The sequence below is a fragment of the Thermonema lapsum genome (assembly GCF_011761635.1).
GTDB lineage: Bacteria > Bacteroidota > Bacteroidia > Cytophagales > Thermonemataceae > Thermonema > Thermonema lapsum.
Window position 1 is genome coordinate 753320 of sequence record NZ_JAASRN010000002.1, and the last position, 204745, is coordinate 958064.

The window sequence follows — 204745 nt, forward strand, 5'->3', positions numbered from 1 at the left end:
TACCCAGCGGATACCACAAGCTGTCTTGGGTGATGAGTGCTACTGACATGGGAATTAAACCCCCCAAAGCTGTACCTATGTAGGGGATGAAATTGAGCAAGCCTGCCAGTACCCCAAACAATAGGGCATTGTCCATGCCAAAAGCAAGTAAAATAGCGGTATCCAAGAAAGACACTACCAAAAATACCAATAACATACCTAAAATATAACGAAAAATCACATGCTGCAACTTGCCAAGTACACGCTTCAGGTTTCCTCTACGGGCAGGGGCTGTAACAAAAAACAAAAAGCGACGCACCCGCTCTTTATAGTAAAGCATAAAGAAAGTATAAATGGGAATCAATGAGAGGGATGTCAGCAAGCCCCCAAAAAATTGCCCGCCACTGCTGGCTATCCAATTTAAGGTAGACAGTTTTTTTTCCGGATTATTCACCAGCACTTGCAAATAACGCTCCTGCTCGGCTTGGCTGATGCCCCAATGTGCCTCTACATAAAGGCGCAGATGTGCCACCCATGAGATAAAACGGGTGCTTATCTCCTGCCAGTTGGTAGAGAGGTCGCGCAGCTGTAGGGCTATGACAAACAGCAGCGAAAGCATCACGCCCCCCACTAGCAGCAATGCTAAAAAGATAGCAAGCATAGCGGGCATACGGGTTTTTCGCCGTAACCACGCTACCAGCGGATTCAACAATAACGCTAACAAAAAGGAAGTAGCCAAATCTATGAAAAACGAAGAAGCAATATGCAATAGATAACCGCTTGCCAAGAAGACTATTAAGCCCGAGGCTGCTTTCTGTAAGTAGTTGCTTTGTTGCATGGGGCATTTTTTAAGTTTAAATGAGACCATCACAAGGCTGCGCCTTTGTTTACAAGTTATTCTTTTTAAACAAACAAGAAGCCTCCGCATCCGATTCTTTTCAAAAAAAGACATCAAAAATTGCACTGACCGCTTTGTGGAAAGCGGCTTTCATACCACCTCGTTTACTGTAATTAAAAGAGCCTTACAAAAAGGCTCAAACCACTCATGATTTCAGCTGGCTTTAAAAGTAAAATTGCCAAAATAAGTGAGCTCAATAAAACCCAAAACAAAACGTATGAAAGGTCGAAGCAAGCATCATGGCTAAAACAATGGGCAAAAAATACACTCCCACAAAAAAGCACTTTACACAGCGCCCTCAAGGTAAAAAGCCCTTGAAAAAGACGAGTCTTTTCTGCCTTATTCCGACAGTGCCTTCAGCAATTCCTGGGCTACCGAAGTGTAGTGTTGCCCCTTGGCAAGGTGTTCGAGTATTTGACGGGCAGCCTGCGGGCGATGCTCGCGCAACAACACCAGTGCCAAATACCATTGTGCGGTTTCGGAATAATAAGTATTTTCAGATTGGAAGTTAATCAATATGCTTTTGGCTTTTTCGGGCTTGCCCGTTTCTATGTAGCTGATGGCTTCATACAGTTGCAGGGGTTCTATGGAAGCCCCTGCTTCCCGTGCTTCTTTAAATTCTTCTACTGCCTTGTCATAGGCTTTTTGTTCATAAGCCTGCAGCGCTTCTTCGAGCTGGGGCGAGAGTACTACTTCCTGCACAGCCACCCCCTTCGTGGGCAATGGTTTGTAATGAGCCTCAAACAGACGGTTCGGGGTGTAGTAATACTGAAATCCCAAAGCAAAAACAAAAAGTGCCATCACCAAGCCCAAACCCAAGCGCATGCGTCTTTTCAAGCGACTGCGGCGCTGCTCCTGCCTATGCAACAGTTTGAGACGCTGCTTCATATCGTTCCTGCCTATCTGACGGACACCTTCCATGATTCCCCACAACAACACTGCCTCACGACGCAACGTAGGCTCCTTGTACATCATCATTTCCAGCTTTACCCGTTCTTCACTGTCTGCTTCCCCACGGTACACCTTCTCCACCAAAGTTTCAAATTCCGCATTCATCATAGCAGCATTTACATTTAATCGTTTTCAATCTATGGAATAGTTTTTCAGGCGTTTTTCCACTGTTTTTCTGAGTTTTTGCAAACAGCGTGCCTTTTTGTTTTTCATCACATTGTCGTTTTTGTATCCCAGCTTTTGGGCTATATCTGCCAGCGAAAGCCTATCGAAATAAAACCATTTTAAAATACTCCTGCAAGGTTCTTTCATTGTTTGAGCCGCTTCGAGCGCTATTTGCTTTATCTGCGCCTGCTCTTCGTCTTCAAGAAACGAAGGCAAAAAGTGTTCTTCGGTCAAATAGGCAATTTGTTGCTCGTTGCGCTGTTGAATTCTCGTTTTTTGAAACCTTCTGTATATTAAATTCTTGGCAATCGCAAACAAATAGGTCTTCAATGAGCTCTTGATATCCGGCATGTTGCCACGGCATAGCTTTTCATAGAAAATCACAAATGCCTCTTGAAATGTGTCCAGCGCTTGTTCCCTATCTAACGCAAACTGTTTATAACTCCAATGAATAAATTCTCCATGTACATCCAAGTAGTAGCGTTCCACCACTTTGATATTGCCTGTTTTGACTGCCTCCAATAGTTCCTGGTCACTAATCGCCATTTGACTTTCAGGTATTTAGTAAAAAGAAGTGCGAACTTGTTAGCACATAAAGTTAAAAAAAGCTGTATTCTTGTTTTCCCTTTGGAAAGAAGACTACGAGCAAGGCTGTGTTGCGTAGTAAACAACAAAAGGAAGTACCCTTTAAAAGGGCAACTTCCTTGCGACGGCACATAAGTGCCAGACAAATGCTCTCTTTTACAAACGAATGCCAAAAGAAATGGGCTGTAATCCTATGTTTTGTGAGTCGTCGAAAAGAGTATTTAAGTCATACTTGGCAAACAACAACACGCTGCCATATCCTATTTGTACTTCTACCCCATAGCGCAAACTGCTCAAATAAAAGTCGCCTTTGTTTTTTACTTTGGGACCACCTGTGGTCTGTATTTTAGTCCATGCATTTACTCGGTAGCCCACATAACCACCAATACCAAACTTGAAACTACGGTTACCATCGGCATGCACACCACGATACAGCAGGCGCACCGGCACATTCACGTAAGAGACTACCAGTTTATTTTTTTTGAGGCTCTTCCCAAAATCTGCTTCATAGTCTCTCCATTCTACACCCGTATCCGTCGTATGCAGGTAATACGAGGGCTTATATTTGAAGTTGTACCAGTCCCACAACAAGCCAAAGTCCACAGCCCAATAGTTGCCATTTTTACCGGTTAACAAGCGGCGGCGAGCACTAATGCCCAATCCTACATAGGTAGAGTTCAAGGGGCGTACCGCATACGCCGCGTTTTGGTCGTTCGGAAAGCTACCGTCTTGCAAATAGTTGTTAATACCCAAATCTAAGTACAATACAGAAGACCGAAATTTCGACTTAAATGTATCATTCTTCCCACTAAGCGAAATGCGCTTTGTTTCTTTTTTTCCACTTGTATTTTCATCTCTTGCCATGCGCTCCACGCTAATAGAATATTTGTTTCCCAAAGCGACACTCAGCTCCTCCATATCTTTTCCAAACTCTTCCATGTCTTTTTCAAACTCCTCCATATCTTTTTCAAGCTCTTCAATATCTGCTTTATTCATAGGCACGCGTACATCCACAATGCGTTTGCCCTTCTTGTCATTTCTCACCACAATATGCACATACTCCTTTTTGTCTTGCTGGTGCTCTTCATCCACCCGCACCAATAGGCTCTTATCTCCGGCATTCACCAACTCATAATTATATTTAATCGTTGAATCACCGGGCACCTCCGTAGCAGCCACTTCTTTTACCACCTGTTCAATCAGCGCGTTGAAGTCAACAAACTTCAATTGCTGTAAAGCCTGTTTGTCTTTGGTAACTACCATCACAGTAGTATGGTCTTCCAACTCCACGCGTATGGTATCTTGGGCATGAGCCGAAAAATAAAGACACAAAGTAGCCATGCCCAGCAATAGTTGCTTGCCGATTCGTTTCATTTTTCCTTCGCTTTTAAAGGTGAATTTTTATTTCAGTTCAATCTATTCGCCTATTTCTTTTTTCAGATACAATACCTGATTGAGTACTTTTTGCACTTTCTTGTCGCGTATGATGCGTATTCCCATAGGCTTGCGCTCCTCTGCTCCGGTAGCAGGTATAGCCTGCTGCTCTCGCTCAGGTGAGAGTATGACCTGTACCCGCACACGGGTAGGAGGAACCGAATAGCGGTCAGCTGTGCTTGTTGTCTTTACTGTGGATTGCTTTGCTTGCTCTTCGTCGAGTACATGGTCATCCATCGGCAGTGGCTCAGACATCTGCCCGGTTACTGGCTGTTTTGTTTGCTCGCGAGCAGATGTCAAGTTGGGCAACTTCGGCTTCACATCAGGCTTTGTCTTATCCTTTGCTACTGTGTTTTTATTGCTTATGTCTTCCATTTCGCTACTTTTGTCTTCACACTCTCTGGTCTCTTGAACAGGCTGCGGTCGTACGCCACTTGCTTCGGTCGTCTGTTCTTTGCTTGTTTCCACAGACATGCTACCGGCAAACAAAGTGAGCTGTGGCTCTTCCATGTGAAGAAGATAGTAACCGCCTATGCTTAGGCTGCCCACTAGCAGCACCCACAGCCACCATTTTCTGTTCACCGGTCGCCCCCTCTTGGCAGTGCCTTTCCTGCCGCGTATGCGCTCCCATGCATCCACAGGTGGCGGCACTTCGTAGTGTTTCAACTTATCACGAAACACTTGATCTATAAGCTCTTTATCTGGCTGCATTGTGTTTCTTCTATTATCCATGATTGTAGCATCTTTCTGGCTTTCGCCAATTGACTTTTACTCGTTCCCTCACTTATGTTCAACATGCTTGCTATTTCAGCATGTGTAAATCCCTCGATGGCATAGAGGTTAAAAACTGTTCGGCACCCTTTGGGTAAGCGCTCCAGCAATTTCATCAAGTACTCTGCTTCCAGCTGTGATAATGCTTCTTCGGGTAGCTGTAATTCATCGGCTAATGCGTCTGTTCCTTCCGTTTCAATTGTAAGCAGAAGGCTTTTACGTCGCAGATATTGCAAGCATTGGTTCACAAAGATGCGCCGCATCCACCCTTCGAAGTTTCCCTCCCCTTTATATTGCTCTATGTGCTGAAATACACGCTGAAAGCCCTCTAAAAAAGCATCTTCGGCTTCCGGCATGGGCAAGTAACGGCGGCACACTGCCATCATCTTTGCCGCATGGCGCTCATATAGTGCCGACATCGCCTTTTCGTTTCCTTTGCGCACCGCCGCCAGCAAAGATGCCTCGTCTGTTGTTACGTCTCTTTTTCGTAGTCGTATCATTCTGCTTTGCTCAAAGCTTTCATTTATATAGATGCAATTTACTAAAACAGGGTTGCCCAGAAGCGTTATTTTTTTGCAAAAACATATTCTGTTTAACTTTTTCAATGATGTGATAAAACAAAACTCTTTAGTTTAATTTTTTTGTGTAACTTTTAAATGAAAAAAGTTAAACAAAAACTTGGTCATTTCTTGCCAACTTCCTATCTTTGAAGAAGATAAAACCAAACCAGCAAAACGATGAACTCAACCAGCGATTTCGGGCATATCTTACAAGAGGCGGCTGCCTCGCTGCGCCCCTTTGCCTTTCGTATGGTCAAAGATAAAGAAGCTGTCGATGACCTGATTCAAGAAACTTTGTATAAAGCCCTCAATAATAAAGACAAGTTTTCTGCAGGCACCAACCTAAAAGCTTGGCTTTACACCATCATGAAAAACACTTTTATTTCCCAATATCAGAAAAACAGCCGCCGACAGACATTTGTAGATACCACCGAAAACCAGCATTTCATCAACTCCGGCGAACGCATCGCCTACAATGACGCACTGAGCAATCTGAGCACACAGGAAATCATAGATGCCATTGAAAGCCTCGCCGAACACTATCGCGTCCCTTTTCTTATGTATTATCGCGGCTTCAAATACCAAGAAATTGCTGAACGTCTGGACATACCCATTGGCACCGTGAAAAACCGTATTCACATTGCTCGTAAGCAGTTAAAAGAAAAATTGTCGAAAGCCTAAAGACCCGCCAGCAAACAAATATGCTTTACAACATTGTTATATAGGGGAAGCCCAAAAAGCTTCCCTAAATTTTTGCCCTACAATAACTTTCATAAAAATTTTACAAATATTCTGCATGCATAATATTTTTTTCTTACATTTGTCGATAAGAATGATTCCTTCTTTTGTCAACATGAAAACTGTTATAAACTATGGAAACCGTAGCAAACAAAAACCTGATTAAAGGTGGTGAGTTCCTGATTAAGGACATTACCCCCGAAGAAATTTTCACTCCCGAAGATTTCACCGAAGAACAGCGCATGCTGATTCAGGCATGTAAAGACTTTTTGGAAAAAGAAGTATATCCTAAGGTAGAAGCGCTGGACGAAGCCAAAGATACCTCTCTGATGGTGAGTTTGCTCGACAAAGCCGCTGAGTTGGGGCTGTTGGGCGCCGGCGTGCCCGAAGAATACGGTGGCATGGGCATGGACTTCAACTCTACCATGCTTATTGCTGAATATCTGGGAGCCGGGCACTCTTTTGCTGTAGCTTTCTCGGCACATACGGGTATTGGCACACTGCCTATCCAGTATTACGGCAACGAAGAGCAAAAGAAAAAGTATTTGCCCAAACTGGCTTCTGGCGAATGGAAAGCAGCCTACTGCCTCACCGAGCCCGACTCCGGCTCTGATGCCAACTCGGGTAAAACCAAAGCCACCCTCAGCGAAGATGGCAAATACTACATTATCAACGGGCAAAAAATGTGGATAACCAACGGTGGCTTTGCCGACCTGTATATTGTGTTTGCCAAAATTGATAATGATAAAAATCTGAGTGCCTTCATCGTAGAGAAAGATTTTGGCGGCATTACCATGAACCCACCAGAAAAGAAAATGGGTATCAAAGGTTCAGACACCCGCCAAATCTTCTTCAACGACTGCAAAGTGCCGGTAGAGAACTTGTTATCGGAGCGTGAAAATGGCTTTAAAATAGCGGTTAACATCTTGAACATCGGACGTATCAAGCTGGCTGCTTCCGCTGTGGGTGCTTCCAAAGCTGCCCTAAGCCATGCCATCCGCTATGCCAATGAACGCAAGCAGTTCGGTCGCCTCATTAGCTCGTTTGGTGCCATCAAGCATAAAATTGCCGAATCGGCTGTGAAAATCTTTGCTTCTGAGGCAGCCACCTACCGTGCCGGTCAAAACATTGAAGATGCCATCAAGATGTATAAGGAAGCCGGCATGAGTGATTCGGAAGCCAAACTGGAAAGCTTGAAGCAATTTGCCATCGAGTGTGCCATGATGAAAGTGCACGCTTCGGAAGTATTGGATTACGTAGTGGATGAAGCCGTGCAAATCTATGGCGGTATGGGTTACTCTGCCGAATCGCCAGTAGAGCGTGCTTACCGCGACTCCCGAATCAATCGTATTTTTGAAGGCACCAACGAAATCAACCGCCTGTTGACCGTCGATATGATTCTGCGCCGCGCTATGCAGGGTGAACTCGATGTGATGGGTCCTGCCATGGCTGTTGCCAAAGAATTGATGGCTATTCCTGATTTCGGTGCCGAAGCAGATACCAGCCTCTTTGCTGCCGAGCTGAAAGCAGTCAAAAACTTCAAAAAAGCCATCTTGATGGTAGCCGGTGCTGCCGCTCAAAAACTGGGTAAAGGCTTGGGCGAAGAGCAAGAAATCATCATGAATGTAGCCGACATGCTCATAGAAACTTATGTGACAGAGTCGGTGCTGTTGCGTGTGCTCAAGATGGCTCAGAAACAAGGCGAAGAAGCCACCGCCCTGTATCAAGACTTGGCTCGTGTGTATCTTTACGATGCCGCAGATGTGATTCAAAAAGCTGCGCGAGAAGCCATCACTGCCTTTGCCGAAGGAGACGAACTGCGCGTCATGTTGCTTGGTTTGAAGCGCTTTACTAAATTAGAGCCCTTCAATGTGAAGGCAGCCCGCCGTCGCATTGCTGACTATCTCATCGAAAAGAACGAGTATGCATTTTAGTGTTTAGGGTTGAACATATAGCAAAGCCGCCCATGAGTTTCTCATCGGGTGGCTTTTTTTTTATTGCATTTTAAATGCCTTTTAAACAACATTTTATAGTGGTCGTGCGTTTTGTAAAAAAACAAAGTGCATGATGATGCTTTCTTGCCGTATCTACCGTTTTCTGCTTGTCTGTCTGTTGTGTAGCCCTTTAGTTTCATGGGCACAGTCGGTGGAGGTTATCAAAATAGACCGTCTGGAAAAAGAAATACAAGAGCATAAAGGCATTCTTATTGTCAACTTTTGGGCTACTTGGTGCGCCCCTTGCGTAAAAGAACTGCCCGACCTTTACCGTATTCATCAAGACTTTGAGGCAAAAGGTGTAAAATTGCTGCTGGTAAGTCTTGATTTTGCCGACGAGCAACCCAAAGCGCTTGCACTACTCAAAAAGAAAGGCATAGCTTTAGCCACCTTCCTGCTTGACGAAACTGACTATAACACATGGATTGACCGCATAGAACCTCGCTGGCAGGGTGCCATTCCCATGACAATGATTTATAAAGACGGAAAAAAGACAGCTTTCATTCCCGGACCCGTCAGCTACGAAGCACTTGCCAGCCACATTCAGAATCAACTAAACCCATAAAAATATGAGAAAGTACTTGCTCACACTCCTGCTCCTGTCGTTCGGTGTCTTGACATGGGCACAAGGTTACAAGCCCGGCGACAAAGCCATCGATTTTAAACTAAAAAATATCGATGGGCAGTATGTATCGCTTGCCGATTTCAAAGAAGCTAAAGGGTTCATTGTGGTGTTTACGTGCAACCACTGCCCTTTCTCCAAGATGTATGAAGACCGCATCATTGCCTTAGACAAGAAGTACAAGCCATTGGGGTATCCGGTGGTAGCCATCAACCCCAACGACCCCAAAAAACAACCGGAAGACAGCTTCGATAAGATGATTGAACGAGCCAAAGAAAAAGGCTTTACCTTCCCTTATCTATTCGACGAAACTCAGGAGATAGCACGCACCTACGGGGCAACCAACACACCGCATGTGTTCGTCTTAAAAAAGGAGGGCAAAGACCTTATTGTAAGCTATATTGGTGCCATTGACGACAGTCCACGCGAGGCAAGCAAAGCAAGCAAAAAGTATGTAGAGCAAGCGGTAGATGCGCTGCTCAGTGGCAAAGAAGTACAGGTGAAACAAGCCAAAGCAATCGGTTGCACCATCAAGTGGAAAGAAATGTAAGTACTTGTGATACATAAACTTAATGCCTGTCAATCAGACAGGCATTTTTTATTTCTATCGGGAAATAGGCATTTTGTTTTTTCTCTTTTGCTTCTGCTGCAAATTTTTTTTACTCCAAATAGGTTACCTTTTTCAATTAAGGGAATAAAGAGGCGAATTTAGATTCATTGTTAAACCTCAAAATTCTAAGTACTATGAAAAAGTTATTTTTGATGCTGTTGGCTGCTGGTTCTTTCGCACTGGTTTCTTGCGGCGAAGGTCAAAAAGAAAACGCTGAAAATCAAGAGCAACCTGCTGCTGAAGATGTACAGCCTGCTGAAGAGAAACCAGCTGAAGAGCAACCTGCTGCAGAAGAAACTCAATCTCAAGAAGCTCCTGCTGAAGGTCAGTCTCAGCAAACTCCTACTGAGTAATTATACGGAGTAATCTTAACAAAAGCGAGCACGTTCCAACGAACGGCTCGCTTTTTATTTTTTGCGGGGTTACTTTTTTCGTTTTTTTAAAAAGCGCATTCATAAAAGCAAAGTATTGCCTAAGCAAAAAAGTATTATTGGCTGCTGCTTCTTTCGTATGAGTTTCTGCAGCGAAGGTCAAAAAGAAAACGCTGAAAAAAGCATGGAGGAAGCCACCGAGCAGGTATAAGAAACTGCCGAAAAGGCTAAAGATGCAACTAAAGAGGAGGGCGAAAAATCTATTGAAGAAGCGGAAAAGCTACCGAAGAAGTGAGGTACTTTTTTCAAGTGCTTCTTTTTTTCTTAAAACGTATCAGGATGAGGTTTTCACAATTCCCACCTTTTGACTTGCATTCAGTAGTTGTTTTCGTCTTTTGCTTTTAAAATACGACGAATGCCCGATAGGTCTTTGAGAAAAGACTCTTCCTTAATCTTTTGCTGTAATTTCATAAAGGCACCGATAAGGGCTTCGGGGCGAGGCGGACAGCCCGGTACGTAAAAATCTACCGGTATGATTTTGTCCACTCCTTTCACCACATGGTAGCCATGCTGCCAGTAAGGACCTCCACAGTTGGCGCAAGAGCCCATGGAAATGACATAACGAGGCTCGGGCATCTGCTCATAAAGGCGCCGAATGCGGTCTGCCATTTTGAAGGTGACGGTACCGGCTACTATCATCACATCGGACTGGCGAGGCGAATTTCGGGGTATAATTCCAAAACGGTCCATGTCATAGGCAGAAGCATAAGCCGCCATCATTTCAATGGCGCAGCAAGCCAAGCCAAAGCCCATAGGAAAAAGCGACGACAGGCGTGCCCAGTTGAGCAAGTCTTCGGCTTTCAATAAAAGTACACTCCCCTGATGGTTTCTTTCCATGTTATACCTTCTCTTTGGGTTTGGCGACATAGCGGCGGTTTACAGCTTCATATAAAGCATCAGGTACTGGCGACTTGAGCGTTGGCAGTAGTGGCTTCGGTCTTAACCAATCGAGAAAGCCTCGACGCCAAGCATACAGCAAGCCGCCAATCAACAGCCCTATAAAAACAAATGCTTCTATAAAAGCCAGCCATGCCCACCTGCCTTGTGTAGCTTCGATGAGTGCTTCTTGTCCAAAAACAATAGCCCATGGAAAGAGGAGCACAGTTTCAATCTCGAATAAGATAAAAACAAGAGCAAGTGTGTAAAATCGAAAATTGAATTGCCCCCAGGCATGTCCTATGGGTTGTTCGCCGCATTCGTAAGTGGACAATTTCTCCGGGTTCGGCTTGCGGGGTGCCAGCATATAGGCAACAAACATGCCCCCCAACAAAAATAGAGCACTCCCTATCATAAACAACAAAATCACGGAAAAAGATGAGAGTGCTCCGTTAGGCATGAGGTCTGACATTTTCAGTTTTTACATAGAAAACACATTCTTGCGCAGAATGGTTTGCTCCCTGTCGGGACCAATAGAAACCAGCGCTACGGGAAGGTGCAAATACTCTTCAATGAAATTCACATAATGGCGCAGGTTGCGCGGCAAGTCTTCATAGGCAGTGCTTGAGGCTATGTTTTCCGACCAACCGGGCAGGGTCTCATACACGGGCTCCACAGGCTCTTGCAACAGGCAGTAGGGCATTTGTTGGGTAATAGTGCCATCGGAGAGCTTATAGTGTGTACATACTTTGATTTCGTCAAAGCCACTCAACACATCGACTTTCATCATAAAGAGTTGGGTCACGCCGTTGAGCATGCAGGCATAGCGCAAGGCGGGCAGGTCAAGCCATCCACAACGACGTGAACGCCCGGTAGTGGAACCAAATTCGTGTCCAGCTTGACGAATGGCCTCGCCCAAGTGGTCATTCAGCTCGGTGGGAAACGGACCACTGCCCACACGGGTACAGTAAGCTTTAAAGATTCCCAACACCTCGTTTACGGCTTTGGGTGCCACGCCCAAGCCTATGCAAGCCCCAGCAGTGGTAGTGTGCGAGCTTGTTACATAAGGGTAAGAGCCAAACTCAATGTCAAGCAAAGTGCCTTGTGCCCCCTCTGCCAATACGCGTTTGCCTTGGGCAAGGGCATCGCTCAACATATACTCCGTATCGGTAAGTTGCAGTTCTTTGAGTTGTTCCACAGCCTCAAAGAAAGCAGGTTCGCTTTCGTTCAGGTCGTACTCGTAGTCGTAGAACTCCAACAAACCCTTGTGTTTATCTACCAACTTTTGGTAACGCTGTTTAAAATCGGAACTCAAGATATCGCCCACACGCAAGCCATTGCGCCCGGTTTTGTCCATATACGCTGGTCCGATGCCACGCAAAGTAGAGCCTATTTTTTCTTTGCCTTTGGCAGCCTCGGAGGCGGCATCCAACAAGCGATGAGTGGGCAAAATCAAATGGGCTTTTTTGGAAATAAACAGATTCTTTCGATAGGGCACACCATAGGGCTTAAGTGCCTCTATTTCTTTCATGAAAACGACGGGGTCAATCACTACCCCATTGCCTATGATATTCTGAATGCCTTCATGAAAGATGCCAGAAGGGATTTGGTGCAACACATGTTTGATGCCCTCAAATTCCAAGGTATGCCCGGCATTGGGTCCTCCCTGAAAACGGGCTACTATCTGATATTTTGGCGCCAAGAAATCCACTATCTTTCCCTTCCCCTCATCGCCCCATTGCAGTCCTAATAGTACATCTAAGTTCATAGCTATGGTTTTATATGGGTGTTAATAGGCTTTGGCAAATAAAACTCTACGTTTCGATGGCTTGCCGGTTAGGATACATTTCCCTGCTTCTTCCTCGGCTTGCAAGGGGATACAACGGATGGTAGCCTTGGTCTCTTCTTTTATACGCAATTCGGTTTCGGTGGTGCCATCCCAATGGGCAAGAACAAATCCTCCTTTGGTTTCCAATATCTCTTTAAACTCCTCGTATGAATCAGCTTTATGAGTGTTGGCTTCGCGGAATGCCAATGCACGGTTGAATAGGGATTTTTGTATATCATCGAGCAGGTTTAAGATGTGCCCAGTGAGTGTATCGACCGATGCAGTATGTTTTTCACCTGTATCGCGACGTGCCACTTCTACTTGGTTGCTTTCTATGTCACGCATACCTATTGCCAAGCGCACGGGCACGCCCTTTAGCTCCCATTCGGCAAATTTGAAGCCCGGGCGATGGGTGTCGCGCGCGTCAAAATGTACTTTGATGCCCACACGCTTGAGCTCGTCTATGATTTTTTGCACATAGACTTTGATTGCTTCGAGCTCCTCCTCTCCACGATAAATAGGTACAATGACTACCTGTATGGGAGCCAAACGCGGCGGCAACACCAATCCTTTGTCATCGGAATGTGTCATAATCAAAGCGCCCATCAGGCGGGTACTTACCCCCCAAGAGGTACCCCACACATAATCCAGTTCTCCATCTTTATTGGCAAATTTCACATCAAAAGCTTTGGCAAAGTTCTGCCCCAAGAAGTGGGAAGTTCCAGCTTGCAGTGCCTTGCCGTCTTGCATGAGCGCCTCGATACAGTAGGTATCTACCGCACCGGCAAAGCGTTCATTTTCGCTTTTCACACCTTTGATTACAGGCATAGCCATGTACTCTTCGGCAAAGCGGGCATATACATCAAGCATCTTGCGAGTTTCTTCTATTGCCTCCTCTTTGGTAGCATGGGCGGTGTGTCCCTCTTGCCACAAAAACTCGGCAGTACGTAAGAACAGACGCGTACGCATCTCCCAGCGTACTACATTTGCCCACTGGTTGATAAGCAGCGGCAGGTCACGGTAAGATTGAATCCAGTTGCGGTAGGCGCTCCAAATGATGGTTTCGGAAGTAGGACGCACAATCAGCTCTTCTTCAAGGTGAGCCTCAGGGTCCACGATTACCCCTTTGCCGTCGGGGCTGTTTTTCAATCGGTAGTGGGTCACCACCGCACACTCTTTGGCAAAGCCTTCGACGTGTGCTGCCTCTTTGCTCAAATACGATTTAGGTATAAAAAGAGGGAAATAGGCATTTACGTGCCCTGTTTCCTTGAACATATCGTCTAAGGTGCGCTGCATCTTCTCCCAGATGGCAAAACCGTAGGGCTTGATAATCATACACCCTTTGACCGGTGCATGCTCAGCCAAATCGGCTTGTTTGACCAATTCTTGATACCAGGCAGCGTAATCTTCTGAACGCTTGGGAAGTCCTTTACTCATAGTATTTCATTTATGGATGTATGCCTTGGCAGAAGCAAGCCTTAGGGCTTGCATGGCTTGATTTTTGCAACAAAGATAAAAAGAATGCTATGGAATGAAATGCTTTTTGTTTAAATTCAGTTGTATAAGAAAAGAGATAGGCTTATGAAACGTCCTTTGCTTTTAATGATAGCATTGCTTGCTCTGTTGTGGCTTAGCGGGTGTAGCTCCGAGCTATACCAGCCGGTGAGCCACGAAGTGGACGATATCTATTACCTGCCCACTGCGGATGCAGAGCCTGCCATTTCTGCTTCTCGTAATCAAAACTTATCCAAAGTATATATTGAGGAAACAAAGCCAAGCAGTGGCATTATTAACCCGGACTACCAGCCCAACAGCGACGCGGCAAGCAGACCGGGATATTATCAACCTTCCGAAAGCCGCTTGGCACCCGAAAACAACCCCTACCGTGATGAATTCAGTGCTTACCGCCAAGGCTACCAAGATGGATTTCAAGATGCATATTGGCAAATGAATACTTGGGGGGCGCCTTTTATGGGAAACCCTTGGTATTCGCCTTACGGCGGATGGAACAGTTTTTATTATGGTCCGGCTTGGGGTTGGGGCGGCAGCTGGGGCATGCCGCTTGTATGGGGCAACAGCTGGCGATATAGCCCATGGAGCTACTGGGGCTGGTACAGAAACTGCTGGAATTGCTGGTATGGAAATCGGATTTATGTGATTACTCCCAACTACGAGCGTTCACGTACTTACTATGCCCCCCGCCAGCATTTAACGCCACGTGGTACTACTTTTCAACAACAAACGCCAAGAAGCACAATCAACACGCCGCCGGTACAGCAAAACCAAAGCAGGCAAGGGCGTACACGCTATACTACTACCCCCCAAGAAAAGCCGACTTATACACCACGTTACAGAAACAACAATATCCAACAAGACCAAATGAACCCTAGGTACAGAAGCAATCCCACCCCGAGTGTGCCTTCGTATAACCCCAGCTATTCACCTTCAAGAAGCGGTGGTGGGCGCAGCCGTCCACGCTAAGCTATTCAATCAATCATTGAGATAGTTTTCTGTCGTAATATGAAAAAGCAAATCTTTTTGTTTTCATTCTTTGCGTGTCTTTCTTTTTTTGGTAGCCGGGCACAAGTTTATTACAACGATGCTTTTCGCTACACCTACCGCCCCATGCCTACCGGCAGTGCCCGCACCCTTGCCTTAGGCGGAGCACAAGGCGCCATGGGGAGCGATGCAGCCTCCTTAGCAGTGAATCCTGCAGGCATAGGTTTGTTTCGCCGAGCGGAGGTAGCCGTGGGCTTGGACTATGGCAATAGTCTCATACAAAGCAGTTATTTAGATACAGACGAAACAGCCAATAGAGACAAGATAGGGCTATCACATGCCAGCGCCATTTTCGCAGCACCACAGAGCAGTGCAGGGCAGACAATTCAATTCGGTATTTCTTATGTGCGCACTCATGACTTCCGACAGGACAGCTACTACCAAGCAAGCAACCCTTACAGTAGCTTAGCGGACGTTTGGACGGAAGAGGCTGCCGGCATCCACGCCAAAGTATTTGAGTCGGAAGCTGCCAATAATAAAATCTATGACCTGGCTTCCTTAGCATACGCTACTTTCGTTATTAACCCCTACGCCGATGACAGTACTCAGTATTACACTGAATTTCGTGACGTAAATAACCAACTGGTAGCCCCTATTTTACAGGAGGAGCGCATAAAAGAAAGCGGTAGCCGTTCTGTATTCAACATTACAGCCGGCGGACAAATTCAAGAAAAAATATACTGGGGTGCCACTGTGGGCATAGAGGTCATCAATTATGAACGAGAAAACACCTATAAGGAACGTCTGAGTCGTACGGCAGCAGACGGCGAGCTACAAGCCTTTACCCTGCGGCAACGATACACGGCTACGGGTGGCGGGCTCTACTTGGGCATGGGCATTATTGTGCGCCCAATAGAACCACTGCGTATTGGAGCAGCCATACAAACCCCCACGGGCTTTTCGCTCTACGAGACCAGTACGGCGTCTATTGAAAGCGAGTCGGTTGGGTTCAGCAAAGTGTCGGCGTCTATAATCCCCTATGAATATGATTTCCGCTACAGAAGTCCATGGAGAGCAAGTGGAAGTCTTTTTTGGCAAATCAAAAAATATGGCTTCATCACGGCAGATGTGGAGTGGATACCCTACCGCCAAATGGCAGTAAGTGGCAGCGACAACAATTTTGACGAAAGCGGAGAGCGGCGGGCTATTCGAGAAAATTTCCGCAACAGCATTCAGGCAAGGGTAGGCGCTGAAGCACGTATAGGCAGCTGGTATGTACGTACGGGTGTGTGCTACACCCCATCACCTCTGCGAAAAGAAGCGGCTTACTATGATGCCATGGCTTTTACCGGTGGTATAGGTTATCGTTTGCAAGGATTTCAGTTGAGTATATCAGGCGTTTTTGCACGCTATGCGAGCCTTTACCAACCTTATGTATCGCAGCAATATTTTTCACCAACTGTGGAGCGTACTCAGCAGTACATGCAATGGCAGGTTTCTACCCATTGGTATTTTTAAGCTAAAAAATAAGCCCAAGCCTCAAGTGCTTTTTCTTTTCCGACAAAATAAAAAAGCTTAGAAGGTTGCAGGCTTCTAAGCTTTCAAGTAGATATGATGGGTATGGATTATTCTTGTGGTGCCACGGGTTGCTCTACGGGTGCCGCTTCAATGTCCTCAAGAGCAGGCGACTCGGGCGCAGTGTTGCCAGTCATTTTGCTGAGCCCGAGGATGAGCACCAGCATAGCAGCAGCAAGCCCCCAAGTAATACGCTCGAGCATATCGGTGGTAGTGCGCACGCTGGTGGATGCTTGTGCTACACCACTACCTCCAAACTGACGAGACAAGCCCCCTTTGGGTTCTTGTACCAAAATAACTAACACCAGCAAAATGGCTATCAATATGATAAGCCCCATCACTACATACAACATAATCTTATAGTTTTAATTACAATCCTTTTATGATTTGAATTTGCTTTTCAAAATACGTCTTTTTTTCGGGATGTTGCAAAATCAGGCGTTCATAAATTTTAATAGCCTCGTCGTCTTTTCCTTCATCACGCAATCGTATGGCATCCAATTCTGTGTAAAAGGTTTTGGGTGCCTCTTGTAAGGTATCGACTAAGGATTTGAGTTTAAATTCGGGAGGCGATGTGGTTTCTTCTTCTTTGTTTTCTTCTTTGTTTTCTTCTATTATGTTTTTGTTTTTCTCAGATGTTGGGGTTTCTTCGGCTACGGCAAATGAATCGCCCAAGTCTTCCATCAGAATGTCTATTTGACTTTGATAGTAAGCCACTCTCTCGGGATACTTCTTTTTTAGTGCTTCATATACCTTAACAGCTTCACGTATTTTTCCTTCTGAATACAGAGCGAGGGCATATGACTCACTCAGTTCATCTTGCTGTGGAAAGGCAGAAGATTCTTGTGTAAAGTCTGTCGATGTTTCTACGGTCGCCGACTTGCTGCTTTCTTCTGCCGGAGGAGTGTCTATATTGAAGCTGTCTTCTTCAGTTTCCAAAGAAGAAAAATAATCTTTGGGTGGTTGGGTGTAAGAGGTAGTAATTTTCTCCAGCTCATGGTCCAGTTCTTCTTCAGAGGCATTAGCCAGTTTCTCATCAAAAGCACTCACTTCCTTTTGAATATCGTCCAGCACACTGCGCGCCTTCAATAATTCATCTTTCAGAGAATCGGAAGCTCCCGACAAACGGAAATCATTCTCCTGAAATAAAGGCATCCCCAAGGCATTTGCCAGCTGTTTCCGGCTATACATATGTAAAGCAGCCCGCCGTATTTTTTGAGGTGCTAAGTGCGAATGCTGTTTGCATTGATAACGGGCAGCCAACAAGTGCAACAAGCCAGCATAAGGCACTTTTTCTATCAGAGTCTCTACTTCTTCATACTGCTCTTCGGTAAGTGCTTGCCCTGCAAGGAGCGCTAAAAAAGTTTCTGCATTTAACATAAGAATCCCGTATATAGGTCATACGTTTAAGGCAAGTTAACACAAAAAAACAAGTAAATCAAGGCATGCTCTTTGAGTTGTAAGGCATCTGATACCTGCCGCAAGTTAGCTATCCAAATCATCTGTTTCTTCTAACCCCGCATATACACGAATCAGATGCCATTCGAGCTAAGGACATCGGTCAAGCTGAGAATATAAGTAACTCATCAGCAACTCAAGAGCATGCCAGCAAAAGGCGTTGCAGCCGGTTGCAGAACTGCTCGACTTGCTGCGCTTCGCCTGCTTTCAATTGAAAGGGGAAGCTGCCGCCAAAATGCTTCATCTGTTTCTTTTCAACTCATAAAGTGCGCAGTCCACACAACATCAGCCATGCATTAAAGAACGCCCTTGCCTCAGCTTAAGGATACAAAGTTGCTCACAAGTGTTTATTTAAGAAATCAACAGTCGCATGGATTACTTCTTTTGTATGAGGGGGCAATTCTTGGACTTCATACGGATGCTTTCCACCGAAAGTATGCCCAGCCCCTTCCACCAGATACAAGGTAGCTTTCGGAAGCCAAGAAGTGAGCCGCCGGGCAGCTTCTACCGGCACCGACTCGTCGGCAGTGCCATGAATCACCAGTACCGGCACTTTTAGCGATTTAGCTTTGTCTTCCAAGTTGTAATCGCTGTCTTTTTTTGCCCACCAGTCGTCATATACTGCCCTGTAAATAGGCAGATTCTGCCCGGTACGCGCATTGAGAATGTAAACAGCTCCCTGTTCAAGGATTTGCTGCCGGCGTTCTTCCGTCCACAAAAAGCCGGTGTTGTCTATTGATGCCAGAGTAATCAAAGCTTTGACGGCATCGCGTAAAGCAGCCCCTGCTAAAATAGCTACCGCCCCCCCTCTGCTATGCCCTATCAACGCCAAGCGCTCGGGGTCAATGATGCCTTCTTGCTTCGCCCAGGTCGAAGTTTTCAAAAAGGCAACTACTCGGTTCACGTCTTCCACATCATGGGCAAAAGTCTCGTGCCCGAATGCCTCAAGGTCAAGCAATTCAGTGGGGTGTTCGGGGGTAGTACCATTATAAGAGAGATTCATGCGCACGACTGCTCTGCCAGAAGCCGCCCAAGCGTCTGCCATGAGATGCCAGTGCCCCCAGTCTTTGAAGCCCTTGAATCCATGAATAAAAATAAGGACAGGCAGAGACTTTTTTCCCGCCGGATAGTGTAAATCAAGCGTTATTGGCTTGTAACCATCTGCTTCGATGGTATGTGCCAAGCGTCGAATATTCTGCATATGTCTTCCTGCATCTGTTTCTGCAAGGAAGATAGTGATTTAAGCGAAGCCCGGCAAAGTTGGGTTTATTCCTGTGTGCGGAAATACTCAAGTATTTTTCGGGCTTCTTCTTTTGTAAGTCCTTGGTTTACCATAAGAGTACCATTGAACTTCAGCACCAACTCTTTGGCTATGGGGTCTTCTTTCACCATATTCTCGGGATTGAGCATCATGTTCATAATCCATTCTGGCGAGCGTCTTGTAGTGATACCTTTCAGGTCGGGTCCGATGTACTCCTCGCCTATTTTGTGGCAAGCCGAACACTTAGCCCCAAACAGCCGTTTGCCCTCCTCCACCATGGCGGGGTCTATGCCTGCCAGTTCAACATGCTGAACAGGTCCTACTCCTTTGAGACTCATGGGGGCTGCTGGCTCCCCTTGCTCTTCATCTGCCAGCATACTCTGAGGTGGCTGTGTGTTTTGGGCACTGTCAGATTTTTGTCCGCCACAAGCAAACAGCAGTGCGCCAAAGGTCATTGCTGCAGCAAGCTTGATGAGAAGCATTTTCATGGGTTTGTAGTTTTGTTTATAGACAATATTGTCCTTCTTAACTTTGATGACCAATGACTTTTATCATAATCAGCATGACATTTATCATTTTACACCAAAGAAGAGGGCAAATGCTTTCAGTACATTTAGCTTCTTTATCTTTGTGTTTCTCAAAAAAATAATTGCAGGGACGATGACTTTCGAAGAGCTCAAGCTAACGCGCCAATTTCTAAATGCCATTGAAGAAGCCGGCTATCAACACCCCACCCCCATTCAAGAAAAAGCCATTCCACCGGCACTTGCCGGGCACGACATCATAGGCATAGCCCAAACGGGAACCGGTAAGACCGCTGCTTATGCCTTGCCTATGCTCATGAAACTGAAATATGCGCAGGGGATACACCCTCGTGCCTTAGTGCTAGTGCCTACCCATGAGCTTACCCAGCAGGTAAGCGATGCCATCATGCAACTAGCACGCTATACAGACCTTCGCTGCCTACCTATTTTCGGGGGTAAGGGTATCAAGAAGCAAATAGAACAGCTGTCTGAAGGTGTAGATATTGTTGTAGCCACACCGGGACGACTGATGGATGTGTATCTTGCCGGCGGCTTGCAGCTCAAGCACGTCAAGACCTTCATCATAGATGAGGCAGACCGCATGCTGGACTTGGGTTTTATGCCCCAAATACGGCGCATTCTGGAGGTACTGCCCCGCAAAAGGCAAAATCTGCTGTTTTCGGCTACCTTTTCAGAAAAGGTGGAACGCCTGTGCGAGGAGTTTATAGAGTATCCTGTGAAGGTAGAAATTACACCTCAAGCCACCCCCGCCGACACGGTAGAGCAATACCTATATGAGGTGCCCAACATAAAAACCAAAATCAATCTGCTCATGCATCTTTTAGAGCAGGAGTCCTTCAAAAAGGTATTGGTATTTGCACGCCGCCGACGCATCGCCACTGCGGTGTATAAATACCTGCAACGTAAGCTGGGAAAAGACAGCGTGCGGGTCATTCATGCCAACAAAGACCAGAATACACGCGCCAATGCATTGGAAGCCTTCCGGAAGGGGGAAATAAGATTATTGATTGCCACCGATGTAGCTGCACGCGGCATTGATGTATCGGAGGTTACCCATGTCATCAATTTTGAGGTGCCGGTGCTCTATGAAGAATATGTGCACCGCATCGGGCGCACCGGGCGGGCATTTCAGCACGGTACTGCCATTACCTTTGCGAACCCCGCCGAAGAGTATCACATCAAGCAAATAGAGAAGCTTATTAAAATGAAGATACCACGCTTGCCGCTGCCCGATGCTGTGGAGGTTGTCGAAACGCCCTTTGAGGAGCATCAAGAGATGGCAAGAGAAATAGACAAGCAGCGTAGAAAAGAAGATAGTTCTTTTCAAGGGGCATTCCATGAGAAAAAACGCAAGACACCTCGCACGCCAAGCAAAACCAAAAACCAGAAACTAAAGAAAAAGAGCAGCAATAAAAGAAGAGGCTAAGGGGCTTGCGCTGTTTCTACTTCCACCAAATAAGCCAAAGACTTTTGCACATAAGCGACTTCACCTTGCGGAGTGCGTACTTTCCACCAAAGTGGCTGCTCACCAAGTACTGTCAGGCAGCTTCCCCCCGGCAAGGTAGCCACAAGGCGGGCAGCTGCTGAGGGTGCCTGATAGGTGAGTACCGGGACAGACCTCGTTATAACCAATCGCAAAGGCGGAAGAGAATAAAAAAACCAAGCAGCGGTGCCAATAAGCCCCCAGCACAAAAATAAATAACGGCTTTTTTTACGTTTCAGCAACAAGCCAAACGCCCACAAGAAAAGCACACAATAAATCACAGCAAACAGCATAAAAAAACGAGCCAGCACCGGCTGCCACTTTTTCAGTAGGAGCTCATACCCTTGTAAATCGTAATGACTGACTAAAGATTGTAGCCTTTGGTGGCTGAAGCTGTCAAAATGGGTGTAGTAGTGTTGGCAAAGCATGGCTGCTGCCCGAGCATAGTCGCCTTGTTGCTCTGCCAACATCACTTTTTTTAGCCATCCGTCTTCTTCTGTAACTTTTTGAGCTACAATTACTTGGACAGATAAGACCCAAAACAAGAAAAATAAAATTAAAATTTTTTTTGCCATACGCTTGCACGGTATTAAAAAACCTCCTACCTTTGCGTCGTTATTCAACGATAAAAAACACGATCTCGTAGCTCAGCAGGTAGAGCACCTCCCTTTTAAGGAGGGGGTCCTGGGTTCGAGTCCCAGCGGGATCACCCATCCGCCCAAAAGGCGGATTTTTTTATTGCTTGTTCCTTCACAGTACTCAACACAGTTACAAAAAAGGCGAGCTTTACTTTAAGCCTCGCCTTTTTTGCTGCATACCGGGACATTCTACGCCATTTCCATTTGCTCATCGGTGATTTCTATATTGTGATATACTTTTTGCACGTCGTCGTCGTCTTCGAGTGCCTCAATCACCTTCATTGTTTTCTGGAAAGTCTCATTGTCCAACTTTACATAAGTTTTTGGAATGCGTTGTAAGCCTGCCTCCTTGGCTTCAATGTTCATTTCTTCAAGCTTCTTCTGTATGCTTCCGAACTCTTCCATGGGGCAATACACCGTCACGAAGCCGTTTTCATGGTCAAATTCCACTTCGTCGGCACCGGCATCTGCCATTTCCAAAGTGAATGCTTCTTCGTCGAGTTTGTAGTCTTCCAATGAAATGGTAAAGACTCCTTTTCTGTCAAATATAAAGTCCAACGAGCCGTTGGTGGTGAGGTTGCCCCCTCCTTTGCTAAGGACCGCCCGCACATTGGCTACAGTACGGTTGGTATTGTCGGTAGTACACTCTATATAAAGCGCTACCCCGTTTACATAGCCTTCGTAGGTTACTTCAGTATAATCTTCACCTCCTGCACCGGTTGCTTTGGCTATTGCCTTTTCAATCTTATCCTTAGGCATGTTTGCCCCTTTGGCGTTCTGGATGGCAATACGCAAGCGAGGGTTCGATGCGGGGTCACCACCACCCAAGCGAGCGGCAATCATAATTTCACGAATCAGTTTAGTGAATAACTTGCCACGTTTAGCGTCTTGTGCGCCTTTTCTGTGTTTGATATTAGCCCATTTACTATGCCCTGCCATGATTATCTATGGTTTGGTTTACAACTTACTCTATTACTTCCAAGAGAGTACGAAAAGCATGGCAATGCTCGCCATAGCGTGCCTGATGCTCTGCCTGTAAGCGTGGCGCATGTTTTTCTTGATAGGTCTGGAAGTCTTCCATGCTTTTCAAGAAATATTGTATGGCATAGGTAAAACCATCATTTTCGGGTTCATGCATCAGGCGCAGCATCTTGTGCTCTACAAACAGACCAGTAGCAAGCACCTCGGGGATGTGCACCCGACGCATCCAATCGAGCCAGTCGTCGTGCACTTCTTTATCTACGCTGACGGTTACGTTATAGAGTATCATCTTTTTCTTTTGTGTAATTTTGTTCAAGATGGCATTTGAAAGCGGCTAATCTAAAAAACTTATGCACAAATTTATGCAATTTACAGCTTTCTTCCTATGCATGGCAGCATGCTATGCACAAAACGAGGGGAAAGGTAGCTCTACTGCCCCTTTTGAGCAAAAGGCAGACGTATGGTATAACACTCCACCCACAGCTACCGACCGGCTGGGCAGAGGACAGTACTTTTACCACAAGGGCTTTTTCAAAAAGGCTATTACGGAATTCAACGAAGCTCTTTTGCTGGATGCCACACTGGCAGATGCCTATTTGTGGCGGGGCAAAGCCAAAGAAGCGCTCAAAGACTATTCAGGTGCCATCAACGATTACAACATGGCGCTATATTACCACCCACAACTATATGAAGCCCATGCCCTGCGCGCAGGCATCCGGCTGTTGCATGGTGATACGACCGGCGCATGTCAAGAGTGGGCATCGATTCCAGAAGCGCAACGCCCCCGGCACTCACCCTGTGCCAAGGTATGCCAGATGCCTTGACTTTTAAACAATAAAACAGAAGCCCATGCAGTTTTCTCAACTTCCTTCCTTACCCGTATTGCAGGAAAAACTCGTGCAGCAGGTTGCCCGAAGGCAGGTACCCCATGCACTCATGTTCATTGGCAAAACAGGAGGCGGGCAATGGTCAACGGCTTTGGCTTTTAGCACCTTTCTATTGTGTCAAAGCGCTCAAAAAGTAGAAGCACAAGACAGCTGCGGGCGCTGTAGCAATTGCCGCAAGATGTCTTTATTTAGTCATCCGGATGTGCACTTTGTTTTCCCGGTAGGCAATCAAGGAAGTAGCAAAAACACCTCTGCTGCTTTTCTTGAAGACTGGCGGCGCTTGAATGCAGAAACGCCTTTTTTTGACTTAGACCGCTGGCTTGAGGTCGCCGGCATCGACAACAAACAAGCCAACATCAGTGTAGAGGAGAGCCGACAGCTCACCCAAAAACTTAGCCTGAGCGCTTTTGAAGGTGGCTATAAAGTGGTGTTGATGTGGTTGCCCGAGTACATGAACGCCGCCGCCGCCAATGCTTTGCTTAAACTCATAGAAGAACCGCCAGCGCATACTTTTTTCTTGTTGGTGAGTGAAAATCCGGACGCCGTGCTACTTACGATTCGCTCACGGGTGCAAAGCATACAAGTGCCTCCCTATACAGCAGAAAGCATAGAAGAATGGCTTATACGAGCGAAAGGTATCCCTTCCAAGCAAGCCAACGAGTGGGCAGTGCTTTCAGAAGGCAATATGTTGGCATTGGAAGCTCTGATGCAGAGTGGCAATGAAGACAGCCATTTGTTGTTTCGTGACTGGCTGCGTCATTGCTGGAAAGCAGATTGGCACGCCATCGCTCCGGTTGTAGAAAGTCTGTCAAATGAAAGTAAGGTAACGCAAAGAAAGGTGCTGGAATACGGCATAACTGCTTTGCGGGAGTGTATCATGTGGCAGCATACAGGAGGAAGACTAAATAAGTTTCGTGCTGCTCACTTGGAGTTTGTACAAGGACTTGCCTCGGTTTTATCGCAAGAAGCAATAGAAGGGCTTTTGAAAGAGCTCACGCAAAGCCTCTATTATCTTGAGCGTAATGTGAACAACAAACTGGTATTTGCCAACTTATCTATTCAGCTGATATCGGCTTTACAAAAAGCAAGAAAGCAAGCAACAAGGAAGAAGTAAGCCCAATATGGGACTATTCTTCCTCGTCGTGGCTTTGGGATTCGGGCTGTTCGCCTGCTCGTTTTTTCTTCCACTCCTTATAGCGTTGCGTAATTTTCTTTGCCATCTTCTCGTAGTTTTCCCAGTTGTCTTCCACGTGGTAAATAGATGGCAGGTTGGCAGCCAATGTTTTTTCGTAGTCTTTCTTGTATTTACCGCTCAAATAATAGTATTGTGTGAACTCGTTTCCTTCTTCATTGAAAAGGTCAGAGCCCAGATAACCATCCCATACGGCACTGAGGATGGAGCAACTGATTTGACGCTTGCGGAAGCGAAGAATTTGCAAGGCGGCTTCTTCTTCAAAGAAATCACTGTAAAGGTCGTTTTCACAAATCCATCCCAAATACATCCCTATATGCACATAGGCTTGCTCTATGGGCAGCACGCTGGGGAAGTTGCCCAGAAAGTGATGCTTGGCTCTATCGTAGATAAAGTTTTTAGGTTTTTCTGCTTTCGGTAAAACTGCCATGTTCCTTCTATTTTGAAGATAAACGAAATGTAATCATTTTTTTATGTTTTGCACTACAAAGTGGCATATATGTAGCGCAGCATCTTACCAATTTTACGAATAATTCCAATTTTATACAAACCAACTGCAATTTTTTTTTACAAACTTCGTAAAAAATCAATGCACTTTGTACGCTTTTTCATTCCAATGCAGCATCTCATCTAAAGTAGAGGTTGCCACATAGTGATAGTTTTTTCGGGCTTTCGCATAAATATCAAGGGCAGCACGCTTTCCCTCTTCACTTTGCAACAAAGCTCTGTAGATAGGTACCAAGAATTTGCGACGCCCTACCTTCATCAGAAAATCCTCTATAGCCGGAAATGCCTCCGTATAGCCATGCAATGCCGCCTGTGTGTACCATTCGGCTTGTATTTCGGCATTGCCCGAGTGGGTAAAATCAAAGGCATCGTCCAAGGCTTTCATTTGCTTTACAGATAAATTGGCGGGTAAATGACGCACAAAATGCAACCACTCGTGGCTGCTCCACGAAGCCACGGGCAAAGAGTCGGCGGGCGTTCCGTTTAGCCAATCCTGTAGTGCTTGTTCTACTTTACGGAATCGTGTGGCATTGACCTTGGGGCAGTTGTCCGGCAAACCGGTGCCATAAATCCACTCCTGCATGCGAATGGCTTTGGCAGCTCCGGGGTTTTTGTCCAGCACCTCTTTTTGAAAGTATTCTACAAAATGCTCGGTATCCATGGACCGGAAAGCAAATTGCCGGAAATAGTCTTTTACGAAAATATCGAATTTATCGCGCCCGATGGTTTCTTCTACCAAGCGCAAAAAGAAATATCCCTTTTCGTAGGCTATATCGGTTACGGCATCGTCGGGGTCGCGGCGCTGCAGGTCCAACTTCAGGCGTGTGTCTTTATTGTTTTCGCCCATACGCGCAATGGTCTGCTGCAGGTCTTGATAACCCAGCTCGGCAAGCATTTCGGCATAATCACGTCCATACATGGATTCCATGATACGACGTTCGAAGTAAACAGTAAAGCCTTCATTTATCCAAAGGTCATTCCATGTGCGGTTGGTAACCAAGTTGCCAGACCACGAGTGCGCCAGCTCATGCGCTACCAAGCTGGTCAATGACTTGTCGCCGGCAATAATTGTGGGGGTAGCAAAGGTAAGGCGCGGGTTTTCCATACCACCGAAGGGGAAGCTTGGGGGCAACACCAACAAGTCATAGCGCTCCCACACATAGTCGCCATAAAGCCGTTCTGCTGCCCGTATCATTTCTTCTAAGTCCTCAAATTCATGCAAAGCCGCTTCAATAGTTTCAGGCTCTGCATACACGCCCGCCCGTTTGCTGATAGGTTTAAACACCAAGTCGCCGGCTGCAATCGCCAGCAAATAGGAAGGGATGGGCTGACGCATGCGGAAACGATAGATGCCATCAGCGCTTTTTTCTTGTGGATTTTCGGCACTCATGAGCGCCATCATTCCCTGAGGTACTTTCACTTCGGCATCATAGGTAAAACGCACGCCGGGGCTGTCTTGACAGGGCACCCAACTGCGTGCCAAGATACACTGCGACTGGCTGAACAAAAAAGGATGTCGCCCACCGGCAGTTTGATGCGCTTCCAACCACTGAAGTGCTGGAGCACCTGCAGAGGTATGATACACGATGCGCACTTTTTGGGTTTCTTTTTTCAAGGGAATAAACAAAGCTTGCCCAAGCACCGGGTCTTCTTTTCCCAAAGAAAAAGATACTGGGGTGGTATCGTCGTCCAGGAAGACGGCTTCTATTGCCAATCCTTTGGTGTCCAAAACAAGGGCTTGGGCGTCTGGGGTGCGCTCTATGTCCCAAGTAGCTGTTCCACTCAGCTGCTTGGCATCAAAATCTACTTGCAGGCGCAAAGACAGATGTTTGACAACTGCCTTTTCTGGCTCTGAAAAAGAGTGGATGTCTTTTCCCATAACAATATCTTCTTGTGGTTGCTCAATATCTTTACAAGCCTGAAAAAGAGCTATTAAAATCAACAGGTATGCGCTATACCTCATGGATAGGCGTGCGGTTTTTGATGAATCCCAAAGATAAAGATTTTTTTAAATAGCCCTCTGGCGTCAAGCAGGGCAAAAGGGTGCAAAAGTTAAAAGTCCGGTAAATAAAGTTATTCCTGTTCGGCAGCTATTTGCTTAGCTTTGCCTTGCACCCGGGGATTGTCTGTGGGGGTGATGACTGAGTCACGGGGCAAGGGAAGGAATTCTTCGTCTGCTTCGAGGCTTGTATCATCGTTGGCTTGCAGCGGCAGCCGGATTTCATAGGTCGCTCCTTCGGGCAAAGTGAGCGACTCGCCTACCAGCCAAGGATTCAGTGCACGCAAGGTCTCTATGGAAATGCCTTGCATTTTGGCAAACTCCCTTAGAGAGGGAATACTTGTACGCAGCTGAATTGAGCGGTAGGGTTTGGGTTTCCAGGGGCGTACAGGCAAGTCGAAGCCATACTTCAAAGGGTGTTCATACACTTCTTTGAAAGCTGCCGCTTTCATCACATAGCGGTTGGTTTCGGGGTTGAGTAGCATGTGGTAATACGAAGGCGCTTGTTGGGTAACTACGGCATGAAGCATGGCACCAATGCCGGCATTATAAGAAGCCGCTACATAGGTCCAATTTCCAATTTCTTGATAAGCAAGGCGCAGATACCGAGCTGCTGCATGGGCAGCCTTCAACGAATGGTAACGCTCATCTACTTCATGGTCTACACGTAAGCCCATCATACGGGCTGTTTCGGGCAAAAGCTGCCAAAAACCGGCAGCCCCCGCCGGCGACACCACATTGCGCATGCCACTTTCAATGACCACCAAGTATTTGAAATCGGTAGGCAGACCGTAAGAACGCAGAATCTGCTCAAAGATGGGCAGCCAGTACTTGGCTTTTGCTAAAAGCTCGATGGTATAGCTCCGCCATTTGGTGAGAACATAGATTTCATAAGCAAAGCGCTCCCGCACCTGCGGGTCTTGTAGTGGCACCTCTTCATCCAAGAAATAGATTTGTTGGGGTACTTCCCTGTTGGCTAAATACAACTGATAGGCATAGTCTTGCTCGTAGTCAGACCGCACGGGGTCTTGTAGCCGCTCATAAATAGAATAAAAGACCAGCAGCAGAATGACTCCGAGTAAGACCAGCAACTGAAGGTTTCTCATGCTTAGAAGTTGGGTTGCAAAAGATACTTAGCGTAAAAGTCGTTAATCACTTTTACAGCGTCTTGGGCAGTATCTACCACTTTGAACAGTTCCAAATCTTCCGGATTGATATTACGCTCTTTTTCGAGCATGGTGTTACGCAACCAGTCGATGAGTCCTTGCCAGTAGCTACTACCCACCAATACAATAGGGAAGCGTCCTATCTTCTTGGTTTGGATGAGGGTCAAAGCTTCGAACAGCTCATCTAAGGTGCCAAAACCACCGGGCAGCACAATAAACCCTTGCGCGTATTTTACAAACATTACCTTGCGCACAAAGAAGTAGTCGAAAGTAATGAGCTTGTCGGGGTCGATATAAATGTTTCCTTGCTGCTCAAACGGCAGTATAATATTCAAGCCTACGGACTTGCCTCCCGCCTCGAAAGCCCCTTTGTTACCAGCTTCCATAATGCCTGGACCCCCACCGGTAATGACACCATATCCACAACGCACCAGCTCGGCGGCTATTTCTTCTGCCATTTTGTAATAGGGGTTGTCGGGCTTGGTACGTGCCGAGCCAAAGATAGAGACGCAGGGTCCTATTTTGGCTAACTTTTCAAAGCCCTGTACAAATTCCGACATGATTTTGAATATAGCCCAAGAGTCTGCACTTTTTATTTCGCTCCAATTACGGTTTTCAAAAGCTCTGCGGATTTTGATTTCCTCCTCAATGTCCAACTTTTGATTGTTAGGTGATAGGTTTTTCAAGTTTTCTGCCATAAACTCCACGATTTAGTTCAACATCTTTCTCCCTGCTCGAGGGTAAAACAAATTTATGAGCGGCAAAACTTTAAGCAAGTTAAAACAAAGCGTTTAGGATAAAAAGTTCCAGAATAGGAAACAAGCGGCTTATCAGACGGTAGCGCCCCAATTGCTGCGGTCTAAACTGCGGTATTGAATGGCTTCGGCAAGATGTTCCACTTTGATGTCGTCGCTGCCGGCAAGGTCGGCAACGGTACGTGCTACTTTCAAAATACGGTCATAAGCGCGCGCCGAAAGTCCCAAGCGCTCCATGGCAGCTTTGAGCAGGGTCTCTCCGGCTCTGTCTATACGGCAAAACTCTTTTACCAAAGGCGAAGGCATCATAGCATTGGTGTGGATGCCCGGCATGTTTTCGAAACGAGCGGTTTGCCTTTCGCGTGCCCGTGCCACTCGCTCCCTTATTTCGGCGCTGCACTCCTGTTTTTTACGTGAGCTCATCTCAGTAAAAGACACGGGCACCACTTCGATGTGCAGGTCGATGCGGTCGAGTAACGGTCCGCTGATTTTGCTGAGATAGCGTTGCACCGACTGCGGCGCACAAACACACTCTTTCTCCGGGTGGTTGTAATAACCACAGGGGCAAGGATTCATGCTTGCCACCAGCATAAAATTGGCAGGAAACTCCAAGGTCATTTTGGCACGCGAAATGGTTACTCGGCGTTCTTCGAGGGGTTGGCGCAGGACTTCTAACACAGAGCGCTTGAACTCGGGCAGTTCGTCTAAAAACAAAACGCCGTTGTGGGCAAGAGATATTTCACCGGGCTGAGGCACTGCCCCGCCTCCTACCAAAGCCACATCGCTGACGGTATGATGTGGTGAGCGAAAGGGACGTGTCGTAATGAGGGATGCATCTTTGCCCAGGCGCCCCGCTACCGAGTGTATTTTTGTGGTTTCGAGCGCTTCTTTTAATGTAAGCGGTGGCAAAATGGAAGGCAAGCATTTGGCAAGCATGGTTTTGCCTGCCCCCGGCGGTCCTATCATAATGATATTATGCCCTCCGGCAGCAGCTACTTCCATAGCTCGCTTTACATTTTCCTGCCCCTGCACGTCGGCAAAGTCGAGCGGATAATGATTGGCAGAAGCATTAAAAAGCGCCCGCGTGTCTTTGGTAATGGGTTCTATGTGCTTCTTGCCCTGCAAAAAATCTACTGCTTCTTGGAGCGTTTCCACGCCAATCACATCCAAGTTGTTGACAATAGCCGCTTCCGAAGCATTTTCTTTGGGCAAAATAAAGCCTTTAAACCCTTGCTTTCTTGCCATGATGGCAATAGGTAAGACTCCTTTCACGGGGCGCAGCACGCCATCCAATGCCAGTTCGCCCATCATCAGGTAGCGCTCCAGCTCAGGGGCTTCTATTTGTCCCGAAGCTGCCAAAATACCTATGGCTATGGGCAGGTCATAATTGGCGCCTTCTTTGCGCAAGTCAGCAGGTGCCAAATTGATGACGGTTTTTTGTCTTGGAAACTGATAGCCCATGTATTTGATAGCTGACTCGACCCGCTGTGCGCTTTCTTTCACAGCACTGTCGGGCAAGCCCACCATAAAGAGGTGGGTGCCTTGCGTAACATTTACTTCAATAGTAATGGTAAGTGCTTGCACCCCATACACTGCCGCAGCATAGGTCTTGGCTAACATAGGTACCAATAGGTTGTAGTAAGAACAAAGCCTGTTTTTTCAAAATACGAGAATTCTACTTGCGATGCAAGAGGGCAACGCTTTCTACATGATGTGTATGGGGAAACATGTCCACAGGCTGTACACGCTCCACCTCGTAATAAGGCGCCAACAGGGCGATGTCACGAGCTTGAGTTGCCGGGTTGCAGCTCACATACACGATGCGACGCGGTGCCACGCGTGCAATCAACGCCACTACGTCGGGATGCATGCCAGCACGTGGCGGGTCAGTAATCATCACATCCGGCGCACCGTGCTTTTTTATGAAATCGTCGGTCAACACATCCTTCATGTCTCCGGCTTCGAAATATACATTGTCGATGCCGTTGTCACGCGCATTTTGCCAAGCATCTTCTATGGCTTCTTTCACATATTCTATAGCCACTACCTTCTTGGCTTTTTGCGCAACGAAGTTGGCAATAGAGCCGGTGCCTGTGTAAAGGTCATAAACGAGTTCGTCGCCGCTAAGTGCTGCCCACGCCCGCACTATGCTGTAGAGGCGATGGGCTTGCGCTGAGTTGGTCTGAAAAAAAGACTTGGGTCCGATGCGGAAGCGCAGGTGCTCCATCTGCTCCGTGATGTAAGCCTTGCCATCATATAGTTCAGCCTCTAAGTCGTAGTAGTTGTCATTCTGCTTTGGGTTGTGCATCAAATAAATAGATACAACCTGCGGGAAGCGCTCTTTCACGAAAGCCGCTACTTGACTTGCGGCTGCCCTGCCTTCTTCTCCACCAGCATATACGACAATGACCATCACTTCGCCGGTGTTTGCCGTGCGAATGATGAGGCTGCGCAACACCCCCTCGTGCAATACGGTGTCGTAAAAAGGAATGCCGGCATCCAATGCAAAAGCTTTGACTGCCAAGCGGATGGCATTAGAAGGTTCGGGTTGAAGGTAACAGTGTTCAATGTCCACCACTCTGTCGTAGCGCTTGGGCACATGAAAGCCTAAGGCATGACGCTCCAGCGCATCTTCTGAAGCCACCTCTTGGGCAGTTAGCCAGCGCCGGGTACTGAAAGCAAAATCCAACTTATTTCGGTAATAGGTGGTTTGTGAGGCAGTTACTATGGGCTCCCAATGCTTCACTGGCACTTTGGCTATGCGTTCGAAAGCGTCTTTTACTTGTTGCGTTTTCAATGCTACCTGTGCCTCATAGCGCATATGTTGCCATTTGCAACCTCCACAGGTACCAAAGTGTTTACAAAAAGGCTCCTGCCGCAAAGACGACAGCGGTTCTATATTCACCGCTTGCCCTACCCAATACGCCGACTTCTTTTTGACAATACGCACGTCGGCTCTGTCGCCGGGTGCCACCATCCCCTCTACAAAAACCACCCGCTCACCATGGTGTGCTATGCACTTCCCCTCAGCTACGGCTTTCTCAATCAACACCCCTTGCAGGATGGGTTGAACTTTCTTTTTATGCCCCATATAGTTTTTGCGTGTAATTTAGTAATTTCGTTTCCAATTTTTTGATAAATTGACCCCAAACAGGCACGAACCATGAGCTTAGAAAGCAAAATACAACAAGACCTCAAAGAGGCAATGAAAGCCAAAGACGCCATTGCCTTGAAAGCCATTCGCGAGCTAAAGTCTTTCATCACACTGGAAAAAACCAAAGAAGGCGGCAAAGAAAAGCTGAGCGAAGCCGAAGAAATCGCCATCATCAACAAAGCGCTCAAACAGCACCAAGAGACTTACGAGATGTTTAAGCAAAACGGGCGCGAAGAGCAGGCACAAGAGGAAGCCGCCATCATAGAAGTATTGAAACGCTACCTGCCTGCCCAACTATCAGCAGAAGCGATTGAAGTCAAAATAAAAGACATCATTGCACGCACCGGTGCTCAAAGCATCAAAGAGATGGGCAAGGTTATGAGCGTGGCAACCCAAGAACTGGCAGGGCAAGACAACCGCCTGATAGCCGAAACTGTAAAGCGTTTGCTTTCTGCTTGATGAAGAACCCAACGCTATGAACCTACTGGATTTATTCATAGTACTGCCTATTCTCTGGGGCGCACACAAAGGATACCAAAAGGGCTTTTTGCTTTCGCTCATCAACTTTTTGGCATTCTTTGTAGCCCTGCTGTTGTCGTTCAAGTTTTTTCATATTACCCTTCAGGTGCTTGCCAATTTCGTAAATGTATCGGACAGCACCATGCCCTATCTTGCTTTTTTCATCACCTTTGGGTTGATGCTTTATGGCATCCTGCAGATGGGCAAGCGTCTGAAAAGCACCATAAACGATACACTGCTCGGAAGTTTCGACAACTTACTGGGGGCTGTGTTGGGAGGGCTAAAATATGCGCTTTTCGTGAGTGCCTTCCTGTGGCTTTTCGGCACCCTTAAAACCTTTCAAGACAATACTTTGGAAGAAAGCCTTTTCTATTCCGTAGTTTCACCTCTTGCGCCTTATGTTGTAGAACACAGCTCCGAATGGATTAGTAAAGGAAAGGGCATCATCGAAGAGTCGAAGGAGATTATCCAAGAGTCGAAAGAAAATAAGGAAAACGTTCAGCGTGATACTTATTATTGACAATTACGACTCCTTTACATACAACTTGGTAGATTATTTCGCTCGCTTGGGGGTAAATTGCCATGTGGTGCGCAATGATGTGCCGCCTTATGAGTATCTCTCACGCCCCTTCCAAGGAGTAGTGTTGTCGCCGGGTCCGGGCGTACCCAGCCGGGCGGGCTATCTCATGGAAGTCATTGCACAGCTCTACCAGCACTACCCCTTGTTAGGTATATGCTTAGGGCACCAAGCCTTGGCTGAATTTTTTGGAGGAACTCTTACCCATGCTCATTGCCCCATGCACGGCAAAACGAGCCTTATTTCACACCAAGCATCGGATTTGTTTGAAAATCTGCCACAGCCACTTTCCGTAGTGCGCTATCACTCATGGGTGGTGCAAACACTGCCGCCAATACTTTTGCCTACTGCCTATACTGCCGACCAATACCGGGAACTGATGGCTTTCCGCCATCAAAGCCTGCCTGTTTTCGGTGTGCAATTCCACCCCGAGGCAGCCCTCACACAAGAGGGTCTGAAACTATTGAATAATTGGTTAAAACATACAGGCATCACAAAAGCTTACTAACTGAACAGGAAATTTATTGCCAATTCGTGTTTATATTATGAGATAGTTACTATTTTTAAGGCGGATAGCACAGAACTTTGAAACCAATCATAGCCATGGAATTACAAGTGAAGAAACAAGGAAAGTACACATACATAGACGAGGGACAAGGTGAAGTGATGTTGTTGCTGCACGGGCTTTTCGGTGCGCTCAGCAACTGGAAAGACGTCGTGAACGCTTTCTCTGACCGCTACCGTGTAGTCATTCCTATGATGCCTATTTATGAGCTTTCACCCCACAAAGCAGGCATCGACTCACTAACAAAGTTCATTGCCGATTTTATCGAAGATTTCGACTTGCATGACTTAACTCTGCTGGGCAATTCTTTGGGCGGTCATATCGCACTCAACTACACTTTGCATTATCCTGAGCGAGTCAAGCGCCTAGTGCTCACCGGCAGCTCCGGACTTTTTGAAAACACCATGGGTGGCTCTTATCCCAAACGGGGCTCTTACGATTACATCAAAGAGCGGGTAGAGTACACTTTCTATGACCCTGCCACCGCCACCCCCGAGCTGGTGGAAGAGGTGTTCAACGTAACCCGCAGCATTCCCAAGTGTATGAATATTGTAGCCATTGCCAAGTCGGCACAACGTCATAATATGGCAAAAGACTTGCCCAATATTAAGGTGCCCACCCTTTTGATTTGGGGTTTGAATGACACTATCACGCCTCCCCATGTGGCGCATGATTTTGCACGGCTTTTACCCAATGCCGAGTTAAAGTTTATAGATAAGTGTTGTCATGCACCCATGATGGAGCGCCCCGAAAAGTTTAATTCTATTTTAGAACAGTTTTTGCAAAAGACTAAAGAAACAGCACTTAGATTACATGATAGTTGAAAGCCTTTTACATATTGCCACACCACATGCAAAGCTACAGGACAGCCCGCAGGCAGCTCTCCGGCTGATGGATGAGCTGAAAATGGAGCAATTACCTGTAGTAGATAGCAACGGGCAGTATGTGGGCATGCTCACCCGAAAAATCATTGAGCAGGCAGCTGACAGCAGCAGCATAGAAAGCTTGCCCTTGCTGCCGCCGCAAGATACTTCGGTCTATAGCTCCCAGCATTTCTATAATGTGTTGCGGCAAGCCAACAATTACGACCTGCAGTGGATAGCCGTAATAGATGAAGAAGAAAAACTCATAGGGCTTGTACGCGTACAAGACGCCATCAAGCAGTTTGTGAGCTCCTATGCCATGCAAGAAAAGGGTGCCATTATCTTGTTGTCAATGCCGGCACGCGACTACTCACTTTCTCACATCAGCCGATTGGTGGAAGAAAACAATGCCAAAATCATCAGCGTAAATGTGGGAGTAGATGAAAAAGACCCTCAGCAATTGCTGCTAACCATAAAAATAGACAAGCCCGATGTCAGCCGCATAGTAGCCACCCTCGAACGTTTTAATTACCATGTAGTGGCTACATTTCACTCTACTGAACTGGAGCAAATTGACCGTTCCCGTCTTGAGCTGCTTCTGCGTTATTTAGATATTTAGTGCTAACTTTTGCGCAGCAAGTGATAACAAATCATACAGGCTGTAAGTTATAGCTACTAAATCTTTCATTTTCAAAAGGAAATAGTTAATTTTGATTCAGCTGAACTGAGCTCATTTACACATGCATGCGGCGATATAGATACTACATATGGTTTCTGCTTCTGTTGTTTTTGATGCACCCTGTTACCACAGAGGGGCAATCTTTGATATTGACAGGAAATGAGGTCTTGATGCAGGACGAGCTGAGTTTTCCACAAGACAGCACCCGTGTTCAGATAAACCCCAAAACCAAGCTCAACAAAAAAAACAAACAGGCAGGACAGCAGTTTTCCCCTTCCACTTTGGATGTGCCTGCCAATGTGGGCAACGAGAAAAAATCACCTTCTCAACAGACAAAGCCCGAAAAGCCGGTATCGGTTTATCCGCCCACCATTTCGGTACGCACTTTTCTCTTACTTAGCTACCTGATTGGCTGGTTTGTGCTCACTCTATGGCACCTACTTGCTTAGTCTGCACTTGATACCTCAGCGACGGTTCACTACTACTGTTTCTTTGTAGCGTTTTTGTTGTCCTGAAAGGTCAAATACCTCAAACACGACGATATAATAGCCATTTCTAACCCCCTGACGCTCATCGTTCTCGCCGTACCACAAGAAACTGCCTTCGGTGCTCAGCAGCTGATTCGACACCAAACGGCGTACCAAGCGTCCTTGGGCATCATAAATCGTTACGTTTGCCACGTAGCCATTTTGAGCAAAAGCGTAACGTATCTCCACAAAGTCTTGAATCCCGTCTTCATCGGGCGTAACCATCGGGCTACTTAGGCGAATACCACCGCTAATGCTTCCTCCTTCGAGATGTTGAGAGTTGGGCTGTGCCGGGGTGGCATAACCTACCGTGGAAGCCGCCGAGAACCAGTTGGAACGCTCGTTGGTAGGTGCATCGAAGCGAATACGTTCCAACGACACTCCATTTTTATCATTCAGTAGAGCAAAGTGGTAATCTTCCGAATAGTCGAAGCGCTCCCAAACTCTTCCCGCCGGATTCAGAAGCAGCACGGTGCCCTTGTCGTCGTTGTAGCCGGGCATAGAACTCACTTCGGCAAATCGTTTGCCTTTCGAGGCGGGATAGTTTTGTTGTATGTTTTCCACGTTATCTGTCACAGCAATGTATTCGCCCGGTGCCAATATCAAAGGCTCTGAGGCAATAACTCTGGCGTTGTTTATAGCATCGTTGTAAAAGCGGGCAATTTTCCAGTTTTGAAGGTTAATGTATTTTTCCGAACGGTTGTACAGCTCCACAAAATCGCTTCCACCGACACGCGGGTTGAACAATACTTCATTGAGTATAACATCCCCGGAGTCGGCAGCTTCTACCAAGCCGAAAGTAAAAGGTTTGCTATCAATCAAATTACCGGCGCAGTCTGTTGCACCCCTAAAACGTATGGTATAAGCCTGCCTTGCTTGCAGTGTTTCGTTCAGTACCACCTTCACGCGCTTGTAGAAAGGAGGTTGGGGCAAGACAGAGGCAACTGCCACCGGTGGTTCTATAGTTATAGAAGCGTTGAGCAAGGCGGTAGCATCCATGGGCTCCGAAAAAAGCAGCTCTACGGTGTCGGCATACAAAGCATATGCTTGCACTATGGCAGGGGGCGTGTTGTCGGGGCGGCTATCGCTAACAGAGTTCACAGCGCCGGGGGTGCCACCTGCAGCCGCTTCCGATGCTCGCCAGTTGTTGCCCTCACCACAAGGGTTGTGTATGTCTATCATTTCCAAAGACCAGCCACCTTCTTTTTTAGTAACATCTCCATACCATTTATCGCTGTATTTCACAGCAAAAATCACCTCGCCCGAAGCATTGAGCAAAAGAAGCAACTCGCCAGTATTATTCAAGGAAGGGAAAGAAGTAACGGCAATGGCGCGCCCGTAAGCAGACAATTCCGAAACAGCCGATGAAGAGCACAAAATGACATACTCGCCCGGGTAAACATTCACCGGAGGCAAGTTTGCCGAAGAAGTGGCGTCTTTGAGCACACATCCGCTTAATGTCAAAAGTTCCGAAGTGCGGTTATGGATTTCCAAATACTCATATTCGGGCAAAGCCACCGCGGGTGTAGGGTCTGCCATGATTTCGGTTATCAGCAGCTCAAATCGCCCCGGCGCTCTACCTACCCCCACAGTGTAGGTTACTGGAGACAAAGCGTTGCCACTACAGTCTGTCAGGTTTTGAAGGGTCAGTGTGTAAAGCTGTCCGGCAGTCAAAGGTGTATCCAAATTTAAAAGAACCCCCGTTTCACTGTTTAGCTGCACAGCACTGACTCCAACGCCGCCATTTAAGCTATAGTTTGCCGTATTTGCCAAGGCAGCCACCTCCATAGGTTCCGAAAAAGAGAGCAACAGCGCGCTGCTGCCCGATGGTTGAATGTTGCGGACAGTCGGTGGCGTGGTGTCGGGCGAAGGGTCATAGACGGAGTTTTGGAAACCGGGGGTGCCGCCCAAGCTATTGACCGAGGCGCGCCAGTTGTGTGGTCCTGCACCACAGGGCAAATAAGGATTGATGCGCTCTAACGACCAACCGCCATCGTCTTTCCGGGGGTCGGCATACCAAGCGTCTGTATAGGATACGGCATCTATCACCACACCGCCGGCATCTTGCAGGGTTACCGTTTCACCGGTATTGGTAAGCGCATCGAAGGAGGTCATGCCAATGACATTCGACACGCCAAAAGAAGCGGCACTGGCAGCAGGCGTCAATAAAACATACTGCCCTCTCTTTAATATGTAGGCAGAAGTAGTTATCACTTTTCCATTGAGTGAGTAGTTTTGCAAATTTATGTTCTTATTGCTGCGGTTATACAGCTCTACATATTCGGCATTGGGCAAGCCGACTACGGGCGTGGGGTCTGCCATGATTTCGTTGATTACGATGTCGCCGGGGGCTGCCGTACTCAAGGCTATGTATTCAAAGGAGCGCACCACAGGCGTGGTAATGGTGTTGTTCAACAGGTCTTGTACGCCCGATATAGTGATTTGATACTGCTGCCCGTCTTGAAAGCTGTTAGTAAAAGAAAGGGTTAGCTTGTTGGGCATGGCGTTGTTAAGGGTAGCGGTCGCTGGTGTGCCTATGCCGTTGTTTATGCTGTAATTGTTTACATTTTCTGCCGAAGTTTGCTCCATAGCTTCATCGAAAATCACTTCTAAGGTATTGTCATTCGGCGTATTTATCTGTGTTACTTGCGGCGGCTGATTGTCCACATATACATGAAAATCGTCGAAATAATACAAAGTGGCGCGACTCGCAGTGCTATAATTACAATACACGCCAAAGTAAGCTGTTGAGCTGTAGGTATTGTCCAGCACCTCCCCTTCTTTCTGGTAGGCAAAGCCACCCGTTGGGTCTGCCCAAATGGTCCACTTACCAGAATTGTTGCGTGTTACTTTAATACGTACCTTGACGTTGCTACTGAAGGCAGTACTGCCGCTCAGTATTTCAGTGGTGTTTGTTCCACTTTGGCGGTACAGTTTAATGTAATCGTCTCCAGTTTGCCCTATCTGAATGAAGTAACCATTCAGGGCGCCCTCTAAATTGGCTTGGTTGCTTGCCAAATAAATACGCACGAAGTTCGTCGCTGAGGGGGCGAACTTTAAGTCTATTAGAAAGGACCAAACCGTATTGTCCATGACAGAAGAGGGGGTACTTAGGTGCAAAATATCGCTACTTGCGGTGCCTGCGCTACGCAGCTGCCCGTTATCTACTACAAAAAGAGTAACATCACCGGTCCATGTAGGGTTGTTTGTGAAGTCCCCATCTGAGAAGTCGTCTTGAAACTGTGCCTTGATATGAGAAAAGCACAAGAATGTAAGAACAACAGAAAGCAAGGTTTTTCCCAGAAAGTTCATAGCGCTGCAATTATCAACATTTAAATTTACACACTTTTCAATAGATTGTAAAATCTCGATGCTGGGAACAGCTATTTCTTGAAGCAGTGGAAAAATTTACTGATTCCCCTATTATTTGGCATCCGACTGGATGGCTATTTTATTTTTTTACGACGACATGCCCAATGTGCTGTTGGAAGCAGCAATGCCGCGAGGTCCTGCTATAGGCAGCCGGGTAGTTGTGGGATTTGTGAAAGTACCGCAGCACCGGCTTGCTTTTTGAAGCCATCGACCAATCTCTTTGAGCATTTGCATATGCTCTTGTAGATGCCTTCTGAGCAGCGCGAAGCCATCGGGCAAGCTGCTTTCGACATTGTGCAAACAGGCTTCAAAACACAGCACGAGAGGCGGCACGGTATGCAAAGGTTTTCAATACTGCTTATCTGGCAAATCGACAGTGCAATAAAAAAGCGGGACTGCCTTTCAGAGGGCAGTCCCGCGACTATTGATTAAGCATGATTCTCTTTAAACATCTAATTTTTTCAAGCTTTCAGGCGTCAACGGCTTGTTCAGATATTTTTTCACCGACTTGTAGCGCTTAGAGCGGCTTACGTCTTGGGGGTTAATAGACGAGGTGAGCATCACTATTTTGCAATGCTCTTTTGTTTTTTCGGAGAGCCCCTCAAACTCATCCAAAAACTGAAAACCATCCATCAAGGGCATATCTATGTCAAGGAAAATAAGCTCAGGCAGAACGGCATCGCCAGCAATGTCGGCAACTTTCTCCATGTTGCGCAAAAATTCAATGGCGCTTTTGCCACCGGTGTGCGTAAAGATGCGCTCACAGATACCTGCCGACTCTATTATCTTTTGATTGATGAGATTGTCTATCTCATTATCATCAATAAGCATGATGGTTTTATATTTCTTTTCTACAACTTCTGCCATAGTTTATTGCTTTCTAAGAATTGAACGTTCAAGGGACAATTTAAAAAATATGAAACACTAAAAAAACTACACGTTATTTTTATATTCATTTTTCACTGCTACACATCAAATTTAATACCTTGCGCCAATGGCAGAGCTGTGCCGTAGTTGATGGTATTGGTTTGGCGGCGCATGTAGAACTTCCATGCATCGGAGCCAGACTCACGCCCGCCACCAGTTTCTTTTTCACCGCCGAAGGCTCCTCCTATTTCAGCCCCCGACGTTCCGATATTCACATTGGCAATACCGCAATCGGAACCGGCTGCCGACAGGAACAATTCTGCTTCGCGAAGGTTTTGGGTGAAGATAGCAGACGAAAGCCCCTGCTTCACACTGTTTTGTATTTCGATGGCTTCTTCTACCTCGCCTTTGTATCGGATGAGGTAAAGAATGGGTGCAAAGGTTTCTTCCTGCACAGTGGCAAAGTGGTTTTCTGCCTCCACAATGGCAGGTTTCACGTAGTGCCCGTTGCCGTAGGCTTCGCCTTTGAGCACCTCGCCGCCGTAAATAAGCTTTCCCCCCTCTTTTTGTACGCTTTCAAGCGCTTTCACGAAAGTATCTACAGCTTGCTTGTCGATAAGGGGACCTACCAAAACGGAGGGGTCTAAGGGGTTGCCTATAGGCAAACGTTCGTAAATTTCTATCAATCGTTCTTTCACTTCCTCATATACCGAATCGTGTACAATCAAGCGGCGGGTAGTAGTACAACGTTGCCCACAGGTGCCCACAGCGCCAAAGACAGTAGCACGCACCGCCATCTCTATATTGGCATTGGGGGTAATGATGATAGCATTGTTACCGCCCAGCTCCAACAAGGATTTGCCCAAGCGTGCAGCTACAACCTGTGCCACTTGTTTGCCCATACGAGTAGAGCCTGTCGCTGAAATCAATGGAATACGCGGGTCTTCTGCCATCCATTTGCCTACTTCGGCATCGCCAATTACAAGGTTGAAAATACCTTCTGGCAGATTGTTTTCTTTCAATACTTCCGATACAATGTGCTGGCAAGCAATAGCTGTCAGAGGCGTTTTTTCTGAAGGCTTCCAGATACACACATCGCCGCAAACGGCAGCTATCATGGCGTTCCACGACCACACGGCTACGGGGAAGTTGAATGCTGAGATGATGCCCACCAATCCCAAGGGATGATATTGCTCGTACATGCGGTGGTCGGGGCGCTCAGAGTGCATGGTAAAGCCATAGAGCTGCCGCGACAAACCAGTGGCAAAGTCGCAAATATCAATCATCTCTTGCACTTCGCCCAAGCCTTCCTGGTATATCTTGCCCATCTCAAAGGTAACGAGCTTGCCAAGAGCATCTTTGTAGAAGCGCAAGCGCTCGCCTATTTGGCGCACGATTTCACCGCGCTTAGGTGCCGGCACTTTACGCCACACTTTGAATGCCTCTTGCGCTTTGCGAATCACCTCTTCGTAGTCTTCTCGCGTGGCTGTTTGTACGGTAGCTATGTATTCTCCGTTGATTGGCGTATATACCTTAATTTCTTTTTTGCCCTCTTGGATTTTTCCCCACTGCTGCCCGGTGCTGTAAGCGGGGTTTAAAGGGCGAATCCCCAACTGCTTCAATATCGATTCCATCTCTTGGGTCAGAGGTGCTGTTATATTCATGGTCTTGTGTTTTTTTAAGTAGTCTTTGAACGATATGAATGATAGCAAAAGTACAAAAAACTTACAATTTCAACCTTTTAAAGTTCAAGTAGATTGGTGTAAAAAATGCCAATCTGCTTCATTGAAGCATTCGCTACAAAAATGTTATTTTTGAGTGGAGTATCAAATCAACTTATATAGAACCGTTATGCTAAACCGCCTTCCTCCCATCACCATGGCGCTGCTGATAAGCAACGTGCTTATGTTTTTTGTGTATCAATACACCCCTTTGGGTAATAGCAGACTGTTGGAGTTGTATGCTTTTCAATCGCCTCTGTTCCGTCCCCATCAGTTGTTTACTTACATGTTTCTGCATGCCAATTTCTGGCATTTATTTAGCAACATGTTCGGTTTATATGTGTTTGGGGCTTTGCTTGAACATGTTTTGGGCGACAAACGCTATTTGATTCTTTATCTGGTTTGTGGCATAGGGGCAGGCGTGGCACAAAACGCTGTGCGCTATTGGGAATACCGCAAGCTGCAAAATGATAAAATTGCCTTTTTAAGCGAACCAACGCCTAATCAGTTTCGTGCCTACATAAAAGAGCATGTAGGCGACGAAGAAGACCTCAACCCCGCTTTTGTTGAGTTCATGGAAGAATATGAGCGTAACGCTCAAAATAGCAACTACATAGCCACCGCTAAACAATACGTAAGCCGCATTGCCCAGCAGCAGGTAGATATACCAACGGTCGGAGCATCGGGGGCTATTTTTGGCATCATCATGGCTTTTGCATTGCTTTTTCCCAACTTGCGCATGATGCTGCTGATTCCGCCCATCCCTATCAAAGCCAAATACTTGGCACTACTGTATGCAGGCTTTGAGCTTTACTCACTCATTCAGCAAAACCCAAACGACAATGTAGCGCATTTTGCTCACCTCAGTGGGATGATTTTTGCTTATATACTTGTTAAATACTGGCGTGTGCCACAGTACCATTGAGCAACTTTTCGACTTACTTTTTGTTTAGATAAAAAAGCTACGCTTATGTTTCGCAGTGCAGGCAACTCTTTAAACACCTCCGACGCATTGATAAGACTTATTCTTATCAATGTTGGGGTATTTCTTTTATTGAAAACGGCTTATGTGTTTTTGTGGGCTGCGCAAAGCACCCATATTTATCGTTGGTTGGTTCTGCATCTTACGATGCCTGCCGAAGGCAAGCTGCTTTTGCAGCGCCCCTACACCCTTATCACTTACTTCTTCACACACGAGAGCTTCTGGCATATCCTCTTCAATATGCTCTTCTTATACTGGTTTGGGCGTATTCTGCAAGAGTTTTTGGGGAATCAGCGCTTGGTGGCACTGTACATACTTGGTGGCTTAGCCGGTGGGCTTCTGTATTTCTTTCTTTATAATGTGTTGCCTCCGCTTCAATTTATTCGCCCTGTGACCATGCTTTTGGGCGCCTCGGCAAGTGTATATGCTATTGTGGTGGGGGCTGCCACCCTGCGCCCATCTTATACGGTGCATCTGCTGCTGTTTGGACCAGTACAAATACGATGGATTGCGATTTTCTTCGTTTTGTTGTCGTTTATAGAAATAGGCAGCGCCAATACAGGCGGCAACTTCGCACATCTGGGAGGCAGCTTTATGGGGTATCTCTATATAAAGATGCTGCAGAGAGGTACCGACTTGGGGGGATGGATAAATTTTATTCTGGATAAAATTGGCGGTTTATTTCACCCCAAACCACGTCTGAAAGTACATCACCCCCCCTTGGAAAAAGTGCGTACCCATAATGCTATCCGTAGAAGCACCAACAAAAGCCAAGAAGCGAGCAGCAGCCTGCAAGACGAAATAGACCGTATTTTAGACAAAATAAGTGAACAAGGCTATGAAAGCCTTACTCCGGAAGAAAAGCAAAAACTGTGGGATGCCAGTCGCAACCTGTAATATTCAGGCTTTCACAACCCACAGAGGCAGCTTTGCCATATAAATCAAGTCTTCTATTTTGCTGTGGTAAAACAAAGACTTCCAGAAAGAACGGCGATAATAAGACAAAGCCAACAACGCATGCTCATAGGGCTGCATGTAGTTGAGCATGGCAGATACGACGTCATCATGGCATAGGTGCTCAAAAATCACCCGTTCATCTCCTAACCGTTCTTTTACAAAGCTCTGGAAGCCACGGAAAAGCAGTTGTTTTTCAAAATCATCTTTTTCATCCACATGCAACACATGCATCTGCGCTTGATGTATTTGCGCCAGTTGGGCTAAATCACACACAATATTCACATCTTTCGGGCGGTAGGCAGTAGCATAGAATATGTGTTCGGGGCGTTGAATAGAAACGCCCTCGGGGATAGCCAAAAAAGAACACTCTGCCAGTTCCATCAATTCGGCGGCGGTACTGCCCAAAAGGCGATTTTCAAGGCTGCGGTTGCCTTGGGTGCCTGTTACTATGCATTGTGCTTGCGTGGCTTCGGCTGCCTCTAAGATACTTTCGGTTATTTTACCGGGTATTACCAAAGCGCGTGTCTTTATGGAAGCTGCTATATTCACCCGCCGACACAACTCCTCTATAGCCTTATGACCTTTTTCTTCTTCTATACGAAAGCGTTCTGCCAAGCGCAGGGCAAAATCGTAAGGTGGCTCAAATACGTGCACGATTGCCACCTCTTGTAGTGAATGCCCAAAAAGCTTCAGCGCAAAGCGAAGGGCGCATTCTGAGTGAGCAGAGAAGTCGGTAGCAAATAAAATGCGTTCTATGTTCATAGTTTTAGGGGGTTATGAATACGTACGGGGATACCTGCTTCGTACAGATATTTTTTCAATGCCGGAATACTTATTTCTCCAAAATGGAAAACACTCGCTGCCAAAGCTGCATCTGCTTTTGCCTGTTGGAATACCTCCAGAAAATGCTCCTGATTACCTGCTCCACCGGAAGCAATTACAGGAATTTTCACGGCTTCGGCAATGAGCTTGGTCACTCGCAAATCGAAGCCCTCTTTGGTGCCATCGGCATCCATGGAAGTCAGCAGTATTTCTCCTGCCCCCAAAGCTTCTACTTGTTTTGCCCATTCGAGTGTAAGCAGCTCTGTTGCCTTACGCCCTCCGTGTGTATGCACCATATCTTTGCCCCCCACTTGACGCGTATCGATAGCCACTACTACACACTGCGAACCAAATTCCTTGGCTAAATCACTGATAAGGCGAGGGTTTTTGACTGCTGCTGAATTGATAGATACTTTATCGGCACCGGCATGCAATAGCGCCGACACGTCTTCCACACTAGCAATGCCCCCACCCACAGTAAAAGGAATATTGATTTGTGCAGCCACACGACGCACCAACTCTACCAGAGTCTTTCGTTTTTCTACAGTAGCAGTAATATCGAGAAAAACCAGCTCATCGGCGCCCTGTTCTGCGTAGGCTTTTGCCAACTGCACGGGGTCTCCGGCATCGCGCAAACTTACAAAGTTTACACCTTTTACCGTGCGTCCGTCTTTAATATCCAAGCAGGGAATGATTCGTTTAGTAAGCATCGTTCTTGATGAGTTTAGCGAGGTCCGACAACTGAATATAACCTTCATAAATGGCTTTGCCAACAATGACACCATACAAGCCAGTGGCTTGTAACTGTTGCAGGTCGCTTAGTGAAGCTACTCCTCCGCTTGCGATGAAACATATATCAGGGCAAGCCTCCTGCAAATGGCGGTAGAAGTCAACATTCACCCCCTGCAAACTACCATCGCGGCTAATATCGGTACATATGGCATAACGGGCTCCGTTTTGTGCATAGAAGTTGAGAAATTCCACAGCAGGGCGGTTGCTCACCTCCTGCCATGCATTTACGGCTATATTTCCATCCTTGATGTCAGCCCCTATGATAAGCTTCTCCGGACCAAAATAACGTAAGTACTCTACGACTGTGGCGGGTTCTTTGACAGCAAGCGAACCGACAGTTACCTGTGCTGCCCCAGCATTGAGTACCTGCTCTATGTCTTCTTTTTTGCGGATGCCGCCACCAAAATCTATTTTCAAAGAGGTATGGGTGGCAATGCGTTTAAGCACTTCCATGTTGGCAGGCTTTCCTTGTTTGGCTCCGTCTAAATCTACCAGATGTAAATGTTTGATACCTGCTGCCTCAAACTGCTTAGCGGCTTCCAGTGGGTCTTCGTAATACTCGGTTTTTTGGTTGTAGTCACCAAAACGAAGGCGTACGCACTTACCTCCAATAAGGTCAATGGCAGGAATAATCTTCATAGCTGATAGTATTGTGATTGAATTGAGTAAATAACCTCTGCAAGCTATGGCTTGCCGTTTAAAAATGCAAAAACGGCAAGGGTTTGTAAATTTTTATGCAATTGCTGGTTACTTTTTTAAGATTTAATGTATGAACCTGTAACAAGCATTCAAAAGCGTGCAAGAAGTAGTTTAACTTTCTGTGGAAAAGAGCCTTCCTTTTTTGAGGAAGGCTCTTTTGTTTTTCTATATGCGCAAATTGTGGCACAAAACAAAGCAAGGAAGGCTGCCCTTGACAACCTTCCTTGCATAAAAAGAGTAGCCCTTATTATAGGAATTAAGCTCCTTTTTTAGAGTTCTTAATATCTTGTACTTCTTTACGGATTTCGTGAGCCAACTCTTTCAATTGCTGCATGGCTTTGCGCAAGCGAGTACCCGCTGCTTGATTGTCTTTTTCATAGAATTTTTTGGCATCTTCTTCGGCAGCCAAAACGATGTTTTTGAGTTCTTCAAACTTCTTCATACGCTTGTTTTTTTAAGTTTTACAATCGAAAATCGTTCAAATCTACACATAAATTTCATTTTTCATAACGAAAGCTGAAATTTATTACGTTTTTCGATAAAGTTGGTTTATGTTTTTTCTGCCTTTTTCCTGTTAAGTATTATAAAGTGCGGGCACTACGGGCAAGTCGTTTTCGTGAGCCCCCTTGTAAGCACCTGCTTTCAGCTTCTTGCCTACTTCCTCAAATGCGCGCAAGGTCTCCTCTACGTCTTCGAGTGTATGGGTGGCTGTGGGTATCAAGCGGAACATAATAACCCCTTTGGGCACCACCGGATAAGCTACTATAGAGCAAAAGATGCCGTAGTTTTCGCGCAAATCAAGCGCCATGCGGGTAGCTTCGTCTTTTCCACCCTGCAAGAAAACAGGCGTTACCGGCGACTGCGTGTTGCCGATATTGAAGCCGCGGTCTTTCAAGCCTGATTGCAAAGCACGTACAATGGTCCACAGCTTTTCACGCAGCTCGGGTTTAGTTTGCAGCAATTCCAAGCGCTTCAGGGCGCCTTCTACTAAAGGCATAGGCAGCGCTTTAGCAAAAATTTGCGAGCGCATGTTGTACTTTAAATACTCAATCACAGGGGTATCGGCAGCTACAAAAGCACCAATAGCAGCCATCGATTTGGCAAAGGTGGCAAAGTAGAGGTCTATACCGTCTTGGCAACCTTGCTCTTCGCCGGTACCGGCACCGGTCGCCCCCATCGCACCAAATCCATGGGCGTCGTCTACCATCAGGCGGAAAGGATATTTTTCTTTCAGCGCTACTATCTCCTTCAATTTACCTTGGGTACCTTCCATGCCAAATACCCCCTCGGTAATGACCAAGATGCCACCGCCGGTTTTTTCTACTATCTTCATGGCGCGCTGCAGTTGCTTTTCCAGCGCTTCTACGTTGTTATGGGGGAAAACAAAGCGTTTTCCCATATGCAAGCGTACACCATCGATGATGCAGGCATGCGACAAGGAGTCATAGACTACCACGTCGCGGCGGTCTAAGATGGCATCAATAGCAGACATGATGCCTTGATATCCGTAATTTAGCAAGAAGGCATCCTCCTTGCCGACAAATTTTGCCAAGCGCCGCTCCAATTCCTCATGTAGGGTGGTGTTGCCAGTCATCATGCGCGAACCCATGGGGTAAGCCAAACCCCACTTGGCAGCCGCTTCGGCATCGGCTTTTCGCACTTCGGGGTGGTTTGCCAAGCCCAAGTAGTTGTTCAGGCTCCAAGTTAGTACGGTTTTACCGTTGAATTGCATGCGGGGCGCTATTTCACCTTCTAACTTGGGAAAGGTGAAGTAACCATGTGCTCGGTCGGAGTGCTGCCCCAGAGGACCTTTATCAGTTTCGATTTTTTTGAATAAATCCACCGCTAAACTACGTTTTGATGGTGAAACATAAAAAAGAAGGTAAGCAAAAACGCTACAGTACTTATTTTTATTGATTTTTACCTTGTAGCCGTTGGTTTTCGGCTCTTTCGAGCCAAAGTCCTATAATCAATGAAACGGTGAGTAGAACAGCAAAAAAGATGATTCCAGTCATAACTTCTTCCTGATTTTTAAATGTATAGCGCTCAAATTTATAGCAATTTCACGAAATAAAAAAAAACATGCTTTTGCTTGGGGGACAGCTCTATGATTCTCACGCTCAATTAACTACAACGAAAAGCAAGCACCAAAACATCATCGGTTTGAGTTTGGTTTCCCTTCCAGGCATCGAAGCGTTCTGCCAAAATACGCTCTTGCTCTTCAAAGGGGAGAGTGTATATTTCTCTGAGTATTTCTTTGAATTGTTTTATTTTAAACTTCTTACGATTGCTTGCGTCGAACTGGTCTATATAGCCGTCTGTATGCAGGTAAAAGACTTGTCCTGAATGCAGCGAAATCACTTGATTTTCAAATACTTTTTCGTTGTATAAGCCTCCTGCCCCTATGGAGTACTTCGAAGGTTGCAGCTCTTCATAACCTTCATCGCTCAGTATGTGCATGCGTTGTTTTGCCAAGCTCACAACAAGGATGTTTTCTGCCGGGTTTATTCTAAGCAGAGCTATATCCATACCGTCTTTTACTTCGGGGTCATGCTTTTGAAGGGTCGTAGTGATGCGATAGTCCAGTTTTGTTAAGATTTCGGCGGGGTCGGTCACATTGTCTTCATACAGAATTTGGTTGAGAAAATTGATGCCCATGACGGTCATGAAGCCGCCGGGCACTCCGTGACCGGTACAGTCGCTTACTGCCAAGTAAATGAAACCATCTTTTTGAGCACACCAGTAGAAGTCGCCGCTTACGATGTCTTTCGGACGCCAAAAGATGGCAGATTCAGGGAAGAGGCTTTTGAATTGAGCCATAGAGGGAAATAGTGCCGCCTGTATGCGCTGAGCATAGCGTATGCTTTCGAGTATTTTGTTATTTGTGGCAGCCAGTTGTTCGTTTTGTAGTTCTATCTCTTCTTTCTGCTCTTTGAGCAAAGCGTTTAGCTTGGTCAGCTCTTGATTTACTTTACGGCGCTGTTCTGCCTGCCGCCAGATAAAAAATGCCATAACTAAGGCTAAAATAGCAACAGCTGCGAATAGCAACACGGCATAACGCTGGCGTTGCATGCGTAGCTCTTTGATAGATAGTTCTTGCTGTGCACGCTCCTTCTCCATTTCTGCTTTTTCCAGCTCATAACGCGCCATGATTTGATTAGCCGCTTCTTGCTGCTCTGCCAGCTGCAATTCATCCTTCAAAGCCACCGCTTTTTTATAGAAATCAAGTGCCAACACCGTTTGTCCCATTTTTTCATACGTGCGGCTCATGGCTTCGTAACATTCCTGTTCTATAAATTTACGCCCCGTTTCTTTTGCCAAAGCCAAGCTTTGTTTTTGCAACTCCAGTGCTTTGGCATAATCGCCGCGATCAAAATACACATAACTCATATTGACCAATGCACCGGCTTCTATACCGTGCAGTTGGTTTTTTTCTACCACTTCGAAGGCTTTTTGAAAATATTTTAAAGCCTCTTGGTATTTCTTGAGCAGGTAGTATTCATAGCCTATGTTAGAGAGTGTGTAGTACATCCCTCGATGATATTCCATCTTCACACAGAGGTCGTAGGCTTTTTTATAGTGCTCTATGGCATTTTCATGCTGTCCATTGTCGGAGTAAGCCACTGCCAAAGAATTTTCCATAGAAGCGAGGTTGGAAATATCTTCGAGGCGACTGCATACCTCCACTCCTCGCTCAAGATACTGTATGCCTTTGGTAAGGTTCTTCATGGTAATGTAAGTTTCCCCCAGCTGCGAGAGCGTCTCACAGGCATAGGCATCTTGCTTATTTTTTTCAAAGATGCGCAAAGCTTTGAGGTACGAGTCAGCTGCCTTCACATAGTCGTAGCGCAGAAAGTACACACGCCCCAAATTCAGGTACAGTATGCCTATGGGGGTATCATCGGCAGGGGGCGCCTTTTTCCACAAGGCTTCAGCTTCTCTAAATGCCCTCAATGCCTCGCTGTAGGCTTCTTTGTTCAGGTGATATTCGCCTTCGTAAAGGTAAGTTTCTGCCAAATTGAAAGTAGAACCTTGTTCAAAAAGCTGAGCTCGCCACTGCTCTATCAAAGCCAGCGTGGTAGTGCCACCCGCCCCCTCTTGAAGGGCTTTTTTTACTTTTTCCCTGTAATCTATTGGATTTACCTGCTGTGCCTTCAAAGAAAAAGAAGGTAAAAAGACAAGAAGGAATAGGGGCAAAACAAATGCTGAACGCATGGCTACCTGTTTAGGTTTGTTTATAAAGTGCAAATCTCGTGCATTCTGTAAGTTTACGAAAAAAAAAGCATATGACACAGCAATTCTCCTCTAAAAGTCTGGTGGTCATCACCGGCGGCACCAAAGGCATTGGGCGCGCTTTGGTAGAGCGCTTTGCTGCCGGGGGCTACGACGTGGCTACCTGCAGTAGAAATCAAAAAGACTTAGAAATGCTTAAAGCGGACATAGAAAGCAGCTATCCAGTACAGTGCCACATCAAACAAGCCGACCTCGGACAAACAGAAGCATGTAACGACTTTGCTCTTTTTGTGAAGCAACTAAACAAGCCTTTGGCTGCCATTATACACAATGCAGCTATCTTTCGTGTGAAAGCACTCATGGAAGAATCGCAGGAGGAACTGCAAGCTATGCTGCAAACCAATGTAATCAGTGCCCACATATTGAACCGACAGCTATTACCCGTTATGATAGAACGCCAGCAAGGACACCTGTTTTTTATTGCGTCTGTAGCCAGTTTACGCGGATTTGACAACTGCGGTGCTTATGTTACTGCCAAGCATGCCTTGTTGGGCATGGCGCGAGCCCTGCGCGAAGAGCTCAAGCCGCTGGGACTAAAAGTAACGACCGTAATGCCCGGCGCTACTTATACCAATAGTTGGGCAGGCATAGACATCGACCAGAAGCGCCTGATGCCTCCCACCGATATAGCCGAAGCCGTATGGGCTGCCTTCAGTCTTTCTGCTCGCAGTGTAGTCGAAGAAATTGTGATTCGTCCACAATTAGGGGACTTGTAAAACACGAGAAAGCGGACGCTGTGGCAAAGCGGGCTGCCGTAGCAAAAGAAACAATTGCTTCAATAAGTATTGCTTACAATCACTACAGGTGGGGTTTTGGCGCAGCTCATCTATTTTTCCAAGCAATTTCATTTGTTGCTCTTCTATAAGTGGCAACTGCAATACCGTTTTCCATAGTGCTTGCGCTTCCATAGTAGAAAGCGGCTTGCCTGTAAGGGAACTAAGCCAGAGCGACTGCCACAATTGCACGAGGGCGTCATAAGAAGGCACTGCTTGTGAAGGGGATACGATGCGCCCGTGGGGTTTCTGTGGCACCTCGTCGGCTTTCGAGAGACGATACTCTTCGCTCAGCGGTGGCAGTTCCACACCGCTTTTACGAACATATACGCGGGACTTCTGCTGAACCATTTTCAAGTATTTCAGCGCCTCATACTGAAAAGGTAGCGCTTGCCGTGGCTTTGCCAAACGAAGGTATTTTTCCGACTCCCACATGGCAGCCAAAGCTTTTTTCAAGGTATCGCGAGTGGCGGGGTCGAGGAAAGTATTTATTTCACTCAAATCATGTAAATGCAGATACTCGTGCAGAAGGTTATCGTGGGGTTCCTGCATGGGTGTATGTGCATGCTCATGGACTTCTTTTTCGTGCTCGTGGTGTTCTTCTCCTGAATCGCCCTCCTCCTTTTCTTCATGTGGTGCATGCACTGCAGCGGGCGTTAAATAATCCTCTTCGCCTAAAAACTTGCCATAGCGCATGCGCAAAGCTTTTTGGTCAAAGGCAATATTTTGTGCCTGCCAGCGAAACAAAGAGTCGGTCAGATGTTTGCTCTTTTTCAACAACTCCTCGGTGTCTATGATGATTTGGCGTTGGCTTCGGAAGTATTCAGGCAGCCGATTCATTCCTACCCCAAGCCCTTCGGCGCTGAGCCATTGAGTGGTAGTATCTTCCAACATCAGACGCAGCACAGGCAATTGTGCGATTTGAGCATTCGGCTTTTTGTTATCACGTATCCACACGCTTACGAAGAGCTCATCGCCCCAAGTGGCGCCCCAAGCCAGTGGTCTCAGCTCCAACAAAGCCCGCTGATGCCGTTTACTCATTACCGTAACCGCAAGGGGCAAAGTTTTTTCATAGAAGCTTAGCTGTTCACCCGAACCGCGGACAATGGTCAAAGTTGCTTGTATTGACTCAATGCCAAAATCATCAAATGCCTCCAAAGACCATCGATAAATAGGTAAAGCTTGTGGGGTATAAGGCACGAAAACATCGGTATGAGCGGGCGCAACCCATCGCCCGCGGGGCATGCTGTCGGGGCGTATGGTTATTTGCCGGGTGAGGGCAACATACAAACTGTCGTGATAGAGCAAATGCAGTTGATACAAACCACTCTTTGCAGGGCGCCAGCGCAAAGTATAGTGCTTAGCTGTATTGGCACGCAAAGGCAAGGAATCTGTGAAATTAAACAATAAATAAGCAGCCTGTACACTATCAGACAGGCTTACCTTCAAATGAAGGTCGCTGCCTTCCACCACCTGAAAGTTTGCCTGCGTTTCACGCGTCAGAAGCTTGCCCGTATATGCTGGCGGGAATACCACCCACTCCGTAGCTACTGATAAATCACCTCGCTGCGAAGATATTGTAGCGCTTTCCTGCAATGAAAAACTTTTCTTTTTTAGTGCCAAAGGCTCATGCATACTCCATACTATCAACAAAGACAGCAAGCACACTCCACTCCACAGCGCCACTCCATAACGACTGCGTGGATAAGGCAAGGTATCGATTGCCTGTACACGAGGCTGTATGCGCTCGAGCAGCAAGTGGTAATAGGGCGTTCTGTTGGGCAGCAGCAAAAAATGAAGGCTATACTCCAAGAAAGGATAGGTCTTGTGCAGTTCTTCTATGAGAGCTCGGTAGGAGAGGTATTTCTTGGGCGGATATGCCCCGGCAAAAGCAATCAATGCCAAAGCGGCAATGCCCACGAGCCAATACCCTGTGGGCACTTCAAGTGCGTATGCCCAAGCGGCTGCCCCTCCTGTGATGCTGAGTGTCCAGCCTAAGGCATGCATACAGTAGCGAAGCAAGCGCCTTTGTCGCAAATACTGCAATTTATCCCGTACCTCTTTGCTCATAAATAAACCAGCATAAATCGATAACGCACAAAACAAGGGCAAGCCACAAAAGGCAAGGCGCCAGAGCAACCGAGCGTTGTGCCTGCATGCTGCCACTCTGGGCAGCAGAAAGCCAAACGGGCGGCGTAACCGACGTTTCCGGAACATGTCCATGACGCCGGAGTGCTTCGCGCCACAACTCCAGTTTCAAGAGTTCATACTCATCGCCCGGCAAGTTCTTGGGCAAGCAGCTTAGCGTCCAGTGTTGTCTCTGTTTGGAAAGACACCACGCACCGACGGGCAACGATTGTTTGCACACAGTAAAATACTGCCCTACCCAAGGCGGGCGCTCGCTCCACCATACATCTACTGTCGGCAACTGCTTGCTTTCTTCTGCCAGGCGACAGATAACTTCTACCTTACATTGGCGAAATGCCTCCTCAAAAAACTGCTGCCATTGCAAAGTATCACGCGCCGTGGAAGCATCGTACACCACTACCAAAGAAAGTGTGTAAGGCTGTTGCTGAGCGATGCCTTCTGTTTGAAAAGAAAGCAGCGGATAGGAGGTCTTTTGGGTATAGAAGTTGTTTTCTACACGGAAAACGGTATCACTGTAATCGGGCAGCAAGAAGTGCCACCGCACCTTGTTTTGTACAGCCGGTAGCATATCGCCCCAACGACTGCCTTCAAGCCCGACAATCACATGCACCGGGCGCTGAGTAGCCAAGCTGTCGAGCAAGGGGGCAAAAAGAGCATAATCGAAAGCAATTGTTTCTTCGTCCTTGCCTTTAAGCAGTTGTTTCAAGCGGGGAAAACCATGTGCCAAGAGGCGCACTTCTGCTTCCTCGTCGCTTTGTCTGAGCGAATCGACCAGACGATGCAAAGCGGCATAGTCATAAAAAGACTTAGCCAACACATCATGGCTTATTACAATCCACGAGGCTTGCTTTTTGGTATCGGTCTCATAGCGCCACACCGGCTGTGCCAATGCCAATGCCAAGCATGCAGTAAACAACATGCGTAGCATTAAACGAAGCTTATCTTGCAGTTGGAAAGTCCGAAAACGCTTACTTTCTTTCTCTTCGAAAAAGCGAAGCGTACCTATTGGTACCTCCTTAGCTTGGCGTTTATTTAGCCAATGGATAGCCACGGGCACCATCACCGCCCCCAGTGCCCATAACCAAGAAGTTGCCATCCATTGCAACATAAAGACTTTTAGTTTTTACGTTTCAAGATGATAACGCTGCCACTGCGGTCAAAGTTGTGCCAACGCATTTGCTGTGCCGAGCAATCGACAGGTACACGCAGTCGCTTCTCCTTTTTTAGGATTGGTACAGCAAAAACCAACTCCAAACGCGGCGGCAACAGACGACGGCGCCAACGCCCATGCACCAAACGCAGCTTGTTCAAAAAAAGCCACTCAAAATAGCCGTCATCATGCAAAACAAGTGTAAACTGACCAGCCGACTGACGGGCAAGCCCTTCCCACGCAGCCTCTTCTACCCCAAACAAGCGCAATACAAACAAAGCATCGCTCACGCGCTGCAGGTGTTTATTCTCTATCTGTTGAAGCTGCCAGTGCCCCTGCCAGCGGCGTGGATACGGGCGGCAACCCCACAGCAGAATAAAAAGTAAAACAAAACAAATGAAAGTGGATAGACGCATAAGCCGATTTTCAATTATTTTTGTATTTTTTCGGTAAACAGCTGAAACAACCAAAATACAGATTAAAAATGAAATGCACCCTCATATTAGACAAAAGTGGCTCCATGATTATCCGGGACCAAAAAGGTGGGCGTTCCCGTTGGGAAGCATGCAAAGAGGCTATCATCGCTTTGGCGTATAAATGCGAAGAAAAAGACCCCAACGGCATGACGCTCTACACCTTTTCAGGGCGCTTCAAGCGCTATGATAACGTAACGGCTACCCGTGTTACCGAAGTATATGAAGAAAACGAACCGGGCGGAGGCACCGACCTTGCCGCCGTGCTTCAAGATGCCCTTAGCGAAGTAGAAAACCGCTGGGCAGCCGGCAGCACCAGCCGCGAGCTCATTTTGGTGGTTACCGACGGCGAACCCGATGACCACCAAGCCGTAGTAAACACTATCATAAATTTTTCGCAGAAAGTCAAAAGCCGAATGGACATAGCCATTTCGTTCATACAAGTAGGTACCGACCCAGCGGCTACCGCATTTCTCAAAGCCTTAGACGATGATTTGGTAAAAGCCGGTGCTGCCCACGATATTGTGGACACAGTTACGCTCGAAGAAATGGAAGAGTACTCCCTCACTCAAATCATGGAAAAGGCATTTACCGATTAGCTTCACTGTTGTCGCGTTGGCGCAAGGCTTCATAAAGCACCACCCCAGCCGACACAGACACATTCAGCGAAGACACCTTCCCGCGCATCGGTATTTTTGCAAAGGCATCTGCCAGTTCAAGCAACTCACGTGAAATGCCTTTTTCTTCTGAGCCCAATATAATGACAGAAGGGAGGCGGTAATTCACCGCATAATGCGGGCTGTTTTCCTTTTCGGTGCAGGCTACCAACTGCAAGCCGCTGTCTTTCAAAAAACGAGCCGTTTTCACAAGGCTTTGCACTCGGCACACAGGTACATGCATCAAAGCCCCCGCTGAGGTCTTCACTGCTTCTTGGTTGATGCGTGCAACGCCTTTTTCGCCTATAATGATGGCGTGCACCCCCACCGCCTCTGCAGTACGGGCTATAGCCCCGAAGTTACGCACGTCGTTCACTTTGTCCAGCATCAATAAGAGAGGCACCTCGCCACGTCCGAAGGCTGCGTCTAAGATATGCTCCAAATTGGCAAAGGCAATGGGCGCCATAAACGCCAAAACGCCTTGATGACTGCCCTTAGATACTAATTGTTGTATTTTGGAACGCGGCACCCGCAGCACCGGAATACCATGCGCACGAGCCGCTTGCCATAAAGCCTGTAGCTGTGAAGACTTGCCCCCTTCCTGCTGCACCCATATTTTATCGATGCTCTGCCCTGCCTCTATAGCTTCAAGTACGGCATGAAAACCATAAATCAATTCCAGCTGTTCTTTTTCCATAAAGATGTATTTGGCGACACAAGTTAGTAAAATCCGCCCGCTTACAAGGAAGCCGGCGTTCCCTGTGCCCATGCTGTTATCAATCGTTTCATTTCTGCCTGCAGATGTGCCCCTTTATCGTCGGCGTACCATTTATGCAGTCTTTCAGCAAACTGCCAGAAATCGCTGGTAGGATTGGCTTTGTAAGCTGTTACCATTTCTTGTGCCGGTTGAGGGCGCGGTCCCCAAGTGCCCATCTCTTCCCAGTCGCTTTTACGAATACAAATGAGCTTAGGGATGGCACGTCCGCCATTCGTTAGATAGTGGTCCATGACTTCCGGATGTTCATCACGCAACAAGAGACGCAGCTCAATACGTGGATTTTCCTTGGTCATCAAATAAAAGAAAGGCACATTCTGAGCAGCATCGCCACACCAAGGTTCAGTAAGCACTACCCAATACCATTTGTCGCGTACTGAATGCAACAGCTGCCGCAATTCATCTTCTATCTTTCCTATTTGGTGAATACGCTCCATCCGACGGCGGTTCATGCGCGTGTAATGCACCATTTCTTCGCTCTGATTGTCGCCGGTGGTTTTACCTTGTGCCAACAGCTCATCCATAAAATGGACATAGTCTTCGTAAGCAAAAGCTTTTTCAAGCAAATCCGGTGAGATGATTGTGTTTTTCATAAGGAAAAAAAGAGTAAGGAGTTTAGAAAAAAATCAGGCTTGGCGCCCCAACCGACGCAAATACAATTGTACGGTATTTTCCAAGCCGAGGTAGAGCGCATCGCTAATCAGAGCATGTCCTATAGACACCTCGTCCAAAAACGGAATTTGCTCTTTCAGGAATGCCAAATTCTCAAGGTTTAAATCATGCCCGGCATTCAAGCCCAAGCCAAGGTCACGCGCTGCAGCAGCTGCTTTTAAGTAGGGCGCAATGGCAGCCTCCCTGTCTTGCGGATACAAGCGGGCATAAGGCTCGGTATAAAGCTCTACGCGGTCAGCGCCTACACGAGCAGCCCCTTCTACCATTCGTTCGTCGGGGTTCACAAATATAGACACGCGAATGCCTGCTTTTTTAAGGCGTTCTACCACTTTCTTCAAAAAAGCGGCATGGGTCACAGTATCCCATCCGGCATTGGAAGTGAGTGCATCGGGCGGGTCAGGCACCAAAGTTACCTGTGTAGGCTTTACCTCCAACACCAAATCCATAAAACGTTCAATAGGATTGCCCTCTATGTTAAATTCGGTCGTCAATACTTTCTTCAAAGCGTACACGTCGGCATAACGAATGTGGCGCTCATCAGGGCGAGGGTGTACCGTAATGCCATCAGCACCAAATGACTCGATGTCTATGGCGGCTTGAATCACATTGGGCACGTTGCCTCCACGTGCATTGCGCAACGTAGCTATTTTGTTGATGTTTACACTGAGTTTGGTTTCTTTTGTCATGTGTACGTTCCTTCTTTTATTGTTTTTTTCGTACCTTTAAACAACAAAGTTAGTTGCTTAAAAAGTTTTTCCACTATGGACTGGGGCACAATCATCGAGCAAATCAGTGGATTCAACGACCCGGTTACCTATGCCATTCCGGTGTTTATACTGCTCATGACAGTGGAAATATGGATAGACATAAAAGAAAAACTTCAACTCTACGAACTCAAAGAGGCAGCTGCCTGCATAGCCATGGGCTTGGGCTCTTTGGTCATCAACCTGTTTGTAAAGGCTTTTTATTTTTACCTTTTCTGGAAAATCTATGAACACACCGGCTTTTTCAAAGAATATTTGAGTTTTACAACTTTGGGATGGGTTTTGCTGCTTTTTGCCGACGACTTCTCGTTTTACTGGCATCATCGGCTCAGTCATGAAGTTCGTTTGCTGTGGGCAGCCCACTCCAACCATCACTCATCGCAAGACTACAACTTTGCCGTAGCCCTGCGCCAAAGCTGGACCGAAGGATTTTACAAGTTTTTGTTCTATGCTTGGCTGCCTGTGCTGGGCTTTCATCCTTTGATGATATTTAGCATGGCATCTATCAGCCTGATTTATCAGTTCTTTTTGCACACACAAGTAGTGAAAAAACTGCCGGCATGGATTGAGTTTGTATTCAATACACCTTCACACCACCGGGTGCATCACGGTGTGAACTTGCAGTATTTGGACAAGAACCATGCGGGTATTTTTATTATTTGGGACCGTTTGTTTGGCACTTTCGAAGCCGAACAAGAGCCCGTAATCTATGGACTAACCAAAAACATCAACACCCAAAACCCTGTGAAGATAGCCACTGCCGAATTCAAGGCTTTATGGGACGACATCCAGCGCGCACCCACTTGGAAAGACAAACTTAAATACATCTTTTATCCACCGGGCTGGAGCCACAACGGCAGCAGCCTGACGGTAAAAGAAATGATGCGACAACAGAGAAAGGCAACTTAGTAGTTAAAGCAGTGTAGCCGGGTTTTTCATCATCGAAAAATCGGCGGGCGGCTGTCATGGCTTTTTGAAAGTATGACTTAAAAATGAAGGCAGGCTTTACCCTTCGCCTTATTGCTGAAATTCCTCGCTCCAACAAATGAGATTCGGAATGAGAGGCTGCATTTTTGAGAAATGACAACGAGCATCAGCTGGAGTTTATCTTTAAGTTTTTCCTCGAAAAAATAAAAGGCAGGCGCTTGTACCTGCCTTTTTATACACGGTAATGTAAAACCTTAACTTACGACTTCTTTTTCCAGCAAAGAAGACTCTGTCATCTCTTCGGGGGCTTCCAAGCCCATCAGGTCCAAGATGGTGGGTGCCACATTGCCTAAAATACCGTCTTTTAAAGTGCCCTTAAAGTTCTCATCTACCAGTACACAAGGAACCAAATTGGTAGTATGCGCTGTATTGGGGCTGCCGTCTTCGTTTATCATGTACTCGGCATTGCCGTGGTCGGCAATAATCAGGGGGGTATAGCCATGCTTCAGGGCTACTTCTACTACCGCCTTGGTACACTCATCTACTACCTCACACGCTTTCACTGCTGCTTCGAACACGCCGGTATGTCCCACCATATCGGGGTTGGCAAAGTTCAAACAAATAAAGTGCGCTTCTTCTTTTGCGAGCTCTTCGATGATGGCATCGCGCACCTCATAGGCACTCATTTCGGGCTTCAAGTCGTAGGTAGGCACCTTGGGCGAAGGGCATAGGATACGCTTTTCGCCTTCGAAAGGCTCTTCACGCCCGCCCGAAAAGAAAAAGGTAACATGCGGATATTTTTCTGTTTCGGCAATGCGTATTTGCTTGAGTCCTGCCTTGGCTATCACCTCTCCCAAAGAGTTTTGGATATTGTCTTTTTCAAAAATCACCTTCACCCCCTCGAAAGTATCGTCATAGGGCGTCATGGTTACATAGAAAAGCGGCATTTTGTACATGGCATAGTCCAGAAAATCCTGCTGCGTCAGTGCCATGGTTATCTGGCGTCCACGGTCGGTTCGGAAGTTGAAACAACACACGGCATCTTCGGGCTGAATGCAAGCCAAGGGGCGGTTTTGCTCATCGACACACACCATGGGCTCAAGGAATTCATCGGTGATGCCTTCTTCATAAGAAGCCTGTATTGCTGCCAAAGGGTCATGAACGGGCTGCCCGATACCATGTACCAGTAGGTCATAAGCTTTTTTTACCCTCTCCCAACGCTTGTCGCGGTCCATGGCATAGTAGCGCCCAACGACGGAAGCCAAGCGGGCACCTGTCTGACGACAATGCGCCAAAAGGTCTGCTATAAAATGCACACCGCTTTTTGGGTCAGTATCGCGTCCATCGGTAAAGGCATGCACGAATACGGCGATGCCTTCATTGCGCAAGATAGTCATCAAGGCTTTAAGGTGTTCGATGTGAGCATGCACACCGCCATCGGAAACCAAACCGATAAGATGCGCCGGTTTTTGGCGACTCTTACAGTAAGCTATCAACTCTTGCACAGCAGGACGTGTAGCCAGCGTGCCATCTTCAATGGCTTTGTTGATTCGCACCAAGTCTTGATAGACAATCCGCCCTGCACCAATGTTCATATGTCCCACTTCGGAATTTCCCATTTGCCCTTCGGGTAAGCCCACTGCCAAGCCCGAAGCCTGAAGCTTGCTTTTGGGGTAGTGTTTCATCATATGGTCAAAAAAGGGGGTATTGGCTTGTGCGATGGCTGATACCTCCGGCTTATTGCCCAGCCCCCAGCCATCGAGGATGATAAGGATTACCTTTTTCATGAGGCAGGATTTGGTTTGGTTGCTGAAACTCATACAAATATACGCTACCTATGCCAAATTTTTTGTTTATTGTTCTTCCTTTTGAATTGCATTGGTATGATTTTAGCCCTTCTATTGAAGAAGTCATCATCACGAAAAAAGTAATCCCCATGGCAATGCCTAAAATCATCATTTTACTATTTGGATTTTTCCTTTTCCGGGGTGAGGCAGTGGATTACTCTCAACAAAACACTGTACTGGAGGAAATAGAGCGTACTTTTCGAATAGGTAGTGCCCGCGAGCTCGCGCGTTATTTCAATGAAGTAGTAGAATTATCCATCAATGACAGCCGCGCAAGTTACAGCAAAAGCCAAGCGGAGTTTATCATGCGCGATTTTTTTAAGAATTACCCCCCAAAAAGTGACGGAGTAGAAGTCTTCCATCAAGGAAGCTACAATCAATCGTTGGTGTACAGTATTTTACGCTATCGTTCTTCGCAACGAACATTCCGAGTATTCATCAAATTGAAAGAATACCGCCAACGTTACCTCATAGACAGCATCACCATATCGGAAGAATAGGAGAGAAATTTCTTTGAATTGAGAACGGAAAATAAGTCAGAGCGAAGAAGCGTGTGCTTTTCATCTTTGTGCTTTGGGGTTTTCCTCTTGTCGTTTCGAGCACAAGCGAAAGATTTCATTGGTTCTTAACTTGTTGTGCTTGAGGTCTCTCACTTGCTTCGCTCGTTCGAGATGACATAGTGCGTGAGATAAAAAATCACAAGGCTACGTTTCTCGCAGTGAGAAATAGCAGAGAATAGCGATATGATTTTGGCAGCAATCGGTATCCATGCTCACAACAGTGGCACCAACACTACCCGTCGGTTCAGGTGGCGCCCTGCTTCGGTGTCATTGGTAGCTACGGGTTTGCGGTCAGCCATAGCATCCACTATCATACGTTTTTCTTCTACGCCGTGTGCTTTTAAGAAAGTACGGACAGCATAGGCACGTTCCATCGACAACTTTTCATTTCCCATTTCTTCCCTGAATGAGCAGGTATGCCCTTCGATTTTTAACAATATCTCGGGATGCGCCTGAAGTACTTCAGCCACTTGAATTAGCTGTTTCTTGGCAGAATCAGACAATTGACTGCTTCCCTGCTCAAAATAAATATTGCTGCGTAAGATGTCTTTTTCAGCCTCGGTCAATGCCGGGCGTTCCTTATGAGGTTTTACTTCTACGGGTTCACGTGTAAATACTATCACTTTGGGGTTTTCTTCGTGTGAGGGTACCGGCTGCCTGCGTGCCACCGACAAATGACGGCGCTGTTTTTTTTTCTTCAATTCAAAAGGCTTGGTCCATGCCACGCCAAGTTCAAAGGCAGTAGGATAGCCTTTTTTTCCCATATTCACATCATAGCTAAATGAAATTTGGTATTCTGCCTGTCGAAGGCTGAGGCTGCCCATCAAGTAGCTTCCCTGCCACCAAGCGGCAATACTCATTGCCCCCTCTGTGAAAGCAGGATTCAAAGCTGGGAAGTCGTGGTAGTACTCTGCCCCCACGCGCCACTGTTGATTGCCGGCTTGGTAGGTCCAACGTATGGAAGGCATAAGAGCAGCCGTGCGGTTACTCCACCCCCGCACATTCAAAGAAACAAACAAGCGGGAAGGAAGCAAAAACGGTTCTTTGTAAAAAGATACATTGGGTTGATTCAAAGCCAGCGCACTCACACCAAACTCAAAGAGGGGCGTTTTTTCCTGCGCCCGCTGCCTTCGAATGATAAGCCCCGATTGAATGGAAGGATATCTTACCTGCAAACGACTGAAGTCTTCACCGCTTAAAGAAGGTTCGCCCAACACACCATTCAGATACTGATACTCGGTGGTAATCTTACCTTCTTCTATGCGCCGTAGAAAATAAGCAGCCTGCATGCCAAAACTCAATTTGGTTTCTTCGCTCAGGGGCATGGCATACGCCAGCGAAAGCGCAATGCCGGTATTCTTGTATATCGAAGTGTTACCCAACTGTTCTTGCATGAAAGCCAAACCTACCCCTCCCCAGTGGCGAGTTTGGTCTTGACTGAATATCGGATATTGAAACTGAAAAGAAGGTAGGCGCAGACTATAGCCATCCCCTATGTATTGCTGCCTGTAAAGCAAATGAGCCGCTCCCTTTAACTCACTCCCTACCGATGCCGGATTTATCCATGAAGAAACGGGCTTCTGGAGAGTAAATAATTCTGCTTGTGCGTGTGCCTTTTTAAGGAAAAAAAAACAGACACACAGCAGAACTCCTCCTATCGACAGCAGTCGTGCCATCAGCGAATCAAGGTTAGCACACCGTGGGTTTTACCCTCTACAGTCAAAGGCGCTCCACTGCGAAAAGTTCCTTCTATTTGCCAAAAATACACATCGGGGGGCTGTGGCACGCCTTGATGGGTACCATCCCATCCTTGTTGCATGGCTGTGGTGATGTCAGATGTTTCGAAGAGAAGCACACCTTGTTTGTTGTAAATGCGAAGGTGCACGCTTGCCACCCCACTGCCTAACAAACGAAAGACATCGTTTTTTCCATCGCCATTAGGTGAAAAGAGGGTGGGCAAGAACAAACGCTCTTGCGGGCGAGGTTGCACTTCCAAGCGCAGCGTATCCGACGAACGGCAACCGTAATTATTTTCGCCTATCACTACCACTTCGATGCCTTCAATTGCTTTGATTCGTGCTTCACTGCCTACCGTATCGCCAAGTATAAAGGCTGCGGGCGACCAGTAATAAAATTCTGCCCCAGTGGCTTTCAACGTTATGGTATCCCCTTCAAATACAGGGGCAGGTGGTTTGTTAATCTTCACTTTGGGCACTGGCAATAGGCTTGCTTGCACGGGCTGCCGGATACTTTCACAGCCCTGCCATACCCAACTGACATAAAGCGTTGTATTTTTTTCCAAGCGTTCTATTCGGAAGGTGGCTTCTGTATAAGGTGCTCCTTCGGAGGTTGTCAGCGGGTTTGTTGCCGAAGGGCTGTTATACCACAAGAAGTAGCCTTCCACTTGCTGAGGTAACAACTCTATGGGGGCAGTTGCTTGCAAAAAGCAGGGTTCTCCGGGGCAGGCTGCTCCCTGCACCGTAGCCGGTGGGGGTACTCCCGTCGAGAAGCGCCAGGTGTCAGGGTCGTTGATGCCTACAAAAGGCACCCCTCCCGGAGCATAAAAAGCAGCCGTATCAACCAGTATGTAGTATTCCTGCAATGCTTCCAAATTGAAGGGCAGCACATAGCGCACTTTCTTGTTATCGACGATTTGCCCTGCCGCCGCTGCCCAAACGTGTAGCGTATCTTTGTATTTGAGCAAGTAGAGGTTTCCGCTTCCCAAACTCGGATAGTTCTCAAATTCAATTTCAAAGACGGGTCGCAAAGGAATGCAAGAGCTATACGGACTTTTGAGAGTATAAAACAAAAGAGAACTACGGGTAGAAAAACGCCAACGGTTGTTGTTTACTATACCTTGAAAAACATTCCCTTGATTCCCTATTACCGCACCGGGAGTTACCTTCACCCATACTTCTGTATTCAGTGGCAACATCTCCGGCAAGTTGATAAACAAACGCTTACCTTCAACCCACACCGCTTCACTCATCACATCTATTTCTTGTAACACAGCGTTCGAAGGGTAGGCATAAAAAATAATTCTCCCGCTTCCTTTCCGGATGGAGTCGTTAAACTCCATCCAATAGATGGCATTGGGGTGTGCATTACGGGTTCGGTGGGCAGGATAGGTTGCTACTACATCAAGCCCTCCTGCCAGAGCAATGGGTATCCCCCAACATACTACCAAGCACAATTGATAAAACAAATTCACTCCCGCATTTATTTTCAGTCTGTTCAAGTCCTATTGTTTAATTCCAGAAGCAGAAGAAAAGTAAAGGGTAAGGCTCAGTCGGTATCCTTCTTGGCTTCGCGCTGTTTGCGAATAAGTATCAGGTCGTCTTCGGTTGCTTCGGTGATAATCACCACCCGATCGGGTACCACAATGGAAGTAGGGAAATAACGCTTGGCTACTTTATAGAACTCATTTGCCTCTTCGCGGGTGGCAAAATCGCCCACTTTCACCCTGTACTTAGGGCGGCTATACTCAAAGTACACCTCATAATCCGGATGGAAGAGGCTATAACATTTGTTTTTTGCGTTTACGGCTTCGTTTCTGTCCGGCGACACAAACACTTCTACCCTGTATCCGGGCATTTCCTTACGCACCAAAATGCGTTTGTAAAAAGACAGTGCTCTAAAAATGGTCTCTGTGTGTTGGTGCGAAAAAACCTTTTCTGCGGATACACGCATCTTCTGCCCATCAGCAAGCAGCTGCTCAGGTTCATAGATATACACTGGGCGCAGCTTGTTCAGCAGGGTATCTATGACTAGCTCCTTACGCTCGTTGTGTTTTTGTGTTCTAGCGTTGGACGCACAGCCCAAAAGGGTGGCAACAAAGGCAATAAACAATAAATGGCGCATAAACATAGCGTTTGAGAATCAGACACTAATCTATAAAAAAGAAGCAACCGGTAGTTACCGGCTGCTTTCAGACTTGCTACTCTTCAATAATCACACAACGATTGTTCAAAATATCCTGCTCCACTTTTTTGTACTTCACATCTTTGACTACCCGCCCGTCATGATAGCGTACCGTCACCTTGTCGTTCCGCCCAATGATTTTGGTAGATTGAATGGGAGCTGTTCTTTGCACGGGTGAGGGCTCGTGTGCTTGGGGCTGGTCGTTCAGACTTGAAGGCTTTTGCGCTTGCAATTTAGGTGTCTTTTCACGGGGCTGTCTTGCCTCACGCACTTCGGTGGGTGCCTGTGGCAAAGTAGCTTTCATCAAGAAGCTCGTTACATCGCGATTGATGCGGGAAAGCAATTCTTTGAAAAGCTCAAATGCTTCGAACTTGTAAATGATGAGCGGGTCTTTTTGCTCGTGCACTGCCATTTGCACCGACTGACGCAAGTCATCCATCTCGCGCAGGTGCTCTTTCCACTCTTGGTCGATGAGCGCCAACACGGTGGTTCGCTCCAACGCCCGAATGAGTTCTTTCCCTTCGGTTTCTACAACCTTCGCAAAATCAGCCGCAATACGAATCAGTTTTTTATGGTCAGTAAAGACAATCTCTATATTGCGTACGGTATCGCCTATCTCCTCGTATTTTTCTTTCAGGAAAGGCATAATCTGCCGCAGCAGACGCTGATTTTTTTCATCATAATGAGCACGGACTTGTGCATACAGTTTTCGAACCAAGGCAGGAATGTCCTCACGTTCAAACTCTTCGGCAGTAATATTGGGTTCAAACCCGAAAGTAGCAATCACTTCCAACTTAAAGTCTTCATAAGACTCTTGGGCTTTCAATGCCTCTACAATTTCTCGACACAAGCCGGCAAACATCTGGTTAATATCCAAATCTAAGCGCTCACCGAAAAGGGCATGCCGGCGGCGCTTATAGATGTGCTCGCGCTGCACGTTCATCACATCATCGTACTCGAGCAGTCGCTTGCGAATGGCAAAGTTGTTCTCTTCTACCTTTTTTTGCGCCCGCTCAATAGACTTAGTTACCATGCTGCTTTGAATCACCTCATTTTCGTCCATCCCCATGCGGTCCATGACTTTGGCGATGCGGTCTGAGCCAAACAAACGCATGAGGTTGTCTTCCAAGCTGACGAAGAATTGCGAAGAACCGGGGTCGCCTTGACGCCCGGCACGTCCGCGCAGCTGACGGTCTACCCGGCGCGACTCGTGGCGCTCGGTACCGATGATAGCCAAACCACCGGCGGCTTTGGCTTCAGGCGACAGCTTGATGTCAGTACCACGTCCCGCCATGTTGGTAGCGATAGTAACAGTACCTACTTGCCCGGCATTGGCAACAATTTCAGCCTCTCGCTGATGGTGCTTGGCGTTCAATACCTGATGCGGTATTTTACGCAGCTGCAGCATACGGCTAATAATTTCAGACATTTCTACCGAGGTAGTACCTACCAGAACAGGACGCCCTTTGGCACGCATCTCCTCAATTTCGGCAATCACGGCATTGAGCTTAGCGCGCATGGTCTTATAGACTTTATCGGGGCGGTCATCCCGGATTACCGGCTTATTGGTAGGAATCACCACCACATCTAAACCATAGATTTCGCGAAACTCGTCGGCTTCGGTTTCTGCCGTACCGGTCATGCCTGCCAGCTTGTGATACATGCGGAAGTAGTTCTGCAGGGTAATGGTGGCATAGGTCTGGGTGGCGTCCTCTATTTTTACGTTCTCTTTGGCTTCTAAGGCTTGATGCAAGCCGTCGGAATATCGACGCCCCTCCATGATGCGCCCGGTCTGTTCATCCACAATTTTCACCTTGCCCTCGTCGATGATATAATCGACGTCTTTTTCAAAGAGACAGTAGGCTTTCAACAATTGGTTAACGGCATGGATGCGCTCCGACTTGGCTTTATAGTCTTCAATGAGCGCTTCTTTTTTTTCTACTTTTTCTTGTGGCGAGAGTGCCGAGTCGTTTTCAATTTTGGCTATTTCGGTGCCTATATCGGGCAACACAAAGAAGTGGGGGTCTTCGCCTGCTTTGGTGATGGCTTCCAAGCCCTTTTCGGTCAGTTGCACGAGGTTGTTTTTCTCGTCGATGGTGAAAAAGAGCGGGGCATCGGCTTCGGGCATCAACTTAGAGTTTTCTGCCAAATAGATGGCTTCGGTTTTTTGCAATATCTTTTTAATGCCCGGTTCACTCAAATACTTAATCAAAGGACGGTACTTGGGCAAGCCACGATAGGCGCGAAACAGAGCCAATCCACCTTCTTTAGTATCACCGGCTTCTATTTTCTTCTTGGCTTCGTTGAGGAATTGGGTTACCAAACGGCGCTGTTCATTGACCAGTGCCTCCACCCGGGGCTTATAGGTGCGGTAAAGCTCCGATTGGTCCCCTTTGGGGATAGGTCCGGAAATGATAAGGGGCGTACGGGCTTCGTCGATAAGTACCGAGTCCACCTCATCGACGATAGCATAGTGGTGCCCGCGTTGCACCAGTTCTTCGGGGTAGCGCACCATGTTGTCGCGCAGATAGTCAAAGCCAAATTCGTTGTTGGTGCCGTAGGTAATATCGGCTTCGTAGGCGCGACGACGCATGATAGAGTGTGGCGGGTGCTTGTCGATACAGTCCACGCGTAAGCCATGGAATTCATAGAGCGGTCCCATCCACTCGGCGTCGCGGCGGGCAAGGTAGTCGTTCACCGTAACCAAATGCACGCCCTTCCCTGCCAATGCATTCAGGAAAATGGGCAAGGTAGCCACCAGTGTTTTACCTTCACCGGTTGCCATTTCGGCTATTTTGCCTTGATGCAACACCACCCCACCAATGAGCTGCACGTCGTAATGTACCATATCCCAAGTAATGCGGTTGCCGGCAGCTTCCCATGAGTTCTTCCAATAAGCCTTATCGCCTTCAATGCGCACATAGTCTTTGGTAGCAGCCAGCTCACGGTCAAAGTCAGTGGCAGTTACCTCCAACTCTTCGTTTTCCTTGAAGCGGCGAGCCGTTTCTTTCACAATAGCAAAGCCTAACGGCAAGCACTCGTCGAGCACTTTTTCGAGATGCTGCAAACTCGCTTTTTCTATTTCGTCTATCTGACGGAAGATTTCTTCTTTTTGAGACAAATTTTGTTCTGGCAAAGCAGCTGCTTGTTCTCGCAGCTTTTGTATTTGTTGCTCATAAGGTGCGAGCTGCTCTCGTATGCGCGCTTGAAGCTCGCGTGTTTTGGCACGCAGCTCGTCGTTGCTCAAAGAGAAAAGTTTATTATACTCGGCATTGATTTTTTCGACGTAGGGAAGCAGTTTTTTCAGGTCCCGCTCCTTCTTAGAGCCAAAGAGGGCGCTTAGCGCTTTTTCAACAATATTAGACATCGCCTATTCAAATTTTGAATTTCGTTCTTTTATTAAAATTAAACACGGAATATAAGTGCATGAGTTTTACTACAAAAGTAATACATTTTAATGGAAGTGTAAAGGAGGGGCTGCCATTGTGTCAGTTGATAGCGGATACTCGCCGGAAAAAACAAAAGTTGCCGGTCCTTGCAGATAGATATCTGTAAAGTGCTCGCTATTCTGTCTGTGGAAATAAACAGTGAGCGTTCCCCCCAATGCCTCCACCCTAAGTGGGGAGGTCATACCACGCAAAGCAGCCACCAAAGCAGCTGCCGTAGCGCCGGTGCCACAGGCATAGGTTTCATCTTCCACACCTCGCTCATAAGTGCGAATGGCAATGGTATTGTTGTCTTTTTGTTCTATGAAGTTCACATTGGTACCTTTTTGTCCAAAAGGTTCACCATAGCGGATGCGCCGCCCCTCTTGCAGCACCGGAAATGCAGGCAAATTGTGCACCCACTGCACATAATGAGGCGAACCAGTATCTAAAAAGCAGGCATCTGTTGCCATTTGCTCAATACCCCGCACGTCTTGCATTTTCAGTTTGACCTCCTTGCCCAGTACTTTTGCTTCGTGCATGCCGTCATAGGCTTCAAAGACCACCGACTGTGGACAGATGCCGTGTTTATGGGCAAAAGCCACTGCACAACGCGCACCATTTCCGCACAAAGACCCCTCATAGCCGTCGGCATTGAAGTAAATCATCTTGAAGTGGGCTTGCGGCGCTTGCTCTATCAAGATGAGTCCGTCTGCACCAACACCAAAACGCCGCCGACACATGGCTGCAATCAAGCGGGCATTTTGTTTAGGGAAGTGCCCTGTTCGATTGTCAATAATGATGAAATCGTTGCCTGCTCCCTGGTATTTTTCAAAAGAGATGGTGTTCATGAAAACAATAGTTTAAACCAGTAGGCTGCCTACGCTTATTATTCAATATTTTTGCTTCAAATTGCAAAGTGCAAATTTCTTCTCTATTATTGAATACCCAAAAGAAAATCATACGGCTATGATACGAAACGACTGGACACTTGAAGAAGTGCGTGAGATTTACCAAACCCCCATTATGGAGTTGATTTATCGCGCCGCTACGGTGCACCGCCAATATCACGACCCCAACGAGGTGCAGGTGTGTACACTCTTATCTATAAAAACAGGCGGCTGCCCCGAAGATTGCGCCTATTGCCCGCAAGCGGCACGTTATCATACCGGTGTGGAGGTGCACAAGCTGCTGGATGTAGAAACCGTATTAAAGAAAGCATTGGAAGCCAAAGAAGCCGGTAGCACCCGCTTTTGTATGGGCGCCGCTTGGCGTGAAGTGCGCAACAACCGCGACTTCGACAAGGTGCTTGAGATGGTGAAAGGTGTTGCCAACTTGGGTTTGGAGGTCTGCTGCACACTGGGTATGCTCACCGAAGAGCAAGCACAAAAACTAAAAGAAGCTGGGTTGTATGCTTACAACCACAACCTCGATACCAGCGAAGACTATTACAACAACATCATCACGACCCGCACTTATGACGACCGCCTGAAAACTATTGAGGCAGTAAGCAAAAATGGCATTTCAGTTTGTTCAGGAGGCATCATCGGTTTGGGCGAAAAAGAAGAAGACCGCATAGCCATGCTGCACACCTTGGCAACGATGAATCCCCATCCTGAGTCGGTGCCTATCAATGCACTGGTGCCGGTGCCGGGCACCCCTCTCGAAAACCAACCGCGCGTTTCGGTGTGGGAAATGGTGCGTATGATAGCCACTGCCCGCATTTTGATGCCCAAAGCCATGGTGCGCCTGTCGGCGGGGCGCGTGCGCATGAACGTAGAAGAGCAGGCATTGTGTTTTCTGGCTGGTGCCAACTCTATTTTTGCCGGTGATAAACTGCTCACTACCCCCAACCCCGATTACGTGGAAGACCAAAAGCTTTTCCAAATATTGCAATTGAAACCCCGTCCGGCTTACAAACAACAAGAAGCAAAGTGTTGTGAGCATGCATAATCAAACACCGGGGGTGTCGTGGCTCAAGCAATACCACGACACCTTTGCTTTTTTCGGTATCACCTCTTATGAGCACTTGCTCGTAAGGTGGCAGGAGCCGCACCGCTTTTTCCACAACCTAGCTCATCTCAAAGAGCTGTTAGGTTGTATAGAGCAAAGTGGGCTGAAAGGCAGCGAAAAACATATTTTGATAGCGGCGGCTTTCTACCACGATGCCATTTACCTGCCTTGGCGTACAGACAATGAAGAGCTATCGGCTGCCTTATTCGAAAGCAACTGCTCGCAACAAAGCGAAGCTGCTGCAATAGTAAAACAGATTATTCTCGATACCCGCACCTACGAAGCTACTCACCCACTTTCGGCTCTATTCTGCCAATTCGATACCCACATATTACGTCACGGCTCATTTGTGGAGTTGCTGCGGTGGGAAGCTGCCATTTTTAAGGAATACCAGTGTTTCGATTATCGCATTTACCGCGAAGCGCGCCTGAAGCTGCTTCAACACTGGACTGAACGCTATCCGGAAAATCAAAACAACCTGCAAAGCCTTTACGATTACCTGCTGCACTATAAACCCAAGATTGGCGTTTATCCCGGTTCGTTCAATCCTTTTCATAAAGGGCACTTCAATATTTTGCTGAAAGCCGAACAAGTATTTGACAAGGTCATTGTAGCCCGGGGCGTCAATCCGGAAAAAACCGATACACTAACGCAAGATAGCATCAGCCCGGTGCTTTATTACAGACAAACCGAGGGCTTCGAAGGTTTGCTGACCGATTACCTGACAAGTAAAGAAGATTATGCCGACGTGACGCTTGTGCGCGGGCTGCGCAACGGCGATGACTTGGCTTACGAGATGAACCAGCTGCAGTTTATGCGCGATATGAAGCGCAATCTAAAAACTGTATTCTTCCACTGCGATGTGGAATATGAGCACATCAGCTCTTCTGCCCTGCGCAACTTGGAAAAGATAGGCAAAGGCTACAGCACACCTTATTTGCCCGAGCTAACAGTGCCACATCTTGCTTCTTTCATCGAAGAGCGTTTCATGACTTAAGCATTCAAAAGAGATATTCCGACAAACCAAAGGGCAACCTGCTACCGAAGGCTGCCCTTTTTTGGTCTATGTTATTGAGCATAAGCTCTAATGATTCACTTGTTCAAATTAAATGGTACATGCAAACCGAAGTAGGGCATGATAAACTGCTGTACTTCGAATTTCTCTACACCGTTTTCTACGGTACGGGCAAAGGTCCATTTAGCATCTACACCCAAAGCAAGGAACTTGGCAAAGCGATAAGCCAAACGCCCTTGCGCCAAAGAACGCTGGTCTAAGGTGAAGGCATCACTCAAGTCTGCCAACTGCCCTTTGATATAAGAACCTTGGATAATCCACCCTTTAATCAGTTCATTGGCATCTAAGGTCAAATAGATGTAGGCAGGGTTCTCTGCCGATACATTGTCAGGCAAGAGCAAGCCCCCACCCAAACGCACCTTGTTGATGATGGTAGCAGTCAATGCACCGAAAGTACCAGTCAAAGACTTGGTAGTGAGCAAACTTTCTATTTTGGCGTCTTTGTTCAGCTCATAAATCGCATTGAAAAATTGGGGTTGATAGTAGTCGCTATACCACAAGCGCTCTAAACGAACATCTAAGTTGAAAATATTGGCTATGAAATTGATACCTGCATGAGCCCCAATGCTCCAGCCAGTACCTGCCTTGTATCCGTTGATGAGGTCAGCCTGCTCAGGATTGGCAGCAGCCAATGCCAACTGACGAGCCTGCAGGCTGTCTGAGTTTATTTTGTTGAGTTGGTTGTATTGGGTGTAAGCAGTCAAGCGCAGCATGGAGTTGTTCACAACCGTAACACCCATATCTATACCCCAAGCACTCACCCCATCCCGCACGTATTTGGTAGAAGGCAGATTCGAGAGGTCTTTGGTGGCTTGGTCATCTTGAAACACTTTGGTATAGTCGGTGTTGTCTCGGTCTTGCAGATAGGTATAGCCTATTTCTACTGTTTTGGCTATGGGTATTTGAGTAGTTGCCAAAGGACGCACATAAGGACGCACCGCCAACAAGCCCGAAGTACTCAGGTTGCCATAAAGCCCTTCAATACCAAAATACGGAACGGGGCGTATGTCGGCACTGATACCTACAGCACGTTTCTCAAAGGAAGGTGAGTTGGTGTATTGGTTGACCAACCCTCCATAGCCAATATACTCACCCGTCATGTCGCCTACCTTCACATATACCTTGTCGCGCTTTTTAAAACCGTAACGCAGATAGCGCATCATACGCAAAACACCCACGCCGTTCTGGAATTCGTCTTTACGCAACTCACGTGTTTCGATATTCCATAACAAAGGCACGTCGAAGCCCACGCCTATTTTCCAAATGACGATTTCGGGCTGAATGCGGAAACCAACGTACTGCTGCTCTCCAATTTTGGTGTAAACAAAAGGCAGCTTAAACACGCTCATGCTGTCCATAGCAGACAGCCCCATGGTCATGGCAGGGTCTTGATAGGTATTTTGTCCTTCTTCTTGTGCCCAAGCGGGTGCTACAGCAAAGGCTGTCAACCAACCCCAAAGTAAAATCTTTTTCATACAACTTGTGTTTTGTTGAAACAAAGAACCGTTTTAGTTCATTAGCAAAAATCAGGCAATACAAACGCAAAAAAATCTTAAATTCATAGAGAATAGCGCTACTTACTGATTTTCATGAAGCCACAGAATACACAAGTGCCTTCCGAAGCCGAAGCCCTACTGGTTCTTGAGCGATACTGGGGCTATACGTCCTTCCGCCCGATGCAGTGGGACATCATTCGCTCTGTATTGGAGGGGCACGATACGCTGGCATTGCTTCCTACTGGTGGTGGAAAATCTATTTGCTATCAGGTGCCCGGCTTGCTGCGTTCGGGCTTGTGTTTGGTGGTGTCGCCACTCATTGCACTCATGAAAGACCAAGTAGAGCAACTGAAGCGCCGCGGGATTGCCGCCGAACTCATCATCTCCGGCATGAGCGCCCGCCAAATAGATTTTGCCTTAGACCGCTGCATTTATGGCAATGTCCGCTTTTTGTATGTATCGCCCGAGCGCCTGCAAACTGCCCTTTTTATCGAGAGAGCCCAAAAAATGAATATCCACTTGCTGGCAGTAGATGAAGCCCACTGTATTTCGCAATGGGGCTATGAGTTCCGCCCGGCTTACTTGCAAATTGCCCACTTTCGCCAACAGCTGCCCTACCGCCCGGTTACGCTTGCCGTTACGGCATCGGCAACGCCACAGGTGCAACAAGACATTTGCGAAAAACTGCAATTTAGACCCGGCTACCGCTTTTTTCAGAAGAGCTTTTTACGTCCCAACCTTTCTTACTCGGTCTTTGAAGAAGAGAACAAAGCAGAGCGCTTGCTTTACATTTTGCAGAAAGTAGAGGGCAGCGGCATTCTTTATGCCGACACACGCAAGCGCTGCGAACAACTGACACTTTGGTTGCGCAAAAAGGGCTTCTCTGTCGATTACTACCATGCAGGCTTGACGCCACAAGAGCGCAACCAAAAACAAAACGACTGGCTCCACAATCGCCTTCGCCTAATGGTAGCCACCAATGCCTTTGGCATGGGTATAGACAAAGCCGACGTCCGCTTGGTGATGCACCTTGCCCCACCTGCCTCGTTGGAAGCCTATTATCAGGAAGCCGGACGCGCCGGGCGCGACGAAAAAGCTGCCTACGCCGTTTTGCTTTACCACCCAGCTGACTTCCAAAAGCTAAAAAAACAAATAGAGCGCAGCTATCCCCCCGAAGAGGTGCTAAGGCGTGCCTACGAATCACTTTCCAACTACTTCCAACTGGCAATAGGCAGCGGCGAGGGGCAAAGTTTTGACTTCGACTTTGAACGCTGGCAAAGCCGAAGCGGACTGCCTGCCCAAGAGGCATACTTTGCCCTCAAAGCACTGGAGCAGCTGGAAATCATAAAACTCGACGAGGATTTTTACCGCCCGCCTCAACTGCATGTGCTTGTCAATCAAAAAGACCTTTACGATTTCATATTGCGAAACCCCCATCTCGAGGACATCATCAAAGGGTGTTTGCGCTTAGGGGGGGGCAAGCTACTTTCTGAATACCATTCATTTTCACTCAACGACTGGGCGAAAAAATTAAGCCTTTCGCCCCAAGAACTTCACCATGCCCTGATGAAACTGCGCAACTCCGGCATTATGGATTACCAGCCTGCCGGTGAAGGCAGTCAACTTACGTTTTTGTTGCCCCGTCATCCGGCGCAACGGCTGCCCCTGCGCTACGAGCTACTGCAGGCGCTCAAAGAAAATCACCTCCAGAAGATTGCCCTAATGGAACAGTATTGCCGAGGTGAACACTGCCGAAGCCTGTTCATTGCTCATTATTTTGGTGAAAAAAATGAACAGCCTTGTGGTTTTTGCGACCATTGCATTCGCGAGAAGAGAAAGAAAAACAAAGAAGCACACCTTGCGAAAGTAAAAGAGCAAATCAAGACAGCCTGCCTGCATGCTCCCATCCCTTTGGAAGAGCTTCGAAAACACTTAAAGCAAATGGATTTGCCTCTTATAGAACAAGCACTGGATGAGCTGAGCCGTGAGGGGCATATCAAAATCAACGACGCCCAAATGATTGAACGCCTTTTGTAAGCACAAAAAAATTTTTACGTCCATTCCCGAACTTTTTATTTGCTCTAATGTTAAGAAATTGTTAACTTAAAGTTAAAAAAAGAAAAAGCAAAGACCATGAGGCGTTGTGCATATATCATGGTGGTGTCAATTTTATTGACGACGGGCTTGCCCGGCTATGCGCAGCCTGCCCACACAGATATACATAGCGCCGGGCACTCTATGCAAAAAGCTATTTTGCGCGAGTTTCATGCATTCCGTCAAGCCATAGAGCAAGAGCGTCTATATTGGGAAAAACAAACTCACAGCCACCCCATCAATAAAAATTTATTGTACAAGCTGTTCCGACATACACAAAAAAACTTACTGAAACAGTACCAAGCTTACAGCCAGTGGGAAGGGCTGCTCACAAAAGGGGCTTTCGATTGCGTTACGGGCAGCATGGTGTATGCCTACCTACTGGGCAAAACAGGTATTCCCTATGAAATCATAGAAGCACCTTACCATGTGTTTATCAAGGTGCATCTTGGCAAAGAGACCATTGTACTGGAGTCCACTGACAAAAACGGCTTCCTGGAGTTTGAACGGGACATCGCTGCGCATACCCACTTTTACGCCGAAAACGGGCAGCTCCATTCCATTCGTTTTGTAGAGCTTGTTGCTTTGTATTACTACAACCAAGCGGCTAATGCCTTCAATCACGGTCAGTGGGAAACTGCCCGCCGTTATATTGATGAGGCTGCTTTGTTGTATCCCTCAGCACGTATCCTCGAGCTGAAAGCCGAACTGGATAGCCGCTCTCGGTGGATGGTAGCGCACTTCAATTGATTTACAGACATTTCTTTGTAAAAGAAAAACACACAGAAAGGGGCAAGCCGTTTCTGTGTGCACAATTGCCAGAAAATGGAAACTGCTTAGAAAGGCAGGTCGTCCTCATTGTCGTCGGTCAGAAAAGGCGGTATTTCTTCTGTACTAGGGCTGCTTTGTTCTACCAGAGGTTTGTTTGTTGAAGCATTCGAAGAAGAAGCATACTCTTCGGGACGCCCTCCCAAGAGTATCATCGACTGGGCACGAATCTTTACCGTAGAACGTTTGTTGCCGTCTTTGTCTTCCCAGTTGTCGGTGCGAATTTTTCCCTCGATATACACTTGACTTCCTTTGCGCAAATACTGCTCTGCTATCTTTGCCAAGCTATCCCACATTTCTATCCTGTGCCATTCGGTGATAGACTGACGGTTGCCCTGCCGGTCTGTGTACGCTTCGGTAGTAGCCAGATTGAAGGTAGCCACCACCGAGCCACTTTCTAAGGTTCTTACTTCGGGGTCGGCACCTAAGTTGCCAATAAGAATTACTTTGTTGAGTCCTCTTGCCATGGTTTATGGTTGTTTTAGTGTGTAAACACACATGAATATACAAAATTTCGACTAAACAACCCCAGCTCAATAGGTTTCATTTTCATGTTTTAAACAAATAGTCGCTTAACTGCTCAACAGGTGGCGGTGTTGTTCAAGGTATTGAGCAATTACTACAGGTTTGGGCAAGGCATCGCATTCGTCGTAAGCAAACCAATCTCCCTCACTATGCAGGCAGTCAGGCAAAGACACTTCACCGTCGAGTATGACAATACCCATGTCGATATACAGCTCTTGATGCGTCAACAGGTGGCGCACTTGGGTTACGGCTTGGGCTTGCTGCCACTGCAAGGCAGCCGGGTGCTCAAGCAGCTGTTGCTTCAGTGCCGCTGCCGTAGCAGCTTCCACACAAGCTGGCTCGTATAAGCCCCGCCATATATCCTTTTTTGTGCGCTCTTGCATCCATACTTTTCCTTTGCGAAGAAAGAAACGATAAGACAAGTAACGTTTGCGTTTTACAGGTTTTTTGGTTTTTACCGGCAACACTTGTTGCTTACCATGGCGCGCCGCATAGCAGTCGTCGCGAAAGGGACAAGTCAAACACAGAGGCTTTTGAGGGGTACACTGCACAGCGCCAAACTCCATGATGGCTTGGTTGTAAATCGCTGCTTCCTTTGGTGGCATGTGCCCCTCGCTCAATGCTTTGAATTTGCTTTTGGTGCGTGTCAGCGAAATATCGTCATACAAACCATACAGACGTGCAAAAACGCGAAACACATTGCCGTCTACCACTGCCACAGCTTCGTCGAAAGCAAAAGAAGCAATAGCAGCGGCTGTGTATTCTCCAACTCCTTTCAATTTACACAGTTCTTCGTAGTTAGACGGGAAGCATCCGCCATACTGCAGGCTGATGGTCTGTGCTGCCGCATAAAGGTTACGCGCGCGGCTATAATAGCCCAACCCCTGCCACAAACGCAATACTTCTTCCAAAGGGGCTTTTGCCAAATCGTGTACAGTAGGATATGTTTTTACAAAACGCTCATAATAAGCCAACCCCTGTGCCACACGTGTCTGTTGAAGAATTACCTCAGAAAGCCATATGCGATAAGGGTCGCGCGTGTTGCGCCAAGGCAAGTCCCTTTGATGCAGGCGATACCAAGCCATCAAGCGCTCAGCAAAGCGAGGAATCATTTTCATAAAGCAGCTGTTTTAAATCTGACTTTCAATATTTTATGTTTTTTATCTTTCCCGGGCAATATTAAATTTTTTGACAAGTATTTTTAAAATCGACAAACAAGCTATACCTTTGTGTTCCACTAAAACAGTGGTTTTTAACTCGTTATATTTTTGTAAGACCAAGGTTTAACTTAAAAATTGTAAGAACCGTGACAAAGGCAGAAGTTATCGCACAGATTGTTGAGAAGACTGGTATCGACAAAGCTGATGTTCAAAAAGTAGTGGAGACCTTTTTTGAGGTAGTAAAAGACAACATGACCAAAGGCGAAAACATTTACTTCCGCGGCTTTGGCAGCTTTGTAAACAAAAAACGAGCTCGCAAAACCGCTCGCAATATTGCCAAAAACGTGGCTATCATCATTGAACCGCATTATGTGCCTTCTTTCAAGCCTGCAAAGACTTTTGCAGAGGCTGTAAAAAACAACTTGAAAGTAGAAGAAAGTCGCCAAGAAGCGGCTGTTTAAATGTAATTCACTCTGCTCATGAATAAGTCTCAGATAATTGTAGGCATTGGCGGAATAGCTATGATGGGCTTTTTGTATGCTTTGCCTCGGCAGATAGTCAAAAAGCCAGCGGCTCCTGCAAGCACAGCTACAGCAAAAGCCCCAACTGCCCAAGAAAATAGTAGGGACGAACTCCATGCCAACATGCAATTGTCTGAGGCTTCTCTTGCTCAAATCAAGCGCTTGAAAGAGGCATGGATTCAAGCCAAAGCAAGCGAAAAACCTCTGTGGGCAGATTCACTGGCAATGGCTTTTTACCAAGCCGGGCGCTTCGACAGCGCCGCATATTATATGGCATGGAAAGCCGAGCGCAGTCAAAGCATACAAGACAAACTGCGTGCTGCCGATGCCTACTATGAGGCATTCCGCTTTGCTATGGACGTAGAGCGCGCCAATCGCTTTGGTGAACAAGCTCGGGCACTTTACCAACAAGTGCTAAACGAAAACCCAACATTACTGGATGCCAAGGCTAAAATGGCGATGACCTATGTTACCACGTCGGAGCCTATGCAAGGCATTCAAATGCTTTTGAATATACTGCAGACCAATCCCAACCATGAATTGGCGCTCTACAACTTGGGCTTGCTTTCCATGCAACGGGGAGCCTACGATAAAGCAACTCAGCGTTTCGAGCATTTGCTCGAGGTGAACCCCCAGCATGCCGAGGCTTATTTGCTGCTTGCCGAGAGCTACTTGAACCTCGGTAAGCCCAAAGAAGCCAAAGCTACTTTGCAAAAAGCCCTTGAGCACTTGCAAGACCCCACCGCCAAAGCGCAAATAGAGCAAGCAATGCAAGAATTAAATTAATGTTTCACCAAAAAATAACCAAACTATGCCTTGTGGAAGAAAACGTAAAAGACACAAGATTGCGACACACAAACGCAAAAAAAGACTAAGAAAAAACCGTCATAAGAAGAAAAACCGTTAGTGCATTGATTGCACGCACCTGAAAGGCTTCAGTCGGAAGCCTTTTCCCTCTTTTTTACATGAAGCAAGTAAAACTATAAGACCGTGAATCATGAACTAATTGTCAATGTCAGCAAAAACAGCGTACGCATTGCGCTGCTCAATGACAAAGACATTATTGAGTATCATGTAGTAGAGGGGGACAATCCGTTTAATGTAGGAGATATTTACTTCGGGACGGTAAAAAAGGTAGTCTCAGGGCACAACGCAGCGTTCATCGATGTAGGCTACGAAAAAGATGCTTTCTTGCACTACACCGACTTGGGTCCGAATGTACGCACGCTGTTGCGCTATACCAAAGACACTATTGCCAAGCAGCAAAAAACGCATAAGTTAGACAATATCCAGTTTGAAGAGCCTATAGAGAAAGGGGGCAAGATAGGGCAGGTGCTCAAACGCAATATGCCCATCTTGGTACAAATAGAAAAAGAACCTATTTCGAATAAAGGTCCCCGCCTATCCTGCCAACTCACCATTGCAGGACGCTATTTGGTGCTCATTCCCTTTGCCGATACGGTCAACGTATCGAAAAAAATCATCAAAAAAGAAGAGCGCAACAGACTACTACGGCTTATCAACTCTATCAAACCCAAGAATTTTGGTGTGATTGTACGCACAGCAGCCGAAGGCAAAGAAGTAGCAGAACTCGATGCCGACCTGCGCGAGCTGATGGAACGATGGGAAGCCGGTTATCGCATTTTGCGAGAGGCACGCCCACCTGCCAAGATTATCGGTGAGTTGAGCCGTGTGTCTGCCATCTTGCGCGACATGCTCGATGAAAATTTCGATGCGGTAGTGGTTGACGACCCCGCCATGTATGAAGAAATACGCGCATATATACGGCGCATAGCCCCCGACCGCGAAAAAATCGTGAAGCTGTATAATGGCAAAGTGGGTATTTTTGAACACTACGGTATCGAAAAGCAACTCAAACAAATCTTTGGCAAAAGCGTGTCGCTTCCCGGTGGCGGCTACCTCATCATTGAACACACCGAAGCCTTACACGTCATAGACGTAAACAGCGGCAACCAAGCAGCCAATACGGGCAATCAAGAAGAAACGGCGCTAAAAGTCAACTTGGAAGCAGCCAAAGAAATAGCCCGTCAGCTGCGTGTCAGAGACATGGGCGGCATCATCGTCATTGATTTCATAGACATGAAAAACCCCGCCCACAAAAAAGAGGTGTACGAAGCCATGAAAGAATTTATGAAAAGCGACCGTGCCCGCCATACGATATTACCCATCACCCGCTTCGGTCTGATGCAAATCACCCGGGAGCGCGTCCGTCCCGAATTAAACATTAAAACCCGAGAGGTTTGTCCCGCCTGCAATGGCACCGGCAGCATCTCTGCCAGCATATTAATTGCAGATGCCATTGAAAATGCTTTGGACTACATCGTGCACCATCAAAAAGAGCGCGGTCTGAGTCTTATTGTGCACCCTTATTTGCATGCCTACTTCACCAAAGGGCTTTGGTCCAAACAAATGAAGTGGTTTTTTAAATACGGCACTTGGGTGCGTGTCATTCCTGATAGCTCATTGGCTATTAACGAATATAAGTTCAAGAACAAAAAAGGTATCGAAATAGAAACTTGAAAAGAAGGCTGTCCCGTAAGGACAGCCTTTCTTTTATTCCTCCTCTCCGGCATTGCGGAAGATAGCCAGCAAGCGGAAGGCACCTGTTGAAACTATAGAATCTTGGGGACTGAACGGCAGAGGTTCTTGCAATGCTACTTCTCCTCTACCGCTGCGCATCAATTGCACTGCCAAGGGTTCCAAGCGTATGCCTTGCTTGCGCCATACATATGCCTGCCCGTTATCATATACTACCGCTTCTTCGGGCAATACCCACGCCACACGGGGCGCAACAGCAATCCACGCTTGCACATAGCTACCTACAAGGGGATGTTCGGGAGCTTTTTTGAAGTGTGCATGCACATTGGTGCTGCGGTCTGCGTTTAATTTGGCATTCACCTCAAACACTTCGGCGTGCAGTGTATCGTTGGGTACGGCAGCCAACACCAAGCGTACTTTTTGCCCACGTTGTACTTTCGGTAAGTCTTTTTCAAAAACTGTCAACTCTATATGCACATGGCGTTCGTCGAGCAATTCCAACACAGGTTGCTGCGGCTGCACGTAAGTCCCTTCGGTAACTAATATTTTGGTTACGACCGCAGAGTGCGCGGCACGTACAGGTAAGGATTTTTTCATGCTGCCTTGTGCTATTTCTGTAGGATTGACTCCCAACAGCTCCAACTGTGCCTCCAAAGCTTTCTTTTCTGCCAGCGTCTTACGATAAGCGGCGTTGGTCTGTTCAAAAGTTTTACGCGCATTGACATCAAGCTCCAGCAATGCCTGCTCTCTTTTATAGGCACTTTCGAGTTGCTGCAAGTCTGCAAGCAGCGTTAGGTAACGCCTCTGCATATCGATGAACTCCAAACTTTCGATATAAAAAAGTACTTGTCCTTTTTGCACATGCTGCCCTTCTACGAGCTGCAGGTTACGCACATAGCCGGGAATGCGAGTACCCACCTGAATGAGGCTTTCGGGAGGCGGCATCACCTGCCCACTCACTTCTATCCATTCCGACACCTCTTGCCGAACGAGCTGTGTGAACTGTATGCCCATTTCTTTAATTTGCTGTGAGCTTAACTCCACAGCTTGCAGCTTAGCAGAGACCTCGGCAGCATCACGCGCTTGGTTCGTCTCTTGTTGTACCTTGTCTTTATTGCAAGACTCAAACAACATCGAAGCCAGAAGAATATACAATAAACGTTTCATATTTTCGGTGTTTTAAAAGGATGGTTAAAATTGATTCAAAGCCTCTTCGAGTGTATTGGCATAATAGTGCCAAGTAATCACGGCACGGTTGTAATCGTAGAGGCGGGTGTAATAATCAGCCAGCCAGCTCAAGGTTTGAAGGCGGTAATTGTAAAAAGTGATGCGGTCAAGTTCGCCACGGCTATAAGCCATGAAAGCCCGTTGCAACTGCTGCAGCTGTAACTCGTAGAGCGGCTGCAGTTTGTTCAGTTCAGTTGCCAACCACAACAGCTGTCTGTGCGCTTCCTCTTTTTTCAGATTCCATTGCTTTTGTTGCCAAGCGTTTTCTAACTTGCGCGCTTCGACTGCTGCTTTGCTGGCTTGCTTCTGTTTATACACCCCACTGTTGATAAAAGGTAAGCTAAGCGTGAATAGCACCCCTTGAAAGCGATTGCCTGCGTCATAAAACTGCTCTTGATTGGAAGGACCCTGCCACCCAATCAACGATTGATTGAAATACCCCACGGTGAGTGAAGGCATCCACTCAGCCCACTGCCGCTGCCGAGTAGCTTCTTCTTGCGTCAGCTGAGCTGATAATACTTCTTCATAAGGGTGCGCATTTGTTTGCATCAAAGTAGGCATCTGCCAAGCAGCAAGCGAATCGGCAGGTAGGCTCGATTTGCCCGTGTACAAAGCAAGATTAGTAGAAGCTACAAGTAAGGCTTTTTGATGTTCGAGTCGCAAGCGTATGTATTGATAAGAAGACAACTGCCACTGGGTATATTGCCAGCCGCTTATTTCGCCTTTTTCAAGAGCCTTAGCAGCCAAATAGAGCAGAGAGTCTGTCAGTTGCGCCGCTTGGTCGTAAAGGGCTGCCACTTGCCTTTCGTACAGAACCTCTTCATAAGCAAGCATGGCTTGGTAGAGCAGCTCTTTCGCCAGAAACTCCTGCTGGCGCTGCTGCAGTTCATAGCTGCTATGGGCGTATGCCTTGCGAGCTTTGAGCTGCCAAAACAAAGGTAGCTCTTGTCTTATGGCAAAATAGTTATCCCAATAGATGGAGTTGTACTGCCCACTCATCCATTCTATTTGCAGTTGGGGCAACTGTGCCCAGTTCTTGGCTTGCCAGGCTTGAGCCTGGGTCTGCGTTTCTGCTGCCCGCAGGGCTTCTTGCTGCTGCACCAAAATGGGCAACTCTCGACGCTGCAACAAGGACTGTCCTTTCGAAGGCAAAGACAAGAGCGAAAGAGAAAAAATCATGACTATCACAGACATGGAGCGCTTGCCGGCGCGCCCAACCAACGCTTGTTCTTTCAGCGTATAAAGACAAGGCAGCAGTAGCAAAGTGAGTAGGGTAGCTGTCATCAAGCCGAAGATGACCACCGTAGCCAAAGGGCGCTGTACTTCTGCTCCATCAGACTGAGAAAGCGCCATGGGCAAAAAGCCCACAGATGCCACCAACGCTGTAGTCATCACGGGGCGTAAACGGGTGAGGCTCCCGATTTGTACTATCCGCCACAGATTGCTGTATTTTGTTTTCAAGTGGCGAAACTCTGCAATCAATACAATGCCATTCAACACAGCAATGCCAAAAAGCGCAATGAAGCCTATTCCTGCCGATATGCTAAAGGGCATATTCCGTAAGCTGAGCCCCCATACTCCACCAATAGCAGCCAAAGGCACTGCTGAAAAAATAAGCAAGGCGTCGGCAAAAGAACCGAAGGTAAAGTAGAGCAACACAAAAATGAGTGCCAATGCCAAGGGCACGGCTATCATCAGACGTTTTTGGGCTTCCTGAAGCGTTTGAAACTGCCCTCCGAAAGTAAGGCTGTAACCGGGAGGTAGTTTCACCTCCTTGGCAATTCTTTTTTCCACTTCTTCCACGACCGATGCAATATCACGCTCCCGCACATTGAAAGCCACACTCAAGAAGCGGCGCGCATTGTCGCGACGGATTTCATTCAGGCTTTCTTTCAGTTCGATACGAGCCACTTTCGAAAGCGGTATCATCTGCCCGTCTTTGCTGCGCAGGTAAATCTCTTGTAAAGCCTCTGGACTTTGACGGAAGCGCTCGGCATAACGCAACACCACATCGAAGCGCCGCTCTTCTTCATAAATTTGTCCCACCTGCCAGCCGGCAGAGGCAGCCTGCAGACTTTGATTGGCGGTAGCAATGTCAATACCATAAAGCGCCAAAGCTTGTCGGTCAAAAGAGACTACCAACTGTGGCATGCCCCCCAGCCGTTGCACATACAAATCTTTGACTCCTTGCACTTTCTGCACCACTTGGGCTATTTTTTCACCATAAACCATAAGCGTATCAAAGTTTTCGCCGTATAACTTCACTGCTACATCTTGGCGTATGCCTGTAATCAGCTCATTGAAACGCAGTTGTATGGGCTGCTGAAAACTCAACTGCAAACCGGGAATTTGCGCCAGCCGCTGCTGTACGGCAGCCATTAGCTCTTGTTGTGTCTCGAAGCGGGTCCAAGTGCTGCGGTCATGCAGCAATACCATCAAGTCAGTTTCTTCTATTGGCATGGGGTCCGTCGGTATTTCGGCAGTCCCTATTTTGCCTACTGTAGCACGCACTTCAGGGAATTCCCGAAGCAAGATGTCTGAAATGGTGGACACCTGCCGGATGCTTTCTTGCAGACTGCTACCTTGTAAAAGGGTTACTTGAATAGCCATGTCGCCTTCTTGCAGGGTAGGAACCAGCTCGGCGCCCATGTGCAGAAAGCGCCACAAACTCACTGCAAACAGCACCACCGCTACAGCAAGCAATGTTAACCGCCGGCGCAAGGCTGTTAACAGCAAAGGACGATACATCCTCTGCATGGTATCAACTATGCGCTCCGAGACCGCCCAAGCAGGTTTTATCTTTTTATTGAACCCCCAAGCGCTCATCATAGGCACATAGGTCAAAGACAAAAGGAAAGCCCCCAAAATGGCAAAAATGACAGTAGCCGCCATGGGCTTGAACATACGCCCCTCTACGCCGCTTAGAGCCAGTACGGGCAAATACACCATCATGATGATGATTTCACCGAAAGCAGCTGCATTACGCACTTTAGCCGCTGAACGAAATACAGCCTCATCCATTTCGGCTTGCTGTAGGCTCCGGCTCAAAAACCGCGTATGCAAGTAGTGCAAGCACGCTTCTACAATGATAATAGAACCATCGACAATGATGCCGAAATCAATGGCGCCCAAGCTCATAAGATTACCTGAAATGCCAAATAAGTTCATCATACCTATGGCAAACAACATAGAGAGGGGAATGACCGAAGCTACCACCAAGCCAGCACGCAAACTGCCCAATAACAGCATAATCACGGCAATGACTATCAACCCTCCTTCGGTGAGGTTTTTCACCACCGTGCGGATAGTACGATTTACCAGCTGTGTACGATCCAAGTAGGGTTCAATCACCACTCCTTCGGGCAAGCTGCGTTGTATCTGTTCGAGGCGTCGTTTGACCTGCTCAATGACCTTTGCGGCATTTTCGCCCTTGAGCATCATCACGATGCCGCCCACAGCTTCGCCTTGGTTGTTGTAGGTGAGTGCACCGTAGCGCACTGCATGCCCCCAACGGACTTCAGCCACTTCTGCAAGTAAAATGGGCAAACCCTGCTCTGTGTAGCCCACACAAAGCTGCTTCAATTCATCGAGCGAATGCAGTAAGCCTTCGCTACGGATAAAATAAGCACGTTCGCCTTTTTCTATGTAAGCCGAACCTGCATTCTGATGGTTCGCTTCTACTACCCGGGCTATGTCGGCAACGGTTAGCCTGAAAGCGCGCAATTTTTGAGGATTTAAAGCAATCTCATATTGCTTAAGTTGCCCACCAAAGCCACTGACATCTGCCACTCCGGGCGTGCCCAACAACTGCCGCCGCACTACCCAGTCTTGCAGCGTGCGCAATGCCATGGCATCGTAGCGCTGTTCATACCCTTTCTTTGGGCGCAGCACGTATTGATAGACCTCCCCCAAACCCGTGGACAAAGGAGCCATTGCCGGCTTACCTATAAACGGGGGCACCTCGACGCCAGCAAGGCGTTCCTGTACCTGTTGCCTTGCCCAGTAAATGTCGGTGGCATCATCGAAAACCACGGTTACTACCGACAAACCAAAGCGCGAGATGGAACGCACTTCTTTCAGCTCAGGTATATTGAGCATGGTCTGTTCCACAGGAAAAGTAACCAAGCGCTCTACGTCAGAGGCAGATAAAGCCGGTGCCGTTGTGATAATCTGCACTTGGTTGTTGGTGATATCGGGCACGGCATCTATGGGCAATTGACGCAGAGAATAAATGCCCCACGCCAGCCACGCCAGCATGAACATGCCTATCACCACTTTATGTTGAATGGAAAAATGAATGATTCTATTGAGCATAGCTTTTGTCTTTTGGAGTGAATGAAAGCAAAGGCAAAACAGCCGCCTCTGATGCCATCGTAGGCAAGAAGGCAGTTTTCGGGTTTTGCCGAATCACAAAAAAGCAGAGGGGCTATGCTCTACAGGGGGGATGAAAGACAAAGCGGGCAATATGGCGCGGCGAGCCGCTACCGGAAGCAAAGCAAGAAACTACGTTGATAGCCGTTGGAGATTCAAACCTACCGACACCACCACTCGGTATAAAGAAAAATATCTGCAGCCCTTCGTGCTGATGCACCTTCATGGGCAATTTCTGATGCTCCAAGTCGCCTTGGTCTTGGTGAGTGTGGTTCAGTTTCACGTAGTGCTCAACCAAAAAATTGAAAAATGATGAGCCTGCATGATGGCTTACATAATGATGCCAAAGCAGCGGCAGTTTGCTTACCTCTTCGGTGTCTTGAAAAGGGAAGCAAGCGCTCACTACCACCCAGACTATCATGCAGTATGTCAAAAGGCGCTTGCACATACGGGTTAGTCGATATTGTAAACGGCTTGTTCGGGCAATACCTCCAGCTCTACTTTGGTAATGGCATTGCCTTCCTTCTCCTTGACCGTAAATTTGAAGTTTTCGATGATGGCTGTATCACCTATTTCCGGAATTTTGCCCAGCGTATAGTTCAGCAGCCCGGCAACAGTATCGTATTCTTCGCCTTCGGGTATATCGAAAGGCAGATAACGGTTCACATCGGTGAGTGAGGTGAGGGCATCCAGCAGGTAGTGATTTTCGCCGAGAGGCTGCACTATAGGCTGTTCGTTGTCGTATTCGTCCTGTATATCACCTACTATCTCTTCGAGCACGTCTTCGAGGGTAAGCAAGCCAGCAGTACCGCCGTATTTGTCCACCACAATAGCCATATGCACACGATGGTGCTGTAAGGTACGTAGCAGGCGGTCTAACGGCATGTTTTCGGGCACAAACAGAGGTCTGCGCAAGATACGTTTCAGGTCAGAAGCATCTGAATCACCTTTTTTTACTGCCAAAGAAAGCAGGTCCTTAGCATAAAGAATGCCCACTATTTTGTCGATAGTCTCTTCATAGACGGGCAAACGGGAATAGCCTTCTTCGTTTACTTTATCTATAATTTGCTGCAAGGGACTGTCAATAGAGACTGCCGCCACCTTGGGGCGTGGCACCATGATTTGCCCTGCCACTTTCTCGTTGAACTGCAATACGTTTACAATGAGTGTTTGCTCCGTATCTTGCTGCCCTTCTTCTTGCGGTTGATGCTCAATCATTGCCAAGATTTCTTCTTCGTCATAGAGGGTGGTTTCGGTACGGAAATTGCCGCCATTTTTTGCTAATTTTTGGGCGGCACTCAATACAAACCACGCAAAAGGATAAAGAAAAGCATAAATCAGCCGCAAAGGGAAAAACAGCTTTTTCAAGACCTTCACCGACGACTGAATGGCAAGGGAGCGCATCCAGAAGTCGCCCAACAGAGCCAAAAGCACGGCGCAGAGGAGCAACCCCCCAATGGCTAAGCTCCAGTGCCCATAAGCTTCGCGAATAGCCAAACTCAACCAGGCTTGTGCTGCCAGCCAGCCGATGAGGAGCGCCACCAGCACTTTGAACAAATAAAGTGAAGAAAGCACCAAGTTGTGGCGCATGGTCAGGAATTCGGTACGTTCGAGCGATAATTTGTCTTCTTTTTCTAAGGCAGCGTGCAGATTATGGTACTTCACGACCGCTACCCGCAAGAGGGTAGCTAAAGCATAAAGGGCGGTCAACAAAAGAAGCCATAAAATACTACTTTCACTTTCCATAGTTGGTTTTGGTTGGTCACAATCTTCTACAAAAAAGGCTTTCTAATTTAGCTTTTTTACACTTTACAAAAAAACTTAGTTCCGTTTTGCCGCTTCTTGTTGTTTGAGAGCTTGCTGCTCTTGCCACCACGCTTTCACTTCTTCTTTTGACTTTTTGGGGGTTAATCCTTTTTCTTTTGCCAAGGTAAGCAATAAATCAAAGGCTTGGTCAAAGTCATTTTTGATTTTGCCGTCCAAAACAGCCTCTTTTATCGCTTCCTTGAACTCGCCAATCAGACGCCCCGGAGGCAAATCGAAAGTGTACATGATGCATTCACCGCTAACAATGGGTTGAAAGTTACGGATGCGGTCACGCTCTTCCACTTCCATGATTTTCTGCTCTACTTTATCGAAACTACTCAGGAAGCGGGCTACTTTGCTTTTGTCTTTCGAGGTGATGTCGGCACGACACAAAATCATCAAGTCTTCGAGATATTCGCCAGCGTCGAACAGCAAACGGCGAATGGCAGAGTCGGTAACGGTCTCTTTGACTAGGGCAATGGGACGCAGATGCAAACGCACCAGCGTTTCCACTTTCTTCAAAGGTTCTTTGTTGGGCAGGCATAAGCGGCGAAATATCTGCCGCGTCATTTTTGCGCCCACTACTTCATGCCCATGGAAAGTCCAGCCCACTTGGGGGTCGAAGGCTTTGGTAGGCGCCTTGCCTATATCGTGCAAAAGGGCAGCCCAACGCAACCAGAGGTCATCACTTACCTTAGCCACGTTGTCGAGCACTTTCAGTGTATGGTAAAAATTGTCTTTGTGCCCTTTGCCGTCAATTACCTCCACTCCATGCAAAGCCACCAATTCGGGCAGGACGTATTCAAGTAAGCCTGCAGCAAACAGCAGTTTGAAGCCATAAGAAGGCTCAGGCGACAGAATAATTTTGTTCAGCTCTTCGGTAATGCGCTCCTGCGATAATATTTTGATTCGTTCTTTGTTGCGTATGATGGCTTCGAAAGTGCCTGCATTTATATCGAATCTGAGTTGCGAAGCAAAACGAATGGCACGCAGCATGCGCAAAGGGTCGTCGGAGAAGGTAATGTCGGGGTCCAAGGGAGTGCGAATTATTCTACTTTTTAAGTCTTTCAATCCATCGAAAGGGTCTATCAGCTCTCCCCAATGGTCTTTATTAACCCGCACAGCCAAGGCGTTGATGGTAAAGTCTCGTCTTTTTTGGTCGTCTTCGAGGGTGCCGTCTTCCACAATGGGCTTACGCGAATCGGAACGGTAAGACTCCTTGCGCGCACCCACAAACTCTACCTGCCAGCCATCGAAATGAAACATGGCTGTGCCAAAGTTTTTATATACGTTTACTTTCAAGTTGGGACTAATCAGCGCAGCTGTCTTTTCTGCCAATTCAATGCCGCTGCCTACACATACAAAATCCACATCTTGGGTTGAGCGCCCCAACAGGCAATCTCTCACATAGCCCCCTACCACATAAGCTTCTACGCCCAAGGCGTCGGCTGCCTGTTGCACATACCCGAATATCGGCTGCTCGCTCAAGTGTTTTTTAAAATCGAAAGTATTCATTATTGCCAGTTTCATCATGCTGCGGATTAAAATAGCGCACCCTTCGTGGGGGTGCTTACAAAACTACTTTTTGCAAAGTTACACAATTCAGGCAGACCCCGCCTTTCATCCTGCCTTCAAAGGTTTGACAATCCTTTATTTTAAATTTATCTTGGGCTTTCATTCATTGCCTATATACCAAACAAATTGAAACTGTCAACATATGGAAAATCATAAAGGAAAACTTTCGGCACGCACCAAAGTAGAGAAATATGAGCTGCTGAAAAAGAAAAATGAAGAAGCGTTTTTAGGAGGGGGAATCGAAAAAATAGAAAGCCAGCATAAAAAAGGTAAGCTCACTGCACGCGAGCGCCTTGAGTTGCTGCTCGACGAAGGCTCTTTCGAGGAGATTGGGCGCTTTGTCATGCATCGCTGCAAGGATTTCGGCTTAGATAAGGAGTATTACTTGGGCGATGGGGTCGTTACAGGCTACGGCACCATCCATGGGCGCCCGGTCTATGTCTTTTCGCAAGACTTTACTGTTTTTGGCGGGTCACTTTCCGAAGCCTACGCCGAAAAAATATGCCGTATCATGGACTTAGCCATGAAAAACGGCATACCGGTTATCGGGCTGAACGACTCGGGCGGTGCGCGCATTCAAGAAGGTGTAGTGTCGCTTGCCGGCTATGCCGACATTTTCTATCGCAACACCCGTGCCTCGGGCGTAATTCCGCAAATATCGGCTATCATGGGACCTTGTGCAGGCGGTGCAGTTTACTCTCCAGCTATTACCGACTTTATTTTGATGGTTGAAAAAACGTCTTACATGTTCGTGACGGGTCCGAATGTGGTCAAAACAGTAACCCATGAAGATGTAACCGCCGAAGAACTGGGTGGAGCACAAACCCATACTTCCAAGAGCGGCGTTGCCCACTTCGCCTGTCGTAATGAAGTGGAGTGTATCGAGTACATCAAAAAGCTACTGAGCTACATACCGCAAAACTGCGAAGAAGACCCGCCACGCCTACCCTATACCCCGCAAAACGAACTGCGCCCCAAATTAGATGACATAGTACCTGACAACCCCAACCAGCCTTACGATATGCGCGAGGTAATTGAAGAGGTAGTCGATGCCGGCAGTTTCTTTGAAGTACATCAAAACTATGCCGAAAATATCGTGGTAGGTTTTGCCCGTTTGGCAGGACGCAGCATAGGCATTGTTGCCAACCAACCGGCAGTATTGGCAGGTGTGCTCGACATCAACGCCAGTGTGAAAGCTGCCCGTTTTGTACGCTTCTGCGATGCTTTCAACATTCCTTTGCTTGTGTTTGAAGATGTGCCCGGCTTCTTACCCGGCACCGACCAAGAGTGGAATGGCATCATCACCCACGGCGCCAAGCTGCTTTATGCTTTCTGCGAAGCCACTGTGCCCCGTATTACTGTCATTACCCGAAAAGCCTACGGCGGAGCCTATGACGTGATGAATTCCAAACACATAGGTGCCGATATGAACTACGCATGGCCTACAGCCGAAATTGCAGTGATGGGTGCTAAAGGGGCAGCTGAAATCATCTTCCGCAAAGAGATAGCAGCAGCCGAAGACCCAGAAGCCAAGCTTCAGGAAAAGATTCAAGAGTATGAAGATAAATTTGCCAACCCTTACCGGGCAGCACACCGCGGCTATATCGATGAAGTAATCATGCCTTCACAAACGCGACAAAAGCTCATCCGTGCATTCGATATGCTTGAAAACAAAGTAGAAAGTCTGCCCAAGAAAAAGCACGGCAATATACCTCTCTAAACGAGCCCTTCACTTCTGTAACCAATTTGAAAAGGGAGCCCATCTGGGACTCCCTTTTTGTTTTTAACATCTATCAAGGCTGTTTTCAATAGTGCTCCAAACGCTTCACGATGCGTCCGTTTTCGATGAAGCGCACAGCTTTGTATTGCCCCTTGGGAATGAGTACTATCAAAGGGATAGCCGCTTTCCATGGAATGTTTTTTTCTGTGATATATGCTTCGTAAAAAAAGTTTACTTCGCCATTTTCCACCTCCACTTTTTGTGGACGCAAAAACCAATAATCATAGCCATTTTTTATTAAAGCAATGGCATCATAACGTTTAAAATCTACACGGGTTACCTTTTTAGGATAATGCCCAGGATAGGGTTTAAAAACAGTTTCCCACTCTTCTTGGCTCTTGATAGTGTAAAAAAGCATGCTTAGGTCGGTGTCGGGTCCTACAAAGACATAGCCACGCACCGGCTCAAAATCTACTGCCAAGCGGATGCTGTATGTCCAAGAAAACAGCTGAATAAACGAAAAGCAGAGAAAGAGAAGTAGTTTCATCATAACAATCAGATTTCGCATCACAATCCTAAAAGTAAACGAATTACAGCTTCTGCGCTACAAAAGAAATCGTAGCTTTCTCACAGTGTAATACAAGCAAAAAATATGCAAAAAAATAAGCGGCTATATAGCCGCTTATCAAAATCTTATACCGCAAAATATAAGATTACTTACATATTGTTTACAATTTCTTCACCAAATTCAGAACATTTCAATAGCGTAGCCCCTTCCATTAAACGATGAAAATCGTAAGTTACCCGTTTGTTGGAAATAGCTTTGGTCATGCCTTTATAGATAAGCTCAGCGGCTTCGGTCCAACCAAAATACTCGAGCATCATGGCACCTGATAGAATCACCGAGCTGGGGTTTACTTTGTCTTGCCCGGCATATTTGGGTGCTGTACCATGAGTTGCTTCAAAAACAGCAGCCCCCGTATCGTAGTTGATGTTCGCACCGGGTGCAATGCCTATCCCTCCCACAATAGCAGCCAAGGCATCGGAAATGTAGTCGCCATTCAAGTTCAATGTAGCAATAACAGAATACTCTTCAGGACGCAACAAAATCTGCTGCAAGAAGGCATCAGCAATCACATCTTTGATAATGACCTGATGCCCATCTTTTTCAATGATTTGCCAAGGACCTCCTTCGTAGTCTTTTGCACCAAATTCGCGTTTTGCCAAAGCATAGCCCCAGTCACGGAATGCCCCTTCGGTAAACTTCATGATATTGCCTTTGTGCACCAGAGTTACCGAAGGTTTCTTGTATTGAAAGGCATAGTTGATAGCTGCCCGCACCAGGCGTTCAGTTCCTTCGCGCGATACAGGCTTGACACCTATACCAGAGGTTTCGGGGAAACGTATTTTCTTATAGCGCTCCGGAAAAGCTTCTTTCAGCAATCCCAAGAATTTCTTCACATCTTCGGTGCCTTCTTGAAACTCTATACCGGCATAGATGTCTTCGGTATTTTCCCGAAACACCACCATGTCGCACAATTCTGGATGTTTCACCGGCGAAGGCACGCCTTCAAACCAACGCACCGGACGTACACAGGCGTACAAGTCCAAGTCTTGACGCAAGGCTACATTCAACGAACGGATACCTCCGCCAACCGGGGTAGTCAAAGGACCTTTGATGCCTACCAAATACTCTTTAAATGCTTGAAGTGTTTCTTCTGGCAGCCAGCTGCCTACGTTGTTAAAAGCCTTTTCGCCTGCCAGCACTTCTTTCCATACGATGCGGCGCTTGCCTGCATATGCTTTTTCTACGGCTGCATCAATCACACGCTTTGCTGCAGGCCAAATATCAACGCCCGTACCATCTCCTTCAATAAAAGGAACAATCGGATTATCAGGCACATAGAGTTTACCGTTCCGAATGGTAATTTTTTCTCCACTCATAGATAGGAAATTGTTTTTTTATCCAAAAAATTAAGAAAGTGCCCAATTTATAAATTCCTCGTCTATTTTCACATACTGCACGGGGCAGAAGAGACGTGGCGTTGCTTGGCTCAACTTATTGACTAAAGCACGCACTTTCTCCGGTTTGTTTCGTTTGTTGGGACTGGTAAGCGTTTTCAATATCTTCAAAAAGCCTACTTCATACTGGCAATTCTCTTTGCCATGCAGGCGAATCTGCCGCTGAATGCTGCTTGCCAACTGATTGAACAGCTCGACATCATGCAGCATGCAGTACTGCAACGCCAGCAGCAGCTTCACATTCATATGCACAAAAGCATACTTCTTCAAAGACACATCGTTGAGCAGGTCATTCAACCATTTGGCTGCTTCTTTGAACTCCTTCACATAATAGCAACTCAATGCACGGTAGCAAACATAACTCACATAGGTAGGAAGGTCGTTTTTATCGGGCTCAAAGTCATAAAAAAGTGCCTCGTTTTCTGGATAAATATCCCGCTCGGAGTCCATACGTAGATGACGTTCTATCTTGGTGTAAAGGAAGCGGGCAGGAAAGGTATAAAGCGAATAGTTGGTCAATAAGCTGGACAAAGAGTCGTTCACTTCATCGAAATAGTCTTCTACTTTCCGATACACTTTGTAATGATTGTAGTACTCCAGGCGCAAAAACTCAAACACAATCTGCAGATGATAATAAATGGGGTCTAAGTTGTACATGGAGAAAATCTCTTCGGCTCGCCGCAGCATGTCCTCTATGGGTTCGTCTTCCATGCTTTCTTCCGGCTCTACGAACAAACGATGGAAAATATCCACACAAGCTTTGAAAATATAAAGCCTGTGCGAGTCGTACAATTTGGCTGTGGTCAGCAGCTCTTTACGCATGAGCGTCAGCTCCAGTTTATCGGTTTCGTCTTGGGTGAAGAAATAATCACCATACTTTTTGAAATACTCGGTAATGAGCATTTCGGCTTTGTCCACCGAAAGCATATAAGCCACATGGCGGTTGTAAAGCTGCGAATAATTGTAATATTGCTCGGGTTGGTGAATATGTAAGCGCTTGAGTGTTTTGTAAACAATCGTAAGTTCATTGGATAGGTCATAGTCCTTCAGCTCCTTTTCAAGCTTTTTGAGGGTGGCAATAATGATGGGGCGCTTCTTGGTAAAAATAACTTCCGTAATGTTAGCCACCTTTTTCAATAAATCAGTACGAGGGCTTTCTATCTGCTCGAGCAGGTACTCCTCTATTTTTTGATTCAAACGCGAACGTAAAGTATAGTAGGCATTTGAATTTACGTCCAGTTCCTCCATGATTTTGGAATCAGGGAGCTTATTTTGATATAAGAACTTGAGCAAATAAGCAGACTTCTCCGCGCTACTTTCTATCAGAGAATTGTAAATATTTTCAAAATCTTCTTTCGAAAGTTGCTTAATTATGTTCTTCAGTTTTGCCATGGGTTGCCAGTTTTCAAATGGAAGTTTGAGCTGTTCAATATTAGAAAAATGTTCAAAACTCTCAAAGGGCGAATAGGTTTGTTTGTCAAAAAAAAATCAAAAAAAGCTCAACTTTGTAAAAAAGCCACCAAAAAAGTAATTACATGTTGCAACACCAAGCTGTTTTTCTGGACCGCGACGGCGTACTCAATCGGGAACGGGGCGCGTACACCTACCATCCCGGACATTTCGAGCTGCTGCCGGGCGTGTGTAAGAGCCTGCACCGATTGCAGGCTGCCGGTTTCAAGCTCATTGTTATCACCAATCAAGGAGGCATCAGCAAAGGCGTTTATACAGCCGAAGACGTGTGGCACTGCCATCATTACTTGATGCAAGCGTGCGGCATACGACTCGATGACTTGTTTTTTGCGCCCATGCACCCTTCTGTCAGCCGTTCGTTGGCATTCAAACCGCAAAGCCTGATGCTGGAAAGAGCTCTTGCACTACACCGTATAAACCCCTCACGCTCTTGGATGGTAGGCGATAGCACACGCGACATAGAAGCTGCCCGAAAAGTAGGCTTGCGCACCATTTTCATATCAGGAAAAAAAGAAGCTGCCTGCGAATCAGCAGATTACACCGCTCATTCACTGGCAGAAGCTACTGGCATTATCCTACAAGCCTCAACAAAAGACAACTAAGCACGCACCTCTTTAGCAGGTGTTTTGGTATCCTTGAGATAAGTGGGGCAAGTATAGCGCTTAGTGCAAGAGGCAAGTCCCACTAAACCGGCTATAAGTAAAAAAGCAATGAACTTTTTCATAACACTTTCTGCGTTTTACTTTACACAAACGATATTTAAACATGTAAGTTACAAAAATCGAGCCGCTTCAGGAAGTGTAGCCCAAAAGACGCAACATAGACTCACTGCTTTGTTCAGGTGCAAACAGCCGAGAACGCACCTTGCCTTGCTCGTCTCTATCCACAATGACATGTTGCGGAGCGGGCACCAAGCAGTGCTGAATGCCCCCGTAGCCACCCAGTGATTCTTGGTAAGCCCCAGTATGGAAGAAGCCTATATACAAGGGGTCGTCCTCGTTTTCTATTACCGGCAAAAATACTTCGGAACTATGCGCTTCGGAGTTGTAATAGTCCAGACTGTCGCAGGTCAGCCCACCAAGGTTTACCTTATGGAAGGGTTTATCCCAGTGGTTCAGAGGCAATAAAATGAATTTTTGGTTGATGCCCCACACATCGGGCAAATGGGTAATGAAAGAGCCGTCAATCATATACCAAAGCTCTTTGTCGTTTTGCAGTTTTTGGTCTATGATTTTATAGAGCACCGCCCCGCTTTCGCCCACGGTAAAAGAGCCAAACTCGGTGAATATATTGGGCACAGGCACATGATTTTTCTCACATATCCATTTGATGTTGGATACAATCTGCTCAATCATGTACTCGTAGTCATACTCAAACTGCAAGGAGTTTTTAATAGGGAACCCCCCTCCTATGTCCACTATATCTAAATCTGGGCACACCTTTTTCAGCTCACAGTATTTATACATAAAACGGCTCAGCTCACTCCAGTAGTAGGCAGTATCTTTGATGCCTGTATTGATGAAGAAGTGCAGCATTTTCAGCTTGAACTTGGGGTGATGGGCGATGCGCTCGCGATACAAGCGGTCGATATCACTATAACGCACTCCCAAGCGGGAAGTATAAAACTCAAAATTGGGTTCTTCGTCGGCGGCAATACGAATCCCTAATTTTATTTCTTTGGCATTCACTTCTTCATAAGCGTCTATCTCCTTCAAATTATCCAAAACCGGAATGCAGTTTTCAAAGCCAGATTCAAGCAACTCTCGGATATATTGGGTGTATATCGGGCGCTTGTAGCCGTTGCATATAATGTAGCGGTCTTTGCCAAAAAGCCCTTTGCGATGCATGCTCCATATGATAGGGATATCGTAGGCAGAAGAGGTCTCTAGGTGAATGTCGTTTTTCAGCGCTTCTTCTATTACAAAAGAGAAGTGCGAAGATTTGGTACAATAGCAATAGGTGTAATTACCGGAATATTTATACTTTTTAATGGCATTGTTAAATAACCTTTTACTTTCTTGAATCTTTTCACTAATTTTCGGCAAATAAGTTAGCTTTGTGGGAGTACCATAGGAATTCACGAGTTCCATTAAAGGCACTTCGTTGAAAAACAGCTCATCGTCTTCTACCCGAAACTCCTGGGTAGGAAAGTAAAAGGTCTGTTCAATCAGTTCACGGTATGTTTTCATTGCACGTTGTTAGTTATTTGCCTCTCATTCAAAGACACGAATTTAGCTAAATTCTAAAAAGAAAAACGCTTTTATCGTGTCAAATGCTTATTCATTGGCTTATTTTTTCCTTTCCTTTCTCAAAATCTTGTCAAAAACGCTGATTATGGAACGCAAAGTAAATATAGTAGGAGTACCTTCTGAAATTGGTGCGGGCACTCGTGGTGCCAGTTTAGGCATAGAGGCTTTGAAGGTCGTGGGGTGGAACCGTCATATCCCTTTGTTTAAGCAATATCCTATTCAATATGTACCACACGAAAACGACGTGTTGTATGAAGAAAGTTCGTTTCAGCATGCCCGCTACATCGATGCCTATACCCGCATTGCAGACGGCATCAGCAGGGAAATAGAAAAGTCTTTGCATAGCTACACTCGCAATGTAGTGCTGGCAGGCGACCACTCCACAGCAGCCGCCACCATCTTTGCTTTGATGCGTGCCTACCCCAATAAGCGCTTGGGCGTAGTTTGGATTGACGCACACGCCGACATGCATTCGCCCTACACCACCCCCTCTGGCAACATGCACGGTATGCCACTGGCATTAGCCTTGGGCGAAGACAATCTGGCTTGCAAACGCAATGAACCCAAAAAAGAAACCATTGAATGCTGGAATAAGCTGAAAAACTTAGCCGGAGGTAGGCATATCTTATCGCAGGATATTGTTTTCATAGGCTTGCGCAGCTTCGAAGCCGAAGAAGCTTTTCTTATAGAAAAACATCATATTCCACACATATCCGTCGAAGAGGTGCGCTACCATGGGGCAGAGTACACCGTAAACCGTGCCCTCAATTACCTAGGGAGTTGCGACATCCTCTACGTTTCTTTTGATGTGGACAGCATGGACAGCTCCATTTCAAAAGGCACCGGCACACCCGTTGCCAACGGTTTGACAGCAGAAGAAGCTAAAAAAATCAATTGCCTGCTTTGCGAAAATGAAAAGGTGGTGTGCTGGGAAATGGTAGAAATCAACCCTATGCTGGATGACAAGGGCAACCGTATGGCAGAAGTGGCTTTCGACATTCTCCAAGCCAGCATCGATGCCCTTGAAAAAGCTGCTGCCGTAGTACCCAGCTAAAAAAGACAACTGCTCGAAGCTGCAAACGGCTGCCTTTCGCCCCTCGAAAGGCGGCTTTTTTTGTGCCTTTTCACTGAAACATAAAGCTTTTTCTTACTCTCACTCAAGTTTTGCTTACCTTTGTGCATAAAATACCACAAACTGTGAGTTCACCTAACTTCATCGACTACGTAAAAATTTGTTTTCGCTCTGGTAAAGGGGGCGCAGGTGCTGTGCATTTCCACAGAGAAAAATTTGTAAACAAGGGCGGTCCCGACGGAGGCGACGGTGGGCGTGGCGGACATATCATCCTGCGTGGTAATGCGCAACTGTGGACGCTCTTGCACCTAAAATACCGCAAACACATACGCGCCGAAGATGGGCAGCCCGGAGGAGGAAACAACAAAACCGGTGCCAGCGGAAAAGACGAAATCATAGAAGTGCCTTTGGGTACCATCGCCCGCGATGCCGAAACGGGTGAAGTATTGCTCGAAATCACCCAAGACGGCGAAGAAAAGATATTGCTTCCGGGGGGACGTGGCGGCTTGGGCAATCAGCATTTCAAATCGGCTACACGCCAAACTCCCCGCTATGCCCAACCCGGTGAACCGGGCATCGAAAAGTGGATTATCCTGGAGCTGAAAATACTTGCCGACGTGGGGCTGGTAGGCTTCCCCAATGCGGGCAAATCCACCTTGTTATCTGTCGTTTCCGCTGCCAAGCCCGAAATAGCCGACTATCCATTTACCACCCTGACACCCAACTTGGGCGTAGTGCCTTACCGCGATTTTCAGTCGTTTGTGATGGCAGACATCCCCGGCATCATCGAGGGGGCTGCCGAAGGCAAAGGCTTAGGCATCCGTTTCTTACGTCATATTGAGCGCAACTCCCTGCTGTTGTTTCTGGTACCTGCCGACTCGCCCGACATTGTGGCAGAATACCGCACCTTGCTCAAGGAGTTGGAAAAATACAATCCGGAACTGCTCGACAAAAAACGCATTTTGGCTATTTCCAAAGCCGACATGCTCGACAAAGAGCTGGAAGCCGAAATTCGCCAAACGCTTCCTACCGATATTCCGTCTATTTTTATATCTTCGATAACAGGTAAAAACCTACAGCCTTTGAAAGACCTTATTTGGCAACAATTACATTCTTAACATATGAGTTGCAAAAGCATTCTTTTACTCAACTGTCGCGCCATCAACGAAGGAAGCATTTATGAAACCGATGTTTTCATAAAAAACAGGCGCATAGAGCGCATCGATGACAACCTTAGCCACCTGCAAGCCGACATTGTGATTGATGCCGCCGGCAAATTTCTAATGCCCGGTGTCATCGACGACCAAGTGCACTTCCGTGAGCCGGGGCTTACCCACAAAGCCGAAATATATACCGAAGCCAAGGCAGCAGTGGCTGGTGGTGTAACTACTTTCATGGAAATGCCCAACACCCAACCGCCTACCCTTACCCAAGAATTGCTTGAAGAAAAGTACCAAATAGCAGCCCGGCGTTCACTTGCCAATTACTCTTTTTACATGGGTGCTTCGAACGACAACCTCGACGAGGTGCTGCGCACCGACCCGCAACGCGTCTGTGGCATCAAGGTGTTTATGGGAAGCTCCACAGGCAACCTGCTCGTAGATAATTACCACACACTGGAAAAGTTGTTCAAGGAAGCGCCTACCCTTATTGCCACTCACTGCGAAGATGAAGCCACCATACGTGCCAATATGGCTGCCTACCGTAAAAAATATGGCGACAACCCGCCTGCTTCCATTCACCCCGAAGTGCGCAACGTCGAAGCCTGTCTCAAGTCTTCGCGCATGGCGGTAGAATTGGCAAAGAAATACAACACCCGTTTGCATGTCCTGCACATATCCACCGGCGATGAAGCATTTTTGTTCGACAACCAAACGCCGCTTGCCCAAAAGCGCATCACCGCAGAGGTATGCGTGCATCATCTTTGGTTTTCCAAAGAAGACTACGAACCCATGGGCAACCTCATCAAATGCAATCCGGCAATTAAAGAAGCTCAACACCGCGAAGCCTTGTGGACAGCTCTGCACGAGGGCTACTTCGACGTGATTGCCACCGACCATGCCCCCCACACTTGGGAAGAAAAACAGCGCCCTTATTGGGAAGCTCCCTCCGGTTTGCCTTTGGTGCAACACTCACTGCTCATTATGCTGCATTTTGCACGTCAAGATTGGATTACCTTGCCCCAAATAGTGGAGAAGATGTGCCATGCCCCTGCCGTTTGTTTCAACATACACGAGCGGGGCTTCCTGCGTGAGGGCTATTGGGCAGACCTCGTGCTCTTCGACATGAACCAACCATTTAGCATTGAAAAAGGAAATATATACTACAAATGTGGGTGGTCGCCTTTGGAGGGCTTCACCTTCCCGGCTACCATCACACATACTATTGTTTCGGGGCACCTTGCCTATGTCAACGGACAATTCGACGAGTCGCAAACCGGTGAAAGACTACTTTTCGACCGTGATTAGAGGCGCCCTTTTCATATGGATACTGCTGCTTGCTCAACCGCCCCTCCTGCTTGCTCAAAGTAAGCAGGAGTTAGAGCGGCGGCGTATAGAGCAACTCAAACGCATAGAAGAAGCCAACCGCATCTTGCGGGAAACAAGCCAGGAAAAAGGCGTCAGCTTGGGCAGGCTCAACGCCATCAATGCCGCCATTCGTAACCGTGAAGAGCTTATCAGAAACACCCGCAAGGAAATACAATATCTCAACCGCAACATTAGCGAAACCGAACTTATCATTTCGGCACTGGAACGCGACCTTGCCGACATGAAAAAGGAATATGCCCGCTTGATTTACCAAGCCTCCAAAATTCACTCTTCTTACAACAAACTCACCTTCCTGTTTTCATCCTCTTCTTTCAACCAGTTTTTCCGCCGCCTCAACTACCTGCGCCAATATTCCAACATACGCGCCATTCAATTCGAGGAAATAGAGAAAACCAAGCAAATGCTGGCATCGGAAAATAGGCGCGTCATGCAACAACGAAAGGAGAAAGAAAGAGCACTGCTTTTGTTGGAAGAAGAGACGCAAAAGCTCAATAATCTCAAGGAAGAGAAAAACAAAGCAATAGAAGAACTGAACAAGCGGGAGCGAGAGTTGCGTGCCAAACTGCAGGAAGAACAAAAAGCCCTGGCACAGCTCGAAGAGATGATTGTGAATGCTGTAAAGGAAGAAATCAAAAAAAGCGGCGATAGCGAAGGCAAAAAGATGGTACTTACTCCCGAAGGTGCTGCCGTAGCCAAATCGTTTGAATCTAATCAGGGCAAATTGCCATGGCCCGTGAAAGTGGGCTTTATAGCACAACCTTTTGGTATCAGCGAGCACCCCGTGCTGGAAAAAATATATATCAACAACTACGGTGTGAAAATACAAACCCAAAGGGGCGAAAGCGTGTATGCTGTTTTTGGCGGAAAAGTGGAAAAAGTATTTACCGTGCCCGGACACGGCTATGCCATTATGATAAGCCACGGCAACTACTTCACAAGCTACAGTAACCTGTCGCAGGTACTAGTAAAAGACGGGCAAGAGGTGCAGATAGGGCAAAAGCTGGGCGTTGCCCTTACCGATCACGATGGCGTTACTACCATTCAGTTTTATGTATATAAAAACCAAACCCCCCTCAACCCAGAAGATTGGCTGGCTAAAAAATAAGAATGGTAAATTTTATTGTTTTGCTCTAACTTAAACTACAAGCCTATGTCTATACACTCACAAGTGAAACGAGTAACCACCCACACGCTTCAAGCCATGAAGCAAAACGGGGAAAAAATAAGCATGCTTACTGCCTACGACTATTCTTTGGCTAAGCTGGTCGATGCTGCTGGCATCGATGTTATTTTGGTAGGTGACTCTGCCTCGAATGTCATGGCAGGGCACGAAACCACCCTGCCCATTACCTTAGACCAAATGATTTACCATGCGTCGTCGGTAGTGCGTGCTGCCAAGCGTGCCCTGGTGGTGGTCGATATGCCCTTCGGCTCCTATCAAGGCAATTCGTCGGAAGCGCTGCGCTCAGCCATCCGCATCATGAAAGAATCCGGGGCGCATGCTATCAAGATGGAAGGGGGCGCCGAAATCAAAGAGTCCGTCGTGCGCATTCTTAGTGCCGGCATTCCCGTAATGGGGCATCTGGGACTTACACCGCAGTCTATTTACAAATTTGGCACCTACAGCGTGCGCGCCAAAGAAGAAGCCGAAGCAAAAAAGCTGATAGAAGACGCTCTAATACTACAAGAATGCGGCTGCTTTGCCATCGTACTAGAAAAAGTGCCGCGTCAGCTGGCAGCCCGCGTAGCCCAGCAACTGCATATACCTGTTATTGGCATTGGGGCTGGTCCCAACGTAGACGGGCAGGTGCTCGTATTGCACGACATGCTGGGTATTACCAAAGACTTCAACCCGCGCTTCTTGCGTCGCTATGCTGACCTACACAGTGTCATCACCGAAGCCGTAGCGCAATACATCAAAGACGTAAAAGCAGTGGATTTTCCCAACGAATCGGAAAGTTACTGATAAGCCTCCCCGAGGCGGCAACGAAAGCCGCTCTTCAAGTAAGCTACTCAGTCCACTTCAAAAGTCAGACGCATGGTGATGCTGGCGGTTTTCATTTTCGAGGAAGTATTGAAGGTGCCTCCCCAAGAGTAGTCCTCATTGCTGTTTTGTGCCGTAATTTGAAACACTCCCATGCGGGCTTCTTTCAGCTTGCCTAAGCGAGCGCCTGCTTCCTGTGCTATTTTTTCGGCGCGCAGGCGCGCATCTTTCGTGGCTTCAGCTATCATATGTATTTTTAACTCTGCCAACTGAGTGTAATAATACTCCGGCTCGTAAGATATGATTTCCAAGCCGCTCTCTATCAAGCCAGAGATGTAGCGCATGGTTTTTTCTATTTCATCCACCCGTTTCGACTCAATGGTAAGCGTTTGCGACAACACATAACCACTGAAGGTGGAATACTGCCTACCCTGCTGGTCATAGCTGTAAACATAATCTTTACTGATGGAAATGGGCGAGAAGACATACTCTTCATTTTTTACAGCTTGCTGCTGCAAGAAGGCAGTTATCAGTGCCCGGTCTTTGTCTAAAAGAGCATAGGCTTCTTTGATGGTAAATGCCTTACGCGAAAAAGACGCCCGCCAAACTATCAAATCCGATTTAAAGTCTTTGCTGCCCAAGCCAATCACTTCTATAGTATCTTGATGTGCATGGCGGTTCAAATAAGCATAAGACAAAACCAACGCCGACACAACGGCAGCCAATCCTATTGCCAAAGCAGGGGGTAAGTAACGCATATGATTTCTGGGGTTAAATAATGCTTTAAGATAAGCGAAAAAACAGATGATAATGAATTGTGTTCTCAGAAATCTTCGCAAAAAAGCTCAGAACTTATAAAGAGCTTCACCTCTTATATGCCTTGCCCTATCACTCCTCTCCGTTACCTAAAACAACTATGCTATGTCGTAGAAGAACTTCTAAACAAAGCCTGCTTATGGCTCATTTTGCCCATTGATTTTTGTTTGTATGGAATTCTAAACAGCTGCTACTCGCTTGCAAAAGATGCTTTGTAGTAAGCTGCCCCACAAGCTATTCAAAAAAAACAAAGCCATGACAAATGGGCTGCCATGGCTTTGAAAAGTGCCCGCGACAAAACAAGCTTAACGTGTGCTATAGTTGGGCGCTTCGTGCGTAATGATGACGTCATGCGGATGGCTTTCGCGCACACCGGCATTGGTAATCCGCACAAACTTGGCTTCCTGCAAAGCCGCTATGTTTTTGGCACCACAGTAACCCATGCCAGCACGCAAGCCGCCTACCAGCTGATAAATCACCTCGCCTACAGTTCCTTTGTAAGGCACGCGCCCCACAATCCCCTCAGGCACCAATTTTTTGATATCGTCTTCTACATCTTGGAAATAGCGGTCTTTGGAACCCGCCTCCATAGCTTCGAGCGACCCCATGCCTCGGTAAGTCTTGAAACGACGCCCCTCGAAAATAATCACATCACCGGGCGACTCTTCGGTACCTGCCAGCAGCGAACCAATCATGACAGTATGCGCACCTGCTGCCAAGGCTTTCACCACATCGCCCGAGTAGCGAATGCCTCCATCGGCAATCACCGGTATATCGGTACCTTTCAAAGCGGCAGCTACTTCCAAGACAGCGCTCAACTGCGGCACACCTACCCCCGCCACCACGCGGGTAGTACAGATGCTACCGGGACCTATGCCCACTTTCACAGCATCGGCACCGGCTTCAGCTAAAGCTTTGGCAGCTGCCCCAGTAGCAACGTTGCCTGCTACCAACGGCAAGTCGGGATATGCCTGTTTTACTTTCTTCACTGCTTCGAGCACCCCACGCGAATGCCCATGAGCAGTATCTATACTGATGACATCTACGCCTGCTTTTACCAGCAGTGCCACGCGCTCTAAGATGTCGTGCGTAACACCTACGGCAGCCCCTACCCGCAGACGCCCCAAGTGGTCTTTGCAGGCATTGGGATAGTTGCGCCGCCGGATAATGTCTTTATAGGTAATCAAGCCGACCAAAAAGCCTTCTTTGTTTACGATGGGCAGCTTCTCTATTTTATGTTCTTGCAGCACTTCTTCGGCTTCTTCGAGGGTGATGCCCTCCGATGCTGTGATAAGGTTTTCTTTGGTCATCACCTCGCTCACTGGTCGTGATAGTTTCTTCTGAAAACGCAAATCGCGATTAGTGATAATGCCCACCAAACGCCCCTGTTTGTCCACTACCGGAATACCGCCTATTTTAAACTCACTCATGATGCGCTGGGCATCTGCCAAAGTAGCCTCTTCGGGCAAGGTTACAGGGTCTATAATCATGCCGCTTTCCGAACGCTTCACCTTGCGCACCTGCTCGGCTTGCATTTCTATGGGCATGTTTTTGTGAATGAACCCCAAACCTCCTTCACGCGCCATGGCAATTGCCAAGCGGTACTCCGTCACGGTATCCATAGCTGCCGCTACAATGGGGATGTTGAGCTCAATGTCGCGGGTGAGGCGGGTACGCGTGCTTACGTCGCGTGGAAGTACTTCTGAGTAGGCAGGCACAAGAAGCACGTCGTCGTAAGTGAGTGCTTCGTAAAGAATTTTGCTGTTTTCAGACATGGCAAATAAAAGTTTAAATCCTTTATTTGCCGGTCAAAGATAGCTGCCTTTTTTCGATTATTAAAGCACTTGAATAAAAAGATTTTAGCAGAAGTACTTCATGCTATGGGTGGCAGTGTTGCCATTTCGAAATACCTTTTTGAGCGGGCAACTTGCTGTCTGTAATTTTAGATTCAAATAAATGCAAGCTTTATGCAGATTCACCTCAGCTGGAGCGGCGGCAAAGACTCGGCAATGTGCTATGCACGGCTGCGCCAATTGTATCCACAAGCTCATATTCAATTGCATTGCGCTATCAACCAAGCGCTCGGACGTGTGAGCATGCACGGCGTGCCATTATCTTTGATAGAAGCACAGGCACACGCCATGGGGGTAAGCTTGCAGTTCATAAGCGTAGCACCAGCTGCCGACAACAGTGCCTACGAGCAAGCCATGTGTGCCTTCTACCAGAAAATACAGGCAGAAGGCTTTGCACAGGTGGCTTTTGGCGACCTGCACCTCGAAGACCTAAAAGCATACCGCCTAAGCTTGTGCCAAAAAGCCGGCATACAAGCGCTGTTTCCCCTTTGGCAAATGCCCTATACTCTGCTGTCGCAGTTTTTTGAAGAAACAGACATACGGACTGTCGTATGTGCTGCCAACTTGGACAAGTTGCCCATCCATGCAGTAGGCAAGGACTATCACCCCACTGACTATGCCCGTCGTTTTCCAGAAGTGGACATATTCGGCGAAAAAGGTGAATTCCACACTTTCGTTTACGATGCCGCTTTTTTCAAAGCAACGCTTCCGGTTGTCTGTCGGGGCATCAAACGGCAAAGCTATGAGTATAAGCTTGCCGATGGTAGCACGCACAAGCACGCTTTTGCTTTTGCCGACTTGGCACTTGATAACTAAAAGCATTGCTCCACAAAGGCAAGCAAAAACTGCAGACATTCCTGCGGACGCTCAAACATACCCATATGCCCAGTTTCTCCCAAAAAATGAGCAGTGCTCTGCTTGGGTAGTGCAATTTGCTGCATGTAGCTTTCCAAAGCTACGGCTGTGTCGTTTTTCCCAATGATGAAACACACAGGATAATCTGCCTTTTCCAATACATGTAGTCTTGCCGGGCGGTCGCGCATGGCTTCGGTTACTGCTACCACCGATGCCAGCGGCGTTTGGGCTGCCTCTGCTTTCAATACTTCAATAAAGTCGCTCAGTTCTTCGCGCCGTCCTTCATAAAAGAGCGGAGGCACAAAAGAATCGATAAACGCAGGCACGCCCACTTTCTTTACAAACTCTATCACCTTGTTACGTGTACGCTTTTTCTCTTCGCTGTCGGCAAGAGCAGTAGAATGAAACAAACACAAGCCTTTAACCCTTGCAGGGTAGAGGTCGGCAAATGCCAAGCTCACATAGCCACCCAATGAATGTCCAATGAAAACAGCTTTTTCTATTGAAAGATGGTCAAGCACAGCTGCGACTTGCTGCGCCATACTGTCCATGCTCACTGGCTGAGGCAGACGACCCGCACTTCGCCCAAAGCCTCCCAAATCCATGGTTATCACCTGCCCATGAGCCGTCAAAGAAGGTAAAAAATGCTTAAAGATAGAAGAGCTTTCGCAGAAGCCGTGCAACAATACAATTGCCGGTCCCTCGCCATAAGTTCTATGATGAAGCAGTTCCATACAGTTGAATTTCACTAAATTTGTCGTACCGGCTAATTTAAAAAATCATGCACACAAAAGAAGAAAAACTACAGGCATTTGGGCGTTTGTTGGACATCATGGACGAGCTGCGCGAAAAATGCCCATGGGACAAAAAACAAACCATCGACAGCCTGCGCCACCTCACCATAGAAGAAGTATATGAACTGTCGGACGCCATCCTTTCGAACGACATGGAAGAAATCAAAAAGGAATTGGGCGACGTACTTCTGCATATCGTCTTTTATGCACGCATAGCCTCCGAAACCCGTACCTTCGACATTGCCGACGTGATTCACCAGCTTTGTGAAAAACTCATCCGCCGCCATCCACACATCTACGGCGATGTGCAAGCCGACAACGAAGAGCAGGTAAAGAAAAACTGGGAACAACTCAAACAAGCCGAGGGGCAACAGTCGGTGCTTTTCGGCGTACCCAAAGCATTGCCCGCTTTGGTCAAAGCCATGCGCATACAAGAAAAAGCCCGTGCTGTGGGCTTTGATTGGGACGAAGCCGTGCAAGTACTCGATAAGGTGGAAGAAGAGCTGCACGAATTCAAAGACCACCTGCAAGAAGGCAAGCTAAAAAACCAAGAACAAGCCGAAGCAGAGTTTGGCGATTTGCTTTTTGCGCTCATCAACTACGCCCGTTTGGCAGGTATCAACCCCGAAACAGCCCTTGAGCGCACCAACAGAAAATTTATCCGTCGCTTTCAATACCTGGAGCAGAAAGCCCGAGAACAAGGGCGTGCTCTCCACGATATGACTTTAGCCGAAATGGACGCCATCTGGAACGAAGCCAAGCAAATGGAAGAATAAAAAGTGAGCTTAGTCAACATGTGTAGCGCGCATAGGTTCTATGTGCGCTTTCTTTTTTCGACCATAAAACCAATAGTTCAATACTGGGTAGGCAAGTACTGCCGTCAAAATGATGCTACCGCCTGTAAAAAAGTCGGCAGACAGGTACTTGGCTTCATCCAGCAGCCAAAAAGCCAACAAGATACCATACACTGGTTCGAGGTTTACGGTCAAATTCACTGCAAAAGCCGTAAACTTCTTCATCAACTTCACACTTGCCGAGAAAGCATACACGGTGCATATGCCTGACAATATCAACAAATAAACCCAATCGGTGAGCGTGGGCATTAACTTCAGCTCTTCTGTCCAAAAAGTTTTGTAGAAAGGCAAAAACAACACACAAGTAACCCAAGCCCCCAGCATTTCATACAAGGTGATGGAATAATAGTGGTATTGTTTCACAAGGCGGGCATTCAATATGCTGAACAGAGCGCCCAAAAGTGCCGAAATAATGGCAAACACCAACCCCAAGGCGTAGGAAAACTCTGCGGCAAACACACGATACAGCCCGAAAATCATCACGCCCCCCAGTAGCACCTCCAGCAATTTGATGCGCTGCCGATTGATGAGCGGCTCCAGTATGCTTGTCCACAGCGTAACCGAAGCCAAACCAACCAAACATATAGACACATTGGCTACTTTGGCAGCTGCAAAGAACAAAATCCAATGAGCAGCAATCAGGCTGCCGGTCAATAAGATGGGTAGCAGCGCACGGCGCTCAATGCGCAAGGGCACCCGCCGCCAACGCATATAAGCAGCCATGCCACCAAAAGCAAGCAAGGTGCGCCAAAAAACCAGCTCTACCGCCGGAATGCTGATGAGGTCGCCCAGCACAGCCGTAAAACCCCACACAAACACAATAAAGTGTAAATGCAAATAATCTTTAAAATTCGCTTTCATAAAAAGCCGTTTATTTAGGCGTAACGCGATAAATGAAAAGACCAATCACAGCAAAGACGAGGTTGGGCAACCACACCGCCAACATAGCAGGCATATTGCCCGCATTGGCTATCGCCCGACTCAAGATAAAGAACAAGATGTAAATGAACGCCAAGACGAAACCCAAAGCTATCTGGGCACCTACCCCACGGCGGCTTTTGCGCGAAGACACCAGCACCCCTATGACCGTCAGGATAATCATGGCAAAGGGATAAGTAAATCGCAAATATTTCTCTATCAAATACATCTGCACGTTTTCAGAGCCACGCAACTTCAGCAAAGCAATGTATTCGTTCAACTCCGGCAAAGTCAGTTTTTCATTGAACAGGTGCTTGCTTTGAAAGTCTTCGGGCGAAAGATTCAAAGTGGTATCCACTCCGTCATGAAAACTCAGCTCTTCCTTCATGCCGTTTATTTTGCGTAGCATGTAGCGGTCAATATGCCATTTATTTTTGGTGCTGTCCCACACAATACGGGGCGCTTCCAGCTTCTCCATCAGCCGCCCGTCTTGGATACGCTCCAACGTAAAACGATAACCTATATTGTAAATGTTGTCGTAGCTTTCCATGTAGGCATATACCTCAGGCGCTACTTGTATGTGCACATTGCGCTGGTCGAAATAATAGCGCGACTTGATATAGGTATTTTCAAAATCTACACGCACTTTGTTGGCATCTGGTATCACCCAGTTGATAAGATAAAAAGTAATGACTGCCAAAATAGAAGAACCTATCAGATAAGGACGCAAAAAACGCACATAACTCACACCACTGCTCAAAATAGCGACTATCTCGGTGCGGTTTGCCATGCGCGAGGTTACAAACACCGTGGCAATAAACACCATGATGGGGCTGATGGTATTGGCAATGTAAGGGATAAAGTTCAAGTAATACTGCGTGATAATCATCTCTACTGTGGCGGGCATGTTGTGGAAATCTTCCAGCTTCTCTATGATGTCAATCACCACAATAATAGAGATGAAGATAAAAACGACGTAAACGAAAGTAATCAGAAATTGCCGCAGGATGTACTTGTCAATCAACTTCAACATAAACACAGACGATATCGAAACCGCAAACAGACGCAACGCCTTGCACACACAAAAATAACACAGAAAGCCAAAGGAACACTCTTCCGAGCCAAAGCAACACAAAAAAGCCCGGCAGCACACCGGGCTTTTGCTTATTGAAACCGTTGGTTAGGCTTCCTTCATGAACGGATAGCGGTAATCTACCGGCGGCACAAAGGTTTCTTTGATGGCGCGCGGCGATACCCAACGCAGCAGGTTCAAGATAGAACCCGCTTTGTCGTTGGTGCCCGATGCACGCCCACCGCCAAAGGGCTGTTGCCCCACTACTGCACCAGTAGGCTTGTCGTTGATATAGAAGTTGCCGGCTGCATGGCGCAATTTTTTGGTGCCCAGTTCTATAGCATAGCGGTCTTGGGCAAAGAGGGCACCAGTCAAGCCATAAGGCGAAGTTTGGTTCACCAAACTGAGTGTATCTTCGTAGTTCTCGGGCTGATATACATACACCGTTAACACAGGACCGAAAATCTCCTCACACATGGTCGTGTACATGGGGTCGTCGGTGCGCAAAATCGTAGGCTCAATGAAGTAACCCTTCGACTTATCGTAATTGCCACCGGCAACCAACTCCACATGGGGTGCTCGCTTGGCTGCGTCTATGTAAGCAGTGATTTTGTTGAATGCTTTTTCATCAATCACAGCATTGATAAAGTTGGTAAAGTCCTCAGGGCTGCCCATCTTCATACTTGCCAAGTCTTCCAACATGTATTGCTTCACTTCCTCCCATAAGTTGGCAGGGATGTAGGCGCGCGAAGCAGCCGAACATTTCTGCCCCTGATACTCGAATGCCCCACGTACCAACGCTACCGCCAGCGCTTTGGCATCGGCAGAAGCATGTGCTACGACGAAGTCTTTTCCGCCGGTTTCGCCCACAATGCGCGGATAGTATTTGTAGCGGTCGATGTTGTTGCCAATAGTGCGCCACAGGTGTTGGAAAGTAGCCGTGCTTCCAGTAAAATGCAAGCCGGCAAATTCAGGATGTGAGAAGATAACCTCACCGGCTACGGGTCCGTCCACAAAAATCAAGTTGATGACACCATCGGGCAAACCAGCTTTACGGAAGATTTCCATCAACACATGGGCAGAATAGATTTGTGTTTCGGCAGGTTTCCATACCACCACATTGCCCATCATGGCAGGGGCAGTAGGCAGGTTGCCCGCAATAGAGGTGAAGTTGAAAGGCGTCAAGGCAAAGATAAAGCCTTCCAAGGGGCGGTGCTCCATGCGGTTCCACATGCCAGCTGCCGACTCGGGCTGCTCACGGTAAATCTGCTCGGCAAATTTAGCATTGAAGCGCAGAAAATCGACCATTTCACAAGCCGAGTCTATTTCTGCCTGAAACACATTTTTCGACTGCCCCAACATGGTAGCCGCGTTCAGCTTGGCACGATAAGGACCAGCAATCAGCTCGGCTGCTTTCAAGAAGATAGACAAGCGCTGCTCCCATGCCATGTTTTCCCATGCTTCTTTGGCATTGAGGGCAGCCCGTATGGCTTGTTCTACTTCCTCTTTGCCCCCTTTGTGAAAGTACCCCAAGGTGTGCGACAACTCATGAGGCGGTGCAATGCGCACCACCTGCCCGGTGCGCACCTCTTGCCCGCCAATTATCATGGGGATATCTAATTCTTGTGATTTGAGCGAACGAAGCGCTTCTTTCAGGGCTGCACGCTCGGGTGTTCCCGGTGCATAACTCAATACAGGTTCATTTTTCGGGATAGGCAAAGTGAATATTCCGGACATAAGGTCTGTTTTTTTGGTGAATTTGATACAAATCTACATAATGCCTCGAAAAACAAGGACAAAGCACTCTATCGAAAGCCGTTTCATTTCCACTCTACTGGCAGCCGAGGATGTGCGCGGTCAAAAAGTAGGGTAGCTTTTCGCCCACGATATTCAATATTGAGCAGGTTACTTTGGTCGTCAAACAAATCAAGCATCACACTGTATTGCCACTCCAGTTTCTCTGCTCGGATGTCGGATGCCGGTATTTCAAAGTAAATCCATGTTACATCCACCACATTTTCTTTGCCCAAATAGCGGATGTCGTTCAACGGCTTGCCCTTGTAAACAGGATAAAAGCGCTCTTTGAGGTAAGCAACCAAGAAAGGGTCTGGACTTTTGTCTTTTCCTTGCTTCGGATAACGTATTTGTTTTCCAGTGAACTTGCTTAAGTCTGCTTCCAAATCGTCGGTAAATACACGCAACGCCACCTCAAAGTGCTTGCTTTCGACATTGTAGCGCACATCGGCAAGGCTTGCATGAAAGTCATGACGCAAAGTAAAAGAACTGAAAAACAAACATAAAGCTGTTGCCAGAGAAACAATGAAGCGCATCACAATGATGTTTTTTTGAACAAAAACAAAGATACAAGCTTTCGACTTTTTTCGCCTGCCAAATGCCCATTGTATCGATTCATTTGCACAATGTTGAGAATTGTTTGTTAAATTTCTATTTTTACCACCTCATAAACATTTACTTTCCCAAAAGCATTCAACTAAGCAAATACGATATGAGAGTAATACAATTCAGAGAAGCCCTGCGCGAAGCCATGAGCGAAGAAATGCGCCGCGACGAACGCGTGTTTCTTATGGGTGAAGAAGTAGGCGAATACAATGGCGCTTACAAAGTCAGTGAAGGCATGTTGGCAGAGTTCGGACCCAAACGCGTCATCGATACCCCCATTTCGGAACTGGGCTTTGCTGGCATCGGCGTAGGGGCTGCCATGAACGGCTTGCGTCCTATTATCGAATTTATGACTTTCAACTTCTCTTTGGTAGCCATAGACCAAGTCATCAACAGTGCTGCCAAGATGATGCAGATGTCGGGAGGACAATACCCAGTGCCTATCGTTTTTCGAGGACCTACGGGCAATGCCGGTCAACTGGCTGCCCAACACTCCCAGAACTTTGAGAGCTGGTACGCCAACTGCCCCGGCTTGAAGGTAGTGGTGCCCTCCAACCCCTACGACGCCAAGGGGCTGCTCAAGTCTGCCATCCGCGACGACGACCCCGTGATTTTCATGGAATCGGAGCTCATGTATGGCGACAAAGGCGAAGTGCCCGAAGAAGAATACCTTATTCCCATAGGCAAAGCCAAAGTAGTGCGCGAAGGCAATGCCGCCACGCTCATCTCTTTCGGCAAAATGATGAAAGTAGCTTTAGCTGCCGCCGATGAAATGGCAAAAGAAGGCATTGAAGTAGAAGTCATCGACCTGCGCACCGTGCGCCCTATCGATTACCAAACCGTGATTCAGTCGGTAAAGAAAACCAACCGAGCGGTGATTGTCGAAGAAGCATGGCCCTTAGGCGCCATCTCTTCGGAACTGACCTATCACATCCAACGCTTTGCCTTTGACTATCTGGATGCCCCCGTACGCCGTGTCAATAGCATGGATGTGCCACTGGGTTATGCCCCTACTTTGGTGGAAGCCACCCTGCCCAATGTAAAACGCACCATCGAGGCACTCAATGCTGTAATGTACAGATAAAACATCGGAAATAGAACCCCCAACCAAACCGCAACCATGATGCCGGACTTTAAGAATATTTTGTTTGAAGTCAATGAAAGAGTTGCCCTCATTACCATCAACCGAGAGAGCAAGCTCAACGCCCTTAATGCAGCTACCTTGAAAGAGTTGCGCCAAGCCATGCAAAACGTCTATGACGACGACAGCATTCAAGGAGTGATTATTACTGGCGCAGGTCAAAAAGCTTTTGTTGCTGGTGCTGACATCAGCGAAATCGCTCAGCTGACTGAACTCGACAGCCGCAAGTTTTCGGAAGCAGGACAAGAAATCTTTGCCATGATTGAACAAGCCTACAAACCGGTGATTGCTGCCGTCAACGGCTTTGCCTTGGGCGGAGGCTGCGAGCTGGCTATGGCTTGTCATCTGCGCGTTGCCGTGAAGACTGCCAAATTTGGCTTGCCTGAGGTAAAACTGGGCGTCATTCCCGGCTATGGGGGCACCCAGCGCCTGCCCCAATTGATAGGCAAAGGGCGCGCCTTGGAAATGATTCTAACTGCCGAAATGATTGATGCCAACAAGGCTTTGGACTGGGGCTTGGTCAACCAAGTGGTGGATAGCCACGAACAACTGATGCCTGCTGCACAAGAGCTCATGGCTAAAATACTGAAAAACAGCCCCAAAGCCATTGGCTTGGCTATTCAGTGCGTAAACGCTTCCTATAACGAACAGGAAAATGGCTACCAAACCGAAGCCAACTCATTCCGTTTGGCTACCAAATCTGAGGACTTTAAAGAAGGTACTTCTGCATTCCTCGAGAAACGCACCCCGCACTTTACCGGAAAATAAAAACGTCTGATACGTTCACTTCATGAGCAGCATCCGCAGGCTGGCAGGCGAGACGCTCTGGTATGGGCTCAGCAGCATATTGGGGCGTCTCATCAACTATTTGTTAGTGCCTTTTTACACAAGCAAAGGGGTCTTGCAGCCCGAAGAATATGGTGCCGTGGGCGAGCTGCTAAGCTATGTGGCTTTCCTCAACATCATTTATACCTTTGGCTTGGAAACCACCTATTTCCGCTATGCCAACAAGCTGGAAGAGCCAAAAATATTTTCACAAGCCCTTTCCTTTATCGCTGTTTTTGGGGGCGCTCTGTCGGCAATGCTTGCCCTAAGTGCCACTCCGCTGGTCAATTACATGGGCTATGAAGGCAAGGAAGAGTACATACACTTGCTTGCTGCCCTTATGTTCATCGATGCACTTTGGGCTATCCCTTTTGCCCGGCTGCGCTTTTTGCACAAAGCCCACTTTTTTGCTCTTACCAAAGTGGGCGGTATATTGCTGAATGTGGGTTTTAATATTTTGTTTTTGTGGATACTGCCGCGCAGCGGCGCTTTGCCCCACCTTCTGGGTGTCGAAGACAAAGTGGGCTATGTCTTCTTGGCAAATCTGTTGGCAAACGCCTTGCTGTTTTTCCCGCTGCTTCCTTACATGCAGGGATTCCGTTTTTATATGGACCGCGCGCTCATGCGTCAAATCATCACTTATGCAGCTCCCTTGGTGGCTACCGGTTTGGCGGGGCAGATCAATGGACTTGCCGACCGCTGGTTTATCAAATACTATATGCCCGAAGAGCTGTATCCGGAATCCAACCAATACATTTTGGGTGTTTACAATGCCTGTGTTAAGTTTTCTGTTTTTATGTTGCTTTACACCCAGGCTTTTCGCTATGCCTCCGAGCCCTTTTATTTTTCAAAAGTCAAAGACCGTAATGCCCCAGAAGTATTTGCCCGGGTACTTGATTGGTTCACGGCAATAGGATGTTTGACAGTACTTGCCGTTACTTTCAACATCGATTGGCTCAAATGGCTGCTCATTCGCAACGAAGCCTATCATCAAGCGCTCGGCATCGTGCCTGTATTGCTCATAGCTAATTTGCTGTTAGGGATTTACTTCAATGTGGGGATATGGTATAAGCTTACCGACCGCACTATTTACGGCACTTACTTTACGCTCTTAGGTGCGATAGTCACAGTGGCAGTCAATCTGTGGCTGGTGCCCCGCATCGGTTATATGGGTAGCGCTTATGCTACGCTTGCCGCCTACGGCGTCATGTTGCTTGCATGTTATTTTCTGGGGCAACGTTACTATCGCATCCCTTATCGTATTACCTACCTTGCAGGCTGTCTGCTGCTGACTGCCCTCACACTAGTAACTGCCGATGCTATCTTTTTCCTTGACGGCTGGCAAAGCATCGTATGGAAAAACCTGCTGCTCATTCCCCTTGCTCTGGCATTTTACTGGGGTTTGCAAGACAAGCAAAAGCCCAAAGCTTCTTCATAAAATTCTCTTTATAACTTTTTGATTCATTTCTATGATTCTGTATTTTTTAACATCTTGTAGAAAACTTTTGCTTACATTATGGGAGGCTATAACAAAACGAATCCTCCGTTTTTACACCAGTATTTTTTCTGGAGCTACGTCATTGCTTTAAGTTTGTTAGCTGGCATTATCTTGCTCAATTACGGCATTATCAGCCGCTATTTGGTGATTGACCCCAACGACCCGCTCAATGCCCGTTCCTCCGTGAGCCGCATGGTGAACATAGCCGGGCGCTGTGCTACCGATGTGCAAACCATCGAAATAGCTGTATGGAGTTAGGCAATGCAGATACTCTCACGCAACGGCAAAAGGTACTAGAAAAAATACGGTATAGCCTTGCTACACTCGAAAAAGGTTATTGGGGACTACAAAAGGGCGACCCCGATTTCCGCTTAGATGCCCGATACAACACAGAAGAAATACGGAAGCTTTTCAAAGCAGCCAACCAACATTTTTTCTATATTACCCAACTTGCCCGTGAGCTGGTAGAACAAACCAAGCTGAACAGCCCGCAGCTCAAGCGCACACAACAAAAGCTAAGCAAAGAGGTGCCGCCCTTTGTCTCTTACATGCAAGAGATTGCCTTTAAGTATGACGAACAAGCCACTGAAATCATGCTTATTGGGGGCGCGTGGCTCTGTGGCTCACCATTGTATCTATCTTGCTGCTTGTGCTCATTGGCTTGCTTATCTTTCGCTCGGTTACACGCACTATAAAGCAATATTTCGAAAAACTTCAAGAGCAAAAACAAGCACTCGAAAATGCCAACCGTGAACTGCAACTCAGCGAGAAAGGCATTCGGCAGCAAGCCCACCGCCTGCATGAGCTAAACCAACAACTCTTAAAAACACAAAGTGAACTCATCAGTACCAATCAAACTAAAGAAACCCTACTTTCATTGCTGACCCAGAATTTACGCGTACCCTTGCGCACCATGCGCAACATCACCCATCTGCTTACTCATTTTGTAGAAAAGCTGTCGAAAGAAGAAATCAGACAATCAGCGCAGGACCTAGAATATACCATCAATGAAATAGACATTATTGCCGAAAACATCTTCACTTGGTTGGCAATTCAAAAAGATGAACTGCAACTACAGCCCGAAAAGCTACACTTAAATACAGAAGTGCTCCAAGAAATCCTGGCAGAAACACAAAGTGCCATAGATACCTACAAAATAAGCTTGCATATTTTGGCAGAACAAGGAGCCGATGTGTATACCGACGCACGCGCCCTACGTCTTTTATTACTCAACATAGTTTATTTCCACATCAACGAAAGCCCCAAAGGAGTCCACCTCACCGTGGCGGCTCAGCGCTTAGCAGAAGCAGGCTGTGTGTTGCGTATTGAAACTGAGGGGCTTGTTCCCGCAGTGAAGTTGCCAGACACCAAAGACGAAAGCCCGGTGCGCAGCCACTTGGCAGCTTCTTTGCGCGAAACCTTTAGCCTGATTTACAAAGACCTACTTAAAAAGCAGGCAAGTGCCCTGAAAATAGAAAAATCAAAGCGCCTACCCGGTATTGTTTATGAAATAAAGCTGCAGGGAAGCCCCTCTACTACTCAGCCAGATAAAAATCAAGAATAAACATCAACTCTTCATCGCTGTTCACCAAATTCTGAAGATAGTCAAATGCCGACTCTTTACCTTTAATGATGCGCACTTGTGGGCTGTTCCACAACTTTTTGGCAAATATTTGCCACAAATCCGGTGCTTTTTCGGGGATAGCCCGCAGGGCGTTCAACATAGCTTCTTTATGAGCAGCACTTAAATTGCTTTGACAAATAATCGGTCCATGTGGAATGGCTTCTGACTTCCATAGCACCTTGTAAGCAGTAGCATCTATGCCGCCTTCTTTGGTTTTGCCTTCCAACAATTCATAAGAGCAAGCCAACACAGCCGGCTTGCCGGTGCTCAAATACTCAATAACCGCTTGATGTGTGCCGACAAACACAATGTCGTTGAAGTAAACCTCTGCCTGAATACCTGCCTTATTCAACACCAAACGAGGCAAAAGATGTCCAGAAGTAGAAGTGATGTTGGTAAAAATAATAGGATACTCGCCCGCGTGTTCCTGAATATCTTCGATACTGCTGAGCGCAGCAGTCGATGGCACTACTATGCAGCTACTATATACTTCCGGTTCTCCATTGGCAGTCCCCCGCATTGCCAGCACTTCTAACGCTGCATTTCTCTTTGCCAGTAAGTAACCAAAAGAATTGATATAAGCATATTGCACTTTGCCTTCCTGCAATGCCTTCACTAAATCATAAACCGAGGGATACATACGTACCTCCACCCCAAAAGGCAGCGTTTTGTTCAAATACTCTTCCAGCAGGGGAGCAACATCGGTAGTCTGCTTACTCAGCTCCATAGGGCTAATGCCAAATATTACTTTTTGCGCTTGAACTGCTGATACCACCCCCAACAAACACCAAAGACAAAATACAATGTAAGCGATGCTTTTTCTCATTTTCTTAAAGATTATTTTTGGTACAATATAATGATTCCCAAAGCCATAAGAAAATCATGACTTTGGGAATTCTATCAAATGTAGGTTTTGCACAAAATAATTATTGCAAGGCAGACTGACTGTAGGTTTTCAATTCAAATATCAACGGACGCAACGCCTTGATTTGAGCCGGGCGTTTGTAGTAACGCAAAGGGGCATACTGTCCGGTAGTCAAACGATGGTGCCCCAGCAAAAAAGAGGAATCGGCTTGTGCTGCCTGCTGCAAAAATTGCCATATGTAAGTACTTTTTACAGCAAATGCAGCCCCTTCGGCTTGGGTGTGCTTGCCGGTAACAATACCCACCAAGCGCCCAGCAGCATCAAACAGGGGACTACCACTATTGCCGGGATTCACCGGAATACTGATTTCATAAGCCAGCGTATCGCCTTCATAACCGGTGTGGGCACTCACAGCCCCCATGCCATAAACCAAGTCTTCGCGTGGATACGCTAAGGTAAAAACTTCTTCCCCAAGGTCTATTTCACCGGGCATAAGACGCAAAACGTTCAAGTTGTAATCTTTTGCCCGAAAAGCAGAGTCTTCTATTTTCAGCAATGCCAAGTCTAAGTGTTTATCGAAATATATCAGAGCAGCATTGAGCTGAAGCGTATCTTCGGAACGATACTGTATCAGTCGCATAGTTCGTGCATCCTCTACGGCATGATAGGTAGTCAGCACATAACCTTCTGGTGAAAACAAGAAAGCTGTAGCGCCGGTGTGGACTTGACGCGTGCCTGTGTAGGCTTCGGCGTCGTCTTCTCTCTGAGCTTTCAGACTCAAAGAGGCATTTTGCTCGCGTATTTTGTCAATGTCGCGCTTAAGGGCTTGATAATAATTTTGTTGTTTTACTTCCAAAGTGTTCACTTTGTAGAAGTTAATAGCAAAGACTGTCACGACGGCTGCTACCGAAGCGGCAATCAGCATGCTAGAGAGGTGGTAGTGCCACACCTTAGGCTTGCGTTTGGCAAGCTGCTTGCTTTGAGAAAAAGCCGCTGGCTCTTGCTTTTCAAGTGGCTGCTTTGGCTTTGCAAAAAATAGGGCTTGGGCTTGCCGAATGTTCTTTCTGAGCCGCTCGGCTTTCCAGTAAGCATCCATACTGCGACGCAGCATGCAGTAATCTTCCCACTCTTTTTGCAAAATCTTGTCCGTTTCGAGAAGCTGCTCAAAGCGGCGTTTTTCCTCTTCGCTTAAGTGCTGCTCGTAATAGTCTTCTATCCATGCTATGCGCTCTTCCCACTTCATATGATTCTGAATCAAGTCTTATGTTTTATGCGTATGGCTTTCTTTAAAGAAATAACGTTTCAAACGCTGCAAACATTTGTATTTTTGCGTTTTGGCATTGTTGGCATTGGTATATCCAAAGGCATCGGCGATTTCCTGCATACTTCGATGCTCGAAGTAATAAGCCTTCAGCAGTTCCTTGCAAGGACTTCCCAGCTCCTCCATGGCGCGATGCATAGCCTGCTGTTGCAGCTCCATCGTCTCCCAGTCCTCACTGTCTTCATCCATCGGGATGAACTCCCGAAAATCCTCCACATCCAAATGCCGCTTGGTGTCGCGCAGATGCTTTAGCCACATGCGGCGGCATATGGAGTATAGATACGTATTCAAAGAAGCCGTCAGCATAAAATGCGGGTTTGATACCTTTTCGCACAACACCACCAAGGCTTCTTGAAAGATATCTTGCGCATCGGCTTCGCTGCCGCTGTTTTGCAATATAAAATGCTCTACACTGTGGTAGCTTGTTTTATACAGCTGCAAGATGGCAGAGGTATCTCCTTTGCGGATTCCTTCCAACAATTGCTCGTCTGTAGAGAATTGAATGGGCATAATGCTTCTTTGTATTGACCGTACTTGGCTTTCGCTCTTCTCGAATATATACATGTATGCCCACTTCTACAAACGTACATTGCCTGTCATCCTGCTCAGTAGAAATACCTTTTTTTTAATAAGGTAACCCATCTGCTGCACAAAAAATGTAAGTATCAGGCATTTTTTCATACCGCGCCAAGCTGAATCAAGAAAAGAAAAGAAAGGTGCAAGCAACTCTATTCCTGTCTCTATGGCTGCAAAAACGAAGGGAGGGGAAGGTATATGCATCAGCCTCCTCTTGTCAGCACAGTCAGAATAAAGAAATGGTGCTAATGCCCCACGCTGCCTAAAAACATTCTTGAAAAATGCCTACCCCCCCGGTCTTATTTCACATACAAAGGTTGTTGAAAGTACTTATCCAACAAGGGCTTGTAAACATCCAAAAAATGTTGATAACACCAATCCCTCAAAGCTGAACGCTCACTCGGATGCAGCAGAGTCAAAGCTTTACGCAATTCTCTTTCAAACAAAGTGGCATCGAAACTCACTTTTTGCAGAATGGTCTTCATGTACTCCAACATAACTTTCAAGAATTTAGCATTAACTTAGGCGTAGTCTTGGGGCATAGGCACATTCTTTTTTCCAATATTAAAAAAATCTTTTGTTAAACGCAAGAGACAAAACAATGAATAATGCAAAAAAAACAATATATAGTACAATTATTGTTTTTCTCTTTCACTTGCTGCTTGTACCTGCCGGCAAAGCTCAGCAGGTGAAAATCAGCATAGGCGATACCCTCATTCATTTATATGAGCCTTTTTCTGTCTCGGTCAGCATTTCGAATGAAGAGTTTCGCACGCTAAGTGCTTTTCCGGATTACCCTCGATTCCAAAAAGGTGAGCGATTTACCGAAAGCACCACTGAAAACACCAACGAGGGCGTTATTGTGAAGCACAGCATCACACAGTATTACTACCCACAGAAAGAAGGCACTTGGCGCTTACCGGCACGTTCCATGCAGGTCAACGATACCATCGTAAAGCTTCCCCCTTTGACTATAAAAGTTTTGCCCTCGCCTGAAGGGAAAAGCCCGCCTGAATGGCAAGACCCCTTCATAAGTCGTGAGGAAGAAGGAAAGCTCCCGTCACAGGATATTTATTTGCTGCTTTTTGTCAATAAAGATACCGTGTACATAGGCGAAGAGTTTCACCTGCGACTTTCATTGTTGGTGAGTAAACAACTACGAGCAACCTACGAATTCCCGGACATAGGCAAGCAGATGCTGCGCTTATCCAAAGCACTCAGCCCAATGCAGTGCTGGATTGAAGATTTCACTATTCGTCAGCTCTATGCCCAAGAGGTATTGTTTCAGGGGAGAAAATACGACAGCTATATCTTGTTTGCTGCATCCTTTTTTCCATTCCAAACCGGCGATATATCGATTCCAGCCCCTTACGTTGAAGTACGAAAGGCAGGAAGCAGTGACAGCTTGCCATTCCGTTTGTATGCCGAATCTGCCCATATACATGTGAAAGCACTACCGCCCCATCCCTTGGCATCCAAAGTGCCAGTCGGTAATTTTTATCTAAACGAAAAGCTATCGACTCCTAATACGCTTACAGGGAAGGTAGTAGAGTATAGCCTTGCCATTGTGGGTTATGGCAACATAGCCAGTGTTCCTCCGCCTATTGTGCAAGCACCGGCAAGCTTGGAAGTATATGAGCATGGCAGCCTACAAAACATCAAACGAGCCGGCACTTCGGTTTTTGGAACCCAATTGTTTCGCTATCGTTTAGTGGCACGCAATCCGGGCAAATACCCACTGGGGGAATATATGCTATTTGTGTATTTCAACCCTATGGAAGGGCGCTACGACACTCTTCGCCCGCAAAGTGTATTGGAAGCCATAGGGGCACCGCTGCCTGATGACCGTAAGAAACAAATCAGAGAAGCGTATCAAAATTATCGCCCCGAAGCCCCGTGGATGCACCATCTGCACCTGCCCACCTGGTTTTGGGTACACCGCCACTTTTTTTTGTACGGGATGGTAAGTGTAGCAACTCTATGTTTGCTTGTGTTTTTATTTCAAAAAAGACGTCCTTGAAGTTTATTGTGCTATTTTTGCCTATCACAGAGAGCAAAGCGAAACCGAAAGTCTATGGATAATCAAAGTACAAAGCCTGTAGTCATTGTTACGGGGGCTTCTTCGGGCATAGGCAAAGCCTGCGCCGAGCGCTTCGGAAAAGCAGGCATGCGCGTTGCTATTACCGGCAGAAATGCCGAGCGCTTAGAGGCTACGGCACAGGAGCTTCGTCAACAAGGGATTGAATGCCTGGCAGTGCCTTGCGATGCCGCTAAGAAAGAAGAAAATGAACGGATGGTGCAACGTGTTGTAGAGGAATGGGGACAGATTGACATCCTCATCAACAATGCAGGGATTTCCATGCGGGCACTATTCGAGGAACTGGACCTCTCTGTGATTGAGCAGGTCATGCAAATCAACTTTTTCGGGACGGTCTATGCTACCAAATATGCCCTGCCTTATATCATAGAACGACAGGGCAGCATTGTGGGCATATCGTCTATTGCAGGTTACCGGGGCTTACCCGCCCGCACCGGCTACTCGGCATCTAAGTTTGCCATGAACGGTTTTTTGGAAGCCTTGCGCACGGAGCTACTCAAAAAAAAGGTGCATGTACTGACAGCATGTCCGGGCTTCACTGCTTCAAACATTCGCAATACAGCGCTTGCTAAGGACGGACGCCCGCAGGGTGAGTCGCCTCGCGACGAGAAGAAACTGATGAGTGCCGAAGAAGTGGCAGAAGCTATTTTCAAAGCAGTCAAAAAACGAAAAAATACACTTGTCTTGACCAGCCAAGGCAAGCTCACCGTGTTTTTAAACAAGTGGCTGCCGTCTAAAATAATGGACAAACTGGTTTACAACAACTTAGCCAAAGAAAAAGACTCCCCTTTACGTTAGGTCTATTTGATTTTTGTCTATCTGCTTGCGCAGGTTTATCAACGCATAGCGCATACGCCCCAAAGCGGTGTTGATGCTTACGTTGGTAGCTTGCGCTATCTCTTGAAAACTCATGTTTTGAAAATGCCGCATTTTGACAACCTCTTGCTGTGCCGGAGGCAAAGTTTCTATGAGGGCATGCAGCTTGCGCGTTTTCTCTTCTTTGATTTTCTGCTCTTCTATCGACTCTTCATAAAAAGCCAAGTCATTTTCAAAGTCCTCGTTTTCCTCAATGGGTCCGCTGGGGTAGCGTTTATTCTTACGAAAATGGTCAATGGCAAGGTTATAGGCAATGCGCGATACCCACGCTACAAATTTGCCCTCTTCTTGGTACTTTCCCTTGCGCAGGGTCATGAGGGCTTTGATGAAGGTCTCTTGCAAGATATCCTCGGCAAGCGATTCATCTTTCACGACATTGGTGATGGCAGCCATCAAACGGTCGCGATGGCGAGCTATCAAAAGCTCGAAAGTCAGTGCTTCGTTTTGGCTGCTAATGTCTTTTAGTTGCTCTTTGTCTAAATACGGAGAAACAATGGTTATCATGGCTCAAATCAGTTGAAAGTGTCTGTTGTGCCATGAATAAGACAAAATCAATTCCATTTTTTGCCTGAAAGCCGAAAAGCCCAATAAAGAGGTGTTTTAGAGCATTTTTTTCTAATATTATACCAAAAGCAGTGTGTTGTATAAAACAAAAAACTGCCCGCAAGCGGACAGCCCGTGTTCAAAAATGAACACCTTGAACACTTCTATCCCTTCATCATGTATTTCAATTGAATTACCTCCTCTTTGGTAAGAAAACGCCATTTGCCCCGAGGTAGGTCTTTCTTGGACAAACCAGCATAAAGCGTGCGGTCCAGATGCTTTACTTCATAACCAAGCTGCTCGAATAGGCGCCTGACTACCCGGTTCCATCCGATGTGCAATGCTAAACCTACCACATGAGGTTTAATCAAAGCTATATCATCGACTTCTGCCACTCCCTCTTCCAAGCGCACTCCTTTCTTGATGGCTTCGAGGTGTTCAGGCGCCAGAGGCTTGTCGAGGGTTACTTCATAGACCTTACTGACCCTGTGGGAAGGATGCGCCAACTTTTTGGCTAAATCACCATCGTTGGTCAACAACAGCAAGCCGGTGGTGTTGCGGTCGAGGCGCCCCACGGGATAGACACGCTGCTCGCAAGCGCCACGAATCAAGTCCATGATGGTGCGCCGCCCTCGCGGGTCTTTGGTCGTAGTAATACAATTTTTGGGTTTATTCAGCAATATATAAACAAAAGGTTCTGGCAAAATGCGCTGCTCATCTACTTGCACCAAGTCGTTACGCTTTACTTTCAAACCCAGCTCTGTTACTACTTTGCCATTTACCTTGACACGCCCCGCAACAATGAGCTTATCTGCCTCACGGCGAGAACAAATACCCGAACGAGCAATGTATTGATTAAGGCGCAACACCTGCGGATGCTCTGCTTCTTTTCCTAATTTCTCTTTTACACTTACACTTTTCTTGAAGTCTTTGCCTCTTTTGAAAAACGGTTTTTGCTGCTCTTGCGTGGCTTCCGGTCGTTTGTGCTTGTTGCCAAACTTATTTGCGTTTTGATTCTCTTTTGAGGTCCTTCTTCTCGACGGTCCTTTTTCTCTGTTCATACGAATGCTTTGGTTTGCTAAAAATAAATTCTGCAAAGTTATTAAAAATCTACTGCATTTCAGATAGAAATAAACATTAAGTGTTGCACGAAAGAAAGAAAAAATTGGAAAAACTTATTATTCTTTCTATTTTTATCCTTGCCCTTAAAAAAATGCAAGCCTTATTTAAAAAGTTGCCTTTCTATGGTACAAGATGAAGTACTCTACAATGCTGATTTTGCACAAGTCATCTACTACCCCGATACTGACATTTTACGCTTAAACCTCATTGGCAATATCATGAAAGAAGACTATCAAACAGCATGGAATGTGCTACTTGATTGCTACTTGGAAAAACAGCCTAAAAAGGTGTTGATAGACCAACGTCCCATGAGTAAAGCCAGCCTTGAATCACGTGCGTGGTTTGTAGTGAAGTGGCTGCCTAAGTTCAAAAAAAAGGTAAATCAAAAAATCAGGGTAGCGGTGGTGCTTTCCAAAAGTATTGCTATGAAAATAGGCGGTCAGTTTTTAGTAGATGCAGCTACCAAAGACGTGCCCAACTTAGAAATTAAAACTTCCCAAAACGAAGAAGATGCTCTTTCATGGCTGCACCAAATAGCAAATTAAAATCCAAAATACGATGAGTGCCGAAATTTTGTTAAACAGCGATGTGGCGCGCATAGAGTACTTGCCGCAGGATTCTTTTTTGAAGCTTACTCTTATTGGCAACCTCGACAAAGAAGACTATCAGTCCACATGGAATTTTCTCTTGGACTGTATTACAGAAAAGCAACCCAAAAAAATCTTGGTAGACCAGCGCCCCATGACCAAAGCAAGCATAGAGTCACGCGCTTGGCTGTTGGTCAAGTGGTTACCCAAGTTCAAAAGCAAAGTGACCCACCCCACTAAGGTAGCCGTGCTCTTTTCTAAGAGCCTTGCTGTGAAAATCGGGGGTGAGTTTTTAGTGAATGCCGCTTCTAAAGAAGTAGAAACGGCACAATTGCAAGTGTTTCAAGACGAAAACGAGGCTATTCATTGGCTGCAAGAGTAGGCAAAGGCATTGTGGTACCGCCCCCGGTATCGCCCAACCACAGCATTGCTCTTTGGGCGCCGGCTTTTGCCCCACCAAAGGCTGCTGATTACCAACAAGCCGCCGCAAAATGGTGCCAACAATACGGATGGCAATGCCTGCTTCCTACAGCAAGTCCTACGCATCATGCCTTTGCGGGCACTCCTCATGAGCGACTTGAGCAGCTACAAAACATTTTAAACCGTTCCAACGTCGGTGCCATATGGGCAATAAGAGGGGGGTATGGCAGCTATCAACTGCTGCCCGATTTCCCAATAGAACAGTGGCGGAAAAAGCGACCTTGGCTTATTGGCTTTAGCGACATCACCGCCTTGCAGCTGTATCTTCTGAAGCAAGGAATTGCTTCTTTACATGCCCCCATGCCTGCTGTTTTAGCCCAAACTCAAGCCACTTCACTTCGCTATTTGGCTATGTTTCTGCAAGGCAAGGTACCTGTATATCGCACCGAAGCGCACCCATTACAGCAAGAGGGAGAAGTAAAGGGAAGCTTGATAGGCGGTAACTTGGCAGTGCTTTGCAGCCTCATAGGCACCCCTTTTATGCCTGATTTGCGTAACCAAATACTCTTTATAGAAGAAGTAGGGGAACATAGCTATGCCATCGACCGCCTGTTGCATCAACTGCACTATGCATTTCCTCTCAACCACCTGCGTGGCTTGATTGTAGGCAGTATGAGCCGCTCGCCCGATGGCGAAACGCAAGAATATATTTACAGACGGATTGCCGAAATCGTGCGGCAAAAAGCACCCGGTCTGCCTTTCTGCTTAGGTTTTCCCGTAGGACATGAGCCACACAACTACCCCATGTTGCAAGGTGGTATGGTGAGACTTAGCATAGAAGCACATTCCTGTACCTTATCTTTTCTGCCGCAATAACTCTTCATAAAGGCGGCTGTACTGCTGGGCAACCACCGCTTCGCTATAGTGTGTTTCTACCCACTGCCGGGCAGACAAGCGCAGCGTATTTGCTTTTTCGAGCAAAAAAAGAATACCTTCCACACAAGCCTGCGGCGACAGGTCGCGCATCAAGAAACCATTTTGCCCGTGTGCTATCATTTCGGGAATTCCCCCCACAGGGGTAGCCAGTACAGGCGTGCCACTTGCCATTGCTTCCATGATGGTATTGGGCAAATTGTCTTGGCGTGAAGTGAGCACATAAGCGTCTGCCGCTGCATATAAGCGGTTTAGTTCTTTGGGGTCGAGAAAGCTTCCCAAATGACGATGCTCTATTAAGTCAAAAGACATACATTCCGCTGCTTTGCCAAAAGTGCAAAATAAAATCTTGCTTGCCATTGCAGGATACTGTTTTTCCAGAAGCCGCAGCGCTTCCAGCAGAATATCCATCCCTTTGCGCCTGTCTTTCAGCGAAGCAGCTCCACAAAGTAAAACGAAACGACCGGGCGGCAGTTGCCATGCACTCTTTGCCTGCTCTTGAGGTAGATATTGAAACTGATTCGTATCTAAAGGATTGGGGATGTGGTGTATAGCGGCAGTATCTAACAGCCCGGAAGCACGGGCACAGTCTGCCAGCCAGCGGCTGCATCCTACCCAGCAAACCAGAGGAGAGAATTGTTGCCAAAACTGCGCTTTCCTCTGCCGGTGGCTACAAACTACCGGGTGAAACGCTGTTTTTATCTTAGGACATCGGGCACATGATTGCTCATAGGCATTGCAGTCGCCACTGTAGTGGCAGCCGCCGGTGAATGTCCACATATCATGCATGGTTACTACCATCGGCTTCTGCCACATGCCTATATAACGCAAAGACCGCATAGACAAAAAGGCATCATTTATCCAATGTAAGTGAATGATATCAGCTTCTTGCAGTAAGGGGTGACGGTGCAAGCCAATTCCCCAAGGTGCCAGAGAAAACTGAAACCAGTCCTCTCGGTTTCGCAAAAGCAAGCGCATACTCATCTCTTCCACTCCAAAACGCAGCCACCATTGCTTTTGTCTCCAAACAGAAGACACGCAGCTATACACCCCTTCTTCAGGGGAATGCGGTGCAGGCTCGGCATGCAAAAAATTCACCTCCAACGAGGTATGTTTGCGTAAAGCATGCCACAAACGCCCTGCTGCAATAGCTGCCCCACCTTTTTGAAAATAGGTACTCAATATCAGAACCCTTATGTTTTTCAAGGCATTGTCGTTTACACAATTTGCAAAACTAAACAACAAAGCTATTTTGCCTATTACTTGCATTATTTTTGAGGCGACAGGATTTACCTACGCTTAAACAACACAATTAAAATTAAACACCCAAAACTCTATATACCTATGTTACGGTTAATTGTTCCTATGGCAGGCATGGGCAAACGCATGCGCCCCCATACGCTCACTGTTCCTAAGCCACTCATTCCCATTGCTGGGAAACCTATTGTCCAGCGTTTAGTGGAAGACATTGCCAAGACATGCCCCGAACCCATCGCCGAAGTAGCATTCATCATCAAAGAGGATTTCGGAAAAGAAGTAGAAGATGCCCTAAAAAAGGTGGCTGAAAGCATCCAAGCAGAAGCTAAAATCTACTATCAACCCGAAGCATTGGGCACAGCGCATGCCATTTTATGCGCTGCCGATAGCCTATTGGATAAAACCATCATTGCTTTTGCCGACACACTCTTCAAGGCAAACTTCACCATAGACACCAACCAAGACGGAATCATTTGGGTGCAAGAGGTCGAAGACCCTCGCCCCTTTGGCGTGGTGAAACTCGACGAACAAGGCTATATCACCGAGTTCATCGAAAAGCCTGAGACGCCCATTTCCAAACTGGCAATTATTGGCATTTATTATATCAAAGATGGCGCCAATTTGAAAAAAGAACTTCAATACCTCATAGACAACGATATCAAAGAAAAAGGAGAGTACCAACTGACCAATGCCCTTGAAAATATGAAGCAAAAGGGGCTACGATTCACCACAGGACAGGTAAATGAGTGGTTGGACTGCGGCAACAAAGATGCTACGGTATATACCAACCAACGATACTTGGAATTCATCAAAGATGAACCCTTGATAGATAAGAGTGCCGTCATAGAAGAAGCCGTGATTATTCCGCCGGTATATATAGGCGAAGGCGCTGTGGTTCGTCGTGCAGTAGTAGGTCCCCACGTGTCGATAGGGGCACACAGCCGCATAGAAAACGCCGTCATGAAAAACGGCATCGTGCAAACCAATACCCACATCAATGGGTTGATTGCCGATAATTTTATGATTGGCAATTTTGTTGTATATTCATCTACCCCAGAAGACCTCAGTATTGGCGATTACAACCAAATCAAAAAATAGTTATGGCAGTGCTTCGAAGTGCCCTTTTCTTGTTTATGTGTGTATTGCTGGTGCCAGTACCAAGCCAAGCACAAAAAAAGCGAAAAGATAAAAAAAACAGTGACGCCCGAAACGAGCAGGTTTTGCTGGCAGAAGCAGAGCTTATCGAAGGCATGCGTTACTACATACAAGACAACTACGAGAGGGCACTTCAGCAAATCCTGAAAGGCATACGCATCAACCCCCAAAGCAGTGGTTTGTACTATCAAGCCGCTGTTACCCTTTCCAAAATGGATAAAAACGAGGAAGCACTCGTCTATGTAGAAAAGGCATTGAGCTTAGACAGTCAAAATCCCTATTACTACATTTTAAAAGCACATTTGCAAAGTGCTCTTTTCCGCTACAAAGAAGCCGCACAAACTTACGAGACATTGCTTGCGCATTTCCCCTCATACAGTTACTATGCCCTTGACCTGGGACTACTCTACGAAGAGCAACTCAACAACCCTGAAAAAGCGCTGGCAGCTTACCGCAAACTGTTGGAAGAAATAGGCGAAACCAACGAAGTGCTTACCCGCATGCAGCGCCTCTATCTCCGACAAGGCGAGTATGTCGAAGCCTTCCGCATCGCTTTGCGCCGCCTCGACCAAAGGGGCAGCGACCTTTCACCTTATCTACCTTTTATTGAGCTCATTGAAAATGCTCCTCTCCCACAAGTAGAAAGCTTGAACCGTGCAATCGCAAATGACCCTATGCTGAAAACACACCCCGCATCACAACTTGTGTGGGCATTGGGCTTATATAGGCTCGAACAAAAAAAGGATAGCCAGCGCCTTCTTCAAAATGTCATCGAGCATCCTTCTATAAATAATGCACTGCGTGAAGTGGCAGTACTCGGTTATGTGCGTCTCTTTAAAAATGAAGCAGACCTTGGTTTCCTCATGAAGTATCTTGCAGAGCTTTGTCGCAAGAATCCTTACAATACCGACCTGCTCAACCAATATGGCATTGTATTGCAAAAACGCTACCGTTATGCGGAGGCTGCGCAGGTTTTTTTGCAAAGTTTGGAAACCCAACAGTCCCAGATAGAAATATGGTTGCGCCTGTTTGACTGCTTAGAGAAAGCAGGTCAATATCAGCTGTTTTACACCAAAACACAAGAAGGCATCGAGTTGTATCCTTTTCAAGGCATCATTTGGATGCATCATGCCACTGCCTGCCTGTATGGGCAGCGAACCGCAGAAGCTGTCAAAGCCATTGAGCGGGCTCGCCAGCTGATAAGCGACAACCAAGACTTTCTTTTGCCTGAAATAGAAAGGATAGAAGCGCTCATACAAGCACAAGAGGGCAAGATAGGCGATGCCATAGAAAAAATGGAAAAACTCCTACGCAAACAAGGTGAATCGCCACAGCTGCTGTATGATTACTGCCTACTGCTGGCAAGCCACAAACAAAAACTCGACTACGCTCGTAGCCTCTCGGAAAAATTACTTAAACTTGCAGACAGCAGCCCATTTGCGCAGTATGCCCATGGACGGGTACTTTACAGCCTGCGGCTATACACAGAAGCTTTGCCTTACCTGAAACAAGCAGCAGAACAGTTATCTACCGCCTATACTTTAGAAAGCTATGGCGATGTGTTGTTCAGGTTAGGCAAAACCGAAGAAGCCGTAGAGCTATGGCAAAAGGCTTTGAAGCTGTCTGAGACACCTGAAAGATTAAAGAAAAAAATAGACGAAAAGAGATTGTATGAAGATTAACCACGTAGCTGCTTTTTACCTTCTGATGCTTTGCTCTTTTTTGCTTTTACCCGCTTGTAAAAAACGTAACTTCCCCAAAGCAGACTTGCGCGACAGCTTGCTGCTGTCAACAACTGATTTTAAGTTTTTAAGCGCCAGAGCAAATTTGGACTTCTCGCTTTCATCGCAAAACGCCAAAGCCAAAACTGCCATACGCATGCAGAAAGACTCGTTGATGTGGCTTTCTATTGGCAGTTCCATGGGCATAGAAGTACTAAGAGTACAGGCAACCCCCGAATCCATTGCGGTCATCAATCGCGACCAGCAAACTTATCAGGAATTCAGCTTTCAGGAACTGAGCAATAGGTTCAGCTTTCCGCTTTCTTTCAATTTGTTGCAAAACTTGCTGATTGGCGATATGCCTGTCAAACAGTTTTCCAAAAATCAAAGCATGCTCAACAACGACGAGCACATCATCCGCCAACAAGTCAATGATATCGAAATACAAAACTACGTGAGTGCAGCCACCGGCAAACTCAACCGTCTGATAATCAAAGACACTCGCAGTGGCAGCCTTATGGATATTGTTTATCAAGACTACACTTTGGTAGATGGCGTTTTGTTTCCCTACCACATCAAAGCGCAGCTGCACTACCAAAACAAAGAAAACGCTGAAAAACAGACCCTAAAAGCGGAAGTGGAATATCAGAAAATAGAACTAAGTAGAGAACCCTTGCGTTTCCCTTTTAAGGTGCCCAGCACTTACCAAAAGACCAACTAAATGTTTTGGCAGACGACTCTCTCCACCCTGAAGAGCCTGTATAAGGGCATACAACTTACCCTGCAGCATCTGTTTCAAGCAAGAGTGCGCCGTCCAGCTTTGCCTGTTTGGCATCCAGACTATTTCCGATATGCCCATGGGCGCGTTACCCTGCAATACCCACATGAGCAAATACCTGTTCCGGACAACGGACGCTACCGCCTCCATAATGAAATAGATGACTGCATCGTATGCGACAAGTGCGCCAAAATATGCCCTGTAGACTGTATTGAAATAGAAGCCATCAAGTCGCCAGTGCCCATAGGCACCACCAGCGACGGCACAGTGAAACGCCTATATGCAGCCAAGTTCAACATAGATATGGCAAAATGCTGTTACTGCGGGCTGTGCACTACCGTTTGCCCTACCGAGTGCCTCACCATGAGCAAAACCTTTGATTATACCGAAGCCGATGTTTATGACTTGCTTTATTTGTTTGGCAATTTAAGCAAAGAAGAAATAGCCGAGAAGCAGGCACTCTGGGTACAATATCAAGCCGAAAAGGAAGCACAACCCCAAACACAAAATAATACAAACAGCCGTCAATCTGTCAATGCAAATCCCGTTTTTAAACCCAAACCCCAAAAAACAGCTACTACCTCACCTAAGAGCTCCGAAGAAACGGAAGAAAAGCCATCTCCCAAGCCGGTATTTAAACCTAAAATGAAGCCCCAGACAAGCCAAGAAAACACAAGCAAAGCAGTCATCAAACCCAAGCTAAAAGCGCCAGTAAAGCCAACAGAAGAAACAGAAACCGAAGAAAAAAATGCAGCGAAACCGGTCATCAAGCCTAAAATAAAACCGATAAAACCCATTAGTCCAGAGGACAAACCCGCTGACTCAAGAGAAGAAACAACGCCACAAACAAGCGAAGAGAAGAAAGCAAAGCCCGTCATCAAGCCTAAAATCCCTCCCAAAAAAAATCCTGACGCATGATGAACGAATGGTTGTCATATCTCTTTGGCGCTGTGGTTGCAGGGGCTGCCGTTTATGCTGCCCTCAGTAAGCACTTGGTGCGCATTGTTTTTGCTCTTCTGGCTTGCTTGCTGGGCGTGGCTGCCTTGTATGTCCTTCTGATGGCTGAGCTCATTGCAGTGGCGCAGCTCATTGTGTATATCGGCGGTGTGCTCGTGGTACTTCTTTTTGCAGTGCTTCTGACCCAACGTCAAGATGCAGAAAAGACGCCCCATATACACAACAGAAATCCCTTCTTGGGCAGCATTTTAAGCATTGCACTCTTGGGCTTGCTTCTGTATGGCATTTCTTCGCTACCTTCCTTGCCATCAACCACTGCCTACCCTTCGCTCTATGAACTGAGCGCCCAATTGATGAGCAAACACCTATTGGCATTCGAGATTGCCGGTTTGCTGCTTACCGTAGCACTCATAGGCGCCCTTTATTGGATAAAAAAAGCCACTACTTTGCCTGAATAGGACTAAGTGCCTCATTTCCTTGAAACAATGCAAGTGGTATTTTCATACTTTTTGTTAAATTAGCTTTTGCTTTCTTCATCCTTCTCATGTAAAACAGAATCATGCTGCTGCATATAACCATAGAACAACTGGTGCGAAGCAACTACGTTTATGCCATGGCATTGCGCCATCTGGGCATTCGTTTTTTTGAGCATCCGCACACTACCGTAGCAGAGTTGTGCCAGCGTCATTCATGGAATGAACAACACATTTCTTCCTTCTTCTTGGATTATCACAAGCTATTCCGAGAGCTGTCGATACAGGAGGCTAAATCGTGCAGTATTGAGTTTTTGCTGGATTATCTGCGCCACGCACACCGTCTTTTTGTTCGCGAACGGCTGCCTTTTATGGCAGAACTTATCGAAGCGCTGCCGGTTTTACCTTCCTACAAAGACTTGATAGAAGATTTAAAAGTGCTTTTTCCTCTCTTTACCGAAGAATTTGTTTTGCACATTCACGAAGAAGAAGACCACTTTTTTTATTACATCGATTTGCTGCTGCAAGCCAAGGCGTCTTCGGGGCTTTCCCCAGAATTGGTTTTAAAAATGCAGCAAACCCATGTAGGCAGCTTTGCCATTGACCATGATAGTCACGACGATGAAATGCGGGGTATTCGCCGCCTGACCCATAACTACCACATTCCTGATAAAGCCCCCACTGACCTTGTAGTGGTTTTGTCGGCGCTTGCCGACTTTGACCGGGAACTACATCTGCATGCACGACTTGAAAATGAAGTGCTCTTTCCCAAAGCCTTGCGCTTAGAGCAAGAGATTAAACGGCGATATCTGCCCCTCATCTTCTCTTCCAACTAATCCTTTTCACTTAAAGAATTACCTTTTTCCAAAGATTCCAACACTTTGCGTAAAGGATTCTTCTTATTCACAAGTTCGTATGATTCTACCCCTTCGGTTTGCTGGTTGGGCAAGATGATACGAAACTTGGTTCCTTTGTCTATTTCGGAAGCCTTCACAAAAATACGCCCCTTATGGTAGTTCTCTACAATACGCTTGGCTAAGGTGAGTCCCAAGCCCCAACCTCTTTTTTTAGTTGTATAGCCCGGCGCAAATATCTTCTTGAATTTCGATTTTGGAATTCCCTTGCCCGTGTCGGTTACATCTATGATGGTCTTTTTATGGTTGGCAGTTACTTTTAGCTTAATTTCTATCTTTCCTGCCCCGTTCATGGCATCGACTGCGTTTTTGCAGAGGTTTTCAATCACCCACTGAAACAGATGCCGGTTCATCAATACTCTTGTGCCTTGCAAGGTATAGTTAACCACCTCCATTTCTATCTTAGGCGAGATGCGCGGGCGCAGGTAATCAACGATTTCTTTTACTACCTCGTAAGGGTCTTCGGGTTTAAAGGTGGGTTTAGAACCAATATTCGAAAAACGCTCGGTAGTGATTTGCAAACGCTTGATGTCTTTCTCAAGCTCACCCAATACCTCATGATTCTTAAATTGTTCGTCATGCTTCAAAAGCTCTATCCAAGCCATGAGCGAAGAGATGGGGGTACCCAATTGATGGGCAGTTTCTTTTGCCAAACCTACCCATATTCGGTTTTGCTCTGCCTTGCGCGAGTAGGAAAATGCCAAATAGGTCAAAAAACCAAAAATGGCAATCACACTCAACTGAGCATAAGGATACCAGCGCAATTGGTAAATCAAATCGGAATTGCGGTAGTAAATTTTATTATGTGTAGGTGCCCCCACCTCATATTCCACGATGATAGGCGGGTGTTCCTGCTTCATGATTTCCAGCTCTCGCTGCAAAATACGCTCTTTTCGCTCCGGCGAAACTCCCGGCGGTATATCTATGTTCTTGTAGGTGATGATATTTTCCTCATGGTCAGTAAGAATGACCGGAATATGCTGGTTCGATTTAATGATTTCATCAAAAATGAAAGTAAGCGGTTCGTTGTTTTCGGGGTCTAAGGTGAAACGCAAAGCAGAAGCATAAAGCTCTATTTGCTCCTTTTCTCGCTCTACCAGTTTTTTTACGAGTGTATCGGTATAATACAGCGATACACCTCCTATCAAAAGGGCTATGACAAAAACCAATACCTTAAACTCCGACTTATGTTTATAGATATCCATCATGGAGGCAGTCAATTCACTTATTTAGAATCTTTCTAAATTTCAACTTACTGACTATAATCATTTAGCTCATTGTGAATTAAACGCTAATTTTGCAATAATCAAAACTTGAAAAAATGCTATACGGTTTCAAAGCACTAACACTTACTTACCACACAGCCCCCGTAGAAGTGCGTGAGCGTTATGCATTCAACGAGGCAGAAGCCAAGCAGTTGTTGCAGATGCTCCATGAACAAGGCTTGCAAGAAGCCATGGTGCTTTCTACTTGTAACCGTACAGAAATATACTACTCTTCGGACAAACCACAAGAAGCCCTGCTGTTCTATGCCTTGGGCATGTTGAAAAACTACCCCATAGAGCAAGATAAACAGTATTTTTCACATATCAGCGACCAAAAAGAGGCGGTGCGCCATCTTTTTGAAGTAGCGCTGGGCTTGGATTCGCAAGTACTGGGCGACTTGCAAATCATCAATCAGGTAAAGAAAGCCTATCAATGGGCTGCCGACCTCAACATGGCAGGTCCGTTTTTACACCGTCTGATGCATACTATCTTTTTTGTCAATAAAAAAGTAGTACAACAAACCGCTTTCCATGACGGTGCTGCCTCTACTTCCTACGCTGCTGTGGAAATTGCCGATGAAATCAGTACTGCCATTCACGAGCCGGTTATATTGGTGGTAGGTGTAGGTGAAATAGGTGCCGATGTGTGTCGCAACCTCGTAGGCAGACCGATAGGAGAGGTCATCATCACCAACCGCACCTACGAAAAAGCACTTGAATTGGCAAAAGAAACCGGTTTTCGTGCCGAACCCTTTGAAAAGCTGGACGAATGTCTGCAGAAAGCTGACATCATCATTTCATCAGTAGGCATGTCACAGCCTTTGTTCAGCAAAGAGCGCGTAGCTGCCCTTTCGCCATTTGCCTCTTTCAAATACTTTATAGACCTTGCCATTCCACGCAGTGTAGCCAAAGAAGTGGAAGACTTACCGGGCATGGTGGTGTATAATGTAGATGACATCAGCCGGCGCGTACAAGAATCCATTGAAGCCCGCAAAAGCGCCATTCCGCAAGTGCGTGCGCTCATGGAAGAAGGCTTGGCTGAATTTGAGGATTGGTCTAAGGAAATGGAAGTGTCGCCTACCATCAAAAAACTGAAAAATGCGCTGGAGGAAATTCGGCAGAAAGAAATAGCCAAGTATCTCAAGCACCTCGACGAAAAAGAAAGAGAGGTGATAGAGCAAGTAACCAAAAGCATGATTCAGAAAATCATACAGCTACCGGTGCTTCAGTTGAAAGCTGCTTGTAAACGAGGGGAAGCAGAAACGCTGGTTGATGTGTTGAACGACCTGTTCAACCTCGAAAAACAAACAGTGAAATAATTTGATCTTATGGCGCTCATCATGGATGTACGCGGGCACTCGCCTCAATGGGGCAAAGATTGCTTCATAGCTCCGAATGCTACCATCGTAGGCGATGTGGTGCTTGGCAATCATTGCAGTGTGTGGTTCAATGCCGTGATACGGGGCGATGTCAACAGCATACGTATTGGCGACTATTGCAACATACAAGATGGCGCCGTTATCCATTGCACTTACGAGCGCACCCAAACCATCATAGGCAACCGGGTATCCATAGGGCACAATGCCATTGTTCATGGATGCACCATTCATGACAATGTGCTCATTGGTATGGGCGCTATCATCATGGACGGAGCCGTCATTCACAGCAACGCCATCATAGGGGCTGGAGCTGTAGTACTCTCGGGCGCCGTAGTAGAAGCCGGTACCATATGGGCAGGTAACCCGGCACGCTTCATCAAAGCTGCCGGAGACAAAGCAGCCGAAATCAGTCGAATAGCCAATAACTACCCTCTATACGCTTCCTGGTTCAAAGACAATAACTTATAAACAACCTATTGCGTCGCCTCGACGACTTGTTTTACTACCCACAAGCTGTTTTCTTTTTAAGTGTGCTACTCAAAGAAAAATGCTCTTTCAACACAATACTGCTAACAGCTGCCATATCGAAGAGGCGAAATCTCAATCCCTCAAGTGGCAAAAACTCAAAGAAGTTGCTCGCTCATTCTCGAAATGACAAAAAGAAAGCTCCGAGCGACAAAATCCCACCTTCCGTCAGATTGTATACCCTTTTTTCACTGCACCGCGTCTTTTACTACCTCCAAACATTTCTTTGCTACACACATTCTCATCAAAAAACAACAATAGAGAAGCCTTTCTAAGAAAAAATCGCTCTACTCAATGTCATCCTAAATAAAAAGCTTGAGATTTTTATACATTTTTTTCTTTTTTACAAGCTTTCTTTATACATTTGTATTGAGTAAAAGGCTATAAATCAGCAGTTTTAGTTTCATTAAAATAGACTTTTCCTCAAAAAGTTACAATAAAAAGAAATCATTTATGGATGCATTGCAAATACACTTTGTTTACGGCGCAGCTTTATTGGCTGTGGTGATAGTCATGAGTTTGTGGATTATGTGGCTAAACTTGAAAAACAAGAGCCTTGCCGAGCACAACAGAGAGCTTTATGAACGCATCCTTCAGCGCCTCGAGATGATTACCAACAATTCCGATTATGCACTCATCATTCGCCAGAACAACCAGCTGCGCAAGCAATTCGAAGATTTGAGAGAAGTATTTGTAGAATATGTTGTGCGAAATTTGCAAAACCAAAGCGGGCAAATCTGGCAAACTACTGTTGATACTCCGCAATCAAAACAAAAAGTAACCTCACCAACAGCCATGCCAAGCGAACCGCAAACGGTTACACCACAAGCAACCATTTCCCGTAAAGCACGAGCTTTTGAAGCCATCGTTCAAGACGAGCCCGAAGAAAGCTTCATAGAAGAACTTCTTATCCAAGAAGCATTGCACCTTATTCAAAAGAAAACGAACACGGAACAAATGCTGCCTGCCACAGCCGTGGCAAGCACAGAAAACACAGCAGCACAAACTCAAGAGCGTCCGGCAGAAAAAGAAGCCTATCAAGAATTAAGCGACATGAAAGCCGTAGAGCAACTCATCTTAAAAAAGTTGTATGTCGAGGCGCTCGATGCCATAAACCAAACATTACCACAAACAGAAGAGCCTACCGAAAAAGCTGTTTTACTCATTGAAAAACTCATTATACAGAAGGCACTTCGTCTTAACTCCGAAAAGACCGAGGGAGAAATAGACCGGCTTATACGCCTTAAATTCAGTTTACAATTTGATTTCAGCAAGCTAGAGCAACATGTAGAAAACGAGATGGAACAAGTGCCCTACATAGAACGGCGCCTGATTCAAATGAAAATGCAGCTGCTTTCTATGAAACGCTAATTGCTTCTAAATTCATTCAATTCACGTCAAGCGCTTCTACGGAAAAGCGCTTTTTTTCTTACAGTGAGCAATTATCCAACCATCACATATTCTGTAGGATAGCCATAGTTGGTACTAATCACCTTGGTACTCAAAGCCAGTGCCAGCGTGAGTGTACCTACCCGACCTAAATACATGGACAGGATGATGATACACTTGCCTGCAGCAGAAAGTTTAGCAGTAATACCCAAACTAAGCCCCACAGTGGCAAAAGCAGACACCTGTTCAAATATCAGCGACAAGATGGGCAGCGTGGGGTCGGTGATACTTAAAAAGAAAATAGCCAGAAAGTTGTAAACGACCGCTACAATAAAAACTGTATAGGCTTTGGATATCACCTCCGGTGCAATGCGACGCCGCCCCAGCTCCAAATCTTTTTTACCTCGTATGCTGTCTATCATAGCAAAAAACAAGACTGTAATGGTGGTTGTTTTGATACCCCCCCCCGTGGATGCCGGCGAAGCCCCAATAAACATTAAACCTATAAACATCAAAACAGTGGGCACTTGCATCTGGCTCAAATCGACGGTGTTAAAGCCAGCGGTACGTGTGGTTACCGACTGAAAAAAAGAGGTTATAAGTGCCTCCATAGTGTTCATGTTGCGCAACAAGGCTTGACGTTCAAGCAGGTAAAAAACGATAGTACCCGTAAGCAGCAAAAACAAAGTGGTATAAACCACTATTTTGGTACTTATGCGCCAGTCTTTCCAAGGCTTTTCCAAACGTTCTCGCAGACGTCTAATCGAAAAGTCATTCCACGTGCCGAAGCCAATCCCCCCTAAAATAATGATGCATGCAACCACCAAATGAAGCATGTATGCCGAACGTACTTCTTCTTCATAAAGACCGTTGGAAAAAAGACTGAAGCCAGCATTGCAAAAAGCAGACACAGCGTGAAAAACAGAGTAAAAAATCTTTTGCCCAGTGCTTTCAAAAGAAACTTGGCTACCCCAAGCCCAAAAAATAAACAAAGCCCCCAAGCCTTCGAACAAAAAAGTAAACGTAAAGATTTGGCGCAACAAGATGACGCTGCTTTTCAAGTTTTCAGTACTCAAAATATCCTGAAGCAATGACTGATGGCGTATCTCCACACGGTCTTGGGCAAACAACACAAAAAAAGTGGCGAAGGTAACAATGCCGATACCTCCCAATTGCATCAATACCAGGATAACCATTTGCCCTTTTAGAGTGAAATAGGTAGCGGTATCCACTACAATAAGTCCGGTTACGCAGGTAGCACTGGTCGCTGTAAACAAAGCGTCAAGAAAAGGCATGCTTCCGGTGCCTTGCGTAAAGGTAGGCAACATCAGCAGACCCGTACCGATGGCTATCAGCAGCAAAAAACTCAACAAAAAGAGGATAGAGGGCTTGACATTGAAACGGGAAAGAAGGCGAGCACTACGCCCTATTTCCAAAAAGAGCCACAAAAGCAAGTAAGAAGACAACACAAGCTCATAAAAAGCACGGGGGCTCTCCCATTCTAAGAAAATTGCCAGTTCGGACAACAGCTTTTTTTGCAGTACTACACTCAGCAGAACATTAACGAGCAAAAACACAACCAGCAAGGATTCGTACCAATGCCTCCAAATAAAACGGCGCCAGTCCTCTGAATAAATCAGCTTGGCAACATAGAGCACTATAAAAAGTGCAAAGACAATATCGAAGAACGCAAAGACTAGTTCTTTTTCTATTTCACTCAAATAAAAACCATAAGCAATCACCAAAAGCACAATAGCCAACAAAGCATTGACTATAGAGAGTGCACGGATAACTAACGTGGCATCGGCAGCGGTTTCGTAAACAAAGGAACGAAAGCGCTCTACCGCCTCTTTACTCCACCGTTTCATCTTAAAAAAGCATTTGTTCGTATCATGGCGAAAACTCCACTTCCTCCCACACGGTCAGTTGCCGGCTTGCCTCTTCCATAAAACGCAGGCGCGGCACGGGCACCACACCCGGATATTCACACACAAGCCCGCCAGCTAAGTTTGCCAGTGCTGCCGTAGGGTAGGGCGCCAAGCCCAATGCCAAACAAAGCGAAGCTACAGCAATGACTGTATCACCAGCACCCGAGACATCGGCAATACTGCGCACATGAGCTGGCACATGCCATTCTCCTTCATTCGATTGCCAGTATATGCCTTTTTCCGAAAGGGTGGTCATCAAATGGGGAACTTGCAGACGTTGCCGCAGTAGTTTTACTGTTTCTTTAAATGCTTCCGACAGAGGTTCTATCTCTGCCGCCATTGCCTCTTTCAGCTCTTTGAGATTGGGTTTAAATAAATCTACCCCACGATAAGCAAAGAAATTGCGCTTTTTGGGGTCCACGCTTACTTTCACTCCTCTCTTGTGAGCTTCGGCAATCAGCCATTCTATCAGAGGAGGGGTTATGCACCCCTTGTCGTAATCTTCAAATATCACTACATCGACCTGAGTGAGCAAAGGGGCTATATGCTGGCGAAATTGCTCATTCTGCACCTCATTCAAAGGACGGTCCTCTTCAGTATCGACCCGCAAAAGTTGTTGACTGCCTGCCAAAATGCGATGCTTGATGGTTGTAGGGCGGTCATCTACTTGCATCAAACCGCTTGTATCCAATCCCTCGCTTTGCATCAAGCTTACAAAGCGCTCGGCTTCGGTATCGTTACCCAATATACCACACAGCATAGGCACTGCTCCTAGTGCCTTCACATTCAGTGCCACATTGGCAGCTCCACCCAAACGCCACTCTCTTTTTTTTACATTCACCACAGGCACGGGTGCTTCGGGCGAAATGCGCGTTGCCTGCCCCCACAAGTACGAGTCTATCATCACATCGCCCACAATGAGCACACGCATGCCTTGGAAACGCTCAAATAATGCCTCTACTTTCTGTTTATTCATACTACTTGCCACGCCTCCTTTCTTGCCTCATTTACTGAAGCAGTGCCAGCTTTTCTTTGATTCGTTTCAAAGCTTCGGTAAGGGCTTCGTCAGAAGCAGCGAAAGAAATACGGATACAGTTGGGGGCACCGAAAGCGTCGCCGGCAACCAGTGCTACATGGGCTTCATTGAGCAAATACATGCACAGGTCATGCGCATTGGCAATCGTTTTTCCTTGGTAAGATTTACCGAAATAACTGCTCACGTCGGGAAATATATAAAAAGCCCCTTGTGGTACATAAGTGCCCACGCCGGGAATGTCTTTCAATAAATTCAAAACCAAATCGCGCCGCCGTTGAAATGCCTGCCTCATAGCATGGATAGGGGCACGGTCGCCTGTAATAGCCGCATGGGCAGCTTTTTGGGCTATGGAACAGGTGGCAGAAGTGAACTGCCCTTGCAGTTTGATACATGCCTTGGCTATAGGTGCGGGGGCATGCAGATAACCCACCCTCCAGCCGGTCATGGCAAAGCCTTTGGAAAAGCCGTTGACTGTTACTACACGCTCGTGCATGTCTTCAAACGCACCTATGCTGAAATACTCACCCGTAAAGTTGATGTATTCATAAATTTCATCGGAAATTACAATGACGTTGGGGTAGTCTTGCAATACATCGGCAAAAGCACGCAATTCTTCTTTGGAATAAACTGTGCCGGTAGGGTTGGAAGGCGAAGAATATAAAACCACTTTGGTTTTATTGTTCAGAGCAGCCCGCAGCTGTCCAGGGCTTACTTTAAATTGATTGTTAATATCGCCATGCAAAAATACCGGTTTGCCCTCTGCCAGCTCAATCATAGCAAGGTAGCTCACCCAATAGGGGGAAAAGACGACCACTTCATCGCCGGGGTTTACCAAGCACAAAATGGCATTCATCAGAGCTTGCTTGGCGCCGGTCGTTACCACTACTTGCTCTGCTTTTGCGGGTAGGCTGTTTTCTTTACGCAGCTTTTCAGCGATAGCCTCGCGCAACTCCAAATAAGCAGGCACAGGCGTATAGAAGGAAAAGTTATCGTCTATTGCCTTTTTAGCAGCTTCTTTGATATGGTCGGGGGTATAAAAATCGGGTTCTCCCAAGCTCAATTTAATGACTTCAATGCCTTGGCGCTCCAATTCACGCGCTTTGGCAGCCATTTCCAATGTGGCAGACTCGGAGAGGCATGCTACACGCTCAGCAATTTGTATTTTATCCGAAGAAAGCGTACTCATAAACCAGTCTGTTGTTTGCATTTCAAGATATGCAAATCTAATGTATCTTTGTAAATAAAGACGCACTTTTTCAACTTCTTCATTCTGCTGCACTTATGCATCGCCACTCTTATCCCTACGCACTATGCTATGCCTACTGTGTTCAGCGTGGCACGGGGCGGCGCTTGGTCGTTCCCGACATTCACGGCTGCTATCACTCGTTGCAAGCCCTGCTTGCACAGGTGCAGTTGCGCCCTGACGACCAACTTTTTTTATTAGGAGACTACATCGACCGCGGACCGCATAGCAAAGCTACCCTGCAGTTTATCATGCAGCTGAAAAAACAGGGATATGAGGTTTATCCGTTAAGAGGTAATCACGAGCAGATGCTATTAGAAGTGTATTTCGAAAGCCCCGAACGCCTCAAAGAGCACCTGCTCTTTCACCAAGCTAAAGACCTGCTTTCAGATGACGGCGGTTTAGATTCCGAAATACTCGATTTTTTATTGCATTTGCCTTTTTTTATCGAAACCGATGTTGCCATACTCGTGCATGGTGGCTTAGATTGCAACGAAAGCAACCCTTTCGTTGCTTTCGACAAACTGCTGTGGACACGCGACAGCCGCGGTGCCGAAAAGTGGTTGCGTGGCAAAAAACTGATACACGGACATACGCCGCGCCTTTTGTTTCAAATAGAAGAAGCCATCGAAGAAAATGCCCCAATAATCAACCTGGACAATGGGTGTGTGATTGCCGATGACAATCAGGAAGCAGGCAACTTGCTTTGCTACGACATAGACCGAAAGCAAATCATTGCCATACAGCCCAACGTAGATGCATTGAAAAGCCTCTGAGCGGTTGGAATCGTATCAATCTCTGTCCCAAATGTTGTATTTCAGAATGCAGTAGATAGCACGGAAGCCGTCTTTCCAGTTGATTTTTTTTCCTTCTTCGTAGGTTCTGCCGTAGTAAGAAATACCCACCTCGTAGATGCGAACGCCGGGCACACGGGCTACCTTAGCTGTCACTTCTGGCTCAAAGCCAAAACGCTTTTCTTTCAGTTGTATGTTTTGGATGATATCCCGCCGAAATAGTTTGTAGCAGGTTTCCATGTCTGTCAAGTTCAGATTGGTGAACATGTTAGAAAGGAAAGTCAAAAACTTATTGCCGATGGTATGCCAAAAAAACAAAATGCGGTGGGGGTTGCCCCCCATAAAGCGCGAACCATAAACTACATCGGCGTGCCCGTCCACTACGGGTTGCAGCAAAATGTTGTATTCGTGGGGGTCATACTCCAAATCGGCATCTTGAATTACCACATAGTCACCGGTAGCTTTGGCAATACCGGTATGCAGGGCAGCGCCCTTGCCTTGATTCTTTTCGTGCTTGTAGTATTGTATGTTTAAGTCGGGGTTGTTGCTTATATAACGCTGCACAGCTTCTTCGGTATCATCAGTAGAGCAGTCGTTTACGATGATAATCTCTTTTTCTATGTTGTGAATGAGCTGCACAGATTTGATGCGGTCCAAAATGTAGTGAATAGTTTTGCCTTCGTTGTAGGCAGGAATCACAATAGAGAGTTTTCGAACTACTGGTAACTGCATGGTCTTGTTTTTATTAGCCAAAGCAATGAAGCGTACAAAGATAGAGCTTTCACGCTTGCTGTACAAGGCAATAGGGGAAGGAAGAATCTTAATTTTTTGCCTTTCACGAAACCTTTTTTCTAGTTTTTTTGTATCTATGTGTGCTGTTCTTAATCAAAAAGCAAAGAGCCTTCTAATACCTCGTATTTATTTTTCCATGTTTTTATGAAGCCATGCCCCGGGGCAGGCGTATGCTTTGCGGTACTCGTCCATGTGAGGGCGAGTAATCAGGTACTGTATTGGGAACATTTTAAGTTTAGAACCCAAAAACAGCAACAACCTTCACCAACAACCATCATCTCCTCGTAGAACAGACAGCCGCTCAAATCAGAGCGCTGCAGCGCGCAGGTCAACTGCATCTATTGGCACAAGCCTTAGGGGCTCAAACCATCTATGAAATCAAACAAGCCCTGCATCGTTGTCCAGTACAATTAAGCCGTCTGGTTATTCACAAAACGCAGGATTATGCCCTTGAATTGGTCGATTACAAAGTATTGGTTCGGTTAAATCCTTTATGCAAGGCGCTGTATCTGTTGTTTCTGCAACATCCCGAAGGGATTGTGTTAAAAGAGATGAGTCTCTACAAAACGGAATTGTGGAACATTTACTTACAAGTATGCCGACACAACGACCTGAAAAGTGCAGAAAAAAGTGTGGCAGAATTGTGTAACCCATTGAGTAATTCGATTCACGAAAAAATTGCACGTATTAAAAGCAGTTTCGAAACACTCACAGACAAACACATAGCAGAATACTACATCATAGCCGGTGCGCGCGGCAAGGCGAAAAAAATAGCACTACCACCCAATTTGATAGTATGGCAATAGAGTGGGGGACCCCCGTGAGGGGTACCCTTTTTGTTTTCTTTCAAACCGTCAATTCACGCATATCTACGGCTACCAGCTTCGATACGCCGGGGTCTTCGGGCAACATGGTTACTCCATACATCACATCGGTAGCAGCCATGGTGCGCTTGTTGTGCGTAACGATGATAAACTGCGAGTCTTTGGAAAACTCACGGATGATATTGGTGAATTTGTCTATGTTGGCATCATCGAGTGGGGCATCCACTTCATCGAAAATGCAGAAAGGAGCTGGTTTAATGAGGTAAATGGCAAAAAGCAGTGAGATAGCTGTAAGCGTCTTTTCGCCTCCCGACAGCTGATTGATGGTAAGGGGGCGTTTGCCTTTGGGTTTGGCAATGATTTCTATGGGCGACTCTAAGGGGTTTTCGGGGTCGGTCAGCACGAGGTCGCAAGTGTCTTCTTGGGTAAAGAGCGAGCGAAATACTTTTTGAAAGTTGAGGCGTATTTGTTCAAAGGTAGTTAAGAAGTTTTCGCGCGCCACCCGTTCAGCTTCGTCTATGGTATCGAGCAAGCTTTGTTTGGCTTCTAACAAATCTTGGCGTTGGCTTTGAATAAAATCGTAACGCTCCTTCATCTCTTGATAAGCCTCCATAGCCATGGGGTTGATGGCACCAAAGCCATCGAGCTTTTGCTTTAGTTCGCTTACTTCCTGCTCGAGCACGGCGGGGTCAAGGTCTTCTTGTGGTGGGGGCAGGGTATCCAATTCTACATTGAACTCTACCGATACTCGTTCTTTGACTGAAAGCAGCGACATTTTGAGTTCATTGCGCCGGTTTTGCAGCTGCTGAATCAAATGGTTTTGCAGTTCCTTTTGCCTTGCAGCCTCCCGTATTTTCTTTTCCAATTCGTCTATATCGCCACGCTGTTTGTAGTAGTCGCGCTCTGCCTCGTTGACGGCTGCTTCCAGCCGTTGTTTTTCTTCATACATTTCCACCAGACGGTCATCCTTTTCTTGGCGGTCGTTTTCGAAGTTCAGTACTTCCTGCTGCACCTGCGCCAATTCTTCCCTGTTTTTCTTTATGCGGCTACGCAGAGTATCCAAATAAGATTGACGAAAATCTTGCTCTTGAACGAGGCTTTCAAGGCGGCTTTGCTGCTGAGTAGTTTGCAGCTTGAGTGCATTGTAGCGTTCACTGATTTGAGCAAAGCGGCTACTTTGACTGCGTTCTTCTTCTTCGAGTGCCTGCAGCTGCCCGTTCAAATCTTCTTGTTCTTTTTTCAAACGCTCGTGGGCAGGTATCAATTCTTCTATTTCTTCCTGAAGCATTTGACGCTGTTCTTCCATTTCGTGGTTTTGGGCTTCTTGTTGTGCCAACAGCTGTTGTTTTTGCTCATAACGGGTACTCAAAGACACATAACGCTCATTGACTGCATTCAATTGACGTTGCAGCTGCTGCAGCTGTTCGCGATGGTTCAGCTGCCGCAAGGCACGCAGGGCTTCTTGCTTTTCCTGCAGTTGTTTTTCTTCTTCTGCTATTTTTTGGTCTATAGTTGCTATCTGCTGGCGCAGGGCATGAAGTTCCTTCACTTTGCCGATGCGTTTGCCCTCGAAGCTGCCCACACTACCTCCCGAAAGCACGTAAGCCGAGCGCAGTTGTTTGCCATCACGGCTTACCAAGGTGATGCCGTCGGGCAGTGGGGCTTCGGGCATTTGGTCTACAATCCACACATTAGCCAAGAGGGCTTGCAGCAGGGGGCGATACTGTTCTTCGCATTCTATGACTTCCCATGCTGCTACTCCTTGTCCATAAAAAGAAGCGGTTTGTACGACAGGGAAGTGTCCTTTTTTCAAAAAGAAAGAAGCTTTTCCTTTCTTCTGCGTGTCGAGCAGATGGATGGCACTGCCTGCTTCGGCGGGGCTTTCCACCACAAAATGACTCAACCAAGGTTCTAAGTAACGCTCTATTGCCAACTTGTACTCTTCATTGCAGGCAACAACTTCGGAGAGCAAGGGGGCTTGACTTTGCCACTGTCCTGACTTGCGCAAGAAACGAATGGTTTCGGGATATCCCTCCAGATTGTCAATCAATGACTGCAAAAGCTTGGCTTCGTGATGCTTGGCATCGCGCTCGCGATGATATACACGCAAGTTTTCGCGCAGCGCCTCTATCTCCTGCTCGAGACGGTGCAGTTGCTCGCGGTGCTTTTGTTCTTCGGCTTCTTTTTGCTTGAGTTCTTCTTCTATTTGTTCACGCTCTATTTTAGCTTCGGCAATGGCTTCCTGCAATTCCATCAGGTCTTCATCTTGGCTTTGCTTGTTTTGCCAATGGCGCTCGATTGCCTGCTTAATGGAAGAGATTTGTGTTTGCTTGATTTCTATTTGCTTTTCGAGCAACCGCAGGGCGTCGGTTTTTTGTTTGAGTTGGTTCTGCAACTCACGTATTTGCTCTTTGAGCTTGCCTACCCTGTCTTTTTCCTGCTCATAGTCTGCACTTACTTCTGCAAACTGCTGTTTTAGCTCTTGCAGTTGCTCTTCGGTTTTTATTTTTTCTTTGGCGATGCGCTCAAGGTCAGCAATCAGCTCTGCTTCGCGGCTTTGGTCTTGATGCAATTGGTCTTCGAGGGTGTTTATCTTTTCATGCAGAAACTTAAGGCGCTCGGCTTTCAGTTTCTTTTCGTTTTCATACTGCCGTATGCTGGCTACGTGCTCGTTGAGGGCTTTTTGGCGCGACGCCAACAGTCGTTCCTGCAGCAGCAGTTTGTTCTTTAGTTCTTCCACTTCTGCCTCGAAACCTGCCGCTGCCGTGGCAATCCCTTGTAGCTTATCTTGCTCTTGCTCAATGTCTTTTTCTATTTGCTGGAGCTGTTCTCGGCGGGCAGCCGTCTTACTTTGTGCCAGCGCAATGCTCTTTTGCTTATACTCTTCTTTCAGTTCATAATAACGTTTTGTTTTTTTCGCCTGCCGCTCGAGCGATTTCAGGTTTTTTTCAATTTCAAATAGCAGGTCTTCTACCCGGTCGAGGTTTTGCTGGGTGTCGTCCAGCTTGGATAGGGTTTCTTTTTTGCGCAGCTTGAACTTAGAAATACCAGCAGCTTCTTCAAACAGGTTGCGGCGCGAGTTTTCTTTGTCGTTGAGTATTTCATCTACCATTTTCAGCTCAATGATGGCGTAGCTGTCGGGTCCTATGCCAGTGTCCATAAACAAGTTGGTGATGTCTTTCAACCGACAAGGCACGCCATTAAGCAAATACTCGCTTTCACCACTGCGGTACAAGCGGCGCGTGACAGTTACCTCGGTATATTCAGTAGGCAAAAGGTTTTTGGTGTTTTGAAAAGTAAGCGACACCTCCGCCATCTGCAGGGGCTTGCGTTTTTTGGTGCCATTGAAAATGATATTTTCCATTTTGTCGGAACGCAACGCCCGTGTTTTCTGCTCACCCAGTACCCAACGGATGGCATCTACAATGTTGGATTTGCCGCAGCCGTTTTGCCCTACAATGCCGGTTACACCTTCGCCAAAATAGATGGTTACCTTATCGCCAAAACTTTTGAAACCCTTGATTTCTAAACGCTTTAATTGCATGTGATTCCTTCTTCTTTACCTTTCCCTCAAAGTTACGATATTACGAATATTTTGATTGAGGTGATTTGTTGCCCGCTGGTAAAGTGATTCCCTGTTTGGCAGACAAGTGTTTCTCTTTGGGGATGATGCCATGCCCGAGCATAAAGAAAACTTACAAAATCAAAGGCAATTGCAGCTGTGGCTTTGCTGGTGTTTAGCATCAAATGGAAAAGCTCCCATGATACCCGAGCTCCAACAAAAGTAGTAGCATCGGTGGCGAATGGCGATAAATTACCTGATGGTAGTTTGCTTTGTTGGTACTTTGTTAGTAGCTTTATGAAAACACAAATTCGCTGCTATGCGCCTGTTTCGTTTTCTTTTTTTCGCTACACTCCTGACGTATTTTATTTACAAAATATTCGGTGAGCTTTCCTCAACTTATCTCATTTGGGTAGTGATTGTTTCGTTTTTTCTTTCACTTTCAAAAAAGAAAAACCCAAAAGCCCCCTCGAAAGGCAAGCCGCAAAAGAAAAAAATACTCGATAACAAAGAAGTAGATGATGCAGAGGAAGAGGCAAAAGCCTTGTATGAATTCCTAAAAAAGGATATAAAGTCCTTAAAAGAGATACCTGAGTTTAAGAAGGCTCTGGAACTGCCAAAAGACAACAAGGAGTTGGACAGTAAAAAAAGAAGAGCACAGGCGAAAGAAGCTCTGAAAAAAGAGCAAGAGGCACAAATAAAGTTGCAGAATCATAACGAAGACCACCTACCCGGCTATCAGCACCCAAAAGTCCAGGAAAACGCTTATGCCCACAAATTCAGGGATAAACAACGACTCAAAGAAGCTTTCATTGCTTCTGAAATTTTCAAACAAAAATTTTTTTAATTCCGCTTCCCGATAGCTGATTGCCCTTTAAGTAAGCGTATCAAATCTTTTCTTGACACAGCTCAAGCAACACGCCTCCAGTAGAACGCGGATGCACAAAACAAATCAGCTTATTGTCGGCTCCTTCTTTCGGCTCTTCATTGATAAGCTCAAAGCCTGCAGCACGCAGGCGCTCCATCTCGGCGCGTATGTCGTCCACCTCTACTGCTACGTGATGAATGCCCTGACCGCGCTTCTGCAGATATTTGTAAATGGCACTCTCCTCGTGCGTAGCGCCCAATAATTCCACTTTGCTTTCGCCCAATTCAAAAAAAACAGTAGTTACCCCTTCCGAAGGCACTGTTTCTTCTTTATAGGCTTTGCGATTCAATAATACCTCAAACAGACGGGTAGCTTGTTTCAAATCGACAACAGCAATGCCCAAATGCTCTATTTTCTTTATCATTTCCGTAAACTTTTTAACATCTTTCAAAAATAGTTATTTTCGCTGATGCACTAAACCGGCTCAAGTCCATGAAACTCACACTCCGGCTTTTAAATGCAAATGAATTCAGTGAACTACCTGCTACTGCTCAGGGCATAGAGGTTGAAAAAAAAGACAAGCAATGGTTGCTAAACGGTCATGCGCAAGAGATAGACGTACGCCCGCTTGATGAGCGCCGTTTTCACTTGATTGCTGCGCATCAATCTTATGTTTTGGAAGTACTCGAGATAAACAAGGCAGAAAAGAGCATCACGCTATTGATGAACGGCAAAAGGCAGCAGTGGGCAATTCAAGAGCCCATAGACCTGCTACTCAAAGAGATGGGCATAGACCAAAGTGCCCGCTCACAAGCCGAAGATTTGAAAGCTCCCATGCCGGGGTTGGTGTTGGACATCAAAGTAAGTCCTGGGCAAGCAGTAAAAAAAGGGGATGCACTGTTGATACTGGAAGCCATGAAGATGGAAAACGTATTGAAAGCGCCAGCCGATGCCAAAGTAAAAAGCATATGCGTGGCGAAAGGGCAGGGGGTAGAAAAAAACCAAGTATTGATAGAGTTCGAATAAAGCCAGAGGGAGCCTCAAGCAAAGGCATCACCAGCATAAGCCAAGGTAATGACACCTACAGCACGCGGCTGTGCTGGTAATATGCTTTTGTAAAGAGCCTCTAAGGTAGCGCCGGTAGTAAGCACATCGTCAACTAAAACCACCGCCTGCCGGTGCAGGGCTCTTTTGCCCTCGGTAGTCAATTCAAAAACATCGCGCACATTCAACCAGCGTTCCCATAAGCCTTTATGGGTTTGAGAGGCACGTTGCACGCGCCGCTCCACCGCTCTATTCCACACTGGCAAAGGGTATTGCCAAGCATCGGCAAGTCCTCGTGCAAAGTATTCGCTTTGGTTGTAACCTCTCTGGTGTTGTTTTTTGGGGTGCAAAGGCACAGGTAAAAAGCCGTCTATTTCATAGGGTAAAGAAGCGCGGCACAAACGTTCGCCATACAAATAGCCCATTTCGTAAGCCAAAGCTTTGGCACCTCTGTATTTGATGGCATGCAATATTTTTTGCGCACTGCCCCCTTTTTGAAAGTGCAAAAAAGGCAAAACAAAATCGGCAGGAATGCGCCCTATCAGCACCCTGCCTGCCGGATTGTCTATATGTTGTTGAAGGTCTTTGAAAAAATCGGTATAAGGAAGTGCCAACCGGCACGAGGGACAAACAAAGCGAAGCTCTGCATTCAACACGCGCTTGCAAACCACACAAGCCTCCGGAAACAGCAAATGCAAAAAAGCATTTATGAATGTGCGAGCTGTTGGCAGCATTCCTTTGCTTTGTTGGATACCTTTCTATTCCATTTCTATTGTCTAAACGGAGGCTTCACTTCATCTGCCAACTTGCGTAACAGTTCTGCCACGTGGAAGCGATTGGCACCTTCTTGTTCTACTTGCTGAATGCTGCTCATAAAGTTGTTTTGCAGGTTTTGGATAGCTGTCTGCACTTTACTTTCCATAGCCTGCACGCGCTCATAAATTTCATCTACCACCTCTGAAAGGTTTTCTTTTTGCTGCTGCATGGTCTTCGATATATTGCTTTGTATCTCTGCAATTTCTCTGTACAGCAGCTCGGTATCGTGCCCGGCAATAAGCTCCTTTACGGCATCCAGGCGAGTATGGCGTCTGGGCTTGCCTTTAGGCACACCATATTCGGCTTCCTCAATGAACACATACTGCTCATCTTGGCGCATGCGATCTGCTTCATGGATGATTTTGGGCAGCTCTTTATAAAGGTCCTGCAGTTGTTCTTTGAAGTGTTTACGATTTTCTTCCATGATGGACGTAAACAGCTTCTTCATCTCGGCTAACTGGTACTCATAGTCTTTTTTATTTTCTTGCAAGATAGCCGTAAAGAGGTCTTTCATGCCTTGAAAGCGGCTCTCTATTTCCTTCCTGTCCGGATTTACTACTGCCTCTTTCAAGTCATTTACCTCCTCGGGGTTGACGGCTTTTTCTTCGGGCTGCTCCTCTGATTTTTTGTAGAAGTCTTCCATACTCATAGCGCTACTGTTTACTGTCCTAAAGTATTTGACATTTGGTCAAAAATCTGCTTCAAAGCAGATTTACTCACCTGACGTTGACGTTGATTCTGCAGCTCTTGCTGCATGACTGCCTGCACTTGCTGAATTTGATTGAGCAGACGCTCTTCCGACTTCTCGATGCTGCGTAACATTTCTATTTTCACCTCATCGATTTTTACCGACATTTCGGTACGGTAGCTGTCTAGCAAATTTTTTAGTTTTTTCAGCTCGCTGTTGTAAGTCTCGAGCTCTTCACCAAAAATAATCTTTTTGATTTCTTCTAATTTAGAGCTTGACGCTTGTGTTCCGCCCATATTGAAGTTTTGTGTGTTTTCCATAGGCTTTTCAATTTAAACATTTGCTTTTTGCATGTCTAAATATAGAAAGTATTTTTCTATTTCAAAAAAGAAGTGCCGTCTTCTTTTTGTCAGCTCAAAAGATATTCTAAGTTTGCAAGAAGGTTTTAAATATCAACAGCTATGAAGGATTTAGTAAAAGAATTCAACGACTACCGCACTGCTATGAATGAGAAAATCATGGCAGCTGATAATTTGGTACTCAAACGCATCTTCAGCCTCGACAGCCAAACCTACAAAGAGGGGGCACTGCCTGTGAAAACCAAAGAGATGCTGGGGTTAGCCTGTTCTATGGTATTACGTTGCGACGACTGCATCCGCTACCACTTGGGCAAATGCTATGAAGAGGGGGTGAGCGACGCCGAAGTATTCGAAATTTTCTCTATTGCCACGCTCATCGGCGGCACTATCGTGATTCCACATCTGCGCCGTGCCGTAGAGTATTGGGAAGCTCTCAAAACGCAAAACCCATCATGAGTAAACAGCAAAAAGAACGCATAGACCCTTATTTAGAGTTGCAATGGCAAAAGCTGTTGAGTAAGCTGGAAAAAATCATAGGCAAACGCCCACAAAACATAGAAGCGGTGCTTTTTCTGATTGGTATGCGTGAGTTGGGCAAAGGTGCCCGCCACTTTTCCAAAGAACAAAAACAAGACCTTATGCATATTGCTGTTTGCAGGGTATTGAGCAAGTCTGGCTTCTATGAACTGGAAGGAGTCGATGCTGAAGGTTGGCCTCACTGGAAGCTACTCAAACCGCTGCCCAAGCTGGATTTACTCTCGCAAGAAGCCCTGCTCAAAACGCACATCATAGATTATTTTCATGAAGAAGGCATCATAGAGAATGAATAAAACGGTACGCATCATTACTTACAATGTAAATGGCATCCGGGCGGCAGTCAGAAAAGGACTGGACAAGTGGTTGCAAGCCGCCCGCCCCGATATCTTTTGCCTGCAAGAAATTAAAGCCAATCATGACACTTTTCCACGGGAGCTATTCGAAGCTCTTGGGTATGAATGCTATCTGTACCCAGCACAAAAAGCCGGGTACAGCGGCGTGGCTGTGCTCAGCCGTAAGCCAGCAATAAAAATTATAGAAGGCATGAACCACCCCCTACACGATAGCGAAGGGCGAGTGCTTCGCGCTTTTTTTGACGGCTTTTGCGTGGCATCGGTCTATATGCCCTCCGGCTCCTCAGGCGACCAACGCCAAGCCGTCAAAATGCTGTTTCTCGACGATTTCAATCGCTTTGTGGAAAAACACCGGCAGGAACATCCCGAATACCCACTGGTGATTTGCGGCGATTTAAATATTTGCCACCAAGCCATCGATATCCATGACCCGGTGCGCAATGCCAACACTTCCGGTTTTCTGCCCGAAGAGCGCGCTTGGATGTCAAATTTTTTAGCAAGTGGTTTTATCGACACTTTTCGCCACTTTAACCCAGAGCCTCATCATTACACTTGGTGGAGCTACCGCGCACGTGCACGTGAAAAAAACTTGGGCTGGCGCATCGATTATTGTATGGCAGACAAGCAATTAGCTTCAAGACTTCAGCGGGCGGTCATATTGCCCGAAGCACGCCACTCAGACCATTGCCCCGTTTTACTCGAACTCGCGGTTTAGTGCCTATTTTTTTAAAAAAACAGCTTTGAGGATTCTTGCAAGTTGTTATATTTGTAAACTACGCTTTTGTAAGTTATCTTTTCACGCACTTAGCTGTCAGTAAAACTTTTGTGTTCATGAAACACTTTTTTAGCTACATTATATTGGCTTTATTTTTTGCATCTTGTAGTGATTCCTCGCAAGAGAGCAATTGGCAGGAAAACATGCCCACGGGTCCCGCTAAGGGGGGGGTATACTATGGGGGCGAGTTCCGTTTGAATGAATCGGAATACATCAAATCACTGTACCCACTCAGCATTGCCGATGTGTATTCTTACCGGGTGGCTTGTCAAATTTATGAGGGCTTGTTTAAGTTCGACCCCGCCACACTGGAGATAGTCAACGGCTTAGCCGAATCCTATACCCTCGACAGCAGCCGCACTATTTATACCATCAAATTGCGCAAAGGGGTGCGCTTTCACGACGACCCTTGCTTTCCCGGTGGCAAAGGGCGTGAAGTAACTGCTCAAGATGTAGCTTATTGCTTTCAAAGAGTTTGCACGCAATCGAGCAATAATCAAGGTTTTACAATATTCAAAGACCTGCTCAAAGGCGCCAATGAGTATTATGCCGCTTCGGCAGGGGGCAATAAACCCAGCTTTCAAATCACAGGCATTCAAGTCATCGACGACTATACCATCCAGCTTCAACTAACCCGCCCGTATGCCTTTTTCCTTTACAATCTAGCACGTCCGTTTGCTTTCATTTATCCCCGCGAAGCCGTAGAAAAATACGGAGAAGACGGCTTGCGCGAGAAAGCCGTAGGTACCGGTCCTTTTGTTCTGGCATCGGTAGACCCCGGCAATAGCCTTTTACTCAAGCGCAATCCGCACTACTACCTAAAAGATGAACACGGCAATCCATTGCCTTATTTGCACGGCATTAAAATCAGCTTCATAGCAGAAAAGAAAACAGAATACAACGAATTTCACGCTGGTAAGCTGGATATGATTTATCGCCTGCCCACCGAACGCATCATCGACTTTCTGATGGAAGCCGAAAAGAGCGAACACGGAGAAATACAAGGTTTTGTGCTTGACCGTGCGCCTGAAATGGCAACCCAATATTTGACTTTCATGACCGCCAAAGGCGTGTTTAAAAATAAAAACCTTCGGAAAGCTTTCAGTTTTGCTATAGACAGAGAGAAAATTTTGGAGTTTGTATTGAACGGCGAAGGTGAAGCCCCAGGATACCATGGCATTGTACCCCCTGTTTTCAAAAACTACGACATCAAGCAAATCAGAGGATATCAGTTGAATATAGACTCTGCCCAGTATTACTTAGCAAAAGCAGGATATCCTAACGGGGTCGGCTTCCCCGAAATCACCCTTCAAGTAAATGCCGAAGGAGACCGTCATCTGAACGTAGCGCTGGAAATACAAAAGCAACTGCAGGAAAACTTGAACATCAAAATCAACATAGAAACACTGCCATTTGCCCAGCTGCTTGAAAACAGCTTGCAAGGTAAGTTCGACTTGGTGCGTACAGCTTATTTTGCAGACTATCCCAACCCCGAAAACTTTTTGTGGCTATTCACAAGTATGGAATTGCCTGAGAGTCTCGAGGAGAAGGCGTATCCTAACATAGCACGTTATCAAAATCCACTCTATGACGAGCTTTACAATAAAGCCCTACTGGCAAATACACCCGAAGAAGCATATCGTTATTTACAGCAAGCAGAACAAATCTTAATGGACGATGCGGTGATACTGGTCTTATGGTACGATGAATCCTACCGCCTGCTTCAACCCTATGTACGCAACTTTCCCAACAACCCCATGCAATATCGAGACTTCACAAAAGTATATTTCGATAAAAGCTATTTTGAAAAACAAACTGCAAAAAAATAGGTTTTCATCTTGCATGTAAAGGAGTAAGGCATAGGCAAATACCGAAAATTTCAGTATATTACTACACTTACTCCTAGGACCTAAATGCATGCAAGTATGCTCCGTGTGGATGAAAGACTACGACAATTCAAGAAAAAGTACTACCTCTACCAAGCTTTGCGGGGAGTACTCCTAAGTTTGCTGCTTACTGTAAGCTTCTATTTGCTTTTTGCCGTATTAGAATACTTTGGGCACTTCCACTCTTCGGTGCGTGCCCTTTTCTTTTTTGGGCTTCTGTTCACCATGAGCGGCACCCTGCTCTATTATGTCCTTCGCCCTCTGGGAGCTTATGCTGGCTTATACAGCCTGATGAGCGATGAAGCAGCTGCCCGCTACATAGGCAGCGAAATCCCAGAAATAAGCGACAAACTCTTAAATGCCCTACAACTCAAGCGACAGCTCAACAGCGACGACAGTTTGTTATTGGCAGCCATCGAACAAAAAGAGGCACAAATCGCAGGTATCTCTCTACGCAAAGCACTTCCCATAGAGGAAACCAAAAAAACTGCCCGCTATGCTATGATTCCTCTACTGATACTTATTGCTTTGTTTATAGGCATCCCTTCTTTGCTGCTAGAAAGCTCGCAACGCATCATACAATACAAGAAACATTTCCCCAAACCGGCTCCCTTTCGTTTTTCATTGGCAGATGAACGCCTTTCTGTCTTCAGAGGTGAGGACTTGCCCTTGGTAGTGCAAACCGAAGGAAAAGTCATTCCCTCTGAAATGTATGTGGTTTTAGACCAAAGTACCCTCATACCCATGCAGGAAATAGAAGAGGGGCGGTTTGCTGTAACACTGCCCAGTGTTCAAAAAAGGCATCGCCTCTTCTTCCAATCGGGCGAATACACCTCCCAAGAGTATGAGATACAGCTCAAAGAAAAACCGTTTTTGCTGGGCGTAGAACTGGAAGTAAACTACCCGGCTTATACTGGCAAAAGCAGGGAAGTTTTTCGTAATGCCACCAACTTGCTGTTGCCCACAGGCAGTCAGATTACTTGGCTCATACAATCAAAATATGCACAAAAAGTTAGCGTATTCTTTCTTCCAGACTCGGTGGAGACAGAAGCACACCAAGAAAGTGATAATGACCTTAAAGTTGTTAAAAAGAAGTTGATAAAATCAACGAACTATCAGCTACTACTCTACAGCATCGATACTACCTTGCACAGCAGTACCTACCGAATAGATGTCATTCCGGATTTGCCTCCGGTGCTGGAAGTGCAAAACTTCGAAGATACGCTAAGCTATCGCTTGGTAGGGATTGCCGGTACCGCACGCGACGACTACGGCATATCGCGCGTTGCATTTGCCTATCGCATCTTGCGTGGCGGCAATAAACAAATCGATGCCTTCAAAATGCAAAACATTCCAATCAACACAACAAACAACTATGCACGCTTGCTTCATGAGCTTGACCTCAGCCCTCTAAAACTGCAACCCGGCGATGTATTGGAATACTTTGTGCAGGTATGGGACAACAATCAAGTAACCGGCGCACAATCGGCACGCAGCCCCCTATACCGTTTTACCATTCCTGCTGCTGAAACCATAGAAAAAGAGATAAAAGAAGAAAGCCGGCATAGTGAAGAAAAAATGCGGGGAGCGCTGCAAAAAGAAAAAGAGCTGAATGAAGAAATTAGACGCACAGAAGAGCGCATGCGTCTGAAAAAACAATTCGATTTCTCAGACAGAAAACAAATAGAGCAAATCATCGAAAAACGCAAGAATGTAGAGCAAGAAATAGAACAGCTACAAAATGAATTTCAGAAGTTGCAGGACAAGATGGAGCGCTTCGAACAGCCCTCTACCGAATTGATAGAAAAAATGCAGGAACTGCAAAAGTTAATGAACGAACTGCTCGACGAAGAAACCAAAAAACTTTATGATGAACTGCAACAACTACTAAACAAGATGATGCAAGACCCTGAGCTTCTAAAGAAGCTACAAGAGATTAAACAAAACGAGCAAGAACTCGAAAAGTCGCTGGAGCGTACCCTCGAACTCTTCAAGCAACTGCAATTTGAACAGCAACTCGAAAAAAGCCTGCAAAAACTTAACGAACTAATTCAAAAGCAAGAAGAACTGCAAAAACAAACTCAAGAAAGCAAAAGCAAAGACCAAAAAAAGCTCGAAGAGTTAAAACAGCAACAAGAAGAAATTCAACAAGAGTTTCAAGACCTTGAAGAAGAGCTGGAAGAACTCCAAGAAATGAATGAAAAGCTCGAACGTCCGCATGCCATACCTAACATGCAAAAAGAAAAAGAGCAGACTAAAAAAGCAATAGAAGAAAGCATTCAGCAATTGAAACAAGAAAAACCCAAGCAGGCAGGCGAACAGCAAAAAAATGCCCAAGAGCAAATGCAGAAAATGCAACAAAAACTGCAGCAACTGGCGCAATCCATGAAAGAAAAACAAATGCAAGAAAACATACAGACACTTCGGCATATTCTCGACAACCTGTTGCAACTGTCTTTTGAGCAAGAGCAACTAATAGAAGACAGCCGGAAAATCAACACACAAGACCCTCGCTACGTAGAACTTATTCAAAGACAATATAAAATTCAACAAAGCAGCCAAATTGTAAAAGACAGTCTCTGGGCACTTGCCAATCGTGTATTTCAATTGCAATCCTTCATCATGGAAGAAGTAGGGGAGATGGAAAAAGCCCTTGAAAAAAGTCTGCTTCTGTTAAAAGAACGCAAAATGCGCGACGCCAGCATCTATCAACAGCAAGGCATGACACGCATCAACAATTTGGCTTTGATGCTGAGCGACCTGCTCAAGCAAATGCAGAACCCTGCCAGCGACGGTGCAGGCAGACCCCAAAAAAACCAAAAGAATACCCCCTCGATGAGCGAGCTGCAAAAACAACTCAACCAACAAATACAACAACTCAAAGAAGGACAGCAACAAGGGCGGCAACTCTCCGAACAACTTGCTAAATTAGCAGCGCAGCAAGAGCTGTTGCGAAGAAAAATAGAGGAATTACAGAAAAATGGAGAGCTAAGCCCAGAACAAAAGCAAATGCTGGAAGAGATTAAGCAAGAAATGGAGAAAACAGAGAAAGACTTAATCAACAAAAATATAAACCAAGAAACGCTCAGAAGACAAAAAGAAATAGAAACACGCCTACTGGAAGCTGAAAAATCGCTTCGAGAACGCGGCGAAGATGACAAACGCAAAGGTGAAACCGCTACACCTAAAGAACGTAAAGAACTTCCGGCGCCCCTGCGCGAATATCTGAAAAAACAGCAGGAACAACTGGAGCTCATACAATCTGTACCACCCACCATGACCCCTTATTTTAAACAACGCAGCGATGAGTACCTCAAACAAATTAAACCTTAAAACTATGGATTCAATCCATATACAAATCCCTTCGATTATTGAAAACATCCGCATCATTGAAAGCTTTATTGATAATGTAAAAGAAGCCTATCAAATTTCCGACGACATTTACGGCAATATCATGGTTGCCGTAACCGAAGCAGTCAATAATGCCATTGTACATGGAAATAAACAAGACAGAACCAAAAATGTAGACCTCAGTTTGCATTTCCATGAAGACATGATTCGCTTTGTGGTGGAAGATGAAGGCGAAGGCTTTGACTATCACCATCTGCCTGACCCTACCGACCCTGAAAACCTCCATAAACCACACGGAAGAGGGATTTACTTGATAAAACAACTCTGCGACGAGGTCAAATTCAAAAACAATGGTAAGTGCATAGAGCTAATATTCTACATCAATGGACAATATTAACTTCTTTTTTGAAGATATTGAGCGCCCACTTTACTTATCAGACGAAAGCAAACAGTGGTTGGTCCAAATAGCCCAGCACTTTGAAGCCAAAATCATAGAGCTCAATTACATATTTTGCAGCGACAACTACCTGCTTGAGATAAACCGCCAATATCTGAATCACGATTATTATACCGACATTATCACCTTCGGATATTCCGACAGTATTCTCTTTATTGAAGCAGACGCTTTTATTTCAATAGAAAGAACCGAAGAAAACGCACAAAGCATAGGCATTACAGCCGAAGAAGAGCTGCACCGGGTCATGGCGCACGGGCTTTTACATCTGTTGGGGTTTAAAGACAAAACAGAAGCGGAAGCCGCCGAAATGCGCAAAATGGAAGACTGGGCATTGAGTCTGCGTGTTCCACGTGGAACATAAAACTATACAAACACTTAAAGCAGAGCGCCACGCTTAAAGTGGCGCTTTTTTATTGTCAATAAAAATACAAAGAAGAAGTGAAACTACAAGAAGCTCTTTTATTTACACCCATCTAAAACCTCTGAAAATTAATATCTTTGCAAAGAAAAAAGATGTTCCACGTGAAACATTAAAAAAACAAGCAAAAGCATGTTCCCAACATATGATGTGATAGTTGTAGGCGCAGGACACGCCGGCAATGAAGCCGCAGCAGCAGCTGCCAATTTAGGCTCCAAAACCTTGCTCATTACCATGAACATGCAGGTAATAGGGCAGATGTCGTGCAATCCTGCCATGGGAGGGGTAGCCAAAGGGCAAATAGTCCGCGAAATAGACGCTATGGGCGGGCTCTCGGGCATCGTAACCGATGAAAGCATGATACAATTTCGCATGCTTAACCGTTCTAAAGGACCAGCTATGTGGAGCCCCCGAAGCCAAAACGACCGCATGTTGTTTGCACAAAAATGGCGCTTGGCACTTGAAAAAATTCAAAACCTCGACTTCTGGCAAGACATGGTCGTAGGATTGATAATCAAAGACAAACGCGTAGTGGGCGTAAAAACAAGCATGGGGCACGAAATCAATGCCCGGGCTGTGGTTATTACAAGCGGCACTTTCCTCAATGGCATCATACACATAGGCGAAAAACAATTTGGTGGTGGCAGGGCAGGAGAAAGAGCAGCCACCGGCATCACTGAGCAGCTTGTAGAGCTGGGGTTTGAAGCCGGTAGAATGAAAACAGGCACCCCTCCCCGTGTAGATGGACGTACCCTTGACTACAGCAAGATGACCGAACAGCCCGGCGATGAGCCGCCCGGTAAGTTCTCATTTATGGATACCACGCCCCTCACTAAACAAAAAAGCTGCTGGATAACCTACACCAATCCCAAAGTGCATGAGGTGTTGGCAACAGGATTTGACAAATCCCCCATGTTTACCGGGCGAATCAAAGGTTTAGGTCCCCGCTACTGTCCTTCTATTGAAGACAAAATCAACCGCTTTGCCGAGCGTGAACGCCATCAAATATTTGTAGAACCTGAGGGGTGGGAGACCGTAGAAATCTATGTCAATGGATTTTCCACCTCTTTACCCGAAGACGTGCAGTACAAAGCACTGCGCTTGATTCCGGGCTTCGAAAATGCCAAGATGTTTCGCCCGGGTTATGCCATAGAGTACGATTTCTTTCCACCTACGCAGCTCAAAAGCACGCTGGAAACAAAACTAATTGAAAACCTATTTTTTGCCGGTCAAATCAACGGCACTACCGGTTACGAAGAAGCAGCCTGTCAGGGACTCATTGCAGGCATCAACGCACATTTAAAAGTGCATGATTTGCCGCCCTTTACTTTGAAACGTTCGGAAGCATACATAGGTGTGCTCATCGATGACCTCATCAACAAAGGCACAGAAGAACCCTACCGTATGTTCACTTCCCGGGCAGAATACAGACTGCTTCTACGCCAAGACAATGCAGATTGGCGCCTTACCGAAAAAGCCTACAAACTGGGTTTGGCGTCGGAAGAACGTTACCGCCGTTTCATGGACAAAAAAGAAAAAATAGAACAAGGCATACGTTTGATAAAAGAAGCACAAGTAAACCCAGAAGAAATCAACGGATACCTCGAAAGTATCGGCTCTGCCACCATAAAAGAAAAAATAAGGGTTGAACGTCTGCTCAAACGCCCCGATTTGAATATTTATCAACTGATAGAGCGCATTCCACATTTGGAAACATTGCGCCGCTACAACCAAGAGGTATGCGAAGAAATAGAAATCATGATTAAATATGAAGACTATATTGAGCGAGAGGAAAAAATGGCTCAAAAAATGATGGCGTTGGAAGACTATCGCATCCCCTCGAATTTTAACTATGACTTGGTGAAAGCACTGTCGGCAGAAGGCAGGGAAAAACTAAAACGCTTGCGTCCGGAAACCTTAGGACAAGCTTCTCGTATCAGTGGCGTTTCGCCTTCCGATGTGTCGATACTCATGGTTTACTTAGGCAAATAAGCAAACAAATAATGAAGCATAAGCATATGGAAAGACTGTCTGCATGCCCCATTTGTGGGCATGTGGGCTTTTATACATGGCTCCGCACCAAAGATTTCACAGTTAGCAAAGAAGAATTCGATATTGTATGTTGTGAGCAGTGTGGTCTCAAATTTACCAATCCTCGCCCTGCCGAAACCCAAATCGGTCAATATTACGAAAGCAAGGAATATATATCGCACCACGACGAAAAGCAGGGCATAGTGCCCTTCATATATAAGTGGGTACGCGAACACATCACCCTGAAACAAAAAAGAAGGTGGGTAGAAAAACAACTCACTCATAAAGGCAAGCTCTTAGACGTAGGCTGTGGCACTGGTCATTTTCTTTTTCATATGCACAAACACGGATGGGATGTGAGTGGGGTAGAACCCTCTTTAGAAGCAAGTCGAAAAGTAAGAGACTCTGGCATTCCAGTGTATGAGCGCTTGGAGCAACTAATCAACAACACAAAGTTCGATGCCATCACCATGTGGCATGTACTGGAACACATACATCATTTAAATGAAGATTTACAAAAGCTCAAAGATTTGTTGAATAACGGAGGGTGGCTATTTATTGCCGTACCCAATATTGAATCTTATGATGCCCATTTTTATGGTACCTTTTGGGCAGCCTTGGATGTCCCACGCCACCTCTATCATTTTTCTCCTGCCCATATGAAACAACTCTTACAAAAGCATGGGCTACATTTGCAGGAAATACAAGGCATGCCCCTCGATGCTTACTATATCAGCTTGTTGAGCAGTGAATACCGCTCGGGAAAAAAGCAATGGGCAGAAGCTATCTATCGGGGCACTTTGTCAAACTTGCATGCCCTCAAAAACAAAAACTATTCAAGCTTGGTGTATATAGTAAACAAAGTCAACTAAAAAAATTCGACTGATGATAATTTTTAAGCCCTATACAATATGTGAACCTTTTGTAAGACATCCTCTGAAATAGGCTTGCTTATAAAGAATATTTTATGAGGATAATTGGCAAAGGCATTCTCATCTATTTCTGTTTGTATGGCGCTTGACATGATGACAAAAGTAACATCCTTGCGCAAAGAAGCGGGTAGTTTCAAAAAGTTCTCCAAGAAACTTTGAGCGTTCATTTCAGGCATGAGCACATCTAAAAAAATCACTTGTGGGAAATCATTCAAACGCCCCAAATCAAAGGCTTTCAGATAATCCAAGGCATCCATGGCACGCTCAAACAATAAGACATTATCGGCAAACTGATGTTTTTCTAAAATTTTCTTGGCTAAAATAGCATCAAGCTTACTATCGTCAATAATCAATACATTTTTAAGACTCATAGTTTTAGAAGTTTAAGGGCTTAGCAGGCTTATAGATAAATATAGAAATTTTTTAACTTCCTTGACAAAAAAAGGAAACAATGAAAAAGAAACAAAAGACGCAAGTCATCTCTATAGTCAATCAAAAGGGGGGTACCGGTAAGACCACCACTGCTGTAAATTTAGCAAAAGCCTTAGAGTTGCTTGGATACAAAATTTTACTCGTTGACTTCGACCCACAAGGCAGCTTGTCATATTACCTCGACGTAGAAGACGCTCACCCCAACATTGCAAATGTGCTTTTGGGCGAAGCCGACATCAAGACAGCACTGCTTCAGGTAAGCGGCATGGATATCCTGCCTTCCAATACAGAACTTGCCGACCTCGAGATTTCATTGGCTAACTACGAAGGAAGAGAGTCATTATTGAAAGGCTACCTAAACGAAATAAAAGACCATTACGACTACATCATCATAGATTGCTCCCCCTCGCTTTCATTACTCACCATAAATGCCTTGGTAGCATCGGACTACCTTATCATACCCATCCCCATGGAAGTGCTCAGCTTTCACGGCTTACATCTTATCAAAAACACTGTGCAAGCTGTCAAAGAGGCACTCAATCCGACACTCACCATTTTAGGCATATTGGTCGTTAAATATTCGCCTGTACGCCGCATCACCACTCAACTATTGAGTGCCATACAAGAAGAGTTCGCCGACACACTGGTATTCAAAACCAAAATACGTTTAGATACCCGTCTGATAGAATCACCGGCATACGGCAACAACATATTTGAAACAGCATCTAACTCCAAAGGGGCAGAAGATTACTTAGACTTAGCCAAAGAAATTATTCATCTCACCCAAAAGTAAATCGTTTTATCTGTAAACTATTCAGCATCATGCAAGCAAGTCGTTGGTTCTTCTATACGATGCTCTGCGGCATCGTATTGCTTTTATGCCGCTGCGCCAATCCCGGCATACTGAGCGGTGGGGCAAAAGATACCATCCCTCCACAAGTCGTCAAGCGAATTCCTCCACTTGGACAAACAAACTTCAAAGGCAAAGAAGTGAGCATTTTTTTTGATGAAAGCATACGAGGCAAAAACTTGCAACAAGAACTTATCATCACTCCACGCATAGAGGGGAAAGATGCTTATGAAATCATTGAAAAAAAATACGGCATCACCTTGCGTTTCAAAAGACCATTGGCAGAAAATACTACCTATAACATACACTTCCGAAATGGCATAGTAGATGTAACCGAGGGCAACCCCGCCAAAGAAGCCATGATTGTATTTAGTACAGGCACGCAGTTGGATTCTCTGCAAATAGCTGGCAGATGTGTGGCGGCACTGAGCGGCGAGCCTATCGAAAATGCCTTAGTAGGTCTTTATCCTACCCATGACAGCATAAACCCTGCCCTTCATGAACCTCTCTACTTGGGCAGAAGCAACGCCTCGGGCAACTTTCAACTTCGCTACCTGAAAGCCGGCAAATATCGCCTGTTTGTCATAGAAGACCAAAACAAGAATGGCAAATGGGACCCCAAAGAGCTTTTGGGATTTTTACCCAATACACTTTCACTCGAAACCAACCTTGACAGCCTCTTCGTAGAGTTAGTACCCCAAGACATCGAAGCACCCCGAATAGTAAGCAAGCGCAGCTCCTCGCAATATGCCTATAGCGTAGTCAATATCAACGAAGGCATTGACTCAGTGGCAATCCTGCCCAACTTGCCTTTTGCACTCGACAAAACAGGACGCCAAATAAAAATCTATCATAAGGAGAGCCTCGAGGTCATCATTGCAGCAAAAGATTCTACCGGCAATCTGCTTCATGATACTTTACAATTGGAAGCACCCAAAGGAACTGCAAAAGAAAAGTTTGAAGTAGAGATTAGCGAAAAGTACCAACCCTATACTCAAGAACTGCAACTGCATATTTACGCCAACAAGCCTATAGAAAGGCAAATAGACAGCCTTTTTTACGCCTATATAGACCAAGATACCATCCAAAAGCAAGTATTTTCTGGAGCATTGTTCCAAAGCCCCACGCCCAACAGGCTGATATTCCAAAAGAAGCTAAACTTCCAGGATAGCGCCAAAGTAATCATCGACAAAGGCTGGCTTGTCTCAATAGAGCATGACAGTAGCAACATCCAGTGGAGCAAGCAAGTTGTGGCTGCCAACCCCAAAGACTTTTCAACCCTCCGCCTCCGCATAACAAACACCAACAGCAATGCATGGATTATGCAGCTGCTGAACAAAGATGGCAAAGTTGTAAAAGAGCAGCCTATCAATAAGAGTACTATTGAAATCAAAGGCTTACCGCCGGAAGAGTACAAACTACGCTTCTTCGAAGACAAAAACCGGAACAACCGCTGGGATAGCGGCAACTACAAAGAAAACATTTCACATGAAAGAATATTCATATATAATAAAACCCTTCGCTTAAAAGCCAACTGGGAAGTAGAAGAAGAGCTATCCATTAAATAAGACAAATCTTTGAAAAATACAATTACAAAACATGTGGATAACCTCCCCATTTAAGGGAAAGTTATCCACATTTGCTTCTAAATCTGTGGATAAGTCCCCATTTTTTGTGGATAAATATGTGGATAAGTCAAGCATTTATCCACATTTCAAAAAAAATTTGTGGATAACTTTATCCACACCTTAAAAGTTATCCACACACCTCAAAAGTTATCCACAAGTTATCCACAGCTAAAGTCCAGTTATCCACAAAGTTATCCACATTAGCACATAGTATAAAAGGAAGATGTGGATATGTGGATAAAAGTTATCCACATTGTGGATAAGTATATTTAAGTTACTGATTTTCAATAAAAAAGTTATCCACACCCCTGTGGATAACTCATGTGGAAAAGTTTTTTAAAATAGCATTTTACAAGTATTTTTTCCGTTCGTCGAGGACTTATCCACATTTTTTTCGCCTATAACAATAATAATAATAAATAAGATTTTTATTGAAAATTGTTGTTATTACTAAACAAAGAGGTCTTGCATTTTTCGAAAAAAAGTGTTATATACAGTAAGTAGCAAAACGTCGTATGGAAAAAATACAAAAAACATGGTGGTTCAGTTGCTTGTTTGCGGTCTTATCCACCAACCTGTGTGCACAAATCAACATGCAATTGTCCCTGGCAAAGGAATACTATCAAAAAGGGGAATGCGATAAAGCAATAGCAGAATATAAAAGCATAAGCAGGGAAGCATCTGAATACTTTCTGGTGATTTATCCACAATACAAAGACTGCCTGTGGAGAAGTCGCTTATTCAAGGATTTGGAGAAAGTTATAGAAACAGCCATTAAAGAAGCGCCCGACAATCCACTTTACCGCATAGACTTGCTTGAGCTTTATGAACACGAAAACCAAAGTCGCCAAGCAGAGCGAGTTTATCGACAACTTGTGGATAAGTTTGCCGGCTCCTATGAACAAGCTATGGCAGTAGTGCATTGGCTCATGGACAAGCAGCAATGGAGTAGAGCTAAAGACTTTATTACACAGGCACGCCGCCGTTTGTATGAATATGCCTTTGCCATAGAAATGGCTGAGATTTACGCCATAGAGCAAAATATTGAGGGCATGCTCAATGAGTATTTGCTCATTGCCTATAACGACCCCGCAAAAATAGATTTGGTAAAGCAGGCTTTGCAGGAGCAATTCGACAACGAAGCGTTAATTCAGAAGGCAGAACAACGCATGATAGAGCTGAGCCAACGCTACCCCGACGAGAAAGTATTTCTTGACCTGTTGATTTGGCTTTATGTACAGCGGGGGGACTTCGACAATGCTTTTTTGTTGAGCAAAGCCATGGACAAGCGCTTTCATTTAAGCGGGCAGCATCTATTTCAAATAGGCATGATTGCCTACAGCAACAGTGCCTATGAAGCCGCAGACCGTTTCTTTACTTACATCAAGCAGCAATACAAGGGCAGCTATTTAAGCTATGCGGCTGCCCGTTATAGTATTGCTTCCAAAGAAGCGCTTATCAAGCAACAGGGCGAGCACGCCAAGCATCAAATGCAACGTATTGCCGAAGAATACCGTCGTATCATAGAGGAAGGCAGAGGACGCTCAGAGATAAAAGAAGCCTATACCGGCTTGGCATTCCTGTATGCCAACTATCTGCAACAAACCGACTCGGCTTTGCTTGTTTTAGATGAAGCTCTGAGGAGTTATCCACAAGAAAAAGAGTTTATAGCGTGGGTAAAGATTCAAAAAGGGGATGTGCTTTTACTCATAGACCAACCCTGGGAAGCTGCCTTGTTGTATGCACAAGCCGAAAAAGAAGTCAAGGACAGTCCGGTTGCCTACGAAGCCAAATTGCGCAGGGCAAAACTATTCTATTACACTGGGGAATTTGAATTGGCAAAAGAATACTTTGACATTTTGAAGGCAGCCACTTCACGGCAAATAGCCAATGATGCACTGCAAATGAGCTTGCTCATTAGTGAAAACCAAGATGCTGATTCGAGCAACCATGTACTTTTAACCTATGCAAAAGCAGATTTGCTGTTTTTTCAACAGCAATATTCCCGTGCGCATCTTTTGCTTGATAGCCTTCGGCTTAGTGCCGGGGGGCATCCTATTATGGACGATGTGTTGTGGATGCAAGCAAAAATTGCTACTCATTGGAAAAAATACGACGAGGCGGCAGCCCTCTATCAACAAATTGCAGAACAATATGCCTATGAAATTTGGGCAGATGATGCGCTCTTTGAGTTGATGCAGCTGTATTTTCATCAATACCGGGATTACAAAAAAGCTGAAGAGTATGCCTTGCGTCTCATCAAAGACCACCCCGATAGCATCTATATATCACAAGCCCGCTTTTTACTTCAAAAAATAGAACAACAGCAGGTCAACTAAAAAAAAACAACCCAAATATGGTACTGTATGTAAGTTTTTATTAAATTCAAAATCGTAAAAATGGGTTTTAAAACAGAATAAATTATGGAAATTAAGCGTGTTTACGACCTGCTGCGTTATCAACTTGAGCACTACCAAAAAAAAGACGCCGTTGCTGACAAGAAGAGTGGACAGTGGAAAACTTACAGCACTCAAGACTTGATGCAAATCTCCGACGAAGTGGCTTTAGGCTTGCATACACTCGGCATTCAGAAGGATGACAAAGTCGCTATTATTTCCAACAACCGCACCGAGTGGAACTTCGTAGATTTTGGCATTCAGAAGATAGGCGCCGTGAGTGTGCCTTTGTATCCAACCATCACCGCCGATGATTATCTCTATATTCTGGAGCATTCCGAAAGCAAAATTGTTTTCGTTGAGAATGAAGAAATTTACACCAAAGTATTAGAAGCAGTAAAGAAGAGCAAGTCCCTGACGGAAAAAAACATCTATACCTTTGACCAAATAGAAGGAGCGCAACACTGGACGGCAGTGAGAGAAACCGGCAAGAAAGAAGATAAAAGCCTGCTTGAAAAAAGAGATAAGGAAATACAGCCCGATGACCTGTTTACCATCATCTATACCTCAGGCACAACCGGCAAGCCCAAAGGCGTGATGCTTACACACAGCAATGTGGTAAGCAACATCTTGGCAGCTATCGACAATCTTATACTGGACTACCGCCACAAAGCCCTCAGCTTCCTTCCCCTTTGCCACATCTTTGAGCGTACGCTGGTAGCGGCTTATATCTACAAAGGCATCTCTGTTTACTATGCCGAAAACATGGATAAAATAGGGGACAACATCCGCGAGGTTCAACCTCATGTATTTACCGCTGTGCCGCGTGTATTGGAGAAAGTATATACCAAGCTGGTGCAAAAAGGGCATGAGCTTTCCGGTTTGAAAAAGAATCTCTACTTCTGGGCACTGGATTTAGCCAAAGAATATGACACTCAAAAAGACCAAGGGCTGCTCTACAACCTTCAGCTTTCCATTGCCAATAACCTGATATTCTCAAAGTGGCGTGAAGCATTGGGAGGAAATTTGAAATACATTATTTGCGGTAGTGCTGCGCTCAACCCCATGATAGCCCGCGTATTCTGGGCTGCCTGCATTCCTATCTTGGAAGGCTATGGCATGACTGAAACCTCGCCCGTGATTACGGCAACCAGTCCCAACAAAGAAGATGTATGCATTGGCACGGTAGGAAGGGTAATCCCCGGTGTTGAAGTAAAAATAGCCGAGGATGGCGAAATTTTGGTGAAGGGACCTAATGTGATGAAGGGCTACTACAAAGACCCTGAAAAGACCAAAGAGGTATTCGATGAAGAAGGGTGGTTACATACCGGAGATATCGGGGAGTTTGTGCAAGGCAAATACTTGAAAATCACAGACCGTAAGAAGGAGATGTTTAAAACTTCAGGTGGAAAATACATTGCACCTCAACCTATTGAAAACCAGCTGAAAGCCAGTTTTTTAATAGCCCAAGCCATGGTCATAGGAGAAGGGCGCAACTTCCCGGCGGCTTTGATTATGCCCGATTGGGAAGCCCTCACCAATTGGTGTCAAAAGCATGGTATTCCTACTGACAGCCGCGAAGCCATGATACAGCATCCCAAGGTATTGGAAAAATACCAAGAAGAGGTGGAGAAGGTTAATAAAAACTTGGCTAAATACGAGCAAATCAAGCAATTCCGCTTGGTACCCGACGAATGGAGCATAGAAGGTGGTGAACTAACCCCCACTTTGAAACTTAAGCGCCGCAACATCATGGCTAAATACAAGCATCTGGAAAAAGACATCTATAAACTCAATGAAGAGTTGGCATAACTTCTCTGCTTCGCTTAAAGGCAAAACACGGCTTTCAAGCCGTGTTTTGCTATTTTAAAACAAAGCTGTTTTAGGACAGATTAGAAACGTTTGTTGCAGGTTTTCATTCACCTCAGCCGCTTTATCTTTCAAGTGGCTTGCTTGGGCTGTTGCTTTACAAGACAAGCGTCTTGTTGTGAATCTCTCATTTAAAATCAAAGAATAGGACAGGGAAGCTATGCTTTGTTGTCTGTATTTGACAGATTGCGCATATAAACCGTGCGGATAGGGAAAGGTATGTTGATGCCCACTTCACCGTAACGCTTGTGCAGCGCTTTGATGAAAGCGTGCACCAGCTTGAGGCGATATTGAGGACCGAGACATTTCAAACGGATGGTGAAATCGATGCTCGAGTTGTTGAAAGTGTGGAAGTTCATAAAAGGCTCATAAGATGGGTCGCCTCCTTCTACGGTGCTCATTACTTCTTTGGCTACTTCTTTGGTTACTTTTTCCACAAATTCCAAGTCGCTGTCGTAGCTGACTCCCACGGTTACAGGCATCAGTAGTTCCGGTGTGTTCGAGTTGAAATTGGTAACTATGGCACTGCCCAGTTTAGAGTTGGGTATGATGATATAGTTGTTTTGGGGTGAAAGCAGCGCTGTGTTGCGCCAAGAGATATCTTGCACGAAGCCTTCTTGTCCGCTGTCTAATACCACATAATCGCCAGGACGCACTTTTTTGGATACTATGATTTGCACTCCGGCAAAGAAGTTTGCTAAGGTATCTTGCAAAGCGAGGGCAACTGCCAAACCTCCTACCCCTAAGGCGGTAAGAATGGGTGCCAGCGATACCTCCCAAACATCTAAAATAAAAGTGGCGCCGATGCAAATAACGATGATGCGGATGAGATTAGAAAACAAAGAGGTGGAAGGGAGTTGTAATCCCGGTACCGAACGAATGGTGTTTTGCACCAATTCGGCAATCAAGCCTTGAAGAAAAAGGGTGAGGATAGCGATATAGAACGAAGGAAGCAGTTGGTGTCTTAGTATGCTCTCGGTTTCATTGTCGAAGTGAAAGAAATGCACCGACAAATGAAAAGAGAGAATGACGAGCAACCAAGTAAGTTTGTGCCGCAATGATTTTACCAAAATATCGTCGAAATTGGTTCGTGACTTGTGTGCCAATTTTTGCAACCAAGGTATTATGACGCGTTCAAGCAGGCGCCCGGCAAAATAGGCAATCACAATAAGCGCAATGCTTAGTGTAAAGGGTAATTCCGTGCGCATGTACTCAAACAATTCTTTTATGGACATAGCTTAGTCTTTTAGTTTGGGGTTGTTTTTATGTCTTTCCTTGTCGCGCTGAGTCTTTTTTTCCAGTGAGCGCTGCATGGCTTCTTCCAAATCAACACCGGTTTGATTGGCAAGACAAGTCAAAACAAAGAGCACATCAGCCATTTCTTCTGCCAAGTTGGGTTCTTCGCCTGCCTTGAAAGACTGTTCTCCATAGAGCCGAGCCATTACACGAGCCAACTCGCCTACTTCTTCCATCAAAATAGCCATGTTGGTCAGCTCATTAAAGTAACGCACGCCGTGGGTTTGTATCCATGCATCAACTGTCTTTTGCAATTCTTTTAGCGTCATAGATTCGGTTTTTCCAATGTATTCGTCTTTGAAAGAGAGTATAAATCAGCAATAGAAAGTTGAAAATATAGACATAAACCTCATAAAGCAAAAAAAGCAAGAAAGAGGGCAAGGGGTAGCGCAGGCGTTTGAGCGCAAAAGATACGATGCCTGATTGTAGTAGCCATTTCAAAATCCATGCTTGTAGCACATACATGGGCATGTAAAAGGCAGCGGTTGCCGCTGTTATCCCCCACAACATGGGGAGGGCAATGACCAATTGAATACTCAATGGCAGTGAAAAAAGCCCTTCTATCCATCGACGGCGCTGTTTTAGCAGCTCTTTCCATTCGTTCATGGCAAGAGTGCGGCAACATGCCCCGACAGAGAAGAGGTGCAACAGTCGATAGCCTGCTTTCTGCATGCTACGACTCAAAGCGTAGTCTTCGGTTACGTGAAACGGGATATGGGCATATCCACCCACGGCTCGGTAAGCTTTGGGGCAAATCATCATGTTGTTGCCCAGAGCCGTGAGGGGGTGTCCTATGCGAAAGAAAGTATAAAGTATTATCTGGGCAAAGGTCCAATCGATGGTTTGCAATTGGGCTTGTAAGCCTTTGCCCTCGGCGATGGTGAAGGCGGTGGCAATGCCTACGCCCGGGCTGTAGGCTTGCAGGTAGGTTTTTATCCATTGTGCAGGCACCTGCGTGTCGGCATCCACGACAAAAACAAAGCTTCCATCGATTTTTTGCATCAGTTGGTGCAGCACGTTGGCTTTGCCTTGTAAATTGGGATTGTCCGAAGGGAAGATGTCTATCAGTTCGAATGTATGTTGCCGGGCGGTGGGCAACTGTTTTATGAAAGCTTTTACTACTTCGACAGTAGCATCGGTGGATTGGTCGTTGCCTATGAGTATTTGCAAAAGATGTGGCGGGTAGTCGAGTTCAGTAAGCGACTGTAAGCAGCGGGTAATGGTGGCGGCTTCGTTACGGGCAGCTACCAAAATGCTTACTTTGGGGTAGCTGTCAGGTGCTTTTTCTTCAAAAGAAACACTGCCTGCCCGAGCTATTGCCCAAGCAAGCAGCGTATAATACAGCACAAGCAAAAAGGTAAGCAAAGCAAAGAAGAAAAGAACATTCATCGCGGCAGAACTTAACTTACTACGGCACCAGCTTGCACAGCGTTTTCGGGTGATACAAAAACCAGTTTACCATTTTGGTCTTCTGCCATCAGCACCATGCCTTGCGATTCTAAGCCCATCATCTTACGAGGTGCCAAGTTTACCAGCACACACACTTGTTTGCCCACGACTTCTTCGGGTGAAAAATGCTCAGCAATGCCACTTAAAATGGTGCGTACCTCACCGTTGCCCATGTCCACGCTCAATTTGAGCAGTTTTTTACTTTTGGGCAGCTTTTCTGCCTTTTGTATGGTGCCTATGCGGATGTCGAGCTTGGCAAAGTCTTCGTATTGTATGGTCTCTTTGTAGGTATTGCCTTGGCTTGCTTGTGTTGCTTGGCTCATTTTCTTCAGTTTTTCTATTTGCTTTTCAATGGCACTGTCTTCTATTTTTTCAAACAGGTGTCCTATTTCTTTTATTGGGGTGCCTTCTGTCAAAAGTTGTGGATTGCCAGCGCGCTGCCATTCAGCTGGGCTGCCGATTGCCAATGCTTGCAGCAGTTTTTGGGCAGTGAAAGGCAAAAAGGGTTGCGCCAATACAGCCCAGTTGCCTATCATTTGCAGGCAGTAGTGCAATACCGTGCCTGTACGCTCAGGGTCAGTTTTGAAGAGCTTCCAAGGCTCTTGGTCGGTGAGGTATTTGTTGGCTATGCGGGCAAAATTCATCAACTCTTGCAAACCTTCCCGAAAATGAAACTGCTCGATGGCTTGGGCTATTTTTTCGGGATACTGCTCTATAGCCTCCAGCAACACAAGGTCATCATCGCTGGGTTTGTTTGCCTTTGGTAGTTTGCCTTCAAAGAATTTTTGTGTGAGCACAAACACCCGATTTACCAAGTTGCCGATATTGCCAACCAGTTCACTATTATTTTTTTCTTGAAAATCTTTCCAAGTGAAATTGTTGTCTTTGCTTTCAGGGGCATTGGCGGTGAGCACATAACGCAGTACATCCTGCTTGTCGGGGAAATCTTTCAGATAGTCGTGCAACCACACTGCCCAGTTGCGTGAGGTAGATATTTTTTCATTTTCTAGGTTTAGGAATTCATTGGCGGGCACGTTGTCCGGCAAGATGTAGTTGCCATGCGCTTTGAGCATCACCGGGAAGATAATGCAATGAAAAACGATGTTGTCTTTGCCTATAAAGTGAATAAGACGTGTATCTTCTTTTTGCCAATAATCTTTCCATTTATCGGATTCGCCTTTTTGCTGGAAATAGTCTATGGTGGCAGATATGTAGCCTATGGGGGCATCGAACCACACATAAAGCACCTTGCCTTCGGCACCTTCAACAGGAACTTTTACGCCCCAATCTAAGTCGCGGGTTACGGCTCTTGGCTGCAGTCCTGCCTCTATCCACGATTTGCATTGCCCATACACATTGGTTTTCCAGTCGTGGCGATGCTGTTCGAGTATCCATTGGCGCAGCCAATCTTCGTATTCGTTTAGGGGCAAATACCAATGTTTGGTGGCTTTCTTTATGGGTTGCGCACCGCTCAGCATCGAGCGCGGATTGAGCAGTTCTTCGGGACTGAGGGTAGAACCACAGCGTTCGCATTGGTCGCCATAGGCATTGGCATAGCCACATTTAGGGCAGGTTCCTTGTATGTAACGGTCTGCCAGGAATTGCCCTGCTTCTGGGTCATAAAACTGCTCGCTTGTTTTTTCTATGAGCTTGCCTTCATCATAGAGTTTTTTGAAAAAATTGGCGGCTACTTCGTGGTGCAGTGGCGAAGAGGTACGGCTATAGATGTCGAAGCTGATGCCGAAATGCTCAAACGATTCTTTGATGAGTTTGTGATATTTGTCCACGACTTCTTGCACGCTGATGCCCTCTTTCTGAGCACGAATAGTAACCGGCACGCCGTGTTCGTCGGAGCCACAAACAAAGAGGATATCGCGTCCTCGCAGTCGCTGATAGCGTGCATAGATATCGGCAGGTACATACACTCCGGCAAGGTGCCCTATATGCACAGGACCATTGGCGTAGGGCAGCGCCGCAGTGATGGTGTAACGTTGAAATGTTTTCGACATAACTGTTTGAGTTTGCGATGGTATGCAAATATAAAAAGGATGCGAGACTTCGCATCCTTCCAGTAAACTCCTGCTGGCTTTTTACCTTGTTATAGGAAGTGTATAAAGCACACCTATATTGATAGCACTTTTGAATTGAGTAGCCGGACCTATCGTGCCGTCGTCGCGCTTTAGCTCCACATCTTCGTCATAGATGAGATTGGTAGTAACTGTGGCATTGAACAACTTATTGACTTTAAAAATCAGTTGATTTTCCCAAAAAACATCTATTTCTTGGAATTGGTCTTTGTATTCCGAAAAAGCGAGGAAAGAGCTCTTGAGACGCAAATTTTCCATGATTTCATAGTCGGCATTGAGTTGCAGGCTGATGCCCGCCGCTTGAGCACGAACTTTTTTACCGGCTTCTACACCATAAGCTCCTTGCTGGGAGAGGGTATCATCTAAAACGAAAGTGAACTTCGAAGAGAGTGGTGAAAGAGAAGCCGAAAAGCCGTCTGTTTTGTAGCTTATCCCCAAGGCGGTATTCAGGTAGCCGGGTGCCATAAAGCGGGAAATAAGCACCTCTTGTTCATTGCCCAGTGGGTCTTTTTCATATCTGAAACCTTGGTCGAACTGTGTGCGGAGGTCAAGGTTGGCATTGAATTTCCAATGACGACTGCCGAAAAGGTATCGGCTATAATTTGACTTCAAAATGATTTGGTCATCGGTTTTTCGGAAGGGACGCTCGCTGCCTCCTTGGCGGGCTTGTCCATAGGCAAGGTCGAGGCTGTTTTGCCAGCTGCTTCGTTCGGTTTCTCGCTTGATATTGATGCTTGCCAAGCCAGTAATGGAAATGGAGCTTTGCCCGCCCCCTGCCCAATTAGAAAGGGTTACCTGTGAGAAGTTCAAGCCGAGAGAGGCTTGTTTGCTCCAAGGCGATGCTCGGCGGGTAGAATCACTGTTGTCGTCTGATTGGGCAAAAGAAAGAGAGCTGCTTGCGCAGAAGAAGCACAGCAGCAAAAAAATAGAAGTTCTCATTTAAACGGAAGTACTTTTATGATGCCATAGAGCTAAGCAAGTCACGCACGCTGTTAAGGGAGTTTTCTGTCAATGGTTTGGTGATAAACTTAATTACATATTCGTTATCCACAATCTTGTCGATGTCTCGTTTGTTGTCGGAACTCGATAAGATGATGATTTTGCATTTTTTTTTGACCTCTTCAGGAAACATCTCGAACTCAAACAAAAACACAAAGCCATCGACAATGGGCATGTTGATATCAAGAAATATCAAGTCGGGGAGGTTCTCGGGAGTGTTCACGTTGGCTTCAAGGTATTCGAGCGCACCCTTGCCCGAGTTTTTGATTTCTACTCTATTGGCAAACTTCGTAATTTCTATGATTCGTTTGCTGATAAAATTATCGGTGTCGTTATCATCAACGAGCATCACAAGGTCAACGGCAGGTGACTTTTCCATAAGGTTGTTAGCTTGTAGTTTTAAGCAAAAATAAACTTTTTCGGCAAAAATAAAAATGTTTAGAGCACAACTACCGTTTCTTTAAGCAAAGGCAGGGTAATGCTGACCTGAGTACCTTCACCTATTTGAGATTCTATATGCACCTCGCCTTGTAGCTTTTGCACGACTTGTTTGATGATATACAATCCCAAGCCGGCACCTCTGTTTTCTTCATTGCTTCGTTGAAACATGCGAAACAGGTCTTTTTTTATTGCTTCTGGGATGCCTTTTCCGTTGTCTTTGAAAGAGAGCTTCCAACTATCTTGGTTACAAGATATGCTGATGTTCACATGAGTTTCTTCTTTGTGAAGGTCTTGATAACGTATGCTATTTGAAAGTAAATGATAAATGATAATGCGCAGGCGGTTTTCATCGCTAATCAAATCTTGCTTGCAGGTGTTGTGCAGATGAATATTGACACGGTCGGCATGGGGCAGCTGCTTCAGCTGCTCGTAGCAGCTATACACGAGCTGTTCTACCTCTACATAGTGAAATTCTAAAGGCAAATGCATGTTGCGCGAAAAGTCAATTAAGCTGTAAGTGATGCGGTCTAATTTTGCTACACTGCTTTCTATGAGTTGAATGTAGCGGTCTTTTTCTTCGTTGGGTAGTGGCATGCGCAACAGTTGCAGCAAGCCTAATATGGAACTGAGTGGTGCGCGCAAATCGTGCGACGAGCGGTAAATGAAAGTATCAAGCTCGTAGTTACTTTTTTCAAGCGCATACCGCATATTTTCTTGTTCGGTTATGTCGCGGGCAATGACAGTAACGCCCGTAATTTGAGATTCTTCTATGATGGGATAAAAAGCTGCTTCGTAGTGCGTATTGCCTTGTCTTTTGAAATGGATTGAATGGGCACTTTCCTGTTTTTCACCGAGAAAAGCTTTTTGAATATGACTTATCCAGAAGGAGGCTTCTTCTTTGGGAAATACCTGCGTCAAGGGCTGGTCTGTGATTTGTTCTATTTCGGGATAGAAACGGCGTACCAAATTCAAGAAGGCAGTATTGCAGATTTTAATGTTCAGTTGTTTGTCCACAGAAAAGATAGGACTGTGAGAGCTCTCAATAAGCGCCTGCAAGTTGGCTTTCTCTTCTTTAAGTTTGTTTTCGTAGTGTATTTTTTCTGTGAGGTTATGCAGGTAAAAAAGAATCTCATAATGGGCATTTTGGCTGTCATGCTCTGGGCTTAAAACCACATATTGGCAGTGGAACCACTCCCATGTGCCGACTTGGTTTTTCAAGCGTATCTGTATGGGTGGGTGCTCCTTAGCTTGCCTTATGTCTTGAAAGCATGCCTGCATGAGAGGAAAATCCTGCGGGTGCACCAATTCCATGAGTTTATTTAGGCTGTCAATGGAATTTTGTCGGAAGCCCAAGATATGAGGTTTATTTATATAGCTGAAACGTATGCTTTGAAAGTCTTGTGTGTGCGCCACAATAATGATGTCGGGAGAATAAGCAGCTACGCGTTCAAAACGTTGCTTGCTGATTTTGAGCAGCTGCTCGTACCGCTTGCGATGGGTGATGTCTTGTTGGATACCCAGCACGCCAATCACTCCACCTTGTTCATCGAGAATGAGGCTGTAGTTGCCTTCGTAGGTGGCTAAACTGCCGTCTCGAAGTGTTTGGGAAAACACAAAGCGGCATTGTTTCTTTTCTAAGAGGTGCACCAGAAAGTTTTTATACACTTCTTCGGAGGGGAACAGATGCTGCAAGGGTTGTTTGATAAAACTTTCTTCCTCTTTCAATTGATACTGCTCTGCTAAAGAGCGGTTGTGTTTGGTGATGATTAAAGTAGTTTGTAAATGGCGCAAGACAGCTAAAGGAGGGGTTTGCAGCTCACTACGCCAGCGCACCGGTGTGGGGGTGATAGCAAAGAAGATGGCAGAAAGCGCTTGATTGAAAAACAAATTGAGAAGACGTGTATTTTGTTTGAGCTCTTCTTCGTATTTGGTATATTGGTTGTGAAGAGTTGCCATATTGAGTGCCTGTTGGATGGCATTGTGCAAGTCGATGTCGGCAAAGGGACGTTGAATGAGATGCACCATGCGGCTTTTCTGGCATAAATCATATAAAGTAGGGGTGAGTGCCAGACTTACGAATAAAACAGGAATAGGCGGGTCTTGCAATAACTCTTGAAAATAAGGGTCATTTATGTATGTATTGTCCCATTCGGCAAGGATGAGTTCCGGTTGGTGGCTTTCAAGCACAGCCGCCCCTTGCGTAAAACTCTTGCTTTTGGCTAATACTACATACCCCAAAGAAAGCAGTCTCTCTTCCAGCTCTATAGCCGAAGCCCAGTCGCTGCTGATGAGTTGAATTAAGGGCTTGTGTCTTTGAATAATCATAGTTAGCCTACGATTTGTCAAATAAAGTAATAAAAAAAGCTTACATATAAAATAATATTTTGCTATGATGGAGATAGAAAGAAAATTTATTGTTGATAAAGAGAAAGTTAAGGGTATTATTACAAACAAAAAAGGTAAGCCAATCATTCAAGCTTATTTGACAGAAAAGCCGGAAATCAGTGTAAGAGTGAGAAAAAAAGGAGAAAAAGGCTTTTTAACTATTAAAGGAAAGAGCGAGGGCATCCGGCGAGTTGAGTTTGAATATGAAATACCAGTAGAAGACGTGGAGCAGATGCTGTGTGTGCTGCCACTGCCCAAAGTAGAGAAAACACGTTATGAGGTAGAATATGCCGGCAAATGTTGGGAAATAGACGTTTTTCACGGTGAGAACGAAGGCTTGATTCTGGCAGAGGTAGAGCTGAATTCTGAAACGGAAAATATAGAAACACCCCCTTGGGTAGGCAAGGAGGTGTCAAACGATGTGCGCTATTTCAATCAATATTTGGCATTTTATCCGTTTCGTACTTGGGCTAATCGGTAGTATAGTAGTTGCCTTTGTATTTCGATTCCCTTAGTATTTTTTTTGCATCGGTTTCTGCCAATATGTCTTTGAGAGTAAGTTCCGGGTGGCGCTCATGATAGCGGCGTACGATAAGGTAGCCACTCCAGCGTCCTACTTCGCCGGGGCAGTCTTTGCCTATAGGATAACAAAAGGGGGCGGGGTCCACATAGTCTTTTTTCACCAAGTGGCTGGTTTCATACAATACGTTTTTGTCTATGTAGTGCCGCCAGATGGCTTGCTCGTTGGCTTGTAGGGTAAGCAGCTGTTTTTCTGTATAGCCAAAGAGAGTGCTATCTGGTAGGCAGGGTAGCATGTTTTTGACAAAATAGAAGGCTTTGCCATAAAAAATCATATCAGCAAGCATGCTTTTGTCTTCCGGGTCTTCGCCAATAAAACGAGGAGCTATCATTTGCAAAACAAAAGGCACTATGGAGCCCTTATGATAGCGACGGGCAATATAGAGCGGATAAGGGGGCTGAAAGCGGTAGTTGGGTCCCATGAAAAACTCCATGCCTACGACTACCATATTGCCCGATACCATCAGGTCGGGAGTACGAGTAACTGTGGCACCGCTGCCATAGCCCGTAAAGAAAGTATAAATAACCGGCGGGGTGAAATTGGGAAAGTGGTATTTCACTCTCTTAAAAGCATCTTCAAACTCTTTTTTTAACCACTGCATGTTGCCATAAGCTGCCTGTACCTCTTGGTACACGCTGTCCAACGAAGGTGTATCGATGAGTTTGTAAAGCTCTTCAACCAAAAGGGAGTCACTGGGCCAGCGGGAGCGCAAAAAATACTGCTCTGCAAATTCCGGATATTGATTGAGCCACCGTGCCACTTCTTCCTTGCTGTTGCAGGCAAACAGGCTGCTGTCGGTGCGTACTATTTTTACTTGCACGTCTATATTATCTGTATTCACATCGGGCAGGCATGCTTCATTTTCAGGTGAATCGCAAGCAAAAAGGCAAAGAAACAGCAGCAGAAAAGTAAAATACAGTTCCAAGCGGTATTTCATGGTAGTATGCAGTTTTAATTTTTAAAATAAGCCGGTTCGTTGCCTTCTTTCCATTTGATGTTGCATCCTATGCTGGGCATTTGTTGGCTGGGCAGAGGAGTACCTTCGCACAAAGCTTGGAGTACCTTGCGCAGGTCTTCGCCAGTGGGTGGTATGTCGTTGCCCGGGCGCGAGGCATCGAACTGCCCACGATATACGCATTTCAAAGAAGCATCGAATACATTGATGTCGGGAGTGCAAGCAGCAAAATAGGCTTTGGCTGTTTCTTGGCTTTCGTCAAAGAGGTAAGGGAAAGGGAAACGGTGCTGTTGGGCAAACAACAACATCTTGTCTGGGGCATCCTCTGGGTAGCGCGTCACGTCGTTGGCATTGATAGCCACAAAACCGATGCCCTGCGGCATGAAATCTTGCGCCACTTCCACAAACGCATCTATCATATGCTTTACATAGGGGCAGTGGTTACAGATGAAAGCCACGACGGTGCCTTTTTCGCCTTTCACATCTTCGAGTCTGATGATTTTCCCTGATATGACATCTGGTAGGGCAAAGTCAGGTGCCTCGAAGCCCAAAGGAATGTTGTAGGTAGGTGTTCTTGCCATGACGATAAAGTATTTTTGCAGCTTCTTGTAAAACAAAGGTAAAATTATATCATGGAAAAGATAAATCCTTAGTTTTGTCCTAAGCAAAGACCTATGAAGCGCAGGTATTTCCTCGAAATTCAATACAAGGGTACACACTACAGCGGATGGCAACGCCAGCCGAATGCAATAGGCATTCAACAAAAGATAGAAGAAGCCCTCAGCATCTTGTTGCGCGAGAGTGTAACAATTACTGGCAGCGGGCGCACCGATGCGGGCGTACATGCCCGTCAGCAGTTTGCCCATTTCGATGCCTTCATCCCTTTTGAAAAGCATATTTTTTTGGGTAAAGTGAACGGCTTACTGCCTAACGACATAGTCATTCGCGACCTCATAGAGGTATCCGAGGAGGCGCATGCCCGCTTCGATGCTTCGCTTCGAACTTATGAATATTGGATTTATACCAAGCCCATGCCTTTTTTGCACGAATTGGCTACCTATTATTCCTATGCTGCCGACGTGGAGCAAATGAACCAATTGGCGCAAGGCTTGTTATCTCATAGAGATTTTCGCTGTTTTGCAACAGGCAAAACAGACTTGAAACACTACGAGTGTCATATAAGCAAAGCAGTCTGGGAATGGAAAACCTTGCCTCTGACCGGTACGCGGGCGCTTTGTTTTACCATTAGTGCTAATCGCTTTTTGCGTGGCATGGTGCGTACCATTGTGGGCTCTTTGTGGGAGATAGGCGCCGGCAAGCATCCGGCAGACAGCTGGTACGAAGCTCTACAAAGCGGCGACCGTCGTTTACTGGGCAAATCGGCTTTGCCTAATGGACTCTATCTGACCGAAGTGCGTTATCCTTATTTGCCTGAAAAACAAGTATATCATGAATGAAGAAAAGCAAGTCAAGTCGGGGAATGTATTTGATTGGTATATAGCCAAGCGTCTTTTTGCTTTTGCCAAGCCCTACAAAAGAGTCTTTTGGGGGGTGGTTGCCCTCACGCTTAGTTTGGCAATTCTGGGACCGGTGCGCCCCTATCTAGTGCAGTACACCGTAGACCACTACATGGAAGCTGGCAAATATGCAGGATTGCTGTGGATGGTCGTTTTGATGTTGCTGGTGTTGGTATTGCAAACCGTCGCTCAATATCTGCACACCTATTGGTCGGCGTGGCTGGGACAGAGTATCATTCGCGACATTCGCATACGCCTTTACAACCACATTTTGCGCCTACGCCTTTCTTTTTTTGATAAAACCCCCATCGGGCGCCTTGTTACGCGGGTGATTTCCGACGTACAAACCCTTTCCGATGTATTTAGTCAAGGCTTGGCTGCCATGATTGCCGATGTGCTGCAATTGCTGGCTATTTTGGTAGTGATGTTTTATACTGACTGGCGTTTGACGCTGGTGAGTCTTTCCATGCTGCCTTTGCTATTGTTGAGTACTTACATCTTCAAGGAAAAAATAAAAGTAGCTTTCAAGGAAGTGCGCAACGCCGTAGCCAATCTCAATGCGTTTGTGCAGGAACACATCACCGGCATGAACATCGTGCAGATATTTGGCAGCGAAGAACATGAGTTCAAAAAATTTAAAAAAATCAATGCCGAACACCGGCGCGCCAACTTGAAATCGGTGCTTTATTATAGCATTTATTTCCCTGTGGCAGAGGTGATAGGGGCTCTGGGCACGGCTTTGTTGGTATGGTATGGCGCCGGCGAGGTGGTGAAGCAAGAAGTATCCTTAGGTATCCTCATCGCTTTCATCATGTATATCTCTCTTTTCTTTCGCCCTATACGCCTTATTGCCGACCGTTTCAATATCCTTCAAATGGGCATCGTCAGTGCCGAGCGGATATTCAGGCTGCTCGATAATCAAAATATGATTACCAATTCGGGGAGCTACCGCCCCGCTGCTCTGCGTGGTGAGGTGGTCTTTGATAATGTATGGTTTTACTATAACCCCGGTGAATACGTCTTGAAAGGCATCAGTTTTAAAGTGAAGGCAGGCGAAACCGTAGCTATTGTGGGAGCAAGCGGAGCTGGAAAAACTTCTATCATCAGTCTGTTGAATCGCTTTTATGAAATCGAGCGTGGCAACATACTGGTCGATGGAGTAGATATTAAAGAATATGACGTGGAAGTGCTGCGTCGCCATATAGGCATGGTGCTGCAAGATGTTTTTCTCTTTTCAGGAAGCATACGCGACAACATTACGCTCTACAACCCCGACATCACCGATGCGCAAATATGGGAAGCTGCCGAAATGGTAGGAGCAAAAGATTTTATAGAGCGACTGCCCGGGCAACTCGATTACAAAGTGATGGAGCGGGGGGCAACCCTCTCGGTGGGGCAGCGCCAGCTGATTTCTTTTATTCGCGCCATGGTGTATCATCCCGAAATCATCGTGCTCGATGAAGCCACCTCTTCAGTAGATACCGAAACCGAAGAATTGATACAACAAGCCATCGAGAAACTGATGAAAGGGCGCACGGCGCTGGTCATTGCTCACCGTTTGTCCACCATACAACATGCCGACAAAATAATAGTACTTGACAAAGGACAAATCGTAGAAATTGGAGACCACGAGCAACTGCTCGAAAAAAATGGCTACTATGCCCGCCTCTATCGCATGCAATATATGGCGGCACGCACTTGATATTCATGATTTTTTGTATCTTTAAGCGCTTGTGCATAACCTAAATATCAAAAATTAGAACACAGCATGATAAATTTGGTTTTATTCGGTCCGCCTGGCGCGGGAAAAGGTACTCAAAGCAAAAAGCTCATTGATAGGTACGGATTAGTGCATATTTCAACCGGCGACCTCTTCAGAAAGCATCTGAGTGAAGGCTCTCCCTTGGGTCAGTTGGCTCAACAATATATGGAACGGGGTGAACTGGTGCCCGACCAAGTAGTGATTGATATGGTTGCCGACAAAATACGGGCACATCAAGGAGCAAAAGGATTCATTTTTGATGGTTTTCCGCGTACGGTATCACAGGCAGAAGCCCTCGACGAGATGCTCAAGGAGTTCAATACCTCGGTAAGCATAATGGTGGCTTTGGATGTGCCTGAAGAAGAACTGAAAAAACGTTTGAAAAAACGTGCTGAGCTGGAAGGGCGTGTGGATGACCAAGACGAAGCCAAAATAAACAACCGCATTCGGGTATATTTGGAAGAAACCCTGCCGGTTGCCTCTTATTACGAAAAGCAAGGCAAGTTGCGCAAAATCAACGGTGTTGGTGAGATAGACGAAATTTTCGCCAAAATCTGTAAAGCAATAGAAGAAGCTTTGGTACGCTCATAAGTCAACTGTATCAAGACAATATCATTGCCCTTTGCTAAAAACAAAGGGCATTTTTTTATACTCGGCTAAGCTGAGCAAGTTTTTTCTTGTGAATGTAAGGGCAAAATAGACTCATTCAAAGATTAAATTGAATCTTTTTTAATGCCGTTCTTTTACGTAAAAAACTTTTTTAAAAAACACTTATTGACTAACACAAGCACTTCATTGCAATGCCTCTTCCTTATATCTTTTGTTTTAGAAAGACAGAAACACGCTGCCAAATAGCATCTTGCTTTTTGTGAAAGAGATAGCTTGTATTAAATTTGTATGCGCTTGAAATGCATACACAAACTTTTAACCCAAAACATACACGCAGATGGCACTTGTAAAAATGGTGATGCCCAAGATGGGCGAAAGTATCATGGAAGGTACTATCATCAACTGGCTGAAAAAAGAAGGCGACCGCATTGAGCAAGACGAGTATATATTGGAAGTAGCCACCGATAAGGTAGATACAGAGGTGCCTGCTACCCATTCCGGCATTTTGAAACAAATATTGGTAAAAGAAGGAGAGGTGGTACCCGTAGGGCAGCCCATTGCCATCATTGAAACCGAAGGCGAAGGCGACCAAACCACCAGCGGCGGTGCAGGTGAAGCCCAAGCTTTGAACGGCAGTGCCAAACAGGCAGAAGAAGCAGCTCCGCAGGAAGTAGCTGTTTTAGAAGCACAAATGACAGAGACCATCCAGTTGCTCGACAAACCCCAAGATGGGCGCTTTTACTCACCTTTGGTGATGAGCATTGCCAAAACCGAAGGCATCGACATGGATGAGCTGGCGCGTATTCCCGGTACTGGCAAAGACGGACGTGTGACCAAAGCCGATATCTTGGCTTACGTAGAGCAAAAGAAAAAAGGTGCCCTGCAACAGCCTGCACAAACCACTGCACCGGCAACCCAGAAGGTGTCCCCTGCTCCTGAGCCCGTGCAGCTTACCGAAGGCATCACTGCCGATTTCTTCGCCAAAGTGCGTCCTTCGCAGCCTATTCCTGTGTATGAAGGCGACGAAATCATTGAAATGGACCGCATGCGCAAAATCATTGCACAGCGCATGGTGGAATCCAAGCACATATCGCCTCACGTTACTTCTTTTGTAGAAGCCGACGTAACCAATTTGGTTTATTGGCGCCGCAAAATCAAAGCCGAGTTCCAACAAAAAGAAAACGATAGCATCACCTACATGCCTATGATTGTGGAGGCAGTGGTGAAGGCACTGAAAGACTACCCCATGATGAATGTGTCGGTAGATGGGGATAAAATCATCAAGCATAAAGACATCAATATAGGTATTGCTGTGGCTCTGCCCAGTGGCAATCTTATTGTGCCTGTATTGAAAAATGCCGACCGTTACAATATCGTGGGTTTGGCAAAAGCCATCAACGATTTGGCGCGTCGTGCCCGCGAAAACAAACTGAAACCCGACGAATTGACCGGCGGCACTTACACCATCTCTAATGTGGGCTCGTTTGGCAACGTGATGGGAACCCCTATCATCATGCAGCCGCAAGTAGGCATTTTAGCAATAGGTGCCATCCGCAAAAAACCAGCAGTCATTGAAACGCCTACTGGCGATATGATTGGCATCCGTCATATGGTTTTCCTGTCGCACTCTTACGACCACCGCGTGGTAGATGGCGCATTGGGTGGTATGTTTGTGCGCCGGGTAGCTGACTATCTCGAAAACTTCAACCTCGAGCGCAAGTTGTATTAAACTGTTTGATATAAAACATAAAAGGGCTGCTCTTCAAGGCAAAGAAGGGCAGCCCTTTTTATTACTTTCGAGCGCAAGCGAAAAAGCTCTTTTGACTTTTTTGCTTGATGCGATTGATTTCACTATGTGAAGTTTGAAAATGACAAGCTATGTTTAAGCTCTCTTCAAAAGAACGCAAAAGTATTTTTCAAAGCATCGTTTTACGATTAACGGGCAAAAAGCCTGTAAAAAAAGACACCCATGAGAGGGTGCCTTTTATGTGCGCAGCCATTCCAGCGGCTTGCTTTATTCTACCTCTACCATTATGTCCACAGGTGGGGTATCTTGCCACAGCGATGCTTTTTGTGGTATTTTTCGGGGTTGGACACCCGGAAAAGTGCCATTGACCAAGTAACTGATAGCAGCTGCCAGTGAAGCTTCTTGCGGGTCGCCAAAGTCATGGCTCAGGTCGTCGTCGCTTTGGTGGTCGGGCACGAAACCATCATAATAATCCGATTCGTCGTTGGCGTTGCGGCTTTCGAAGATGATAGGCAGAAATGCGTAGTTAAGATGCGTAAAGACCGCCGACCCTACATTTTTGCCTGCGGTGGTGCTGCCTACCAACTTAACTTCCATAAACGGACGCAGCCCGTTTATAATCAACTCGCTGGCAGAAGCCGTAGAGCCGGTGGTGATGACTACCAAGCGGCTAAGGTTGAGGCGAGCATCTTTTTCTTCGAAGTAACGCACTTTGTTGTTGGCACTGTTTTTTTGATTATACACCTGTTTCATGAACACATTGCCTATGGCAGCAGTAGGTGCTAGCAAACTGCCCAAGTGTTGGGCAACCTTCACATCGCCTCCACCATTGTAACGCAAGTCTAAAATCATTTCCTGCACCCCTTCATTTTTCAGGTAATTAAAAGTTTGATTCAAGAGAGGGGCAGCATCACTCAAAAAGACATTGAAGCATACATAACCAATCTTTATTCCGTTGTTTTCGATGACTCTGGTAGCCAGTATCGGGTTGATGTCCAGTACTTCTCTGGTCATGGTAATACTTTCTTCCGTGCCACTGTCCCTCTTTTTCACTTTCAGCGTGCTGGTTTCCGTGAAGCTGATAGGTGTATTGGGAGTAGGTGCTTGTCCGTTTACTTCCAAGATGATATCGCCGCGTTGCAAGCCGGCGCGTGCTGCTGGGCTGTTGGCATACACATAGGCAACGCGCAGCTGATTGTTGGCATCCCATTTCATACCGAAGCCGAAGGCTTTGAGTTGCCCCGATTGCAGATAAGCCAAAAACTCGGGACCGTTGTCATAGAGTGTACTCCAGCGGTCGCGCGGTTTGTAGCGTAAATCTTCCAACAGCAAATGAGGGTCAGTATATTTACGCCAATCAACCCGGGGCATTTGGTCGTTCCAAAGATAGTATAGGTCCATCACCTCCCACACAAATTGAGTAATGGGCATGACGCTCTCTTGTCGTCGGCAGGCAGTAAGCAACAACAAGAAAGCCAAAAGAGTGGATGAGATTCGTTTCATAACACACCCTATTTTTTTCTTAAATGATTTATTTGCGATGATTCGTAACCGTTGGTTTTTGTTAAATTTAGCAAAAAAAATTCAACAGCTATGCACATGAAAAAGTTTTGGTATGGTTGCTTGTGCATGCTCTTGCTGGCGGCATGTGGGGAAGAAGTAGAGTATGTGCCCAAACCCAAAGGCTATAACCGCATTGACCTGCCTAAGCATGAATATCAATCCTTACCCGACACCTTTCCCTACTTTTTCGAATACTCGAAACATGCTATCATACGTCCCGATAGCTCTTGGATGGCTGAACCTTATTGGATTCATATTATTTATCCCAAATTTGGATATGCCGAAGTGCAGGTAACCTACAAAGACATTAGCGACAGTACCGAAAAAAAGCTGATGGAGCTTATCAATGACTCTTATCACCTCACGTCCAAGCATCAAATCAAGGCATACTCTATTGAAGAAACTGTATTTAAAAATGCCTTGGGGCAAAAAGCAGCCGTATTTGAGCTAAGTGGCGAAGTGCCCAGTCAGTTTCAGTTTTACACTACCGATTCGGTACGGCATTTCTTGCGCGGAGCTCTCTATTTCCGTACTGCCACCAAAAACGACTCACTGGCACCCGTGATTGATTTCATAAAGAAAGATATCATTCATATGCTCAACACCGCCCGTTGGAACGATAACCTGCCCGCTAAAAAGTAGCATGCTTTTCTTGCTAAATCTTTTTTCTTGTTTTAATATTTCGGGACATAAGGCAATTAAAAACAAAAAATATCTTGAAAGTCTGTGTTCTCAAAGAATTGGCAGAGCGTGAACGAAGAGTAGCGCTCACGCCAGAAATCGTGCAAAAGCTCTGCAAAGCAGGCTTTGAGGTGCACGTAGAGCAAGGAGCTGGCGTCGGCTCTTTTATCAGCGATGAAGCATACCAAGCAGCTGGTGCACACATAGAAGTCGCAAGAGAGGTACTTTATGCACAAGCCGACGTCGTGCTGAAAGTGAATGCACCCGACCCCAGCGAAATCGCTCAGATGCGCGAAGGAGCTGTACTCATCTCTTTTATGTATCCCTACACCAACCCGCCGCTGGTGGAAGCTTGTCTGCAAAAAAAGATTACGGCTTTTGCTATGGATGCCATTCCGCGCATCTCGCGCGCACAGAAAATGGACGCGCTCAGCTCGCAAGCCAACTTGGCGGGTTACAAAGCCGTGATTATGGGGGCAGACGCGCTGGGTAAAATCTTCCCCCTGATGATGACTGCGGCAGGTACCATCACCCCCGCACGCGTGCTTATCTTCGGTGCCGGAGTAGCTGGCTTGCAAGCCATAGCCACCGCCAGACGACTGGGGGCAGTGGTAGAAGTAACCGATGTGCGTCCCGAAACCAAAGAGCAGGTGGAATCATTGGGCGGGCGCTTCCTTGAAGTAGAAGCCGAAGGGGTAAAGACAGAAGGCGGCTATGCCCGCGAAGTATCGGAAGACTTTTTGCGCAAGCAAAAGGAACTCATCAGCCGACGTATCAAAGAAGCCGATTTGGTGATTACGACCGCTTTGGTCATTGGCAAACGAGCCCCTCTGTTGGTTACCGAAGAGATGGTGCAATCGATGAAACCCGGCTCGGTGATTGTGGACATGGCAGTAGCCTCGGGCGGGAACTGTGCCTTGAGCGAAAAAGATAAGACTGTAGTGAAACACGGCGTTACCATCATTGGTGAATCCAACTTGCCTTCCTTAGTGCCGGTCAATGCCAGTGAGCTGTATGCCCGCAACATCTATGAGTTTTTGACCCACTTGGCAACCCCCGAAGGTTTTAAGCTGGACATGGAAGAGGAAATCACCGCCAAGAGCATCATCACCCACAATGGAGAGTTGCTGCATGCTTTGACCAAAGAAATCCTTCAGAAAAACTAAAAGCAAAAACTCTATGGACACGCAAACATTCATTACACTTTTGTACGTACTCATATTGGCAACATTTGTCGGTTTTGAGTTGATAACTAAAGTACCACCTACCCTACACACCCCGCTCATGTCTGGCTCGAATGCCATCTCGGGTATTACCATTGTAGGGGCTATCTTGGCGACAGGACCCGAGCCCGGCGATTTTTCCATTTCCAAAATATTGGGCATTGCTGCCTTGTTGTTTGCCACCATCAATGTGGTAGGTGGCTATGCCGTGACCGACCGTATGTTGCAGATGTTTAAGAAAAAGAAAAAATAAGTCATGACAAACCGAGAACTCATCATTGCACTGGGCTACTTGCTTGCCAGTGTGTTGTTTATATTAGGCATTAAATTACTGGGTAAGCCTTCTACGGCGCGGCGTGGCAACTTCTATTCTGCGGTGGGCATGCTCGTTGCTGTAGGAGTTACCCTTATGCACCAAAACATCTTAAGCTGGACCGAAATCTTTGCCACTGTTTTGGTAGGTACTGCCATCGGCTGGATTGCTGCCAAACGTGTAGAGATGACACAGATGCCCGAAATGGTTGCTCTTTTCAATGGCTTTGGTGGTGCTGCTTCTATGTTTGTGGCTACCTCTGAGCAGTGGCATGTTGCCATAGAGCAGGGAGGCAAGCCCGAGCTCATCACTGCCATTACTACGGTGGTGAGTATCATCATTGGGGCTATCACCCTCACCGGCTCACTCATTGCTTATGGCAAGTTGAGCGGTAAGGTAAGCGGTAAAGCCATTGTATTCAGCGGGCAGCATCTGCTTAATTTGGTACTGGCGTTGGCAATGGTGGGGGCAGCGGTGTGGAGCATACAGGCACCCGCCCATTTGCTACCTCTGCTGCTCATGCTGGGCATCGCGCTGCTGCTGGGTGTGCTCACAGTCATTCCTATTGGTGGAGCCGATATGCCGGTAGTCGTTTCTTTGCTCAACTCTTACTCAGGCATTGCGGCGTGTGCCACCGGCTTCGTGCTTAACAATCAAGTACTTATCATTGCAGGGGCTTTGGTGGGGGCTTCCGGGCTCATCCTCACCCAAATCATGTGCAAAGCCATGAACCGCTCGCTGGTGAGTGTGCTGCTGGGAGGATTCGGGCAAACCAGCGGTTCAGGTAGCGCCGTAGGCAGCAGCGAGATAGTAGTGAAAGAAGTGCATCCCGAAGAAGCTGCTATGTTGTTCGACGGCGCCTCTTCGGTGATTATCGTACCCGGTTATGGTATGGCGGTAGCGCAGGCGCAGCACGTGGTGCGTGAGCTGATGGAGCTGCTCGAAAAGCGGGGCATTGATGTGAAGTTTGCCATACATCCTGTGGCAGGGCGTATGCCCGGGCACATGAACGTGCTTTTGGCAGAAGCCAACGTGCCCTATGACAAACTGGTAGAAATGGAGCAAATCAACGACGAATTTGCCAATACCGATGTGGTGCTGGTGATTGGTGCCAACGATGTGGTGAACCCTGCCGCACTCAAAGACCCCAGCAGTCCCATTTATGGCATGCCTATCTTGAATGCTTATCAAGCCAAGACCGTTATTATCTGCAAGCGTAGTATGAATCCCGGTTATGCAGGCATCGAAAACGAGCTTTTTGGCTATCCGAATGCGCTCATGATGTTTGGCGATGCCAAAAAAACCATTACCGAAGTGGTGAACGAGTTAAAAGAAAATGCTTCATAGCAAAAACACAGCAAGCAATGGCAGCCGATGAAGGCTGCTTTTTTTATATCCTCGCCATGAACAATTTGCTTAAGTAGGGCGTTTCAAAGTAAAACGAAAGTCATGCGCCCTTCTGTTATTTGGACCACCCTTTTGCTTTTGCTCTTTGTCTTATTACTGCCTTTTTCTTGGGCAACGAGAATCGTGTTTTTTATTTTCGGCATATCGCCCCTTTTCATCATACACATGGTTTATGACGTATTGAAAAACGGTAAAGCGCCCCTGCATACTTTCGAAGAAAGATGGTACTGCGACTATCGACATGAATAATATTGACAATCAGAGGATTTAGACTCTTTCCGTTTGGCTTTCGTAAAGTAGATTCGTATTTTTGTATTCTCAATTTTTATTACCATAAATGGCAAGTTAAGTATGGCAACAACTCAAGAAAAACTGAAGTACAAGGTAAAGGACATCAATTTAGCAGATTGGGGAAGAAAGGAAATCCATTTGGCAGAGGCAGAAATGCCCGGTTTGATGGCTATTCGTGAAGAATATCGCGATAAAAAACCTTTGAAAGGTGCTCGCATTGCCGGCTGTTTGCATATGACCATCCAAACTGCCGTACTCATCGAAACGCTCGTGGAGTTGGGTGCCGAAGTAGCTTGGTCTTCTTGTAATATATTTTCTACCCAAGACCACGCAGCAGCGGCTATTGCTGCTCGGGGCATTCCCGTATTTGCATGGAAAGGCATGACCGAAGAGGAATATATCTGGTGCATTAAGCAAACCCTCTTTGCCTTTGAAGGAGGCAAACCCCTGAATATGATTCTGGACGATGGGGGAGACCTCACCAACTTGGTATTGGACGAATACCCCGAATTGGTCAAAGACATACGTGGCATTTCGGAAGAAACTACCACCGGCGTGCATCGCCTCTATGAGCGCATGAAAAAAGGCACTTTGCCCGTGCCAGCCATCAACGTGAACGACTCTGTAACCAAGTCGAAGTTTGATAACCGCTATGGCTGCCGCGAGTCTTTGGTCGATGCTATCCGCCGTGCCACTGACATAATGCTTGCTGGCAAAGTGGCAGTAGTAGCCGGTTATGGTGATGTGGGCAAAGGGTCGGCGCAATCGTTGCGTAGCCAAGGCGTGCGTGTGATTGTTACCGAGATAGACCCCATCTGTGCCCTACAAGCCTGTATGGACGGCTACCAAGTGATGCGCATGGACGACGCCATCCCGCAAGCCGACATCATAGTAACAGCCACCGGTAACTGCGACATTGTGGTAGGGCGCCACTTCAAAATGATGAAAGACAAAGCCATTGTTTGCAATATCGGACACTTCGACAATGAAATAGACGTGGCTTGGCTCAAGCAAAACTATGGGCATACCCGCGTGAACATCAAGCCCCAAGTAGATATGTACAATGTGGATGGCAAAGAAATTATCTTGCTTGCCGAAGGGCGCTTGGTGAACTTGGGTTGTGCTACCGGTCATCCTTCGTTCGTGATGTCCTGCTCATTCACCAACCAAGTGTTGGCACAAATAGAACTGTGGAACAACCACGACAAATACGAAAACAAAGTCTATATCCTGCCCAAGCATCTGGATGAAAAAGTAGCACGCTTGCATTTGCCTAAGCTGGGCGCACAACTCGACACCCTCACCCCCAAACAAGCCGAGTACATAGGGGTGCCTGTAGAAGGTCCTTTTAAACCTGAGCACTACCGTTATTAATACGATTTATAAAGCATAAACAAGAGTGTTGGCTTCTCGACAAGCCACACTCTTTTCTTTTCCTATCTTACGTGCACACCTTGATTTCCCTTCGATGCTCACCCCATAAAAGCCCTGTGTCCTATGAATCAAATAGAACTAAAATCAACCGGCAAACAAACCCTTGAAGACTGCCCCGTGTACACTGTGCCCGAAGCCCTGGAGGCTTCGAAAAAATACTTTGGTGGCGATGAACTGGCAGCCAGTGTGTGGGTCAACAAATATGCATTGAAAGACTCTTTCGGTAGAATTTATGAGCTTACGCCTGACGACATGCACCGGCGCATGGCAAAAGAGATTCACCGCATTGAACTGAAATATCCCAACCCTCTTTCCGAAGAAGAAATTTATCATCTATTCAAGGATTTTCGCTATATCGTGCCCCAAGGTGGTCCCATGACTGGCATCGGCAACCCTTTTCAAATTGCCTCTCTCTCCAACTGCTTTGTAATTGGGCATGATGGACCCAGCGATTCCTATGGTGGCATCTTGAAAATAGACGAAGAGCAAATTCAATTGATGAAACGGCGGGGTGGTGTAGGGCATGACCTCTCTCATATACGCCCCAAAGGCTCCCCGGTGATGAACAGCGCTTTGACCTCGACCGGTGTGGTACCTTTCATGGAGCGCTATTCCAACTCTACGCGCGAAGTAGCACAAGATGGGCGTCGGGGGGCGCTGATGCTTACCATATCTATCAAACACCCCGATGCCGAAGCCTTCATCGATGCCAAACTGGATGGCACCAAAGTAACCGGTGCCAACGTGTCGGTGAAAATAGATGACGAATTCATGCGGGCAGTCAAAGAAGGGAAGCCCTATGTGCAGCAATTTCCCATAGATAGCCCTCAACCTCGTGTCAAAAAAGAAATAGATGCCCGCAAGTTGTGGAAAAAAATCATTCATAATGCATGGAAATCGGCAGAGCCGGGAGTGTTATTCTGGGACACCATCCTGCGGGAGTCAATACCCGACTGCTATGCTGACCTCGGCTTCCGTACCGTATCGACCAACCCTTGTGGCGAAATACCGCTTTGCCCCTATGACAGCTGCCGCCTGTTGGCTATCAATCTGTTCAGTTATGTGGAAAAACCATTCACAGAAGAAGCTTACTTCAACTGGGAAAAGTTCAAAAAGCACGCCCAACTTGCCTTGCGCATCATGGACGACATCGTGGATTTGGAACTGGAAAAAATAGACCAAATCATAGCCAAAATAGAGAACGACCCCGAAGATTGGGAAATCAAAGAGCGGGAGTTTCGTCTGTGGCATAAAATACGTGAAAAGTGCATACAAGGACGACGTACCGGTGTGGGCATTACTGCCGAAGGCGATATGCTGGCGGCTTTGGGGTACCGTTACGGCAGCGATGAAGCTATTGATTTTTCTGTTCAGGTACACAAAACACTGGCTCTTGAGGCTTATCGCTCGTCGGTGAAGCTGGCACAAGAGCGCGGAGCATTTCCCATCTATGATGCCGCACGCGAAGAAAACAACCCCTTCATCAAGCGTTTGCGTGAGGTAGACTCCGCCCTTTATGAAGCAATGCGCCAGCATGGGCGCCGCAACATCGCTTTGTTGACTATTGCCCCCACGGGCACTACCAGCATCATGACACAGACTACCTCAGGAATAGAGCCGGTCTTTTTGGTGTCTTACAAACGTCGCCGCAAAGTGAATCCAAACGATAAAAACGTGCGGGTCGATTTTGTCGATGAAGTAGGTGATGCATGGGAAGAGTATCATGTGTTCCATCATAAATTTGTAGACTGGCTCAAGGTAAAAGGTTATGACCCCGAAGAAGTAGCCAAGCTGCCCTATGAAGAACTGGAAGCCATCATTAAGCAATCGCCTTATTACAAGTCCACAGCCAACGACATAGACTGGGTGGCAAAAGTGAAAATGCAAGGGGCTATTCAAAAATGGGTAGACCATTCTATTAGCGTAACGGTGAACATCCCCGAAGAGACCTCTGAGGAGATGGTAGCCAAAATTTACATGACCGGATGGGAAGTCGGATGCAAAGGTATTACCGTTTATCGTGAGGGGTCGCGCTCGGGGGTGCTTGTGTCAGACAAGAAGAAAAAAGAAGACCCCCAAAATGCAGAATTCAAAAACACCAATGCGCCCAAGCGCCCCAAAGTACTGGAAGCCGATGTAATTCAGTTTAAAAACAACGACGAGGATTGGGTAGCTGTGGTGGGCTTGCTCAACGGGCGCCCCTATGAAATATTTACCGGACGCGCCGAAGATTCGTTCTCTATCCTATCACAGGTAAGCAAAGGTTGGGTCATTAAAAATCGCACCGAGGAAGGGCGTTCGCGCTACGATTTTCAATACATAGACAAAGATGGCTACCGTGTAACCATTGAGGGCTTGTCGCGCACCTTTAATAAAGAATACTGGAACTACGCCAAATTGATTTCCGGCGTGTTGCGTCATGGCATGCCCATCGAATACGTGGTAGATATGGTCAATGACCTGCATCTAAACGACGAAAGCCTGAATACTTGGAAAAACGGTGTGGTGCGTGCACTCAAACGCTATATTCCCAATGGTACAGTGCCCGCAGATAATCAATGCCCCAACTGTGGTGATGATGCATTGGTTTATGAAGAAGGTTGCCTCAACTGCAAGAGCTGTGGCATGAGCAAGTGCTCGTAAATCAATACAGGCAGCTTCGATAAAATAAAAACACAGGGCAGTGCCACTTATCAGGCATCGCCCTGTGTTTGTTAGGTTTTGTCAAATGAAGCCTAAGAAGCATGTCATGCCACTTGGTAAAAAAGTTACATCCATAGGGTAGGGCAGGAAAGGCAGCTGGAAAAACAGCACATAAGGAGGAATAATAAGAACAAAAAAAGAGCGATTCTCCCCCCTGAGAAAACAAACAGCCTGAACAGCTTTTTGGATTTGTACCAACCTTTTAGCTGCCTTATATTTGACACGACAACACTTTTTCCATCATTCCATTCCATTCAATTCCTTGATTTATGCTACATCGAGACCAAGCCATTTTCAACCTCATAGCCCAAGAAGAAAACCGCCAAAAGAGCGGTATTGAACTCATTGCTTCCGAAAACTTCGTTTCGGAACAGGTAATGCAAGCCATGGGCAGCGTGCTTACCAACAAGTATGCCGAAGGTTTGCCCTATAAGCGTTACTACGGTGGATGCCAATTCGTAGATGAGGTAGAAACTTTAGCCATCGAGCGCGCCAAGCAATTGTTCAAGGCTACTTGGGTGAACGTGCAGCCCCATTCTGGAGCACAAGCCAATGCGGCTGTGATGTTGGCGGTGCTCAAGCCCGGCGATAAAATACTGGGCTTCAACTTGGCACACGGAGGGCACCTAACGCACGGCTCGCCCGTCAACTTTTCCGGAAAGCTCTATCAGCCTTCATTTTATGGGGTAGAGCCTGAAACCGGACGCATCAACTGGGACAAAGTGGAGGAAATTGCGCATAAAGAGCGTCCCAAACTCATCATATGCGGTGCTTCGGCTTATTCGCGCGATTGGGATTATGCCCGTCTGCGTGCTATTGCCGATAGCGTAGGGGCTTTGTTGTTGGCAGACATTTCGCACCCTGCCGGCTTGATTGCCCGCGGTTTGCTCAACGACCCACTCGAACACTGCCACATCGTAACCACCACCACACACAAAACCCTGCGTGGTCCGCGTGGAGGCATGATTATGCTGCGTCATGACTTTGAAAACCCCTTCGGTATCAAAGACAATAAAGGCAAGCTGCGCATGATGTCATCGCTGCTCGACAGCGCCGTATTTCCGGGCACACAAGGTGGACCGCTCGAGCATGTGATTGCTGCTAAAGCAGTGGCTTTCCACGAAGCCCTTACCGATGAATATGCCACTTATGTGCAGCATGTGCGCGCCAACGCGCAAGCTATGGCAGACGCTTTTTTGAAAAGAGGATACGAAATTATCTCTGGTGGCACAGACAACCACCTGATGCTCATAGACCTGCGCAACAAAGGCATTACTGGCAAACAGGCAGAAGAAACCTTGGGCAAAGCTGACATCACCGTAAACAAAAACATGGTGCCGTTCGATACCCAATCGCCTTTTGTTACTTCGGGCATACGGGTAGGTACGGCAGCCATCACTACCCGCGGCTTGCGCCCCGAACACATGGAGCAAATTGTGGATTGGATAGACCGCAGTCTGCAAAATGCCGCCAACGATTCGGCACTTGAGCAAATCAAACACGAAGTGCATGCTTTCATGCAGCAGTTCCCGCTGTTTAGCTGGTAGATAAATCTTGTATGTGCCAAGGCACCATATACGGTGCCTTGGTGTTGATTTTTCACTACACAATCCCCTTTGTTGGCAGGCTGTTTTGCTTTTTTGTCATTCTTGCCCTTGTATTTCTCTATTATTTCGAGCAATTTCCTTTCTTGTCATCCCTAATGAACTGCGAAATAGCCGCCTTTGGTCTCACCCTTTGGAGGGTAGTAGGAAAACCATCACTGTTTTGCCAGTATTGGGCGTGCAATTGTAAATTCCTGCCGTAGCATGTAGATTTGCTTTTTCAAAATTAAAGAGCATGACCCATGGCAAAGCCTGTGGATGACAAAGAAATGAGTTTTATAGACCACCTCGAAGAACTGCGCTGGCATTTGATTCGCTCGCTGTTAGCAATTCTGGTATTTACAGTGGTAGCCTTTATTTACAAAGACTTCTTTTTTGGTAAGATAGTGCTGGGACCCGCGCGCCTGGACTTCTGGACCTACCGAAAACTCTGTGAATTGGGACAGCTCATAGACTCACCGGCACTTTGCTTCGATAAGTTGAACTTTACCCTTCAGAGCCGAAAAATGGCAGGGCAGTTTCTCATGCACCTGACTTCTTCCTTTGTCATTGGTTTAATCATTGCATTTCCTTATGTGTTTTGGGAATTGTGGCGCTTTGTGCGACCTGGTTTATATGAAAACGAGCGTCGGGTAACTACCGGAGTGGTATTGGTGGTTTCTTTGTTGTTCCTTACTGGTTCTCTTTTCGGCTATTATATTCTCACCCCTATTTCGGTGCAGTTCTTAGCCAACTATACCCTCGACCCCTCTATCGTCAACGAATTCGACATTATTTCCTATGTGTCCACACTCCTCACCTTGGTGTTGGGCTGTGCTTTGTTGTTTCAACTGCCCATGTTGGTTTATTTCCTCGCCAAGGCGGGCATCGTCGATGCACAAAGCATGAGAATCTATAGGCGGCATGCCATCGTGGTTATATTCGTGGTGGCAGCTATCATTACGCCTGCTGATGTTTTCAGCCAAATCATTGTGGCTTTGCCGCTGATTTTACTTTATGAAATCAGTATCTTTATTGCGGGCTTTGTAAAGAAGAAAGAAGAGCGGCAAGAAGCATTGCAAAAGCGTGATGCCTGAAAAAACCAATTGCCGGCGAGCGTGTTTAATCGGAAGGGCAAGATAAAATAAAGCAATGGAGCAGTTTATTCGTGTGAGTGGTGCCCGTGTGCACAACCTGAAAAATATTGATATTGACATTCCCCGTTTCCGTCTGGTGGTCATTACTGGTGTAAGTGGAAGTGGCAAATCTTCTTTGGTATTCGATACCCTCTATGCCGAAGGGCAACGCCGCTATTTGGAAAGCTTCGCCTCTTATGCCCGTAATTTTTTGGGTACGCTTGAGCGCCCCGATGTGGACAGCATCGAAGGACTCAGCCCGGTGATTGCCATAGAACAAAAAACGACTTCACGCAACCCACGTTCTACGGTAGGCACTACCACCGAAATATATGACTACTTGCGTTTGTTGTATGCTCGTGCGGCTGAAGCCTACTCTTATGTAACCGGCAAGAAGATGGTGCGGCAGTCCGAAGACCAAATCACCAACTCTATATTAGAGCGCTTTGCCGGGCAAAAAATACAGCTACTTGCCCCATTGGTGCGGGGGCGCAAAGGGCACTACCGTGAGCTGTTCAAAAAGCTTGAAAAAAGTGGCTATACCAAAGTGCGTGTAGATGGCGAGGTGCGCGACATAGAGCCCCAAATGCAGCTCGACCGCTATAAAATCCACGACATAGAATTGGTCATTGACCGTTTGCGTCCCAAAGAGGACGACCGCCACCGCTTGACGCAGTCGGTACGCAAAGCGCTTCAAGAAGGCAACGGGCTGCTGCTGGTCATCGACGAGGCGGGCAATCCTTTCTTTTATTCTAAACGCCTGATGTGCCCCGAATCGGGCATTGCCTATGATGACCCGGCACCTAATATGTTTTCGTTCAACTCACCTTATGGGGCTTGTCCTACATGCGAAGGCTTGGGGGTGATAGAACACATTCCGCGCGAGGCTGTCTTTCCTGACCCTGAGCTGAGTATTGAAGAGGGTGCCATTGCCCCGCTGGGTGAATATCGTGATATATGGGTTTTCAAAAAGATAGCAGCCATCCTAAAACAGCACGGCTATAAGTTGACGATGCCGGTCAAGAAACTACCCGAAGAGGTTATCAATATTTTGCTTTACGGCTCAAAGGAAAAAGTGGCAGTGCCTTCCAAAAAATATCCTGGGCAAGAATGGGAAACTGGCTTCGATGGCATCATTCCTTTTTTAGAATGGCAACTGCAAGAAGGAACCGCTAAGATGCGCGAGTTCGTCGGTGAGTTTGTAGTGAGCGAAACCTGTCCCGAATGTAAAGGAGCGCGCCTCAAAAAAGAATCTCTACATTTCAAAATAGACGGCAAAAACATAGCCGAAGTGGCTGCCATGGACCTGCAGCAGCTGGATGCATGGCTGAACCAATTGCCCGGGCGCTTGAATCCTACCCAGCAGCTGATTGCCGAAGAAATACTCAAAGAAATCAGCAAGCGTGTGCATTTTCTCTTGGATGTGGGGCTTCATTACCTCACCCTCGACCGCCCTATGCGTACCCTCTCAGGAGGCGAAGCCCAGCGCATACGCCTTGCCACTCAAATAGGCACCCAACTCACAGGCGTGCTTTACTTGCTCGATGAGCCGAGTATTGGCTTACATCAGCGCGACAACGAGAAGCTGATTCGTGCTTTGAAAGCCCTGCGCGACTTAGGCAACTCAGTCATCGTAGTAGAGCACGACAAAGAGATGATGTTGGCAGCCGACCATCTTGTAGATGTGGGTCCGGGGGCGGGGCGTCACGGTGGGCGAATAGTAGCCCAAGGCAGCCCGCAGGAAGTAATGACATGTGCCAACAGCCCTACAGCCCTGTATTTGAAAGGCGAGCGCGCAATAGCCGTGCCGACAAAGCGCCGCGCCGGCAATGGCAAAATGTTGATACTGAAAGGTGCGCGCGGACATAACCTCAAAAACATCACCGTGCGCTTCCCTTTGGGCACTATGATTGGCATCACGGGGGTATCGGGTTCGGGCAAGTCCAGCCTTATCCACCATACTCTTTTTCCCATCCTGCGTAAACACTTCTACCGCTCGCAGCGCGACCCGCTGCCTTACGACAGCATCGAAGGCTTGGAACATATCGACAAGGTCATAGAAATAGACCAAGCGCCCATCGGGCGTACGCCTCGTTCTAACCCTGCCACCTATACGGGACTATTTACCCACATCCGTAATTTGTTTAAAGATTTGCCCGAAGCCAAAATACGTGGCTACAAAGCCGGGCGCTTTTCTTTCAACGTAAAAGGGGGGCGCTGCGAAGCCTGCGGCGGTGCGGGAGTGAAAACCATTGAAATGGAGTTTCTGCCCGACGTGCAGGTGCTTTGCGATGTCTGCAAAGGCAAACGCTACAATCGCGAAACCCTCGAAGTGCGCTACAAGGGTAAATCTATTGCCGACGTGCTGGATATGACCATAGAAGAAGCCGCCGCTTTCTTTGAAAATCACCCCCAAATAGCCCGCTACTTGACTGTGCTTAACGAAGTAGGCTTGGGGTATCTGACCCTGGGGCAGCCAGCAACCACACTATCGGGCGGCGAAGCGCAGCGCATCAAGCTGGCTACTGAGCTGATACGCAAAAGCACCGGCAACACTTTCTACATCCTCGACGAACCCACTACCGGCTTGCATTTTCAGGATATAGAGCGCCTGCTCGACTTCCTCAACCGCTTGGTGGAGCAGGGCAACACGGTGCTTGTCATAGAGCACAACCTCGATGTCATCAAAGTATGCGACTATTTGATAGACTTAGGTCCGGAAGGGGGGGCACAGGGGGGAACCATCGTTTGCGAAGGCACGCCCGAAGAAGTAGCAGCCCATCGGCAGAGCCATACGGGGCGCTTCTTGCGCATGGAACTAAAACAAGGGCAATTTGCCGAGAAGTAAGCAGAGGAGAGGGGACAGACAGGCTCTTCCCTCTTGTGTATGTTTTTTGTCCCTTCTTATCCTTTTGAGCATTCCCCTTGCTCATTTCGAGCGTTAGCGATGAATCTCTTTAAGTTTTTGAGTTGAAAGGGCGCCAAAATATGCTCACCTAAAGACACATCCAAAGCACCTGCATATAAGTTGCATCTGCACAAAGGTATCCCACTATTGAGCCTATTTTTAAAAGAGTAGAGCAACGAAATGGAGAAAAACGAGTTGAGTGAGGAATTGCAGGAAGTGGAAGAATCAACACATTACTGTTTTTTGAACGACAAACAACAGACAAAGCAGAAAAACCCCTTTTTCAGGGGCTTTTCTGCTTTGTTTATGGCACAAGGAGTAGCTTTAAGCCAGCCCAAAAGCGCTTTTTACCTTATCTACGTAGTCAAGCTTTTCCCAAGTGAAAAACTCAACCTTTTTCTTGGTTTTGCGGCGTATCTCTTTCTTTTCGTACTCATCTTCCACCAAGTCCACGGTGAACATTTCCACTTCGGCTTCATAGGGAGTGCGTCCCATGTGTCCGTAGGCAGCGGTGGGGGTATAGATGGGGTTTTTCAAGCCCAAGCGCTCAATGATGGCTTTGGGGCGCAGGTCGAACAACTCTTTTACGATGGCAGCTATCTCTACATCGCTTTTGTTGACTTTTGCCGTGCCGAAAGTGTTTACAGTCAGAGATACGGGCTGTGCTACACCAATGGCATAAGAGACTTGTACCAGCACTTCATCGGCGACGCCGGCAGCTACCAAGTTCTTAGCAATGTGACGGGTGGCATAAGCTGCGCTGCGGTCCACCTTTGAGGGGTCTTTGCCCGAGAAGGCTCCGCCACCATGGGCGCCTTTTCCGCCATAGGTATCCACGATGATTTTGCGCCCGGTAAGCCCCGCATCGCCATGGGGTCCACCAATCACAAACTTGCCGGTGGGGTTGATGTGATAGATGGTCTGCTCGTCGAGATATTGGGTAGGGATGACTGCGCCAATCACATGCCGTTTTACATCTTCGGCGATGCGGCGATGCATGTTTTCGTCGGTATCAAACTCGTCGTGTTGGGTAGATACCACGATGGTATGCACGCGACGCGGTTTGTTGTTGTCGTCATACTCGATGGTTACTTGCGCTTTGGCGTCGGGGCGCAGGTAGGGCATCAATTCCGGCTCATTTTTTCGGATATAGGCAAGGCGTTCTACTAAGCGGTGGGCAAAAGCCAAAGCCATAGGCATGTACTCGGGGGTTTCGTTGGTGGCATAGCCAAACATCATGCCTTGGTCACCAGCCCCTTGCTCTTTGCCTTCGGCTTCATCCACGCCGCGGGCAATATCAGGCGATTGACTGTGCAGAGCTACAATGACACCACAAGAGTCGGCATCGAAACGGTATTCGGGCTTGGTATAGCCAATACGGCGGATGGTTTCGCGCACGACATCTGGGATTTCTACATAGGCTTTGGTGGTTACTTCACCGGCAATGACTGCCAAGCCGGTGGTTACGAGCGTTTCGCAAGCCACGCGCGAATCTGCATCTTGCATAAGCATGGCATCTAAAATAGCATCCGATATTTGGTCGGCAATTTTGTCGGGATGCCCTTCAGATACAGACTCAGAGGTGAATAAGTATCCCATAGATTTCAGGTTTTAAACAGTGTTTGAAGGATGAAATTTAAAAAACATGTGCCAAAGTTAAAGATTTTACATATAAATGCTTCAAAACAAAGCCTGCCGCCTGCTATCTTTTTTTGTGCCTATTGTGGCAAGGGAGGCAGACAAGCGGTTAATTGAGAGGCTTCGATGCTTTCAGCACAACGGAAATGCCCTTTGGGGCATTGCTTATGCCCATGAATGCCGCAAGGGCGACACGGCAGCAGCTCTCGCGTCTCTACAATATGACTCTGTTCAGATACTGGGTAAAAGCCAAAACCCGGAATGGTGGAGCAATATACCGCCGTGATGGGAGCACTCATGGCAGATGCCAGATGAAGAGGCGAAGAGTCGTTGGCGTAGTTCATCAGGGCTTTTTGCATGAGTGCTGCCGATTGCAGCAGAGACAGCTTGCCAGCAAGGTTATGAATAGGGCGCTCTTTTACGGCAGAGCGTAGGCGTTCACACAATGCATAATCTGCCGGTCCCCCTATCAAATAAACCGTCAGCGAGGGGGGCAAGGCTCGTAGGAAGGCAACCCACTTGTGTTCGGGGTATTGCTTGGTGAACCATACCGAAGCAGGTGCCACACATACATAGGGGGCTTGGGTTTGATAGTGTGCCACTTGAGCATAGTCATCGGCAGAGGGGTAGAGGCGTGGGCGTTGTGGTGTTTTCTGTTTTACCAAGGGGGCAATGAGTTGGTGGTTCCGTTCTATTTCGTGCATCCCGCGGTCGAAATGGTGCGCTACGCTGTGTTGGAAGGCAAAAGAAAAAGGATTTTTGTTGAAGCCAGCAGTGAAAGCCGCCCCCGAAAGAGCAGTCCATAAGCCGGTAGCAGCAAAACGCTGCACATTGATGACCGCATCATAACGACGGCGGCGTATGTGTTTCAGTATGCGCCACCAGTCTTTGTATTTTGCTGTTTGCTTGTCCCAAACGATGAGCTCATGTAAAAAGGGGTGATGACGGAAGAGACTGTCGTTGCCTTTGCGCACCAAAAAATCAATTGCTGCTTCTGGGTATTCGTTATGTAGGCTTTCGAGTAAAGCAGTTGCCAGAATGGCATCTCCGATAAAAGCTGTCTGAATTACCAGTATTTTATTCATGGGATTTGCTAACTAAATATAGATTTCATAATTTTGTAGCAAAAAAGTCATGAAGTGTCCAAGATGTAAAAGTAGTGAAAAAGTAAAAAATGGTAA

General features: G+C 46.5%; 185 protein-coding genes and 1 tRNA gene (1 of these 186 only partly in view). 92 read left to right on the plus strand and 94 right to left on the minus strand.

Annotated features, from left to right (window positions below):
* The 6 genes from FHS56_RS08690 to FHS56_RS08715 form a co-directional block, all read right to left on the minus strand.
* On the minus strand, window positions 1-817 hold the 5' portion of the coding sequence (locus FHS56_RS08690; protein WP_166919773.1) for an AI-2E family transporter. 257 nt of this gene lie to the left of the window's left edge; 817 of the gene's 1074 nt are visible here — the first part of the coding sequence; its start codon is at window positions 815-817; the stop codon falls past the left edge of the window.
* Window positions 818-1216: 399 nt separating this feature from the next.
* A complete protein-coding gene (locus FHS56_RS08695; protein WP_166919775.1) occupies window positions 1217-1936 on the minus strand; it encodes a tetratricopeptide repeat protein in 720 nt (239 codons plus the stop codon).
* Between the two features lie 24 nt (window positions 1937-1960).
* Window positions 1961-2539: an RNA polymerase sigma factor gene (locus FHS56_RS08700; protein ID WP_166919777.1), complete on the minus strand. Its 579-nt coding sequence runs from the start codon at window positions 2537-2539 to the stop codon at window positions 1961-1963.
* Window positions 2540-2734: 195 nt separating this feature from the next.
* On the minus strand, window positions 2735-3952 hold the full coding sequence (locus FHS56_RS08705) for a hypothetical protein (RefSeq protein ID WP_166919779.1): 1218 nt from the start codon (window positions 3950-3952) through the stop codon (window positions 2735-2737).
* Window positions 3953-3994: 42 nt separating this feature from the next.
* Window positions 3995-4744, minus strand: coding sequence for a hypothetical protein (locus FHS56_RS08710; RefSeq protein ID WP_166919781.1), 750 nt, complete (start codon window positions 4742-4744; stop codon window positions 3995-3997).
* Entirely contained in the window at window positions 4699-5283 is a 585-nt protein-coding gene (locus FHS56_RS08715) for an RNA polymerase sigma factor (RefSeq protein ID WP_166919783.1), read from the minus strand. Before FHS56_RS08715 ends, FHS56_RS08710 begins: the two co-directional genes overlap by 46 nt.
* Window positions 5284-5520: 237 nt before the next feature.
* Here FHS56_RS08715 and FHS56_RS08720 point away from each other — a divergent pair, with 237 nt between their 5' ends.
* The 5 genes from FHS56_RS08720 to FHS56_RS08740 all read left to right on the plus strand — a co-directional run bounded on the left by FHS56_RS08720 (window position 5521) and on the right by FHS56_RS08740 (window position 9660).
* Window positions 5521-6024 (plus strand): RNA polymerase sigma factor, encoded by a 504-nt coding sequence (locus tag FHS56_RS08720; protein ID WP_166919785.1) that lies wholly within the window; start codon window positions 5521-5523, stop codon window positions 6022-6024.
* Window positions 6025-6215: 191 nt separating this feature from the next.
* Window positions 6216-8015: an acyl-CoA dehydrogenase family protein gene (locus FHS56_RS08725; RefSeq protein WP_166919787.1), complete on the plus strand. Its 1800-nt coding sequence runs from the start codon at window positions 6216-6218 to the stop codon at window positions 8013-8015.
* A gap of 130 nt (window positions 8016-8145) precedes the next feature.
* Complete coding sequence (locus tag FHS56_RS08730; RefSeq protein ID WP_166919789.1) at window positions 8146-8640, plus strand: TlpA family protein disulfide reductase; 495 nt, start codon at window positions 8146-8148, stop codon at window positions 8638-8640.
* 4 nt (window positions 8641-8644) lie between these two features.
* Window positions 8645-9247: a thioredoxin family protein gene (locus FHS56_RS08735; RefSeq protein ID WP_166919791.1), complete on the plus strand. Its 603-nt coding sequence runs from the start codon at window positions 8645-8647 to the stop codon at window positions 9245-9247.
* Window positions 9248-9441: 194 nt separating this feature from the next.
* A complete protein-coding gene (locus FHS56_RS08740; RefSeq protein WP_208409656.1) occupies window positions 9442-9660 on the plus strand; it encodes a hypothetical protein in 219 nt (72 codons plus the stop codon).
* 393 nt (window positions 9661-10053) lie between these two features.
* Here FHS56_RS08740 and FHS56_RS08745 read toward each other — a convergent pair whose 3' ends face one another.
* The 4 genes from FHS56_RS08745 to proS are packed head-to-tail and all read right to left on the minus strand — an operon-like array spanning window position 10054 to window position 13879.
* Window positions 10054-10575, minus strand: a complete 522-nt coding sequence (locus FHS56_RS08745; RefSeq protein WP_166919793.1) for an NADH-quinone oxidoreductase subunit B — start codon at window positions 10573-10575, stop codon at window positions 10054-10056.
* Window position 10576: 1 nt separating this feature from the next.
* Window positions 10577-11074 (minus strand): NADH-quinone oxidoreductase subunit A, encoded by a 498-nt coding sequence (locus FHS56_RS08750; protein ID WP_166919796.1) that lies wholly within the window; start codon window positions 11072-11074, stop codon window positions 10577-10579.
* Between the two features lie 21 nt (window positions 11075-11095).
* A complete protein-coding gene (locus tag FHS56_RS08755; protein WP_166919798.1) occupies window positions 11096-12382 on the minus strand; it encodes an adenylosuccinate synthase in 1287 nt (428 codons plus the stop codon).
* Window positions 12383-12403: 21 nt separating this feature from the next.
* Window positions 12404-13879, minus strand: a complete 1476-nt coding sequence (proS, locus tag FHS56_RS08760; RefSeq protein WP_166919799.1) for a proline--tRNA ligase — start codon at window positions 13877-13879, stop codon at window positions 12404-12406.
* A 144-nt stretch (window positions 13880-14023) separates the two neighbouring features.
* On the opposite strand from proS, the gene FHS56_RS08765 reads away from it, so the two are divergent.
* Both FHS56_RS08765 and FHS56_RS08770 read left to right on the plus strand, forming a co-directional pair.
* A complete protein-coding gene (locus FHS56_RS08765) occupies window positions 14024-14923 on the plus strand; it encodes a hypothetical protein (RefSeq protein WP_166919802.1) in 900 nt (299 codons plus the stop codon).
* 39 nt (window positions 14924-14962) lie between these two features.
* Window positions 14963-16459, plus strand: a complete 1497-nt coding sequence (locus FHS56_RS08770) for a hypothetical protein (protein WP_208409658.1) — start codon at window positions 14963-14965, stop codon at window positions 16457-16459.
* Window positions 16460-16566: 107 nt separating this feature from the next.
* Here FHS56_RS08770 and secG read toward each other — a convergent pair whose 3' ends face one another.
* The 4 genes from secG to FHS56_RS08790 all read right to left on the minus strand — a co-directional run bounded on the left by secG (window position 16567) and on the right by FHS56_RS08790 (window position 19723).
* Window positions 16567-16869, minus strand: a complete 303-nt coding sequence (gene secG, locus FHS56_RS08775) for a preprotein translocase subunit SecG (RefSeq protein ID WP_166919806.1) — start codon at window positions 16867-16869, stop codon at window positions 16567-16569.
* Between the two features lie 16 nt (window positions 16870-16885).
* Window positions 16886-17896 (minus strand): tetratricopeptide repeat protein, encoded by a 1011-nt coding sequence (locus tag FHS56_RS08780; protein ID WP_166919808.1) that lies wholly within the window; start codon window positions 17894-17896, stop codon window positions 16886-16888.
* Between the two features lie 415 nt (window positions 17897-18311).
* Complete coding sequence (locus tag FHS56_RS08785; protein ID WP_166919811.1) at window positions 18312-19175, minus strand: alpha/beta hydrolase family protein; 864 nt, start codon at window positions 19173-19175, stop codon at window positions 18312-18314.
* Window positions 19176-19240: 65 nt separating this feature from the next.
* Window positions 19241-19723 (minus strand): c-type cytochrome, encoded by a 483-nt coding sequence (locus FHS56_RS08790; protein ID WP_208409659.1) that lies wholly within the window; start codon window positions 19721-19723, stop codon window positions 19241-19243.
* Between the two features lie 172 nt (window positions 19724-19895).
* Between FHS56_RS08790 and FHS56_RS08795 the strand changes: the two genes are divergently transcribed.
* Window positions 19896-21206 (plus strand): DEAD/DEAH box helicase, encoded by a 1311-nt coding sequence (locus tag FHS56_RS08795; protein WP_166919813.1) that lies wholly within the window; start codon window positions 19896-19898, stop codon window positions 21204-21206.
* On the opposite strand, the gene FHS56_RS08800 is transcribed toward FHS56_RS08795, so the two are convergent.
* Entirely contained in the window at window positions 21203-21838 is a 636-nt protein-coding gene (locus tag FHS56_RS08800) for an SH3 domain-containing protein (RefSeq protein WP_166919815.1), read from the minus strand. The genes FHS56_RS08795 and FHS56_RS08800 overlap by 4 nt on opposite strands.
* Before the next feature lie 61 nt (window positions 21839-21899).
* Between FHS56_RS08800 and FHS56_RS08805 the strand changes: the two genes are divergently transcribed.
* Window positions 21900-21972 (plus strand) — tRNA-Lys (locus FHS56_RS08805).
* A 118-nt stretch (window positions 21973-22090) separates the two neighbouring features.
* Here FHS56_RS08805 and FHS56_RS08810 read toward each other — a convergent pair.
* On the minus strand, window positions 22091-22840 hold the full coding sequence (locus tag FHS56_RS08810) for a YebC/PmpR family DNA-binding transcriptional regulator (RefSeq protein ID WP_166919817.1): 750 nt from the start codon (window positions 22838-22840) through the stop codon (window positions 22091-22093).
* A gap of 25 nt (window positions 22841-22865) precedes the next feature.
* The gene (locus FHS56_RS08815) at window positions 22866-23171 is read right to left on the minus strand and encodes a DUF4286 family protein (RefSeq protein WP_166919819.1); all 306 of its coding nucleotides are present in this window, start codon (window positions 23169-23171) and stop codon (window positions 22866-22868) included.
* A 73-nt stretch (window positions 23172-23244) separates the two neighbouring features.
* Here FHS56_RS08815 and FHS56_RS08820 point away from each other — a divergent pair, with 73 nt between their 5' ends.
* Window positions 23245-23706, plus strand: coding sequence for a tetratricopeptide repeat protein (locus FHS56_RS08820; RefSeq protein ID WP_166919821.1), 462 nt, complete (start codon window positions 23245-23247; stop codon window positions 23704-23706).
* A gap of 25 nt (window positions 23707-23731) precedes the next feature.
* Window positions 23732-24883 carry a DNA polymerase III subunit gene (locus FHS56_RS08825; protein ID WP_166919823.1) on the plus strand — a complete coding sequence of 384 codons (1152 nt, stop codon included), beginning with the start codon at window positions 23732-23734 and terminating at the stop codon, window positions 24881-24883.
* Window positions 24884-24896: 13 nt separating this feature from the next.
* Here FHS56_RS08825 and FHS56_RS08830 read toward each other — a convergent pair whose 3' ends face one another.
* The 6 genes from FHS56_RS08830 to rlmD form a co-directional block, all read right to left on the minus strand.
* Window positions 24897-25391, minus strand: a complete 495-nt coding sequence (locus FHS56_RS08830) for a DUF7832 domain-containing protein (RefSeq protein ID WP_166919825.1) — start codon at window positions 25389-25391, stop codon at window positions 24897-24899.
* 156 nt (window positions 25392-25547) lie between these two features.
* Window positions 25548-27431 (minus strand): M1 family metallopeptidase, encoded by a 1884-nt coding sequence (locus FHS56_RS08835; protein WP_166919827.1) that lies wholly within the window; start codon window positions 27429-27431, stop codon window positions 25548-25550.
* A 110-nt stretch (window positions 27432-27541) separates the two neighbouring features.
* Entirely contained in the window at window positions 27542-28573 is a 1032-nt protein-coding gene (locus FHS56_RS08840) for a lytic transglycosylase domain-containing protein (protein ID WP_166919829.1), read from the minus strand.
* A 2-nt stretch (window positions 28574-28575) separates the two neighbouring features.
* A complete protein-coding gene (locus FHS56_RS08845; protein ID WP_166919831.1) occupies window positions 28576-29331 on the minus strand; it encodes an LOG family protein in 756 nt (251 codons plus the stop codon).
* A gap of 132 nt (window positions 29332-29463) precedes the next feature.
* Entirely contained in the window at window positions 29464-31008 is a 1545-nt protein-coding gene (locus tag FHS56_RS08850; RefSeq protein WP_166919833.1) for a YifB family Mg chelatase-like AAA ATPase, read from the minus strand.
* A 55-nt stretch (window positions 31009-31063) separates the two neighbouring features.
* Window positions 31064-32479, minus strand: coding sequence for a 23S rRNA (uracil(1939)-C(5))-methyltransferase RlmD (gene rlmD / locus FHS56_RS08855; RefSeq protein WP_166919835.1), 1416 nt, complete (start codon window positions 32477-32479; stop codon window positions 31064-31066).
* A 72-nt stretch (window positions 32480-32551) separates the two neighbouring features.
* On the opposite strand from rlmD, the gene FHS56_RS08860 reads away from it, so the two are divergent.
* From FHS56_RS08860 to FHS56_RS08885, 6 genes are all read left to right on the plus strand, one after another.
* Window positions 32552-33001, plus strand: a complete 450-nt coding sequence (locus FHS56_RS08860) for a GatB/YqeY domain-containing protein (RefSeq protein ID WP_166919837.1) — start codon at window positions 32552-32554, stop codon at window positions 32999-33001.
* A gap of 16 nt (window positions 33002-33017) precedes the next feature.
* Window positions 33018-33581, plus strand: a complete 564-nt coding sequence (locus tag FHS56_RS08865; RefSeq protein ID WP_166919839.1) for a CvpA family protein — start codon at window positions 33018-33020, stop codon at window positions 33579-33581.
* Window positions 33565-34146: an anthranilate synthase component II gene (locus FHS56_RS08870; protein WP_166919841.1), complete on the plus strand. Its 582-nt coding sequence runs from the start codon at window positions 33565-33567 to the stop codon at window positions 34144-34146. Before FHS56_RS08865 ends, FHS56_RS08870 begins: the two co-directional genes overlap by 17 nt.
* A gap of 95 nt (window positions 34147-34241) precedes the next feature.
* Window positions 34242-35027 (plus strand): alpha/beta fold hydrolase, encoded by a 786-nt coding sequence (locus FHS56_RS08875; protein WP_166919843.1) that lies wholly within the window; start codon window positions 34242-34244, stop codon window positions 35025-35027.
* Window positions 35017-35685 (plus strand): CBS domain-containing protein, encoded by a 669-nt coding sequence (locus tag FHS56_RS08880; protein ID WP_166919845.1) that lies wholly within the window; start codon window positions 35017-35019, stop codon window positions 35683-35685. The genes FHS56_RS08875 and FHS56_RS08880 overlap by 11 nt, the downstream gene beginning before the upstream one ends.
* A gap of 125 nt (window positions 35686-35810) precedes the next feature.
* Window positions 35811-36194 (plus strand): hypothetical protein, encoded by a 384-nt coding sequence (locus FHS56_RS08885; protein WP_166919847.1) that lies wholly within the window; start codon window positions 35811-35813, stop codon window positions 36192-36194.
* Between the two features lie 15 nt (window positions 36195-36209).
* On the opposite strand, the gene FHS56_RS08890 is transcribed toward FHS56_RS08885, so the two are convergent.
* Window positions 36210-39584: a lamin tail domain-containing protein gene (locus tag FHS56_RS08890; protein ID WP_166919849.1), complete on the minus strand. Its 3375-nt coding sequence runs from the start codon at window positions 39582-39584 to the stop codon at window positions 36210-36212.
* A 130-nt stretch (window positions 39585-39714) separates the two neighbouring features.
* Here FHS56_RS08890 and FHS56_RS11995 point away from each other — a divergent pair, with 130 nt between their 5' ends.
* Window positions 39715-39846, plus strand: coding sequence for a hypothetical protein (locus FHS56_RS11995; RefSeq protein ID WP_262886447.1), 132 nt, complete (start codon window positions 39715-39717; stop codon window positions 39844-39846).
* Window positions 39847-40088: 242 nt separating this feature from the next.
* Here FHS56_RS11995 and FHS56_RS08895 read toward each other — a convergent pair whose 3' ends face one another.
* Complete coding sequence (locus FHS56_RS08895; RefSeq protein WP_166919851.1) at window positions 40089-40511, minus strand: response regulator; 423 nt, start codon at window positions 40509-40511, stop codon at window positions 40089-40091.
* Window positions 40512-40609: 98 nt separating this feature from the next.
* Window positions 40610-42175, minus strand: coding sequence for an L-piperidine-6-carboxylate dehydrogenase (amaB, locus tag FHS56_RS08900; RefSeq protein ID WP_243844192.1), 1566 nt, complete (start codon window positions 42173-42175; stop codon window positions 40610-40612).
* A gap of 187 nt (window positions 42176-42362) precedes the next feature.
* On the opposite strand from amaB, the gene FHS56_RS08905 reads away from it, so the two are divergent.
* Complete coding sequence (locus FHS56_RS08905; RefSeq protein WP_166919853.1) at window positions 42363-43157, plus strand: rhomboid family intramembrane serine protease; 795 nt, start codon at window positions 42363-42365, stop codon at window positions 43155-43157.
* Window positions 43158-43202: 45 nt separating this feature from the next.
* On the plus strand, window positions 43203-44111 hold the full coding sequence (locus FHS56_RS08910; protein ID WP_166919855.1) for a rhomboid family intramembrane serine protease: 909 nt from the start codon (window positions 43203-43205) through the stop codon (window positions 44109-44111).
* A 3-nt stretch (window positions 44112-44114) separates the two neighbouring features.
* Here FHS56_RS08910 and FHS56_RS08915 read toward each other — a convergent pair whose 3' ends face one another.
* From FHS56_RS08915 to FHS56_RS08940, 6 genes are all read right to left on the minus strand, one after another.
* Entirely contained in the window at window positions 44115-44933 is an 819-nt protein-coding gene (locus tag FHS56_RS08915) for a universal stress protein (protein WP_166919857.1), read from the minus strand.
* On the minus strand, window positions 44930-45703 hold the full coding sequence (gene hisF / locus FHS56_RS08920) for an imidazole glycerol phosphate synthase subunit HisF (RefSeq protein ID WP_166919859.1): 774 nt from the start codon (window positions 45701-45703) through the stop codon (window positions 44930-44932). Before hisF ends, FHS56_RS08915 begins: the two co-directional genes overlap by 4 nt.
* A complete protein-coding gene (hisA, locus tag FHS56_RS08925; protein ID WP_166919861.1) occupies window positions 45693-46424 on the minus strand; it encodes a 1-(5-phosphoribosyl)-5-[(5-phosphoribosylamino)methylideneamino]imidazole-4-carboxamide isomerase in 732 nt (243 codons plus the stop codon). Before hisA ends, hisF begins: the two co-directional genes overlap by 11 nt.
* A 316-nt stretch (window positions 46425-46740) precedes the next feature.
* Window positions 46741-46926 carry a histone H1 gene (locus FHS56_RS08930; protein ID WP_166919863.1) on the minus strand — a complete coding sequence of 62 codons (186 nt, stop codon included), beginning with the start codon at window positions 46924-46926 and terminating at the stop codon, window positions 46741-46743.
* A 132-nt stretch (window positions 46927-47058) separates the two neighbouring features.
* Window positions 47059-48327 carry an aminotransferase class I/II-fold pyridoxal phosphate-dependent enzyme gene (locus tag FHS56_RS08935; RefSeq protein WP_166919865.1) on the minus strand — a complete coding sequence of 423 codons (1269 nt, stop codon included), beginning with the start codon at window positions 48325-48327 and terminating at the stop codon, window positions 47059-47061.
* Between the two features lie 281 nt (window positions 48328-48608).
* Window positions 48609-50699 carry a tetratricopeptide repeat protein gene (locus tag FHS56_RS08940; RefSeq protein WP_166919867.1) on the minus strand — a complete coding sequence of 697 codons (2091 nt, stop codon included), beginning with the start codon at window positions 50697-50699 and terminating at the stop codon, window positions 48609-48611.
* Between the two features lie 71 nt (window positions 50700-50770).
* Here FHS56_RS08940 and FHS56_RS08945 point away from each other — a divergent pair, with 71 nt between their 5' ends.
* Window positions 50771-51493, plus strand: a complete 723-nt coding sequence (locus tag FHS56_RS08945) for an SDR family oxidoreductase (RefSeq protein ID WP_166919869.1) — start codon at window positions 50771-50773, stop codon at window positions 51491-51493.
* Here the strand turns inward: FHS56_RS08945 and FHS56_RS08950 are convergent.
* From FHS56_RS08950 to FHS56_RS08960, 3 genes are read right to left on the minus strand one after another with little or no spacing between them, the layout of a single operon-like run.
* Window positions 51479-53620, minus strand: coding sequence for a hypothetical protein (locus tag FHS56_RS08950; RefSeq protein ID WP_166919871.1), 2142 nt, complete (start codon window positions 53618-53620; stop codon window positions 51479-51481). The two genes, FHS56_RS08945 and FHS56_RS08950, sit on opposite strands and share 15 nt — an antisense overlap.
* On the minus strand, window positions 53598-54806 hold the full coding sequence (locus tag FHS56_RS08955; protein ID WP_166919873.1) for a BatA domain-containing protein: 1209 nt from the start codon (window positions 54804-54806) through the stop codon (window positions 53598-53600). Before FHS56_RS08955 ends, FHS56_RS08950 begins: the two co-directional genes overlap by 23 nt.
* A gap of 8 nt (window positions 54807-54814) precedes the next feature.
* Window positions 54815-55264: a hypothetical protein gene (locus FHS56_RS08960; protein WP_166919875.1), complete on the minus strand. Its 450-nt coding sequence runs from the start codon at window positions 55262-55264 to the stop codon at window positions 54815-54817.
* A gap of 68 nt (window positions 55265-55332) precedes the next feature.
* Between FHS56_RS08960 and FHS56_RS08965 the strand changes: the two genes are divergently transcribed.
* The gene (locus FHS56_RS08965) at window positions 55333-55920 is read left to right on the plus strand and encodes a VWA domain-containing protein (RefSeq protein WP_166919877.1); all 588 of its coding nucleotides are present in this window, start codon (window positions 55333-55335) and stop codon (window positions 55918-55920) included.
* On the opposite strand, the gene rlmB is transcribed toward FHS56_RS08965, so the two are convergent.
* The 3 genes from rlmB to FHS56_RS08980 are packed head-to-tail and all read right to left on the minus strand — an operon-like array spanning window position 55910 to window position 58110.
* Window positions 55910-56674: a 23S rRNA (guanosine(2251)-2'-O)-methyltransferase RlmB gene (gene rlmB / locus FHS56_RS08970; RefSeq protein WP_166919879.1), complete on the minus strand. Its 765-nt coding sequence runs from the start codon at window positions 56672-56674 to the stop codon at window positions 55910-55912. The two genes, FHS56_RS08965 and rlmB, sit on opposite strands and share 11 nt — an antisense overlap.
* A gap of 41 nt (window positions 56675-56715) precedes the next feature.
* A complete protein-coding gene (locus tag FHS56_RS08975) occupies window positions 56716-57345 on the minus strand; it encodes a thioredoxin family protein (protein WP_166919881.1) in 630 nt (209 codons plus the stop codon).
* 33 nt (window positions 57346-57378) lie between these two features.
* The gene (locus tag FHS56_RS08980) at window positions 57379-58110 is read right to left on the minus strand and encodes a pyridoxine 5'-phosphate synthase (RefSeq protein WP_166919883.1); all 732 of its coding nucleotides are present in this window, start codon (window positions 58108-58110) and stop codon (window positions 57379-57381) included.
* A 75-nt stretch (window positions 58111-58185) separates the two neighbouring features.
* Between FHS56_RS08980 and FHS56_RS08985 the strand changes: the two genes are divergently transcribed.
* Window positions 58186-59097 (plus strand): sterol desaturase family protein, encoded by a 912-nt coding sequence (locus FHS56_RS08985; protein WP_166919885.1) that lies wholly within the window; start codon window positions 58186-58188, stop codon window positions 59095-59097.
* Between the two features lie 272 nt (window positions 59098-59369).
* On the opposite strand, the gene gpmI is transcribed toward FHS56_RS08985, so the two are convergent.
* On the minus strand, window positions 59370-60902 hold the full coding sequence (gpmI, locus tag FHS56_RS08990) for a 2,3-bisphosphoglycerate-independent phosphoglycerate mutase (RefSeq protein WP_166919887.1): 1533 nt from the start codon (window positions 60900-60902) through the stop codon (window positions 59370-59372).
* Between the two features lie 50 nt (window positions 60903-60952).
* Here gpmI and FHS56_RS08995 point away from each other — a divergent pair, with 50 nt between their 5' ends.
* Window positions 60953-61462 (plus strand): DUF4783 domain-containing protein, encoded by a 510-nt coding sequence (locus FHS56_RS08995; RefSeq protein ID WP_166919890.1) that lies wholly within the window; start codon window positions 60953-60955, stop codon window positions 61460-61462.
* Between the two features lie 272 nt (window positions 61463-61734).
* On the opposite strand, the gene FHS56_RS09000 is transcribed toward FHS56_RS08995, so the two are convergent.
* The 5 genes from FHS56_RS09000 to dapF all read right to left on the minus strand — a co-directional run bounded on the left by FHS56_RS09000 (window position 61735) and on the right by dapF (window position 69719).
* Window positions 61735-63198 (minus strand): PorP/SprF family type IX secretion system membrane protein, encoded by a 1464-nt coding sequence (locus tag FHS56_RS09000; RefSeq protein ID WP_166919892.1) that lies wholly within the window; start codon window positions 63196-63198, stop codon window positions 61735-61737.
* Complete coding sequence (locus FHS56_RS09005; RefSeq protein WP_166919894.1) at window positions 63198-64760, minus strand: T9SS type B sorting domain-containing protein; 1563 nt, start codon at window positions 64758-64760, stop codon at window positions 63198-63200. The genes FHS56_RS09000 and FHS56_RS09005 overlap by 1 nt, the downstream gene beginning before the upstream one ends.
* A gap of 47 nt (window positions 64761-64807) precedes the next feature.
* A complete protein-coding gene (locus FHS56_RS09010) occupies window positions 64808-65383 on the minus strand; it encodes an SPOR domain-containing protein (RefSeq protein ID WP_166919896.1) in 576 nt (191 codons plus the stop codon).
* Between the two features lie 76 nt (window positions 65384-65459).
* Window positions 65460-68810 carry a preprotein translocase subunit SecA gene (gene secA, locus FHS56_RS09015; RefSeq protein WP_166919898.1) on the minus strand — a complete coding sequence of 1117 codons (3351 nt, stop codon included), beginning with the start codon at window positions 68808-68810 and terminating at the stop codon, window positions 65460-65462.
* Between the two features lie 87 nt (window positions 68811-68897).
* Entirely contained in the window at window positions 68898-69719 is an 822-nt protein-coding gene (dapF, locus tag FHS56_RS09020) for a diaminopimelate epimerase (RefSeq protein ID WP_166919900.1), read from the minus strand.
* Window positions 69720-69837: 118 nt separating this feature from the next.
* Here dapF and bioB point away from each other — a divergent pair, with 118 nt between their 5' ends.
* Window positions 69838-70821 (plus strand): biotin synthase BioB, encoded by a 984-nt coding sequence (gene bioB / locus FHS56_RS09025; RefSeq protein ID WP_166919902.1) that lies wholly within the window; start codon window positions 69838-69840, stop codon window positions 70819-70821.
* Entirely contained in the window at window positions 70814-71878 is a 1065-nt protein-coding gene (locus tag FHS56_RS09030) for an adenylyltransferase/cytidyltransferase family protein (protein WP_166919904.1), read from the plus strand. Before bioB ends, FHS56_RS09030 begins: the two co-directional genes overlap by 8 nt.
* Window positions 71879-71973: 95 nt before the next feature.
* On the opposite strand, the gene FHS56_RS09035 is transcribed toward FHS56_RS09030, so the two are convergent.
* The gene (locus tag FHS56_RS09035) at window positions 71974-73431 is read right to left on the minus strand and encodes a hypothetical protein (protein ID WP_166919906.1); all 1458 of its coding nucleotides are present in this window, start codon (window positions 73429-73431) and stop codon (window positions 71974-71976) included.
* A 114-nt stretch (window positions 73432-73545) separates the two neighbouring features.
* Here FHS56_RS09035 and FHS56_RS09040 point away from each other — a divergent pair, with 114 nt between their 5' ends.
* Window positions 73546-75489: a RecQ family ATP-dependent DNA helicase gene (locus tag FHS56_RS09040; RefSeq protein ID WP_166919908.1), complete on the plus strand. Its 1944-nt coding sequence runs from the start codon at window positions 73546-73548 to the stop codon at window positions 75487-75489.
* 96 nt (window positions 75490-75585) lie between these two features.
* The gene (locus FHS56_RS09045) at window positions 75586-76296 is read left to right on the plus strand and encodes a hypothetical protein (protein WP_166919910.1); all 711 of its coding nucleotides are present in this window, start codon (window positions 75586-75588) and stop codon (window positions 76294-76296) included.
* Between the two features lie 86 nt (window positions 76297-76382).
* Here the strand turns inward: FHS56_RS09045 and FHS56_RS09050 are convergent, their stop codons facing one another.
* Together FHS56_RS09050 and mutY are read right to left on the minus strand one after the other, a co-directional pair.
* Window positions 76383-76841 carry a single-stranded DNA-binding protein gene (locus FHS56_RS09050; RefSeq protein ID WP_166919912.1) on the minus strand — a complete coding sequence of 153 codons (459 nt, stop codon included), beginning with the start codon at window positions 76839-76841 and terminating at the stop codon, window positions 76383-76385.
* Between the two features lie 105 nt (window positions 76842-76946).
* Window positions 76947-78017, minus strand: coding sequence for an A/G-specific adenine glycosylase (gene mutY, locus FHS56_RS09055; RefSeq protein ID WP_166919914.1), 1071 nt, complete (start codon window positions 78015-78017; stop codon window positions 76947-76949).
* A 188-nt stretch (window positions 78018-78205) separates the two neighbouring features.
* Here mutY and FHS56_RS09060 point away from each other — a divergent pair, with 188 nt between their 5' ends.
* The 3 genes from FHS56_RS09060 to FHS56_RS09070 all read left to right on the plus strand — a co-directional run bounded on the left by FHS56_RS09060 (window position 78206) and on the right by FHS56_RS09070 (window position 81121).
* On the plus strand, window positions 78206-78520 hold the full coding sequence (locus FHS56_RS09060; RefSeq protein WP_166919916.1) for an HU family DNA-binding protein: 315 nt from the start codon (window positions 78206-78208) through the stop codon (window positions 78518-78520).
* A gap of 18 nt (window positions 78521-78538) precedes the next feature.
* Window positions 78539-79366, plus strand: a complete 828-nt coding sequence (locus FHS56_RS09065) for a tetratricopeptide repeat protein (RefSeq protein ID WP_166919918.1) — start codon at window positions 78539-78541, stop codon at window positions 79364-79366.
* A gap of 204 nt (window positions 79367-79570) precedes the next feature.
* Complete coding sequence (locus FHS56_RS09070; protein WP_166919920.1) at window positions 79571-81121, plus strand: Rne/Rng family ribonuclease; 1551 nt, start codon at window positions 79571-79573, stop codon at window positions 81119-81121.
* Window positions 81122-81154: 33 nt separating this feature from the next.
* Here FHS56_RS09070 and FHS56_RS09075 read toward each other — a convergent pair whose 3' ends face one another.
* The 5 genes from FHS56_RS09075 to FHS56_RS09095 all read right to left on the minus strand — a co-directional run bounded on the left by FHS56_RS09075 (window position 81155) and on the right by FHS56_RS09095 (window position 90076).
* Window positions 81155-82306 carry an efflux RND transporter periplasmic adaptor subunit gene (locus FHS56_RS09075; RefSeq protein ID WP_166919922.1) on the minus strand — a complete coding sequence of 384 codons (1152 nt, stop codon included), beginning with the start codon at window positions 82304-82306 and terminating at the stop codon, window positions 81155-81157.
* A 24-nt stretch (window positions 82307-82330) separates the two neighbouring features.
* Window positions 82331-86680 carry a CusA/CzcA family heavy metal efflux RND transporter gene (locus tag FHS56_RS09080; protein ID WP_166919924.1) on the minus strand — a complete coding sequence of 1450 codons (4350 nt, stop codon included), beginning with the start codon at window positions 86678-86680 and terminating at the stop codon, window positions 82331-82333.
* A gap of 112 nt (window positions 86681-86792) precedes the next feature.
* Window positions 86793-87158 carry a hypothetical protein gene (locus tag FHS56_RS09085; RefSeq protein ID WP_166919926.1) on the minus strand — a complete coding sequence of 122 codons (366 nt, stop codon included), beginning with the start codon at window positions 87156-87158 and terminating at the stop codon, window positions 86793-86795.
* Between the two features lie 32 nt (window positions 87159-87190).
* Window positions 87191-88483: a transporter associated domain-containing protein gene (locus FHS56_RS09090; protein WP_166919928.1), complete on the minus strand. Its 1293-nt coding sequence runs from the start codon at window positions 88481-88483 to the stop codon at window positions 87191-87193.
* Between the two features lie 75 nt (window positions 88484-88558).
* A complete protein-coding gene (locus FHS56_RS09095; RefSeq protein WP_243844193.1) occupies window positions 88559-90076 on the minus strand; it encodes a CCA tRNA nucleotidyltransferase in 1518 nt (505 codons plus the stop codon).
* 184 nt (window positions 90077-90260) lie between these two features.
* On the opposite strand from FHS56_RS09095, the gene FHS56_RS09100 reads away from it, so the two are divergent.
* A complete protein-coding gene (locus FHS56_RS09100) occupies window positions 90261-91838 on the plus strand; it encodes an acyl-CoA carboxylase subunit beta (protein ID WP_166919930.1) in 1578 nt (525 codons plus the stop codon).
* A gap of 85 nt (window positions 91839-91923) precedes the next feature.
* Here FHS56_RS09100 and FHS56_RS09105 read toward each other — a convergent pair whose 3' ends face one another.
* The 3 genes from FHS56_RS09105 to FHS56_RS09115 form a co-directional block, all read right to left on the minus strand.
* Window positions 91924-92388 carry a hypothetical protein gene (locus FHS56_RS09105; protein ID WP_166919932.1) on the minus strand — a complete coding sequence of 155 codons (465 nt, stop codon included), beginning with the start codon at window positions 92386-92388 and terminating at the stop codon, window positions 91924-91926.
* A 167-nt stretch (window positions 92389-92555) separates the two neighbouring features.
* Window positions 92556-93782, minus strand: coding sequence for an NADP-dependent isocitrate dehydrogenase (gene icd / locus FHS56_RS09110; protein WP_166919934.1), 1227 nt, complete (start codon window positions 93780-93782; stop codon window positions 92556-92558).
* A gap of 30 nt (window positions 93783-93812) precedes the next feature.
* Window positions 93813-95252, minus strand: coding sequence for a hypothetical protein (locus FHS56_RS09115; protein WP_166919936.1), 1440 nt, complete (start codon window positions 95250-95252; stop codon window positions 93813-93815).
* 143 nt (window positions 95253-95395) lie between these two features.
* Here FHS56_RS09115 and FHS56_RS09120 point away from each other — a divergent pair, with 143 nt between their 5' ends.
* Window positions 95396-95932, plus strand: a complete 537-nt coding sequence (locus tag FHS56_RS09120; protein WP_243844194.1) for a D-glycero-alpha-D-manno-heptose-1,7-bisphosphate 7-phosphatase — start codon at window positions 95396-95398, stop codon at window positions 95930-95932.
* Here the strand turns inward: FHS56_RS09120 and FHS56_RS12000 are convergent.
* Both FHS56_RS12000 and FHS56_RS09125 read right to left on the minus strand, forming a co-directional pair.
* Entirely contained in the window at window positions 95929-96054 is a 126-nt protein-coding gene (locus FHS56_RS12000; protein WP_262886448.1) for a hypothetical protein, read from the minus strand. The two genes, FHS56_RS09120 and FHS56_RS12000, sit on opposite strands and share 4 nt — an antisense overlap.
* A gap of 67 nt (window positions 96055-96121) precedes the next feature.
* Complete coding sequence (locus FHS56_RS09125; protein WP_166919938.1) at window positions 96122-97519, minus strand: type III PLP-dependent enzyme domain-containing protein; 1398 nt, start codon at window positions 97517-97519, stop codon at window positions 96122-96124.
* 145 nt (window positions 97520-97664) lie between these two features.
* Here FHS56_RS09125 and FHS56_RS09130 point away from each other — a divergent pair, with 145 nt between their 5' ends.
* The 5 genes from FHS56_RS09130 (at window position 97665) to panB (ending at window position 103166) form a co-directional block, all read left to right on the plus strand.
* A complete protein-coding gene (locus tag FHS56_RS09130; protein WP_166919940.1) occupies window positions 97665-98633 on the plus strand; it encodes an arginase in 969 nt (322 codons plus the stop codon).
* Between the two features lie 143 nt (window positions 98634-98776).
* Complete coding sequence (obgE, locus tag FHS56_RS09135; RefSeq protein WP_166919942.1) at window positions 98777-99769, plus strand: GTPase ObgE; 993 nt, start codon at window positions 98777-98779, stop codon at window positions 99767-99769.
* Between the two features lie 3 nt (window positions 99770-99772).
* On the plus strand, window positions 99773-101119 hold the full coding sequence (locus tag FHS56_RS09140) for a dihydroorotase (protein WP_166919944.1): 1347 nt from the start codon (window positions 99773-99775) through the stop codon (window positions 101117-101119).
* On the plus strand, window positions 101091-102305 hold the full coding sequence (locus tag FHS56_RS12045; RefSeq protein WP_166919946.1) for a murein hydrolase activator EnvC family protein: 1215 nt from the start codon (window positions 101091-101093) through the stop codon (window positions 102303-102305). The genes FHS56_RS09140 and FHS56_RS12045 overlap by 29 nt, the downstream gene beginning before the upstream one ends.
* Window positions 102306-102350: 45 nt before the next feature.
* Window positions 102351-103166: a 3-methyl-2-oxobutanoate hydroxymethyltransferase gene (gene panB / locus FHS56_RS09150; RefSeq protein WP_166919948.1), complete on the plus strand. Its 816-nt coding sequence runs from the start codon at window positions 102351-102353 to the stop codon at window positions 103164-103166.
* Window positions 103167-103213: 47 nt separating this feature from the next.
* On the opposite strand, the gene FHS56_RS09155 is transcribed toward panB, so the two are convergent.
* Both FHS56_RS09155 and guaB read right to left on the minus strand, forming a co-directional pair.
* The gene (locus tag FHS56_RS09155; RefSeq protein ID WP_166919950.1) at window positions 103214-103942 is read right to left on the minus strand and encodes an SIMPL domain-containing protein; all 729 of its coding nucleotides are present in this window, start codon (window positions 103940-103942) and stop codon (window positions 103214-103216) included.
* A gap of 363 nt (window positions 103943-104305) precedes the next feature.
* Window positions 104306-105775: an IMP dehydrogenase gene (gene guaB / locus FHS56_RS09160; RefSeq protein ID WP_166919952.1), complete on the minus strand. Its 1470-nt coding sequence runs from the start codon at window positions 105773-105775 to the stop codon at window positions 104306-104308.
* Between the two features lie 192 nt (window positions 105776-105967).
* Here guaB and FHS56_RS09165 point away from each other — a divergent pair, with 192 nt between their 5' ends.
* Window positions 105968-106669, plus strand: a complete 702-nt coding sequence (locus FHS56_RS09165; RefSeq protein ID WP_166919954.1) for a Dph6-related ATP pyrophosphatase — start codon at window positions 105968-105970, stop codon at window positions 106667-106669.
* Here the strand turns inward: FHS56_RS09165 and FHS56_RS09170 are convergent.
* Window positions 106666-107442, minus strand: a complete 777-nt coding sequence (locus FHS56_RS09170) for an alpha/beta fold hydrolase (protein WP_166919956.1) — start codon at window positions 107440-107442, stop codon at window positions 106666-106668. The two genes, FHS56_RS09165 and FHS56_RS09170, sit on opposite strands and share 4 nt — an antisense overlap.
* Before the next feature lie 47 nt (window positions 107443-107489).
* Between FHS56_RS09170 and mazG the strand changes: the two genes are divergently transcribed.
* A complete protein-coding gene (gene mazG, locus FHS56_RS09175; protein WP_166919958.1) occupies window positions 107490-108278 on the plus strand; it encodes a nucleoside triphosphate pyrophosphohydrolase in 789 nt (262 codons plus the stop codon).
* A gap of 9 nt (window positions 108279-108287) precedes the next feature.
* Here the strand turns inward: mazG and FHS56_RS09180 are convergent, their stop codons facing one another.
* From FHS56_RS09180 to FHS56_RS09195, 4 genes are all read right to left on the minus strand, one after another.
* The gene (locus FHS56_RS09180) at window positions 108288-109217 is read right to left on the minus strand and encodes a DMT family transporter (protein WP_166919960.1); all 930 of its coding nucleotides are present in this window, start codon (window positions 109215-109217) and stop codon (window positions 108288-108290) included.
* A 10-nt stretch (window positions 109218-109227) separates the two neighbouring features.
* Complete coding sequence (locus FHS56_RS09185) at window positions 109228-110304, minus strand: LptF/LptG family permease (RefSeq protein ID WP_166920228.1); 1077 nt, start codon at window positions 110302-110304, stop codon at window positions 109228-109230.
* 150 nt (window positions 110305-110454) lie between these two features.
* A complete protein-coding gene (gene pruA, locus FHS56_RS09190; protein ID WP_166919962.1) occupies window positions 110455-112083 on the minus strand; it encodes an L-glutamate gamma-semialdehyde dehydrogenase in 1629 nt (542 codons plus the stop codon).
* Window positions 112084-112166: 83 nt separating this feature from the next.
* Window positions 112167-112676 (minus strand): DUF6702 family protein, encoded by a 510-nt coding sequence (locus tag FHS56_RS09195; RefSeq protein ID WP_166919964.1) that lies wholly within the window; start codon window positions 112674-112676, stop codon window positions 112167-112169.
* Between the two features lie 176 nt (window positions 112677-112852).
* Here FHS56_RS09195 and FHS56_RS09200 point away from each other — a divergent pair, with 176 nt between their 5' ends.
* From FHS56_RS09200 to FHS56_RS09225, 6 genes are all read left to right on the plus strand, one after another.
* Window positions 112853-113830: a pyruvate dehydrogenase complex E1 component subunit beta gene (locus FHS56_RS09200; protein ID WP_166919966.1), complete on the plus strand. Its 978-nt coding sequence runs from the start codon at window positions 112853-112855 to the stop codon at window positions 113828-113830.
* Window positions 113831-113869: 39 nt separating this feature from the next.
* A complete protein-coding gene (locus FHS56_RS09205; protein WP_166920230.1) occupies window positions 113870-114655 on the plus strand; it encodes an enoyl-CoA hydratase/isomerase family protein in 786 nt (261 codons plus the stop codon).
* Between the two features lie 22 nt (window positions 114656-114677).
* Window positions 114678-116150, plus strand: a complete 1473-nt coding sequence (locus FHS56_RS09210) for a lipopolysaccharide biosynthesis protein (protein WP_166919968.1) — start codon at window positions 114678-114680, stop codon at window positions 116148-116150.
* 78 nt (window positions 116151-116228) lie between these two features.
* On the plus strand, window positions 116229-116468 hold the full coding sequence (locus tag FHS56_RS09215) for a hypothetical protein (RefSeq protein ID WP_166919970.1): 240 nt from the start codon (window positions 116229-116231) through the stop codon (window positions 116466-116468).
* Window positions 116459-116905 (plus strand): hypothetical protein, encoded by a 447-nt coding sequence (locus FHS56_RS09220; protein ID WP_166919972.1) that lies wholly within the window; start codon window positions 116459-116461, stop codon window positions 116903-116905. Before FHS56_RS09215 ends, FHS56_RS09220 begins: the two co-directional genes overlap by 10 nt.
* Complete coding sequence (locus FHS56_RS09225; RefSeq protein ID WP_166919974.1) at window positions 116821-117774, plus strand: HAMP domain-containing histidine kinase; 954 nt, start codon at window positions 116821-116823, stop codon at window positions 117772-117774. Before FHS56_RS09220 ends, FHS56_RS09225 begins: the two co-directional genes overlap by 85 nt.
* Here FHS56_RS09225 and FHS56_RS09230 read toward each other — a convergent pair.
* The 4 genes from FHS56_RS09230 to FHS56_RS09245 all read right to left on the minus strand — a co-directional run bounded on the left by FHS56_RS09230 (window position 117746) and on the right by FHS56_RS09245 (window position 121093).
* Window positions 117746-118660, minus strand: a complete 915-nt coding sequence (locus tag FHS56_RS09230; RefSeq protein ID WP_166919976.1) for a phosphate/phosphite/phosphonate ABC transporter substrate-binding protein — start codon at window positions 118658-118660, stop codon at window positions 117746-117748. The genes FHS56_RS09225 and FHS56_RS09230 overlap by 29 nt on opposite strands.
* 100 nt (window positions 118661-118760) lie before the next feature.
* Entirely contained in the window at window positions 118761-119957 is a 1197-nt protein-coding gene (locus FHS56_RS09235) for a S1C family serine protease (RefSeq protein WP_166919978.1), read from the minus strand.
* A 3-nt stretch (window positions 119958-119960) separates the two neighbouring features.
* The gene (locus FHS56_RS09240) at window positions 119961-120530 is read right to left on the minus strand and encodes an RNA polymerase sigma factor (RefSeq protein WP_166919980.1); all 570 of its coding nucleotides are present in this window, start codon (window positions 120528-120530) and stop codon (window positions 119961-119963) included.
* A gap of 365 nt (window positions 120531-120895) precedes the next feature.
* Complete coding sequence (locus FHS56_RS09245) at window positions 120896-121093, minus strand: hypothetical protein (protein ID WP_166919982.1); 198 nt, start codon at window positions 121091-121093, stop codon at window positions 120896-120898.
* A 104-nt stretch (window positions 121094-121197) separates the two neighbouring features.
* On the opposite strand from FHS56_RS09245, the gene FHS56_RS09250 reads away from it, so the two are divergent.
* Both FHS56_RS09250 and FHS56_RS09255 read left to right on the plus strand, forming a co-directional pair.
* Window positions 121198-122616 (plus strand): BatD family protein, encoded by a 1419-nt coding sequence (locus FHS56_RS09250; protein ID WP_166919984.1) that lies wholly within the window; start codon window positions 121198-121200, stop codon window positions 122614-122616.
* A gap of 54 nt (window positions 122617-122670) precedes the next feature.
* Complete coding sequence (locus tag FHS56_RS09255) at window positions 122671-123492, plus strand: SDR family oxidoreductase (RefSeq protein ID WP_166919986.1); 822 nt, start codon at window positions 122671-122673, stop codon at window positions 123490-123492.
* Here FHS56_RS09255 and FHS56_RS09260 read toward each other — a convergent pair.
* Window positions 123484-124074, minus strand: a complete 591-nt coding sequence (locus tag FHS56_RS09260; protein WP_166919988.1) for an RNA polymerase sigma factor — start codon at window positions 124072-124074, stop codon at window positions 123484-123486. The two genes, FHS56_RS09255 and FHS56_RS09260, sit on opposite strands and share 9 nt — an antisense overlap.
* Before the next feature lie 203 nt (window positions 124075-124277).
* Window positions 124278-125174, minus strand: coding sequence for a pseudouridine synthase (locus FHS56_RS09265; protein WP_166919990.1), 897 nt, complete (start codon window positions 125172-125174; stop codon window positions 124278-124280).
* Between the two features lie 183 nt (window positions 125175-125357).
* On the opposite strand from FHS56_RS09265, the gene FHS56_RS09270 reads away from it, so the two are divergent.
* Genes FHS56_RS09270 through FHS56_RS09280 form a run of 3 tightly spaced genes read left to right on the plus strand, consistent with a single transcriptional unit; the run spans window position 125358 to window position 127118 of the window.
* A complete protein-coding gene (locus FHS56_RS09270) occupies window positions 125358-125780 on the plus strand; it encodes a SpoIIAA family protein (RefSeq protein WP_166919992.1) in 423 nt (140 codons plus the stop codon).
* A gap of 13 nt (window positions 125781-125793) precedes the next feature.
* On the plus strand, window positions 125794-126204 hold the full coding sequence (locus FHS56_RS09275; protein ID WP_166919995.1) for a SpoIIAA family protein: 411 nt from the start codon (window positions 125794-125796) through the stop codon (window positions 126202-126204).
* Window positions 126189-127118 (plus strand): S66 peptidase family protein, encoded by a 930-nt coding sequence (locus FHS56_RS09280; protein ID WP_166919997.1) that lies wholly within the window; start codon window positions 126189-126191, stop codon window positions 127116-127118. The genes FHS56_RS09275 and FHS56_RS09280 overlap by 16 nt, the downstream gene beginning before the upstream one ends.
* Here FHS56_RS09280 and FHS56_RS09285 read toward each other — a convergent pair.
* The gene (locus tag FHS56_RS09285; protein WP_166919999.1) at window positions 127098-128381 is read right to left on the minus strand and encodes a glycosyltransferase; all 1284 of its coding nucleotides are present in this window, start codon (window positions 128379-128381) and stop codon (window positions 127098-127100) included. The two genes, FHS56_RS09280 and FHS56_RS09285, sit on opposite strands and share 21 nt — an antisense overlap.
* Window positions 128382-128519: 138 nt before the next feature.
* On the opposite strand from FHS56_RS09285, the gene FHS56_RS09290 reads away from it, so the two are divergent.
* From FHS56_RS09290 to FHS56_RS09315, 6 genes are all read left to right on the plus strand, one after another.
* The gene (locus FHS56_RS09290) at window positions 128520-129530 is read left to right on the plus strand and encodes a sugar phosphate nucleotidyltransferase (RefSeq protein WP_243844195.1); all 1011 of its coding nucleotides are present in this window, start codon (window positions 128520-128522) and stop codon (window positions 129528-129530) included.
* Between the two features lie 2 nt (window positions 129531-129532).
* Entirely contained in the window at window positions 129533-131269 is a 1737-nt protein-coding gene (locus FHS56_RS09295) for a tetratricopeptide repeat protein (protein WP_166920001.1), read from the plus strand.
* The gene (locus tag FHS56_RS09300; protein ID WP_166920003.1) at window positions 131259-132029 is read left to right on the plus strand and encodes a DUF4292 domain-containing protein; all 771 of its coding nucleotides are present in this window, start codon (window positions 131259-131261) and stop codon (window positions 132027-132029) included. The genes FHS56_RS09295 and FHS56_RS09300 overlap by 11 nt, the downstream gene beginning before the upstream one ends.
* Window positions 132030-133004 (plus strand): 4Fe-4S binding protein, encoded by a 975-nt coding sequence (locus FHS56_RS09305; protein ID WP_166920005.1) that lies wholly within the window; start codon window positions 132030-132032, stop codon window positions 133002-133004.
* The gene (locus tag FHS56_RS09310) at window positions 133001-133501 is read left to right on the plus strand and encodes an NADH-quinone oxidoreductase subunit J family protein (protein WP_166920007.1); all 501 of its coding nucleotides are present in this window, start codon (window positions 133001-133003) and stop codon (window positions 133499-133501) included. Before FHS56_RS09305 ends, FHS56_RS09310 begins: the two co-directional genes overlap by 4 nt.
* A 101-nt stretch (window positions 133502-133602) precedes the next feature.
* Window positions 133603-134352 (plus strand): iron-sulfur cluster repair di-iron protein, encoded by a 750-nt coding sequence (locus FHS56_RS09315; protein WP_166920009.1) that lies wholly within the window; start codon window positions 133603-133605, stop codon window positions 134350-134352.
* On the opposite strand, the gene FHS56_RS09320 is transcribed toward FHS56_RS09315, so the two are convergent.
* Complete coding sequence (locus tag FHS56_RS09320; RefSeq protein ID WP_243844196.1) at window positions 134349-135638, minus strand: sensor histidine kinase; 1290 nt, start codon at window positions 135636-135638, stop codon at window positions 134349-134351. The genes FHS56_RS09315 and FHS56_RS09320 overlap by 4 nt on opposite strands.
* A gap of 113 nt (window positions 135639-135751) precedes the next feature.
* Between FHS56_RS09320 and hemA the strand changes: the two genes are divergently transcribed.
* From hemA to FHS56_RS09335, 3 genes are all read left to right on the plus strand, one after another.
* The gene (hemA, locus tag FHS56_RS09325) at window positions 135752-137014 is read left to right on the plus strand and encodes a glutamyl-tRNA reductase (protein WP_166920011.1); all 1263 of its coding nucleotides are present in this window, start codon (window positions 135752-135754) and stop codon (window positions 137012-137014) included.
* Between the two features lie 9 nt (window positions 137015-137023).
* A complete protein-coding gene (locus tag FHS56_RS09330) occupies window positions 137024-137542 on the plus strand; it encodes a gamma carbonic anhydrase family protein (RefSeq protein WP_166920013.1) in 519 nt (172 codons plus the stop codon).
* Between the two features lie 510 nt (window positions 137543-138052).
* Window positions 138053-138970 carry a hypothetical protein gene (locus FHS56_RS09335; RefSeq protein WP_166920015.1) on the plus strand — a complete coding sequence of 306 codons (918 nt, stop codon included), beginning with the start codon at window positions 138053-138055 and terminating at the stop codon, window positions 138968-138970.
* 71 nt (window positions 138971-139041) lie between these two features.
* On the opposite strand, the gene FHS56_RS09340 is transcribed toward FHS56_RS09335, so the two are convergent.
* From FHS56_RS09340 to FHS56_RS09350, 3 genes are read right to left on the minus strand one after another with little or no spacing between them, the layout of a single operon-like run.
* Window positions 139042-140856: a TrkH family potassium uptake protein gene (locus FHS56_RS09340; RefSeq protein WP_166920017.1), complete on the minus strand. Its 1815-nt coding sequence runs from the start codon at window positions 140854-140856 to the stop codon at window positions 139042-139044.
* A 22-nt stretch (window positions 140857-140878) separates the two neighbouring features.
* Window positions 140879-141892: a bifunctional heptose 7-phosphate kinase/heptose 1-phosphate adenyltransferase gene (locus tag FHS56_RS09345; protein WP_166920019.1), complete on the minus strand. Its 1014-nt coding sequence runs from the start codon at window positions 141890-141892 to the stop codon at window positions 140879-140881.
* A gap of 31 nt (window positions 141893-141923) precedes the next feature.
* The gene (locus tag FHS56_RS09350) at window positions 141924-143138 is read right to left on the minus strand and encodes a pyridoxal phosphate-dependent aminotransferase (RefSeq protein WP_166920021.1); all 1215 of its coding nucleotides are present in this window, start codon (window positions 143136-143138) and stop codon (window positions 141924-141926) included.
* A 95-nt stretch (window positions 143139-143233) separates the two neighbouring features.
* On the opposite strand from FHS56_RS09350, the gene FHS56_RS09355 reads away from it, so the two are divergent.
* Complete coding sequence (locus tag FHS56_RS09355; RefSeq protein WP_166920023.1) at window positions 143234-143971, plus strand: metallophosphoesterase family protein; 738 nt, start codon at window positions 143234-143236, stop codon at window positions 143969-143971.
* A 15-nt stretch (window positions 143972-143986) separates the two neighbouring features.
* Here FHS56_RS09355 and FHS56_RS09360 read toward each other — a convergent pair whose 3' ends face one another.
* Window positions 143987-144721, minus strand: coding sequence for a glycosyltransferase family 2 protein (locus tag FHS56_RS09360; RefSeq protein WP_166920025.1), 735 nt, complete (start codon window positions 144719-144721; stop codon window positions 143987-143989).
* A gap of 401 nt (window positions 144722-145122) precedes the next feature.
* Here FHS56_RS09360 and FHS56_RS09365 point away from each other — a divergent pair, with 401 nt between their 5' ends.
* Window positions 145123-145587 (plus strand): hypothetical protein, encoded by a 465-nt coding sequence (locus FHS56_RS09365; RefSeq protein ID WP_166920027.1) that lies wholly within the window; start codon window positions 145123-145125, stop codon window positions 145585-145587.
* A 40-nt stretch (window positions 145588-145627) separates the two neighbouring features.
* Here the strand turns inward: FHS56_RS09365 and smc are convergent, their stop codons facing one another.
* Window positions 145628-149149 (minus strand): chromosome segregation protein SMC, encoded by a 3522-nt coding sequence (gene smc / locus FHS56_RS09370; RefSeq protein ID WP_166920030.1) that lies wholly within the window; start codon window positions 149147-149149, stop codon window positions 145628-145630.
* Between the two features lie 337 nt (window positions 149150-149486).
* Between smc and FHS56_RS09375 the strand changes: the two genes are divergently transcribed.
* Window positions 149487-150014, plus strand: a complete 528-nt coding sequence (locus tag FHS56_RS09375; RefSeq protein ID WP_166920032.1) for a hypothetical protein — start codon at window positions 149487-149489, stop codon at window positions 150012-150014.
* 40 nt (window positions 150015-150054) lie between these two features.
* Here the strand turns inward: FHS56_RS09375 and mce are convergent, their stop codons facing one another.
* Window positions 150055-150459 carry a methylmalonyl-CoA epimerase gene (gene mce / locus FHS56_RS09380; RefSeq protein WP_166920034.1) on the minus strand — a complete coding sequence of 135 codons (405 nt, stop codon included), beginning with the start codon at window positions 150457-150459 and terminating at the stop codon, window positions 150055-150057.
* A gap of 68 nt (window positions 150460-150527) precedes the next feature.
* Here mce and FHS56_RS09385 point away from each other — a divergent pair, with 68 nt between their 5' ends.
* On the plus strand, window positions 150528-151061 hold the full coding sequence (locus tag FHS56_RS09385) for an acetyl-CoA carboxylase biotin carboxyl carrier protein subunit (RefSeq protein ID WP_166920036.1): 534 nt from the start codon (window positions 150528-150530) through the stop codon (window positions 151059-151061).
* Between the two features lie 14 nt (window positions 151062-151075).
* Here FHS56_RS09385 and FHS56_RS09390 read toward each other — a convergent pair whose 3' ends face one another.
* From FHS56_RS09390 to FHS56_RS09400, 3 genes are read right to left on the minus strand one after another with little or no spacing between them, the layout of a single operon-like run.
* Window positions 151076-151813, minus strand: a complete 738-nt coding sequence (locus tag FHS56_RS09390) for a ComF family protein (protein WP_166920038.1) — start codon at window positions 151811-151813, stop codon at window positions 151076-151078.
* Window positions 151814-151848: 35 nt separating this feature from the next.
* A complete protein-coding gene (locus FHS56_RS09395) occupies window positions 151849-152544 on the minus strand; it encodes a hypothetical protein (protein ID WP_166920040.1) in 696 nt (231 codons plus the stop codon).
* An 11-nt stretch (window positions 152545-152555) separates the two neighbouring features.
* Window positions 152556-152903, minus strand: coding sequence for a DUF342 domain-containing protein (locus tag FHS56_RS09400; protein WP_166920042.1), 348 nt, complete (start codon window positions 152901-152903; stop codon window positions 152556-152558).
* A gap of 141 nt (window positions 152904-153044) precedes the next feature.
* Between FHS56_RS09400 and FHS56_RS09405 the strand changes: the two genes are divergently transcribed.
* From FHS56_RS09405 to FHS56_RS09445, 9 genes are all read left to right on the plus strand, one after another.
* Window positions 153045-153398: a carboxymuconolactone decarboxylase family protein gene (locus FHS56_RS09405; protein WP_166920044.1), complete on the plus strand. Its 354-nt coding sequence runs from the start codon at window positions 153045-153047 to the stop codon at window positions 153396-153398.
* Window positions 153395-153772 (plus strand): hypothetical protein, encoded by a 378-nt coding sequence (locus tag FHS56_RS09410; protein WP_166920046.1) that lies wholly within the window; start codon window positions 153395-153397, stop codon window positions 153770-153772. Before FHS56_RS09405 ends, FHS56_RS09410 begins: the two co-directional genes overlap by 4 nt.
* Window positions 153765-154547: an exodeoxyribonuclease III gene (locus FHS56_RS09415; protein WP_166920048.1), complete on the plus strand. Its 783-nt coding sequence runs from the start codon at window positions 153765-153767 to the stop codon at window positions 154545-154547. Before FHS56_RS09410 ends, FHS56_RS09415 begins: the two co-directional genes overlap by 8 nt.
* A 116-nt stretch (window positions 154548-154663) precedes the next feature.
* Window positions 154664-156436: an ABC transporter substrate-binding protein gene (locus FHS56_RS09420; RefSeq protein ID WP_166920050.1), complete on the plus strand. Its 1773-nt coding sequence runs from the start codon at window positions 154664-154666 to the stop codon at window positions 156434-156436.
* 96 nt (window positions 156437-156532) lie between these two features.
* Window positions 156533-159826, plus strand: a complete 3294-nt coding sequence (locus tag FHS56_RS09425) for a DUF4175 family protein (protein ID WP_166920052.1) — start codon at window positions 156533-156535, stop codon at window positions 159824-159826.
* Window positions 159827-159830: 4 nt separating this feature from the next.
* Window positions 159831-160241: an ATP-binding protein gene (locus tag FHS56_RS09430; RefSeq protein WP_166920054.1), complete on the plus strand. Its 411-nt coding sequence runs from the start codon at window positions 159831-159833 to the stop codon at window positions 160239-160241.
* Window positions 160228-160662 (plus strand): rRNA maturation RNase YbeY, encoded by a 435-nt coding sequence (gene ybeY, locus FHS56_RS09435; RefSeq protein WP_166920057.1) that lies wholly within the window; start codon window positions 160228-160230, stop codon window positions 160660-160662. The genes FHS56_RS09430 and ybeY overlap by 14 nt, the downstream gene beginning before the upstream one ends.
* A 189-nt stretch (window positions 160663-160851) precedes the next feature.
* On the plus strand, window positions 160852-162711 hold the full coding sequence (gene mnmG, locus FHS56_RS09440; RefSeq protein ID WP_166920059.1) for a tRNA uridine-5-carboxymethylaminomethyl(34) synthesis enzyme MnmG: 1860 nt from the start codon (window positions 160852-160854) through the stop codon (window positions 162709-162711).
* A gap of 26 nt (window positions 162712-162737) precedes the next feature.
* Complete coding sequence (locus tag FHS56_RS09445) at window positions 162738-163622, plus strand: class I SAM-dependent methyltransferase (protein ID WP_166920062.1); 885 nt, start codon at window positions 162738-162740, stop codon at window positions 163620-163622.
* A 23-nt stretch (window positions 163623-163645) separates the two neighbouring features.
* Here FHS56_RS09445 and FHS56_RS09450 read toward each other — a convergent pair whose 3' ends face one another.
* Window positions 163646-164053, minus strand: a complete 408-nt coding sequence (locus FHS56_RS09450; RefSeq protein WP_166920064.1) for a response regulator — start codon at window positions 164051-164053, stop codon at window positions 163646-163648.
* A gap of 80 nt (window positions 164054-164133) precedes the next feature.
* Between FHS56_RS09450 and FHS56_RS09455 the strand changes: the two genes are divergently transcribed.
* From FHS56_RS09455 to FHS56_RS09470, 4 genes are all read left to right on the plus strand, one after another.
* Window positions 164134-164907: a ParA family protein gene (locus tag FHS56_RS09455; RefSeq protein WP_166920066.1), complete on the plus strand. Its 774-nt coding sequence runs from the start codon at window positions 164134-164136 to the stop codon at window positions 164905-164907.
* A gap of 29 nt (window positions 164908-164936) precedes the next feature.
* Complete coding sequence (locus tag FHS56_RS09460) at window positions 164937-166532, plus strand: Ig-like domain-containing protein (protein ID WP_166920068.1); 1596 nt, start codon at window positions 164937-164939, stop codon at window positions 166530-166532.
* 575 nt (window positions 166533-167107) lie between these two features.
* On the plus strand, window positions 167108-168931 hold the full coding sequence (locus FHS56_RS09465; RefSeq protein WP_166920071.1) for a tetratricopeptide repeat protein: 1824 nt from the start codon (window positions 167108-167110) through the stop codon (window positions 168929-168931).
* Between the two features lie 84 nt (window positions 168932-169015).
* Entirely contained in the window at window positions 169016-170800 is a 1785-nt protein-coding gene (locus tag FHS56_RS09470; RefSeq protein ID WP_166920073.1) for an AMP-dependent synthetase/ligase, read from the plus strand.
* Window positions 170801-171015: 215 nt separating this feature from the next.
* Here FHS56_RS09470 and FHS56_RS09475 read toward each other — a convergent pair whose 3' ends face one another.
* The 7 genes from FHS56_RS09475 to FHS56_RS09505 form a co-directional block, all read right to left on the minus strand.
* Window positions 171016-172092: a mechanosensitive ion channel family protein gene (locus FHS56_RS09475; protein WP_166920076.1), complete on the minus strand. Its 1077-nt coding sequence runs from the start codon at window positions 172090-172092 to the stop codon at window positions 171016-171018.
* A gap of 3 nt (window positions 172093-172095) precedes the next feature.
* Window positions 172096-172422: a nucleotide pyrophosphohydrolase gene (locus FHS56_RS09480; protein ID WP_166920079.1), complete on the minus strand. Its 327-nt coding sequence runs from the start codon at window positions 172420-172422 to the stop codon at window positions 172096-172098.
* Window positions 172391-173542 (minus strand): glycosyltransferase, encoded by a 1152-nt coding sequence (locus tag FHS56_RS09485; RefSeq protein WP_166920081.1) that lies wholly within the window; start codon window positions 173540-173542, stop codon window positions 172391-172393. The genes FHS56_RS09480 and FHS56_RS09485 overlap by 32 nt, the downstream gene beginning before the upstream one ends.
* Before the next feature lie 11 nt (window positions 173543-173553).
* A complete protein-coding gene (gene metG / locus FHS56_RS09490) occupies window positions 173554-175611 on the minus strand; it encodes a methionine--tRNA ligase (RefSeq protein ID WP_166920084.1) in 2058 nt (685 codons plus the stop codon).
* Window positions 175612-175692: 81 nt separating this feature from the next.
* The gene (locus tag FHS56_RS09495; protein ID WP_166920086.1) at window positions 175693-176628 is read right to left on the minus strand and encodes a DUF3078 domain-containing protein; all 936 of its coding nucleotides are present in this window, start codon (window positions 176626-176628) and stop codon (window positions 175693-175695) included.
* A 16-nt stretch (window positions 176629-176644) separates the two neighbouring features.
* Complete coding sequence (locus FHS56_RS09500) at window positions 176645-177067, minus strand: response regulator (protein WP_243844197.1); 423 nt, start codon at window positions 177065-177067, stop codon at window positions 176645-176647.
* A 59-nt stretch (window positions 177068-177126) separates the two neighbouring features.
* Window positions 177127-179454 (minus strand): ATP-binding protein, encoded by a 2328-nt coding sequence (locus FHS56_RS09505; protein WP_166920089.1) that lies wholly within the window; start codon window positions 179452-179454, stop codon window positions 177127-177129.
* A gap of 67 nt (window positions 179455-179521) precedes the next feature.
* Here FHS56_RS09505 and FHS56_RS09510 point away from each other — a divergent pair, with 67 nt between their 5' ends.
* Window positions 179522-179995 carry a CYTH domain-containing protein gene (locus FHS56_RS09510; RefSeq protein ID WP_243844204.1) on the plus strand — a complete coding sequence of 158 codons (474 nt, stop codon included), beginning with the start codon at window positions 179522-179524 and terminating at the stop codon, window positions 179993-179995.
* Here the strand turns inward: FHS56_RS09510 and gldB are convergent.
* Window positions 179985-181031 carry a gliding motility lipoprotein GldB gene (gene gldB, locus FHS56_RS09515; protein ID WP_166920093.1) on the minus strand — a complete coding sequence of 349 codons (1047 nt, stop codon included), beginning with the start codon at window positions 181029-181031 and terminating at the stop codon, window positions 179985-179987. The genes FHS56_RS09510 and gldB overlap by 11 nt on opposite strands.
* A gap of 14 nt (window positions 181032-181045) precedes the next feature.
* Window positions 181046-181630 carry a thioredoxin family protein gene (locus FHS56_RS09520; RefSeq protein WP_166920095.1) on the minus strand — a complete coding sequence of 195 codons (585 nt, stop codon included), beginning with the start codon at window positions 181628-181630 and terminating at the stop codon, window positions 181046-181048.
* A gap of 93 nt (window positions 181631-181723) precedes the next feature.
* Here FHS56_RS09520 and truA point away from each other — a divergent pair, with 93 nt between their 5' ends.
* The 4 genes from truA to FHS56_RS09540 all read left to right on the plus strand — a co-directional run bounded on the left by truA (window position 181724) and on the right by FHS56_RS09540 (window position 186666).
* The gene (gene truA / locus FHS56_RS09525; protein WP_166920097.1) at window positions 181724-182506 is read left to right on the plus strand and encodes a tRNA pseudouridine(38-40) synthase TruA; all 783 of its coding nucleotides are present in this window, start codon (window positions 181724-181726) and stop codon (window positions 182504-182506) included.
* Entirely contained in the window at window positions 182499-184268 is a 1770-nt protein-coding gene (locus tag FHS56_RS09530; RefSeq protein WP_166920099.1) for an ABC transporter ATP-binding protein, read from the plus strand. The genes truA and FHS56_RS09530 overlap by 8 nt, the downstream gene beginning before the upstream one ends.
* A 66-nt stretch (window positions 184269-184334) precedes the next feature.
* A complete protein-coding gene (locus FHS56_RS09535) occupies window positions 184335-184919 on the plus strand; it encodes an adenylate kinase (protein WP_166920101.1) in 585 nt (194 codons plus the stop codon).
* A 355-nt stretch (window positions 184920-185274) separates the two neighbouring features.
* On the plus strand, window positions 185275-186666 hold the full coding sequence (locus tag FHS56_RS09540) for a dihydrolipoamide acetyltransferase family protein (RefSeq protein ID WP_166920103.1): 1392 nt from the start codon (window positions 185275-185277) through the stop codon (window positions 186664-186666).
* 285 nt (window positions 186667-186951) lie between these two features.
* Here the strand turns inward: FHS56_RS09540 and FHS56_RS09545 are convergent, their stop codons facing one another.
* The gene (locus tag FHS56_RS09545; RefSeq protein ID WP_166920105.1) at window positions 186952-188187 is read right to left on the minus strand and encodes a S41 family peptidase; all 1236 of its coding nucleotides are present in this window, start codon (window positions 188185-188187) and stop codon (window positions 186952-186954) included.
* Window positions 188188-188283: 96 nt separating this feature from the next.
* On the opposite strand from FHS56_RS09545, the gene gldD reads away from it, so the two are divergent.
* The 10 genes from gldD to uvrA all read left to right on the plus strand — a co-directional run bounded on the left by gldD (window position 188284) and on the right by uvrA (window position 201866).
* Window positions 188284-188889, plus strand: coding sequence for a gliding motility lipoprotein GldD (gene gldD / locus FHS56_RS09550; protein ID WP_166920107.1), 606 nt, complete (start codon window positions 188284-188286; stop codon window positions 188887-188889).
* Between the two features lie 74 nt (window positions 188890-188963).
* Window positions 188964-190094 (plus strand): Re/Si-specific NAD(P)(+) transhydrogenase subunit alpha, encoded by a 1131-nt coding sequence (locus FHS56_RS09555; RefSeq protein WP_166920109.1) that lies wholly within the window; start codon window positions 188964-188966, stop codon window positions 190092-190094.
* Between the two features lie 13 nt (window positions 190095-190107).
* Entirely contained in the window at window positions 190108-190404 is a 297-nt protein-coding gene (locus FHS56_RS09560) for an NAD(P) transhydrogenase subunit alpha (protein ID WP_166920111.1), read from the plus strand.
* A 3-nt stretch (window positions 190405-190407) separates the two neighbouring features.
* Window positions 190408-191811, plus strand: a complete 1404-nt coding sequence (locus FHS56_RS09565) for an NAD(P)(+) transhydrogenase (Re/Si-specific) subunit beta (protein WP_166920113.1) — start codon at window positions 190408-190410, stop codon at window positions 191809-191811.
* A 102-nt stretch (window positions 191812-191913) separates the two neighbouring features.
* Window positions 191914-192120 (plus strand): hypothetical protein, encoded by a 207-nt coding sequence (locus FHS56_RS11895; RefSeq protein ID WP_208409661.1) that lies wholly within the window; start codon window positions 191914-191916, stop codon window positions 192118-192120.
* Between the two features lie 102 nt (window positions 192121-192222).
* The gene (ahcY, locus tag FHS56_RS09570; RefSeq protein WP_166920115.1) at window positions 192223-193536 is read left to right on the plus strand and encodes an adenosylhomocysteinase; all 1314 of its coding nucleotides are present in this window, start codon (window positions 192223-192225) and stop codon (window positions 193534-193536) included.
* 123 nt (window positions 193537-193659) lie between these two features.
* Window positions 193660-196239 (plus strand): adenosylcobalamin-dependent ribonucleoside-diphosphate reductase, encoded by a 2580-nt coding sequence (locus tag FHS56_RS09575; protein WP_166920117.1) that lies wholly within the window; start codon window positions 193660-193662, stop codon window positions 196237-196239.
* Window positions 196240-196568: 329 nt separating this feature from the next.
* A complete protein-coding gene (locus FHS56_RS09580; RefSeq protein ID WP_166920119.1) occupies window positions 196569-197846 on the plus strand; it encodes a serine hydroxymethyltransferase in 1278 nt (425 codons plus the stop codon).
* 299 nt (window positions 197847-198145) lie between these two features.
* Window positions 198146-198979, plus strand: a complete 834-nt coding sequence (tatC, locus tag FHS56_RS09585; protein WP_166920121.1) for a twin-arginine translocase subunit TatC — start codon at window positions 198146-198148, stop codon at window positions 198977-198979.
* Window positions 198980-199034: 55 nt separating this feature from the next.
* A complete protein-coding gene (gene uvrA / locus FHS56_RS09590; protein ID WP_166920122.1) occupies window positions 199035-201866 on the plus strand; it encodes an excinuclease ABC subunit UvrA in 2832 nt (943 codons plus the stop codon).
* A gap of 384 nt (window positions 201867-202250) precedes the next feature.
* Here the strand turns inward: uvrA and metK are convergent, their stop codons facing one another.
* Window positions 202251-203525, minus strand: coding sequence for a methionine adenosyltransferase (gene metK, locus FHS56_RS09595; RefSeq protein ID WP_166920124.1), 1275 nt, complete (start codon window positions 203523-203525; stop codon window positions 202251-202253).
* Window positions 203526-203644: 119 nt separating this feature from the next.
* The gene (locus FHS56_RS09600) at window positions 203645-204649 is read right to left on the minus strand and encodes a glycosyltransferase family 9 protein (RefSeq protein ID WP_166920126.1); all 1005 of its coding nucleotides are present in this window, start codon (window positions 204647-204649) and stop codon (window positions 203645-203647) included.
* Window positions 204650-204745: the final 96 nt, after the last annotated feature.

Coding starts and splice junctions, on each gene's coding strand:
- FHS56_RS09560 (WP_166920111.1), top strand. CDS start 190,108: ATGGACACGCAAACATTCATTACACTTTTGTACGTACTCATATTGGCA.
- FHS56_RS08880 (WP_166919845.1), top strand. CDS start 35,017: ATGATAGTTGAAAGCCTTTTACATATTGCCACACCACATGCAAAGCTA.
- gldD (WP_166920107.1), top strand. CDS start 188,284: ATGAAAAAGTTTTGGTATGGTTGCTTGTGCATGCTCTTGCTGGCGGCA.
- FHS56_RS09205 (WP_166920230.1), top strand. CDS start 113,870: ATGCCGGACTTTAAGAATATTTTGTTTGAAGTCAATGAAAGAGTTGCC.
- FHS56_RS08940 (WP_166919867.1), bottom strand. CDS start 50,699: ATGCGTTCAGCATTTGTTTTGCCCCTATTCCTTCTTGTCTTTTTACCT.
- FHS56_RS09275 (WP_166919995.1), top strand. CDS start 125,794: ATGAGTGCCGAAATTTTGTTAAACAGCGATGTGGCGCGCATAGAGTAC.
- FHS56_RS09485 (WP_166920081.1), bottom strand. CDS start 173,542: ATGAATGTTCTTTTCTTCTTTGCTTTGCTTACCTTTTTGCTTGTGCTG.
- FHS56_RS09565 (WP_166920113.1), top strand. CDS start 190,408: ATGACAAACCGAGAACTCATCATTGCACTGGGCTACTTGCTTGCCAGT.
- FHS56_RS08725 (WP_166919787.1), top strand. CDS start 6,216: ATGGAAACCGTAGCAAACAAAAACCTGATTAAAGGTGGTGAGTTCCTG.
- FHS56_RS09530 (WP_166920099.1), top strand. CDS start 182,499: ATGAATGAAGAAAAGCAAGTCAAGTCGGGGAATGTATTTGATTGGTAT.
- FHS56_RS08730 (WP_166919789.1), top strand. CDS start 8,146: ATGATGATGCTTTCTTGCCGTATCTACCGTTTTCTGCTTGTCTGTCTG.
- FHS56_RS08895 (WP_166919851.1), bottom strand. CDS start 40,511: ATGGCAGAAGTTGTAGAAAAGAAATATAAAACCATCATGCTTATTGAT.
- mazG (WP_166919958.1), top strand. CDS start 107,490: ATGCACACAAAAGAAGAAAAACTACAGGCATTTGGGCGTTTGTTGGAC.
- FHS56_RS09520 (WP_166920095.1), bottom strand. CDS start 181,630: ATGGCAAGAACACCTACCTACAACATTCCTTTGGGCTTCGAGGCACCT.
- FHS56_RS09300 (WP_166920003.1), top strand. CDS start 131,259: ATGAAGATTAACCACGTAGCTGCTTTTTACCTTCTGATGCTTTGCTCT.
- FHS56_RS08715 (WP_166919783.1), bottom strand. CDS start 5,283: ATGATACGACTACGAAAAAGAGACGTAACAACAGACGAGGCATCTTTG.
- FHS56_RS09200 (WP_166919966.1), top strand. CDS start 112,853: ATGAGAGTAATACAATTCAGAGAAGCCCTGCGCGAAGCCATGAGCGAA.
- FHS56_RS09470 (WP_166920073.1), top strand. CDS start 169,016: ATGGAAATTAAGCGTGTTTACGACCTGCTGCGTTATCAACTTGAGCAC.
- FHS56_RS08815 (WP_166919819.1), bottom strand. CDS start 23,171: ATGATACTCTATAACGTAACCGTCAGCGTAGATAAAGAAGTGCACGAC.
- truA (WP_166920097.1), top strand. CDS start 181,724: ATGAAGCGCAGGTATTTCCTCGAAATTCAATACAAGGGTACACACTAC.
- FHS56_RS08975 (WP_166919881.1), bottom strand. CDS start 57,345: ATGAAAAACACAATCATCTCACCGGATTTGCTTGAAAAAGCTTTTGCT.
- proS (WP_166919799.1), bottom strand. CDS start 13,879: ATGAGTAAAGGACTTCCCAAGCGTTCAGAAGATTACGCTGCCTGGTAT.
- FHS56_RS09030 (WP_166919904.1), top strand. CDS start 70,814: ATGCATAATCAAACACCGGGGGTGTCGTGGCTCAAGCAATACCACGAC.
- dapF (WP_166919900.1), bottom strand. CDS start 69,719: ATGAACACCATCTCTTTTGAAAAATACCAGGGAGCAGGCAACGATTTC.
- FHS56_RS08780 (WP_166919808.1), bottom strand. CDS start 17,896: ATGTTAAATGCAGAAACTTTTTTAGCGCTCCTTGCAGGGCAAGCACTT.
- FHS56_RS09260 (WP_166919988.1), bottom strand. CDS start 124,074: ATGATAACCATTGTTTCTCCGTATTTAGACAAAGAGCAACTAAAAGAC.
- FHS56_RS09010 (WP_166919896.1), bottom strand. CDS start 65,383: ATGCGCCATTTATTGTTTATTGCCTTTGTTGCCACCCTTTTGGGCTGT.
- FHS56_RS09480 (WP_166920079.1), bottom strand. CDS start 172,422: ATGACGCTAAAAGAATTGCAAAAGACAGTTGATGCATGGATACAAACC.
- FHS56_RS09425 (WP_166920052.1), top strand. CDS start 156,533: ATGCTCCGTGTGGATGAAAGACTACGACAATTCAAGAAAAAGTACTAC.
- FHS56_RS09475 (WP_166920076.1), bottom strand. CDS start 172,092: ATGTCCATAAAAGAATTGTTTGAGTACATGCGCACGGAATTACCCTTT.
- FHS56_RS09420 (WP_166920050.1), top strand. CDS start 154,664: ATGAAACACTTTTTTAGCTACATTATATTGGCTTTATTTTTTGCATCT.
- FHS56_RS09600 (WP_166920126.1), bottom strand. CDS start 204,649: ATGAATAAAATACTGGTAATTCAGACAGCTTTTATCGGAGATGCCATT.
- FHS56_RS09100 (WP_166919930.1), top strand. CDS start 90,261: ATGGAAAATCATAAAGGAAAACTTTCGGCACGCACCAAAGTAGAGAAA.
- FHS56_RS08745 (WP_166919793.1), bottom strand. CDS start 10,575: ATGGAAAGAAACCATCAGGGGAGTGTACTTTTATTGAAAGCCGAAGAC.
- FHS56_RS09155 (WP_166919950.1), bottom strand. CDS start 103,942: ATGCGTTACTTACCCCCTGCTTTGGCAATAGGATTGGCTGCCGTTGTG.
- FHS56_RS08830 (WP_166919825.1), bottom strand. CDS start 25,391: ATGGCAGTTTTACCGAAAGCAGAAAAACCTAAAAACTTTATCTACGAT.
- FHS56_RS09165 (WP_166919954.1), top strand. CDS start 105,968: ATGCAGATTCACCTCAGCTGGAGCGGCGGCAAAGACTCGGCAATGTGC.
- FHS56_RS11995 (WP_262886447.1), top strand. CDS start 39,715: ATGGCTATTTTATTTTTTTACGACGACATGCCCAATGTGCTGTTGGAA.
- FHS56_RS09000 (WP_166919892.1), bottom strand. CDS start 63,198: ATGGCACGACTGCTGTCGATAGGAGGAGTTCTGCTGTGTGTCTGTTTT.
- FHS56_RS09120 (WP_243844194.1), top strand. CDS start 95,396: ATGTTGCAACACCAAGCTGTTTTTCTGGACCGCGACGGCGTACTCAAT.
- FHS56_RS08985 (WP_166919885.1), top strand. CDS start 58,186: ATGGACTGGGGCACAATCATCGAGCAAATCAGTGGATTCAACGACCCG.
- FHS56_RS09130 (WP_166919940.1), top strand. CDS start 97,665: ATGGAACGCAAAGTAAATATAGTAGGAGTACCTTCTGAAATTGGTGCG.
- FHS56_RS09375 (WP_166920032.1), top strand. CDS start 149,487: ATGCGCCTGTTTCGTTTTCTTTTTTTCGCTACACTCCTGACGTATTTT.
- FHS56_RS09035 (WP_166919906.1), bottom strand. CDS start 73,431: ATGAAAAAGATTTTACTTTGGGGTTGGTTGACAGCCTTTGCTGTAGCA.
- FHS56_RS08835 (WP_166919827.1), bottom strand. CDS start 27,431: ATGAGGTATAGCGCATACCTGTTGATTTTAATAGCTCTTTTTCAGGCT.
- FHS56_RS08795 (WP_166919813.1), top strand. CDS start 19,896: ATGACTTTCGAAGAGCTCAAGCTAACGCGCCAATTTCTAAATGCCATT.
- FHS56_RS09580 (WP_166920119.1), top strand. CDS start 196,569: ATGCTACATCGAGACCAAGCCATTTTCAACCTCATAGCCCAAGAAGAA.
- FHS56_RS09310 (WP_166920007.1), top strand. CDS start 133,001: ATGATGAACGAATGGTTGTCATATCTCTTTGGCGCTGTGGTTGCAGGG.
- FHS56_RS09245 (WP_166919982.1), bottom strand. CDS start 121,093: ATGTTGGAGTACATGAAGACCATTCTGCAAAAAGTGAGTTTCGATGCC.
- FHS56_RS09320 (WP_243844196.1), bottom strand. CDS start 135,638: ATGATGGATATCTATAAACATAAGTCGGAGTTTAAGGTATTGGTTTTT.
- FHS56_RS08850 (WP_166919833.1), bottom strand. CDS start 31,008: ATGTTAGCCAAGACCTATGCTGCGGCAGTGTATGGGGTGCAAGCACTT.
- FHS56_RS08910 (WP_166919855.1), top strand. CDS start 43,203: ATGTTTCGCAGTGCAGGCAACTCTTTAAACACCTCCGACGCATTGATA.
- hisA (WP_166919861.1), bottom strand. CDS start 46,424: ATGAAGATTATTCCTGCCATTGACCTTATTGGAGGTAAGTGCGTACGC.
- FHS56_RS09195 (WP_166919964.1), bottom strand. CDS start 112,676: ATGCGCTTCATTGTTTCTCTGGCAACAGCTTTATGTTTGTTTTTCAGT.
- FHS56_RS09170 (WP_166919956.1), bottom strand. CDS start 107,442: ATGGAACTGCTTCATCATAGAACTTATGGCGAGGGACCGGCAATTGTA.
- FHS56_RS08740 (WP_208409656.1), top strand. CDS start 9,442: ATGAAAAAGTTATTTTTGATGCTGTTGGCTGCTGGTTCTTTCGCACTG.
- FHS56_RS09250 (WP_166919984.1), top strand. CDS start 121,198: ATGAATAATGCAAAAAAAACAATATATAGTACAATTATTGTTTTTCTC.
- FHS56_RS09505 (WP_166920089.1), bottom strand. CDS start 179,454: ATGATTATTCAAAGACACAAGCCCTTAATTCAACTCATCAGCAGCGAC.
- FHS56_RS08950 (WP_166919871.1), bottom strand. CDS start 53,620: ATGAGCAAAGAGGTACGGGATAAATTGCAGTATTTGCGACAAAGGCGC.
- FHS56_RS09545 (WP_166920105.1), bottom strand. CDS start 188,187: ATGAAACGAATCTCATCCACTCTTTTGGCTTTCTTGTTGTTGCTTACT.
- metK (WP_166920124.1), bottom strand. CDS start 203,525: ATGGGATACTTATTCACCTCTGAGTCTGTATCTGAAGGGCATCCCGAC.
- FHS56_RS09445 (WP_166920062.1), top strand. CDS start 162,738: ATGGAAAGACTGTCTGCATGCCCCATTTGTGGGCATGTGGGCTTTTAT.
- FHS56_RS08960 (WP_166919875.1), bottom strand. CDS start 55,264: ATGCGTCTATCCACTTTCATTTGTTTTGTTTTACTTTTTATTCTGCTG.
- FHS56_RS08955 (WP_166919873.1), bottom strand. CDS start 54,806: ATGTTGCAATGGATGGCAACTTCTTGGTTATGGGCACTGGGGGCGGTG.
- FHS56_RS08770 (WP_208409658.1), top strand. CDS start 14,963: ATGAAAAAGCAAATCTTTTTGTTTTCATTCTTTGCGTGTCTTTCTTTT.
- FHS56_RS09080 (WP_166919924.1), bottom strand. CDS start 86,680: ATGCTCAATAGAATCATTCATTTTTCCATTCAACATAAAGTGGTGATA.
- FHS56_RS08905 (WP_166919853.1), top strand. CDS start 42,363: ATGCTAAACCGCCTTCCTCCCATCACCATGGCGCTGCTGATAAGCAAC.
- FHS56_RS09215 (WP_166919970.1), top strand. CDS start 116,229: ATGGGAGGCTATAACAAAACGAATCCTCCGTTTTTACACCAGTATTTT.
- FHS56_RS09390 (WP_166920038.1), bottom strand. CDS start 151,813: ATGCTGCCAACAGCTCGCACATTCATAAATGCTTTTTTGCATTTGCTG.
- FHS56_RS08790 (WP_208409659.1), bottom strand. CDS start 19,723: ATGAAAATGCTTCTCATCAAGCTTGCTGCAGCAATGACCTTTGGCGCA.
- FHS56_RS09355 (WP_166920023.1), top strand. CDS start 143,234: ATGCATCGCCACTCTTATCCCTACGCACTATGCTATGCCTACTGTGTT.
- FHS56_RS11895 (WP_208409661.1), top strand. CDS start 191,914: ATGCGCCCTTCTGTTATTTGGACCACCCTTTTGCTTTTGCTCTTTGTC.
- FHS56_RS09255 (WP_166919986.1), top strand. CDS start 122,671: ATGGATAATCAAAGTACAAAGCCTGTAGTCATTGTTACGGGGGCTTCT.
- FHS56_RS08700 (WP_166919777.1), bottom strand. CDS start 2,539: ATGGCGATTAGTGACCAGGAACTATTGGAGGCAGTCAAAACAGGCAAT.
- guaB (WP_166919952.1), bottom strand. CDS start 105,775: ATGTCTGAAAACAGCAAAATTCTTTACGAAGCACTCACTTACGACGAC.
- rlmD (WP_166919835.1), bottom strand. CDS start 32,479: ATGGGGCATAAAAAGAAAGTTCAACCCATCCTGCAAGGGGTGTTGATT.
- ahcY (WP_166920115.1), top strand. CDS start 192,223: ATGGCAACAACTCAAGAAAAACTGAAGTACAAGGTAAAGGACATCAAT.
- gldB (WP_166920093.1), bottom strand. CDS start 181,031: ATGAAATACCGCTTGGAACTGTATTTTACTTTTCTGCTGCTGTTTCTT.
- FHS56_RS08980 (WP_166919883.1), bottom strand. CDS start 58,110: ATGACAAAAGAAACCAAACTCAGTGTAAACATCAACAAAATAGCTACG.
- ybeY (WP_166920057.1), top strand. CDS start 160,228: ATGGACAATATTAACTTCTTTTTTGAAGATATTGAGCGCCCACTTTAC.
- FHS56_RS09495 (WP_166920086.1), bottom strand. CDS start 176,628: ATGAGAACTTCTATTTTTTTGCTGCTGTGCTTCTTCTGCGCAAGCAGC.
- FHS56_RS08885 (WP_166919847.1), top strand. CDS start 35,811: ATGCGGCGATATAGATACTACATATGGTTTCTGCTTCTGTTGTTTTTG.
- smc (WP_166920030.1), bottom strand. CDS start 149,149: ATGCAATTAAAGCGTTTAGAAATCAAGGGTTTCAAAAGTTTTGGCGAT.
- uvrA (WP_166920122.1), top strand. CDS start 199,035: ATGGAGCAGTTTATTCGTGTGAGTGGTGCCCGTGTGCACAACCTGAAA.
- FHS56_RS09335 (WP_166920015.1), top strand. CDS start 138,053: ATGGATGCATTGCAAATACACTTTGTTTACGGCGCAGCTTTATTGGCT.
- FHS56_RS09065 (WP_166919918.1), top strand. CDS start 78,539: ATGAATAAGTCTCAGATAATTGTAGGCATTGGCGGAATAGCTATGATG.
- FHS56_RS09040 (WP_166919908.1), top strand. CDS start 73,546: ATGAAGCCACAGAATACACAAGTGCCTTCCGAAGCCGAAGCCCTACTG.
- FHS56_RS09075 (WP_166919922.1), bottom strand. CDS start 82,306: ATGAAACGTTTATTGTATATTCTTCTGGCTTCGATGTTGTTTGAGTCT.
- FHS56_RS12000 (WP_262886448.1), bottom strand. CDS start 96,054: ATGAAAAAGTTCATTGCTTTTTTACTTATAGCCGGTTTAGTGGGACTT.
- FHS56_RS08840 (WP_166919829.1), bottom strand. CDS start 28,573: ATGAGAAACCTTCAGTTGCTGGTCTTACTCGGAGTCATTCTGCTGCTG.
- pruA (WP_166919962.1), bottom strand. CDS start 112,083: ATGTCCGGAATATTCACTTTGCCTATCCCGAAAAATGAACCTGTATTG.
- FHS56_RS08755 (WP_166919798.1), bottom strand. CDS start 12,382: ATGAACTTAGATGTACTATTAGGACTGCAATGGGGCGATGAGGGGAAG.
- FHS56_RS09220 (WP_166919972.1), top strand. CDS start 116,459: ATGGAGTTAGGCAATGCAGATACTCTCACGCAACGGCAAAAGGTACTA.
- FHS56_RS09045 (WP_166919910.1), top strand. CDS start 75,586: ATGAGGCGTTGTGCATATATCATGGTGGTGTCAATTTTATTGACGACG.
- FHS56_RS09315 (WP_166920009.1), top strand. CDS start 133,603: ATGCTGCTGCATATAACCATAGAACAACTGGTGCGAAGCAACTACGTT.
- FHS56_RS08995 (WP_166919890.1), top strand. CDS start 60,953: ATGCCAAATTTTTTGTTTATTGTTCTTCCTTTTGAATTGCATTGGTAT.
- FHS56_RS09140 (WP_166919944.1), top strand. CDS start 99,773: ATGAGTTGCAAAAGCATTCTTTTACTCAACTGTCGCGCCATCAACGAA.
- FHS56_RS09430 (WP_166920054.1), top strand. CDS start 159,831: ATGGATTCAATCCATATACAAATCCCTTCGATTATTGAAAACATCCGC.
- FHS56_RS09270 (WP_166919992.1), top strand. CDS start 125,358: ATGGTACAAGATGAAGTACTCTACAATGCTGATTTTGCACAAGTCATC.
- FHS56_RS08720 (WP_166919785.1), top strand. CDS start 5,521: ATGAACTCAACCAGCGATTTCGGGCATATCTTACAAGAGGCGGCTGCC.
- FHS56_RS08785 (WP_166919811.1), bottom strand. CDS start 19,175: ATGCAGAATATTCGACGCTTGGCACATACCATCGAAGCAGATGGTTAC.
- FHS56_RS09415 (WP_166920048.1), top strand. CDS start 153,765: ATGAATAAAACGGTACGCATCATTACTTACAATGTAAATGGCATCCGG.
- FHS56_RS09345 (WP_166920019.1), bottom strand. CDS start 141,892: ATGAATAAACAGAAAGTAGAGGCATTATTTGAGCGTTTCCAAGGCATG.
- FHS56_RS08915 (WP_166919857.1), bottom strand. CDS start 44,933: ATGAACATAGAACGCATTTTATTTGCTACCGACTTCTCTGCTCACTCA.
- FHS56_RS08860 (WP_166919837.1), top strand. CDS start 32,552: ATGAGCTTAGAAAGCAAAATACAACAAGACCTCAAAGAGGCAATGAAA.
- FHS56_RS08705 (WP_166919779.1), bottom strand. CDS start 3,952: ATGAAACGAATCGGCAAGCAACTATTGCTGGGCATGGCTACTTTGTGT.
- icd (WP_166919934.1), bottom strand. CDS start 93,782: ATGAGTGGAGAAAAAATTACCATTCGGAACGGTAAACTCTATGTGCCT.
- FHS56_RS08890 (WP_166919849.1), bottom strand. CDS start 39,584: ATGAACTTTCTGGGAAAAACCTTGCTTTCTGTTGTTCTTACATTCTTG.
- FHS56_RS09230 (WP_166919976.1), bottom strand. CDS start 118,660: ATGAGAAAAAGCATCGCTTACATTGTATTTTGTCTTTGGTGTTTGTTG.
- FHS56_RS08820 (WP_166919821.1), top strand. CDS start 23,245: ATGCAATTTACAGCTTTCTTCCTATGCATGGCAGCATGCTATGCACAA.
- FHS56_RS09395 (WP_166920040.1), bottom strand. CDS start 152,544: ATGAGTATGGAAGACTTCTACAAAAAATCAGAGGAGCAGCCCGAAGAA.
- FHS56_RS09290 (WP_243844195.1), top strand. CDS start 128,520: ATGTTACGGTTAATTGTTCCTATGGCAGGCATGGGCAAACGCATGCGC.
- FHS56_RS09095 (WP_243844193.1), bottom strand. CDS start 90,076: ATGATGAAACTGGCAATAATGAATACTTTCGATTTTAAAAAACACTTG.
- FHS56_RS08710 (WP_166919781.1), bottom strand. CDS start 4,744: ATGGATAATAGAAGAAACACAATGCAGCCAGATAAAGAGCTTATAGAT.
- FHS56_RS09360 (WP_166920025.1), bottom strand. CDS start 144,721: ATGCAGTTACCAGTAGTTCGAAAACTCTCTATTGTGATTCCTGCCTAC.
- FHS56_RS09410 (WP_166920046.1), top strand. CDS start 153,395: ATGAGTAAACAGCAAAAAGAACGCATAGACCCTTATTTAGAGTTGCAA.
- bioB (WP_166919902.1), top strand. CDS start 69,838: ATGATACGAAACGACTGGACACTTGAAGAAGTGCGTGAGATTTACCAA.
- metG (WP_166920084.1), bottom strand. CDS start 175,611: ATGTCGAAAACATTTCAACGTTACACCATCACTGCGGCGCTGCCCTAC.
- FHS56_RS09265 (WP_166919990.1), bottom strand. CDS start 125,174: ATGAACAGAGAAAAAGGACCGTCGAGAAGAAGGACCTCAAAAGAGAAT.
- FHS56_RS09405 (WP_166920044.1), top strand. CDS start 153,045: ATGAAGGATTTAGTAAAAGAATTCAACGACTACCGCACTGCTATGAAT.
- FHS56_RS08945 (WP_166919869.1), top strand. CDS start 50,771: ATGACACAGCAATTCTCCTCTAAAAGTCTGGTGGTCATCACCGGCGGC.
- mnmG (WP_166920059.1), top strand. CDS start 160,852: ATGTTCCCAACATATGATGTGATAGTTGTAGGCGCAGGACACGCCGGC.
- FHS56_RS08845 (WP_166919831.1), bottom strand. CDS start 29,331: ATGGCAGAAAACTTGAAAAACCTATCACCTAACAATCAAAAGTTGGAC.
- FHS56_RS09350 (WP_166920021.1), bottom strand. CDS start 143,138: ATGAGTACGCTTTCTTCGGATAAAATACAAATTGCTGAGCGTGTAGCA.
- FHS56_RS08810 (WP_166919817.1), bottom strand. CDS start 22,840: ATGGCAGGGCATAGTAAATGGGCTAATATCAAACACAGAAAAGGCGCA.
- FHS56_RS09085 (WP_166919926.1), bottom strand. CDS start 87,158: ATGATAGTCTGGGTGGTAGTGAGCGCTTGCTTCCCTTTTCAAGACACC.
- FHS56_RS09465 (WP_166920071.1), top strand. CDS start 167,108: ATGGAAAAAATACAAAAAACATGGTGGTTCAGTTGCTTGTTTGCGGTC.
- FHS56_RS08765 (WP_166919802.1), top strand. CDS start 14,024: ATGAAACGTCCTTTGCTTTTAATGATAGCATTGCTTGCTCTGTTGTGG.
- FHS56_RS08800 (WP_166919815.1), bottom strand. CDS start 21,838: ATGGCAAAAAAAATTTTAATTTTATTTTTCTTGTTTTGGGTCTTATCT.
- FHS56_RS09450 (WP_166920064.1), bottom strand. CDS start 164,053: ATGAGTCTTAAAAATGTATTGATTATTGACGATAGTAAGCTTGATGCT.
- FHS56_RS09050 (WP_166919912.1), bottom strand. CDS start 76,841: ATGGCAAGAGGACTCAACAAAGTAATTCTTATTGGCAACTTAGGTGCC.
- FHS56_RS08695 (WP_166919775.1), bottom strand. CDS start 1,936: ATGATGAATGCGGAATTTGAAACTTTGGTGGAGAAGGTGTACCGTGGG.
- FHS56_RS08750 (WP_166919796.1), bottom strand. CDS start 11,074: ATGCCTAACGGAGCACTCTCATCTTTTTCCGTGATTTTGTTGTTTATG.
- FHS56_RS09460 (WP_166920068.1), top strand. CDS start 164,937: ATGCAAGCAAGTCGTTGGTTCTTCTATACGATGCTCTGCGGCATCGTA.
- FHS56_RS08825 (WP_166919823.1), top strand. CDS start 23,732: ATGCAGTTTTCTCAACTTCCTTCCTTACCCGTATTGCAGGAAAAACTC.
- FHS56_RS08965 (WP_166919877.1), top strand. CDS start 55,333: ATGAAATGCACCCTCATATTAGACAAAAGTGGCTCCATGATTATCCGG.
- FHS56_RS09340 (WP_166920017.1), bottom strand. CDS start 140,856: ATGAAACGGTGGAGTAAAGAGGCGGTAGAGCGCTTTCGTTCCTTTGTT.
- hisF (WP_166919859.1), bottom strand. CDS start 45,703: ATGCTTACTAAACGAATCATTCCCTGCTTGGATATTAAAGACGGACGC.
- amaB (WP_243844192.1), bottom strand. CDS start 42,175: ATGAATATAACAGCACCTCTGACCCAAGAGATGGAATCGATATTGAAG.
- FHS56_RS09535 (WP_166920101.1), top strand. CDS start 184,335: ATGATAAATTTGGTTTTATTCGGTCCGCCTGGCGCGGGAAAAGGTACT.
- FHS56_RS09540 (WP_166920103.1), top strand. CDS start 185,275: ATGGCACTTGTAAAAATGGTGATGCCCAAGATGGGCGAAAGTATCATG.
- gpmI (WP_166919887.1), bottom strand. CDS start 60,902: ATGAAAAAGGTAATCCTTATCATCCTCGATGGCTGGGGGCTGGGCAAT.
- FHS56_RS09305 (WP_166920005.1), top strand. CDS start 132,030: ATGTTTTGGCAGACGACTCTCTCCACCCTGAAGAGCCTGTATAAGGGC.
- FHS56_RS09180 (WP_166919960.1), bottom strand. CDS start 109,217: ATGAAAGCGAATTTTAAAGATTATTTGCATTTACACTTTATTGTGTTT.
- FHS56_RS09575 (WP_166920117.1), top strand. CDS start 193,660: ATGAATCAAATAGAACTAAAATCAACCGGCAAACAAACCCTTGAAGAC.
- FHS56_RS09125 (WP_166919938.1), bottom strand. CDS start 97,519: ATGAAAACATACCGTGAACTGATTGAACAGACCTTTTACTTTCCTACC.
- FHS56_RS09240 (WP_166919980.1), bottom strand. CDS start 120,530: ATGCCCATTCAATTCTCTACAGACGAGCAATTGTTGGAAGGAATCCGC.
- secG (WP_166919806.1), bottom strand. CDS start 16,869: ATGTTGTATGTAGTGATGGGGCTTATCATATTGATAGCCATTTTGCTG.
- rlmB (WP_166919879.1), bottom strand. CDS start 56,674: ATGGAAAAAGAACAGCTGGAATTGATTTATGGTTTTCATGCCGTACTT.
- mce (WP_166920034.1), bottom strand. CDS start 150,459: ATGATAAAGAAAATAGAGCATTTGGGCATTGCTGTTGTCGATTTGAAA.
- FHS56_RS09455 (WP_166920066.1), top strand. CDS start 164,134: ATGAAAAAGAAACAAAAGACGCAAGTCATCTCTATAGTCAATCAAAAG.
- panB (WP_166919948.1), top strand. CDS start 102,351: ATGTCTATACACTCACAAGTGAAACGAGTAACCACCCACACGCTTCAA.
- FHS56_RS08865 (WP_166919839.1), top strand. CDS start 33,018: ATGAACCTACTGGATTTATTCATAGTACTGCCTATTCTCTGGGGCGCA.
- FHS56_RS09090 (WP_166919928.1), bottom strand. CDS start 88,483: ATGGAAAGTGAAAGTAGTATTTTATGGCTTCTTTTGTTGACCGCCCTT.
- FHS56_RS09105 (WP_166919932.1), bottom strand. CDS start 92,388: ATGATGAAACTACTTCTCTTTCTCTGCTTTTCGTTTATTCAGCTGTTT.
- FHS56_RS09510 (WP_243844204.1), top strand. CDS start 179,522: ATGGAGATAGAAAGAAAATTTATTGTTGATAAAGAGAAAGTTAAGGGT.
- FHS56_RS08735 (WP_166919791.1), top strand. CDS start 8,645: ATGAGAAAGTACTTGCTCACACTCCTGCTCCTGTCGTTCGGTGTCTTG.
- hemA (WP_166920011.1), top strand. CDS start 135,752: ATGCTATACGGTTTCAAAGCACTAACACTTACTTACCACACAGCCCCC.
- FHS56_RS08875 (WP_166919843.1), top strand. CDS start 34,242: ATGGAATTACAAGTGAAGAAACAAGGAAAGTACACATACATAGACGAG.
- FHS56_RS09385 (WP_166920036.1), top strand. CDS start 150,528: ATGAAACTCACACTCCGGCTTTTAAATGCAAATGAATTCAGTGAACTA.
- FHS56_RS09400 (WP_166920042.1), bottom strand. CDS start 152,903: ATGGAAAACACACAAAACTTCAATATGGGCGGAACACAAGCGTCAAGC.
- tatC (WP_166920121.1), top strand. CDS start 198,146: ATGGCAAAGCCTGTGGATGACAAAGAAATGAGTTTTATAGACCACCTC.
- FHS56_RS09115 (WP_166919936.1), bottom strand. CDS start 95,252: ATGGCAAAACTGAAGAACATAATTAAGCAACTTTCGAAAGAAGATTTT.
- FHS56_RS09210 (WP_166919968.1), top strand. CDS start 114,678: ATGAGCAGCATCCGCAGGCTGGCAGGCGAGACGCTCTGGTATGGGCTC.
- FHS56_RS09295 (WP_166920001.1), top strand. CDS start 129,533: ATGGCAGTGCTTCGAAGTGCCCTTTTCTTGTTTATGTGTGTATTGCTG.
- FHS56_RS08930 (WP_166919863.1), bottom strand. CDS start 46,926: ATGAAGAAGTTTGAAGAACTCAAAAACATCGTTTTGGCTGCCGAAGAA.
- mutY (WP_166919914.1), bottom strand. CDS start 78,017: ATGAAAATGATTCCTCGCTTTGCTGAGCGCTTGATGGCTTGGTATCGC.
- FHS56_RS09500 (WP_243844197.1), bottom strand. CDS start 177,067: ATGGAAAAGTCACCTGCCGTTGACCTTGTGATGCTCGTTGATGATAAC.
- secA (WP_166919898.1), bottom strand. CDS start 68,810: ATGTCTAATATTGTTGAAAAAGCGCTAAGCGCCCTCTTTGGCTCTAAG.
- FHS56_RS09330 (WP_166920013.1), top strand. CDS start 137,024: ATGGCGCTCATCATGGATGTACGCGGGCACTCGCCTCAATGGGGCAAA.